The organism is Actinoplanes lutulentus, from assembly GCF_003259845.1.
In the GTDB taxonomy this organism is placed as follows: domain Bacteria; phylum Actinomycetota; class Actinomycetes; order Mycobacteriales; family Micromonosporaceae; genus Actinoplanes; species Actinoplanes lutulentus.
Genome location: NZ_QLMJ01000001.1, coordinates 115,343 through 346,028 on the forward strand (window position 1 = coordinate 115,343; position 230,686 = coordinate 346,028).

General features: G+C 68.9%; 192 protein-coding genes, 1 tRNA gene and 1 pseudogene (1 of these 194 only partly in view). 72 read left to right on the top strand and 122 right to left on the bottom strand.

Translation table 11 applies throughout. The features are described from left to right. Positions 1-301: 301 nt before the first annotated feature. Positions 302-2,083, bottom strand: coding sequence for a hybrid sensor histidine kinase/response regulator (locus B0I29_RS00435; RefSeq protein ID WP_245972083.1), 1,782 nt, complete (start codon positions 2,081-2,083; stop codon positions 302-304). A gap of 274 nt (positions 2,084-2,357) precedes the next feature. Between B0I29_RS00435 and B0I29_RS00440 the strand changes: the two genes are divergently transcribed. Continuing rightward, positions 2,358-4,085 carry a SulP family inorganic anion transporter gene (locus B0I29_RS00440; protein WP_181557629.1) on the top strand — a complete coding sequence of 576 codons (1,728 nt, stop codon included), beginning with the start codon at positions 2,358-2,360 and terminating at the stop codon, positions 4,083-4,085. 24 nt (positions 4,086-4,109) lie between these two features. Here the strand turns inward: B0I29_RS00440 and B0I29_RS00445 are convergent, their stop codons facing one another. The 11 genes from B0I29_RS00445 to B0I29_RS00495 form a co-directional block, all read right to left on the bottom strand. Next, complete coding sequence (locus tag B0I29_RS00445; RefSeq protein ID WP_146616673.1) at positions 4,110-4,334, bottom strand: hypothetical protein; 225 nt, start codon at positions 4,332-4,334, stop codon at positions 4,110-4,112. 127 nt (positions 4,335-4,461) lie between these two features. Beyond that, positions 4,462-5,010 (bottom strand): hypothetical protein, encoded by a 549-nt coding sequence (locus B0I29_RS00450; protein WP_111646786.1) that lies wholly within the window; start codon positions 5,008-5,010, stop codon positions 4,462-4,464. Positions 5,011-5,097: 87 nt separating this feature from the next. Beyond that, on the bottom strand, positions 5,098-6,033 hold the full coding sequence (locus B0I29_RS00455; protein WP_111647296.1) for a formylglycine-generating enzyme family protein: 936 nt from the start codon (positions 6,031-6,033) through the stop codon (positions 5,098-5,100). Between the two features lie 72 nt (positions 6,034-6,105). Beyond that, positions 6,106-7,620, bottom strand: coding sequence for an arylsulfatase (locus B0I29_RS00460; RefSeq protein ID WP_245972085.1), 1,515 nt, complete (start codon positions 7,618-7,620; stop codon positions 6,106-6,108). A 71-nt stretch (positions 7,621-7,691) separates the two neighbouring features. Next, entirely contained in the window at positions 7,692-8,621 is a 930-nt protein-coding gene (locus B0I29_RS00465; protein WP_111646787.1) for an HAD family hydrolase, read from the bottom strand. 99 nt (positions 8,622-8,720) lie between these two features. Further along, positions 8,721-10,406: a SulP family inorganic anion transporter gene (locus B0I29_RS00470; protein ID WP_220091244.1), complete on the bottom strand. Its 1,686-nt coding sequence runs from the start codon at positions 10,404-10,406 to the stop codon at positions 8,721-8,723. Positions 10,407-10,469: 63 nt separating this feature from the next. Further along, a complete protein-coding gene (locus B0I29_RS47355; protein WP_281270862.1) occupies positions 10,470-10,811 on the bottom strand; it encodes an AI-2E family transporter in 342 nt (113 codons plus the stop codon). Continuing rightward, positions 10,808-11,533, bottom strand: a complete 726-nt coding sequence (locus B0I29_RS00480; RefSeq protein WP_111646789.1) for an AI-2E family transporter — start codon at positions 11,531-11,533, stop codon at positions 10,808-10,810. The genes B0I29_RS47355 and B0I29_RS00480 overlap by 4 nt, the downstream gene beginning before the upstream one ends. Before the next feature lie 32 nt (positions 11,534-11,565). After that, a complete protein-coding gene (locus B0I29_RS00485) occupies positions 11,566-13,887 on the bottom strand; it encodes an arylsulfatase (protein WP_220091245.1) in 2,322 nt (773 codons plus the stop codon). Positions 13,888-14,000: 113 nt separating this feature from the next. Further along, the gene (locus tag B0I29_RS00490; protein ID WP_111647299.1) at positions 14,001-14,552 is read right to left on the bottom strand and encodes an LURP-one-related/scramblase family protein; all 552 of its coding nucleotides are present in this window, start codon (positions 14,550-14,552) and stop codon (positions 14,001-14,003) included. A gap of 288 nt (positions 14,553-14,840) precedes the next feature. Continuing rightward, positions 14,841-15,374, bottom strand: coding sequence for an MFS transporter (locus B0I29_RS00495; protein WP_181557630.1), 534 nt, complete (start codon positions 15,372-15,374; stop codon positions 14,841-14,843). Between the two features lie 186 nt (positions 15,375-15,560). Here B0I29_RS00495 and B0I29_RS45085 point away from each other — a divergent pair, with 186 nt between their 5' ends. Continuing rightward, the gene (locus B0I29_RS45085) at positions 15,561-17,690 is read left to right on the top strand and encodes a tetratricopeptide repeat protein (protein WP_146616674.1); all 2,130 of its coding nucleotides are present in this window, start codon (positions 15,561-15,563) and stop codon (positions 17,688-17,690) included. Positions 17,691-17,704: 14 nt separating this feature from the next. Here the strand turns inward: B0I29_RS45085 and B0I29_RS45090 are convergent, their stop codons facing one another. Continuing rightward, positions 17,705-18,133, bottom strand: coding sequence for a hypothetical protein (locus B0I29_RS45090; protein WP_146616675.1), 429 nt, complete (start codon positions 18,131-18,133; stop codon positions 17,705-17,707). 91 nt (positions 18,134-18,224) lie between these two features. After that, positions 18,225-18,884, bottom strand: coding sequence for a DUF5343 domain-containing protein (locus B0I29_RS45095; RefSeq protein WP_146616676.1), 660 nt, complete (start codon positions 18,882-18,884; stop codon positions 18,225-18,227). Positions 18,885-19,355: 471 nt separating this feature from the next. Here B0I29_RS45095 and B0I29_RS00510 point away from each other — a divergent pair, with 471 nt between their 5' ends. Further along, entirely contained in the window at positions 19,356-20,252 is an 897-nt protein-coding gene (locus B0I29_RS00510; RefSeq protein ID WP_111646794.1) for a hypothetical protein, read from the top strand. Positions 20,253-20,583: 331 nt separating this feature from the next. Here the strand turns inward: B0I29_RS00510 and B0I29_RS00515 are convergent, their stop codons facing one another. Then, entirely contained in the window at positions 20,584-21,222 is a 639-nt protein-coding gene (locus B0I29_RS00515; protein WP_111646795.1) for a response regulator, read from the bottom strand. Beyond that, positions 21,219-22,283: a sensor histidine kinase gene (locus B0I29_RS00520; RefSeq protein ID WP_111646796.1), complete on the bottom strand. Its 1,065-nt coding sequence runs from the start codon at positions 22,281-22,283 to the stop codon at positions 21,219-21,221. The genes B0I29_RS00515 and B0I29_RS00520 overlap by 4 nt, the downstream gene beginning before the upstream one ends. Before the next feature lie 106 nt (positions 22,284-22,389). On the opposite strand from B0I29_RS00520, the gene B0I29_RS00525 reads away from it, so the two are divergent. After that, on the top strand, positions 22,390-23,982 hold the full coding sequence (locus tag B0I29_RS00525) for a DJ-1/PfpI family protein (protein ID WP_181557631.1): 1,593 nt from the start codon (positions 22,390-22,392) through the stop codon (positions 23,980-23,982). Here B0I29_RS00525 and B0I29_RS00530 read toward each other — a convergent pair. Then, positions 23,928-24,161: a (2Fe-2S)-binding protein gene (locus tag B0I29_RS00530; RefSeq protein ID WP_146616677.1), complete on the bottom strand. Its 234-nt coding sequence runs from the start codon at positions 24,159-24,161 to the stop codon at positions 23,928-23,930. The two genes, B0I29_RS00525 and B0I29_RS00530, sit on opposite strands and share 55 nt — an antisense overlap. Positions 24,162-24,171: 10 nt before the next feature. Then, a complete protein-coding gene (locus B0I29_RS00535) occupies positions 24,172-25,014 on the bottom strand; it encodes an FAD binding domain-containing protein (RefSeq protein WP_111646799.1) in 843 nt (280 codons plus the stop codon). 138 nt (positions 25,015-25,152) lie between these two features. Between B0I29_RS00535 and B0I29_RS00540 the strand changes: the two genes are divergently transcribed. From B0I29_RS00540 to B0I29_RS00550, 3 genes are all read left to right on the top strand, one after another. Further along, the gene (locus tag B0I29_RS00540) at positions 25,153-26,763 is read left to right on the top strand and encodes a phospholipase D-like domain-containing protein (protein WP_111646800.1); all 1,611 of its coding nucleotides are present in this window, start codon (positions 25,153-25,155) and stop codon (positions 26,761-26,763) included. Between the two features lie 234 nt (positions 26,764-26,997). Further along, entirely contained in the window at positions 26,998-28,197 is a 1,200-nt protein-coding gene (locus tag B0I29_RS00545; protein ID WP_111646801.1) for a serine hydrolase domain-containing protein, read from the top strand. Between the two features lie 106 nt (positions 28,198-28,303). Then, positions 28,304-29,188 (top strand): alpha/beta fold hydrolase, encoded by an 885-nt coding sequence (locus tag B0I29_RS00550; protein WP_111646802.1) that lies wholly within the window; start codon positions 28,304-28,306, stop codon positions 29,186-29,188. 47 nt (positions 29,189-29,235) lie between these two features. On the opposite strand, the gene B0I29_RS00555 is transcribed toward B0I29_RS00550, so the two are convergent. The 10 genes from B0I29_RS00555 to kduI all read right to left on the bottom strand — a co-directional run bounded on the left by B0I29_RS00555 (position 29,236) and on the right by kduI (position 42,959). Further along, positions 29,236-33,489: a LamG-like jellyroll fold domain-containing protein gene (locus tag B0I29_RS00555; protein ID WP_111646803.1), complete on the bottom strand. Its 4,254-nt coding sequence runs from the start codon at positions 33,487-33,489 to the stop codon at positions 29,236-29,238. A gap of 147 nt (positions 33,490-33,636) precedes the next feature. Then, entirely contained in the window at positions 33,637-34,734 is a 1,098-nt protein-coding gene (locus B0I29_RS00560) for a sugar kinase (RefSeq protein ID WP_111646804.1), read from the bottom strand. Further along, positions 34,731-35,321, bottom strand: coding sequence for a bifunctional 4-hydroxy-2-oxoglutarate aldolase/2-dehydro-3-deoxy-phosphogluconate aldolase (gene eda, locus B0I29_RS00565; RefSeq protein ID WP_111646805.1), 591 nt, complete (start codon positions 35,319-35,321; stop codon positions 34,731-34,733). The genes B0I29_RS00560 and eda overlap by 4 nt, the downstream gene beginning before the upstream one ends. Further along, the gene (locus B0I29_RS00570; RefSeq protein ID WP_111646806.1) at positions 35,318-36,799 is read right to left on the bottom strand and encodes an aldehyde dehydrogenase family protein; all 1,482 of its coding nucleotides are present in this window, start codon (positions 36,797-36,799) and stop codon (positions 35,318-35,320) included. The genes eda and B0I29_RS00570 overlap by 4 nt, the downstream gene beginning before the upstream one ends. An 11-nt stretch (positions 36,800-36,810) precedes the next feature. After that, positions 36,811-37,770: an ABC transporter permease gene (locus B0I29_RS00575; RefSeq protein ID WP_111646807.1), complete on the bottom strand. Its 960-nt coding sequence runs from the start codon at positions 37,768-37,770 to the stop codon at positions 36,811-36,813. Beyond that, on the bottom strand, positions 37,767-39,284 hold the full coding sequence (locus tag B0I29_RS00580; protein WP_111646808.1) for a sugar ABC transporter ATP-binding protein: 1,518 nt from the start codon (positions 39,282-39,284) through the stop codon (positions 37,767-37,769). Before B0I29_RS00580 ends, B0I29_RS00575 begins: the two co-directional genes overlap by 4 nt. Then, positions 39,281-40,282: an ABC transporter permease gene (locus tag B0I29_RS00585; protein ID WP_220091246.1), complete on the bottom strand. Its 1,002-nt coding sequence runs from the start codon at positions 40,280-40,282 to the stop codon at positions 39,281-39,283. Before B0I29_RS00585 ends, B0I29_RS00580 begins: the two co-directional genes overlap by 4 nt. Then, positions 40,279-41,352, bottom strand: coding sequence for a sugar ABC transporter substrate-binding protein (locus tag B0I29_RS00590; protein ID WP_111646809.1), 1,074 nt, complete (start codon positions 41,350-41,352; stop codon positions 40,279-40,281). Before B0I29_RS00590 ends, B0I29_RS00585 begins: the two co-directional genes overlap by 4 nt. A 36-nt stretch (positions 41,353-41,388) precedes the next feature. Then, positions 41,389-42,147, bottom strand: a complete 759-nt coding sequence (kduD, locus tag B0I29_RS00595; RefSeq protein ID WP_111646810.1) for a 2-dehydro-3-deoxy-D-gluconate 5-dehydrogenase KduD — start codon at positions 42,145-42,147, stop codon at positions 41,389-41,391. After that, positions 42,144-42,959 carry a 5-dehydro-4-deoxy-D-glucuronate isomerase gene (kduI, locus tag B0I29_RS00600; RefSeq protein ID WP_111646811.1) on the bottom strand — a complete coding sequence of 272 codons (816 nt, stop codon included), beginning with the start codon at positions 42,957-42,959 and terminating at the stop codon, positions 42,144-42,146. Before kduI ends, kduD begins: the two co-directional genes overlap by 4 nt. A 163-nt stretch (positions 42,960-43,122) precedes the next feature. Between kduI and B0I29_RS00605 the strand changes: the two genes are divergently transcribed. Beyond that, positions 43,123-43,914 (top strand): IclR family transcriptional regulator, encoded by a 792-nt coding sequence (locus tag B0I29_RS00605; protein ID WP_111646812.1) that lies wholly within the window; start codon positions 43,123-43,125, stop codon positions 43,912-43,914. 35 nt (positions 43,915-43,949) lie between these two features. On the opposite strand, the gene B0I29_RS00610 is transcribed toward B0I29_RS00605, so the two are convergent. From B0I29_RS00610 to B0I29_RS00665, 12 genes are all read right to left on the bottom strand, one after another. After that, complete coding sequence (locus B0I29_RS00610; protein ID WP_111646813.1) at positions 43,950-44,174, bottom strand: tautomerase family protein; 225 nt, start codon at positions 44,172-44,174, stop codon at positions 43,950-43,952. Between the two features lie 140 nt (positions 44,175-44,314). Continuing rightward, entirely contained in the window at positions 44,315-45,400 is a 1,086-nt protein-coding gene (locus tag B0I29_RS00615; RefSeq protein ID WP_111646814.1) for an ABC transporter ATP-binding protein, read from the bottom strand. Beyond that, on the bottom strand, positions 45,397-46,380 hold the full coding sequence (locus B0I29_RS00620; protein ID WP_111646815.1) for an ABC transporter ATP-binding protein: 984 nt from the start codon (positions 46,378-46,380) through the stop codon (positions 45,397-45,399). Before B0I29_RS00620 ends, B0I29_RS00615 begins: the two co-directional genes overlap by 4 nt. Positions 46,381-46,386: 6 nt before the next feature. Beyond that, positions 46,387-47,328, bottom strand: a complete 942-nt coding sequence (locus tag B0I29_RS00625) for an ABC transporter permease (protein ID WP_111647301.1) — start codon at positions 47,326-47,328, stop codon at positions 46,387-46,389. Between the two features lie 14 nt (positions 47,329-47,342). Continuing rightward, a complete protein-coding gene (locus B0I29_RS00630; protein ID WP_111646816.1) occupies positions 47,343-48,350 on the bottom strand; it encodes an ABC transporter permease in 1,008 nt (335 codons plus the stop codon). 6 nt (positions 48,351-48,356) lie between these two features. After that, complete coding sequence (locus tag B0I29_RS00635) at positions 48,357-50,006, bottom strand: ABC transporter substrate-binding protein (RefSeq protein ID WP_111646817.1); 1,650 nt, start codon at positions 50,004-50,006, stop codon at positions 48,357-48,359. A 233-nt stretch (positions 50,007-50,239) separates the two neighbouring features. Beyond that, entirely contained in the window at positions 50,240-50,443 is a 204-nt protein-coding gene (locus B0I29_RS00640; RefSeq protein ID WP_111646818.1) for a cold-shock protein, read from the bottom strand. A 242-nt stretch (positions 50,444-50,685) separates the two neighbouring features. After that, positions 50,686-51,858, bottom strand: a complete 1,173-nt coding sequence (locus tag B0I29_RS00645; protein ID WP_111646819.1) for a PrsW family intramembrane metalloprotease — start codon at positions 51,856-51,858, stop codon at positions 50,686-50,688. Further along, positions 51,855-52,478: a hypothetical protein gene (locus B0I29_RS00650; RefSeq protein WP_146616678.1), complete on the bottom strand. Its 624-nt coding sequence runs from the start codon at positions 52,476-52,478 to the stop codon at positions 51,855-51,857. The genes B0I29_RS00645 and B0I29_RS00650 overlap by 4 nt, the downstream gene beginning before the upstream one ends. Before the next feature lie 20 nt (positions 52,479-52,498). Next, positions 52,499-53,212, bottom strand: a complete 714-nt coding sequence (locus B0I29_RS00655; RefSeq protein ID WP_111646821.1) for a polysaccharide deacetylase family protein — start codon at positions 53,210-53,212, stop codon at positions 52,499-52,501. 5 nt (positions 53,213-53,217) lie between these two features. Beyond that, entirely contained in the window at positions 53,218-54,387 is a 1,170-nt protein-coding gene (locus B0I29_RS00660) for a PrsW family intramembrane metalloprotease (protein ID WP_111646822.1), read from the bottom strand. Then, on the bottom strand, positions 54,384-54,992 hold the full coding sequence (locus B0I29_RS00665) for a hypothetical protein (protein ID WP_111646823.1): 609 nt from the start codon (positions 54,990-54,992) through the stop codon (positions 54,384-54,386). The genes B0I29_RS00660 and B0I29_RS00665 overlap by 4 nt, the downstream gene beginning before the upstream one ends. A 131-nt stretch (positions 54,993-55,123) precedes the next feature. Here B0I29_RS00665 and B0I29_RS00670 point away from each other — a divergent pair, with 131 nt between their 5' ends. After that, entirely contained in the window at positions 55,124-55,813 is a 690-nt protein-coding gene (locus tag B0I29_RS00670) for a GntR family transcriptional regulator (RefSeq protein WP_111647302.1), read from the top strand. Here B0I29_RS00670 and B0I29_RS00675 read toward each other — a convergent pair. After that, positions 55,797-56,675 (bottom strand): 5-oxoprolinase subunit C family protein, encoded by an 879-nt coding sequence (locus B0I29_RS00675; RefSeq protein ID WP_375790586.1) that lies wholly within the window; start codon positions 56,673-56,675, stop codon positions 55,797-55,799. The two genes, B0I29_RS00670 and B0I29_RS00675, sit on opposite strands and share 17 nt — an antisense overlap. Beyond that, positions 56,657-57,274, bottom strand: a complete 618-nt coding sequence (locus B0I29_RS00680; protein WP_111646825.1) for a 5-oxoprolinase subunit B family protein — start codon at positions 57,272-57,274, stop codon at positions 56,657-56,659. Before B0I29_RS00680 ends, B0I29_RS00675 begins: the two co-directional genes overlap by 19 nt. Positions 57,275-57,397: 123 nt before the next feature. On the opposite strand from B0I29_RS00680, the gene B0I29_RS00685 reads away from it, so the two are divergent. Together B0I29_RS00685 and B0I29_RS00690 are read left to right on the top strand one after the other, a co-directional pair. Beyond that, positions 57,398-58,720 (top strand): MFS transporter, encoded by a 1,323-nt coding sequence (locus B0I29_RS00685; protein WP_111646826.1) that lies wholly within the window; start codon positions 57,398-57,400, stop codon positions 58,718-58,720. Positions 58,721-58,904: 184 nt separating this feature from the next. Further along, positions 58,905-59,675 (top strand): SigB/SigF/SigG family RNA polymerase sigma factor, encoded by a 771-nt coding sequence (locus B0I29_RS00690; protein WP_111646827.1) that lies wholly within the window; start codon positions 58,905-58,907, stop codon positions 59,673-59,675. 3 nt (positions 59,676-59,678) lie between these two features. Here B0I29_RS00690 and B0I29_RS45545 read toward each other — a convergent pair whose 3' ends face one another. The 5 genes from B0I29_RS45545 to B0I29_RS00715 form a co-directional block, all read right to left on the bottom strand. Beyond that, complete coding sequence (locus B0I29_RS45545; protein ID WP_181557632.1) at positions 59,679-59,822, bottom strand: hypothetical protein; 144 nt, start codon at positions 59,820-59,822, stop codon at positions 59,679-59,681. A 44-nt stretch (positions 59,823-59,866) separates the two neighbouring features. Continuing rightward, the gene (locus B0I29_RS00700; RefSeq protein WP_111646828.1) at positions 59,867-60,904 is read right to left on the bottom strand and encodes a hypothetical protein; all 1,038 of its coding nucleotides are present in this window, start codon (positions 60,902-60,904) and stop codon (positions 59,867-59,869) included. Between the two features lie 88 nt (positions 60,905-60,992). Further along, complete coding sequence (gene msrA, locus B0I29_RS00705) at positions 60,993-61,496, bottom strand: peptide-methionine (S)-S-oxide reductase MsrA (RefSeq protein WP_111646829.1); 504 nt, start codon at positions 61,494-61,496, stop codon at positions 60,993-60,995. A 90-nt stretch (positions 61,497-61,586) separates the two neighbouring features. Next, on the bottom strand, positions 61,587-64,268 hold the full coding sequence (locus B0I29_RS00710) for a helix-turn-helix transcriptional regulator (protein ID WP_146616679.1): 2,682 nt from the start codon (positions 64,266-64,268) through the stop codon (positions 61,587-61,589). Positions 64,269-64,281: 13 nt separating this feature from the next. Continuing rightward, positions 64,282-66,996, bottom strand: a complete 2,715-nt coding sequence (locus B0I29_RS00715; RefSeq protein WP_111646831.1) for a helix-turn-helix transcriptional regulator — start codon at positions 66,994-66,996, stop codon at positions 64,282-64,284. 123 nt (positions 66,997-67,119) lie between these two features. Between B0I29_RS00715 and B0I29_RS00720 the strand changes: the two genes are divergently transcribed. After that, positions 67,120-68,145: an AfsR/SARP family transcriptional regulator gene (locus B0I29_RS00720; protein ID WP_111646832.1), complete on the top strand. Its 1,026-nt coding sequence runs from the start codon at positions 67,120-67,122 to the stop codon at positions 68,143-68,145. A gap of 88 nt (positions 68,146-68,233) precedes the next feature. After that, the gene (locus tag B0I29_RS00725) at positions 68,234-70,963 is read left to right on the top strand and encodes an ATP-binding protein (RefSeq protein WP_111646833.1); all 2,730 of its coding nucleotides are present in this window, start codon (positions 68,234-68,236) and stop codon (positions 70,961-70,963) included. Here the strand turns inward: B0I29_RS00725 and B0I29_RS00730 are convergent. Genes B0I29_RS00730 through B0I29_RS00740 form a run of 3 tightly spaced genes read right to left on the bottom strand, consistent with a single transcriptional unit; the run spans position 70,950 to position 73,542 of the window. Further along, positions 70,950-71,735 carry an SDR family NAD(P)-dependent oxidoreductase gene (locus B0I29_RS00730; protein ID WP_111646834.1) on the bottom strand — a complete coding sequence of 262 codons (786 nt, stop codon included), beginning with the start codon at positions 71,733-71,735 and terminating at the stop codon, positions 70,950-70,952. The genes B0I29_RS00725 and B0I29_RS00730 overlap by 14 nt on opposite strands. A 23-nt stretch (positions 71,736-71,758) precedes the next feature. Then, complete coding sequence (locus B0I29_RS00735) at positions 71,759-72,751, bottom strand: alpha/beta fold hydrolase (protein ID WP_111646835.1); 993 nt, start codon at positions 72,749-72,751, stop codon at positions 71,759-71,761. After that, complete coding sequence (locus tag B0I29_RS00740; RefSeq protein ID WP_111646836.1) at positions 72,751-73,542, bottom strand: alpha/beta hydrolase; 792 nt, start codon at positions 73,540-73,542, stop codon at positions 72,751-72,753. The genes B0I29_RS00735 and B0I29_RS00740 overlap by 1 nt, the downstream gene beginning before the upstream one ends. A gap of 122 nt (positions 73,543-73,664) precedes the next feature. Here B0I29_RS00740 and B0I29_RS00745 point away from each other — a divergent pair, with 122 nt between their 5' ends. Beyond that, the gene (locus B0I29_RS00745) at positions 73,665-75,044 is read left to right on the top strand and encodes a S28 family serine protease (protein ID WP_111647303.1); all 1,380 of its coding nucleotides are present in this window, start codon (positions 73,665-73,667) and stop codon (positions 75,042-75,044) included. Positions 75,045-75,123: 79 nt separating this feature from the next. Here the strand turns inward: B0I29_RS00745 and B0I29_RS00750 are convergent, their stop codons facing one another. The 5 genes from B0I29_RS00750 to B0I29_RS00770 form a co-directional block, all read right to left on the bottom strand. Next, on the bottom strand, positions 75,124-75,444 hold the full coding sequence (locus B0I29_RS00750) for a MerR family transcriptional regulator (protein WP_111646837.1): 321 nt from the start codon (positions 75,442-75,444) through the stop codon (positions 75,124-75,126). A 1,467-nt stretch (positions 75,445-76,911) separates the two neighbouring features. Beyond that, complete coding sequence (locus tag B0I29_RS00755) at positions 76,912-78,579, bottom strand: carbohydrate-binding domain-containing protein (protein WP_146616680.1); 1,668 nt, start codon at positions 78,577-78,579, stop codon at positions 76,912-76,914. Positions 78,580-78,647: 68 nt separating this feature from the next. Further along, positions 78,648-79,382 carry a polyphosphate polymerase domain-containing protein gene (locus B0I29_RS00760; protein ID WP_111646839.1) on the bottom strand — a complete coding sequence of 245 codons (735 nt, stop codon included), beginning with the start codon at positions 79,380-79,382 and terminating at the stop codon, positions 78,648-78,650. Then, positions 79,382-79,960, bottom strand: a complete 579-nt coding sequence (locus B0I29_RS00765) for a DUF4956 domain-containing protein (protein ID WP_111646840.1) — start codon at positions 79,958-79,960, stop codon at positions 79,382-79,384. The genes B0I29_RS00760 and B0I29_RS00765 overlap by 1 nt, the downstream gene beginning before the upstream one ends. A gap of 178 nt (positions 79,961-80,138) precedes the next feature. Next, positions 80,139-80,888: a L,D-transpeptidase family protein gene (locus tag B0I29_RS00770; protein ID WP_111646841.1), complete on the bottom strand. Its 750-nt coding sequence runs from the start codon at positions 80,886-80,888 to the stop codon at positions 80,139-80,141. Between the two features lie 135 nt (positions 80,889-81,023). On the opposite strand from B0I29_RS00770, the gene B0I29_RS00775 reads away from it, so the two are divergent. Further along, a complete protein-coding gene (locus tag B0I29_RS00775; RefSeq protein ID WP_111646842.1) occupies positions 81,024-83,045 on the top strand; it encodes a cellulose binding domain-containing protein in 2,022 nt (673 codons plus the stop codon). 59 nt (positions 83,046-83,104) lie between these two features. Further along, positions 83,105-83,632 (top strand): GNAT family N-acetyltransferase, encoded by a 528-nt coding sequence (locus tag B0I29_RS00780; protein WP_181557634.1) that lies wholly within the window; start codon positions 83,105-83,107, stop codon positions 83,630-83,632. Between the two features lie 2 nt (positions 83,633-83,634). Here the strand turns inward: B0I29_RS00780 and B0I29_RS00785 are convergent, their stop codons facing one another. Then, positions 83,635-84,255 (bottom strand): sensor domain-containing protein, encoded by a 621-nt coding sequence (locus tag B0I29_RS00785; protein ID WP_111646844.1) that lies wholly within the window; start codon positions 84,253-84,255, stop codon positions 83,635-83,637. A 27-nt stretch (positions 84,256-84,282) separates the two neighbouring features. Further along, a complete protein-coding gene (hglS, locus tag B0I29_RS00790) occupies positions 84,283-85,668 on the bottom strand; it encodes a 2-oxoadipate dioxygenase/decarboxylase (protein ID WP_111646845.1) in 1,386 nt (461 codons plus the stop codon). Positions 85,669-85,717: 49 nt separating this feature from the next. Here hglS and B0I29_RS00795 point away from each other — a divergent pair, with 49 nt between their 5' ends. Further along, a complete protein-coding gene (locus B0I29_RS00795; RefSeq protein WP_111646846.1) occupies positions 85,718-86,269 on the top strand; it encodes an RNA polymerase sigma factor in 552 nt (183 codons plus the stop codon). Then, positions 86,266-87,324, top strand: coding sequence for a hypothetical protein (locus B0I29_RS00800; protein ID WP_111646847.1), 1,059 nt, complete (start codon positions 86,266-86,268; stop codon positions 87,322-87,324). The genes B0I29_RS00795 and B0I29_RS00800 overlap by 4 nt, the downstream gene beginning before the upstream one ends. A 1-nt stretch (position 87,325) precedes the next feature. Here B0I29_RS00800 and B0I29_RS00805 read toward each other — a convergent pair whose 3' ends face one another. Both B0I29_RS00805 and B0I29_RS00810 read right to left on the bottom strand, forming a co-directional pair. Next, the gene (locus tag B0I29_RS00805; RefSeq protein WP_111646848.1) at positions 87,326-88,690 is read right to left on the bottom strand and encodes a PQQ-dependent sugar dehydrogenase; all 1,365 of its coding nucleotides are present in this window, start codon (positions 88,688-88,690) and stop codon (positions 87,326-87,328) included. 23 nt (positions 88,691-88,713) lie between these two features. Further along, on the bottom strand, positions 88,714-89,652 hold the full coding sequence (locus B0I29_RS00810) for an LLM class F420-dependent oxidoreductase (RefSeq protein WP_111646849.1): 939 nt from the start codon (positions 89,650-89,652) through the stop codon (positions 88,714-88,716). Between the two features lie 80 nt (positions 89,653-89,732). On the opposite strand from B0I29_RS00810, the gene B0I29_RS00815 reads away from it, so the two are divergent. Genes B0I29_RS00815 through speB form a run of 3 tightly spaced genes read left to right on the top strand, consistent with a single transcriptional unit; the run spans position 89,733 to position 92,518 of the window. Further along, positions 89,733-90,323 carry a TetR/AcrR family transcriptional regulator gene (locus B0I29_RS00815; RefSeq protein ID WP_111646850.1) on the top strand — a complete coding sequence of 197 codons (591 nt, stop codon included), beginning with the start codon at positions 89,733-89,735 and terminating at the stop codon, positions 90,321-90,323. A 56-nt stretch (positions 90,324-90,379) separates the two neighbouring features. Next, positions 90,380-91,480: a hypothetical protein gene (locus tag B0I29_RS00820; protein ID WP_111646851.1), complete on the top strand. Its 1,101-nt coding sequence runs from the start codon at positions 90,380-90,382 to the stop codon at positions 91,478-91,480. A 54-nt stretch (positions 91,481-91,534) separates the two neighbouring features. Then, positions 91,535-92,518, top strand: a complete 984-nt coding sequence (speB, locus tag B0I29_RS00825; RefSeq protein WP_245972092.1) for an agmatinase — start codon at positions 91,535-91,537, stop codon at positions 92,516-92,518. Here the strand turns inward: speB and B0I29_RS00830 are convergent. Genes B0I29_RS00830 through B0I29_RS00840 form a run of 3 tightly spaced genes read right to left on the bottom strand, consistent with a single transcriptional unit; the run spans position 92,502 to position 94,841 of the window. Next, complete coding sequence (locus B0I29_RS00830) at positions 92,502-93,083, bottom strand: hypothetical protein (protein ID WP_221401707.1); 582 nt, start codon at positions 93,081-93,083, stop codon at positions 92,502-92,504. The genes speB and B0I29_RS00830 overlap by 17 nt on opposite strands. 10 nt (positions 93,084-93,093) lie before the next feature. Then, positions 93,094-94,188, bottom strand: a complete 1,095-nt coding sequence (locus B0I29_RS00835) for a sensor histidine kinase (RefSeq protein WP_111646852.1) — start codon at positions 94,186-94,188, stop codon at positions 93,094-93,096. Continuing rightward, positions 94,185-94,841: a response regulator gene (locus tag B0I29_RS00840; protein WP_111646853.1), complete on the bottom strand. Its 657-nt coding sequence runs from the start codon at positions 94,839-94,841 to the stop codon at positions 94,185-94,187. The genes B0I29_RS00835 and B0I29_RS00840 overlap by 4 nt, the downstream gene beginning before the upstream one ends. Before the next feature lie 108 nt (positions 94,842-94,949). Between B0I29_RS00840 and B0I29_RS00845 the strand changes: the two genes are divergently transcribed. Further along, positions 94,950-95,681 (top strand): DUF7873 family protein, encoded by a 732-nt coding sequence (locus B0I29_RS00845; RefSeq protein WP_111646854.1) that lies wholly within the window; start codon positions 94,950-94,952, stop codon positions 95,679-95,681. A 1,397-nt stretch (positions 95,682-97,078) separates the two neighbouring features. Here B0I29_RS00845 and B0I29_RS00850 read toward each other — a convergent pair. Beyond that, a complete protein-coding gene (locus tag B0I29_RS00850) occupies positions 97,079-98,083 on the bottom strand; it encodes an aldose epimerase family protein (RefSeq protein ID WP_111646855.1) in 1,005 nt (334 codons plus the stop codon). Between the two features lie 68 nt (positions 98,084-98,151). On the opposite strand from B0I29_RS00850, the gene B0I29_RS00855 reads away from it, so the two are divergent. Then, positions 98,152-98,886, top strand: a complete 735-nt coding sequence (locus B0I29_RS00855; protein WP_111646856.1) for an SDR family oxidoreductase — start codon at positions 98,152-98,154, stop codon at positions 98,884-98,886. Here the strand turns inward: B0I29_RS00855 and B0I29_RS00860 are convergent. The 5 genes from B0I29_RS00860 to B0I29_RS00880 are packed head-to-tail and all read right to left on the bottom strand — an operon-like array spanning position 98,849 to position 105,572. Continuing rightward, positions 98,849-99,874, bottom strand: coding sequence for a LacI family DNA-binding transcriptional regulator (locus B0I29_RS00860; protein ID WP_220091248.1), 1,026 nt, complete (start codon positions 99,872-99,874; stop codon positions 98,849-98,851). The genes B0I29_RS00855 and B0I29_RS00860 overlap by 38 nt on opposite strands. A gap of 49 nt (positions 99,875-99,923) precedes the next feature. Beyond that, positions 99,924-102,479, bottom strand: coding sequence for a glycoside hydrolase family 78 protein (locus tag B0I29_RS00865; RefSeq protein ID WP_245972097.1), 2,556 nt, complete (start codon positions 102,477-102,479; stop codon positions 99,924-99,926). 36 nt (positions 102,480-102,515) lie between these two features. Then, positions 102,516-103,331 (bottom strand): carbohydrate ABC transporter permease, encoded by an 816-nt coding sequence (locus tag B0I29_RS00870; RefSeq protein WP_111646858.1) that lies wholly within the window; start codon positions 103,329-103,331, stop codon positions 102,516-102,518. Between the two features lie 3 nt (positions 103,332-103,334). Continuing rightward, complete coding sequence (locus B0I29_RS00875) at positions 103,335-104,219, bottom strand: carbohydrate ABC transporter permease (RefSeq protein ID WP_111646859.1); 885 nt, start codon at positions 104,217-104,219, stop codon at positions 103,335-103,337. Between the two features lie 60 nt (positions 104,220-104,279). Further along, entirely contained in the window at positions 104,280-105,572 is a 1,293-nt protein-coding gene (locus tag B0I29_RS00880) for an ABC transporter substrate-binding protein (protein ID WP_245972099.1), read from the bottom strand. A gap of 275 nt (positions 105,573-105,847) precedes the next feature. On the opposite strand from B0I29_RS00880, the gene B0I29_RS00885 reads away from it, so the two are divergent. Beyond that, a complete protein-coding gene (locus B0I29_RS00885) occupies positions 105,848-106,846 on the top strand; it encodes a LacI family DNA-binding transcriptional regulator (protein ID WP_111646860.1) in 999 nt (332 codons plus the stop codon). Positions 106,847-107,288: 442 nt separating this feature from the next. Continuing rightward, positions 107,289-109,559, top strand: a complete 2,271-nt coding sequence (locus B0I29_RS00890; RefSeq protein ID WP_245972101.1) for a beta-glucosidase — start codon at positions 107,289-107,291, stop codon at positions 109,557-109,559. On the opposite strand, the gene B0I29_RS00895 is transcribed toward B0I29_RS00890, so the two are convergent. After that, positions 109,552-110,424, bottom strand: coding sequence for a LysR family transcriptional regulator (locus tag B0I29_RS00895; RefSeq protein ID WP_111646862.1), 873 nt, complete (start codon positions 110,422-110,424; stop codon positions 109,552-109,554). The two genes, B0I29_RS00890 and B0I29_RS00895, sit on opposite strands and share 8 nt — an antisense overlap. Before the next feature lie 77 nt (positions 110,425-110,501). Here B0I29_RS00895 and gabT point away from each other — a divergent pair, with 77 nt between their 5' ends. The 3 genes from gabT to B0I29_RS00910 all read left to right on the top strand — a co-directional run bounded on the left by gabT (position 110,502) and on the right by B0I29_RS00910 (position 114,762). Continuing rightward, a complete protein-coding gene (gene gabT / locus B0I29_RS00900; protein ID WP_111646863.1) occupies positions 110,502-111,815 on the top strand; it encodes a 4-aminobutyrate--2-oxoglutarate transaminase in 1,314 nt (437 codons plus the stop codon). Beyond that, entirely contained in the window at positions 111,812-113,188 is a 1,377-nt protein-coding gene (locus B0I29_RS00905; RefSeq protein WP_111646864.1) for an NAD-dependent succinate-semialdehyde dehydrogenase, read from the top strand. The genes gabT and B0I29_RS00905 overlap by 4 nt, the downstream gene beginning before the upstream one ends. A gap of 119 nt (positions 113,189-113,307) precedes the next feature. Further along, positions 113,308-114,762: a cellulase family glycosylhydrolase gene (locus B0I29_RS00910; protein ID WP_111646865.1), complete on the top strand. Its 1,455-nt coding sequence runs from the start codon at positions 113,308-113,310 to the stop codon at positions 114,760-114,762. A 16-nt stretch (positions 114,763-114,778) separates the two neighbouring features. On the opposite strand, the gene B0I29_RS00915 is transcribed toward B0I29_RS00910, so the two are convergent. Continuing rightward, entirely contained in the window at positions 114,779-115,429 is a 651-nt protein-coding gene (locus B0I29_RS00915) for a GOLPH3/VPS74 family protein (RefSeq protein ID WP_111646866.1), read from the bottom strand. A gap of 144 nt (positions 115,430-115,573) precedes the next feature. Between B0I29_RS00915 and thyX the strand changes: the two genes are divergently transcribed. Further along, positions 115,574-116,290 carry an FAD-dependent thymidylate synthase gene (thyX, locus tag B0I29_RS00920; protein WP_111646867.1) on the top strand — a complete coding sequence of 239 codons (717 nt, stop codon included), beginning with the start codon at positions 115,574-115,576 and terminating at the stop codon, positions 116,288-116,290. A gap of 97 nt (positions 116,291-116,387) precedes the next feature. Here the strand turns inward: thyX and B0I29_RS00925 are convergent, their stop codons facing one another. Together B0I29_RS00925 and B0I29_RS47765 are read right to left on the bottom strand one after the other, a co-directional pair. After that, positions 116,388-117,635 (bottom strand): exo-beta-N-acetylmuramidase NamZ family protein, encoded by a 1,248-nt coding sequence (locus B0I29_RS00925; RefSeq protein ID WP_111646868.1) that lies wholly within the window; start codon positions 117,633-117,635, stop codon positions 116,388-116,390. 1,972 nt (positions 117,636-119,607) lie between these two features. Continuing rightward, positions 119,608-121,101 (bottom strand): annotated as a pseudogene (locus B0I29_RS47765) (S8 family serine peptidase); the annotation flags it as partial. A 69-nt stretch (positions 121,102-121,170) separates the two neighbouring features. On the opposite strand from B0I29_RS47765, the gene B0I29_RS00935 reads away from it, so the two are divergent. Next, positions 121,171-122,391 (top strand): glycosyltransferase family 39 protein, encoded by a 1,221-nt coding sequence (locus tag B0I29_RS00935; RefSeq protein WP_245972104.1) that lies wholly within the window; start codon positions 121,171-121,173, stop codon positions 122,389-122,391. A gap of 3 nt (positions 122,392-122,394) precedes the next feature. Here the strand turns inward: B0I29_RS00935 and B0I29_RS00940 are convergent, their stop codons facing one another. Next, positions 122,395-123,468 carry a hemolysin family protein gene (locus tag B0I29_RS00940; RefSeq protein WP_111646870.1) on the bottom strand — a complete coding sequence of 358 codons (1,074 nt, stop codon included), beginning with the start codon at positions 123,466-123,468 and terminating at the stop codon, positions 122,395-122,397. Beyond that, positions 123,465-124,829, bottom strand: a complete 1,365-nt coding sequence (locus B0I29_RS00945) for a hemolysin family protein (RefSeq protein WP_111646871.1) — start codon at positions 124,827-124,829, stop codon at positions 123,465-123,467. The genes B0I29_RS00940 and B0I29_RS00945 overlap by 4 nt, the downstream gene beginning before the upstream one ends. Positions 124,830-125,006: 177 nt before the next feature. On the opposite strand from B0I29_RS00945, the gene B0I29_RS00950 reads away from it, so the two are divergent. Together B0I29_RS00950 and B0I29_RS00955 are read left to right on the top strand one after the other, a co-directional pair. After that, entirely contained in the window at positions 125,007-126,641 is a 1,635-nt protein-coding gene (locus tag B0I29_RS00950) for a PP2C family protein-serine/threonine phosphatase (RefSeq protein WP_111646872.1), read from the top strand. Further along, positions 126,638-127,090: a response regulator gene (locus tag B0I29_RS00955; RefSeq protein WP_111646873.1), complete on the top strand. Its 453-nt coding sequence runs from the start codon at positions 126,638-126,640 to the stop codon at positions 127,088-127,090. The genes B0I29_RS00950 and B0I29_RS00955 overlap by 4 nt, the downstream gene beginning before the upstream one ends. On the opposite strand, the gene B0I29_RS00960 is transcribed toward B0I29_RS00955, so the two are convergent. Both B0I29_RS00960 and B0I29_RS00965 read right to left on the bottom strand, forming a co-directional pair. After that, positions 127,012-129,222 carry an ATP-binding protein gene (locus B0I29_RS00960; protein WP_111646874.1) on the bottom strand — a complete coding sequence of 737 codons (2,211 nt, stop codon included), beginning with the start codon at positions 129,220-129,222 and terminating at the stop codon, positions 127,012-127,014. The two genes, B0I29_RS00955 and B0I29_RS00960, sit on opposite strands and share 79 nt — an antisense overlap. A 77-nt stretch (positions 129,223-129,299) precedes the next feature. Next, the gene (locus tag B0I29_RS00965) at positions 129,300-134,747 is read right to left on the bottom strand and encodes an ATP-binding protein (protein ID WP_111646875.1); all 5,448 of its coding nucleotides are present in this window, start codon (positions 134,745-134,747) and stop codon (positions 129,300-129,302) included. A gap of 310 nt (positions 134,748-135,057) precedes the next feature. Between B0I29_RS00965 and B0I29_RS00970 the strand changes: the two genes are divergently transcribed. Further along, positions 135,058-136,581 (top strand): glycoside hydrolase family 127 protein, encoded by a 1,524-nt coding sequence (locus B0I29_RS00970; protein ID WP_111646876.1) that lies wholly within the window; start codon positions 135,058-135,060, stop codon positions 136,579-136,581. Between the two features lie 87 nt (positions 136,582-136,668). Here B0I29_RS00970 and B0I29_RS00975 read toward each other — a convergent pair whose 3' ends face one another. Genes B0I29_RS00975 through B0I29_RS00995 form a run of 5 tightly spaced genes read right to left on the bottom strand, consistent with a single transcriptional unit; the run spans position 136,669 to position 140,879 of the window. Continuing rightward, the gene (locus B0I29_RS00975) at positions 136,669-137,304 is read right to left on the bottom strand and encodes a nucleoside/nucleotide kinase family protein (RefSeq protein ID WP_220091269.1); all 636 of its coding nucleotides are present in this window, start codon (positions 137,302-137,304) and stop codon (positions 136,669-136,671) included. Beyond that, a complete protein-coding gene (locus B0I29_RS00980) occupies positions 137,301-138,167 on the bottom strand; it encodes a sugar phosphate isomerase/epimerase family protein (protein ID WP_111646878.1) in 867 nt (288 codons plus the stop codon). Before B0I29_RS00980 ends, B0I29_RS00975 begins: the two co-directional genes overlap by 4 nt. After that, entirely contained in the window at positions 138,160-138,894 is a 735-nt protein-coding gene (locus tag B0I29_RS00985; protein WP_111646879.1) for an ATP-binding cassette domain-containing protein, read from the bottom strand. Before B0I29_RS00985 ends, B0I29_RS00980 begins: the two co-directional genes overlap by 8 nt. After that, positions 138,891-139,856, bottom strand: a complete 966-nt coding sequence (locus B0I29_RS00990) for an ABC transporter permease (protein ID WP_111646880.1) — start codon at positions 139,854-139,856, stop codon at positions 138,891-138,893. The genes B0I29_RS00985 and B0I29_RS00990 overlap by 4 nt, the downstream gene beginning before the upstream one ends. Before the next feature lie 3 nt (positions 139,857-139,859). Further along, positions 139,860-140,879, bottom strand: coding sequence for a substrate-binding domain-containing protein (locus tag B0I29_RS00995; protein WP_111646881.1), 1,020 nt, complete (start codon positions 140,877-140,879; stop codon positions 139,860-139,862). Between the two features lie 125 nt (positions 140,880-141,004). Between B0I29_RS00995 and B0I29_RS01000 the strand changes: the two genes are divergently transcribed. Continuing rightward, positions 141,005-142,462: an ROK family transcriptional regulator gene (locus B0I29_RS01000; RefSeq protein WP_111646882.1), complete on the top strand. Its 1,458-nt coding sequence runs from the start codon at positions 141,005-141,007 to the stop codon at positions 142,460-142,462. A 1,409-nt stretch (positions 142,463-143,871) separates the two neighbouring features. On the opposite strand, the gene B0I29_RS01005 is transcribed toward B0I29_RS01000, so the two are convergent. Next, entirely contained in the window at positions 143,872-145,242 is a 1,371-nt protein-coding gene (locus B0I29_RS01005) for a pectate lyase family protein (protein WP_245972106.1), read from the bottom strand. 180 nt (positions 145,243-145,422) lie between these two features. On the opposite strand from B0I29_RS01005, the gene B0I29_RS01010 reads away from it, so the two are divergent. Further along, on the top strand, positions 145,423-146,982 hold the full coding sequence (locus B0I29_RS01010) for a pectate lyase family protein (RefSeq protein ID WP_111646884.1): 1,560 nt from the start codon (positions 145,423-145,425) through the stop codon (positions 146,980-146,982). A 53-nt stretch (positions 146,983-147,035) separates the two neighbouring features. Here B0I29_RS01010 and B0I29_RS01015 read toward each other — a convergent pair whose 3' ends face one another. The 9 genes from B0I29_RS01015 to B0I29_RS01055 all read right to left on the bottom strand — a co-directional run bounded on the left by B0I29_RS01015 (position 147,036) and on the right by B0I29_RS01055 (position 157,689). Continuing rightward, complete coding sequence (locus tag B0I29_RS01015) at positions 147,036-148,538, bottom strand: family 43 glycosylhydrolase (RefSeq protein ID WP_111646885.1); 1,503 nt, start codon at positions 148,536-148,538, stop codon at positions 147,036-147,038. A 153-nt stretch (positions 148,539-148,691) separates the two neighbouring features. Continuing rightward, entirely contained in the window at positions 148,692-149,255 is a 564-nt protein-coding gene (locus B0I29_RS01020; protein WP_111646886.1) for a hypothetical protein, read from the bottom strand. Next, complete coding sequence (locus tag B0I29_RS01025; RefSeq protein ID WP_220091249.1) at positions 149,242-149,826, bottom strand: RNA polymerase sigma factor; 585 nt, start codon at positions 149,824-149,826, stop codon at positions 149,242-149,244. Before B0I29_RS01025 ends, B0I29_RS01020 begins: the two co-directional genes overlap by 14 nt. Positions 149,827-149,888: 62 nt before the next feature. Beyond that, a complete protein-coding gene (locus B0I29_RS01030) occupies positions 149,889-150,419 on the bottom strand; it encodes a hypothetical protein (RefSeq protein ID WP_111646887.1) in 531 nt (176 codons plus the stop codon). A 53-nt stretch (positions 150,420-150,472) separates the two neighbouring features. Next, a complete protein-coding gene (locus B0I29_RS01035; protein ID WP_111646888.1) occupies positions 150,473-151,369 on the bottom strand; it encodes an AEC family transporter in 897 nt (298 codons plus the stop codon). Positions 151,370-151,394: 25 nt separating this feature from the next. Beyond that, positions 151,395-153,545 (bottom strand): MMPL family transporter, encoded by a 2,151-nt coding sequence (locus tag B0I29_RS01040; protein ID WP_111646889.1) that lies wholly within the window; start codon positions 153,543-153,545, stop codon positions 151,395-151,397. A gap of 51 nt (positions 153,546-153,596) precedes the next feature. Next, entirely contained in the window at positions 153,597-154,946 is a 1,350-nt protein-coding gene (locus B0I29_RS01045) for an MFS transporter (RefSeq protein WP_111646890.1), read from the bottom strand. Between the two features lie 106 nt (positions 154,947-155,052). Then, positions 155,053-156,933, bottom strand: a complete 1,881-nt coding sequence (locus tag B0I29_RS01050; protein WP_111646891.1) for a helix-turn-helix domain-containing protein — start codon at positions 156,931-156,933, stop codon at positions 155,053-155,055. Next, complete coding sequence (locus B0I29_RS01055; protein ID WP_111646892.1) at positions 156,934-157,689, bottom strand: 3-hydroxybutyrate dehydrogenase; 756 nt, start codon at positions 157,687-157,689, stop codon at positions 156,934-156,936. A gap of 769 nt (positions 157,690-158,458) precedes the next feature. On the opposite strand from B0I29_RS01055, the gene B0I29_RS01060 reads away from it, so the two are divergent. From B0I29_RS01060 to B0I29_RS01070, 3 genes are read left to right on the top strand one after another with little or no spacing between them, the layout of a single operon-like run. Beyond that, positions 158,459-159,364 (top strand): SDR family oxidoreductase, encoded by a 906-nt coding sequence (locus B0I29_RS01060; protein ID WP_111646893.1) that lies wholly within the window; start codon positions 158,459-158,461, stop codon positions 159,362-159,364. A 25-nt stretch (positions 159,365-159,389) separates the two neighbouring features. Continuing rightward, the gene (locus tag B0I29_RS01065; RefSeq protein ID WP_111646894.1) at positions 159,390-160,220 is read left to right on the top strand and encodes a helix-turn-helix transcriptional regulator; all 831 of its coding nucleotides are present in this window, start codon (positions 159,390-159,392) and stop codon (positions 160,218-160,220) included. A gap of 47 nt (positions 160,221-160,267) precedes the next feature. Further along, positions 160,268-161,011, top strand: a complete 744-nt coding sequence (locus tag B0I29_RS01070) for an SDR family oxidoreductase (protein WP_111646895.1) — start codon at positions 160,268-160,270, stop codon at positions 161,009-161,011. A 610-nt stretch (positions 161,012-161,621) separates the two neighbouring features. Here B0I29_RS01070 and B0I29_RS01075 read toward each other — a convergent pair. Continuing rightward, positions 161,622-162,044 carry a CAP domain-containing protein gene (locus B0I29_RS01075; RefSeq protein ID WP_111647310.1) on the bottom strand — a complete coding sequence of 141 codons (423 nt, stop codon included), beginning with the start codon at positions 162,042-162,044 and terminating at the stop codon, positions 161,622-161,624. A gap of 184 nt (positions 162,045-162,228) precedes the next feature. After that, positions 162,229-162,305: transfer RNA gene (locus B0I29_RS45550), tRNA-Cys, on the bottom strand. A gap of 148 nt (positions 162,306-162,453) precedes the next feature. Between B0I29_RS45550 and B0I29_RS01080 the strand changes: the two genes are divergently transcribed. Both B0I29_RS01080 and B0I29_RS01085 read left to right on the top strand, forming a co-directional pair. Next, the gene (locus B0I29_RS01080) at positions 162,454-162,966 is read left to right on the top strand and encodes a DUF1697 domain-containing protein (protein WP_111646896.1); all 513 of its coding nucleotides are present in this window, start codon (positions 162,454-162,456) and stop codon (positions 162,964-162,966) included. A 9-nt stretch (positions 162,967-162,975) separates the two neighbouring features. Beyond that, positions 162,976-163,368 (top strand): VOC family protein, encoded by a 393-nt coding sequence (locus B0I29_RS01085; protein ID WP_111646897.1) that lies wholly within the window; start codon positions 162,976-162,978, stop codon positions 163,366-163,368. Positions 163,369-163,388: 20 nt separating this feature from the next. Here the strand turns inward: B0I29_RS01085 and B0I29_RS01090 are convergent, their stop codons facing one another. The 3 genes from B0I29_RS01090 to B0I29_RS01100 are packed head-to-tail and all read right to left on the bottom strand — an operon-like array spanning position 163,389 to position 166,092. Then, positions 163,389-164,015 (bottom strand): TetR family transcriptional regulator, encoded by a 627-nt coding sequence (locus tag B0I29_RS01090; protein ID WP_111646898.1) that lies wholly within the window; start codon positions 164,013-164,015, stop codon positions 163,389-163,391. Continuing rightward, on the bottom strand, positions 164,012-165,250 hold the full coding sequence (locus B0I29_RS01095; RefSeq protein WP_111646899.1) for a methyltransferase family protein: 1,239 nt from the start codon (positions 165,248-165,250) through the stop codon (positions 164,012-164,014). Before B0I29_RS01095 ends, B0I29_RS01090 begins: the two co-directional genes overlap by 4 nt. After that, positions 165,247-166,092: a hypothetical protein gene (locus B0I29_RS01100; RefSeq protein WP_111647311.1), complete on the bottom strand. Its 846-nt coding sequence runs from the start codon at positions 166,090-166,092 to the stop codon at positions 165,247-165,249. The genes B0I29_RS01095 and B0I29_RS01100 overlap by 4 nt, the downstream gene beginning before the upstream one ends. Positions 166,093-166,231: 139 nt before the next feature. Here B0I29_RS01100 and B0I29_RS01105 point away from each other — a divergent pair, with 139 nt between their 5' ends. Both B0I29_RS01105 and B0I29_RS01110 read left to right on the top strand, forming a co-directional pair. After that, positions 166,232-167,077 carry an oxygenase MpaB family protein gene (locus B0I29_RS01105; RefSeq protein WP_111646900.1) on the top strand — a complete coding sequence of 282 codons (846 nt, stop codon included), beginning with the start codon at positions 166,232-166,234 and terminating at the stop codon, positions 167,075-167,077. Between the two features lie 39 nt (positions 167,078-167,116). Beyond that, positions 167,117-168,781, top strand: coding sequence for a PQQ-binding-like beta-propeller repeat protein (locus B0I29_RS01110; RefSeq protein ID WP_111646901.1), 1,665 nt, complete (start codon positions 167,117-167,119; stop codon positions 168,779-168,781). Between the two features lie 302 nt (positions 168,782-169,083). Here the strand turns inward: B0I29_RS01110 and B0I29_RS01115 are convergent, their stop codons facing one another. The 5 genes from B0I29_RS01115 to B0I29_RS01135 form a co-directional block, all read right to left on the bottom strand. Then, positions 169,084-169,491 (bottom strand): acyl-CoA thioesterase, encoded by a 408-nt coding sequence (locus B0I29_RS01115; RefSeq protein WP_311733489.1) that lies wholly within the window; start codon positions 169,489-169,491, stop codon positions 169,084-169,086. 44 nt (positions 169,492-169,535) lie between these two features. Continuing rightward, positions 169,536-170,171: a TetR/AcrR family transcriptional regulator gene (locus B0I29_RS01120; protein ID WP_111646903.1), complete on the bottom strand. Its 636-nt coding sequence runs from the start codon at positions 170,169-170,171 to the stop codon at positions 169,536-169,538. Between the two features lie 139 nt (positions 170,172-170,310). Continuing rightward, positions 170,311-171,657, bottom strand: a complete 1,347-nt coding sequence (locus B0I29_RS01125; protein WP_181557636.1) for an FAD-dependent oxidoreductase — start codon at positions 171,655-171,657, stop codon at positions 170,311-170,313. Positions 171,658-171,778: 121 nt separating this feature from the next. Beyond that, positions 171,779-172,354 (bottom strand): HD domain-containing protein, encoded by a 576-nt coding sequence (locus tag B0I29_RS01130; protein WP_245972108.1) that lies wholly within the window; start codon positions 172,352-172,354, stop codon positions 171,779-171,781. Continuing rightward, entirely contained in the window at positions 172,296-173,264 is a 969-nt protein-coding gene (locus B0I29_RS01135; RefSeq protein WP_111646905.1) for a LysR family transcriptional regulator, read from the bottom strand. The genes B0I29_RS01130 and B0I29_RS01135 overlap by 59 nt, the downstream gene beginning before the upstream one ends. 73 nt (positions 173,265-173,337) lie before the next feature. Between B0I29_RS01135 and B0I29_RS01140 the strand changes: the two genes are divergently transcribed. The 7 genes from B0I29_RS01140 (at position 173,338) to B0I29_RS01170 (ending at position 183,669) form a co-directional block, all read left to right on the top strand. Beyond that, entirely contained in the window at positions 173,338-174,273 is a 936-nt protein-coding gene (locus B0I29_RS01140) for a DMT family transporter (protein WP_111646906.1), read from the top strand. 110 nt (positions 174,274-174,383) lie between these two features. Beyond that, complete coding sequence (gene fxsA, locus B0I29_RS01145) at positions 174,384-174,557, top strand: FxSxx-COOH cyclophane-containing RiPP peptide (protein ID WP_181557637.1); 174 nt, start codon at positions 174,384-174,386, stop codon at positions 174,555-174,557. Next, a complete protein-coding gene (locus tag B0I29_RS01150) occupies positions 174,557-176,911 on the top strand; it encodes an FxsB family cyclophane-forming radical SAM/SPASM peptide maturase (protein WP_111646908.1) in 2,355 nt (784 codons plus the stop codon). The genes fxsA and B0I29_RS01150 overlap by 1 nt, the downstream gene beginning before the upstream one ends. Further along, positions 176,908-177,702 carry an AAC(3) family N-acetyltransferase gene (locus tag B0I29_RS01155; protein ID WP_181557638.1) on the top strand — a complete coding sequence of 265 codons (795 nt, stop codon included), beginning with the start codon at positions 176,908-176,910 and terminating at the stop codon, positions 177,700-177,702. The genes B0I29_RS01150 and B0I29_RS01155 overlap by 4 nt, the downstream gene beginning before the upstream one ends. 160 nt (positions 177,703-177,862) lie before the next feature. Next, the gene (locus tag B0I29_RS01160) at positions 177,863-178,906 is read left to right on the top strand and encodes a hypothetical protein (protein WP_111646909.1); all 1,044 of its coding nucleotides are present in this window, start codon (positions 177,863-177,865) and stop codon (positions 178,904-178,906) included. Beyond that, a complete protein-coding gene (gene fxsT, locus B0I29_RS01165; RefSeq protein ID WP_111646910.1) occupies positions 178,903-182,820 on the top strand; it encodes an FxSxx-COOH system tetratricopeptide repeat protein in 3,918 nt (1,305 codons plus the stop codon). The genes B0I29_RS01160 and fxsT overlap by 4 nt, the downstream gene beginning before the upstream one ends. A gap of 12 nt (positions 182,821-182,832) precedes the next feature. Continuing rightward, the gene (locus tag B0I29_RS01170) at positions 182,833-183,669 is read left to right on the top strand and encodes a hypothetical protein (RefSeq protein WP_111646911.1); all 837 of its coding nucleotides are present in this window, start codon (positions 182,833-182,835) and stop codon (positions 183,667-183,669) included. A gap of 33 nt (positions 183,670-183,702) precedes the next feature. Here B0I29_RS01170 and B0I29_RS01175 read toward each other — a convergent pair whose 3' ends face one another. Beyond that, a complete protein-coding gene (locus B0I29_RS01175; protein WP_111646912.1) occupies positions 183,703-184,581 on the bottom strand; it encodes an alpha/beta fold hydrolase in 879 nt (292 codons plus the stop codon). Between the two features lie 535 nt (positions 184,582-185,116). On the opposite strand from B0I29_RS01175, the gene B0I29_RS01180 reads away from it, so the two are divergent. Genes B0I29_RS01180 through B0I29_RS01190 form a run of 3 tightly spaced genes read left to right on the top strand, consistent with a single transcriptional unit; the run spans position 185,117 to position 187,568 of the window. Beyond that, the gene (locus tag B0I29_RS01180; RefSeq protein WP_111646913.1) at positions 185,117-185,542 is read left to right on the top strand and encodes an OsmC family protein; all 426 of its coding nucleotides are present in this window, start codon (positions 185,117-185,119) and stop codon (positions 185,540-185,542) included. 47 nt (positions 185,543-185,589) lie between these two features. Further along, positions 185,590-185,841 carry a DUF4242 domain-containing protein gene (locus tag B0I29_RS01185; protein ID WP_111646914.1) on the top strand — a complete coding sequence of 84 codons (252 nt, stop codon included), beginning with the start codon at positions 185,590-185,592 and terminating at the stop codon, positions 185,839-185,841. A gap of 8 nt (positions 185,842-185,849) precedes the next feature. Next, the gene (locus B0I29_RS01190; RefSeq protein WP_111646915.1) at positions 185,850-187,568 is read left to right on the top strand and encodes an AfsR/SARP family transcriptional regulator; all 1,719 of its coding nucleotides are present in this window, start codon (positions 185,850-185,852) and stop codon (positions 187,566-187,568) included. On the opposite strand, the gene B0I29_RS01195 is transcribed toward B0I29_RS01190, so the two are convergent. Next, positions 187,548-188,084 carry a hypothetical protein gene (locus tag B0I29_RS01195; RefSeq protein WP_111646916.1) on the bottom strand — a complete coding sequence of 179 codons (537 nt, stop codon included), beginning with the start codon at positions 188,082-188,084 and terminating at the stop codon, positions 187,548-187,550. The two genes, B0I29_RS01190 and B0I29_RS01195, sit on opposite strands and share 21 nt — an antisense overlap. 110 nt (positions 188,085-188,194) lie before the next feature. Then, the gene (locus tag B0I29_RS01200; protein WP_245972111.1) at positions 188,195-188,752 is read right to left on the bottom strand and encodes a hypothetical protein; all 558 of its coding nucleotides are present in this window, start codon (positions 188,750-188,752) and stop codon (positions 188,195-188,197) included. 103 nt (positions 188,753-188,855) lie between these two features. On the opposite strand from B0I29_RS01200, the gene B0I29_RS01205 reads away from it, so the two are divergent. From B0I29_RS01205 to B0I29_RS01225, 5 genes are all read left to right on the top strand, one after another. Beyond that, complete coding sequence (locus B0I29_RS01205; RefSeq protein WP_111646917.1) at positions 188,856-189,446, top strand: dihydrofolate reductase family protein; 591 nt, start codon at positions 188,856-188,858, stop codon at positions 189,444-189,446. A 7-nt stretch (positions 189,447-189,453) separates the two neighbouring features. Beyond that, positions 189,454-189,840, top strand: a complete 387-nt coding sequence (locus B0I29_RS01210; RefSeq protein ID WP_111646918.1) for a glycoside hydrolase family 18 protein — start codon at positions 189,454-189,456, stop codon at positions 189,838-189,840. Further along, a complete protein-coding gene (locus B0I29_RS01215) occupies positions 189,788-190,081 on the top strand; it encodes a glycoside hydrolase family 18 protein (protein ID WP_111646919.1) in 294 nt (97 codons plus the stop codon). Before B0I29_RS01210 ends, B0I29_RS01215 begins: the two co-directional genes overlap by 53 nt. Before the next feature lie 82 nt (positions 190,082-190,163). Then, positions 190,164-191,045 carry a serine hydrolase gene (locus B0I29_RS01220; protein ID WP_311733491.1) on the top strand — a complete coding sequence of 294 codons (882 nt, stop codon included), beginning with the start codon at positions 190,164-190,166 and terminating at the stop codon, positions 191,043-191,045. A 113-nt stretch (positions 191,046-191,158) separates the two neighbouring features. Continuing rightward, on the top strand, positions 191,159-191,338 hold the full coding sequence (locus tag B0I29_RS01225; protein WP_220091250.1) for a Flp family type IVb pilin: 180 nt from the start codon (positions 191,159-191,161) through the stop codon (positions 191,336-191,338). Positions 191,339-192,474: 1,136 nt separating this feature from the next. On the opposite strand, the gene B0I29_RS01230 is transcribed toward B0I29_RS01225, so the two are convergent. Together B0I29_RS01230 and B0I29_RS01235 are read right to left on the bottom strand one after the other, a co-directional pair. Continuing rightward, positions 192,475-192,831: an STAS domain-containing protein gene (locus B0I29_RS01230; RefSeq protein WP_181557639.1), complete on the bottom strand. Its 357-nt coding sequence runs from the start codon at positions 192,829-192,831 to the stop codon at positions 192,475-192,477. Between the two features lie 80 nt (positions 192,832-192,911). Further along, complete coding sequence (locus B0I29_RS01235) at positions 192,912-195,353, bottom strand: M14 family zinc carboxypeptidase (RefSeq protein ID WP_111647316.1); 2,442 nt, start codon at positions 195,351-195,353, stop codon at positions 192,912-192,914. A gap of 114 nt (positions 195,354-195,467) precedes the next feature. On the opposite strand from B0I29_RS01235, the gene B0I29_RS01240 reads away from it, so the two are divergent. Genes B0I29_RS01240 through B0I29_RS01265 form a run of 6 tightly spaced genes read left to right on the top strand, consistent with a single transcriptional unit; the run spans position 195,468 to position 202,440 of the window. Further along, positions 195,468-196,433: an ABC transporter permease gene (locus B0I29_RS01240; protein ID WP_181557640.1), complete on the top strand. Its 966-nt coding sequence runs from the start codon at positions 195,468-195,470 to the stop codon at positions 196,431-196,433. Then, positions 196,430-197,278 (top strand): ABC transporter permease, encoded by an 849-nt coding sequence (locus B0I29_RS01245; RefSeq protein WP_111646922.1) that lies wholly within the window; start codon positions 196,430-196,432, stop codon positions 197,276-197,278. The genes B0I29_RS01240 and B0I29_RS01245 overlap by 4 nt, the downstream gene beginning before the upstream one ends. Next, positions 197,275-198,888 (top strand): dipeptide ABC transporter ATP-binding protein, encoded by a 1,614-nt coding sequence (locus tag B0I29_RS01250; protein WP_111646923.1) that lies wholly within the window; start codon positions 197,275-197,277, stop codon positions 198,886-198,888. The genes B0I29_RS01245 and B0I29_RS01250 overlap by 4 nt, the downstream gene beginning before the upstream one ends. Next, positions 198,885-200,402: an ABC transporter substrate-binding protein gene (locus B0I29_RS01255; RefSeq protein WP_111646924.1), complete on the top strand. Its 1,518-nt coding sequence runs from the start codon at positions 198,885-198,887 to the stop codon at positions 200,400-200,402. The genes B0I29_RS01250 and B0I29_RS01255 overlap by 4 nt, the downstream gene beginning before the upstream one ends. Continuing rightward, the gene (locus tag B0I29_RS01260) at positions 200,399-201,697 is read left to right on the top strand and encodes an NtaA/DmoA family FMN-dependent monooxygenase (protein ID WP_111646925.1); all 1,299 of its coding nucleotides are present in this window, start codon (positions 200,399-200,401) and stop codon (positions 201,695-201,697) included. The genes B0I29_RS01255 and B0I29_RS01260 overlap by 4 nt, the downstream gene beginning before the upstream one ends. Next, positions 201,694-202,440, top strand: a complete 747-nt coding sequence (locus B0I29_RS01265; RefSeq protein WP_111646926.1) for an alpha/beta hydrolase family protein — start codon at positions 201,694-201,696, stop codon at positions 202,438-202,440. Before B0I29_RS01260 ends, B0I29_RS01265 begins: the two co-directional genes overlap by 4 nt. Positions 202,441-202,524: 84 nt before the next feature. On the opposite strand, the gene B0I29_RS01270 is transcribed toward B0I29_RS01265, so the two are convergent. From B0I29_RS01270 to B0I29_RS01290, 5 genes are read right to left on the bottom strand one after another with little or no spacing between them, the layout of a single operon-like run. Further along, on the bottom strand, positions 202,525-202,833 hold the full coding sequence (locus B0I29_RS01270) for an AzlD domain-containing protein (RefSeq protein ID WP_111646927.1): 309 nt from the start codon (positions 202,831-202,833) through the stop codon (positions 202,525-202,527). Then, complete coding sequence (locus B0I29_RS01275) at positions 202,830-203,666, bottom strand: AzlC family ABC transporter permease (protein ID WP_111647317.1); 837 nt, start codon at positions 203,664-203,666, stop codon at positions 202,830-202,832. Before B0I29_RS01275 ends, B0I29_RS01270 begins: the two co-directional genes overlap by 4 nt. A 44-nt stretch (positions 203,667-203,710) precedes the next feature. After that, positions 203,711-205,669 (bottom strand): WD40 repeat domain-containing protein, encoded by a 1,959-nt coding sequence (locus B0I29_RS01280; RefSeq protein ID WP_111646928.1) that lies wholly within the window; start codon positions 205,667-205,669, stop codon positions 203,711-203,713. After that, on the bottom strand, positions 205,666-207,966 hold the full coding sequence (locus B0I29_RS01285; RefSeq protein ID WP_181557641.1) for a WD40 repeat domain-containing protein: 2,301 nt from the start codon (positions 207,964-207,966) through the stop codon (positions 205,666-205,668). The genes B0I29_RS01280 and B0I29_RS01285 overlap by 4 nt, the downstream gene beginning before the upstream one ends. After that, positions 207,963-210,146 carry a WD40 repeat domain-containing protein gene (locus tag B0I29_RS01290; RefSeq protein WP_111646930.1) on the bottom strand — a complete coding sequence of 728 codons (2,184 nt, stop codon included), beginning with the start codon at positions 210,144-210,146 and terminating at the stop codon, positions 207,963-207,965. Before B0I29_RS01290 ends, B0I29_RS01285 begins: the two co-directional genes overlap by 4 nt. A gap of 123 nt (positions 210,147-210,269) precedes the next feature. Here B0I29_RS01290 and B0I29_RS01295 point away from each other — a divergent pair, with 123 nt between their 5' ends. The 3 genes from B0I29_RS01295 to B0I29_RS01305 all read left to right on the top strand — a co-directional run bounded on the left by B0I29_RS01295 (position 210,270) and on the right by B0I29_RS01305 (position 213,448). Further along, the gene (locus B0I29_RS01295; protein WP_111646931.1) at positions 210,270-210,755 is read left to right on the top strand and encodes a hypothetical protein; all 486 of its coding nucleotides are present in this window, start codon (positions 210,270-210,272) and stop codon (positions 210,753-210,755) included. Between the two features lie 131 nt (positions 210,756-210,886). Next, positions 210,887-212,707: a carbohydrate-binding module family 20 domain-containing protein gene (locus B0I29_RS01300; protein WP_220091251.1), complete on the top strand. Its 1,821-nt coding sequence runs from the start codon at positions 210,887-210,889 to the stop codon at positions 212,705-212,707. A 276-nt stretch (positions 212,708-212,983) separates the two neighbouring features. Continuing rightward, positions 212,984-213,448, top strand: a complete 465-nt coding sequence (locus tag B0I29_RS01305; RefSeq protein ID WP_111646932.1) for an Asp23/Gls24 family envelope stress response protein — start codon at positions 212,984-212,986, stop codon at positions 213,446-213,448. A gap of 21 nt (positions 213,449-213,469) precedes the next feature. Here the strand turns inward: B0I29_RS01305 and B0I29_RS01310 are convergent, their stop codons facing one another. Beyond that, positions 213,470-214,558, bottom strand: a complete 1,089-nt coding sequence (locus tag B0I29_RS01310) for a hypothetical protein (protein ID WP_111646933.1) — start codon at positions 214,556-214,558, stop codon at positions 213,470-213,472. A gap of 463 nt (positions 214,559-215,021) precedes the next feature. Here B0I29_RS01310 and B0I29_RS01315 point away from each other — a divergent pair, with 463 nt between their 5' ends. Continuing rightward, positions 215,022-216,158 (top strand): MFS transporter, encoded by a 1,137-nt coding sequence (locus tag B0I29_RS01315; protein WP_245972114.1) that lies wholly within the window; start codon positions 215,022-215,024, stop codon positions 216,156-216,158. 1 nt (position 216,159) lies between these two features. Here B0I29_RS01315 and B0I29_RS01320 read toward each other — a convergent pair whose 3' ends face one another. Together B0I29_RS01320 and B0I29_RS01325 are read right to left on the bottom strand one after the other, a co-directional pair. Then, on the bottom strand, positions 216,160-216,777 hold the full coding sequence (locus tag B0I29_RS01320; protein WP_111646934.1) for an NADPH-dependent F420 reductase: 618 nt from the start codon (positions 216,775-216,777) through the stop codon (positions 216,160-216,162). Beyond that, complete coding sequence (locus B0I29_RS01325) at positions 216,774-217,796, bottom strand: LLM class flavin-dependent oxidoreductase (RefSeq protein WP_111646935.1); 1,023 nt, start codon at positions 217,794-217,796, stop codon at positions 216,774-216,776. Before B0I29_RS01325 ends, B0I29_RS01320 begins: the two co-directional genes overlap by 4 nt. 70 nt (positions 217,797-217,866) lie before the next feature. Between B0I29_RS01325 and B0I29_RS01330 the strand changes: the two genes are divergently transcribed. Continuing rightward, complete coding sequence (locus B0I29_RS01330) at positions 217,867-218,337, top strand: MarR family winged helix-turn-helix transcriptional regulator (RefSeq protein ID WP_111646936.1); 471 nt, start codon at positions 217,867-217,869, stop codon at positions 218,335-218,337. A gap of 56 nt (positions 218,338-218,393) precedes the next feature. Here B0I29_RS01330 and B0I29_RS01335 read toward each other — a convergent pair whose 3' ends face one another. From B0I29_RS01335 to B0I29_RS01345, 3 genes are all read right to left on the bottom strand, one after another. Then, positions 218,394-218,948, bottom strand: a complete 555-nt coding sequence (locus tag B0I29_RS01335; RefSeq protein ID WP_111646937.1) for a hypothetical protein — start codon at positions 218,946-218,948, stop codon at positions 218,394-218,396. 149 nt (positions 218,949-219,097) lie between these two features. Further along, on the bottom strand, positions 219,098-219,736 hold the full coding sequence (locus B0I29_RS01340; RefSeq protein WP_221401711.1) for a GTP pyrophosphokinase: 639 nt from the start codon (positions 219,734-219,736) through the stop codon (positions 219,098-219,100). A 44-nt stretch (positions 219,737-219,780) separates the two neighbouring features. Then, the gene (locus B0I29_RS01345) at positions 219,781-220,713 is read right to left on the bottom strand and encodes a DMT family transporter (protein ID WP_111646939.1); all 933 of its coding nucleotides are present in this window, start codon (positions 220,711-220,713) and stop codon (positions 219,781-219,783) included. 73 nt (positions 220,714-220,786) lie between these two features. Here B0I29_RS01345 and B0I29_RS01350 point away from each other — a divergent pair, with 73 nt between their 5' ends. The 4 genes from B0I29_RS01350 to B0I29_RS46275 all read left to right on the top strand — a co-directional run bounded on the left by B0I29_RS01350 (position 220,787) and on the right by B0I29_RS46275 (position 223,710). After that, entirely contained in the window at positions 220,787-221,683 is an 897-nt protein-coding gene (locus tag B0I29_RS01350; protein WP_111646940.1) for a LysR family transcriptional regulator, read from the top strand. Positions 221,684-221,809: 126 nt separating this feature from the next. Then, entirely contained in the window at positions 221,810-222,091 is a 282-nt protein-coding gene (locus tag B0I29_RS01355) for a universal stress protein (RefSeq protein ID WP_111646941.1), read from the top strand. Between the two features lie 5 nt (positions 222,092-222,096). Continuing rightward, positions 222,097-222,267 carry a universal stress protein gene (locus tag B0I29_RS01360; RefSeq protein ID WP_245972171.1) on the top strand — a complete coding sequence of 57 codons (171 nt, stop codon included), beginning with the start codon at positions 222,097-222,099 and terminating at the stop codon, positions 222,265-222,267. Positions 222,268-223,104: 837 nt separating this feature from the next. Continuing rightward, complete coding sequence (locus B0I29_RS46275; protein WP_220091252.1) at positions 223,105-223,710, top strand: excalibur calcium-binding domain-containing protein; 606 nt, start codon at positions 223,105-223,107, stop codon at positions 223,708-223,710. A gap of 4 nt (positions 223,711-223,714) precedes the next feature. Here B0I29_RS46275 and B0I29_RS01370 read toward each other — a convergent pair whose 3' ends face one another. From B0I29_RS01370 to B0I29_RS01390, 5 genes are all read right to left on the bottom strand, one after another. Beyond that, positions 223,715-226,588 (bottom strand): ATP-binding protein, encoded by a 2,874-nt coding sequence (locus B0I29_RS01370; protein WP_111646943.1) that lies wholly within the window; start codon positions 226,586-226,588, stop codon positions 223,715-223,717. 11 nt (positions 226,589-226,599) lie between these two features. After that, the gene (locus B0I29_RS01375; protein WP_111646944.1) at positions 226,600-228,189 is read right to left on the bottom strand and encodes an ABC-F family ATP-binding cassette domain-containing protein; all 1,590 of its coding nucleotides are present in this window, start codon (positions 228,187-228,189) and stop codon (positions 226,600-226,602) included. A 124-nt stretch (positions 228,190-228,313) separates the two neighbouring features. Continuing rightward, positions 228,314-228,904, bottom strand: a complete 591-nt coding sequence (locus B0I29_RS01380; protein ID WP_111646945.1) for a TetR/AcrR family transcriptional regulator — start codon at positions 228,902-228,904, stop codon at positions 228,314-228,316. Continuing rightward, entirely contained in the window at positions 228,904-230,262 is a 1,359-nt protein-coding gene (locus B0I29_RS01385) for a dihydrolipoyl dehydrogenase family protein (protein WP_111646946.1), read from the bottom strand. Before B0I29_RS01385 ends, B0I29_RS01380 begins: the two co-directional genes overlap by 1 nt. A 29-nt stretch (positions 230,263-230,291) precedes the next feature. Further along, positions 230,292-230,686: the 3' portion of a VOC family protein gene (locus tag B0I29_RS01390; protein ID WP_111646947.1), read on the bottom strand. The gene runs 217 nt beyond the window's last position; the window shows 395 of its 612 coding nt (coding positions 218-612); the start codon falls outside the window, past its right edge — the gene reads right to left on this strand; its stop codon occupies positions 230,292-230,294.

Below are 230,686 nucleotides of genomic sequence, written 5' to 3' on the forward strand. Positions count from 1 at the left end.
GCCGTCGATATGTCGAACACCTCGCTGCACTCAGAATCCGGTCCTGGACTTTGCCATCGTCGACCGGATCGCCACCACGAACCGCAGCTATCTGGGCCAGTGCCGGCCCTTGTCCGGTCGTGGCGGTCTGATTCGATCTCGTCGACGTCGCGACTCGCGTTGGGTCGAGCATCCCGGGCGCTGCCTGGCCCACTACTGGCCTACGGGGTGACAGGGAGAGCGAAGGTTTCGGGCCGGCGCTGATCTGAACTACCTCACGACGATGGCACCGTGCCCGCCGATCAGCACCAGAAGCCGACCCTCACCGACGGACCTGGTGCGCCTCGGAGAGTGCCTCGCCGACGCCGGCAAGTATTTCGACCGCAGTGAATGGCTTCTGAACGATCCGGGTCTCCTCCCCGAGGCCATACCGGTGGCGCAGTTCGCTGTCGCTGTAGCCGGAGATGAACAGCACCCGCAGGTCGGGGTGCCGGGCTCGCATCTGGTCGGCGAGTGCCGGGCCGGATTTGCCGGGTAGCACGATGTCGGTGATGAGTAGCGTTACGCCATTCAGGTCGTCGTCGGCCAGTGAGCTCTGGTCCAAGGCGGTAGCGCGATACCCGTTCTCCCTGAGAATGCGCAGCACGAGGTCGCAAACGTATTCCTCATCCTCGATGACGGCCACGAGCTCACCGTGACCGGCGCGGCTCTCGGAGGGCGGCTCGGTGACCTGGTCGGCGTTCTCGGTGGCCGGCGGCAGCAGAATGCGGAAGGTCGTGCCGATGCCCAGTGCGGACTCCACGCTGATGTGCCCACCGGCGTCGCCCACGATGCCGTAGACAGTGGCCAGGCCGAGGCCGGTGCCGCGGTCGGCCGGCTTCGTGGTGAAGAAGGGCTCGAACAACCGGTCGCGGACCTCGGCCGTCATGCCGGTGCCGGTGTCGCTGACCGTCAGCCGTGCGTACTGTCCGGGCGGTAGCGGCGTGCTGTCTTCCGCGTGGACGTCGGCGAGGTCTGTCTCGACCACCACCACGCCGCCCTCGGGCATCGCGTCGCGGGCGTTGATGACGAGGTTGAGCAGGATCTGGTCGAGTCGTCCACGGTTGGCGTACACAGGGAGGGCCTCGCTGCGCGGGCGGCACAGCAGCTGGATGTCAGCACCGATGGTGCGGCTCAGCAGGTCACCGGCCTCGGTGATGACCTCGTTGAGGTCGACGATTCCCACCTCGGTCGGTTCTCGCTTGGCGAACAGCAGCAGCTGGCCGGTGAGCGCCTTGGCCCGGTCAGCGGCGTCCTTGATCCTGGCGAGGTCGCGCGTACCGTCGTCGCTGACCTCTTCGCCGAGGAAGTCGGCGTAGTTGAGGATGATGGCGAGCAGATTGTTGAAGTCGTGGGCGATGCCGCCGGCGAGCTGCCCGAGACTCTCCATCCGAGCGGCTCGCTCCGACCGTTGCCGGGCAAGCTTCTCGTCGGTGATGTCGCGTTCGGTGGCAGCGGCGGCGACGACCATGCCGTATTCGTCACGGATCGGCGAGACGATCACCGAGACCAGGAAGGGCGTGCCGTCGCTGCGGATCCGCTGCGCCTCATCTATGCGGATCTGCTGGCCGGCGGCCAGGTCGGCAAGCACCTGAGGCAGGCGGTCTGGCTGGTCGGGCCGGATCAGATTGGCGAGTGGCTGGCCGATGACTTGATTGGCGGTGTAGCCGTAGATCCGTTCCGCGCCCCTGTTCCAGGCGGTGAGGGTGCCGTCGAGGGCACTCGCGATAATCGCGTCGGAGGACTGGTCGACGATCGCGGCGAGCATTTCCCGTTCCCGCGCCGCGCTGGCGGTGGCCCGAAGCGCGGTCCGCAGGTGGCGGGCGAGACTCCAACTGACCAGCGTCGCGCAGACCACCGTGAGCAGCCGCAAAGTCTGATCGGTGGAGCCGAGAAGACCCTGCCAGGTGGAGATGGCAAAGGCAATCATGAGCGTGTAGCCGCCGACGGACAGCACCGTGAGCGGGCTGGCTGTGGCTACAGCCAGTGGCGGGCCGATCGCCACCACACCGAACATCAACAGTCGCGCCGGTGCGGCCGCGGAGATCGCTCCGAGCAAGGTCACCGTCGCTACCGACACCAGGCCATAGGGCGACCATGGTACGGAGACTGGTATCAGTAGCTTCATACAAGGATGACCCTTCTGTGAAGCTGGAGGCGTTTGCCCTGTTGAGATACGGGTAGGCTATGCCCCTTTAAGCCCGCGCGAAGTGGCGTTCAGCGAAGACATGAGCGCCTCGGCAACACGGCGCCACGCGTGGCTCTCATTCCTCCTGGGTGATGTGACCCCGGTGCTCCGCGGCCGACCATACGAGCTGACGCGACGGGTGGAGGCCAGCGTGAGTAGAGGCATCGGCGAGGCGAGCCGGAGGTTCATTCCGATCGTGTCGTGGCTTCCCCGGTACAAGAAGGCGTGGCTGGCCCGCGACGTGATCGCGGGCTTCACCATCTGGGGCCTGCTGATCCCGGAGATGATCGCCTATGCGAGCCTCGCGGGCCTCCCGCCGCAAGCCGGTCTTTACACCCTTCTGGCATCGCTGGCCCTGTACGCGGTCTTCGGCACCAGCCGGCACCTCGTGGTCGCGGGCACGTCGGCCTCGGCGGTGCTCGTGTTCTCCGCGGTGACCGCGCTGAACCCGGACGACACCGCCAGGTACGCGGCGCTGGCGGGCGGCGTCATCCTCCTCGCCGGGATTTTGTTCATCCTCGCCGGATTGCTGCGGCTCGGCTTTATCACCCAGTTCCTGTCCCGTCCGGTGATGGCCGGATTCGTGTTCGGGCTCGCGATCTTCGTGACCGTGAGCCAGCTCCCGAAGATCTTCGGGATCGAGAAAGGCCACGGCGACACCGTCGAACAGTTCGGCCACCTCGTGACCAGTCTCGGATCGACCAGCATGGTCACGCTCGCGGTCGGGGCCGGCGCGCTGGTGCTGCTGTTCGGCCTGGAGCGGTTCGCACCCCGGGTGCCGGGCGGCATCGTCGCCCTCGTGCTCGGCATCGTGATCAGCAGCGTTTTCGGCCTCGCCGGCCATGGGGTCGCCACGATCGGCGCGATCCCCACCGGACTACCGTCGATCGGATTCCCCGACCTGCACGCCGGTGACCTCTGGGTGCTGGTCCCCAGCGCGCTCGGCATGGTCCTCGTGATGTTCTCCGAGTCGCTCGGCGCGGCCCAGACGTTCGCGGAGAAGTACCGCTATCGCATCGACCCGAACCAGGAGATGATCGCCCTCGGCACCGCCAACCTGGGCTCCGGGTTCCTCGGCGGTCTGGCAGCGGGGGGAAGCCTGTCGCAGAGTGCGGTCAACGAGGGCGCCGGCGCACGATCGCAGATGTCACCGCTCGTCGCGTCCGTGCTCAGCCTGGTGACCGTCATCGCGTTGACCCCGGTGTTCAAGAATCTTCCCGAGGCCGTCCTCGGCGCGCTGATCATCCACGCGGTCTCGCATCTGATGAAGGTCGGTGAGATGCGTCGCTACTACCGGCTGGTCCCTCGCGAATTCTGGATCGGCATGCTCACCCTCGCCGGCGTCATCGTCCTCGACGTCCTGCCCGGCCTGATCCTCGGCGTCGGCACGTCACTGTTGCTGCTGGTGTATCGGGCCAGCAAGCCGAGACTGTCGGTCCTCGGCGCCGACCCGCACGACCCGGGCGCCTACGTCGACATCCAGCGAGATCCGGCCGGAGTCACCGTCCCCGGAGTCCTCGTGATGCGTCCGGACGCGGCGCTGTTCTACGCGAACGCCCAATCCGTGGCGGACGGAGTGGAAGCGGCCGCGCACAGCTCCGGTGCAGCGACGCGCGTAGTGATCCTCGACCTCGATGCCACCGACGAGATCGACATCACCAGTGCTGAGAGCCTCGACAAGGTGAGCGCGGCGCTCGATCGTGAGCACGTCCAGCTCGCCTTGGCCCACGTTCATCACCCCACCTTGGCTCTCGCCCGCGAGGCCGGTCTTTTGACGACGCTCAGCGACGAACGGGTCTTTCCGAACATCGCCGCCGCCCTCGCGTGGGCGAGCGATGCAGGCTCCAACGGTTCGAAGAACGGTGGGCGTCCAGAGTGAGGAGCGTTCCGGGCGCCGTAGGTCTCAGCCCACGACGCCCGGGTGCGGGTGCGGCAAGCCCCCGACCGAAAGCTGCGGGTCCTCCGGCGCGGGGAGCGAGCCGGTCGTGATCGCCGCGGCGCGCTCGGCATCCCCGTGGAGTTCATCGAGCGCGATCAGCGCGACGACCGGCAGCATCCGCTCCACGGGCAGCCTGAGCAGGCGCGCGTACAGGCCGGAGTCGTTCCTGACGGCGTCACCCCGCTTCATGAGCGGGGTGACGCCGTCTGTGGTTAGCGCCGACGCCGGCTGACGCGCCGGGCCGTGCGTCGTGAGGTACGCCGAGCGACTCTGCGAGCTGCGAACATGTCTCTCCTCCAACTGTCGGGTGCGGGTGTCAATTCGCTTTCGCGGCTGCGGCGGTCTCCAGGTTGTGCAAATGCTCAGCTTCTTCTGCCGAGACCAGGCCAAGTGCGACGAGGTCGAGTGGGCTGATGAAGCCGTCGCTGAGCCGGAAGCCGCCGGCTCGGATGACGGCGTCGCGTAGCGGCACGGCCCAGTGATGTTCCAGCAGGATCAGTGCGGCGGCGGTGTCGTTCGGGATGTCTTCGATGACGTCCCAGGCGTCCTGGTCGGAGAACGCGTGGATGCCGTCGGCGGCCGCCTCCGCGCCCAGGGCGGCGCCCTTGGCGAGGCCTTCCTCGCCCTCGATGCCGAGACCGATCAGGGCGCCGACCTTGCTGCCGAGTTCGATCGCCTCGTCCTGGGACAGGTTGCTGAGGTGTTCGACCTCCAGCTCGCCCTCCTTGTCCTTGTACACGACGAGGGAGTCGATCACGCGTACCGTGTTCGAGGTTCGCAGTCGCTCGAGTTCCGCGATGATCTCGCCGTGGAAGTCCGGGTGCTGGAACCCCAGCACGATGAGCTGCACAGGCCCGATCGCCATGTCTGTCGCCCTTCTGTCGGCCGGCCGGATTGGTGGCCCGGCCGTATCGATACCTGAGCAGCGTCGCCTGGGTGGGCCCAGGCCGCCTCACCCATGACGAATGACGTCGGGCGTGTCCGGACTCCGAACGATGCAGCGAAAACCGAGGTGGGAGGTGGCGGTGTCGACCGGTTGGGGCATGCGGGCGGCCGGGCGGTAGCGGCGGCAGTAGTTCGGCGAGCACAGGTGGGAGCCACCTTTCATCACCTTGCGGGCGATGGAGACTCCCGGCGTCGACGGATCGTGGCTTGCCGCACGGTCACCGCCGCGGGGGTTGTCCACCGCGCAACAGGCGTGGCTCGGCACGCGATGGGCCTGGTACCAGTCGTCTGTCCATTCCCACACGTTGCCGATCATGTCGAGCAGGCCGTAACCGTTGGGAGGGAAGGAGCCGACCGGCGCGGTGCCCCGATGACCGTCGTCCATGGTGTTCAGGTAAGGGAACTCGCCCTGCCAGGTGTTGGCCATCCACCGGCCGTCCGGGTTGAACGTGTCGCCCCAGGCGTAGGGAGCGCCGTCCAGCCCGCCACGCGCGGCGAACTCCCACTCGGCCTCGGACGGCAACTGCTTGCCTGCCCACCGGGCGTACGCCTGAACATCGGCCCAGGTGACGTGTACGACCGGGTGGTCCGGCCTCTTTTTGATCGAGCTTCCTGGCCCCTGGGGATGGCGCCAGTCGGCGCCGGGCACATATGTCCACCAGTTGTAGGGGTTACTCATGTCGACGCGGTGTGCCGGTGCGACGAAGACGGTCGACGCGGGCACGAGCAGCTCCGGCCGGGCACCGGGGTAGTCAGCGGGGTCAGGGCTGCGTTCGGCCTCGGTCACGTAACCGGTCTTGGCCACGAAGCGTCCGAACTGACGGTTGGTCACCGTGGTCCGGTCGATCCAGAAACCATCGACGCTGACTGTGTGAACCGGTGCCTCCTCCGGGTAGTGCCCGTCGGAGCCCATCTGGAACGTCCCACCAGGAATCCAGATCATGCCCGGAGCCGGCGGGTTCCCGGCCGGCTCCGCGACGCCGATGGTCTCGATGACAGTCACGTGGCCTCCCCGTCAGTCGTGGCGCTGAGCGGCAGCGTGCAGCGCCGCGTCGACGAGTCCCTGTGGGTTGAAATCGGCCGGCGCCTGACGGGGCGGGAAGTCGGTGAAGGTCGCGGCGTGCTGCTGAATGATGGCCGCGGCGGGCAGCACTGTCCACAGTTTTTCGCCCGCGTAGATCGGGTAGGACGGTGCGTCCATGTGCTGCTCGAACGGATCCACCCGCAGGTTCACCGGCCGGGGAATCGTGGGACGTAGCAGTGCACCGGCGAACCAGTCGTCCTTGACCTGGAAGTGCACCTTCCAGTTGTTGTACCGCAGCGCGAACAGGTCGTGTTCGCCGTAGTAGAAGAACTCGTGTCGCGGTGACTCGCCGGTCTCGCCGGTCAGGTACGGCAGCAGGTTGTAGCCGTCGAGGTGGACGCGGAACAGCTTCTCGCCGGCTTTGTGGCCGGCAAGCAGGCGTTCCTTGATGTCCGGGACGCCCGCCGCCGCCATCATCGTCGGGACGATGTCCTCCAGCGAGACGATGCCGTTGAGTACCTGGCCGGGCGCGATCCGGTCCGGCCAGCGAATCAGCACCGGTGCCCGGAAGCCGCCTTCCCAGCCGAGCCCCTTCTCGCCGCGGAAGGGTGACGTTCCGCCGTCGGGCCAGGTGAACTTCTCGGCACCGTTGTCGGTGGCGAACACGACGATGGTGTTGTCGGCGATGCCGAGGTCGTCAAGCTTCTGGAGCAGCTGGCCGACCACCCAGTCCAGTTCCTGCATGCCATCGGCGTACACACCGAGACCGGTCTTGTCCTTCCATCTCTCCGACAGGCGGGTCCAGACGTGCATGCGGGTGCTGTTGTGCCAGAGCAGGAACGGCTTGCCCTGCTCATGGGCGCGGTCGATGAAGCCGAGGGACCGCTCCAGCAGATCGTTCTCGATCGTCGTCATGCGTTCCCGGGTCAGCGGGCCGGTGTCGGTGATGGTCTGCTTGCCGACCCGTCCGAAACGGTCGTCCTCAGCTGGGTCGTCCACGTCGGAGGCTTTGCAATCCAGTACCCCGCGCGGGGAGAACAGCCGTTTGACCAACGGATTGTCGTTGGGATAGTCGGGCTGCTCGGGTTCCTCCTCGGCGTTCAGGTGGTACAGGTTTCCGTAGAACTCGTCGAATCCGTGGACGGTCGGCAGGAACTCATTGCGATCACCCAGATGGTTCTTGCCGATCTGCGCCGTCAGATAGCCTTCCGGCTTGATCAGATCGGCCAGCGTGGGGTCTTCCGCCTGCAGACCCTGCGGGGCACCCGGCATGCCCACCGTGGTCAACCCGGTCCGCATCGGGATCTGGCCGGTGATGAACGCGGCCCGCCCGGCCGTGCAGCTGGCCTGAGCGTAAGCGTCGGTGAACAGAACCCCCTCGGCCGCGATCCGGTCGATGTTCGGGGTCCGCCCGCCCATGATCCCGCGGTGATAGGCGCTGACGTCGAACCAGCCGATGTCATCGGCCATGATCAGCAGGACGTTCGGTTTGGCAGTTGGCATCATCGTTTCACCGTCGCCCACGTCGTGGACGCACGCCTCATCTCCGCCGGATGAGGAGAGGGTCGCCCAGCCGATCAGAAGACCGTCATCCAGTCGTTCTTGACGCTGACCACGGTCCACCCATCGGTCTCGGCCCGCTTGAGTGCCTGTTCCGCGCCGGTGATGTAGTCGAATTCTCGTTCGGCGTCGTCGTGCAGCACCAGCAGCCGAAGGGTCGGCTTGTCGCGGTGCTGGGTGAATTCGAGCATCGGCACGTCACCGTTGGAATTCCCGGCCGCCAGCAGCGGACGGCGGCCTGTCCGATTCCAGATACGGATCGGTTTCTCGGGACCGTCGTCGAGATAGTCCGCCTCGGGCTGATGGGTGATGCTGCCACGTTTTCCATCGCTCGTGTAGGCGAAGGTGCTGCTGCTTCCGATGACCCGCTCGCGGGGGATGCCGTACACATCCTGGCTGATCGGCCGCATGAAGTCGCGGCCGCCACCGGATGCGATGTAGCTCGTGAAACCATGGGCGGCCAGGTAGTCGAGCAGATCGATCATCGGCGCATACGCGCACTGCAGATAGCCGCGGCCGAGGGTGGGATGGCGCGCACTGCGCAGGAAATCATCGGAAAGCTGCTCGAAGTCTTCGACACTGATGCCGGCGTAGGCGGCCAGGACGCCCGCGCCCAACGTCCGGACATTGGTGTCGTCACCGGCGTAATGCTCCGCCATGACACGGCTGAACCAGGCGAAGTCCCGTTCGGCGACCGCCTTCCACGGCTGCCGCTCACTGAGCTGGGGCTGCGCGGCCAGCATCTCGGCCAGGCGGCGGAGAATGAAGTCGACCTGGATCGGCATCGGCTTCTCGCACCAGAGGGTGCCGTCGTTGTCGAAGACCGCGACTCGCTCCTCGACCGGAACCGCAGCCGAGCCGTCCGCACCACATGTACGCCGGACGAAGTCGATGATCGATTGCCTGGTGGGACCGTGCCGCCAGGTCGGCAGCACGTCCTCAGCCATGTCCGGTCGCCGTCATCGAAAGACCTCCAGCTCGTGGAGTTCAACCGTCGCGGAGTCGCCGGATCGCTGCCTCACCCACGGCGAATGATCGGGATGGCCTCAGTCGCGCGTCGCGAGCCATCGAGTGGCGGCGCGATAGGCCGCGAGGCTCGACTCGCCGACGACCTCGTCTGCTTCGTACACCCGCACGCCGGTAACCCGCTCGACCGTGCGGTTGCGCCGGATCTGTTCCACCACCGCGGGGTCGACACCACTGAGATACAACCGTCCGCCAGCCGCGTCCAGGCGCTCGGCGTAGTCGGCGAGGACCGCGAACGCGGTGGCGCCCAGCATGACCCGCCCGCGAAGACGTAACACCACCACCGGGCTGCGCGCCTGCGCCGTCTCGGGCAGCCGGGCCTGAAGAGTGCGAGCCCCGGCGTAGAACAGGCTTCCGTAGACGTCCAGCAGCACTACCTGCCGCGACTCGAGCCGGGCCCGTGCCGGCCGCTCGACGAAGCTGTCGTCGTCACGCGGGGTCAGCTCCACTACTCGCAGATCGAGCGCTTCCTGGTTCAGCTGCATCAGCAGGGACAGGACCAGACCGATGCCGACAGCCGCGGCCACCGGAAGGAACAGAGTCGCCACGAACGTCGCGATCACCGCGATCTGCGAGATGCGCCCGGTCCGCAGAATCGCCCGCACATCGCCGACCCGGAACGACCCGACCGCGGCGAAGATCAGCACAGCGGCCAGCGTGGCCATCACGACGGTGCCGACCAGCCCGGAGAAGAGCAGAAGCAACAGTGCCATCCACAGGCCGGAGAAGATCGACGCCCATCGGCCGGCCGCGCCGGCCGAAACGTTCAACGCCGTCTGCCCGACCGAGCCGCCAACCGGCTGTCCCCGGAACAAGCCGGCGAGCAGGTTCCCCACGCCCTGAGCCAGAAAATCCCGGTTCGGGTCCGAGCGGGTCTTGTCCGGGTTCGGCGCCGCCTCGCTCACCCCGGCACCCTGAACCAGGACGAGAGCGGTGACTGCGAACGCGCCGGCGAGCAGACTGAGACTGAAATCCGCGAGGTGCGGCAGCGCCGGCATCGGCAGACCACTCGGAATCTCACCGGCATCGCTGACCCGGGGGATGTCCTCGGCCCCCAGGACGGCGGCCGCCACCGTGGGAACCAGCATCGCGATCAGCGTCGAGTACACGGCTAGCCTGGTCCGCCCCAGAACCACGAGCAGAACCAGAGCGGACATACCGGCCAAGGCCGCACCGGGCTGGATCCGGCCGGGATGCAGGATCAAATCCCAGGCTTTGGCGAGGGCGAACGGGCCTTCGGCCTCAGCGCCCGTCAGATCGGGAAGCTGGCCGAAGACGATGTTGGCGGCCACCCCGGACAGGAATCCGATCATCACGGAATGCGGCACGAACCTCGTGTATCGGCCCAGCTTCGCGACGCCGGCGAGGACCATCAGCGCCCCCGCCATCATGGTCAGCAGGAACAGCGCGCGAGGCCGCTCGTCAGCCGGAACAGCAGCGACCGCGGACCCGGCGGCGAGGGCCGCCGCGCTCGTCGTCGTGATGACCATCAGGCGGGTGCTGGCGGTCAGGCCGCCACCGATCGGGCCGACGATGCTGGCGTACAGGCCGTGCACCGGATTCACCCCGGCAAGCACGCTCGCCGCCATGCCGTCGGGCACGCTGCTGATCGCCCCGGGCAGACCGGCGATGAGATCCTTGCGGAGGGTTTTACGGTCGGGCGCCAGCTGTCGCAGCCGTCGTCTCGTCTTACCAGCGATCACCACCGGATCAGTCTCGGAACGACGATGCCAGACGGCATCACCCCCCGAAGATGAGCGCCGCGCCCGTCATGAGGCCGAGGTGCGCTCCTTAGCGCCGTGGCGTGTCAACAGCCGGGTGCTGTGCACCGCGATGGCCGTCACCGGGGCGGAGAGCACCACACCGACGACGCCGGCCAGAGCTCCTCCTACCAGCGCGGCCAGCAGGAGCGCCAGAGGACTGACGCCGAGGGCCGCTCCGAACGCGAACGGGCTGATCAGGTTCTGCAGCAGGCCGTTGGCGAGGAAGACGATGAGAAGCATCCACAACGCCGTGGCCGTCCCACCCGAGCCGAGTGCGATCAGCACCGCGAACGTGCCGGTGAACAGAGCGCCGAAGTACGGCACGTAGCTTCCCAGCAGCGTGATCACCGCGATAGTCGCGACCAGCGGAACGTCCAGGACGAGAGCACCGACGGGACCACGGCGGCGTTGAAGACGCCGAGCAACGTCAGGCCCAAGAAGTAGCGCCGGATCGTGCCGGCCGCCTGATCGAGCAGCGCACTGCCCTGTTCACCCGACACGGGCAGCCGGGCTCCTACCCGCGCGGCGATGGCCCGGCCGTCCTTGAGCAGAAAGAAGCAGGTGAGAAGTGCGACGAGAACCCCGATCGCAGTATTCGCCACGGCACCGAACAGGCTGCCAAGCGCGGGAACCAGGCCGGCCAGCAGGGTGGGAATCGCGCCACCCACCGACTTCGCTGCGGTGTCGGCCGTGGTCGCGCCGAACCCGGCCGAGCTGAGCACGCTTTGCAGCCGCATGACGGCGTCGTCGACGTGCTGACTGATCTCCGGCTGCTGGCTGACCAATCCCCCGACGACGAGAAGGACCGTTGCTGCGCCCAGCGCGACGACAATAAGTGTCGCCGCCACTGCACCTAGCGGACGGGGCAGGCCGCGGCGCGTCATCGCGTCGACCAGCGGGACGAACACGACAGCCAGGAAGAGGGCGATCACGAGTGCCAGCACGAGCGGGCGGAGCAGTGCCAACACAAGAGCCACCGCCAGGGCCAACAACGTGATCCCGACCAGCGACCAAGCGGCACTTCCCGCCGACCGGAGCCGGTCCGCGCTGGTCAGCTCCGGTGTTCTCATGTTGTCTCCGTCCGGCCCGGCCGCGGCTCTCGTCAGGACGTGTACTTCACGTGCACATGATCGATGGTGCCGACGAAGGGGAACGGTGCCCGGTCGTAGTAGTCCGCTGAAACGGGGCTGCCCAGACAGGTGCCGATGTCGAGGCAGTCGTTGGCGCTGAAGAGCAAGGGCGCACTGACCGGAACGACGCCTTTGGCCGTGACCGCGCCGTTGACCTTCAGGGTGATGGCGAGCGGGCCTGCCGGCTTCGCCTCGGCGTACGTCGTCTCGATCTGAATAGTCGTTCGGCCGCTCGGCAACCGGGTGTCGGAGCGGATCCTGGTGCGCTGGACGATGAACAGGTTGTACTCGTAACAGAGGAAGCCGTCATCGACGAAGCAGGTCAGGCCGCCGCCGGCACCGCCGAGCGCGTACAGCACACCGCTGGCGTTCTCCGGAACGTCGGCGTCGATCGTGACGACGTTGTTCCGGTTCCCCAGCGCGGGCGCATTGAACTCGGGCATCCGGACGATGTCGCCGGTGAAGTTCCACTCCGTGTACGGCGGCGTGATCCGCAGCTCCGGGTGCAGGTTGATGACCCACAGGCCGCCGCCGATCGGCAGCGCCTTGTTGCGGGCGGCCTCGATGATGAAGATCTCCTTCATCTGGGCCACCTTCTCCGGCATCGCGGCAGCGAGGTCATTGGCCTGCGACCAGTCCTCGTCCAGGTGGTATAGCTCCCAGACGTCGTCGTCCGGCGTCCAGTCCCGGATACGCGGATCGGGCGGAGCCCAGGGCAGGCGCGGGCCGATCGCGCAGGCGAGCCAGCCGTCGTGGTAGATCGACCGGCTTCCCATGATCTCGAAGTACTGGGTGCGCAGGCGGCCCGCGGCTTCCCGGTCGTCGAAGCTGTAGGCGAAGCTGACCCCGTCGATCGGGTCCTGTGCGACGCCGTTGACCACACTGGGCGCGCTGATCCCGAGGATCTCGTAAAGGGTGGGTACCAGGTCGTTGCAGTGGTGGAACTGGCTGCGCGGAACCGGATCCGCAGCGATCTTCCCCGGCCAGCGCACGACCATCGGGTTACGGGTCCCGCCGAGATGCGACGCGAGCAGCTTCATACCTTTGTACGGTGTGCTGCCCGCCCATGCCCAGGCCGCGTGGTACTGGTTGTCAGTCCTGGGTGAGCCGAGCACGTCCAGGCCGCCGAGTTCCTCCAGCGCCTGCAGGTGCATCGGGATCGTGGACGGAATTCCGTTCTGGGACAGCAGTTCGCTGATGGTGCCGTTCTGTCCCTCACCGGACGAACCGTTGTCACCCCAGATGTAGAAGATCAGCGTGTTGTCGCCGTAGCCGAGCCGCTCGATCTCGTCGACCAACCGGCCCGCCTGAACATCGGCGTGTTCCGCGAAACCGGCCGCCACCTCCATCAGCCGTCGCTGGAACGGTTTCTGGTCGTCCGGAACGTCGTCCCACGCCGGTAGGGTCTCCGGGCGGGGGGTCAGCTGCGTCTCCGGCGGGATCCATCCCTGTTCCTTCGCCCGGTGGAACACCCGCTCGCGGTACGCGTCCCAGCCGTCGTCGAACTTTCCGGCGTACTTGTCCGCCCACTCCTTCATGATGTGGTGCGGGCCGTGCAGACAACCGGTCGCCCAGTACATGAAGAACGGCTTGTCCGGCTCGAATGCCTTGTGCCGGTGCAGCCAGCCGATCGCGTCGTCGGCCAGATCCTCACTCAGGTGATAACCCTGCTCCGGCGTCTTCGGAGGCGCGACCACGGTCGTGTTACGCACCAGGTTCGGCTCGTACTGCGAAGCCTCGCCGGCCAGGAAGCCGTAGAAGTATTCGAATCCGACACCGGTCGGCCAGTTCTCGAACGGCCCGGCCGCCGTGGTCTCCTCGGCCGGGGTGTTGTGCCACTTACCGAATGCGGCGGTGCTGTACCCGTAGTCTTTGAGGACCTCGGCCCCGGTGGCACTGCTTTTCGGGATGTGCCCGGAGTAGCCGTCCCAGTCGTTGGCGAGCTCTGCGATCTGCCCGTTGCCGACCCGGTGATGGTTCCGGCCGGTGAGCAGCGACGCCCGCGTCGGCGAACACATGGCCGTCGTGTGGAAGCGGTTGTAGGAGATTCCGTCCTGACGCAGCCGGCTCAGCGTGCCGGTCGTGACCTCCCCGCCGAAGGTGGTGGGCAGGCCCGGACCGGCATCGTCGATCAGGACCACGAGGATGTTCGGCACGTCCTCCGGAAGCCGGCGCTGGCGCGGCCGCGGGTCATAGACCGACTCCTGCATGGTTCGGCCGGCGACGCTGCCCGACGGTTCCGGCGGAAACGGCAGAACCGTCCCGGACCCGGTAGTGACTGGTTTCCCTGTCATCGCCCACCTGCACTCTCGTTCCACGGCCGCGTCCGCATGCCTTCACGCAGCATCGGCAGCGCGCCGGACGACCACCTCATCCAGTGCGAATGAAGCCTCCAAGAACTCCGTGCTCAGTCGTCGTGCGTCATCTCGTCGATGGCTACCGCGACGGCGAGCAGCATCGCCGGGTTTTGATCCGGGGCCATCTCGATGCCGTAGGTGTCGCGCAGCCGGAACCACCGCTTGGAGACCTGCGCGACTTTGCGATCGTCGGCCTCGATCTCGTACTCGTGGTCCACGATGTTGCCCTGCGCCTCCAGGTCCGGGCCGCCCTCGACGTCGATCTTCCATCGCTCGCGCAGCGGCGAGATCAGTGCCTTGTGCACCAGCGCCATCCGGTCGCCGTCCGGGCCTTCGATCGCCATGGTGTCGCGGATGTGCATGATCCGCTTCTGGATGGTGCACAGGTGGCGGCCCTGCATGTCCTCCAGGTGGAACGTCTTACGCAGCCGCAGCGCTTTCCCGTCCACCCGGAAGACCCGCTCACCGCTCTCGTCCTCGATCCAGAAATCATCGCCGATCGAGATCATCTTTTCCCGCAACTGGAAGCGGCGCGCGGTGCCGCCATGCCCGAACGTCTCGTGCTCCTCATGCCGCCTGGCCCGCCGGTCTCCGAATGCCATGTCGCCCTCTCCGTTCGCGTCAGGTGAAGCGAGGTTCATTCGTACGAGAGCCGCTGGGCCACCCATGCTCGTCCTCGTGCCGCGACGCGAGACCACCCCTGACGGATGAACGAACCAAACCTGGCCCCGCCTAGCTGAGCTGCTCGAACGCCGTCTCCAAGCGGTGGCCGCGGCGAGAAATCGCCGTCGCTGGCTGGCGATTCCAGACCTGGCAGCCGACCACAACTGATGCTCGGCACCAGCATCGTGGACCTGTCACACGCGCCCGCTGAGGCCCGATGCGGCTGGTCAGCGCAGGTCATCGAAGGCTGTCTCGGGTGCGGTGAGTGCGGCGATCGTGCCCGCCACCGCCGCCGCGACGAGGTAGATCGGTACGGCATTGGCGGCTCCCGCGTTCGCCATGAGAACGGCGATCAACGGCGCCATGCCACCGAAGACGGCCGTGGCGACGCCGTAGGTAACGGCGACTCCGGTGGCCCGAACCGCGGTGGGGAAGAGTTCGGCGACGAACACGGTCACCACCAGCAGGCCAAGCACCCCACCGAAGACGACGTTGAACACCAGCAAGCCGCCGGGCGAGCTAGCGGCGAGTGTGAACCCAGGGATGGCGAAGATGCCGACCGCCATCGTGCCGACGATCAGAAGACGGCGCCGTCCAGCGCGGTCGCTGAGCCGGCCCAGGAGAGGCGCGGTCACCGCGATGGTCAGGAGGCCGAGGACGGCCCCGCTCAGGGCACGGGCCAGTGGAATCGAGCCGGTCGTGGACAAGTGGCTGGGAAGATAGACGAAGCAGAGATTGAACGCGATCGACAGAAGAGCCACCAGCGCGACACCCCGGGCACCAGCGCCCCGCGCCCGCGCAGAACGTCGCCGCGCAGGCGGGGGCGAACCGGCTCTTTCATCGCCTCGAATCGCTGGCTCTCCGCCAGCCGGCGCCGGATGTGCCGAGCGACCAGCCCCAGCGGCGCGGCACTGAGGGAGCGATGGCGCTACGCAGATCTGCTAGAAATGATGGTTTCAATCCACTCGGAAATGCAGGGCAGGATCACCCGCGTCCTGATGCTAACCCGCTCAGAGATGCATTTTTGGGATCAATTGGAGGCCGATCTAGACGGTTTGGGAATGGACTACATGTCGCCGATCTCGCTAACAGGCTTCTCGAATGAATCACGAGAAGCGTCCTTCATTGAGGCCGCCTCGGCCTTTTCGGTTGCGCTCGGGTTTCCTGCAGATGAGCGGCCTTTGCCAGCGAATATCGCGGACCAGATGTACTCGTCGCCGCTGACACTTCACATGGCTGCCCTTGCAGCAGTCTTATCATCCAGCGAGAACGCGGAGCAGCCGATCGATATTTCTCGTTACCTTTTACTTCATGAGCAGCGTCGCTGGAATAGTTTATCTGACGTCGGAACAGTCAGGACGCTCGTTATGTTGGCAACACTCTTTGGCCCCATGCATACCCGTGAAACTGCTCGCGAATTGATCCTTGCCGCCGGCATCGCCGACGGAACGGCGGAAGCTGATCGGCTACTGCGAGATCATCATTATCTATATCCTAGCGAGCAGCACCTTTCACCGTTGCGTCCCGATCGGTTCGCTGAGGACTTCATCGGCTGGCATCTCAGTCGATCCCGCGTTGTGCTAGATGATCTGGCCAAGCTTTTGATTGCAGCGCCTCCTGCACCCAGCACGGACTCTTTGCGCCAGGCAATGATCGTTCTAGCAAACGCCGCCCGACACCCATCTGTACGCGATCTTTTGGAGAGAGTTGTCAGGGTCCGACCCGAACTAGCTGAGCAGTCTTCGGAGGTTCTTCTAGCCGTAACCAATCATTTGTCGTTTCCAACAGCGGCGATCATTGCCTTCCGGGGAAATATTTTAGTAGAGTCCACTCATGCTCGGCATCAGCTAATACAGCGCGTTGTTAGAGAATTTCCCAGCACTGCGGATGCATCGGTTAACCGCTCTAAGCTGCGACTACTCGGCGATAGCTTCACTGATTGCGGAGAGTATCACGAGGCGGCAGAAATTTATGGTGGACTAGTCCAACGACTGCGCGAGGACGCAGATGCGGGCAGCCTTGAGGAGCTAGTCGAACTCGCCGACTTACTTAACCGCTATGCTCAAGCGGTCGCAGCCAGAGGATCCGAGGCGGATGCACTAGAAATCATGAATGAGGCTGTGGATTTGCTTCAAGTCCAGAGCGAATCCGATATGGGCGACTTGATTCTGGACTATAAAGAGATATTGGCGCGGAGTCTATCTAATCGTTGCAATGCGCTCGCCGGAGCCGGAAACCTTCATGCGGCACTCGCCGACGCCGAGGAAGCGGCTATCCTTTTTCAGGAGTTGGCGGATGATGATCCGGAAGTATTTGTAAATGTTCTGCTTCGTAGTCGGGCCCGTATTGCTCAAACGCTGCATGAGTTGGGCCGTTTTGAGGAGGCCGACAAGATCGACCAAGGCGTAGTTGATGCGCTACGTCCACTTTATGTGGATGATCCTAAAAACCACCGCTCAGATTTAGCCTACATCCTCTACAACCACGGGGTCAGCGTGGCTCGACTGGGAGACAGCGAACGGGCGGTGGTCATCTTAGCGGAGTCAGCAGAGCTTTATCGGCATCTTGCCAAGCACATTCCTCTTCGATTCCTCGATGAACTAGGAAGGTGCCTATTCACTCTCTCCAACGCACTAGATGAAAGTAACCGTGCAAGAGATATGGTGAAAGTTCTGCGGGAGCAATTGACGGTGCAGAGAAAACTCAATCAACTGGCGGCACGTCCCGACAATAGGCTTCTCGCCATCACCCTATCGGAACTCGGTCAGCAGCTGGCGATGCTGGGCGAGAATGAGCAGGCGCGACCGGCGCTCATCGAGGCGGCTACGGTTGCCAAGGAATTGATTTCATCGAATGATAGTGCGGCCGCCCTGATAGCGTCTCAATCACTTATTTCACTTAGTATCGTCTTTCGCGATCTCGGGTGCGGGAATGAGGCAATTGGGGCCGCCAGGGAGGCTGTCGAAGTTTCTCGCGACTGCGGGGATGGCTCAGACTTCGATAGTGATCGACACGAATTTTGCCTGTCGCTCTTAGCGGAGATGTTGGAAATTTTTAAGCACGCTGCTCAGAGCTGAGTCTTGATTGCAGTCTATGCACCCAGTGCGGAAATACGTTTTATCATCTCATCGAGATATCCGAGGGTATCGTTGATGCCCGGCTCGTAGTCCGCAGGATGTGCGCACTCGTTGCGCTTAGCTAGGAGGCCATGTAAAGCCTTCATCGTAGCGTTCGTGATCAACCCTTGCCTTTTCAGTACCTCAAACAGTGTGTGGTCCTTTTGTTCACGTAGGTCTGCGGCTTGGTTCACGTTCCACGTCGGATAACTTTTCTGGATTAATCCAAGGCGGGTCGCATCGGTCACGATCCACTCGTGAATATAATCCATAAATGCGGCGAACGCCGTAACGTGCGCCGACCGGTAAAGTCCATGCTCCGCGCATTGTAGGGCTTCGCGAAGCAATTTATCTTGCTTAAGATTGAGCTGCGTCAGTTTCTTGTACGACTCCGTGACGGTCATGACCCGATGCGTCGACGTCTCGTGTCTTGCAAGAAGCTTACTCAGTTCGGCTTGCGTTTCAGCCGCCCAATCCGCGACTTCTCGCGGAGTCCTAGGAGCCGCCATTCATCAGGTCCTTAAGGTGCTTCGCCATTGCTGCAAAGAACGCGTCGTAGACTGCGGCGTCGCTTGTTGCATCTACGGAAAGAGCGATGTTTACGTTGATAACAACCGCCCCGCTGGAGTTACTATTTTCGGACTGGCGCCGCTGGTGTTTCTCTCCGCTGGCTGAGTCTTCCGGATCCCTGGAGCTACTTTCACTGTCATTGCTCACTGTAGGCTGGGCGCCGCTGAAGTCGCCGAATTTGCACAACGTTTTAAACGTTCGAACTACTAGTGCCGCCTTCTCTTCGTCCAGATCCGAATGACTCTTGACAAATGTCACTAAATCGGAGTCGGAGTGGCTGTTGGCGTCTGAGTAAGTGTCGAATATGGGCTTGTAGGACAGCATAAGCGCCTTGGCGACCAGTGCTCGGCCGGCAGGGCCAGCGCGAAGTCCCTTCTTATAGGCCTCGGTTGGTTGGCCGGATGAATCGAGCAGGCCCGCGTATTTCAGAACAGCAGGAAAGCTTCGCGCGTGTGACGACCCGAAGCCGATCGACTTCGGGTAGCCGGTAGTGATCTTGTCGGGGGTTCCGACCGACTGGAGCTTTGTAATGAACTCCTCAAGTTTACCCGGCGAGTGGTTATAGATGAATCGAATCGAGGCCATGGGCGCATGGTACGCGCGAAAGCCAGAAATCTACAATGGACAACCGAATGGACACGGTTGTTCCATGTTTGACGCCTCTTGGGAATATTGGCCGTTCAGGGGTGACTTCGGAAGCGCGCCTTGGCCTGCTGCGGAACAAGCTCTCGGAACCCTGTCCGCTGGCGAAAACGATCATCCTCAGGTCTGTGCTGTTTGCTCGGCGTTGACCAGAAGGTCGCTTTTGAGCGTTCGAATGGAACTGTGGCTAGGAGTTCCGTTGGCGTTTTCTCCAGGTGGAAGAACTGGGCGCTGGATTAGTTGGTTGCGATCAACTGCGTTACTCCAGCGTTTCGACGTACGCATCTTTGCCGAGGACAACCCTCGCCCGCGTGCCGCGGCCGGCCCGAAAAGTGCGATTACGGACATAGGGGTTTATTCGTGTGCCTAACTGCTGGATAGTGAAATCATTAGCCTGTTTGAGAACGGCTTCACGTGATCGCCTACCGTGTTCTCCTGATGAAACCGAAGTATCCCGTCCTCCTGATCATCGCCGTGATCGCTGGTGCTGCAGGCGTTATCCTGGGCATCATCGCCATCTCCCTTGCGTACCAGCCCTCCGGGCCGGCCGAGTCGCCTAGCGTCACTGACTGGATGCAGGGGATCGGCAATATCGCTGGTGTCGTGGTCGGCATCGGTGCCGCCCTCGCCGCTGGCGCGGTGTACTGGCAAGGCCAGCAAGCACTCGCAGCCGCCGAAGAGCAACGGCTCGCCGACAATCACGCAGCTGCCGAGGCAGCACGTGTTGCAAAGGAGCGCTGGGAAGCCGACCGCGAGGCTGCCGAGAAGTCGTTCGCGGCGACCCAACGACACATGCAAGCGCAAATAGAGAACGCACGGGATGCGGCAACCACCGCCGAGGCTCAGTTAAGCGAGGACCGGCGGCGCTGGCAGAGCGAGCAGCAGGAGACTCGTCTTGAGTACGCCCGATCGGTCATCGTTACGAGGGTCGGTCCCGGGATGACGGGAAGGGGCCAGCTCGGGGAGATGCTCGTCGTTCTCCACAACTTCGGCGCTCAACCTATTCGGCGGGTCGTCGTCACCGTTGGCCTGCTACAGGAAAACGTACAGCTCGAACTGAAGGTTCCGGCCGTAGGACCTGGTCAGCAGTATGACTTCCGGGAGAACTATCGAGATTCCCCAATCTCGGTCAGCATGGGAGAACTCCCGGCGTGGGACGTAGACGTTGATTCTGACATCTACTCAGTCAGTGTCACTTTCATCGACGCGGCTGGTCGCAGATGGGAACGACAAAACAACGAGGAGCCTGAATGGCTCAATCGCCCGCATACTGGATCCAAGTACGCGAGACCGTGGTCCGGGCAGCGTTGAATATTATGAAGGCTTCTCCGTTAACTTTGGCTTAGGGAGGGTGCAGAATGAGCGGACGTAGACGACAGCCGGGAAGAGGGCTGCTGAGGCTGCGTTGCCCGAGCTTTGATCTAACGGGCCTGCGTCTCTGCCCAAGCTCATACGGACCTATAGAAGTGACAGCTCTTTAACGGCGATCGTCGTGTGCCTGTCCTGAGTGTTGACCCTCGGACACCAACAATATGACTACGAATCGCCGGGGCTGAGCCTCGGCGATCTCTGTATCCGGGCTCAGTCGCTCCGCCTTGCGTCGTTGTCGCTCGGGACGCTCGGCAGCGGAGCGTGACCGCTGTCAGAGCAGGCCCAGCTCGCGAGCGCGCAACGCCGCCTGGGTTCGGTCGCGGGCGCCGAGTTTGGACAGGGCGCTTGTCACGTGGTTCTTCACGGTCCCCTCGGCCAGGAACAGCGCTGCGGCGATCTCCCGGTTGCTGCGCCCACCTGCCAGCAACCGTACGACGTCGAGTTCGCGCCCGGAGAGCGGTGCGATGAGTGGGTCGGGGGCCGGTGTCGGCAGTTGCGCCACCCGGAGTACCAGTTTGGCGGCCACTCCCGGTTCGAGGACTGATTCGCCGCGGACGGCGGCGCGGACGGCTTCCATCAGGCGTTCCGAGGAGGCGTCCTTGAGCAGGTAGCCGATCGCTCCGGCCCGGATCGCGGAGAACACGTCGGCGTCGTCGTCGAACGTGGTCAGGGCGATCACCTGGACCCGCGGGTGGTTCGTGCGAATGTGCCGGGTCGCTGTCGGGCCGTCCATCACCGGCATCCGCAGGTCCATCAGCACCACGTCCGGTGATGCCCGTCCGGCCAACTCGACGGCCTGCGCGCCGTCGGCCGCCTCGCCGACCACCTGGATGTCGTCCTGGACCGACAGCAGCATCGCGAGAGCCTCGCGGAACAGCCGCTGGTCGTCGGCGAGCAGCACCCGGATCATGCGGGGGCCGTCACGGTGAGCGTTGAGCCCTTGCCGGGCACCGAGTCGAGCAGCACCGTGCCGCCCAGCCCTGCCACCCGTTCGTGCAGGCCGGTCAGCCCGAACCCGCCGGACGGACCGGGGGCGTCGCCGCATCCGTCGTCGCCGACGACGACCCGGACCTCGGCGGGGTCGTACTCCAGCAGCACATGTGCCTGCGAAGCGTGGGCGTGCCGACGGACGTTCGTCAGTCCCTCCTGCGCAGCCCGGTACAGGGTCTCCTCCACTTCTGGCGGCAGCGCCCGGGACGTGCCCCGCGCCTCGCTGGTGGTGGGTAAGCCGGACTGGGACGTCTCCCGGGCCAGGCGCTCCACCCGGTCCTGCAGCGGCAGCCGCGGCGCCCGCAACGCTGACACCGACCGCCGTACCTCCGACAGGGCTTCTTTCGCCTGGTCCTCCGCCTGAGCGAGGACCGCGTCGGCGCGTTGCGGGTCGCGGCCGAGCAGTGCCCGGCCGGCCCGGATCTGCATCTGTACGGTCGTCAGATAGTGCCCGAGTCCGTCGTGGATGTCGCGGGCCACACGGTTGCGTTCCTGGGTCGTGGCCAGCTGCGCCAGTTGTTCGTTCGCCAGGACCAGTGCGAGACGGGTCTGCCGTTCGCGGCGCAGGAGCCGGGTCACCACCAGCGCCATGAGCGCGGCCACCAGCATGCCGGCACCTTCGCGCAGGCCCTCGCCGAGGTCCATGCCGACGTGCCCGAACGGGACCACGAGCGTCACGACGACGGCGACGCGCAGCGGCAGGAGCTGCGCGGCCTGGACGACCAGCACGATGAGCAGCAGGGTGCCGCCCCACGCGGCGTGGGCTGCGCCGAACATGACGAGTCCGAGCCCGATCTGCACCAGCACGTACCCGGCCCACCAGCCCCATGCCCGCCCCGGCAGCAGCCACGACCCGGCGATGAGCAATGCGGTGAACGCGGCGCCGCTCGCGATCGCCGGCCACGGGTTCGCACCGGCGACGGCTTCCAGGACCAGCACGGCGTACGCGCCGACCGACAGAATCCACAGGACGCGTTCCACGTCTGCAGCGTGCAGGTGCCCGTCCGCCGAAGTCAATCAGGACATGACCTCGGCCGTGACGTTAGGCACGGGCGCCGTGACCCGGCAGGCGGACACCATCGGCGGCATGCGCATCCGCCGTACTCTCGCTGTCCTGTTCGCCGGTCTGGCCACTGCCACCGCCGTGGGCGTGGTCCACGCGGCCGACGCGGTCGACGCCGTTTACCCGGCGCCTCACCCGTTTCCGCTGGCACCGCCGGGCGCCGCGGTCACCGATCCACGACCGACCGTCGCGGTGCTGCTCGGACCGGCCGGCGCCAACGCGGCCGACGTGCTCGCCCCGTTCGAGACCCTCGCGGTGTCCGGCCGCTACCGGGTCGTGACCGTCGCCGAGAGCCGTGACCCGGTCCCGTTGACCGGCGGCCTCGACCTGGTGCCCGACCATACGTTCGCCGATGTCGGCGACGTCGACTGGATCGTGGTGCCGGAGGTGCAGGAGGCCGGTTCCCCGCGGTTGCGGCCGGCAGTGGACTGGCTGCGGCAACGCCACGCCGGCGGCGCCCGGATCCTGGGTGTCTGCGCCGGCACCGCACTGCTGGCCCGTACCGGCCTGCTCGCCGACCGGCCCGCGACGAGCAGCTGGCTCGCCCTCTACGGTCTCGAACGGCAGTACCCGGACGTGCGGTGGACGCGCGGCGTCCGGTACGTGGACGACGGCCGCATCATCACGACCGCCGCCGTGCTGTCCGGAGTGGACGGTGCGCTGCGCATCATCGAGCGCGACCACGGCGTCGACGCCGCCCGGCAGGCCGCGGCGGCGGTGCGGTGGCCCGGCTACCACCCGGGAGGCCCCACATCGATCGACGCCGCTCATCCCGTACCGGCAGACGCGATCGCGCTGCTCAATGTGGGTTTCCGTGACCCGGTGCGGGCCGGGGTGCTGCTGACGCCGGGCGTCGGCGAGATCGAGCTGGCGTCGGTCTTCCGCACCTACACCCAGCTTTCGTACGTCGCACGCCTCACCTCCGTCACCGCCGACGGGCAGCCGATCCGGTCCCGGCACGGACTGACGTTCGTTCCGCGGACCGCGGTCACCGGTGGCTACGACCGGCTGCTGGTTCCCGGCCAGGACGCCGCGCGTACCCATGCGGTGGATGTGGCGTGGAAGCCGGTGTACGTCCACAGCCGCGCCGGGTTCCCGTTCGACGGCACGCTGCGCGATCTGGCCGCCACGACCGATGCGCCGACCGCCCGGTGGGTGGCCAAGACCCTCGAGTATCGGGCCGACGACGTGACCGGTCCTGCGGTTCCGTGGTCTCCCCTCCTGCTGATGGTGCTGGCGATGGCAGCCGGCGGCATCCTGTACGCCATGGCCCGGGCCGCTCTGGCCCGGTTGCCCCGGCTGCGGAACTGGCTGCGGCACCTCGCCGAGATGCTCGTCGCCATGGTCGCCGGGATGACGCTGCTGGGCCTGTTCGTGCTGCTGTCGCCGTGGATCGGCGGCGCTGCCCTGTCGGCGACCGGTCACGTGCTGATGCTGGTCGCGATGGTCGCGCTCATACTCGTGCGGTGGGAGCACTACGCGGCGGCGCCGGCCTGGGCCTTCCGGTCACGGCGTGGCGGCGCCGTGCCGCCGTCCGCGGAGCCGGACTTCGGTACGAACCGTTACGTCGAGGAGGTCTCCCGGCAGGGCACGTCGTCAGGAACCACACGCACGTGAGCACCGTGGCACTGCACGCCCAGGATCAGGCAGGAGCGGATCTCGTCGCCGTCGAGCAGCACCGTGCAGGCGCCGCAGGTTCCGTCCGGGCATGCGGCGCCGCCGCGTACCAGGTCGGCGAGGGTGAGCCGCGGATCGATGTCGAACTCCCGGTGGTCTCCGTCGATGGTCACTGTCACGCGCACTCGGTCACATCCCCTCTCGGGCCTGGCTGAGTGCCCGGCGGGTCAGCACCCTGACGGCGCGCCTGTCCGCGGCGGCCGGCGTGCCGAAGTTGGCGTCGACGTCCGCGGCCGCCTCCGCCGCCGCGATGATCGCCGCGTCCGAGTACGGGCCGCCGAGCAGCGTGTTCTCCGCGGCCCTGGCCCGGACCGGGCAGGGGCCGGCGTTCACCAGGCCGATCGCCGCCGCACTGATCAGCCCGTCGGTCACGGTGATAGCTGCCATCGCGGCCGCCTGAGGATAGATGGTGGTGCGGCGGTCCTCGGCATATCCCGTACCCGTGCTGTCGGGAAGAAGCGGGAGGCGCACCTCGGTGAGCAATTCGTCGAGCTGGCGGACCGTGCTGTACGGCCCGGTGAAGAACTCCTGAGCCGGCACCGTCCGGCATCCGTGCGGCCCGGTCAGGATCATCCGCGCACCGAGGGTGACCGCCACGACCGGCCATTCCGCGGCCGGGTGTGCGTAGGCGAGGCTGCCCAGCATCGTTCCCCGGGCCCGGATGGGTGGGTGTCCGATGTGCCGCACGACGACCCGCAGCAGGCTGCCGAGCGCGCCGCCGACCGCCTCGGACTCGAACGTCCGATGCCGGACGAGCGGACCCACCCGCAGGTACCCGTCCTTCTCGATCAGGGTGTCGAGACCGGCGACCCGGTTGATGTCGACGACACGGCGCGGGCAGGCTGCCTTATTCCTCAGATCGAGGACCAGGCTCTGCCCGCCGGCGAGGACCGAGGCGTCCCCGTGAGTGAGGGCTTCCAGCACCTCGCCGACGTCCCGGGCGGCAAGATATTCGAAGGCCGCATGCTGCATCAGAACTCCCCAGGTCTTAGGTCGGTGCGCCCGTCTACCCCGGCCCGGAACTTTCAACATGGATCCACCCGATCGGATTACTGTGCGGCTGTCGGCGATCGCTACCGGACGGCGGCGGAGTCGGGTGTAATCACGGGCATGTCGCACGTGCCTTCGTTGACCGATCTGATCGCTCGTTATCTGCCGCCGGCCACTGAGGCGTGCCCGACGTTCGCCGAGAACTCGCGGTTCGAGCCGATCATCGACGGGGTCACCTACTTCACCGAGCTCGCCGCGCACCTGGAGGCGCTCGGGCCCGGCGACGGCGTCTACATCGCCGGCTACCAGGTGGACCCGCACCTCGATCTGACCGGTCGCGTCGCCGGTGAGGCCGGTTATCGGCCGTTCACCGACGTGCTCGCCGAGAAGGCCGCGGACGGCACCGACGTACGGATCGTGCTCAGCGCGGCCGAGTACCCCGGCGGCGGTCCGTGGCTGCCGATCGGGCCGTTCCTGGCCAACACCCTCGCCGCGCGGGTGATCCGGGCGTGGAAGCCGTCCACCCGCGAAACCGGTCCCACGCTGGAGAACCGGGTGCTGCTGGACTGGTCCGGCCCGGCGCTGGGATCCAACCATCAGAAGCTGGTGGTGTTCAGTCACGGTGGCGTGCTCACCGCGTACGTCGGCGGTCTTGATCTTTCGCCGTCGCGGTTCGACCATTCGCCGCATCGGCGCCTGCGGCTCGGCGAACACCGGTGGGGCTGGCACGACGCGGCCGCGCGCCTGCACGGACCGGCCGCGGTCCGGGTACGGGAGACCTTCCAGTTCCGCTGGCAGAACACCGCCGCCCTGCCGCCGCGGTTCATCGCGAAGAACCTGCCGCCGGAGTACTTCCACCTGTCCTCCGGGGAGCGGACCGTGCTCAACCCGGAGGACACGGCGGGTGACCTGCCGCCAGTGCCCGCGCAGCCGGAGCACCCGGCGGAGGGGACCGCGGTGCAGGTGGTGCGCTCCTACCGGCCATGGAGTCTGTACCGGCACCGCGGCTGGCGGCGGATGCGCCGGGCGAACGTGGTCCGGGCCGGCATCCAGGAGATCTATCAGGCGATGTCCACCGCGATCGGCGCGGCCGAGCGGTACATCTACCTGGAGGATCAGTACTTTCACGAGGCGCCCGGCGGCGATCCCCGCTTCCAGTTGTACGGCGCCCTGCGGTCCGCGGCCCGTCGCGGTGTCAAGGTCATTCTGATCGGTTCCGGCCGCAAGGACCCGGCCGACGGCGGTGACAGCACGGTACGCCCGGTGATCACGCACGACCTGCGCCGCCGGGTGCTGGACCGGCTGCCGGTCGCCGACCGCCGCAACGTGGTGATGTACCGGATCGACAACCTGACCGTGCACACGAAGCTGATGCTGGTCGACGACGTGTTCGCCAGCATCGGATCGGCGAACTTCTTCAGCCGCTCGATGGTCGGCACCGACAGCGAGATCACGTCCACCCTGGTCACCACCGGCGACCTGGTCCGCGACCTGCGCGTCCGGCTGTGGGCCGAACACCTGCGCACGCCGCTGGACTCCCAGCTCCTCCCGGCGCTGACCGACCTGGACACCGCCCTGGGCATCTGGCGACGCGAGTGGCTGCCGGCCGGTCATCCGCCGCAGACCTGGCGCCAGGCCGGGCTGCCGGCCGGTTTCGTCCCGGCCGAGTGGGCGCTGACCCCGGCCCGCTACTCCCCCGCCGTGCTGCGCCGGGAACGGTGGCGTCGCTGAGATCCGGTTGAGGGCGCCGGGGTACGACGATCACCGGATGGGCTTGTCGAAGCGGTACCCCTCGGCGCGATTGTGCCAACTGATCAGCCGCAGAGAGGCAGCGACGCCTCCGACGGCCTGAGGTTGCACCCCTACAAGCCCCGTAAGGGTGCGACCAGGGACGCCATCGATTGACCGCCTTCACTGGCCGTGGCAGCGTCGTCGAGGTAATTGTCGTTCGGGGGGAGACGCATCATGCCTGACCGCAGAGCCGTACTTACCGGATCCGCCGCAGCCGTGTTCGCCGCGAGCGCCGGAATCACGTCACGGGCCGAAGCATCGGCAGGCGGCAAGGAGCCAGGCGGCCTGGACCGGGCCGCGTTGCAGGCCGCTCTGGATCAGATCGTGGGCACCGGGGCAACAGCGGCCCTGGCCCGCGTGGACAGCCCGTCCGGCAGCTGGCGTGGGGCCAGCGGGGTGGCACGGCTCGGACATCCGGCCCGGCCGGTGCCCGGCGGCAGGTTCCGCATCGGCAGCATCACCAAAACCTTCGTCGCCACCGTAATACTCCAGCTGGTGGGCGAGGACCGGCTGCGCCTCGACGACACTCTGGAACGCTGGCTGCCGGGCGCGGTGCCGGGCGGTGCCCGGATCACCATCCGGCACCTGCTGCAGCACACCAGCGGGCTGTTCAACTACACCGAGGCGCTGTTCGGATCCGTCGAGGACGTTCTGGACGCGCGGTATCGCACGTTCCGGCCGGAGGAGCTCGTCGCTCTTGCCGCCGAGCGGCCGCCGTTGTTCGAGCCGGGCACCTCCTGGTCGTACTCGAACACCAACTACATCCTGTTGGGCCTCATCGTGCGCAGGGTGACCGGTCGCCCGTACGCAAAAGAGGTGGAGCGGCGCATCCTGCGGCCGCTGCGGCTGACCGGCACCGAGGTGCCCGGCACCGATACCACGATCGACGGGCCGCACGCGCACGGGTACGAACCGATCGAGCAGAACGGCGAGATCGTTCCGCTGGACTTCACCGACCTCAACCCGTCGATGGCGTACGCCGCCGGTGAGATCGTCTCGACCACGGCGGACCTCAACCGGTTCTTCCGATCGCTGCTGGGTGGACGGCTGTTGCGCCGGCCGCAGCTCGCCGAGATGCTGGCGAACCCGGTCGGCGAGATCGGTTACGGCCTCGGCATCTTCCAGCAGCCGCTGCCCGGCGGCCCGACGTTGTGGGGGCACGACGGCGGCATCTTCGGCTATCTGACCTACTCGTTCTCCACACCGGACGCCGCCACACAGCTCACCGTGTCGATCAATCCGTGGCTCGGTGACTTCGGGGAGGCACTGCTCGACCTGGCGCTGACCGCGTTCGGGGTGACCGCTCCGGCGGCCAGAGCCACAGCGACGGCGGGGCTGTTCCCGGCGCTGGGAATACGTTTGCCGAAGGTCTGACACGAACGGATCGAGGTCACTCCGGACTCGCCGCTGCGGACCACCTCGGGGATCCGCGGCCAAGCCGCGCAGCGACATCGGCGCGTCGCGGTGCGACGATCACCGGATGGGCTTCCCGAAGCGGTACCACGATGACATGGTCACGGCGTACCGTCGCCTGGCGAATCCGATCGTGCCGGTGGCCGACTTCCCGTCCTCCCAGGGGGCGGTCCGTTTCGCCAGGTTCGGTGCCGGTCGGCCTGTTCTGGTGCTGCACGGCAGCGGCGGCGGCTGGGATCAGGGCGTCGACTGGGCGCAGCGCCGCCTGGGACCGGACCACGATGTGATCAGTCCGTCCCGGTTCGGTTATCCCGGTTCCGGCCTTCCCGGCCAGGCATCGGTCGCGGGCCAGGCCGCCGTCCTGGTCGAACTGCTGGATCACCTCGGTGTCGAGCGAGCCGATGTGGTCGGCCTCTCCGCCGGCTCGGTACCGGCACTTCAGCTGGCCGCGGACCATCCCGGGCGTGTCCGGCGCCTGGTCGTCGAGTCGCCCCTGCTGCCGCTGACCGGACGGGCGCCGCTGCCTCCGATTCCGGCGGTCCGCGCCCTGAGCCGGGCACAGTTCCTGCTCTGGCTGACCACGAAGGTTCCCGCGGTGGTGAAGCTGGCCGCCGGAGCGCCGCCGGCGAAGCTTCCGAAGGAGCATCGCGACGAGCTCGACGCGATCAACGCGACGATGTTTCCGCTGGCTCCTCGCCGTGCGGGCACCGTCCACGACCGGGTCGTGGTCGCGCCGCACGCCCTCGCCGACCGCATCGATGTCGCGGGGATCGGCTGCCCGGTGCTGATCATCAACGCCGCGCATGCCCTGCTGGCACCCCACGACGACCTCGTACGGTTCGCCGCCCGGCTGCGCGACGCCCGTACCCTCGAATTGGAGAGCGGTGGGCACGTGCTCATCGGCAATGTCGCGGCGCTGCGGCAGGCGATCGCCGGCTTCCTCGGCAGCTGACCAGGCACAGCGTGGGCCCCGGGAAGAATTCCCGGGGCCCACAACCACTACCGCCGACCGGTGTAGAGCTGGTTCACCTGCTCAACGCTGAGCTCGGCGTTGAACAGGCGGAAGTCGTCGATCAGGCCGTCGAACCTGGCGTCGCCCCAGCTGGTGCCGCCGAGGAAGTTGGCCGTGGTGGCACCGCCCACGCCCACGTCGCCGATGTTGATCGGGAAGTCGGTGCGGATGGCCTGCTGGACGCCGTTGAAGTAGATCCTTCCGGTGGAGCCGTTCATCGTGAACACCACGTGCGTCCAATCATTGAGCGGCAGATCCCGGCCGGCGCCGAGCAGGAGCCGCTCCTGTGCGGCCACCCCCGGCGCCTTGAAGGTCGCCCCGAAGCCGGTGGTCCCGCCGTTCGTGGCCGACTGGAGCAGGAAGAACGTGTCCGTGCTGCTGCCGATCTGCAGCAGCGGCACCCAGCTCGGCAACGCGTCCGGACGTGCCCAGAAGGACACGGTGAACTGCTCGTCCAAGCCGGCGTCGACGTTGTCGGGCAGCCGGACCTGGTTGCCCGTGCTCGCGGCGCCGCCCGGCAGCGACGCCGCGCCGCCGATCCGGCCACCGGTGGCCCAGCCCGTCGTGCCCTGCAGGGTGGCCGCGCCGATCGACGTCTTCGTCCCGATGTTCGCGGCGGAGACGCCCTGGCCCTCGTCGAAGGTGTACCGGACTCCGGCGCCCTCGTTGTACATCGCGGCCACGGCGGCGGCGCTCAGTGCCGAGGTGGAGAGGCGTACGTCGTCGATCAGGCCGTCGAACGCCGGGTCGGGGTATCCGTTGCGGCCCAGCCAGTTGTTGGTGGTCGGGCCGATCGCGGTCATGCCGATGGTGAGGTCGCTGCGGCTCGCGATCGCCTCGCCGTTGAGGTAGAGCGTGCCGATCGAGCCCTGTCGGGTGAAGGCCACGTGGTTCCACTGGCCGGCGGTCACGTCGCGGACCGGGCTGGCGTAGACCCGTTCCTCGGCGGCGCTGGTCTTCGCCTTGAAGGTGGCGGCGAGCCCGGTGCTGCCGCCCGCCTGGGTCTGCATCTGGATCTGGAAGTAGCTCCCGGCGGAGCCCAGCCCGTCACCGATGTGGAACAGGCCGGTCCAGTTGTTCAACGCGTCCGGGCGTACCCAGAACCCGGTGGAGAAGTTCGTCGCGTTCTGCAGCAGGTTGTCCGGCAGGTCCACCGCGTTGGTGTTGCTGCCGCCCGGCAGGTTGACCGCCTTGCCGATGACACCGCTGGTGGACCAGCCGGTGGTTCCGGTCAGGACGGCCGGCCCGGGGCCGCCGGGTGCGCCGGTGTTCGGGGCCGTGGTGCCCTGGCCCTCCTCGAACTCGTATCGGACCGGGACACCGGCAACCGGCGGCGGCGGGTCGTCACCCACGATCACCAGGTCGTCGACCATCACGCCGACGCCGGTCCCCGTCAAGGTCAGGGTCTGCGTCGCCGTCGCGGCCGTGAAGGTGCCGACGTACGTACCAAAGGCTCCTGTGGAAGGCAGGCTGGTCGCGGCCGTGAGAGTGGCGCTGAGGTTGCCGATCGACAGCGCAGCTGTCGCCGAGCCGGACCCGGCGGCCGACCGGCTGTCGCGTGCGTAACGCAGCGAGATCCGATAGGTGCCGCCTGGGGTGAGGTCGGTGAGGGTGCGTCTGATGCTGCCCGCGGCGCCCAGGCCGAGCTGGTAACCGGTGAGGCCGAGGCCGCCCTGACCGGTGGAGGCGCCGCGCACCAGCTGGACCTGGCTCTGGACCGTCCACGGTGACATCCGGTTGCCGGCTGCGGGGACGTCGACGGTCGCCGGCGGGTTCGCGGTACGCCACTCGGCGGGCACGATCGGGTATTCGAACTGGTCGACGACCCGCGGGTTCAGCTGGGTGAGCTTCACCGCCGGGTCGATCTGGACGATCTTCGCGACCGACGGGGTGCCGGCGGCGTTCCAGGCGAACAGCATGTACGACCCGGGCGGCGCGTAGGTGCCGTTGACCGGCGCGGTGATGTTCACCGTGCCACCGGACTGGGTGAACTGCAGGTCCTGGAAGTTCTGGTCGTTGTTGAAGCCGTGGGTGACCGACCCGTTGCGGACCAGCGTGACCCGGGAGACGGTGCCGGACGCGGTGATCGCGAAGTTGCCGTTGTAACCGATCTTCTGGGGCGCGGTGCTGATCACCGGGCGGGTGGCGGGCTGGTCGCCGTCGAACAGGTATGACGGGGAGTAGTACTCAACGTCGGTGTAGTTGCGCGGGCCGGGAGCACCGCCACCGCCCATCATCACGCGGCCGTCGGGCAGCAGCAGGGCCGCCGAGTGGTAGAGCCGGGCGTGCTCGTACGGCACCGCGACCTCGGTCCAGTCACCGGAGTCCGGGTCCCAGATCTCGGCGTTGGTGACGTATCCGCCGGCGCCGTTGTTCTCCCGGCCGCCGCCGGTGACCAGCACGTCGCCGTCGGGCAGGACCGTCGAGGTGGCCCAGTGGCGCTGGTACTTCATCGGGTCGGTCGCCGCGATGACCGGGCTGGCCGTGCCACCGGTGATGTCGACGGTGAAGCCGGCGCGCGCGCCGTCCGGGCCGCCGCCGTTGCCCCACCAGCCGCCGCCGACCTGGAGGATCTTGCCGGGGCGGTACATGGTGGCGGTGGAGGTGGCGCCGACCGGGTTGCCGTTGGCGCCCTGGTTGGCGATACCGCTGGGCAGGGTGCCCCGCAGGGTGAGCTGTCCGGTGCCGTTGTTGCCGGCCGGGTTGAGCTCGAACATCTGGGTGCCGCTGATGTTGAACAGGTTCCCGCTGCCCGGTGCCACGAAGGCCCGGGGGTACCACCAGCGGTTCTCATCGGTGCTGCCGTCGCCGTAGGCCACCGCGCTGGTGGCGCCGTCGAGCGTCTTCCAGCCCGAGCCCTGGGTCGGTGCGTAGATCTCCGGCGTGAGCACGCCGGGCCCGCCCGGTCCGCCGCGGAGGCTGCCGCCCTGCACGACGATGTCACCGTTGGGCATCGTGGTGCCGGTCGGGTACCACCGCGGGTAATTCATCGGCGCTTCGTTCTGCAGCCCGTTGTTGGTGGTGTAACTGGTGACGCCGACGGCCGCGTCGTTGGGTGAGTTGCCGCCCAGGCCGTCGTCACCACCCACGGTCATCGTGGAGTGGTCGTGCGGGCTCTGCACCTGCATCGAGCAGAACAGGTCGGTGTAACTGACGTTCGGCAGGATCCCGGCGCGCAGGTTGGACAGGGTGCGTGCCTGGGCGGGGTCCCAGACGTCGACCTCCATCTGGCCGCCCTGGGTGATCGCGTCGTTGCCGGTCCAGTCGTACGGAGTGGTGTCGGTGGCCCACCCGCCGACGCTGCCGAACGACTGCACCTTGCCGTCCGAGGTCAGCGCCATGTTGATCGGCATGAGCGGCCACGGTGTGACACCGCTCCAGGCGCCGGCACCGTCCTTCGCCGGCGGTGAGCAGTCGGCCGGCAGCAGCCCGGCGGCGTACGCGATGCCGTTCTTCAGCTGGGCCCGGATGAACGGCTCGGAGTACGCGGTGCCCTCGTGGCCCATGCCGGTGTACCAGGACCGGCCGGAGTCGATCTTCTGGCACCAGGTGATCGGATGCGAGGTGCCCTGACGTCCCCCGCCGTACGACGCCTCGTCGGCTTCGAGCAGGGTACGCACGCTGGGCGCCGGGTTGACGACCCAGTCGTACCATTCGTCGCTGCGGGTGATCTCGGCCTGCACACCCTGGGTGAGCGGGTGGCCGGTGGCCTTCACGACCACCCGGCCCGGCCGGACGCCGGGGTTCTCCGGGTGGCCCTCGGAGACCGCGCCGACCAGGCGGGCGTAGAACGGGTTGACGTCGTGCTCGCTCTCGCCGACCGACCATCCGGTGTAGTGCAGGCCGGTGAAACCGCCACCACCACGGATGTATCCCTCAAGGGCGGTGCGCTGCGCCGCGTTGAACAGCACGCCACCGGTCTGCGCGAAGACCACGGTGTCCCGGACGGCGAGGCCCGCGGTGGTGAATACCGCGGGGTCGTCGGTCTCGGTCAGGTCCACCGGCTGGCCGTACTGCGTGCCGAGCTGGGTGACGAGTTCCCGGACGGCCTGGCGCGCCTGGACGTTCGAGGCGTGGAAGTTGGGCTTGTAGAACAGCAGGACGTTGAGCCGGCCGTCGTCGACGGCAGCGACCCGGGCGACGGCGCTGGCCGGGGCGGGGGACACCGATCCGGCGACCAGCGACAACGTGAGGAACGCCGCGCCGAGTCGGGCGAGCAAGGGGAAGCGGGGCACTTTCATAAGAGCTCCCAGGAGTTCGGCTGACGTGGCGGCGAGGACGGTCGCCGCCACGAGCCTGAACGTATGACGCTCATGGATGCATAGTCAAGAACTGCATCTTTATATATGAACCAAAATAGAACAGGTCTTCATATGTGAACTGAAAACCTATCTACGCACCCTAGCGCTGCCTCCACCGGCGAGCGCCAGGACTTCCTCACGGGTCGCCATCGAGGTGTCCCCCGGCGTCGTCATCGCGAGCGCGCCGTGCGCGGCACCCAGCTCCAGACACGATTGGAGCTCCTCCCCCTGGAGCAGGCCGTAGATCAGCCCGGAGGCGAACCCGTCGCCACCACCGACCCGGTCGAAGATGCCGAGGTGGTCACGCGCGGCCGAGGACAGCACACCCGTCCCCGGTGACCAGGCGATCGCCTGCCAGTCGTTGGCACTGGCGTTGTGGACAGTCCGCAGAGTGGTCGCCACGACCGAGAGCCAGGGCATCTTGCCCGCCACCGTGCCGACCATCTCGGTGAAGCTGTCCATCGGCAGCGCCGACAGCAGCTCGTCGACGTGCGCGACGTCGAACCCGAGTGCGGCGGTGAAGTCCTCCTCGTTGCCGATCATCACGTCGACGTGCCGGGCCAGCCTGGTGTTGACCTCCCGCGCCACCTCGGTGCCGCCGATGCCGGCCCACAGGCTGGGCCGGTAGTTGAGGTCGAACGAGACGACAGTGCCGTGGCGCTGCGCGGCGGCCATCGCCTCCTCGGCCACGGCTGCCGCGTTCTCCGACAGGGCCGCGAAGATCCCGCCGGTGTGCAGCCAGCGGACCCCGCGCCGGCCGAACAGGTCGTCCCAGTCGATCGTGCCCGGTCGCACATTGGCGATCGCGGTGTGGGCGCGGTCAGACACCCCGACGGCTCCGCGTACGCCGAAACCGCGCTCGGTGAAGTTGAGCCCGTTGCGCACCGTGCGGCCGATGCCGTCGTACTTCTCCCAGCGGATCAGTGACGTGTCGACGCCGCCCTGCATGATCAGGTTCTCGACCAGGCGGCCGATCTCGTTGTCCGCGAACGCGGTCACCACCGCGGCCCGGAGCCCGAACACCTTGCGCATCCCGCGGGCGACGTTGTACTCCCCGCCGCCCTCCCACACGTCGAAGGTGCGGGCCGTGCGTACCCGGCCGGCGCCGGGATCGAGCCGCAGCATCACCTCGCCGAGCGCCACGATGTCGAACTCGCAGTCCTCGGCAGGCCTGATGGTGATCATAAAATCGCACACCTCTCCGCGACCTCGTCCCATTTCTTGCCGGCCAGCAGATCCGGCGCCACCATCCAGCTCCCACCGACGGCCGCGACGGCCGGATGGTCGAGATAGGAACGCGCGCTCTGCGCGGTTATCCCCCCGGTCGGGACGAACCTGACCTGGGGGAAGGCCGCGGCCAGGGCCTTGACCGTCGGCAGACCGCCACTGGCCTCGGCCGGGAAGAACTTGACGGTGTCCAGGCCGAGGTCCAGCGCCGCGATGATCTCGGTGGCGGTGCTGACCCCGGGGATCACCGGCAGGTGGAGAGCCTGGCACCGGCGCACCACCTCGGCACTCAGACCGGGCGACACGACGAACCTGGCGCCCGCCTCGTAGGCCTGGTCGACCTGCGCGGCCTTGATGACCGTGCCGGCACCGACCGTCAGGTCGCCGCGCTGGGCGAGACGACGCAGGACGGTCGCCGCCCCCTCGGTGCGGAAGGTGACCTCGGCGATCGGCAGCCCACCGGCGACCAGCGCTGCCCCGAGATCGTCAGCGGAGGCCGGATCGTGCAGAACAACGACCGGAATGACGCGAAAATCCCCGATCATCGCAGCTCGGCGATCACGGTCTTGAGTTCGGTGTAGTCGTCCAGGCCGAACGACCCCAGCTCACGGCCCCAGCCGGACTGCTTGAAGCCACCGCGCGGCAGGGTGACGTCGTCGGCGTGCCAGGTGTTGAGCCACACCGTGCCGGCCCGCAGACGGGCGCCGACGCGGTGCGCCGTGCCGATGTTGTTCGACCAGACGCCGGCGGCGAGCCCGTACACCGTGTTGTTCGCGGCCGCGACGACCTCGTCCTCGGTGTCGAACGGGATCGCGGTCACGACCGGACCGAAGATCTCGTCGGTCTGCACCGCCATCTGCTCGGTGACACCGGTGATCAGCGTCGGCGCCACGAAGAAGCCACGGTCACCGATCGCGTCGGCGCTGCCCGCGTTCAGTACGGCGCCGTCGCGGACCGCGCCACGGATGTAGCCCAGTACCTTCTCGTGCTGCTCCTGCGAGACGAGCGGGCCCATCTGCGAGTTCGCGTCGAAGCCGTCGCCCACCGTGATCGCGCGGGCCGCGGCGGCCACGCCCTCCACGACCCGGTCGAAGACACCGCGCTGGACGTAGAGGCGCGAGCCGTTGACGCAGCACTGCCCCTCGTTGAAGTAGCCGCCCAGCACCGCGCCGGCGATGGCGGCGTCGATGTCCGCGTCGTTGAAGATGATGTTGGGGGCCTTGCCGCCGAGCTCCAGGGAGACCTTCTTGAGGTTGACCGAGGCCGCGGCGGCGATCTTCTTGCCGACCTCGGTGCTGCCGGTGAAGGCGACCTTGTCGACGCCGTGGTGGTCGACCAGTGCGGCCCCGGTGTCGCCGAATCCGGGCAGGATGTTCACCACACCGGCCGGCACGCCGGCCTCCAGCAGCAGCTCACCGAGGCGCAGGGCGGTCAGCGGGGTCTGCTCGGCCGGCTTGAGGATGACGGTGTTGCCCGCGGTGATCGCCGGGACGATCTTGAAGCAGGCCATCAGCAGCGGGAAGTTCCACGGCACGATGCCCGCGACGACGCCGACCGCCTCGCGGCGGGTGTAGGCGTGGAACTCGCGACCCGGCACCGACATCGGGATGGTCGTGCCCTCCATCTTGGTCGCCCAGCCCGCGAAGTACCGGAAGAGCTCGGCCGAGACCGCGACGTCACCGTCCCGGGCCGCCTCGACGCGCTTGCCGTTGTCGAGGGCCTCCAGCTGGGCGAACTCGTCGGCGTGCGCCTCGATCAGGTCGCCGATGCGCCAGAGCAGGTGCGAGCGGTCTCGTGGGGTCATCCGCGACCACGGGCCGGACTCGAACGCCGACCGGGCCGCCACGACCGCGCGGTCGACGTCGACCGCCGACGCCTGCGCGACCTGGACCAGCGTCTCCTCGGTCGACGGGTTGACGGTGGCGAAGGTCCGGCCGTCCTTGGCGTCGACCCAGTCACCGTCGATGAGCAGCTGCTTGGGAGAAGACAGGAACGAGCGGACGGCGGGGAGAAGATCCGACATGACGACCTTTCTTATTTGATGATCGAGACTTTGGAACCGTCGAGAGTCAGCGCCACCGCGACGACGATGATCACGCCGTACAGGATCTGCTCGTACGCGGACGGCACACCGACGATCGGCAGGCCGACCCGCAGCAGTGTCACGACGAGCGCGCCGGCGAGGCTTCGCCACACGCTGCCGTGCCCACCGGTGATCGCGGTGCCGCCGACGACGATCGCGGCGACCGCCGGCAGCAGCAGGTTGTCGGCCATCGTGGGCCCGCCGCTGAACTGGCGGGACACGAGCATGACCGCGGCGAATCCGGCACAGGCGCCGGAGACGCAGAACGCACCGACCTTGACCAGGTCGACGGGGGTACCGGCGAGGCGCGCCGCCGACTCGGAGTAACCGGTGGCCGAGATCCAGCTCTTCAGCGGGGTCACCGTGAGAACCACGGCGATCACGGCGACCACGACGAACGCCATCACCGCCGACATCGGCAGGTATCCGCCGAGGTAGAGGTCGAGCCATTTGACCGTCGAGTCGTCGACGACGCGTACGGTGCCGGCGCCGGAGACGACCAGGGCGACCGCGGAGAGGATGCTCAGCCCGCCGAGGGTGACGATGAACGACGGGATCCGCAGCAGCACGTGGGCCAGGCCCTGCACCGCGCCGATCGTCGCGGCGACCGCGATGACCGCCGGTGTGGCCAGCGCGCCGAGGTCCGGCAGCCACAGGGCCAGCAGGACGGTCGACAGCGAGGCCAGCGCCGCGATGGACAGGTCGATGCCGCCACAGAGGACGACGAGCGTCGCCCCCGCGGCGAGCACGATGAGCGGCGCGGCGGTCCGCAGCGCCGCGGTCAGGCTGCGCTGGGTCAGGAAATCCGCGTCGGCGACAGTGAGTGCGGCCACCAGCGTGACCAGGGCGATGAGCGGCATGAACCCGGTGATACGCACCGGCAGTCTGAAGGCAGCGACGTGAGTGGTCATACCATCTCTTTCACGAGATCCAGCGGGCTCGGCTTGCCGCCGTTCGGGCAGGCGACCTCGGCCACGACCCGTCCGTCGCTCATCACCAGGATGCGATCGGCCATGCCGATGGCCTCCTCGAGGCTGTCGGCCAGCAGCACGGTGGCGACGCCGCTGCCGGCGAGTTCACGCATCAGGCGGTACACCTCCGAGCGGGCACCGATGTCCAGGCCACGCGTCGGGTGGTCGAGCAGCAGCAGCTTGATGTCACCGCCGACGAGCCAGCGCGCGAGGACCACCTTCTGCTGATTGCCACCGGACAGCCGGCCGATCGCGGTGTCGCGTCCGGGCGTACGGATGGAAAGCCTTTCGATCCATCGATCCACCAGCGTGGCCTGCTTCTTCGGCGCCACGAACGGTCCCGTGCAGCGGGCCTTCTGCTTGGTCAGGGTCATGTTGTCGGCCACCGACATCGCGCCGACCATGCCCTCGATCTTGCGTTCGGCCGGCACATATCCGATGCCGGCTGCGCAGGCGGCCCGGGTGTGCGGGAGGTCGATCTTCTTGCCGTCCATCCGGATCTCCCCGGCCGTCGTCGGCTCGGCACCGAACAGCGCCCGGCAGACGTCCTCACGACCGGATCCGTGCACACCGACGATCCCCACGATCTCGCCCGCCGCGACATCAAGGTCAACTTCTTGAAAAGACCTTCCAGACAGCTTTCGTACGCTCAACCGAGGCTGTTCCGCGGCCACCAGCGATGCCGCGCCGGAGTGATAGTGGTCGTCGGACCCGGTCGATCCGATCATCAACTTGTGCAGCTCCCCCGGCACCGCGCCGGCCGTGGCGACCTCGCCGACCGACTGCCCGCCGCGCAGCACCGTCACCCGGTCGCACACGTCGAGCACCTCGTCGAGCCGGTGCGAGACGAAGACGACCGAGGCGAACTCGCGCAGCCGGCGGATCTGGGCGAAGAGGGTCTCGATCTCCTTCGACTCCAGCACCGAGGTCGGCTCGTCCAGGATGATCACCGGCGGGTGCTGGCTGCGCTCCTCGATGCGCAGCACCTTCGCGATCTCGACCATCTGCCGTTCGGCGAAGGAGAGCGAGTCGGTACGCGCCAGCGGGTCGATGTCCGAGCCGATCTTGTCGAGCTGCTCCTGTGCCAGCCGGCGCATCGTGTCCCAGCGGTAGACGCCCCGGCGGACCGCGGACCCTTCGCTGCCGAGGACGATGTTCTCCGCGGCGGTCAGGTTGGGCACCAGCGACTGCTCCTGGAAGACCATCCCGATGCCGTGGTTCGCCGCCTCGACGACGCTGCGCAGTCTGACCGGCTCGCCGCGTACGAAAATCTCGCCGGCATCCGGGGCGACCAGGCCGACCAACGCTTTGAGCAGCGTGGACTTACCGGCGCCGTTCTCGCCCGCCAGGCCGAGAACCTCGTTGGGCCGGACCACCAGGTCGACGCCGTCGAGCGCCTTCACCCCCGGGTAGTGCTTGACGAGGCCACGGACCTCCAATGCCGGCACGCTCACTTGACCACCTGGTTTCTCCGACGCTGCGGGATGACGGCGGCGGCGACCGCGGCCACGACGATCAGGCCCTCGACACCGCCCTGCCAGTAGGGACTGACTCCGACCTGCACGAGACCGTTCGTGAGCACCATGACGAGCAGGACTCCGACGGCGGAGTGCAGGATTCCGCCGCGGCCGCCGGTGAGCAGGGTGCCGCCGACCACGGCGGCGGTGATGGCCGAGAAGTCGTATCCGTCGCCGGCCTGGACCAGGCCGGCGCCGAGCTGGCTGGTCACCATGACCCCACCCAACCCGTAGAAGGCGCCGGCCAGGGTGAAGACCGCGACCTTGTACGGCTTCACCCGCACCCCGGAGAGCGTGAGCACCTCCTCGGCGCCGCCGATCGCGAAGGCGTACCGGCCGAGCCGGGTGTACCGCTGGATCAGCCAGCCCACCAGGATGCACGCGGCGGCGATCCAGGCCAGGTAGGAGAAGCCGAGGAAGCGCTCGATCGCCCAGCTCTCCAGCATGGTGTCGGTGATGTTGGGCTGGACGCCGGCGAACATCAGCGTCGCGACGCCGAGCCCGATGGCCGACACCCCCAGCGTGGCCATGAACGACGGCACCTTCAGCAGCACCAGGGCCAGCCCGCTCAGGCAGCCGAACGCGCAGCCCAGCAGCACGGCGGCGCCGATGCCGAGCAGCCCGTAATCGTTGTCGTTACGGTTGTTGGCCACCAGCAGCGACACGGTCAGGGCGGAGGCGCCCATCACGCCGGCCGCGGAGAGGTCGATCGACCCCATCATCAGCACGAACGTGATGCCGGAGGTGACGACGGCGAGCACCGCGGCCGCGTCCACGATGTTCTGGACGTTGTCCACGCTGCGGAACTGCGGGCTCAGGGCCGCGAAGATTCCGAAGATGACGACCAGCGCGACCGGTGGGCCGGCGTCTCGGAACGACGCGCCTCGCCGGGACTGGCGGCGAGGCGCGGTGGCGACCGCGGAAGTCAGCGTCACGTCAGTGGCCCGGCCACACGGTTGAAGACGTTGGCGCACTCGAAGTCCGCGGGGTTCGTCTTCGGCGTCGCGAAGCCGGCGGCGTTGTCCTTCGTGACGAGGAACTGCTTGGCGAAGAACGCCCGGTTGTCGGCGGCGATGTCGGCGGCCTTCAACTTGCCGGTGGCGACGCAGTACCCGATCGCCAGGCCGATGCCGCCCTGCCAGGTGCCGTCGCTGGAGACGGTGGCGGTCATGTCGCCCTTCTGCACGGCACCGACCGCGTCCGGGACGGCGTCGATACCGACGACAGCGACCTTGCCGGCCTTGCCTGCCTGCTGGAGCGCTTCCAGGGCGCCGAGCGCCATGTCGTCGTTGGCGGCCCAGATGCCCTTGACGTTGTCACCGTGCTTGGTGAGCAGCGTCTTGGTGACGGTGAGTGCCTCGGCGCGGGAGAAGTTGGCGGCCTGCTGGTCGAGCAGCTTGACGCCGGTGTTCTTGGCGAGCGACGCCTCGAGGCCGGCGAACCGGTCCTTGGCGGCAGCGGTGTCGAGCACACCCTGCAGCGCGATGATGCCGCCGGAGCCGCCGATCGCGGTGGCGAGCGCGTCACCGATCTGCTGACCCGACTCGACGCCGTTGTAGGTGATGTGGCTGAGCCAGGTCTTGTGGTCGGCCGGTTTCAGGTCGGCCGGCTTGTTCCACTGGGTGACGAGGTACGCGCCGGCGCTGTCGGCGCCCTTGACGATCGGCGCGGTGTCCGAGTCGCCGTTCGGCAGCACGTTCATGACCAGGCACTTGGTGTCGCCGGCGAGGATCTGGCTGATCTGTTCCTGCTGCTTGGTGGAGTCACCGTCGTAGGTGAGGCGCTCCTGCTTGAGACCGACCGACTGGGCGAAGGCGTCACCGCCGGCCAGCCAGGAGGCTTCGTACGGGTTGGACTCGTTACGAACCTGGCCCACCAGCCGGACGTCGGCTGACTCGCAGCTGCCCGACTCGGCAGCGGCGTTGTCGCCACCGGCCTCCTCGGTGCAGCCGGCCAGGACGGCGGCCATCAGGGACAGGCTGATTATCGTCGCGGAACTCTTCATGTCGATCCTCGATCTCTTATGGGAACGGAAGGACTTTCAGCGGGCCATCCAGCCGCCGTCGACGACCAGGACGTGGCCGTTGACGTAATCGGCGGCGGCGGAGCTCAGGAAGACGGCTGCTCCGGCGATGTCGGCGGCGTTGCCCCAGCGACCGGCCGGGATGCGTTCGAGGATGGAACGCGACCGGTCGGGGTCCTGGCGCAGCGCGGTGGTGTTGTCGGTGGCGATGTAACCGGGTGCGATGGCGTTGACCTGGACACCGAGCGGGCCCCACTCGTTGGCCAGGGCCTTGGTGACACCGGCGACGCCGTGCTTGCTGGCGGCGTACGCCGCGACGCGCAGGCCGCCCTGGAAGGAGAGCAGGCTGGCGACGTTGATGATCTTGCCGGAGCCACGCTCGGTCATCGCGCGCCCGAACTGCTGGCTCAGGAAGAACAGGCCGTTCAGGTTGATGTCGACCACGCGGTTCCAGGACTGCCGGCTCACGTCCACCGAGTCCTCGCGCTCGATCACGCCGGCGTTGTTGACCAGGATGTCCACCGGGCGGTCGCTGCTCACCTCGGCGGCGATCCGCTCGACCGCGTCGGGATCGCTGACGTCGAGGTCGACGACCTCCACCTTCCGGCCGAGGCCGGCAACCAGGTCCCGGGTGGCGGACTGGTTTCCCGGCCGGCCCAGCAGGACCAGGTCGGCTCCGGCCCGGGCGAGCCCGGCAGCGATGGCCTGTCCCAGCCCGCGACCGGCGCCGGTCACCACCGCGCGGCGACCGTGCAGGTCGAACGGCGAGAGGGTCACAGGTCCTCCAGCGCGACCGGGGTCAGGTCGGTGTAGTCGTTGTTCTCGCCGCCCATCGCCCAGATGAAGGCGTACGAGCCGGTGCCGACGCCGGAGTGGATCGACCACGGCGGCGAGATGACGGCCTCGCGGTTGCGCAGCACCAGGTGCCGGGCGGCGCCGGGACGGCCCATGAAGTGGAAGAGCCGGTCCTTCTCGTCGAGGTCGACGTACATGTAGACCTCGGTGCGGCGGTCGTGCAGGTGCGGCGGGCAGGTGTTCCACACCGAGCCGTCGGCGATCACGGTCACCCCGAACTGGAGAACCGCCGTCTGCAGTTCCTGGCCCCAGGCGTACCGATAGAGGTGGCGCTCGTTGGCGCCCGCAGGCGAACCGAGCTTGACCGGCTCGATCGCCGTGTGGCTCAGCAGCGTGGTCGGGTACGCCGCGTGCGCCGGAGCGGAGACGAAGTAGAACGCGGCGTCCGGACCCTCGAAGACGACCTCGCTCCCCCGGCCGACGAACAGGCCGTCGAGGTGGCGCAGCTCGAACTTCTCGTTGTTCACGAGCACGTGGCCGGACTGGCCGATGTTGACGATGCCCAGCTCACGGCGGGCCAGGTGGGTCGCCGCGCCGAGCACGTCCCAGGCCGGCAGCTCGAGCCGGCCGTCACCGGGAACAGCTCCGCCGACGACGAGCCGGTCGTCGTGGGTGTAGACCCCGTTCACCTCGCCGGCGCGGAACAGGTCCTCCACGAGGAAGTTCTTTCGCAGGTCCGCATTGGTCGCCGTCTCAACGTCGGAGGGCGATGCGGAGTACCTAACCTCAATCAACGATCTCTCCTCGTTTGTGAACCGCGTTCAGCTACGTGAACTGGTGGCGACGATACCTATGGCCCCGATCACAGGTCAAGGGGCAGAACCCTGTCTTTATATGTGAACTGGTGTAGGGTGATGCCACCGTGAAGGAAAGCGCTTCGACAGCTCAGGAGGTCCGGTGGACACGGAGAAGACGGCCGGCGGCAGCTCGGCCACCTCGCAGGTCAAATCTGCGGCACGTGTCCTCGACGTCCTGGACGACATCGCGGCGAACGGTCCCGGCACCCAGCTTCAGCTGGCCACCCGCCTCGGCATCCCGAAAAGCAGCCTGCACGCGCTGCTGCGCACGATGTGCGCCCGCGGGTGGCTGGACACCGACCAGACCGGCAGCGTCTACCGGCTCGGCGTGCACACCCTGACGGTCAGTTCCGCCTATCTCGACGGCGACCCGGTGCTGTCCCGCGCCGGCGCGGTGATGGACGAGATCGCGGCGGCCACCGAGGAGACGGTGCACCTGGGCCGGCTGGAGGGTGCGGAGATCATCTACACCGCGAAGCGCGAGTCCAAGCACCCGTTGCGGATGTATTCAGCTGTCGGCCGGCGCCTTCCGGCGTACTCCACGGCGCTCGGCCGGGCGATGCTCGCCGAACTGCCCGAGGAGGCCCGCGGCGCGCTCGTCCCGCACCACATCAACGCCGTCACCCCCCAGACGACCACCGACCGGGACGCCGTACTGGCGATCATCGAGAAGGCCGTCCAGGTCGGGTACGCGGAGGAGAGCGAAGAGTCCTGCCTGGGCGTTCGCTGCTTCGGCGTCGCACTGCCGTTCTCCCGCCGATCGGTGGACGCGATCAGCGTCGCGGTCCCGATCAGCCGGCTCAGCCAGGGCCGGGAGGACATCATCATCGAGACCCTGCTGAGCGTGAAAGCCCGCCTGTCGGCGATGAGCGACAACCGGCTGCTGCGCTGACCCACCGCTGTCGAGCCGGTGGGCCGGCAGCCGCCTCAGTTCTGGTCGAGCGCCGCGAGCACGCCGGCACGTGAAGCGTCCTCGCTGGCCAGCACACCACCGTTGGCCACGTCGTCCCCGGTGATCTCGGTGAACACCATGCGGACGTCCTGCCGGCGCGCGCCGAGGATCTCGACGGCGTGGTCGGCCACGGCCCGGGCGAACGCCTTGCGCTGCTCCAGGGACCGGCCCGCGAGCAACTCGACGGTGATGTTGGGCATGGCGCCCTCCCCCTCTATCAGTCGTCCATGATGCGGACTTCAGTTCACTAACGTGAACCCAACCTACCGACCTCTCTACGACACCGCAATGCATGACTGAATTGAGTTCACATACTTGATGTGAGTTCCGCTTGTTGGCGCTAGGTCGGGATCAGCCCCGCGCCGATCTCGGGTGGCGTGTCCTGCCCCGGGCGGACGATCTCGGCCCGCACCTCGTGCATCCGCAGCGACCCGTCGAGGATCTCCTCGGCGAAGTGGCAGGCCACCCGCTGCCCGGAATCATCGAAAACCCGCAGCTCCGGGCGCTCCTCGACACACCGGCTCTGCGACCACGGGCACCGCGTGCGGAACCGGCATCCGCTCGGCGGAGCCGCCGGCGACGGCAGGTCACCGACCAGCAGAATGCGCTCACGCCGGTCTTCCACCTGCGGGTCCGGGATGGGCACGGCCGAGAGCAAGGCCCTTGTGTACGGGTGAAGCGGACGTTCGTACAACTGATCGCCGTCCGCCTCCTCGACCAGTGAACCCAGGTACATCACGCCGATCGTGTCCGAGATGTGCCGGACGACGGCGAGGTCGTGGGCGATCACCAGGTAGGTCAGCCCGAGTGAGTCCTGCAGGTCGCCGAGCAGGTTGACCACCTGGGCCTGGATCGACACGTCCAGCGCGGACACCGGCTCGTCGGCCACGATCAGCTCGGGTCCGAGCACCAGGGCCCGGGCGATGCCGATGCGCTGCCGCTGCCCGCCGGAGAACTCGTGCGGGTACCTGTTCAGCGCCGACGCCGGCAGGCCGACCGAATCCAGGGTGGACCGCAGACGCGTACGCATCGCGGCCTTGTCCTTGTGCAGGCCGTGCGCCTTGAGGCCCTCGACCAGCAACGACTCCACCGACTGCCGGGGATCCAGGCTGGCGAGAGGATCCTGGAAGACCATCTGGATGCGCCGGCGGAACAGCCGCATCTCCTCACCCTTGAGCGAGCGCACGTCGGTGCCGTCGAAGGTGATGGTTCCGCTGGTGGGCTCGACCAGTCGCAGCAGGCCGCGGCCCAGCGTCGACTTGCCGCAGCCGGACTCGCCGACCAGGCCGTACGTCTCGCCGCGCCGGACCTTCAGCGAGACGCCGTCGACGGCGTAGACATGACCGACCGTACGGTCGAAGAGCAGTCCGCTCTTGATCGGGAAGTGGACTTTGAGGTCGTCGATCTCGACAAGGGCGTCGCTCATGCCGGGACCTCCTGCGGTACGGGATTGGTGCACCGCAGCGCTCCGCCACGGGCAGCGGGTTCCAGCGGCACCGTCTCGCCGATGCAGTCGTCGACCACCCGGTCGCAGCGCGGCGCGAAGGCGCAGCCCTCCGACCAGGGGATGTTGTCGCTGACCGAGCCGCGGATCTGGTGCAGCCGCCCGCCGCGGTCGGCGTCCAGCCGGGGCACCGACTGCAGCAGCCCATGGGTGTACGGATGCCGCGGGTCCGCGAACAGGTCATGCCGCCCGGCCCGCTCGACCACCTTCCCGGCGTAGAGCACGTTGACCGTGTCGCAGAGCCCGGCCACCACCCCGAGGTCGTGGGTGATCATCACGAGGGCGGTGCCGGACTGGTCGACCAGGTCCTTGAGCAGCGTCAGGATCTGCGCCTGGATGGTCACGTCCAGGGCCGTCGTCGGTTCGTCGGCGATCAGCAGACGCGGCTTGCAGGCCAGCGCGATCGCGATCAGCGCCCGCTGCCGCATGCCGCCGGAGAGCTGATGCGGGAACTCCTTGAGCCGCCGCGCCGGGTCCGGGATGCCGACCGCGTCGAGCAGCACCCCGGCTTCCCGCAGTGCTGTCTGCCGGGACCTGCCCTGGTGGCGTTCCAGCACCTCGGCGACCTGCAGGCCGAGCGGGATCACCGGGTTCAGCGACGACAGCGGATCCTGAAAGATCATGCCGATGTCCTGGCCGCGCCGGTCCCGCAGCTCCTGCGGGCGCAGCGTGAGCAGGTCGGTGTCGTCGAACCGGACCTCGCCGGTGACCGTGTTGCCCCGCCGCGGCAGCAGCCCCATGATCGCCAGGCTGGTCACCGACTTGCCGCAGCCGGACTCGCCGACCAGCCCGACCGTCTGGCCGGGTTCCACGGTGAAGCTGACGCCGTCGACAGCGGTGAAGGGCGTGGCGCCCTTGCGCTGGAAGACGACCGACAGATCACGAACGTCGAGAAGAGCCATGCCAGATCACCGCCGGTTCTTCGGGTCGAGCGCCTCGCGCATGCTCTCGCCGAGCAGCGTGAAGCCGAGGGCCACCAGAATGATCGCGAGGGCCGGGAAGTACGCCAGCTCCGGCCGGACCTCGAAATATCGAACACCGTCCACGCCGAGCATCAGGCCCCACTCGGCCCGGTTGATGTCCGGGTCACCGAGGCCGAGGAACGACAGCGCGGCCGCGTCCAGGATCGCCACCGCGAAGGTCAGGGTGGCCTGCACGATGACCGCGGTGAGCGAGTTCGGCAGCATGTGCCGGGTCACGATGTGCCGCCGCCTCACACCCAGCGCCCGGGCGGCGAGCACGTGATCACTCTCCCGTTGCGCCAGCATCGATCCGCGCAGCAGCCGGGCGAAGATGGGCACGTTCACCACCGCGACCGCGATGATCACCGTCCACTGGGTGGATTCGCTGGCCAGGGCGACCAGCGTGATCGCGAGCAGCAGGCTGGGCAGGGCCAGCATCACGTCGGTGATCCGCATGATCAGCACGTCCACCCAGCCGCCGACAGCACCGGCGATCGCGCCGAGCAGCACCCCGAACAGCAGGCCGATGAGCGTGGCCAGGACGCCGACGAACAGCGTCTGCCGGGCGCCGTAGATCATCCGGGAGGCGAAGTCACGGCCCAGCGGGTCGCTGCCGAGCGGGTGCCCGGCACTGGCGCCCGGTACCGAGTCGACGGTCAGATCCTTGGTCAGCTCCGGGAACCGCTGCACCGGGTCGTGCGGTGCCACCAGCGGCGCGAAGATCGCGATGATCAGGAAGAGCAGGATGATCACCGCGCCGACGATCGCGGCGGGGTCGCGCAGCAGCCGGCGGCCGGCGTCGCGGATCAGGCTGACCCCGCCGCCCTCGGACGTCCGCGCGGTCAGCTCGTCGATCCGGCGGCGCTTGTGGTCGGCGAGCGTGGTGATGCCACCGGGCCGGGTCACTGGACACGCACCCTGGGGTCGATGAACGCGTACGAAAGGTCGACCAGCAGGTTGACCACGATGAAGACAGCGGCGGCGAGCAGGATCAGCGCCTGCAGCACCGGGTAATCACGGCCACCGCTGATCGAGTCGGTGATCAGCGTGCCGAGACCACCCCAGTTGTAGACCTTCTCGGTCAGCACCGCCCCGGCCAGCAGCGCACCGGTCTGCAAGCCGACAGTGGTGACCACCGGCAGCAGCGCGTTGCGCAGCACATGCCGCTTGCGGATGGTGGTGTTGCGCAGGCCTTTGGCGTCCGCCGTACGGATGTAGTCCTCGTCGAGAACGTCCAGCACGCTGGCCCGGGTGATCCGGACGATGATCGCCAACGGGATGGTGGCGAGCGTGATCGCCGGCAGAACCAGATGCCAGAGCGCGTCGGCGGAGGCGTCCAGCTCCCGGGTCAGAAGCCCATCGAGTACGAAGAACCCGGTCACGTCGGTGTTGTCCGTGCCCGTACTGATCCGCCCCGACGGCGGGAAGAAGTGGATGTCCTGGGTCAGCCAGTCCTTGAGCAGGTAACCCAGGAAGAAGATGGGGATCGAGATCCCGATCAGGGTGACGATGATGGTCACGTTGTCGAGCAGCCGGCCGCGATGCCGGGCCGCGAGGTATCCGAGCGGGATTCCCAGCCCGACCGCGATGATCATCGCGGCGACGGCCAGCTCGATGGTCGCCGGGAACGATCGGCTGATCACGTCCGCGACCGGCTCGCCGGTACGGATCGAGTTGCCGAAGTTCCCGGTCACCACGTTCTTGAGGAAGCGGCTGTACTGCACCCAGATCGGCTGGTCGTATCCGAGGGCCCGGGTCAGCGTCTCCCGGGTCTGCGGGGTCGCGCGCTCGCCGAGGAGAGCGTCGACCGGCCCACCGGGCAGACTCCGAAGCCAGAAGAAGACCAGGGTCATCAAGGCGATCAGAGTGATTACCAGTTGGACCAGCCGACGCGAGACGACTCTCAGCACGTACGCCTACTTGGTGATCGAGACGGTGTTGAACTCCTCGGCGGTGAGCGGACTCGGCACCAGGCCCTCGACGTTCTTCGTGGTGACGATGGCCGGCGGGGCGTGCCAGATCGGCACGGCCGGCAGCCACTTGGCCGCGAGGTCACGGTTGACCTGCTCGAACGCGGTTTTCTTTGCCGCCTGGTCGACGGTCGCGTCGGCCTTGGTGATGGCGGTGAACATCTCGGTCAGCGCGTCGTCGCCGAACTCGACCTTGGGCCGGCCGAAGAACGTGCCGACGAAGTTACCCGGGTCGTTGTAGTCGCCGGTCCAGCCGAGAATGTGCAGGTCCTGCTTGCCGAACTGCTGCACGTCGTCCTTGAAACCGCCGTTCCACGGCCGCGGGACACCGTTGACCTTGATGCCGGCGGCCTGCAGGTCGTTCGCCAGCACGGTGAAGATCTCCTGCGGGTTCGGCATGTACGGCCGGGACACCTCGGTCGGGTAGTAGAAGTTGAGCGTCAGCCCGGTCGCGCCGGCCTCGGACAGCAACTGCTTGGCCTTGTCCACGCTGTACTCGTACTTCTGCACGTCCGGCGCGTAACCCAGCACCGAGCTCGGCAGGAACTGGTCGGCCACCACCGAGCCGCCCGGGCCCTTGGTCTGCACCAGCTGCTCACGGTTGAGCGCGTACGCGATCGCCTGGCGTACCCGGAGGTCTTTGAGTTTGGGGTTGTTCTTCTGGTTGATGCCCAGGTACAGGATGTTGAAGGCGGGGCGTTCGAGGACCTCGTAACCCTCGTCGGCCAGGGCCTTGCGGTCGGCCGGGGCCGGGAAGTCGATGGCCTGGACCGTGCCGGCGCGCAACTCCTGTTTCCGGGTGTTCTCATCCTTGATGATCTTGATGATCATCTTGTCGACCTTGGCCTTGTCGCCCCAGTAATCGGGGTTCTTGTTCAGCGTGATCTCGCCGGTCGCCTTGTCCCAGCCACCATAGGTGAATGCGCCGGTGCCGGTCGGATGCTCGTTCGCGAACGTGCTGTACGAGAACGAGTCGCCGTTCTGCGTCACGGTGTCGGCGTCGTATTGCTTCATCGCGGCCGGGCTCGCGATCGAGAAAGCGGTGAGCGCGAAAGCACCAGGGAAAGCGCCCTTGTACTTCTTCAGCGTCAGCACCGCGGTGGAGGCGTCCTGCGCTTTGCAGTTGTCGTAAAGAGCGTCCGGACTGCCGGCGAACCCACCGAAGATGTCGGTGTAATAGATCATCTGGGACTGGGCGGCCTCGCCCTTCATGTTGTACCAGCGATCGAAGTTCGCGCAGACCGCCGCGGCGTCCAGCGCGGTGCCGTCGTGGAACTTCACACCCTGACGCAGGGTGAACGTCCAGATCTTGCCGGTCGGGTCGTTGGTCCAGCTCTCGGCCAGGCCACCCTCAAGGTCGGCGGTGCCGGGCTTGTGGGTGACGAGGGTGTCGTAGATCTGCCGGATCGGCCGGAATGACTCCCCGTCATCGTTGAAGATCGGGTCGAAGTTCTTCGGGTCGCCGGCGCCCGCGAAGATGAAGGTGCCGCTTGTGGCGGCCTCGTCGTCCTCGCCGCGGTCGCTCTCCGCACAGCCGGCCGCGCCGATCGCCAATGCCGCAATGATTCCGGCGGCGATGATCCCTGGTGCACGCATGGTGTTCACCCCGTCCTATGGGTACGGACACGCGCGATGACCGCTGGTCACCACTGACGTGACAATATCCATTCACGGAGATCACTTTGTAGGTTTGGTACCGGATCGTGTCCTACGGATGATCACCCTCATAGCGCCCTGTCCATCTGCCCTGCGATATGACGGTGGGGTGGAAACGCCGAACGGCGGCCCTGCTGGAAACCAGCAGAACCGCCGTTCGAAAGTTCAGAAAATCAGAGCGGGCGAATGTTCTCCGCCTGCGGGCCCTTCTGGCCCTGGGTGATCTCGAACTCCACCTTCTGGTTCTCGTCGAGGCTGCGGTAGCCGCTCGACGCGATCGCGGAGAAGTGGGCGAAGACGTCAGCGCCGCCGCCGTCCGGGGTGATGAAGCCGAAACCCTTGTCAGCGTTGAACCACTTCACGATTCCAGTAGCCATTGTCTGCTCCTTCGCAGGCTGTTCGAGTCCGCACTGTGCGGACCCGCACGCCGCCGCGTTGATCACCCGCGTCGAACCGACACGAAAAAACGAAAAGCGCCTGGACAGGTTTCAGATAACCCGATCAGGCGCCAAAAACGTCTACGGAAATCAAAACTGCAACGGGGAAAACATAGCACAGGACCGGCCGCCTCCCGGGTAGGGGAGGCGACCGGATCGCTCGATGGGATTACTCGAGCGCCCTACCCGTTGCGCAGGCGTTCGATCTCGGCGCGGGCGTGCTCGACGGCTTCGGTGTCGCGGCCGACGGAGCGGGCGAGTTCCTGGGCCAGATCGTTGGCGGCTTCCAGGACATGTTTCGCGGTCTTACGTTCGCGGTGCCCGTGGATCGCCTTGCGGTACGCGCGGCGCTTGCGGTATCCGGCGGCTGCGGCGTCGACCTCGGCCTCGGTGAGCAGGCCGCGTTCGGCCTCGGGGGCGAGGATGGCGCGAAGCCACGCCTGCTCCTGGGGTGCGGCCAGCCGGAATGTGATGGTCAGCAGGACCAGCCCGGCGACGAACAGGATGACCATCACAAGGAAGAATCCGGCGGTGCCGGCCAGACGTTCCCCATAGGCGGCGGTGTTGTCCCAGCCGTTGTGCAGGGCCATCGCGCCGAGGATCAGCAGCAGTCCGCGCACCCGATGCTTGCCCTCGCCGCGGCCGATCAGCCACATCAGGCCCGCGCAGAAGATCGCACTGAACAGCACGTGCTGGACCAGCCCGGCCCCGGCCCGGCTGGCGACGATCTGCAGGGCCGCGCCGACCTGGCCGGCGCCGAAGCCGTTGCTCGCGGCGTTGAACACGTACAGCAGGTCTTCGGAGACCTGCAGGCCGAGGCCGGCGAACGCGCCGATCATCAAGCCGTCGTACGGGCTGCGGACCAGCTTCGGGGCCAGGCCGATCAGCAGAATCAGCGCGGTGGCCTTGGCGAGTTCTTCGGTGATCGGTGCGGTGAAGCCGGGCGCCCAGTCCCGGGTCCAGGCGTGGCCGAACAGTTTGCCGTAGATCGACAGCACCGCGGTGTTGACCTGCAGGGCGATCCAGTAGGTCGCCGGGATCGCACCCCAGAGGAACGCGACGAGCAGCAGCTTGGGCGGCAGCGACGTGTACCGGTTGTGGTAGCTGAGCAGCAACAGCCACGCGATCGTGTACGGCAGGAACGCGAGGGCGCCGACGCCGAGCCCGACGGCGTACGAGCTCAGGCCCGGCTCGTAGAAGGCGAGCAGGTGCACGACACCGAGGAGCATGCCGACGACGAACACCCAGAAACCGGCGTTGCGCAGCTGGATCAGCCGGAACGGCTGCCCCCAGCCGGATGCTTCGATGGCCGCCGACCGGGCCTGTTCGGCGCCGGTGCGTTCGATGGTGGTCACGGCTGCTCCTGTCGGCTGACGCTGTGCAGTACCGCGTCGATCTGCTTCTGGTGGGCGGCGAGCTGCCCGGCGGGTGCCGTGACGGTGATCGTCATGCCCGTGCCGGTCTGCGGGAACGTGTAGGCGGCCACGAGACCCGCGGTCCCGACGCCCGTGTAGTTCTCGGCGAGCCCGGCGATGCCGCCCTGGGCCGCAACCGTGGCGCGCCGGCCGCTGACCGTGTTGTCGACCGTCTCGACCTGGTCGAGCAGAGCCGTGGTGTCACCGGTGAACGAGGCCACGTGGATGCTGATCGACACACCGTCACCGGAGAATGACGCGTCGGCCGTACCCGGCGTGACCGGCACCGTCGTCGTCTCGCCGACCCGGATGCCGCTCTCCAGCTCCCAGCCGGTCGGCGGCGTGACCGCGATCCCGCCACCCAGATCGAGGCGCTGCCCGGCCTGGATCGCGTCGTCCTGCGGCAGCGCGTCGTCGATCAGCGGCACCACGAATGTCAGCAGGATCGCGATTACCGCCACCACGATGGCCGGTGTCAGGGTGCGTTTGTCCAGCCCCAGCCATCGTTGTTCGACAGGCACCCAGCCTTCGGCGTGCCGTCCGCCATATGTATGGACCATGAGTAGAACCCTTTCAGCTCTCAGGCGAGGACGAAGGTGTAGCCGGCGGCTTTGAGCTTCCGGATGGTGTTCTCCAGGGAGGCGACGGTCTGGCGCCGGTCGCCACCGCCGTCGTGCATGAGCACGACGCCGCCAGGCCGGGCGCCGCGGACCGCGCGGCGGGTGATGACGGCGGCGCCGGGGCGCTGCCAGTCCCGGGTGTCGACGGTCCAGCCGAGGATCCGCAGCCCTTCGTCACGGACCACCGCGCGGGTGGTCCGGTTGCTGGCGCCGTACGGGAAACGGAACGTGCGCGGGGCGCGGCCGGTCACCTCGCGAATCTTGCGCTGGGTGAACCGGACCTGCGACCGCGCCTGTGACCTGGTGAGCGTGGTGAAGTCGGGGTGGTTGCGGCTGTGGTTGCAGAGCCGGTGGCCTTCGCGGACGACCCGTTTGGCGGTCTTGCGGTACTGGCCGACGTTGTTGCCGAGCATGCAGAAGGTCGCCTTGACCTTCTGCCGCTTCAGGATGTCGAGAATCTGCGGCGTGTACTTCGACGGCCCGTCGTCGAAGGTGAGCGCGATCGTGCGCTTCTTCGCCGATGCCACGGTTTCGTAACCGGCGACCGCCGGCTGGAAGGAGACGGCTGCGGCCACCGGCACCGGGGGAACCGGGACCTCGTCGTTGTTGCGGGCCGCGACCACGATCACCGTGCCGAGGACCAGGACTGCGGCAAATGTCGCGCGGTTGCGCATGTGGTTCACCTGTCTACGATTTCCGAGACGCCGGACTGGGCCGCGAAGTCGGCGCGGGCGAGCTGGACCTCGACGGCGGCCTGGCCGGCGCGTCCACCGGCGCCGTGCTCGCCGTACTGCAGCACCAGGTGCAACTGCCGGCGCTGCAGCGTCCGGTACAGGCGGGCGGCCTTTTTCCCGTACCCCTGCTTGGCTTCCTTGTGCAGATGCCGGCGGTAGCGCAGCGACCGCAACGCCCGTCGCTCGTCGACGGTGATCAGTTCCTCGTTGACGTAGGTGTCGGCGAGGCCGGTGAGGTAGTCGGCCTCCTCACGGCCGGCCAGCCGCCAGATCAGGAACCCGGCCAGCAGGATCGGGACGCCGTGGGTGAGCGCGTCGATGAAGATGTTGCCGGTGCGCAGCAGCGGGCTGTTCCAGAAGAAGTGGCCGAGCCAGGCCAGTGCGTAGGCGCCGGCGGCGACCAGCAGGCGCTGGGCGAGCGGCTTGTGTTTGCGAGTGAGGAACCAGCCGAGGCCGAACGCCGAGATCGACGTGAACAGGGCGTGGCTCCACAGCCCGGAGACGATGCCGCGGAACAGCAGCATCAGGCCGACCGGCAGGACCTCGTTGGGGCTGCCCATGCTGATCGCGGTGTTGACCGTGTAGTCGAGATCCTCGACCACCTGGAAACCGAGCCCGACCACGGCCCCGATCGCGACCACCGACAGGATGGTGCGGAACTGGGTGCGGGCGATCAGAACGAGCAGGATCACGCCGAGGTATTTGAGCAGTTCCTCGGTGGTCGGACCGGCGATCGCGGCGGTCCACTCGTTGTCCGGTCCGGAGGTCTTGCTGATGATCGACATGATCGCGGTGTTGGCCGGGATCGCCAGGTAGACGGCGCCGAGGCCGCCCCAGGCGAAGGCCAGCACGAACCCGAGCGGCGGATGCTGCTGGAACAGGTCCAGCCAGTGGAAGAACAGCAACGGTACGGCCGTATAGGCGGCCCACACGATCACGCCGAGGAACGTGGCGATCGGGACGACCTGAGCACCCTGGTAGAACAGCGAGATCACGGAGAACGCGCCGTTCGCGAGCAGGAAGATCAGCATCCAGAACGCGAACCGGCGCGGCTGCCAGAAGCCGTCGACACCGATCGGGCCCCGGATGACCGGGGCGACTCCAACAGCGGTCATCGCTGGGCCTCCACTCGTACGCTGTCGACCATGGCCTGCGCGTGCGGCAGCGCCTGGCGGAAGACCTCGCTGGGCGAGGCCGCGCTGATCACGATGGATCGCTTGGCGGTCTCGTCCACCGAGATCCACGCCCGGGCCTGTTTGCCGTTGTCGAGCAGCAGCGAGAAGCTGGTCCCGCTGAGTCCCGGTGCGGTGAAGGTGGCGTCGTCGCCGAGCGGCCGGGCGTCGGCGTAAGCGGTGAACTCGTCCTTTTCCCGCTCGACGAGCTGGGCGAGGGTGCCGTTCCAGCTGTTCACCGAGATGAGGAAGTTACCGGTGGGCCCGACCAGCTGGGTGCTGGGCTTGTCCGGGTCGGGGCTGGAGTCGCTGACGTCCAGGGCGTACCCGTCCTCCGGGACGACGGTCAGCACGGCTCCGACCGCGAGCGGTTTGCCCGCCGCGACGGGTTCGAGATCGGTCGGCGTGTGGTCGTCGATGACGATCACGATGCCGAGATAGACCAGGATCACCGCCAGAACGGCGAGCGCGCCGGGCCAGGTGCGGTACGGCTCACGGCGTGGAAGTTCGGGTGGTGCGATGGCATGTTCATGACGTCCGGAAGACACCCGCTGATCCCCCTAAATCTCGCGGAGTGAGTATCTTCATGACCGAACGTTTCAAGCGTCAATACTTCAGGTGACTTCGTGATCACCCACACGCAACCAACCGGGCCGAGCGATTGTTCTACGATTTACCGGTGACCGACGAGTGGGGTACGCGACTGGCAGGTGATCGGGCACTGCTCGATCGGGGCAGCACCGCGGAACGGGTGGCGGACGTGCTCCGGCAGCGGATCACCGAGGGCGTCTTCCTGCCCGGCACCCGCCTGAGCGAGGAAAACCTCCGCGAAGCGCTGGGCATCTCCCGCAACACGCTGCGCGAGGCGTTCCGGCTGCTCTCCCACGAGGGCCTGCTGGAGCACCAGCTCAACCGTGGTGTCTTCGTGCGCCTGCTGACCAGCGAGGACATCCGGGATCTGTACGCGATCCGGCGCATCCTGGAGTGTGGCGCGCTGCGCAACCTGCCCGCCGTCTCGGTGGAAACGATCAAAACGGCGATCGAGGCGGCCGACGAGGCGGCGGTGCGCGGCGACTGGAGTGCGGTCGGCACCGCGAACATGCGGTTCCACCAGGCGATCGCCGACCTGGCCGGCAGCCGCCGGGTGAGCGAGGCGGTCCGGGCGCTGCTGGCCGAGCTGCGGCTGGTGTTCCTGGTCCTGGCTGATCCGCGGTTGCTGCACGAGCCGTACGTCGCGGTGAACCGCAAGCTGTACGAACTCCTCGCCGCCGGCGACGCGGCCGCCGCCGAGGAGGCGCTGCAACGCTACTTCGACGACGCGGAGGCGCAGTTGCTGAGCGCCTACGCCACCGTCAACGGCGCGCATTGATGAAGGAAACCGGCGTCCCCGGCCGCGCCTGACCGAGCAGATCCACATCCCCCGGATCCACCACACCGACCACCGGGTACCCACCGGTCGTCGGATGATCGGCCAGGAAGATCAGCGGCTGACCATCAGCGGGCACCTGGATCGCGCCGAGCACCAGCCCCTCACTGGGCAGCTCACCCTCGACCGCGCGGGTCAGCGCCGGCCCGGTCAGCCGCGCACCGACCCGATCCGTCTCCGCCGACACCCGGTACTCCGCCGCGAACAGCGTCGCCAGCGCTGACGACGTGAACCAGTCATCCCGCGGGCCGAGCCACACCCGCAACCGCAACGATCCGGCAGGCGGCGGATAGGGCGCGATGTCCACCCCCGGCGGCAATGCGGTCACCGGCCCGATCGGAAGAACGTCGCCGTCCCGCACCGGATCGGGCCCGAGTCCGGAAAGCGTGTCCGTCGACCGGCTGCCCAGCACCTGCGGCACGGTGATCCCGCCACCCACGGCCAGATAAACGCGCAGCCCCGCGACCGCCGGCCCGATGGTCACGAGCGCACCGGCCGGCACGGCAAGCGGAAGACCGGGGTCGCAAAATCGGTCACCGACCATGATCTGGCACGGCGCGCCGGTCACCGCGAGCGTGACCGCGCGGGTGGCCCGCAGCCGCACACCGCCGAGCAGAATCTCCAGACCGGCGGCATCGATCGAGTTCCCGGCCAGCCGATTCGCCAGCCGCAGCGCACCCGCGTCAGCCGCTCCGGAGCGCGGCACGCCGAGATGCGCGAACCCCGGCCGCCCCAGATCCTGCACCGTCGTGCGCACTCCCGCGCGCACCACTTCGAGCGCCACGCTCACCCCACCTCGACGAATCGGACGCTCGCGCCAGGCGCGAGCAGTGCGGGAGGATCAACTTCAAGATCAAAGAGCACTGCTTGGGTACGCCCAATGCACTGCCAGCCGCCCGGCGAAGCAGTCGGGTAGACCCCGCTGTACAGGCCGGCCAGCGCAACAGTGCCGACCGGCACCCGGGTCCGCGGCGACGGCCGGCGCGGCACGTGAAACCGCTGATCCAAACCGGTCAGGTACGCGAACCCGGGCGCGAAACCGCAGAACGCCACCCGGAACTCGGTGCCGGTGTGCACAGCGATCACGCCGGCCCGATCGGTGTTCCACAGTGCTGCCACGTCGTCGAGGTCTTCTCCGTCGTACCAGGTCGGGATCTTGATTGTCGGCGATGAGCCGGCGGCGGGCGACGGTGTGGAAGGACCGCGGGTTTTCAGCAGTGTGGTGATCCGATCCGGCGAGGTGACGCCGTCGATCAGCACGGTGCGTGCCGCCGGGACGATCTCCGACGCGGTCAGCGTGCCGTCCGCCCGCGCCGCGCTGAGCAGGTCATAAGCGGCGAAGACGGCATCGTCGTCGTCCAGTTCGAGGAGGACGGCCGACGGCCCGGCCCGGCGAACACGCATGACACTCCGCTCCAACGTGGTTACACAGTCTTCATATTGAGGTATTGCCGGATTGTTCAACGATTTCTAGAGTGTGGCATACGGCACCACGCAGCCCACCAGCACCCCGTAGGAGCCAGGCCCATGCCATCTCTCACCGCCAGCCGCCGCGTCATCGTCGCGAGCCTCGTCGGCACATCCCTCGAGTGGTACGACTTCTTCCTCTACGCCTCCGCTGCCGCGCTCGTGTTCGGCAAGCTCTTCTTTCCCAGCTTCGACCCGCTGACCGGCACCCTGCTGGCCTTCACCACCTACGCTGTCGGTTTCGTCGCACGGCCGCTCGGCGGCATCGTCTTCGGTCACTTCGGCGACCGGGTCGGGCGCAAGGGCGTCCTCGTCGTCACGCTGCTGCTGATGGGCGGCGCCACGTTCCTCATCGGTGTGCTGCCGACCCACGCCACCATCGGCGCCGCCGCACCCGTCCTGCTGGTCACCCTGCGGTTCCTCCAAGGTCTCGGCCTCGGCGGCGAGTGGGGCGGCGCGGTGGTGATGTCGCTCGAACACGGCAACCCGGAGCGGCGTGGCCTGTCCGCCTCCTGGCCGCAGGTCGGCGTCCCGGCCGGAAACCTTCTCGCCTCCGGCGTGCTCTGGGTGCTGTCCGCGACCCTGTCGGAGAGCTCCTTTCTCGCCTGGGGATGGCGCATCCCGTTCCTTCTGTCTGGCCTGCTTGTGGTGGTGGGCCTCTGGATCCGCGTCGCGGTCACGGAGTCGCCGGCGTTTGCACAGGTCGCTGCGAAAGGCGGCAAGGCCAAGCTCCCGCTGATCGAGGTGCTGCGGCTCCACCCGCGCGGGCTGCTGATCGCGATGGCCGCCCGGATCGGCACCGACGTCGCTTTCTACACCTTCTCTCTGTACGTCCTGACGTATGTGACCGGGACCGTCGGACTGCCACGGACCGTGGCGCTGACCGGCGTGCTGGTCGCCTCCGGGTTGCAACTGGCGCTGATCCCGTTCTTCGGCGGACTCTCCGACCGGGTCGGCCGGCGGCCGGTCTACGCGGCCGGGGCGATAGCGGCCGGGATCTGGGCGTTCGCCTTCTTCCCGCTGCTGGACACCGGCAACACGCTGGTCATCGTGCTCACCGTGGTGGTCGCACTGGCCACCCACGCCGCCATGTACGGCCCGCAGGCCGCCTTCGTCGCGGAGCTGTTCTCCACCCGGCTGCGCTACTCGGGCGCCTCGATGGGTTATCAGATCGCCGGCATCTTCGGCGGGGCTCTCGCCCCGATCATCGCGATCAAGCTGGTGGCCGCCACCGGTGGCACGCTCGCCGTGTCCATCTACGTGGCGGCGGCGCTGCTGCTCACGCTGGTGGCGCTCGCCTTCGCCCCGGAGACCTCCCGATTCCCCGCGGTCGACACCGACACCGAACCGGCTCCGGCTGCCAAGGCGCCACTCGCGGCGTGAGCCGAACGTCCCGTATCGCCGAGCAGACCGGGAGAATCACTCTCCCGGTCTGCTGATTAATGCCTGAACGGTGATCCGGGACGGAGCCGGAACCCTGCGGAGGGCCTAGAATCAACGGCACGGCTCCGGTGGTGAGCCCCTGCCCCGGACCCCGGCAACCAGCTAGCTGAATGCCGGGAAAATCATGCTTGCGCACAGGGACCGCACTCGCGACGAACCGAGTGCATTGCTGGCGGCGCTGGTCGCCATGCCGGCCGGGGATCCGTCACGCCGGCTGCTGCGGGACAGGACGATCGAGGCATGGCTGCCCATGGCCCGGCGGCTCGCCTCCCGGTACTCCGGCCGCGGAGTGCCTGTCGAAGACCTCATCCAGACCGCGACGATCGGCCTCATCAAGGCCGTCGACAGGTTCGATCCCACGTACGGATCGAGCTTTGTCGGCTATGCCGTACCGACCGTCCTCGGTGAGCTGAAACGGTACTTCCGCGACCGCGCGTGGATGGTCCGGGTGCCGCGCAAGCTGCAGGAGTTGCGGCTCGCCATCGCCGCGGCGAACGCCGACCTGACCTTTCTGCTGCAACGTTCGCCGACCGTGGCCGACATCGCCGGTTACCTGGACATCACCGACGAGTCCGTCCTCGAAGGGCTTGAGGGCACCCGCGCGTACACCGCGGTGTCGATGTCGACACCGCTGCACCACGACGGCAGCGGTGAACTGGCCGACATCCTGGGCGACGACGATCACGCGTACGCGGCCGCGGAGGACCGGATCGCTCTGGCGCCGGCGCTTGCCGTTCTGGACGATCGGGAACGCAAGATCCTGATCTTGCGGTTTTACGGCAACCTCACCCAGGCCGACATCGCCGAGCGCGTCGGCATCTCCCAGATGCACGTCTCCCGGCTGATCTCGCGGGCTCTGCTCAAACTCCGCCACCGCCTCCAAGACAACGCGTGATGGTCAGCGCGTCGCGCGGCGCGCCTCCAGCAGATCAGGCAGGTTTTCGGCACACCACTCGTGCGCGGCGGCGACGAGCAGCTCGGCCTGTCGTACGCGGACCTGGCGGTCGCCGTGGTCGACGAGATCGAAGATCCGCGCCACCATCGGACGCGGATCTCCGTCTTCGATTGAAAAGCCGCCGGATCCGATTACCTGACCCGGATCCGGACCGAGTCCAGGGCCGGGGTCTGGTTGGCGCGTTCCATCATCGGGATGCGGTGCGAGCCGTCACCGGCCCAGGACGAGCACTGCGCGGTGCCGGCGTCCGGCAGTCCGGGCACCTGGATGGTGATCGTGTCAGGGGTGCTGCCACCCTGGCCGTCCTCGGTCGCGACGAAGAACGCCGGAGCCGGAGCCGGGTCGGGCGCCGACCGCGTGCTGCCGAGCATCCGGCAGGCGGTGTGGAAGTGACCGCGGACCAGGCCGTTCGCCAGGACGCTGGACTCCACGTAGTAACCGCCCTGTCCGGCCGCGAGGAACCGGTCCCGGATCAGGTTGCGGGTGCTGACCTTCAGCGTGAAGGCCTGGTTGCGCCGCACCTGGTTCGGCGCCGAGGTGATCAGCAGCGTCGGGTTGTTGGCGGCCGCGCCGACCTCACCGAACTCGGTGGAGACGCAGCGGTTGCCCTTCTGGAAACCGTCGTGCGCCTCCAGGTTGGAGGTGTCGCAGCTGTTGGTCAGAATCCCGAGGTTCGCGCCGGGAACAGCAGGAGCGGCAGTGGCACCGCCGCCGTTGTTGTTGCCGCCGCCGGCGTTGGTGTCCTCTCCCCCGCCTTCATTGAGGGAGCAGGGCGACAAGCCCTCGGCGTTCAGGTTCGGCTTGTCCGCGTTCCGGCCGATCGCGGTCTCGATCCTGTTGATCGTCGCGAACCGCTTGTCCTTCAGCGGACCGAGAATCGCGTTCTGGATGAAGTTGTCGCCGCCCTGGCCGACGGTCGAGGCGATCCGCTTGTTCGCCTCGTCGATCTGCGTCGCCAGCAGGGCGAGGTTGCGGTCGACCTCGGCCTTCGCCTGGGCCGGGACGGCCACGCCGACAACGACCTGCGGGCAGTTGACGGTGGGCACGGCTTCCGCGGCTGACGCCACACCCAGCCCCACACCGGTGATGGTGACCGCGACCCCCACGACCGCGACGACCTGCCAGCGACGCGTGTTACCGCGCGACTTCTTGAATCGGGACCTATCCATTGGCTCTGCGCCTTCCCCATGGCCAAGACATGTTGCTTCAGCCATCGGTACGGGAACGCTCCCACAATGGATCAACGATCGCCGAACATCATTGAGCGCGGCGCGGCAGCTTCCAGTCCGGACGCGGGAAGTGGCAGGTGTAACCGTTCGGGATGCGCTCCAGATAATCCTGGTGCTCCGGCTCGGCCTCCCAGAAGTCGCCGGCCGCGGTCACCTCGGTGACCACCTTGCCCGGCCACAGCCCGGACGCGTCGACGTCGGCGATCGTGTCCTCGGCGACCCGCTTCTGCTCGTCGCTCTCGAAGAAGATCGCCGACCGGTAACTGGTGCCGAGGTCGTTGCCCTGCCGGTTCACCGTCGACGGGTCGTGGATCTGGAAGAAGAACTCCAGCAGGTCCCGATATGACGTGGCAGCCGGGTCGTACGTGATCTCGATGGCCTCGGCGTGGCCCTCGTGATTGCGGTAGGTCGCGTTCGCCACCTGGCCGCCGGTGTAACCCACCCGCGTCGTGACCACACCGGGCCGCCGGCGGATCAGGTCCTGCATCCCCCAGAAGCATCCACCCGCGAGAATCGCCTTCTCCGTGGTCATGTCCCCCACCTATCTTTCGTCAGTCCCGGCGTCCAGCATTACCCGCGAGTCGCGACCCGGCCACTGTCACGCCGGCAAGTGTCACGTCGGTCACGGGAGGTCGGTGATCGCGTCACGCAGGGTGCCCCGGCCGCTGATGCCGAGCTTGGCATAGATGCGATACAGATGAGTGCCAACCGTGCGGTGCGACAGGAACAGCTGATCGGCGATCTCCTTGTTCGACATCCCGGTCGCCGCGAGCCGCGCGATCTGCAGTTCCTGGGTCGTCAGCACCTTGCGGGTGTCCCCGGCGGAGGAAACCGACGCGACAGCGACGCCGGAGGCGCCCAATTCCGCCGACGCCCGCTCGGCCCACGGCTGTGCCCCGGCCTCCTGGAACGCGGCGGCCGCCGCCGTCAGCTGGGTGCGGGCCTCGCCGATCCGGCGCTGCCGGCGCAGCCACTCGCCGTACGCCAGCCGGGTCCGAGCCGTCTGCAGCGGATAACCCTCGAACGCCAGCGCCGCGGTGAACAACGGCTCGCTGTCCTCGGCCGTCAGGGCTTGGGCGCGCAGCAGCAGCATCCGGATCAGCGGGCTCTCCCACGAGCGGGCGTACTCCTGGGCCTCGGCGAGCCGCTCGCCGAACTGCTCCGCGTTCCCGCCCCGCGAGGCCGCCTCGGCGAGATCAGCGATCGCGAACAGGCCCAGCCCTTCGACGTCGCAAACACCGACCAGCTGCACGTACGCGTTCCAGTGGCGCCCGGCCGCGAGGTCCGCCAGCCCCGCGTTCCAGCGCTGCCACACCACGATGTCCATCCGGCCGGAAAGGCCGGAGAGGCCTGCCGGAGACGCCGGCGACGAGGAGCCGCGCCAGGCGTGCACCTGCCCGATCACGACGTCGGCCAGCGCCACGAGCAGCGGCTCGTCGAGGTCCTCGGCCAGCCGCCGGCCCTCCTCGGCCGCCGTCAGCGCCTCGCCGAGCCGGCCCTGAATCGCCAGGGCCCGGCCGAGGGTGACCGCGGCCGTGGCGAGATCACCCACCGAGCCCTCCTCGCGGGCTCTCGCCGTGGCCGAGCGGTGAAAGCCGGCCGCCAGGATCCACTCGTGTGCCGGCTCGGCGCCGAGCCCCAGGCTCAGCGCGTCGAGCGGGCTCGCCGGCGCCGGCGCGGTACGCAGAGCCTCCACCGCCGCCTGCCCGTGCCGAGCCGGATCCAGCAGTGCTCGCACCACTGCCGCGTGCACGGTGCCGGCCGCCGCCGGAACCGATCGCAGATCCTCTTCGAGACGACTGCGGACATCCGGGCCGGCCGCGTGCGCGGCGCAGAGAATCGCGGTGTTCATCAGCAGGCCGAGCGACGCGGCGACATTCTCCGGTGTCCGGCCGGCCCGCCGGGCGATCGACCCGAGTTCCAGCGGATCGCGGGTGATGACACCGGTGGTGAGCGCGAGGACGTTCTCGGTGAGTCCGGCCCGAGCGGCGATCAGTGGATCGGTGGATGCTCTAGTCGCCGCGGCGGCCAGCCGCAGCGCGGCGGTGTTGAGCCCGGCCCGGCGGGCCGCTTCGGCGGCGAGGGCCAGCCGCAGCGCACGACGGTCGGCGGCCGGCGACAGGTCGGCGGCCCGTTCCCAGGAGCGCATCGCGGAGGCCGTGCTGCCACGTGCCATCAGGGTCACCGCGGCCTGGTCCAGGTCGGCGGCGACCCGCTCGTCGGTTCCGGTGACGGCGGCCGCCCGCTGCGCCGCGGCCCGGGGCTGGTCGGCCTCGTCGGTGAGGATGGCGGCCAGGGCCTCGTGCGCGCTGACCCGCTGCGGCGGGGTGGCCGTCGCGTACACCGCCGATCGGATCAGCGGGTGCCGGAACCGCAGCTCGTCGCCGACCGCCTGGACCAGGCCGGCCTGTTCGGCGGCGGCCAGCGCGTCGAGGCTCGAACCCCGCTCACCGGCCGCCGCGGCGAGCTCGTGCAGCCACGGTTCGCTGTTCGCCGCGGCGATCAGCAACAGGTCCTGGGTGGGCTGCGGAAGCCGGGTGACCCGGGCGGCGAAGGCCCGCTCGATCCGCTCACCCAGGGGCAGCCGGGACGGGAGGGCCGCCGATCCGGTCAGGCCCCGATCGGCGAGGCCACGGGCGAGTTCGACGAGCGCGAGCGGGTTTCCCTCGGCCTCGTCGAGGACGCGCAGGCGGGCTTCCGGGCCGAGCGCGGGGTTGATCTCGGTCAGCAGCAGCGTCGCTTCGGCCTCGGACATCCTGCCGAGCGTCACCTCGGGCAGCCGGAGCGCGTCGAGAGGGTTGGGCTCGTCGCTGCGGCAGCTCGCCACCATCAGGATCGGGGTGTCGCCGAGCCGGCGGGCGACGAAACTCATCATCCCCACAGTGAGATCGTCCATCCAGTGGACGTCCTCCAGGACCAGCAGCAGCGGCCGATCGGTCGCGATGTCCTCCAGCAGGCTCAGCACCGCCACCGAGAGCAGCAACCGGTCCGGCGCGACATCCGGTCCGATCCCGAACGCGCTGCGCAGCGCGTCACGCTGCTGCGGTGGCAGCCCGTCGACCCGGCTGATCGCGGCGTGCAGCAGCTGGTGCAGGCCGGCCATCCCGATCGACGCCTCGCTCTGCACCCCGACGCAGACCAGCGTCTGGAAGCCGATCCGCTCGGCCTCCCGCTCCAGCGCTTCGATCAGCGTCGACTTGCCCGCGCCGGCGCCACCGCGCAGCACGACGGCGGACGCGGTGCCGCCGCGCACGCCGGCCAGCATCCCGGCGAGCCGCGCGAGTTCTCTTTCCCGACCGATCACGCTGTGGACCGTACTAAATGATCTTGAATTTGAGGGCGTCGCGCAGCGCGGCCCGGGTGGTGATCCCGAGTTTCGGGAAGATTCGGTAGAGATGGGCGCCGACCGTGCGGTGGGAGAGGAAGAGCTGGTCGGCGATCTCCTTGTTGGACTTGCCGTCGGCCGCGAGCGTCGCGATCTGCATCTCCTGCGCGGTGAGCAGGGCGTCGCGCTGCCTCGCCGGCCCGGAGACGGCGACACCCGCGGCGCGCAACTCCTCCCTCGCCAGCGCCGCCCAGCCGGCGGCGCCGGCTTGGTCGAACGCGGTGGCCGAGGCCGCGAGTTCCTCACGAGCAGCTTGGGTACGCCTTCGAGCGCGCAACCATTCACCGAAGAGAAGCCGGGTCCGCGCGATCTGAAGCGGATAGCCGGTGACCGCGTGCGGCGCGTCGAGGGCGGCCCGGAAATGCCGCTCGGCCTCGTCGTCATCGGTGGCGAGCAGGCCGAGGCTGCGCTGAATCAGGATCGTGACCAGCACCGATGCGAACGGGCGGGTCCGTTCCTCGACCTCGGCCACCATCGGCGCGGCCAGTTCGACGTTGCCGAGGCGATAGGCGGCCTCGGTCAGATCCGCGACCACCAGCGGGCAGAGGTCGGGGTGCTCGGTCACCGTCGACAGAACGTCGAAGGCGTCGGCGTAACGACCCGCGGAGAGCGCCTGCACGCCACGGGTCCAGCCTTTCATCGTCCGCAGTTCGGCGCTCGGTGAGGCGGCCACCAGATCGTCGGCGTCCGCCAGCGCCGCCGAGGCCGCGTCGTCGTCACCGCGCAGCGCCGCCACGTGTGCCGTGAGCGTCGCGCCGTAGGACGCGAGCATCGGCAGACCCAGGTCGAGACCGTGCCGCAGGACCTCGTCGGCGGCGAGCGCGGCGCCGGAGAGATTCCCGCGTACCAGCAGGTTGCGTGCCAGCCGGACCTGGGAACTGACCAGATCACCGATGGCGCCGGCCCGGCGGTACCCCTCGGTCGAGACGGCCCAGCCGTGCCCGGCGAGAACCCAGTCGTGCAGCGACTCGGAGACCGCCGCCAGCAGGTTGCCGAACTGCGGCGGCAGCGCGACCAGGTCCCGCGTCCAGGCCCGCACGGCCGGCGCCAGCTCCTCGACGTGCCGCGCGGGTTCCAGACAGGCTTTGACCAGCAAGGTCCTCGGGTCCTCGTCGGGCAGCGGCAGGTCACGCACCGCCTCCAGGACCCGGTGGCCGACCTCCGCCGCCGCCGCTTCCACCTGGCAGCGGACCGCCGCGAGAACCAGCAGGTCGGTGGCGACCTCCCGGTTCGCCGGCGCGACGCGGCGGGCGGTGCCGATCAGATGGTCGATGTCCGGCCCCACCGTGTTCGCGTGCATCGACAGGGTCGACTCGGTGAACGCGAGACCAGCCAGCACGATGGGGTCGTCAGCCACTTTCCGGGCCGCCTCGGCGAGCCGTGCGGTGGCCGCGGCGAGCCCGCCCTGACGAGCCGTCCCGGCCGCCCGGACAAGACGGCGCGCCATCTCCTGCGGATCGGGTGACAGCTCGGCGGCGCGTTCCAGATAGCGCATGGCGCCGCCGAGGGCACCCCGGGTGTGTGCGTCGTCGGCGGCCGTTTCCAGGTCGCGGGCGACGAACTCGTCGCGGCCGACAGTGCCGGCCGACCGGTGCCAGGCCGCGCGTTCCGGTTCGCCGGCGAACACCTCGGCCAGCGCCCGGTGCACGGCGATCCGGCGGGGGAACGACGCCGCGCCGTAGACGGCGGACTGGATGAGCGGGTGCCGGAACGTCAGCTCACCGCCGGCCAGGTGCAGCAGCTCGGCGTCCTCGGCCTGGCGGATGCGTTGCTCAGGCGCGTCGACGCCGAGCAGCCGGGCCGCCTTGTCGAGTTCGGACAGGCTGGCGTCGTTGCTGCTCGCGGCGAGCAGCAGCATGTCCTGCACCGGCTGCGGCAGCAACGCCACCTGGCCGGCGAAGACGTTCTCCAGCCGGGCGCTCAGCGGCAACCGGGCGGGCAGGCTCGACACGTCCTGCAGTCCGCGGTCGAGCAGCCCCCGGGAGAGCTCGACGAGGGCGAGCGGGTTTCCCTCGGCCTCCTCCAGGATCCGGTCCCGGGTCTCGCGCCGGATCGCGGGGTTGAGCTCGGCGAGCAGGTCGGCGGCCTCGGTGTCCGGCAGGCGCCCGAGCGACAACTCGGGCAGAGCCAGTTCGGTACGCGTCTCCGACCCCTCGGACCGGCAGGTCACCAGCATCACGATCGCCGTGTCCCGCAGCCGCCGGCCGACGAAACCGATCAGGTTGAGCGTCGGCTCGTCCATCCACTGGACGTCCTCGACGATCAGCACCAGCGGCTGCTCCTGCGCGAGATCCTCCAGCAGGCCGAGGACCGCCACGGCGAGCACCAGCGGATCGGGTGACGTGCTCGGACCCAGCCCGAAGACGCTGCGCAGGGCGGCACGCTGCCGTTCCGGCAGACCCTCGGCCCGGTCCACCACCACGTGCAGCAGCTGTTGCAGGCCGGCCATCCCGGAACTGGTCTGACGCTGGACACCGGCGCAGGTCAGCACCCGGAATCCGCGTCCCAGCGCGGTGGAACGGGCGTCGTCGACGAGCGTCGACTTCCCGATGCCGGCCGGCCCGCGGATGAGCAGAGCGCCGCCGCGCGACCCGGCATCCGCGAGCAACGCCTGCACCGCCGCCCGCTCACGTGCCCGCCCATGCATGCCGTGACCCTACGCCTTACGTCACGCCGGATCGGTTACGGCAACGGCGTAGTCGCATGACGGATGACCCTCCGCCGCCAGCGCCGAATACTTCTGTCGGAGGGTTCGGCATAGGGGGAACACATGCTTCGGCACAACGTCCGGTTCACCGTTCTCGGGCCGGTGCGCGCCTGGCGCGACGACCGGGAGATCGACCTGGGTACGCCACAGTCAAGAACGCTGCTCGCACTGCTGCTGGCACACGGCGGCCAGGTGGTGAGCCTGGCCCGGATCGTGGACGCGTTGTGGGGCGCCGAACCGCCCCGGACGGCGATCAACGCGATCCACCGCAACGTCGGCCTGCTCCGGCGCCAGATCGAGCCCGGCCTGGCCCTGCGGGAGACCGGCAGCTGGCTGATCCGCTCGGCCGGCGGGTACCGGATCGACGCCGGCCCGGACAGCCTGGATCTCCTGGAGTTCCGCCACCTCGTCCAGCAGGCCCGGGACGCCGCGTACGGAAGCGCCGAACTGTTCCGCGAGGCGCTGCGGCTCTGGGAGGGCGCCTGTGCCGAGGGCATCGACCCGCAGGCGCGCGGCGACGCCGTCTTCACCCGGCTGGACCAGGAGCTGTTCGCCGTGACGAGGGAGGCCGCCGACGTCGCGCTCGCCCACGGTGACGCCGGGATCCTGGTCAGCGCGGTCGAGCGGGCCACCGAACGCGCGCCGTTCGACGAACCGCTGCACGCGCGGCTCATCCGGCTGCTCACCGCCACCGGGCAGACCGCACAGGCGCTGGCGGTTCACCAGCGACTGCGGACCCGGCTCGCCGACGACCTCGGCCTGTCACCGGGCCGGGAGGTGGCCGCCGCCCACAACGCGGTGTTCCACCCTGCCACGTCCGCGCGGGCCACCGGGCTGTTCACTGATCTGCCGCTGTTCGCCGCCCGCTCGCACCACGTCCGGCCCCGGGTCGACGGGCTGCTCGATCTGATTCGGGATGCGGTGACCACCCGGGTGCTCGCGGGCACACCGGCCGGTTCCGCCGAGGAGAACACGACGCTGAGGGCGGCGATGCAGGACGTCCTCGATGTGCTCGCCGAGGCGGTGGTGGCCCCTTATCCGCATCCCGCGGACTCACCCCGCAGGATCCGGAAGCCGATCTCCCGCTGACAGCCCACAGGCCGGCCTCGGAATCCTGACGGACCGATGCCCCTAGAATCCTCGGATAACTGTCCAGTGACCCGAGGTGAGCAGCCCGATGACGCAGGCGGCTCGGCTGTTCGGGCGCGCGGAGGAGATCCGCCGCGTCGGCGTGCTCATCGCGGATCTTCCCGAGCAGGGCGCCGCGCTGATCCTGCGCGGCGACGCCGGCATCGGGAAATCGGCCATCCTTGCGCAGGCCGTCGCCGACGCCCGGCAGGCCGGTGTACGCGTACTGAGCACCACCGGCGTCGAGGCCGAGAGCCACCTGAACTTCGCGGGCCTGCACCAGTTGCTCGCACCGGTCCTCCGGCACGCCGGTGAGCTGCCCGACCCGCAGCGCACCGCGATCCTGACCGCTTTCGGCCTGGCCGACGCTCCCCCACCGGATCTCTTCCTGATCGCCCTGGCCTCGCTCAACCTGCTGGCCGACAGCGGGCCCTTACTGGTGGCGGTCGACGACGCCCACTGGCTGGACCCGGCGAGCGCCGCGGTGCTCACCTTCATCGCCCGCCGGATCGCCGCCGAACCGATCGCGCTGATCCTGTCGGCACGCGACGGCTTCGGTACGTCCTTCGACGACCAGGGCATTCCCAGCCTGTGCCTGGAGGCCCTGGACCCGGGCGCCGCCGAGACGATGCTCGACGCCCGGGCGCCGGACCTGTCGCCGGCGGCCCGCGCCACGATCCTGGCGGCCGCGCAGGGCAACCCGCTCGCCCTGACCGAGCTGCCGAGCGTCGCCGATCGGCTCGACCCGGCCCGCTCGTGGCTACCACTGACAACCCGGCTGGAACGGGCTTTCGCCGGCCGGCTCGACGATCTCCCGCAGGCGACCGTGACCGTTCTCGGCGTCGCCGCCCTCAACGACGGTGACGCGCTGGCCGAGGCACTCGCCGCGGCGAGCCTGGTCGAGCACCGGCCGGTCACCGCCGGTGAGCTGCAACCCGCGGTCCTGGCCGGGCTGGTGTCGGTGGACGAGGGCCGGGTCCGGTTCCGGCATCCGCTGGTCCGGTCCGCGATCCATCTCCGGATCAGCGGCCTCGACCGCCTGGCCGTGCACGGCGCGCTGGCCGAGGTTCTCGACGGCCGGGCGGAACGCCGGCTCTGGCACCGGGCCGCCGCCAGCCACGGCCCGGACGAGGCGATCGCCCGGGACCTCGACGCGGCCGCGCAGCGTGCCCGCGGCCGCGGTGCCGTCGCCGGCGCCGTGCGCACTCTTGAACTGGCCGCCCGCCTCAGCACCGACCAGGTCCACCGCGTGGAACGGCTCCTGCAGGCGGCGAGTCTGTCCACCGAGATCGGCCGGCGCGAGGAGGTGGATCGCCTGCTCGACCTGATCGGTCCCGCTGAGATGAATCCCGCCCAACGAGCCAAAACCGCTTGGGTACGAGGCCGCTTCGACCATCACCTCGCCGACAGCACGACAGGTGTCCGTGCCCTCATCGCGTACGCGCGGGACGCCATCACCCGAGGCGAGACCGACCTGGCCCTGGACCTGCTCTACGCCGTCGGCCTGGCCTGCGCGTTCTCCGAGCCCGGCGCCGAGCTGCGCGGATCCGCCGTGTCCACGGCACGCCAGGTCGCCGTCGAGGACGACGATCCCCGGCTGCTGCTGGTGCTCGCGTTCGCCGACCCGGTGGAGTGCGGCGCCGAGGTGTCCGCGCGGCTGCACACCTGGACGGACACGGCGGCCGACGACGGTTCGCTGTACCGGGTTCTCGCCACCGCGGCGAACGCGATCGGCGAATACCAGCTGTGCCTGGCCTTCGTCGCGCCCGCCCTGGTCCGGCTGCGGGCACAGGGCCGGCTGGGATTGCTGACCCGGGCCCTCGCCGTGCAGGTCCGGGCCGCCGCGAACATGGCGAACCTGGGCATCGCCGTTCCGGCCGTCGAGGAGATGATCCGCCTCGCCTGCGAGACGTCGGTGCCCCCGGTCGAAGCCCTCGGCTGGGCACAGAACGCGCACATCGCCGCCCTGCGCGGCCGGTACGACGAGTTCGAGGAGAACGCCGCCCAGGCCGAGCGACTGGGCGCACCGGTACGCGCGTCCGCCGCCCTGGCGACCGCTCAGCACGCCCGGGGCCTCGCCGGACTGGCCACCGGCCGATACCGCGAGGCCACCGACCACCTGCTGCGCATCTTCGCGCCGCAGGACCCGGCGTACCACCTGCTGAGCTGCTGGGACGCGATCGGCGATCTCGCCGAGGCCGGTCACCGCGGCGACGACCAGGACCGGGTACGCGACGTCGTGGCCGGCATGGAACGCATCGCCGAACGGATGCCGACCACGGCCCTGCGGGTCAACCTCGGGTACGCCCGCGCGATGCTGTCCCCCGGTCAGCACCTCGTGCCGTTCCTCGCCACCGACCTGACCGCCTGGCCATTCCTGCGGGCCAGAGCACAGCTGGTGTACGGCGAACGGCTGCGCCGGCATCGCCGCCGCGCCGAGTCCCGCACGGCGCTGCGGGCCGCCCGCGACACGTTCGACGCCATCGGCACGATCCCCTGGGGCGACCGGGCCAGGCAGGAGCTGCGTGCCGCAGGCGAGACCAGTGGTCACCGCGCCCCGGACGCGATGGACCGGCTCACGCCGCAGGAACTCCAGATCGCCCACCTGGCCGCGGAAGGGCTGACCAATCGTGAGATCGGCCAGCGCCTCTACGTTTCGCACCGCACCGTGAGCACCCACCTGCACCGGATCTTCCCGAAGCTCGGCGTCACGTCCCGGGCCGCCGTGAAGGACGCCATGGGCCGCTTCGACGCGCCGGACCGTTTCACAGAGTCGTGATCAGCCCACCGTCGATGACGATGTCCGAGCCGGTGATGTTCGCGGCCCGGCCACCGGCCAGCAGCAGCACCAGGTCGGCGACCTCGTCCGGCCGGGTGAACCGGCCGGTCGCGGTACCGCTGACCGCGCCCTTGGCGACCTCTTCCGGCGCCAGGTTCTTCGATCCGCCGACGGTTTCGGCCACCCCGCCGGAACCGAGCCACAGGTCGGTCTCCACCGGCCCCGGGCTGATCGTGTTGACGCGTACGCCCCGGGGGCCGAACTCCTTCGACAACGACTTGGAGAAGTTGACGAGGGCCGCCTTGCTGGCGCTGTAGTCGATCACCAGCGGGTCCGGCAGCCACGAGTTCACCGAGTTGATCGTGACGATGTTGCCGCCGTGCTCCAGCAGGTGGGGCAGGGCGGCGCGGGTGACCCGGACCGCGGACAGGAAGTTGATGTCGAGGGCCTGCTGCCAGTCCTCCTCGGTCACCGACAGGAACCCGCCGACCCGCGGACGGACCCCACCCACGTTGTTGACCAGCACGTCCAGGCCGCCGAGGACGGCGATGCCCTGCTCGACGAACTCCGCCGCGCCCTCAGCCGTGCTGAGGTCCGCGTTCACCGGATGGACGTTCCCGGTCTCGGCCAGTGCGGCGAGCTCCGGTGTCGTGCTCCGCGACCCGGCCACCACGGTGGCGCCCTCACCGACCAGAGCCCGTACGATCGCCAGCCCGATCCCCCGGCTCGCGCCGGTGACCAGCGCTTTCTTACCTGCCAGTTCGAGATTCATGTCGTGATCCCTTCGAGCGTTCGCTACTGCTTGTCCTGGGCGAGGAAGGACAGGAGACGCTCGGTCATCTCTTCCGGGTGCTCCTCGTAGATCCAGTGGCCGGAGTTCGCGATCACCGCACCGGTGACGTTCGTGGCGTACTCCTTGGCCTGGGTTTCGATGAAGGACTTGAGGCTGTGGTCGGCACCGATCGCGAGGACCGGCATCGGCAGCTTGGTCTCCTTGTTTACCGCGTTGTCCTTGATGTCGGCCGGGAACGCGCGGAACCACTCGAAGCTGGCGCGCAGGTGGGCGTCGTCCTTGAGGTACTTGGCGAAGACCTTCACGTCCTCGGGGCCGACACCGTCCTTGACCACCTCGAGGTGATCGGTGAAGCCCTGCACCCACTGCTCCTCACGGCCGTCCACCGACTGCTCGGGCAGACCGTTGGTGAGCAGGAAGAACCCGAACTGCCACGGGCCGGGACCGTCGGCCGACAACGCCGGGAACGAGTACAGGTTCTCGTCCGGGATCGGCGCCTCACTGAGCACGAGCTTCTTGACCTCGGCCGGGTGCGCGGCGGCGTACGCGTACGCCACCATCGTGCCGATGTCGTGCCCGACCAGCCGGATGTCGCGGTTCAGGCCGAGCTTCGTGAGCAGGCCGTGCACGTCGGCGGCCATCGTCTTCTTGTCGTACCCACCGGCCGGGGCGTCGCTCTTGCCGGCGCCGCGCAGGTCGGGTGCGATGACCGTGTACTTCGCGGCGAGCGCCGGCATGATCTCGTGCCACTCGAACCAGGTCTCCGGGTACCCGTGCAGGAGAACCAGCACCGGGCCGCGGCCGCCGCGCACATAGTTGATGCCGACGTCACCGACCCGGACCTTCTGCTCGGTGAAGCCCTTCGGCAACCGGCTGTCGGCGGTGTCCCGGCCGTGTGCGCCCGCGTTCGAAGGAACGACGAACGCCACGGCGGCGACGAGTACGGCGGCCAGGCCGGCAAGCGCCCAGGACCGTACCCTCGTGGTCTTTGTCATTAAAGGTTCTGCTCTTTCAGCCAGGTCAGCGACGTCTCGGCGACCTCGCGCCAGCCGGAGTCGATGGTCAGCGAGTGCGCTTTGTCCGGGAAGTCGATGATGTCGGTGACCGCGTGCGAGTGCCGGTACTGCTTGAGGGTGGAACGCACCACCACCTCGGGCACGGTGTGGTCCTTGCCGCCGGCGATCAGCAGCAGCGGGCCGCGCGACTCGTTGGCGGTGTCGACCTTCGCCGGCGAGTGCGGGTTGAAGTTGGCGGCCGCGGCCTCGAACAGCGGCTTGCCCGGCGCCGGGATCGACCACTTGTCGAACAGCTCCTGCGACTCCTCTTCGGACACCGCGTTGCCGAAGGCGTACCGGAACTGCTGCGGCGTCAGCGACACCGCCTTGCTGCTGTTCGCCGGGTTGCTCAGCACCGGGAATCCGGACCGCAGCGTCGACAGCGGTAGCGGCAGCACGCCCTTGATCTGCGCGGCGTCGATGGCGACCGCGGCGGCGCCCAGGTCGAGGCCGAGCAGCTTCTGCGCGATCATGCCGCCGAAGGAGTGACCCACCAGGATCGGCTTGGTGTCCAGGCCCTTGATGATCCTCGCGAAGTGCTCGACGACGTCGTCGATGCCGTGGCCGGCGATGGCGTCCGGGTTGGCCCGGCTCTCCTCGACCGTCTCGGCGTCACCCGGCCAGCCGGGCGCCAGGGTCTGATAGCCGTGCTCGGTGAACAGGTCGGCCCACGGCTGCCACGACGACGCGTGCAGCCAGAGGCCGTGGATGAAGATGACGGGTGTGGACATGGTGCCCTCCGAAGCCTCGCAAGCCGCTGACGCCATCAACGTAGGCCGCAGCTTGTGGACGAAAAGTGGGCATCGATTCCCGGGACTGCCGACGATAGCTGTCCGTCGATATGGTGGCGGGCGTGAGAAAACGCATCGTAGCTACCCTCGCTTCCCTGCTATTGATTCTCTCGCCGGCCACCGCCGCGCGCGCCGCGGACGACCCGCTGCTGGATCAGCTGAAGGCCATCCCCGGTCTTTCCATCGTCTCCGAGACCCCGGGCACCGGTTACCGCTTCTTCGTGCTGACCTATCGCCAGCCCGCCGACCACCGCCACCCCGGGCAAGGAACCTTCGAGCAGCGACTCACTCTGCTGCATCGGTCCAGCTCATCGCCGGTCGTTCTCTTCACCAACGGGTACGGCCTGGCGGCCGCACCGCGTCCGACCCAGACCGAGCCGACAGCGCTGCTCACGGCGAACCAGGTCTCGGTGGAGCACCGTTTCTTCACCCCGTCACGCCCCGCCGACGCGGACTGGTCGGACCTGAACATCTGGCAGGAGGCGACCGACGAGCACCGGATCGTCACCGCGTTCAAGGGCGTCTACGACGGCAACTGGATCCAGACCGGCGGCAGCAAGGGCGGCATGACGTCCGTCTACCACCGTCGCTTCTACCCGAACGACGTCGACGGCGTGGTCGCGTACGTGGCCCCGAACGACGTGATCAACCCGGCCGACACGGCGTACGACAAGTTCTTCGACACCGTCGGTACGGCCGAGTGCCGTACCGCTCTCGACGACGTGCAGGCCGAGGCACTGCGCCGGCGTGAGCGGCTGCTGCCTCGGCTGGAGGCGGCCGCGGCCGAGAACGGCTGGACGTTCGCCCGGACCATCGGCACCGCCGACCGGTCGTACGAGATGACCGTGCTCGACTCGGTGTGGGCGTTCTGGCAGTACAGCCTCGCCGCGGACTGCGCGAGCGTGCCGGTGGCGGCCACCGCGACCGACGACGAGATCTACAACTGGGTCGACTCCGTGGCCGGGTGGAGCTTCTACACCGACCAGGCGCTGGAGTACTACTGGCCGTACTACTACCAGGCCGCTTCGCAGCTGGGCTGGCCGAGCCTGAAGTTCGAGCACCTTCGCGGACTGCGCGACTACCCGGGCCTCTACACCGCCAACTCGTCGCTTCCCAAGGAACTGCGGCGTGCGCACAATCCCGTACCCATGATTGATGTTGATCTTTGGGTTAAGACGTCGTCGCAGCGGATGTTGTTCATCTACGGCGAGAACGACCCGTGGGGTGCCGAGCGCTTCAAGCCGAGCAAGCGGGATTCGGCGCTGTTCGTGGCGCCGGGTGCGAACCACGGCGCGAACATCGCCCGGCTGAACCCGGCCGACAATGCCGCGGCGAAGGCGATGCTGCAGCGCTGGGCCGGAACGACGGCGACGCTGACCACTCTGAAGGCCGCGGACATCCCGCTGGACGACGGGCTCGGCGACCGCCGGCGCATCAACTGACCGTTTTCTAGATGCCCGCCGGCTGCGGCCGGCGGGCATTCGGCTTTCTCAGCGCTTGTTTTCCTCAGCGCTTGTTTCCTCAGTGCTCGTCGGGCTCGTGCTGGCGTTTGAACACCTCGTTCTGGCGCAGCGCTTCTTCGAGCTGGTCCTCGAGAATGATTATCCGGCAGGCCGCCTCGAGGGCGGTTCCCTGGTCGACCATCTCCCGGGCCCGCACGGCGAGGCGCAGCTGGTACCGGGAGTAACGGCGGTGCCCTCCGTCGGACCGGAGCGGGGTGATCAGTTTTTCCTCACCGAGCCGTCGCAGGAAGTCTTGCGAGGCTCCGGTGATCTCCGCAGCCCGCCCCATGGTGTAGGCGGGGTAATCATCATCGCCGAACATGTCATCTTTTAAGGCCATTTACACCATCCGTGACGAGGGCCCCGGCGCAGATGCGCCGGGGCCCAGGGTTTGTTGGGTTGAAAACACCATCTACCGACAGGTTCGCCGGGTTGTCTTTTCCGCACCCGCCACTATCAGCGGCGTGGGGTGCGAGGATCGCGTAAGCGTGACCGAGGACCACCTTTCGTTCGATGGAAACTGCGGTGTCCGCCCACCAGAGTCAACTGGCAGCGGGCGATCCAACGGTGTCCTGCCCTCCCTTTCCTCTGCTTCTTGACTGCTTTTCGTGCTGCTCGCCGGTGCGGGAGCCCCACGCGACTTCATGGCCCCAACACGTGCGGTGAGCTGTCGTGCTCTTTCTGTCGTGCCTTTCCCTCGTGCCAGGTGGCGCCCTGAACCTGCATCGGCCCCACCTGCTGCGCCCTGACCTGGAATTACGTCAAGGTCTTGTGGTGTCTTTCCCTTGTTACGTGGTGCCTTGCCCTTGTTACTGAGCCGAGCGAGCCACGACATCGTTCCGGGCCCTGCTTAACACTCGGCTGGCTTACTTCGTCAGCGTCTTCAACTGATCTCCGTCGTCAACAAGAGAAACACTAACCGGCCTCCCCAAGAAAATCTAGTCAACACGCCACAGATTTTTTCTCCCGGCGGCCGAGCTTTCCGCACCCCCCACCCAAGCCCACCCAGCCACCCACGGCGCCCCCCACCCACGACAGGTTCAGCATCACGTCAACCACCCAGCGCCCCCACCCACGGAACGCCACACGGGCGGGCAAGCAAGCGGCGGCGATGGGTGGGCGAGCGGTGGGTGGGTGGGCAAGCGTGTCGATTTCCGGTTCGACCCGCGCCCGAAGTCGACACCGACCGGTGCTTCCCGGCGTGCGTGTCGAGTTCGGGTGAACGCTGACCGACTCACCAATTCCCGCTGCCGAAGGCGCGTACGTCCCGGTACCTGTGGCACGTAAGTCCTGGCGGACGCAGTGATCAACGCGAGCCCAGAGGCCGTCAGCCGTAGCCCATACACGGAAAGACCGGGCGATAACGCGCCCCCGCTACGGCTCGCCGCCGCGAGCCGTAGACCAGACACGGAAAGCCGAGGGAGATAGCGTGCCCCAGCTACGGCTGACTCCGCTCGGCCATAGCCCAGACCCGGCATCCGAAAGCGCAACACGTCCACGCCGCGGCTCGACGCCTGACGCCTGACCAGATCTTGTGAGCTTGTGGTGGCGCGACGAGCACAAACTCACAAGATCTGTGACAACGCCTCGCAGCAAACACTGCCGCTCCGCCCGAACCCGCCGTCAGGCACCCCGAGCCGTCGCTCACATAGGTCATCCGCCCCGATGACCTACACCAGCTACGGCCGGCGGGTCACCGAGCCGCTTCACCGCGCCAAATTCGGGTGCCCCCAAACGAAACGGTCAGCGGTCCCCGCCTCAACCACTCCGGACCGGAGCGATCACACCCCCCCGCAGCGGACAATCCTCAGCGCGCCCCCGCGACGACCGTGCTCACCTGATTCCCGGAGAGCGTTCCGCCGGTGTACAACCCACCACCCACCGCCGTCCCCGAGACCGTGCCGCCGGTGCGAACCGCATACGTGGTCCCCCGCGTGATCTGGCTCGACGAGAACACCACCCCACGGAATGCCTTCGCCGGCTGGTAGGACGCGATCTGCGTACCCGAGCTGGTAGCCAGGTGAACGACCGTCCCGGCGGGCTGGTTCGCACTGAACGTGATCGACACCCACCCCTGCCCCGAGCTCGGCAACGTGCTGGTGGTGGCGCTGATACCCGACGAAACAAGCGTCCCGCCGGTGATCGTGAGCGCGCCGTTCGAGTCCAGCCCGCCCTCGCCGCCGCCCCGCGTTGCCGAGCCGGTGACCACCACGGTGCCGCCGCCGATGGTGAGCGCGCCGTTCGAGTCGAGCCCGTCGGTACCGCCGCTGGCCACCACGGAACCGCCGGTGATCGAGATCAGCGCGTTCGGCGAGTTCTGCATCTCACCGTAAGCCGGATCGGAGGCGTTGAACGCATCATCCGAGGCGGTCGCCGAGACACTGCCGCCAGAGATCAAAACCTTCAGACCCTCAACACCTTCGTACGCCTTCGTGACGCTGACCGATCCACCGGAGACCGCGACGTTCGTCTCGGCGTGCACCCCGTCGTCACCGGTGGCGACGGTCGTGGTGCCACCGTCCACCGTGATGTTCGCGTCCGAGTGCAGCCCGTCGTCGGAGGCGTCCACGCCGACCCGCCCGTCACTGATCACCAGCAGCACGCCGGCTTTCAGACCCTTGGCGGAGGTCTCACCCGGCGTGACGGTGCTGCCGCCACCCGACTTCGCGGTGATCGTTCCGCCCGACACGATCACGTCGGTCGAACCGGTGAGCGCGTCCCCGGTGGCGGTCACGGTCGCCGTGCCGCCGGTCACCGCCACATATCCACGGGCGGCGTCCTCGTCGTTGTCGGACTTCAGGCCGTCGCCGCCGGCGGTCGCGGTGATGGTTCCGCCGCTGACGATCACGTAGTCCTGGCCGCGCAGCGCGTCGTCCGGCGCGGTCGCGGTGATCGTGCCACCCGCGACGACCAGGCCGTCCTTCACGTTGATCGCGTCGTTGGCGTTGCCGGTGACGACCAGCGAGCCGGTGCCGGCGATGGTCAGGTCGGCGGCCGAGGCGATCGCACCGTCCGCCGAGGCGGTACCGTCGGTGAGCCGGTTGGTGGTGCCGGCCGCGAGGAACAGCAGCACCTCGTCGGCGGCGATCACGTTGACGGCACCGGTGCCGCCGGTGACCGTGACACCGTTCAGGATGATCCGGACCAGGCCGGTGCCGGTGCTGTTCACGACGATCTGTCCACTGGTGAGCGTGCCGCTGAAGCGGTACGTCCCGGCCGCGTTCACGGTCACCGTACTGCCGGAGACGGTGACGTTCGGGCTGCTGGTGGTGGCACTGGTCCCGGTCAGCGTGACGGCGGCCTCGTCGGAGGTGTTCCAGACGAGGTCGGCGGCGTCCAGGTGGCTGGCCTGGTTGGCGGCGAGCGCGGCAGCGGCGGCCGGCCCGGCAGCAAATGCGGGAGCGGGGGCCACCCAGGCTGCCAGGGCCGTGGCGGTGAGCACGGCGGGGACGGCGAGCCGAGGAATTCTGGGCATGACGGATCCTTTGATGAGGAAAAACGGGGATATTTTGCACGCGGCGGACGAAGCCGCGGTTAAAGCCTTCAGGCCGTGAAATACCGGCGCAGCTGCCGCCGCCACGGCGCCGCGGGCAGCTCCGGACGCAGAGCGGCCAGCCCGGTGGCGTACTTGGAGATGCTCACCGGTCGATGCCCGCGAGCCCACAGCAGCCGGTCGACCGGGGACGCGGCCGCGCCGGTCTTCGTCTCGATGACCGCCACATCCGGCAGGCTCAGTACCCGGCCGTCCGCATCGGTCCAGGTCAGATCGACGTCGACGGTCGCCCGCGAGTTGCCGGCGGGCTGATAGAGCGTGGTCCGCCGATAGTGGGTGACCAGCGTGGGAGCGAAACTCAGAGCCGCACTGTGTCCGAGAATCTCGTCGACGAACCACCGGCCGGGATCCACCGTGTCGTGATCACCGGCGGCATACGGCAGCCGATCCTTCACGGTGCCGCCGCGATACCCCTCGGTCTTGACCTCCAGCCAGCACAGCGACGAGTCCAGATAGGTCCGGGTCCGGATCTTGAAACGCCGCCGGCGCCGCTGCGCGGTCAACCGGAAACTGACCAGATCCGGGGTGTCGAAGTACACCGACCGATACCGGAACGTCCGCAACCCGTCGATCTCCAGCACCCGGGTGCACGGATCGAGCCCATCCAGAATCGCCACCGCAGCAGTCGCAGGCAGCAGATACTTACGATCCACCCGCGTCTGCAACGCGGCCTTCTCGGTCAGCTCGGCAAGATCAATCGCGGCCAGCTGCGTGGTCACGCTCATCAGCGCGCCTCCGCCAGCACGCGATCACTCTGACTGCTGGGGTACGAGTACCGCACCTCGACAACCGTGGTCTCGTTGACCAGATCGACCCGCTCGACAGTCGCGGCGTGCACCCGCGCACCGAGGATCCGTTCGAGTTGAGCCACCAGGGCCACCCGATCGGTCAGCGCCGAGTCGAGCACCATCACCTGCCGGTGGTACGTGCGGAACAGCCGCGGATGATCGCCGAGGTACATCACGACCAGGATCAGCGCCATCAGCGTCGGCGTGAACCAGGCCGGCCCACCACTGAGCGGCCCGAGGATGCCGAGCGCCAGCGCCGAGAAGTAGTACGCCACCTCGTGCTGATCAAGCTCGGTCGACCGCAGCCGGATGATCGACAGCACGCCGAACAGGCCCAGCCCGAGCCCGGCGCCGACCGTGCTGGAGCTGAGCGAACCGGCCACGGCGAGAACACCGACGTTGACCCCGAGGTAGGCGACAACCAGGTCCCGGCGCCGATGGCGGGGGAAGTAGAGGCCGAAAACCAGCAGGGACACCGCGACGAGATCTATCGCGAACAGGGCAAGCCGGGGCATAGTGGGGGACCTCCCGAGCGTCCGGGCGGAAGCGTCAACCTGAACGCATCGCGACCCAGAGGTTACGTATCGATGAACTTCGATGCCACGGTAGACCGCGAAACGGGCATTAGCCATCGACCGAACCTCAAAGAAAGCTCGGAAAGTGCTGTGGCGAACCTGTGCGGAAGGTGAAGGATCAAGCCCGATTGATGGCTGACTTCGGCGCCATCACGATCCGTGGATGCTTCGCCGGATTCAGCCATTTGAGCAAACGGACCATGTTCGCCCGGCTCACCGATACGCAGCCGGCCGTCGCGCCCTTGCCGCTGGCGTGCAGGAAGATCGCCGAGCCGCGCTTCGTGTTCGCCGGCTTGCTCGCCACGTACTGCTTGCGCTTGGCGTCCCAGTGCCGGCCGCCCGGCTTGTTGAAATTGATCACCGCGGCGTACGCGTACTGCGTCGGATAGGCCGCCAGCCGCTCCGCCTGCGATTTCCGCCAGGTGCGTTTCGCCGACGCCGACGGCTGGAAGAGGTTGTAGGTCTTCGCGTCCCGCGCGTCGCCCACCCAGTAATCGTTCTTGTCCACCTTGCGATAGGGCAGCCGCGTCCCCGGATCAGCGCGAACCCCGAACGCCTGGGTGATGGTGAACGTGCCGGCCGGTGTGGTCCCGGTGTCCTGCACGCGGTTCGACGCCCAGACCCATCCGCCGTACCCGATCCGCGCGGTCATCGCCCCGAAGACCTGACGCCATTTACCGTCGCTGCCGCGCTGGTACGCGCGCACGGTCGCCTTCGTCGACTTCCAGCCGCCGTTGCCGGTCACCACAATCAGCTGCTTGGCGTTGCCGACATGGGCGAGATCGTCCGGGAGCGCGGCCGCCGCCGGAGCCGCCGGCACCAGAACCGCCGCCATCACGAGCGCGAGCACCGCAGCAAGCTTCCGCATAGCCCCTGAGCATGCCCGACGTGGCGAAGGTGCACCCGCCCGGGAGACAACATTGACAAGCATCGTTCGACGCGCCGACTATTGGGAGCGCTCCCAGCGCGAAAAGAATCCCGCCGTCCCCCGCGGAGTCCCTCTGTGAACACCTGGAAAAGGCTCGCGAGCACCGTCCTGCTCGCCGCCACGACTCTCCTCATCCCCTCCACCGCCTCCGGCGCCCCAGCCGCCGCCGACGTCCGGGCCGACGTCGACATCCGGGCCGGCCTGGCAACCGTCGGTGACACCGCCGTCGGCGTCAACCACGCCATCTGGGACTCCCAGCTCGGCACCCCAGCCGTGTCCGGCCTGCTCAAGGACGCCGGGGTGCGGATGCTTCGCTACCCCGGCGGCTCCTACGCCGACATCTACCACTGGAAGGACCACACCGCCCCCGGTGGTTACGTGGCACCGGACACCGACTTCGACACCTTCATGGCCGGCGCCCGGGCCACCGGCGCCGAGCCGATGATCATCGCGAACTACGGCACCGGCACGGCCCAGGAGGCCGCCGACTGGGTCCGGTACGCGAACGTCACCAAGGACTACGACGCCACGTACTGGACCATCGGCAACGAGAACTACGGCAACGGCCACTACGGCTCCGCGTGGGAGGCCGACGACCACGCCGACAAGAGCCCGAAGGAGTACGCGAGCACCGTCGTCGCGTACGCGAACGCCATGAAAGCCGTCGACCCCACCATCAAGGTCGGCGCCGTGCTGACCATGCCCGGCAACTGGCCGGACGGCATCGTCGGCGCGGGCGACGCCGGCACCTGGAACCAGGAGGTCCTGACCCGCGCCGGCTCGGTAATCGATTTCGTCGACGTGCACTGGTACCCGGGTGGCGGCACCGCCGCCGAGACCCTCACCAAACCCGCCCAGATCCAGGACGCCGTCCACCTGCTGCAACAGCAGATCCAGCGGTACGCCGGACGCGAGATCGCGATCAGCATGACCGAGACAAATGTCGAGGTCGGCCGCAACACCCAGCCCGGCGCGCTGTTCCTGGCCGACGTCTACAGCGGCCTGCTCGCCCAGGGCGTCTTCACGGTCCAGTGGTGGAACGTCCACAACGGCCTCGGCACCGTCTCCGAAGTGGCCGGCCAGACCGATTACGGCGATTACGGCCTGCTCTCCAGCGGCAACTGCAACGCCGACAACACGGTCTGCCAGCCGCCGCTGAACACGCCGTTCGCGCCGTACCACGCGCTGTCCCTGATCGGTGACTTCGCCCGCGGCGGCGACCAGTTCATCGGCGCCGGAACCAACAATTCCCTGGTCAGCGCGCACGCGGTACGCCGGCCGAACGGTGACGTCGCGGTGCTGCTGATCAACAAGGATCCGGACGCGGCACACACTGTCGCGCTGAACTACCACGGCTTCACTCCGTCGGCTGCCACGCCGGCCGTCGCCACGTTCGCCAACGGCGCTGCCGGAGTGACCACGGCACCGGCCGGGACAGCCGGGGCGCAGACGCTGTCCCCGTACTCGATCTCGCTGATCACGCTGCGCCCGGAGCGTACCGACGGGGTTGCGCCGAAGGCGCCTGGGCAACCGGCCGCGACCGTTACTGATCGCACCGCGACGATCTCCTGGCCGGCGACGGCGGGCGGCGGCAAATACGAGGTGTATCAGCACAACGGTGGCGCTGCGCAACTGCTCGGCGAGACCACCGGCACCTCGCTGACGGTGCGCAATCTGGAGCCGGGTCGCCGGTACACGATCAGCGCGGTGGCCCGCGACGGCGCCGGCCGCCTCTCTCCCGCTTCGCCACCGCTGACGTTCACGACCGGCACGCCGGCGAACGCCGCCTGCACGGTGACGTTCCGTGACACCAACGACTGGGGCAACGGGTACGTGGGCCAGATCGACATCACCAACAACACGCCGAACGCGATCGGCAACTGGACGCTCACCTTCAGCTGGCCGACCGCCTGGCAGAGCCTGAACAGCGGGTGGAACGCCACATGGACCCAGAGTGACCGCACCGTCCGGGTAACCGGCGACAGTCCGCTGGCCGCGGGAGCCTCCACCTCGGCTGGTTTCGTCGGGTCCTACAGCGGACCCAATGTGTTACCGACCGTGTTCACCCTGAACGGCACGGTTTGCACCAGCGCATAGATGAAGTTTCCGGTCCGGAGGCCTCGGTGTCCGGACCGGAACGATCTACGCTGGCGGGTGTGCCGCAGATATCGTTGACCTCCGTTGTCCGCCAAGCCACCGACGCCGATGCGAGCGAGATCGCCCGCATCTGCACCGCGGCTTACCGCGACGCCTACCGCAACGTCCTTCCGCCGGGCTACATCGAACGCAGCGTGACGGCGTTCTACAACGAGCCCCGCGTCGCCGACGACATCGCGCCGTCGCTGCCTGACTGGTTCGGATACCAGGTGGTGGAGGAAGGCGGCCGCATCCTGGGCGCCGCAGGCGGTGGCATGACGGGCCCTACGACCGGCGAGCTCTCGCTGATCTACCTGGCCTCGGAGACCCGCGGCCGCGGCCTCGGCACCCTGCTGCTCAAGCACGTCACCGATCAGATCCGCGCGGCCGGCGGCACCGAGATGTGGGTCTCGGTCTTCCTCGGCGACAGCGCCGGCATCGGCTTCTACCGCGCCCGCGGCTTCCAGCCGAAGCAGACGGTCCGCGCCGCCATGTCCCGCGTCGACGACCACATCCGCAGCCTGCGCATGCTCCGCGAGCTCCGCTGAGCTCAGTTGCCGCGCGCACCCGGCGACAGGAGCCGCTGGGCGAAACCGGCCTCGAACCTCGCCGCCCATCCGGCCACCGCCGGCAGGGTCAGGGCGAACACCGCGGCGACCACCAGGTAGAACCCGACGATCCTCCAATAGTCGTCGCCGAAGCCGAGCAGCTCCGGGACCTCCTTGCCGTCCTGCGGCAGCGACCAGCCCCACAACGCCCAGGTCATGCCGCCGGCAACGGCCGCCCACCAGGAGACCACCACGGAGAACGCGATCGCGCTGGGGACGCAGCGCAGCATCGCGTGTGCCAGATCCCGCCAGCTCTGCGGGTCGGTCACCACCGCGATCAGACGGCTGATCACGGTGTCCGATGCGGCCGCGCGGTAGACGAACGGAGCGACGGCGATCCGGGTCCGTTCGGTGACCGCGAACCCGCGGGCGAGCATCATCGTGGCGATCAGGATCGGCACCCCGATCCACAGGACGGCCAGGCCGAGACCGAGCGAGAGCCCGGTCGCACAGACGATCGTTGCGGCCAGTCCGGTCGGGAAACCGCTCAGGACGTACCGGGTGTCGGCGGTGAGCCGGGAGTAGGTCGGCGCGGAGACCAGAGCCGCATCGATTGTCGTCATGCCTTGACGCTATTCACCTCGCGGCCGTCAGCCGACCTGGCGAGCACCCCCATCGATGGTAGTGCTAACCCCACTGCGCAACAGCGATTCTTCCTGCTGCGCCGCGTAGATCTCCTCGGGCACCCGGATGGGCCGCCCGATCACGTCGGCCAGCCATTCCCGATCCCGCGGCGCGCCACCCTGCGACGCGTCCATCGCCCCGGCATCGGTCAGATTGGAAGCGAAGATTCCCGCTGCGGAACGGGGCAGGAAATCCTCGTACACAATGGGTTGGGCAGTTAAGAAGCCCCCGTCGAGCAGGGCGGAAAGGCTGAGCGAGCGGTCGAAATCGCCATGGGCCGAGAACGTGAAGAACGCCAATCCGCGTTTCGCCAGCTCGATCTCGCTGTCCGGCAGGCCCGCCGCCCACACCTCGGGCGCGATCTCCTGCCGCGCGGCCCCGGCCGCCACCTGCTGATCGATATCGGCCACCAGGTCGTCATACAAACCCCGCCCGGCGGGCGTCAGCGCGATCCCTCGCGCTTCAACCTCACCAAAGCGTACGCGTAACCGCCCCTCACTGATCGTGCCGTCAGCCTCCCGGAAGGCTCTCGGCTCGGCCAGTGCCCGGAACGACGTCTGACGCAGCAGCACGTCCGGCCCGTGCCAGCGAGGCGGCCCCTGGATCTCGTCGATCATCGCGATCCCGCGCGCCTGCATCCCGGTGTAGAGCTCGTCGATGTCGAGCACCCGCGGCGTCAGATGGTTGATGTGGGTGCTGGTCACGCCGCCGATGTCGGCCGCGACGCCGGAGATCTTCTCCAGCTCGGTGTACCAGGCGCGGTCGACCGGTTCCGGCGAGAGCGCGAAAGCAGCGGCGGCCAGGTCGAGGAACCGTGCCGCGTCCTTGTCGCTGAGCCCGCCGAACGCCTCGGCCCGGTCGGCGAGCCCGAGCAGCTCGTCCGGGAAGAGCCGGCGGCGGTCCAGGAAGTTCAGCAGCCGCTTCTCCAGGTCCGGGCTGAAGAACCGCCGGTCCTGCGGCACCAGCATCGAGGTGAACACCCGGAACGGATTGAGCGCGAGCTCGTCCGTCTCGACCGGGCGGAACGCCGTCGAGATCACCGGGATCGGCTGCGGGTACGCGTCCCGCAGGTCGTAGAACCCGGCAGGAACCATGCCGAGCGCCCCAAAGATCCGCGCGACCTGCGACAGTTCGGCCGGCGTGCCGACCCGGATCGCGCCGTGCCGCTCGGCGGTGACCCGGCTGATCGACCCGAACCGTTCGGCGGCCGCGCCGTCCCGGTCGAGAACGCGCTGGTTCACCAGGTGGCACTCGTCGACAAGAGTGGTGTACGCCGGAACCTCGGTCCCGTACAGCTCGGAGAGCCGGCGGGCGAAACGGGCACGGAGTTCGGTGGTACCGACGGAACTCATGGCGAAATCGTAGTGTCACGATGGGCGGCTGACCGGACATGGATGAGACGTGAGCTCTGAGGATCGTTTCCGTCGCGTCTACGCCGGAAATTTCGATGCGCTACTCGCGTACGCGCTTCGCCGTGTCGAGCAGCCGGAGGACGCCGCGGATGTGGTCGCGGAGACCTTCCTGGTCGCGTGGCGCCGCAGCCGCGACCTGCCGCCCGACGACGAGATAAAACTCTGGCTGTACGGGGTGGCCCGCCGCGTCCTGGCGAACCACCACCGCGGCGGCACCCGGCGGGAACGCCTCGGCGAACGGCTGCGCCAGCGCCTGTCCGCCGTGGTCACCGACCCGGGCCGGGACGTGCCGCAGCGGCTGGACGTGCGCGCCGCGCTGAAACGCCTGCCCGAGACCGACCGTGAGGTCCTCATGCTGACCGCGTGGGAGGGCCTGCAACCACGGGAGATCGCCGAGGTCCTGGACGTGAGCCCGGCCGCGGTGCGTACCCGTCTGACCCGGGCGCGGACCCGGCTGCGGGAACTCGTCGGTGACGAGCGGGACGCACCCGGACATGTACTCGACGTCCTGACCGTTCCCGTCCCGAAGGAGGCACGATGACCGACGAGCACCTCGACCGCCAGGTTCGAGACGCCGATCCCTACCGACCTGATCTCGTCGCGCGCCTCGAGGGGGCGGAGCAGCATCTCCTGGAGGAGATCATGTCCACCCCGAAGCTCGCGTCGGTGCCGCTGCGCCGCACGCTCGTCCGCCGGCTGAGCGCCGCGGTCGCCGCTGCCGCGGTCATCGCCGTCGCCGTCACCGCCTCCACCCTGGTCCGCCGCGAGCCCCCCGAGCCGTACGCCGGGCCGGTCGGCCTGCCCGGTGGCAGCGCCGGCGCGATCAGCGGCTGGGAGCTGGACCTCAAGGCCGCCGAGAACCTGCCCCGGCTGCTGATCGATCAGCCCGGCTGGAAAGCGACGTACGTCAACGGGTTCGACACCGAGAACGGCAGCATCCGGTTCGAGAAAGACGGCCGCGGCCTGGAGATGACCTGGTACCCGGATCAGTACTACCAGAGCTACTACGATGACCGCCTCGATGTCAGCGCCCCGGAGGCGACCACCGTTGCCGGCCGCCCGGCCGACATCTTCACCTACTCGGCGAGCGACTTCGCGGTGATGCTGAAGGCGGAGGGACCCACCTTCGTCGAGATGCGCACCGACGCGAAATGGACCCGGGCCGCGTTCGACGAGATCCTCACGCACATCGTGAAGGTCGACGCCGAGGCCTTCCTCAAGGCCCTGCCGCCGGAGATCATCACGCCCGGCGACGTCCGCGGCGAGGCCACCAAGATCCTGGCCGACGTGCCGCTGCCGCCGAACTTCGACTACGCCTCGCTGGACAACGGCGGGGCCAACGACCCGTACCAGTTCGCCGCCGCGGTGACCGGCCGGGTCACCTGCGACTGGATCGCCGAGTGGAAACGCGCCGACAAGGCGGGCGACAAGGCCGCGGTCAAGGAGGCCGCCGCTGCCCTGCGCACCAGCCACAACTGGAAAGTGCTCAAGGGCATGGAGGAGGCGGGTGACTACCCCGAGGTCCTCTGGGAGGTCGCCGACAAGGTGGCCGACGGCGACGTCCCCGACTGGTACAAGGATGGCCTGGGCTGCTGATTCAGGCCTTGGCCACCCGGTAGATCGCTCCGGCGTAATCGTCGCTGACGTACAGGGCCCCGTCCGGGCCCTGTACGGCCATCACCGGCCGGCCCCAGCGTGACCCGTCCGCACCCTGGAACCCGGTGAGCAGGGTCTGCTGTTCACCGAGCGTCCCGTCGCGCCAGGCGAAGAACGACACCTCCGGCGGGCGGGGCGGTTCCCGGTTCCACGAACCGTGCACCCCGGCGAACGCCCCCGGGCCGTACCCGCCGGCCTCGCCGAAGCTGAGGCCCAGCGGCGCGGAGTGCGCGCCGAAACCCTGCTCGGTCGGCGCCAGTTTCGCGCAGTCGAGTTGGGATCCGTCCGCGTTCATCTGCAGGTCCCGGACGAACGGCCGGTTCGAGTACGCCAGCTTGCCGGCCTTGAGATCGGGGTCCGGGTTGCAGTACGGCCAGCCGAGCTCACGCCCCGGCGTCAGCTTGGCCAGCTGTTCCATCGGGTGGTCGTTGACGTACTCCTGCATGACCTTGCCCTGGTCGGACGTGCCGTCACCGTCGTAGTCGTCGTCGTGCGGGTACGCGACGTTGTCCCGATGGTTGACCGCGGTCCACACCGCACCGTCCGGGTCGATCGCCAGCCCGGTGCCGTTGCGGACTCCGCGCGCGTACGTCTCCGGTGCGCCCCCGCCCGGCGGGACACGCAGGATCGACGCCCGCTCCGGTGTGCCGTCCCGGTCCTCCTCGGACACGTTTCCGGTCGAGCCGATCGAGACGTAGACCGCGCCGTCCTTGCCGACCGCAACACTCTTGAGCGCGTGCGCGTAGGCGCCGCCCAGCTCCGGGCTCTTCTCGTCGGGCAGGCCGTCGGCGACGACCCGCTCGCCGGAGAGCGCGCCGTTCGCATAGGTGAAGCCGTCCACCTGATCACTCTCGGCCAGGTAGAGGGTGTCGCCGGCGAACGCCAGGCCGTGCGGCTGGGTGAGCCCGCTGACCAGCGTCTTCTGCGCCGGGGCGGCCGTGCTGGTGCCGGGCGTCAGCATCACCACGTCGCCGGATTTCGGCCGGGAGACGAGCAGCCGGTCGTCCGGTGTCCAGGCGAGCAGCCGGGCGCCCTCCACCCGGGCCCAGACCGTCACGGTCCATCCCGGCGGGGCGTCCAGCTCGCGTTTCGTGTCGAACGGGGCGGCGGCGGTGCCGGGCATCGTGCGTACCGTCGTGCTCGAAAGCTTGAGAGCCGCCGCCGTCGCCTCCTCGGTCGCGGCAGACGCCGAAGGCGCGGAGGTGGCGGCGGGGGCCGCCGCCAGAGCGTCCGGTTCGTCCGAGGAACATCCGGTCACACCCAGCACCACGCCACCAGCGAGCGCCGCCGCCACGATCCGCTTCATCGGCCCAGTCTAGATCGGGGTTTTCATGCCGAGACGAGTGGTTTCAGCGCCTCGGCGACCTTCGTGACCATGCCCGGGCGGTGACCGTTGCGGATCAGGTTGATGGTGATCCCGCCGATGCCCGCGCCGATCACCTTCTCGTGCAGCTGCTCCGCGACCTGCTCGGCGGTGCCGACGAAGGCGCGGTTGCGGCGGTCCTCGGGGATGAGCTCGCCGAGCTCCTTGGCCTCCGCCTCGTCCTCGCCGACCATGCCCATGACCAGGTAACTCGTGGCGAGCGTTGCCGGGTCGCGGCCGATCTCCTCGCAGCGCTCGCGCAGCACGCCGAGCTTGCGGGCCAGGTCGTCGACGTCGCAGATCACGTTCATGTGGTCGGCGAAGCGTGCCGCCAGCCGGAACGTCTTCTGCTCGCCGGAGCCGCCGAGCATGACCGGGATGGATTCCCGGACGCGTGGATTGTTCATGGCGCCGCGGGCGGTGTACCACTTGCCGTCGAGGCTGGCCGGCTCACCCTTCAGCATCGGCGTGATGATGGTGAGCGCCTCCTCGAGGCGCTGGAACCGCTCGCCGAAGGTGCCGAACTCGAAGCCGTAATCGTGGTGCTCGCGCTCGAACCAGCCGGCGCCGATGCCCAGGATCGCGCGACCGTGCGAGACCACGTCGAGGGTGGTCACCGTCTTCGCGAGAAGAGCGGGATTACGGTACGTGTTACCGGTGACCAGCGTGGAAAGCTGGATCGTCGAGGTCACCTGGGAGAGCGCGCCGAGGGTCGTGTACGCCTCGAGCATCGCGTTCTCCGCCGGGCCGATGCCGGGCAGCTGGTACAGGTGGTCCATCACCAGCACGGTGTCGAAACCGGCGGCCTCGGCCTCCCGGGCCTGCGCGGCCACCGTGTCGAACGTCTGCTCGACCGGACCGGGGTAGGTGAAGTTCGGGATCTGGTATCCGAGTCGGATGCTCACACTGTCTCCACTCGATGTAAGAGAGCTCTCACTTGCTAATGTAAGAGGCTACTTACACGAGCGCAAGCGAGGAGGCCGACATGTCGCCGGGCCGGAGCTACCACCATGGTGACCTGCGCGCGGCGCTGATCGAGGCCAGTTTCGAGGTACTGGCCGAGAATGGTCTGCGGCGTTTCTCGGTGGCCGCCGTGGCCCGCCGGCTGCAGGTCAGCTCGGCCGCGCCGTACCGGCATTTCCCGGACCGCGACCACCTGCTCAGCGCGGTCTCCGCGGCCGCCGCCCGCGACCTGCGCGACGCCATCGGCAGTGCGGCCGACGCGGCCGGCCCCGACCCGGCGGACCGGCTCGCCGCGGCGGCCGGCGCGTACGTCCGATACGTCACCCGTACCGGCGCCGGGTTCCACGTCATCTTCGCCACCGAGCTGTACGAGGTGGCCGACGATGCCCGCCGCGAACAGACCCGGGCACTCATGTCCACGCTGCTCGATCTCGCGGCGGCCACCCACACCGGATCGCACGAGGACGTCATGCTGCTCGTGGAGGCGACGATCGCGGTGGCGCACGGGTACACGTCGCTGTTCGCGGACGGCTTCTTCGCCCGCAACGCCCGGACCGCGGACGACATCGCGAACCGCGCGGTCGAAGCGGCACATGCTCTCACTACGGATTGAACCTTGTACGCTCCGTCGCCGTACCTTCCACGGAGGATCACGGCGAAGGGGCGCACGTGGAACGGATGAACCACCCTGAGGATGAGCCCTCTCTGCGGATCGCCGGATATGTTCCGGGGCACGCCGAGGGGTCGATGGATCCGCAGACAGCGGGCATCAACTGGCCGGACATCGGTGACTACTGGCCCGATGCGCCGCAGCGACGCATGTCTGCCGCCGAGGCGCGCAAATCCGCCGAACGCCAGGCCGCCTCCCGCATCCTGCCGCCCGCCCTCCCGTTGCCGCCCAGCCCGGTGTCGTCGCCTCCCGCGAACCCCGATCGCCGGCGGCCGGCGCTGCTCATCGGCGTGCTCGCGCTGCTGATCGTCGGTGGCACGGCCCTGGCGGTGCGACCGCTGGCCCGGCAGGACGAGCAACAGCACGCGCGGATCCCGGCGGCGGCTCCGCCGCTGATCGTCCCTTCCACCGTCGCGCCGACCGCCGCCGTTCCCGTCGAGCCCGCCCCCTCGGTTGTGCCGTCCGCCCCGGTGTCTTCTCGCCCCGCTCGCACCACGACCGCGCCGGCCCCTCCCGCGCCGCCCTCGATCGACGCCGCTCGCTTCGAGTTGACCACCGGGGTCACCGAGCTGACCGTGCGCCTCACCTCCCTCGACGACGCGAACTTCCGGGTCAGCACCCCCGACGACTCCGGCCTCGACGTCGAGACCAGCTTCGAAGATGACGTTCTGAGCGTCTCCACGACATCGACCGGATCCGGTTCCGGCAAGCTGAAAGTGCTGCTCAGCGACCGGATCGTCTGGCATCTGCGAATGTCCGCCGGGGTCCATCAGGCCACATTCGACACTTCTGCCGGTACGGTGAGCAGGGTCGACCTGGACGGCGGCGCTCAGCAGATCGACGTCGCGCTTGGCCGGCTCGCGGATACCGTGCCGATCCGGATGACCGGCGGCGTGCACACCTGGCGGATCACCACGGCCGCGAAGGTGCCGGCGCGCATCCGGGTGGGCAGCGGGGCGGGCGACGTCGCGGTGTACGGCCGGCACGAGGGAGGTGTCGGCGCCGGCGTGACGGTCCGCTCCGGCGACCTCGACGACCGCGCCGGCCTGGACATCGACGCTCAGGCGGGGATGCACTCACTGGAGATCAGCAAGGACTGAGCCCTTCACAGTGCCCTCGTTTGCCATGGCCGGGGCAGACGAAAGGATCATGCTGTGCCTGCTGCTGAGTCCCGGCCCCTGCGCGTCCTCTCCGGCAGCCGGGTCGGGCCCGTCGACGCCGGCGCCGTACCGCGCTTCGCCGGACCCGCCACGTTCGCCCGGCTCCCCCGCATCGACGAGGTCTCCGACGTCGACGTCGCCGTGATGGGCGTGCCCTTCGACTCCGGGGTCAGTTACCGCCCCGGCGCCCGGTTCGGCCCGGCGCACGTACGGGAGTCGTCGCGGCTGTTACGCCCGTACAACCCGGCGCTGGATGTCGAGCCGTTCGGGCGGCTCCAGGTGGTCGACGCCGGTGACCTCGCGGTGAACCCGTTCTTCCTGGACGACGCGATCACCGCGATCGAACGCGGGGCGCACGGGATGTTGGAACGCGCCGACCGGCTGCTCACGGTCGGTGGCGACCACACCATCGCACTGCCGGTGCTGCGAGCCATGGCGCACCGGCACGGGCCGATCGCGGTGGTGCACTTCGACGCGCATCTGGACACCTGGGATTCGTACTTCGGCGCCGCGTACACCCACGGCACCCCGTTCCGGCGGGCCGCCGAGGAAGGGCTTCTCGACGGGTCCGGTTGTCTGCACGTCGGCACCCGGGGACCGCTGTACTCCAGCAAGGATCTGACCGACGACGTCGAACTCGGCTTCCAGATCGTGCACAGCCACGAGATGGACGACATCGGCGTACGCGGGGTGATCGAGCGAATCGTGGAGCGGGTCCGGGATCGGCCGGTCTACGTGTCGGTCGACATCGACGTGCTGGACCCGGCGTTCGCACCGGGCACCGGCACACCCGAGGCCGGCGGGCTGACCAGCCGGGAACTGCTGGCGATCCTGCGGTCGTTCGCCGGGCTGAACCTGGTCGGCGGGGACATCGTCGAGGTCGCGCCCGCGTACGACCACGCGGAGATCACCGGGATAGCGGCGGCGCACGCCGGTTACGAGCTGCTCTCCGCGATGGCCGTCATCGGGAGGCCATGAACGCCGCCAATGCGTCGGCGGCGCCCGGCTCGACCCATTCGAACGTGCCGCGCAGCAGGTCGGCGCGCTGATCGACGACGGTGACCGCGGCGGTCATCTCGCCCCACGGCATGCTCAGGTGCAGCAGCAGGCGCTCGATGCCGTACGGCAGGGACGGCACGTCGGCCCGCATCAGCAGCCCGTCCGACGAGATGTCCTCGACCCGGCCGGCCAGCGAGACCAGCCGGCGGCTCTCCGCCGTCACCACCTGGGCGGTGCCGTCCGCCGGGAACGGGCCGGACTGCCGGACCGAGGTACGCCGCTGCACCACCCCGGCCGGTGCGTCGCCGATGACCCGGAGCAGGTCGTCGCGCATCTCGCCCTCGACCCACGTGACGCCGGCGCTGGTGACGAGTTCGAGGACGCCGATACGGCGTACCCCAGGGCCGTCCAGGCTCAGCACCGGGATCGGTGGCAGCTCCTCGACGAAGGCCGCCTTCACCTCGGCGAGGGTGACCAGGACGATGGCTTCCGAACCGGGGCAGCGGAGGGTGAGGCTGCTCCCCGCCGGCACGGTGATTGTCACTAAACGGACATTACCCGACCTGGTCGGCGAGGATGGGTAACTTCATCCGCACCTGGAAGCCACCGCCCTCGACGGGACCGGACTCGAAGCTGCCGTGCAGGATCTCGGCACGCTCCTGGAGGCCGACCAGTCCCTGACGGGCGCCGGGCAGCGGCAGCGAGGGCCGTGACGGCGCGGTGTTGGTCACCGTCACGCCGACGTCGTTGCCGTCCTGCCACAACTCCACGGTCGCCGACGCACCCGGAGCGTGTTTGCGGACGTTGGTGAGGGCCTCTTGGACCGTACGGTAGATGGCGCGCTGTGAAGGCGTACCCACGCTGAGGGCGAGGTCGCCGCTCAGGGTGACCGAGATGCCGCTGTTCGCGACCAGCGTGCGCAGGTCGGCGAGGGTGGGTTGCGGCGCGAGTTCGGTGGTGTCGTCGCCGGACGCGCGCAGCAGCGTCACCATGGTCCGCAGCTCGTCGAGGGTGCCGACGCTCAGCGAGCGGATCACCCGCGCCGCCTCCCGGGTGCGATCGTCACCGGCCGCGACCTGCAACGCGCCCGCCTGCACGGCGATCAGGCTGACCTGGTGCGACACCACGTCGTGCATCTCCCGGGCCAGCTGGGCGCGCTCGCTGGCCAGGATCGCCTGAGCGTGCAGAACGCGCTCGTGCTCCTTGGCGTCCTCGATCTCCACGAGCCGCTGCCGTAGCTCCTGCCGGGTCTGCACGAGCTGGCCGAGCACCACCGGGAACGCCGAGGTCGCCAGGGTGTAACCGAAATAGATCAGGGTGCCGGCCAGGTCGCCGGGGTCCTCGTCGAGCGGCGACGGAATCGCGCCGATCACCGCGGACACCGCGACGCAGGCGATCAGCAGGCGGCGGTCGCGGGAGCGGACGGCCAGGGCGTACAGCGCGGCGAACGGCGCGACCAGCGCACCCTGAACCAGCGCGGCCGGCAGGGTGAGCACGACGACGAGCAGCGGGAACCGGCGGCGCAGCGCGAGAGCCGCACAGCCGAGAACGGCGACGGCGATGCCGAGAGGTTTGCCGGTGAGCGGGTTGAACCAGATATCGAGCCCGGCGAGGGCGATCAGACCGATATCGATCAGAATTTTCTTCACGGCTTTTCGACTTTTTCAGCTTTTTGTGCTTTTTGGGCGAGCAGTGCGGCTTGCACCCGGCCGGACACCCGCAGCTTCTCCAGGACCACGCTCACATGGTCACGCACGGTGCCGGTGCCGAGATGCAGGCGCACCCCGATCTCCGCGTTCGACAAACCCTGCGCCAGCAGCCGCAACACGTCACGCTCCGGCTCGGAGAGCCGTCCCATCCGGTCACCACCGTCGGTGGTCGCGCTCGCGGGCAAGTTGCGCAACAGCGTCCGCGACGCCTTCGGCGCCAGGACCACACCACCCCCAGCGAGGGTACGCACGAACTGCGCGAGCTGCTCGGGATCAGTGTCCTTGAGAAGGAACCCGGCAGCCCCGCGGTCGAGGGCCGCCACCACGTATTCGTCCGCGTCGAACGTCGTCAGCATCGCCACGGCCGGCGGATCGTCGAAGGCACGGATGTGACCCAGGATCGTGAGGCCGTCGACGTCCGGCATCCGGATGTCGAGGAGCACCACGTCCGGCCGGTGCTCACGGATCACGTCGAGCGCTTCGCCACCGGTCGCGGTCGCGACGACGGCGAGGTCGGGGGCCGCGCTCAGGATCAGGTCGAAACCGGAGCGGACCAGCGCCTCGTCGTCGACCACGACCACCCGGATCACCATTCGATCTTAATTGGGCGTGGTCGGCACGGGATAAACCGGTCGAGTGATGTGGCACGAGGGTGTTACTTTTCCGCCCTGTCGTGCTTTTCGGCTCCGTTAGGGGGCATCGTGCCGAAGCTCAACCAGATCATCGCCGTGGAGAAGGGCGTCAAGAGCAAGTCGTTCGCCGACTTGAGCGACGCCCACCACGCCGTGCAGAAGACCGGGCCGCTCGCCGGCATCTCCCGGACGTACCAGCCGAAGGACGAAGAGGGCGAGCAGCTGCCCGCCGAGTCGACGCGGGTGCAGATCAAGGGTGAGGAGATCCTGCGGGACGTGGCGACCACGCTCACCCGGCTCTTCGACGTGACCGCGACGAAGGACTGGACGAACTGCGTGGCCCGCGCCGACGTGGTGGTCGACGGCCGCACCATCGCCGCCCAGGTTCCGGTGACCTACCTGCTGTTCCTCGAAAAGCAGCTCGTCGACATGCACACTTTTGTGAAGAAGCTGCCGGTCCTCGACGCCGCCGAGTCGTGGCAGCGTGACGACTCCACGGACAGCTGGCGTACCGAACCGGTGCGGACCAACCGCACCAAGAAGGTGCCCCGTAACCACGTGAAGGCCGAAGCGACTGAGAAGCACCCGGCGCAGGTCGAGGTGTACTACGAGGACGTCACGGTCGGGTACTGGACGACGGTGAAGTTCTCCGGTGCACTGCCGGCCCGGCGGGTCAACGAGCTGCTGGAACGGGTGCTCGCGCTGCAGACGGCGGTGAAGTTCGCCCGCGAGGAGGCGAACAACACCGAGGCTGTGGACCAGCGGGTGGGCGCGGCTGTCTTCGGTTATCTCTTCGGGTAACCGGTCTTCGGTTACCGTCATGGATTCCCCCGTGGGAGCGCGGGGGTGCGCGGCGTTTCGGCGTTTACGTCGGGGTGGCCGCGTGAAGCTGACAGCTCAGGCTGAAACTGATCGCTCCGGTCCCAGTGCGGGTTCGAGTCCCGCTCCCCGCACCATCCACGCGGGGGTAGCCCAACTGGCAGAGGCAGCCGGACTAAATTTCAGATTCTCGCTCCAATGTCAGCATTCACCACTGATCACCAGATCGACCGGCCAGGGACGGAGACAGCGGATGCCGGTTCAAGTCCGGTCCGCCGCGCTTCGAGCGGCGGTAGTTTAAAGGCAAAACCCGATGTCGTTATGAATGATCCCGGCTCTTAAACGTGCTGGTGTGTGCAATTCAGTGGTAACCAGAGGCCCGGGGATTGGCCATATCCCCGGGCCTCGCCACATCCAACGCCGGCGGTAGCCCGTTCCCCTCTAAATCTTGAGCGATCCTCCACACCAGAAGGCAGAAAGCCACCCAAGATCGCAAAGCAGCCGCGCCACGTCGGCCGCGCGCTCCCCGTTCTGTGTCGAGTTGGGGTGCGATCCGCACCCCAAGCCGACACACACCACGCGGATCACCCTGCCTGTGTCGATTCCGGGTTCGATACGCACCTCAAATCGACACACACCGGGCGGGGCCGCTCGCGGCGTGATGCCCTCGTCCCCACCACCCGGACCCGGCCCGGCCGCCAGTGCGAGCCGTAGCTCAGATAGGTCATCGGGGCTGATGACCTATCTGAGCTACGGCTGGTCGATGGCTGGTCGATCTTGAGGAGTTTGCCGCGAACGGTCCGCACAACTCGACAAGATCGCGCTGAGCGACGCGCTGGTGAGTTCCATCGCCGATCAGGCACGTTTCCGGCGAACGTTCGTGGTCAACGCACTAGCTGCGGCTCGGGCGGACTGCCGGCGGTACTCGTCTCGCCGGACTGTCACGGAGGGTGGGCTCCCGGCAAGGGGTGCCGGCCTGATCTTGGAGACCCGCGGGTGCTCTGACCCCCACAGGTCTCCACAAAGCCAGCACTCTCCGCTCTCGCGGTAGCAGCGCGTCACCAAAGAGCCCACCGACCGCCCGAAATCGACACGCCACGCCACGCCACGCCACGCCACGCCACGCCACGCCACGCCACGCCACGGCGCGGCGCGGCGCGGCGGGCGGCGGCCACCCGGCTACTCCGGAGTTCGCGGGCGATCGGATGGCCGAACCGTACGAGGTCTGAACAACGCCTCCCACCGCGAGCTGCCGCGTCGGGCAGGTCCGGCATCCGCCCTAAATCTTGAGCGATCTTCCACACCTGAGGGTCGAAAGTCGCTCAAGATCCAGCCGGGGAACCGGCAGGGGGCAGCCAGGGCGGGGGCGGCGGCGAGAGCTAGGCGGTTGTGCCGAAGTCGTAGATGGTGGTGGAGGTGTAGGTCGCGCCGGGGAGCAGCGTTGTCGACGGGAATGCGGGGTGGTTCGGCGAGTCCGGGAAGTGCTGGGTTTCCAGGGCGAAGCCGTCGCCCTGGCGGTACGCCGCTCCGCCCGCTCCCGCGAACGTGCCGGTCAGGAAGTTGCCGGAGTAGAACTGGACGCCCGGCTCGGTGGTCAGCACTGTCAGGGTCCGCCCGTGGACCGGCTCGACTACCCGGGCTACCTCACGGAGGCCCGAGCCTCGGAGCACCCAGTTGTGGTCATAGCCACCGCCCAGCAGCAACTGTTCCTCGTTGCTGCGGATTCGGGCACCGATCGCGATCGGCTCGCGGAAGTCCATCGCGGTGCCGTCGACCGGCGCGATCTCGCCGGACGGGATCAGGCCCGCGTCCACGGGCAGGAAGCCGTCGGCGTGGATCTGCATGAGGTGCCCGTAGACATCCCCGGAACCGGCACCGGCCAGGTTGAAGTAGCTGTGGTTCGTCAGGTTCACCACGGTCGGCGCGTCGGTGACCGCCGCATAGTCGATCCGCAAAGCGTTGTCGCTGGTCAGCGTGTAGGTGACGGTCACCGACAGCTCGCCGGGGTAGCCCTGGTCACCGTCCGGGCTGACGTGGCTAAGGGTCAAAGAACCCTCAACCTGCTGACATTTCCAGCTTTGCCGGTCAAATCCGGAAAGTCCACCGTGCAGACTGTTCGGACCGTTGTTCAGCGGCACCGAGTACTCAGAACCGTCCAGCGTGAACCGTCCTTTAGCGATCCGGTTGCCGAACCGACCGATGATCGCCCCGAAATACGGCCCCGGGTGGTCCCTATATCCCTGCACGTCGGCGAACCCCAGCGCGACGTTCGCGAAAACGCCGTCCCGATCCGGAACCTCGACGGACTGGATGATCCCGCCATATCCGAGGACCCGAACGCGCATCCCATTCGGGTTTGTCAATTCATACTGGTCGGCCGACATGCCGACGGATCTTACAGACGCCCGACGAGGCGTGTCACAAACCGGCGGGCCGCCCTGTCATAGCCTGCATGAAGATCTCAGTCATCGGTGGCACCGGCCTCATCGGCTCCCAGGTCGTCACGATCCTCCAGGCGCAGGGCCACGAGGCCGTCCCCCACTCCACCTCCACCGGCCTGAACCTGCTCACCGGCGCGGGCCTGCCGGAAGCACTCGCCGGCGCCGACGTGGTGGTCAACCTGACCAACTCGCCGACCTTCGACGACGCCTCCCCCGCGTTCTTCCGGACGACAATGGACAACCTGCTCAGCGAGGCGGCCAAGGCCAAGGTCGGCCACGCTGTCATCCTGTCGATCGTCGGCGTCGACCAGGTGCCGGACCTGGACTACTACCGGGCGAAGGCCCTCCAGGAGGAGATCCTCGAAACGGGCCCGGTGCCGTACTCGATCGTCCGCGCCACCCAGTTCTTCGAGTTCGTCGCATCGGTGCTGTCCTGGACTTCCGACGACACTTCGGTACGCCTACCGGCCACCCCGATCCAGCCCATCGCCGCAGCGGATGTAGCAGGAGCCGTGGCCGACGTGGCAGTGAACCCGCCGCTCAACGCGATCCGCGACATCGCCGGCCCGGACGTGTTCACCCTCGACGAGCTCGGCCGGATCACGCTGGCCGCCCGCGACGACAACCGTACGGTGATCACCGATCCGGCCGCCGGCATGTTCGCGGCCATGAAGGGCGACGTCCTGATCGCGAAGGAAGGTGCCGTGATCACGCAGACGTCGTACCGCGACTGGCTGACACGATAGGACCCGTCGACTCCCGGACCACCAGCTCCGGGGCGAACACCACGTCCTGAGCGACCCGCCCCGGGTTGTTCATCTCGTCCAGGACCAGGCGGACAGCGGCCCGGCCGATCTCCGCCGCCGGCTGGTGCACGCTGGTCAGCCCGACGGCGCAGGCCGCGCTGGCCAGCTCGGTGTCGTCGAAACCGACCACCGCGAGATCCGACGGGATCCGCAGGCCCCGGTGGGTCACCGACTGCACGAGACCGGTGGCGATCAGGTCATTCGCGCAGAAGACCGCGCTGGGCCGGTCCTCGGCCGGCAGCGCGGTGAGGCGCTCACCGGCCGCGAGCCCGTCGGCGAACCCGTCACTGGCGGTGCCGATCCAGGTGAGCCGGGCACCGGCCGCGCCGGTCGCGTGGACGGCGCCGATGTACCGCTCGTCGTGCCGCCATCCGGCGTACGCGAGATGCCGGTGACCGTTTTCGAGCAGGTGCCGTGCCGCCAGCTCGCCGCCGAGCACGTCGTCGCTGCGTACCGCGCTGCGGCGACGGCTCGGCACTTCGCGGGCGAGGACGACCACCGGCGTGCCCCGCTCCTCGATGACCGCCAGCAGCGGATCGTCGACGTCGTTGGGCGTGATGATCAGCCCATCGAGCCGGCGTTCGGCGAGGCGGTGCAGCAGCCGGCTCTCCCGGGCGTGCCGGCCGATGCCGGTGTTGAACAGCGCCACATCAGCGCCGGCATCGGTGGCGGCCTGCTCAGCGCCGGCCGCCACCTCGGCGAAGAACGGGTTGCCGAAGTCGAGGACGACCAGCCCGATGGTGCGGCTGCGACCGACCCGCAGGGCGCGGGCCGCCGCGTTCGGCACGTACCCCACGGCTGCCATGGCCTGCTGGACCCGTTCCCGGGTTTCGGCGTTGACCAGGTGCGGCCGGTTCAGCGTATTGCTGACCGTGCCGTCGGAAACGCCGGCCACGCGGGCCACGTCCCGGATCGTCGCGCGGGCCACCGCCGTCCTCTCTAAAATTCAAAACCGGATTAAAGCGTACGGGAGAGATTCAGAACCGTTGGCGCGGCGGCAACGGCGACAACGGGTCCGCGTCGGGTCCGAGATGGTCGACCTCGAAGTGATGCCGTCCGGAGAGAACCGCGACGGGAGAAGAGCCCGGAAGATCCACCGTGGCATCGCAGCCGGGTGGAACCACCACGTCGACCAGCAGTTTCCCGCCGGATCGCCGCCACGAAACCTCGGCCGGACCATACGGCGTCAGGTGCCGCGCCGACGCGGACGACAGCCCGCCGCCGGGCCGCGGACGCACCAGCATCGACCGGTAACCGGGCGCGGCCGGCGCCAGCCCGCCCACCACCCGGTGCATCCAGTCGGCGACCGCCCCGAGGGCGTAGTGATTGAACGACGTCATGTTGCCCGGGTTGATCGTGCCGTCCGGGAGCATGCTGTCCCAGCGTTCCCAGATCGTGGTGGCGCCCATCGTGACCGGGTACAGCCAGGACGGGCAGTCGCGCGACAGCAGCAGCCGGTACGCCTCCTCCAGATGGCCGGTGTCGGTCAGCGCGTCCAGCACCAGCGGCGTGCCGGCGAACCCGGTGCCGATCCGGAACTCCGCCTCCCGCACCAGCTGGGCCAGCCGATCACCGGCGTGCACCCGCTGCTCGGCGGGAAGCAGACCGAAACAGATCGCCAGGGCGTATGCCGTCTGGGTGTCCGAGACACAGCGGCCGGACGCGGTCGCGAACTCCCGGCGGAAACCGAGCGTCACCGCTTCCGCCAACTCCGCGTACCGGACCTCGTCGTCGTCCTTGCCGACGAGCCGCGCCTGCCGGGCCAGCAGCCGCGCCGAGTAGGCCAGGTAGGCGGTGGCGACCAGGTAGGGATCGGTGCGCGCCTGCGCCGGCGCGTCGGACGGCGCGGCCGGGTCGAGCCAGTCACCGAGCTGCATCCCCGAGTCGATCACGTCGCGCTCGTTCAGCAACCGCCGGCAGCCCTCCACCCAGCGCTGGGCCGTCTCGTACCCGGCCACCACCGGGTTCGTGTCGCCGGATAGATCGAGCAGCACGAGCGGCACCACGGTGGTGACATCGCCCCAGACCGCGCAGTGGAACTGTGGGAACGACGTCGGAATGTGCGGCACGTACAGCGGGACCAGGCCGTCGTCGCCGGTCTCCGCGGCGACGTCGGCCAGCCAGTCGCCGATCTTGCCGGTCACGTCGTAGAGGAAGGCCGCCGTGGGCGCGAAGACCTGCAGGTCACCGGTCCAGCCGAGGCGTTCGTCGCGCTGCGGGCAGTCGGTCGGCACCGAGACGAAGTTGTCCCGCATGCTCCACCGCACGTTCTCGTGCAGCCGTTCCAGCAGCGGATCGGAGCAGGCGAACTGTCCGGTCTCGATCATGTCGTCGTGACAGACCACGGCCACCACAGAGCCGGCGTCGAGCGAACCCGGCCAGCCGGTGATCTCGGCGTACCGGAAACCGTGATAGGTGAACCGCGGCTCCCACGTCTCCACCCCGTCGCCGGCCAGCACATATACATCGTGCGCATCAGCCGTGCGGATCGGGCGCAGACAGAGCCGCCCGTCCTCCAGAACCTCGGCATGCCGCATCCCGATCTCGGTCCCGGCCGGCCCGGCCACCGTGATCCGCAGCCGCCCGGCAAGGTTCTGACCGAAATCGAGCAGGTGCGTGTCGTCATCGACCCGCCGCACCGACACCGGCGCCAGCTCCTCGACACGCCGCACCGGTGGTCCAGCCGGGGAGATCAACTCACCCTCAGGACCTTCCTTCTTCTGTACGCGTGACCAACCGCCCGCCTCGACCCGAGCGTCGTATCGTTCGCCGTCATAGATGCTGGAGCTCAGGATCGGCCCGTAAGCCCAGGTCCAGCTGTCGTCGGTGACGACCCGCTCGACGGTTCCGTCGGCGTACACGAGTTCCAGCTGGGCCATCAGGGCGGTGTCGGAGCCGTAGCGTTCGCCGACCCGGTTCCACCCGAATTCGCCGCGCCACCAGCCGTCGGCCAGCCACCCGGTGATCGTGTTGGCCCCGGGGCGGAGCAGCCCGGTGACGTCGTAGGTCTGGTAGTTCAGCCGGTGGTGGTAACTCGTCCAGCCGGGTGCGAGCACGTCGTCACCAGCACGTTCGCCGTTGAGTTCCAACTCGTAGACGCCGCTCGCGGTCGCGTACACACGGGCTTGGATGAGGTCGGGGCGTACCGAGAAATCGCGTCGCAGCAAGATGGGGCGACGATCGCCCTGGCTGATGTCGGCGGAGCCGACGAAGAGTGCCTGCCACTCCCCTGGATCGAGCAGGCCGGCCTCGACAGCGGTCGGCGGGCTCCAGGCGGTCGGCTCCGAGGAGCCTTCGGCCCAGACGCGGACCCGGATCTCGACTCTTTCGCGGGAGACGAGCGCGGGGCCGGGCCAGGGCACCAGGACGCTGTCGGCGGCGTCGATCCGGCCACTGGTCCAGCCGTCGCCCTGGATCTCGTATGCCTGCTGGCGCCAGCCCGGCTGATCCGTCTCCACCTGCCAGGACAGGCGTGGAACGCATTCACCGATGCCGATGGGCCGGGTGTGGTGCTCGATGCGGGGCGCACGCACGCGCGTACCCCAGGAATTCGGTACGGACAACGCTCTTTAACCCTTCACCGCGCCGGCCGCCAGGCCGCGCATGACCCGCTGGTTGAGGAAGATGTAGATGGCCAGAATCAGCAACACGTTGATGCAGATGGCCGCGAAGGTCGGGCCGTACTCGACGACGCCGAACTGGCCGGTGAAATTGAGCAGGCCGACCTGCACGGTGCGTTTGCTGTCGTCGGTGGTGAATGTCAGAGCGATCAGCAGGTCGTTCCAGAGGAAGAAGAACTGCACCAGCGCGATCGTCAGCACCGAGTTGCGCATCATCGGGAAACCGACCGAGACGAACGAGCGGATGACGCTCGCTCCGTCGATGGCCGCGGCCTCGAACACCTCCCGGGGAATGGCCCGGAAATAGGTGGCCATCATGAACACCGTGAGCGGCAGGCCGATCGCGGTGTAGGTGATGATGAGCGGCCAGAGCGTGCCGGTCAGATGCAGGTTGAAATAGATGGTGAACAGCGGCAGCAGAATCATCTGGCCGGGAATCATGATGCCGGCCAGGAACAGCATCAGCGTGGTCTGCCGGCCTTTCCAGACCAGCACCTCGAGGGCGAAACCGGCCGCCGTGCCGAACACCACGATCAGCGCGAGGCTGGGCAGAACGGTGAGCAGCGAGTTCTGCAGATACGTCGCCACCGCCGACCAGGCCTGCGTGTAGTTGGCGAAATTCGTGAAGCTCTCCGGCAACGCGGTGGTCGGATTGTTCAGGAACTCGTCCTGGGTCTTGAAAGAACCCAGAAAGAGCCAGACCAATGGGTACGTGACAACGAGCAGCAGCAGTGCCACGCAGAGATATCCGGGGATCCGTTTCATCGTTTACCCCTGCGCCAGATCGCGGCGGGTGCCGCGGAAGATGAAGATGGTGACCAGCAGGCAGAGCATCGTCAGCGTGAGCGCGATCGTCGAGCCATAGCCGTAATCGCCGTAGGCGAACGAGGTCTGGTACATGTACAGCGTCAGCGGCGTGGTGGCGCTGCCCGGCCCGCCACCGGTGAGCGCGTAGATCGAGTCGAACGCCTTCAGCGTGCCGTTGATGCTGAACACCAGCGAGGACACCAGCACCGGCAGGGACAGTGGCAGGACGATGCTGCGGATCTGCCGCCAGGTGCCGGCGCCGTCCATCGACGCGGCCTCCATCATCTCGTCCGGGATGTCCAGCAGACCGGCGTAGAGCAGGACCGCGTAGAAACCCATCGACCGCCAGATGTCCATCAGCGCCACCACCAGGAACGCGTGACCGGGTGTGCTGAACCAGTCGACGCCGGTGCCGCCGAACGCCTCGATCACCGCGTTGACCGGGCCGGTCTGTGGGGCGTACTCAAAGAATTTCTGGAAGAGCAAGGCAACCGCGACCGTGGGCAGAACGACCGGGAAGAAGACGAGGGTACGAATGACCGAGCCGGCCCGGCGCAAGAAGTACACGTAGAGAAGGGCCAGCAGGTAACCGACGAGAACCTGGCCGACCGTGATGACGACCGCGTATTTCACGGTGAACCAGAGTGCGTCGGGCAGTGCGGGGTCGTCGAAGAGCTTGCTGAAGTTGGCGGTGCCGGCCCAGGTGAACCCGGAGATGACGCTGCCGGTGAAGAACGTGTAGCCGAGCGACCACAGCATCGGCACCAGCATGATCAGGGAATAGACCAGCAGGGCCGGTCCGAGGAGGATGGCGACCGATTTCCGATCGCCGAGCACGCTGTGCATGCGGGTCCTTTCTTGTCGGAAGCCGGCGCTGCTTTTCCAGCAACGCCGGCTCCCGCGTGCTCAGCCCAGGTTGGCGGTGACGGTCTGCATGAACTTCTCGCCGGTGAGCTGACCGCTGCCGAGCAGGCCGCCGTTGCTCTGGCTGACCGTGGTCGCCTTCGCGGAGAAGTAGCCCTCGAACCAGAGGACGCTGCTCTGCACGTTGCCGATCTCGGTCTGGATCTCCTTGGTCAGTGCCGGAACCTCGACCGCGCTGTCGGTCGTGAAGCCGGTGATCTGGCTGGAGTCGCGCAGCGCCACCGTGCCGTAGTTGTCGACGATGCACTTGACCCAGGCCTGGGTGTTCGCGTCACCCTCGTAGGCCTTCTTCGAGATGGCGACCGCGGTACCGACGTTCGCGGGCATCTGGTCAGCGGTGCCGACGCCGCCCGCGACGGTCGGGAACTTCAGGAAGCCGACGTTGTCCACGCCGATCTTGTTCTTGGTCTCGTCGTTGAAGTCCGACAATGCCCAGGAACCCATGTAGATGAAGGCGGCCTTGCCGGTGAGGAACGTGTTCAGCGCGGTCGCGTAGTCGATCGAGGTGGGCGACTTGCCGAAGTAACCGGCCTTGCCGAGGGCGGCGATGGCGTCGGCGGCCGCGACGTACTGCGGGTCGGTGAGCTTGGCCGATCCGTCGGCGACCTTCTTCAGCGCGTCCGGGCCCTGCTGGCGAAGGATGTAGTTGCCGACCCAGCGGGTCACGCCCCACCCGTCGCCACCCTTGCCGGCCTGCGAGATCGGCTGGACGCCGGCGCCCTGCAGCTTCGCGAACGCCGCGACCAGATCTTCCCAGGTGGACGGCACGGTGGTGATGCCGTTGTCGGTGAGGAGCTTCTTGTTGTACCAGATGCCCTCGATGTTCAGCTCGGTCGGCAGCACCAGCTGCTTGCCGTCGTACAGGCTCTTGATCGTGGAGGAGGCGGCGGGCAGCACACTCTCCGAGACCGCGGCGGCGTCCAGCACCGTGCCGTTGTCGGCGAGCTGGCTGGTCAGCGACGGCGCGTTGGCCGCGGTGAACAGCTGCGGCAGGGCGCCCTGGCCGGCGAGCAGCTGGAGCTGCTGGTCGAGGCTGGCCTGCGCCTGGTTCTTGATCTCCAGGGGCTGCGCGGTGTTCTGGGTGGCGCATTCCTTCTGGCTCAGCGTGGTGAGCGTCTTGGCGATCGTGGTGTTCTCGTTGATCGCCAGAAAAGAGAAGTTCTTGGCGGTGGTGGAGCCGCTGTCGCTGCTGCCACCGCAGGCCGCGGTGGACAGGACGAGAGCGACGGCACCGGCCGCCGCCATCAGGTGCTTGGGCTTGAAGTGGGATGCCACAGGTCCTCCTAGACGACCGCGGTGAAGTCTCGTTTTTGAAGCGTCTAAAGAGTCGGTGCGTGGGTCCGGAACGTCAAGAAGGTCACACCAATATTTCTCTGTGATCAGCTGGAAACATGCACTTTACCTGCGGCGATGAGTGATGTAACGATTCAATAACCAGGGTGTCCGGGGGCACACGGTGAGCGGCCGCCCCGGGGTGACGAGGGCACACGGTGGGCTGGCGCTTCAGGTGGACGGAGGCACACCGTGGGCGCTCGCGTACCCTCTCCGGCATGGCCAGGATCGAGGATGTCGCGGCGCTCGCCGGGGTTTCGGTCGGCACCGTCAGCAACGTGCTCAACCGCCCGCAGGCCGTGACGCCCAAGACCCGGGCCCGCGTCGAAACCGCCATCGCCGAGCTCGGATACCTGCCCAACGAGTCGGCCCGGGCCCTGGTCTCCGGCCGTAGCCGTACCGTCGGCCTGGTCGTCCCGGACGTGACCAACCCGTTCTTCGCCGACCTGGCCCGAGGCGCCGAAGAGGTAGCCGACAAACACGACGTGGTCGTGATGCTCTACAACAGCGCCGAGTCCCCCGAGCGCGAGCTGCGATACCTCGGCCACCTGGAGACCCAGCGCGTCCAGGGAATCCTCGCCACCCCGGTCAACCCTGGCGGCCAGGCGGTGGAAGCCCTGATCAAACGCGGCACCCCGGTCGTCCTGCTGGACCGCGGCCAGGCATCGCGCACCGTCTGCTCGGTCGCTGTCGACCACCGCGCCGGCGGCCGCCTGGCCGCCACCCATCTGACCGAAATCGGCCATCGCCGCATCGCGTTCGTGGGCGGCCCGCTCTCCGTGCCGGGCGTCGCCGAACGCCTGGATGGCGCCCGCTCCGCGGTCGACCATTCCGACATCCTGCTGGAGACCATCGAGACCCCGTCACTCACCGTCGCGGCCGGCCGAGAGGCAGCGACCACTTTGGTACGCCGACCCGCCCGGGAACGCCCGACCGCCGTGTTCTGCGCAAACGACCTGCTCGCACTGGGCGTGTTGCAGACGGTGGCCCGCGAAGGCCTGCGAGTCCCGGAGGACCTGGCCATCGTCGGCTACGACGACATCGAGTTCGCCGCGGCGGCCGCCGTGCCGCTGACGTCGGTGCGTCAACCCCGGGAACAGCTGGGCCGAGTGGCGGCCGAACTCCTCTTCGAAGAGATCAACGACCCGTCCCGCCACGGCCACCGCCAGGTCGTCTTCCAGCCCGACCTGGTAGTCCGCACGTCAAGCGCCGGCTAGCACGTCGACGACGAACGTTCGCCGGGTCAACGAAAACGTGCCCCACCCACGACGGAGGCCCCCGGTGGACCTTGAGCGGTTGTGGACCTCAGGAGGTTGAAAGTCGCTCAAGATCCGCGGCGATGGCCGTTCATCAGATCTTGGACCGATGACCACATCAGAATGTGGACCCGGGACCAAGATCTCTGGTGGACGAACGCCGCTCGCCGTCGGCGAGGCTCTGAGCTGCGGCGATGGTGGACTCCGGATGGTTCCCCGATGTTGGGTCGCGGGCGGGATTGACGGGGGTTGTCGGTAGCGGGGCGAGAACTGAGCCTTCCGGCGGCGCGGTTCGGCGTGTAACTATGTCGCCACCGGTACCCCGTTCATCTGCTCGAAACGTGCGCACGTCAATTTTGACGCTTCAATTGAAACGTTTAATCCTGCTATTTGGAGGGCAAACGTGCACATATCTACTCGCTCGGCCGCGTCTGTCGCGGCCGCCCTGCTGACCGCGCTCCCCCTCGCCGTCGCAATCCCAGCAGCCGCAACCGCCAGCCAATCAGCCACCACCGCAGCCGCTCAGCCGGCCACCACCGCAGCCGCTCAGTCGACCAGCGCCGCCAACGCCACGACAGGCAAGGGCGCCGCATACCCCGCCGCATATCCCGCCGCCTGCCCTTGGATGGACACCCGGAGAACGGCTGATCAGCGGGCTCGGCTTCTGCTCAACGCCAGCACCCTGGACCAAAAACTCCGCTGGCTTGTCGAGCACGCCGCCAACAACCCCATGCAGACCGAGTTCAGTGGGGTCACCTACCCCGCGCAGCTACCCTGCACCCCGACGGTCACCTACACCGACGGCCCCGACGGCGTACGCGGAACCGCCGGTGTGACAGCGTTCCCGGCGCCGATCAGCCAAGCCGCCACCTGGAGCGTGAACCTGTCCGAGCAGAAGGGGCGGGCGCTCGCCGAAGAGGCGTACGGAAAGAAGCGCAATGTCGTCCTCGGCCCCGGGATCGCGAGTGGGCGGACCCCGCTGTCCGGCCGCACGCCGGAGTACCTCGGTGAGGATTCCCTGCTCAGCGGCGAGCTGGCCGCCGCCGGGATCCGGGGCATCCAGGCGAACGGCAAGAGCGGCGCGGTGCTCAAGCATTACGTCGGCAACGAGCAGGAGACCGACCGGTCGACGAGCTCGTCGAACTGGGACGAGCGCACGTTCCGGCAGGTCTACAACCTGCCGTTCGAGATCGCGCTGGCGAAGAGCGACCCGGCCGGCGTGATGTGCTCCTACAACCAGATCAACAGCGTGTACGCCTGCGAGAACCCGATCCTGAACGACGTTCTCAAGGACGACCTCGGGTACGACGGTTACGTCATGTCCGATTTTTACGCCGTGCACTCCACCGGGCCGTCGATCAAGGCTGGACTGGACCAGGAGCTGAACCGGCCGATCTACTACACGCCGGACAAGATCAAGTCGGACACCACGATCACCAGCGGGCAGATCGACGCGGCCGCGTTCCGGGTGGTCCGGGCGTACATCAAGGCGGGTCTTTTCGACACCGCGCTGCCGGCAACGGCGGCGGACGACGTGTCGACGGCCGCGCACCAGGCGACCGCGCGGGCGATCGCCGAGCAGGGGTCGGTTCTGCTGAAGAACCAGAAGGACATCCTGCCGCTCAAGACCGGGAAGAAAACCACGATCGCGGTCATCGGCGCAACCGCGTCGAACACGCCGGACTCGTCCGGGATCAGCGCCGAGGATGCCTGCAGCATGCGGTTCCGGGACAGTCCGGCGATGACGTGCACCCCGGTGGCGCCGCTGGAGTCGATCACGGCGCGCGCCGCGCGTACCGGAAGCTCTGTGGTCTTCAACAATGGCGACGATGTCGCCGCCGCGGCAGCGACCGCGGCCACCGCGGACGTCGCGCTGGTCTTCGGCTGGTACGGCATGGGCGAGTTCGCGGACCCGGCGAGCCTGTCACTTTCGGACAACGGTGATGCGCTGATCAGTGCTGTCGCGAAGGCCAACAAGAACACCGTGGTGGTGCTGGAGACCGGGAGCGCGGTCACCATGCCGTGGCTGGACCAGGTACGCGGCGTGGTCGAGGCCTGGTACCCGGGTGAGCAGCAGGGTCCGGCCATCGCGCGACTGCTGTGGGGTGACGTCAACTTCACCGGCAAGCTGCCGATGAGCTTCCCGAAGTCGCTCGCGGACACCCCGACGCACACGCCGGAGCAGTACCCGGGCATCAAAGCCGCAGGTCAGACGATCCGGCAGGTCGAATTCAGCGAGGGCCTGGAAGTCGGTTACAAGTGGTACGACGAGCAGGGCATCGAGCCGTTGTTCCCGTTCGGGTACGGGCTCTCCTACACCGATTACCGCTATGACCGGCTGAACGTCACCCGGTCCGGGAAGGACGTAACGGTCACCTTCCGGGTACGCAACACCGGCGACCGCAGTGGCACCGAGACGAGCCAGGTCTATCTGACCCTGCCGTCGTCCACCGGCGAGCCGGGTAAGCGCCTGGTCGGTTTCAGTCAGACGAAGCTGGCCCCGGGCGCCTCGAAGACGATCACCGTGACGATCAGGGAGAAGTCGGCGGACCACCCGCTGTCCTACTGGGACTCGCGGCGCGACGAGTGGCGCACGGCCGCCGGTAGGTACACGGTGTCGGTGGGCTCGTCGTCCCGGTCGCTGCCGGAGACCGAGACGATAAGGATCAACTAGCCGGGGCGTCGTAGCGGCGGCGCACGAAGAGGCCGAGGCGGCCGGCGAACTGCTCGATGGTGCCGGCCGCCGCGTGCCGGGAGTCCCAGACCGCCACGAGGCGGATGCTGAGCCGGCGGTCGCCGAGATCGACGGCGAGCGGAACGAGACCGAACCGGGGGTCGTCCGAGGCGATGGCGATCCCCCGGCCGGCCGCCGCGAGGGCCTGCGCCACCGTCCCGTTGGCCGCCTCAATAAAGTTGGAAAAATCCGACATGACAAGCTGCAGCACCTGTCGAGCGGTGGTGCTCGGTGGCAGCACGATAAGCGGCTCCACCAGGAGATCGGCCAGCGCCACCGAACCCCGGCCGGCCCAGCGGTGTGACGGCGGGACATAGGCCCACACCGGCAACACCGCCAATGCCAAAGACCGGAACGGATCAGTCGCATGCGCCATCCCGATGGCCAGGTCCGCGCCGAGCCGCAGCGTCTCGGCCGGTGAGAGACCGTCCGCGCCGAGCACGTCGATGTTCGGATCGTCGGCCGCCAGCCCGGCGATGAACGGCGCCACCACGTCGGTCAGCGTCACCGCCGGCGCGCCGATGGTGAGCCGCGCGAGCCGGCCCTGCGCGTGAAAGGCCGCTGCCACCCGCAGCGCATCGGTACGCCCGAGCACGTCCCGGGCCAGCGGCAGCAGCGTGCGCCCGGCCGCCGACAGCGACAACCGCCGTCCGACCAGGTCGAACAGGTCGACGCCGAGTTCGCGCTCAAGCTGGCGCAGCTGCCGGGAGAGCGATGGCTGGGTGACATGCAGCCGGCCGGCCGCGCCGCTGACCGTGCCGGCCTCAGCGATGGCCACGAAGTAGCGCAGGTGCCGCAGCTCCAAACCTATGCCTCCTAGGCATCTCGATGCAGCTCAACGGGTGTTGGACGAGCATAGGTCACACCACCGAGACTTCACTGGTGAACAAACGCCTTCTCGTCACCGAACTGCCGGGACCGCGCTCCCGCGCCCTGATGGAACGCAAGACCTCGGCGGTCGCCGACGGCGTCGGCACCACGATGCCGGTCTTCGCGGCGCGGGCCGGCGACGGCATCCTCGTCGACGTCGACGGCAACCAGCTGATCGACCTGGGCTCCGGCATCGCCGTGACCAGCGTCGGCGCCAGCGCGCCGCGGGTCGTCGCGGCGGTCACCGAGCAGGTCGCGGCGTTCACGCACACCTGTTTCATGGTCACGCCGTACGACGGATATGTCGCCGTCGCGGAGAAGCTGAACGCGCTCACCCCCGGTGACCACGAGAAGCGGACCGCGCTGTTCAACTCGGGTGCCGAGGCCGTCGAGAACGCCGTGAAGATCGCTCGGGCGTACACCCGGCGGGACGCGGTGGTCGTTTTTGATCACGCGTATCACGGGCGGACCAACCTGACGCTGGCGATGACGGCGAAGAACAAGCCGTACAAGCACACGTTCGGGCCGTTCGCGCCGGAGGTCTACCGGGCGCCGGGCTCGTACCCGTACCGGGACGGGAACCTCGACGGTGCGGCCGCCGCGGCGCGGGCCATCGACCAGATCGAGAAGCAGATCGGCGCGGACAACCTGGCCGCCCTGGTCATCGAGCCGATTCAGGGTGAGGGCGGCTTCATCGAGCCGGCTCCGGGCTTCCTGCCGGCGCTCGCGGCGTGGTGCCGGGCCAGCGGTGTCGTCTTCGTCGCCGACGAGGTGCAGACCGGGTTCGCGCGTACCGGTGACCTTTTCGCCAGTGAGCGCGAGAACGTCGTACCCGATCTGATCGTGACCGCGAAGGGCATCGCCGGTGGCCTTCCGCTCTCCGCGGTGACCGGCCGCGCCGAGATCATGAACGCCGCGCACGAGGGTGGCCTGGGCGGCACCTACGGCGGCAACCCGCTCGCCTGCGCCGCGGCTCTCGCCGCGATCGAGACGATCGAGGAAGAAGGCCTGGTCGCCCGCGCGGCGAAGATCGAAACCCTGATCAAGGAGCGCCTGTCACGCTTGGCGGCCCAAGACGTCCGATTGGGAGATGTACGCGGACGCGGCGCCATGATCGCTGTCGAGCTGGTACGCCCCGGCGGCAACGAGCCGGATCCTCGCCTGGCTCGTGACGTCGCCCGTTTCGCACACCAGCACGGCGTGATCGTGCTGACCTGTGGCACCTACGGCAACGTGCTGCGGTTCCTGCCCCCGCTCACGATCAGCGACGAGCTGCTGAACGACGCGTTCGACGTTCTGGCCGAGGCCCTGGAGGCGCACCGATGAGCACGTTCCCGGTCATCGACCCGGCCACCCTGGAGACCATCGCCGACGTACCCGACCAGGGGCTCGACGAGGCGCGGCAGGCCGTCGACGCCGCCGCCGGCGCGTTCCGGAACTGGTCGCGGACCGCGCCCCGGCGCCGTTCCGAGATCCTGCACCGCACGTTCGAGCTGATGCTGCGCGACCGCGACGAGCTCGCCCAGCTGATCAGCCGGGAGAACGGCAAGTCCCTGGTGGACGCGACCGGCGAGGTCAACTACGCGGCCGAGTTCTTCCGCTGGTTCGCCGAGGAAGCGGTACGCCCCGGTGGCGACTACGGCGAAGCGCCCGCCGGTGGCTCGCGCACCCTGGTGAGCCACGGCCCGGTCGGTGTGGCCGCGCTGGTCACCCCGTGGAACTTCCCGGCCGCGATGATCACCCGCAAGATCGGCCCGGCGCTCGCCGCCGGCTGCACCGCCGTGGTGAAGCCGGCCGCCGAGACGCCGCTGACCGCGCTCGCCATCAGCCGGCTGCTCACCGAGGCCGGCCTGCCGGACGGCGTGGTCACCGTGGTCACCACGACCGACGCGCCCGGCGTGGTCGGCGCGTGGCTCGCCGACCAGCGGGTTCGCAAGATCTCCTTCACCGGCAGCACCGGGATCGGCCGGGTACTGCTGCGCCAGGCCGCCGACCGGGTGGTCAACTCCTCGATGGAGCTCGGCGGGAACGCGCCGTTCATCGTCACCGAGGACGCCGACCTGGACGCCGCCGTGGCCGGCGCGATGATCGCCAAGTTCCGCAACGGCGGGCAGGCCTGCACCGCGGCGAACCGGTTCTTCGTGCACGCCGCCGTCGCCGACGAGTTCCTCGCCCGGTTCGGTGCGGCAGTGGAGAAGCTGACGGTCGGCGCGGCCGCCGACGGCTCCGCCATCGGCCCTCTGATCAGCGAGAACGCGGTGCGCCGGGTTACGCGTACCGTCGAGAAGCTGATCGAAGCCGGCGCCCGGATCACGCACCGCGCCCCCGTCCCGGAGGCTGCCGGGCACTTCTATCCGCCGACCGTCCTGGTGGACGCGCCGAACCTGCCGGAGGAGATCTTCGGGCCGGTCGCGCCGATCACCACCTGGACCGACGAGGACGCGCTGATCGAGCAGGTCAACGCGACCGAGTACGGCCTGGCCGCCTACGTCTTCGCCGGTGATCTGGCCCGCGCGATCCGTCTCGGCGAGTCGATCGAGGCGGGCATGATCGGCATCAACCGCGGTCTGGTCTCCGATCCGTCGGCGCCGTTCGGCGGGATGAAGCAGAGCGGGCTGGGCCGCGAGGGCGCCCGCGACGGCCTGCGCGAGTTCCAGGAGACGCGGTACCTGAGCGTGGACTGGCCCACGCTGTCCTGAACCGGGACAACCTGACTGCAACCGCAAAGACATCAACTGAAGTCTGCTAGCCGCGCGCGGGTCGCCGATTAAGAGTCCGACCGAATGATTTGGACTCGACGGAAGGCCTCGATCCCCCGATGACCCGCGCACGGCTCAGCGCCACCATCCTGGCTTCGACGCTTATGCTCGGCAGCGTGTTCACCGCGTCGCCCGCGCAGGCCGCCGCGCCCACCATCGCCGGACGGATGGCCTCGGTGCAGGCCGCGAAGAGCATCAACTACTACCCGTCGGACGCGGGCTGGTCGGCGATGTGGACGAACTTCGACGCGACCCGGATCGACAAGGACCTGGCCAAGGCCGCCGCGCTCGGCGCCGACAACGTCCGCGTCATCGTCTTCCCGGAGACGTTCGGGTACCCGAAGCCGTCGTCCACCTACACCGAGCGGCTGCGCAAGTTCCTCAGCATCGCCGCGTCGCACGACCTCACCGTGAAGCTGACCCTGTTCGACTGGTGGGCCGGTTACGGCGACGTCACGAACAGCATCAGCTGGGCCAAGACGATCCTCGCGCCGTACGCGAACGACCCCCAGGTCATCGCCGTCGAGCTGAAGAACGAGTTCCAGCCCTCGGACGCGGCCGCCGTCACCTGGGTCCGCAAGGTCATCCCGGCGATCCGGGCCGCCGCGCCCGGCATGCCGCTGACCCTCTCGGTCGACGGCAGCACCGGCGCCGCCGGCATGGCGAAGATCAAGTCGTCGCTGACCTCGACGCCGCTCGACTACTACGACTTCCACTTCTACGGGAACTCGGAGCGGTCCCTCGCCGAGATCCGCAAGGCGCAGGCCGCCGTCTCCCCCGCACCCGTGGTGATCGGCGAGACCGGTGTCAGCAGCGTCGGCGGCGCCGAGGGTGAGCAGGCCGCGTACTTCGCCCGGGTTTTCCGCGCCGCCAAGGAGGCCGGGGTCGGCTCGGTCGCCCCGTGGACGCTCAACGACTTCTCGGACACCGCGATCCCCAGCCACTCCAACGTGTCGACGATCCCGGCCCAGTACAAGTTCGGCCTCTACCGGGCCGACGGCACCGCGAAGCTCGCCGCCGAGGTGGTGCGTACCGCGTGGACGACCGGGACGACCCCGAACAGCTTCCTGAACCTGAGCTTCGAGTCGACGGTCGCCAGCTCGCCGTGGCGCGACAACCTGCCGCAGGCCGGCGCCGCCGAGATCACCACCGACATGCCGCGCAACGGGAAGTACTCGGCGCGGTTCTCCGACACCACGCGTACGGCGGCCGGCCTGCCGTCGCTGGTCACCTCGCCGATCACGCCGGTGCAGCCCGGTTACAAGTGGCGGGCCGAGGCGTACGCCCGGGGTGTGAACGCGACCGGAACCACCGAGATCGCGCTGAGCTGGTTCAACGCCGAGGGCAAATGGCTGAGCCAGACCACCTCGAACCGGCTGCCGAACGGCAACACCAGCTGGACGAAGCTGGTGGTCGACACGGTGGCGCCGGCGAACGCGGCGGCGGTCCAGCTGCACCTGAAGTCCGGCGACAACACCGGAACGGTCTGGTTCGACGACGTGGCGGTCAGCTGACGTTCTGGCGGGGCTTTCAGCTGATACCGACCGCGGCGCTTTCCGCCGTGACCGTGCGGGTCCAGGACACCAGGTGGTGCAGGGGCTGCGGCAGGTTACGGCGGAACTGGTCGGACAGCCGGGCCCGGTCGCGCGGGTTCAGCGTGTCGAAGACGAGCTGGTCCAGGCCGATCGCGAGGAACAGCCCGGCCAGCATCAGGTCGGGTATCTCCAGCGACTCGTTGTAGGAGAGTCGGGTACGGATCCGGATGGCCGGTTGCCCGGGGCTGAGCGGATCCGCGAAGACCAGCGACGTGTTCGTGCTGAGCAGCCGCCGTTTGGTCTCCCGGCGCAGCACTTCCGCGGCCGTCAGCCGGTGCTCGACCAGACCGGTGGCGAGGCCGGTGGACAGATGCATGATCCACTGCCGCAGGCCGTGCGGCCCGGGTGACTCCACGAGCCGCCGCAGGACAGCCGCTGTCGCCGCGTCGGTGGTGGGCTGCGCGTCGATCACCTGCAGAGTGCTCTCGCTGGTGAGCTGGATGCGGCGCCAGAACATCAGCTCGCCGAGCAGCGCGGCGCCGAGACCGATCCCGAGCACGTGCCCGGAGACCAGCATGCGGCCACCGATGCCGTCGTGCGCCGCCAGGTAGAGGTCGTCGGCGGGCGGAAGCTGTGGCACGTCCATGGTCGATCAGCCCCTCGATAGACGGCTCGACGTTATCCATGCAGGGTTGCGCGAAGGTTTCATCGGAGTGGAACCCTGTCTTCACTCCAGCGGGACGGCGGGTCCGGGAGCAGCCCGCCCGCGGCCGTGCGAGCATCGTTGACCATGACGGCAGTTTTCCGGTCCGACGTGACGGTCACTCTGGTACGAAGCGCGGCCGGCGACGCCGACGTGCTGTTCGCCGCCCGGGTGTCGACATCCGGCGAGGCCTCGCTCGACGAGCTGGACAAGGACCCGGAGAAGTCGACCGGCCTGATCAACTACCTGATGCGCGACCGGCACGGCACGCCGTTCGAGCACAACTCGATGACCTTCCTGGTCCAGGCCCCGATCTTCGTCTTCCGAGAGTTCCACCGGCACCGGGCCGGCTGGTCCTACAACGAGGAGAGCGGCCGGTACCGCGAGCTGGAACCGGTCTTCTACACCCCGGCCCCCGACCGCAAGCTGGTCCAGCACGGCCGCCCCGGCAAGTACGAGTTCAGCTCCGGCACTCCCGAGCAGCACGCCGGCACGGTGAAGGCGATGGAGTCCGCTTACCGGCATTCCTACGACGCCTACCAGGAGATGCTGGCCGCCGGCATCGCCCGCGAGGTGGCCCGCGCGGTCCTGCCGGTCGGCCTCTTCTCCTCGATGTACGCGACCTGCAACGCCCGCTCGCTCATGCACTTCCTGTCGCTGCGGACGAAGAAGGAGAACGCGAAGGTCCCGTCCTTCCCCCAGCGCGAGATCGAAATGGTCGCCGAACGCATGGAGGCCGAGTGGGCGGCGCTGATGCCGCTCACCCACGCCGCCTTCGAGAAACACGGCCGCGTCGCCCCCTGACGACCTCGTGCTCCGCGGCCTGCGGGCATTGTCGGTTTGCGCTCCACACCCACTGTGGGTGTACCCACATCCGCAGTGGGTGTGGGACGAAAACAGCTCAGTGTCCTCGCGGATAAAGCAGGTAGGGCTTTCTGCGCTGGTTGAAAGCGGTCAAGTCGTCCTGCCAGGAGGCCACGATGTCCGGCACCGAGGCGCCTGCGTCGATCATCTTGCGGGGGCCGTCCGAGCCGAAGAGCAGGTCGGCGAAGGGTGGCCGGCCCGGGTTGTCGTCGCGCCAGGCGAAACCGGGCAGCTTGCGGGCCTCCACCAGCATCGCCACGGCGGTTCGGATGGGATCGAAAGCGGACGGCTTTGTCACCTTCAGCTCGATGCCGCCGCAGAGCTGCTCGGTGAACTTGCTCGTCACCGGCACGAAGTAGGCCTCGCGTAACGCCACGCCAGGCAGGTTGTGCGACGCCACCGTGTCCCGCCAGCGGTAATCCAGCGACGGGCTGCCGGAGATCTCGAACGGCCGGGTCGTGCCACGGCCCTCGGAGATCGACGACACCCCTTCGAACAGGCACGTTCCGGGATAGACGGCGGCCGTGTCCGGGGTCGGCATGTTCGGGCTCGGCATCACCCAGGGTACGTCCGTGTCGGCGGCGAACAGGCCGCCGTGCCAGCCTTCGCACGCCACCACTTCGAGGCGGGCCGGCTTGGTCAGGAACTCGCCGTTGTAGAACCGGGCCAGCTCGCCGACCGTCATGCCGTGCTGCTGGACGATCTCTTTCAGTCCCACGCCGGACGTGAAAGCGGGTTTCAGCATCGGCCCGAACGCGCGGCCGCCGATCGGATTCGGACGGTCCAGCACGACGTAGCGCAGGCCCAGCCGGGCCGCCGCGACCATCGAGTCGTACAGCGTCCAGATGTAGGTGTAGAACCGGGCGCCGACATCCTGGATGTCGAAGACCACGGTCCGGACGCCGGCCTCGGTGAACAGCGCGGCCCACTGGTCGTGCGTGACGCGGTAGGCGTCGTACACCTTCAGCCCGGTCCGGGCATCGGTCCCGGAGTCGCCGCCGACCCGGGTGGAGCCGCGAAACCCGTGCTCAGGACCGAAAATGCCGCCGATCTTCACTCCGGCGGCGTGCATCCGGTCGACCAGGTGCCGGTACTCGCGATCGACAGCGGTCAGGTTGGACACCACCCCGACGGTCCCGCCCCGCAAGCGCGCCCAGTCCTCCGCCGCGAGGCGATCCAAACCGGTCCGTACCGCGGAGCGCTGAGCCACCGCGGGCCGCGCGAAAGAAACGGCGGAGAAAGCGCCGGCTACGCCGGCTGCGGAGATGAGGGTCCGGCGTCGCATGGTGCCTCCGGCTTTTTCGAGGGTACGGGTCAACGCCCTCGATACCGGATCGCCAAGGCACCCGAGCCCCGTTCGGCACGTGCTTACACCGAACGGGGCTCAGGTGCTCAGTGCGTCAGCTCAGGCCGTAGGCGCGGATCACGGTCTGGGTGACCGTGTTGCCGGCCGTGTCCGATGCGGAGACCCGCAGCGAGACGAAGCCCTTGCCCTTGGGGTGCTGGACGGTCGCGAGGCGCTTGTCGCCGGACCCGCGCAACCCGGCCTTCTGCCAGGTCTTGCCGTCGTTGTAGGAGACCTCGAGCTTCACCGACTTGACCTTGCCGACCTTGACGCCCGGCTGGTGCTCGACGATGACCGGGAACGCGAACTTCTTGCCGGCCGGGGCCGCGTTCTTCGCGTTGACGGCGGGCGCGAAGCGGACCGTGTGCAGCGGGAGCCGCTCGAAGTCCACGTACTCCTCGCCGGCCACGTGCCCGGACTTGAAGGTCCACACGCCGCTCACCTCGGTGGAGAGGGTGTGCGGCGCGCCGCGCTTGGCCGACTGCTCCAGGCGGTACGTGGCCCGGCCCGGCGGCACCTCGAACTCGGTGCCCTCGCCGATCAGGGTCGTACCCCGGTAGAGCTTCGACGTGAACTCCGACGTGTACGCGAAACCGGGGTGCCCGGCACCGTCACCGTGCAGCGGCACGTTGGCGATGATCACGTCACTGGTACGCGTCACCCAGTACGGCTCGTACGGCGGCTGGGTGACGTTCGGGCCGACCACGGCCCGGTTCCACTGCTGGTGGTACGTGCGACCGGCCTTGAACTTCTGGTTGCCGCTGATCGCCTCGTCGAGCCAGTCGGCCCAGCCCTCCTCGTTCACCGGCAGCTGCTGGTGGAACTCGCCCGACCAGCTGACGTCCGGGTTCACGTACTCGGTGCGCTGGAACGGCAGGCTGAACGGGATGAAACTGGTCCACGTGCTGCCGTTCTCGGTGAAGTGCGCCGCGTTGCCCTTCACGCCGTCGACACCGGTGGCCTCGACGCCGTACGACGCCTTGATGGTCGCCAGGTCGCGGAGCTTGGGCGCCTTGGTCAGCCCGTCGAACATCCGTCCTTCGTTGAAGTACGCGAGGTCGGTGGTGTACGGGCTGTTGCGGAAGGTCTGCTCGGCGTCGAGCGCCGCGAACGACGCGTTGACCGAGGCGACGAAGAACGGCTTGGACACCTTCGACAGCGGAGCGGCGAAGAGCGAGCTGAACTTGTCGCCCAGCAGGCTGGCACCGTAACCGCCGCCGTCATCGGTGGCCCATTCGGCGTTCAGAGCCGCCAGAACCGTGCCGGCGTTCTTCTGCGGCGGGGTCACCTTGAGAGCCTTCGCCTTGCGGGCGTCGACAGTGAGGGTCTTGGCCTTGTCGACGATCAGCTCGGTCTCGGTCAGCATCGAGGTCGACTCCTCGCCCTGGGGGACCCAGGAGAAGGTGCCGTAACGGCCCTTCGGGACACGGACCTTGCCCGAGCCGAAGACGTCGATCGAGGCGAACTTGTCCAGGCCGACCAGCACCGTGAGGGAGTCCTCGTTCGGCTGGCCGTCACGACCGGTGACGTTCACCGTGAGGTCGTAACTCTCCACCTCGTTGACGACACCGAGGGCCGTGCTCACGCGTACCCCTGAAGTGGAAGTAGCAGTGAGGTAACCGCCCAGCTCGCCCTCCGGAAGGGTTGCGCTGGTGGTGGCGGTGACCGTGGTCGACGCGGTGCCACCGGCCGGAACCGTCAGGCTACTCGCGGCCACCGTGAACGGCGCACCCGAGACGGTCAGCGCGAGGGTGACCGGCGCGGTGCCGACGTTACGGTAGGTAGCGGTACGCGTGATCGGCTGGTCGTCGTCGTGCGGCCACGCCTGGATGCCGAAGCTGAGGCTGGCCTCGTCGACGGTGACCGTCTGGGTGATCTGGCGGGCCACGTCGACGCGCCCGGCACCCTGGTCGAACGCGTTGGTGTCAGCGGTCGGTTTCGCCGAGGCGATGAGCGTGTTCTTGCGCAGCGACGACGACCAGTCCGGGTGCTGCTGGACCAGCAGCGCGGCGGCGCCGGCGACGTGCGGTGTCGCCATCGACGTGCCGGAGAGGGCGACGTAACCGTCCTCGGCCGGGTCGCCGATCTCGCCGTTGACGGCCTTCGCCGCGACGATGTCCACGCCCGGCGCGGTGATGTCCGGCTTGAGCGCGCCGTCACCGACACGCGGGCCCTTGCTGGAGAAGTCGGCGACCTGGTCCTCACGGTCGACGGCGCCGACCGACAGGGCGGCGTCCGCGGACGACGGCGAACCGATGGTCCCCCGGTCGTACGCGTTACCGGCAGCGATCACGAAGAGCGTGTTCTTCGACGCGGTCAGGTCCTGAACGGCCTGCTCCAGAGGATCGACCTCCGGGGTGTCGCCGCCGCCGAGGCTGAGGTTGACCACGGGCGCCCGGTCGGCCGCCCAGATCATGCCGGCCAGGATCGCCGACTCCTCACACCCGAACGTCTCGCAGACCTTGCCGATGGCCAGCTTCGCGCCCGGCGCGACACCCTTGTACTTGCCACCGGACGCGGCGCCGGTGCCGGCGATCGTCGAGGCGACGTGGGTGCCGTGGCCGACGATGTCGTCGGTGCTCGGCTCGGTGGTGAAGTTCTCCGACGCGGCGATCTGGCCGGACAGGTCCGGGTGGGTCGCGTCGATGCCGGTGTCCAGCACCGCCACGGTCACGCCGGTGCCGTCGAACCCGGCCTGGTACGCGGCCGGCGCGCCGATCTGCGCCACGCTGCGGTCCAGGCTGACCTGACGACGGCCGTCCAGCCAGACCTTCGACACGCCGGCACGCAGGGTGCGGGCGGTCTCCGGACCGGCGGTGATCGACGACCAGATGCTGGCGCGTCCTTCGAGGTCCGCCCGGACCGCGAGGGTGTCCAGGGCCGACAGGTCGCGAGTGACCCGCGCGTCCCCCGCGGTCAGCGCGGAGCGGGCTCGCGACGCGCCGGCGTCGGGGTACGTGACGAGCAGGGGCAGTTCGTCGCCGGTTGCAAGCTTCGCCAGCCCGGTGACGTCGAAGAGCCGTTTGTCCAGGCGGCCGGCCTTCAGCAGGCCCTGCGCGTCGGACGGGATGACGTAACGGTGCCCGGCGTCGGTGTAGCTCGCGAAGGTGATCTTCTCGCGGCCCGGGCCGGGGTGGATCGAGGCGTTCTTGCCGGTCACGGTGACGCGGTCACCGGTGATCAGGGCGACGGCCTTCTGCCCTGATTTTTCCAGATGTAACGGTTTTTCGGCTGCTGCCGCTGGGGCCGATAACAGCCCCAAAGCCAGGAGAGAACTGGTCATCAATGCGGGCAGTCTTCGATGCATGCGATGCCTCCCGTGCCGGGACGGTCCCGGTTCGCGATCGACAATCGCAGATGGGTGCAATACATGGTCGTCGACGTCTTCCGCGCCGGGCCCTCCCATACGGGCGAAATCGTCTAGTCTCCCGGCGGGAGCAGGAACGGCTTTGAAGGGCTCATGACCATTACCAACGTGACCGAGGCAGAGGCCGAAGCGCCCTCGCGCACCCGGACCGCGGTCCGGGACGCGATCCCGGCCATCGGCGTCTACATCTTCCTGCGCCTGCTCAGCCTGGAGTTCATGGCGATCCTGGCCCGGTACGCGTACGCCCAGGACCCGACCAAGCAGGTGTACCCGGACGGCTCGACCAACCAGTGGCGCGGTTACACCTCGTCGATGGACGCGCTGTTCTCCTGGGACGCCCGGTGGTACATGCTGATCGCCGGCCAGGGCGTCGAAGGCCCGGTCGGCGCGGTGGACGAGAACGGCGTGCCGTACCTGAACCGCCTGATGTTCTTCCCGCTGTACCCCTGGCTGGCCCGGCCGTTCGCCGCTCTGCCGTTCGTCTCACCGATGGTGGCCTGCCTGATCGTCTCGGCGATCTCGGCCGTCGCCGCCGCGTGGGGGCTCTATCTGATCGGCCGGCACGTCCACGACCACCGGGTCGGGATCATGCTGGTCGCCGCGTGGGCGGTCGCGCCCGCCGCGCTGACTCAGAACGGCGGGTTCAGCGAGTCACTGTTCACCGCGCTCTCCGCCTGGGCGCTGTACGCCGTGCTCAAACATCGCTGGCTGCTCGCCGGCCTGCTCGCCGGGCTGAGCGGCCTGAGCCGGCCGACGGCGGCCGCATTGATCGGCGTGGTCGGTCTGGCCGCCCTGATCGCCGCGATCCAGCGCAAGGACGGCTGGCGGCCGTACGCGGCGATGCTGCTCGCCCCGGCCGGCCTGCTCGCGTACGTGGGGTACGCCGGGAGCAAGGTCGGCGGCATCAGCAAGTACTTCGAGGTGCACAGCAACACGTTCGGCGCCTGGTGGGATTACGGCGAGTCGACCACCAAGCTGGTCTGGGACGTGATGCTCGGCAACAGCGAGGACGCCACCAAGCCGATCCGGGTGCTGAACGTGCTGGTGCTGTTCGGGTTCATCCTGCTGATGGTCATGCTGATCGCGAACAAGGCGCCCTGGGTGCTCTCGGTCTTCGCGGTCGCCACGTTCGTGCTCTCGGTCGGCTCGCACGCGCACATCTCGATGATGAGCCGGCACCTGCTGCCCGCTTTCACGGTGCTGCTGGTGCCGGCTCTGGCGATGTCCAGGATGTCGAACCGCAATGCCGCGATCCTGCTGGTGACGCTCGGGATCCTCTCCGGCTGGTACGCCGGATGGCTCCCGTTCATCAGCGGCCAAGCGATCTGAGAGCTATTTGACCGCGATCCTCCCGGCCCGGCTCGCTGCGGCGATGACCGGGTCGGTCTCGTCGTCGAACTGGCCGATCACCTGCTCCAGCAGGTCTTCCAGAGTGACCAGGCCGACCACCCCGGTGCTGTCCGAGACCAGCGCGAGCTGACTGCGGCCCTGACGCATCGCCGCGATCGCGTTGACCACGCTGGTGTCCGCCGGCAGCGGCAACGGAGGCGACATCAGCGTCGACGCCGTCGCCGGGTCACCGGAGCTGGTCGCCCGCGCCGCGTCCCGGACGTGCACCACGCCGACGATCGACCCGGATTTCTCGGTCACCGCGAGGCGGGACCGGCCGGTCTCGATGCTGCGCAGCTCGACCGCGCGGGCGTCGGCGTCGCCGTCGACCGACACGATCCGGCTGGTCGGGACCATCACCTGGCTCAGCTCGGTCGACTGCACCGCGAGCATCGCGGTGAGCAGCTCGTGCTCGGCGTCGGCGATGGTGCCGTGGTCCTTCGACGTCTGGAGCAGCATCCGCAGCTGTTCCGGGTTGTGCACCTGGGCCAGCTCGTCCTGCGGGGTCACCTTGACCAGGCGCAGGCAGGCGTTGGCCAGGCCGTTGAGCGCGGAGAGGACCGGGCGCAGGACCGTGGTGAACCCGACGAACGGGATCGCCAGCAGCTGCGCCGAGCTCTCCGGGTGGCTGATCGCCCACGATTTCGGGGCCATCTCGCCGATGACCACGTGCAGGAAGCCGACCAGGGCCACGGCCAGGATGAACGCGATCGCGTACGCCGCGCCCTCCGGCAGGCCCACCGCGGTGAACACCGGTTCGAGCAGGTGGGCGACGGTCGGCTTGGCGAGCGCACCGAGGCCCAGCGTGCACAGGGTGATGCCGAGCTGCGCGCCGGCCAGCATCATCGACAGCTTGCGGGTGCCGGCCAGCGCGACCCGCGCGCCGCGGGACCCCTCGCCGGCGGCCTGTTCGAGCCGGTGCCGTTTCGCCGCGACCAGCGCGAACTCGGCGGCCACGAAGAAGCCGTTGAAGGCGAGCAGCAGGAATGAGATCGCCAGGGCCCAGGTGGTGCTCATGCGTTCACCTCGCGGTCCTGGTGCGCACGGATCACGCTGAGCGCGATCCGGTCGGGCACGTGCCGGCGGACCGCGAGCACGGTCAGCGTGGCGACGCCCTGCGGCTGCGGCACACCGTCCTCGTCGACCAGCGGCGGCAGCTCGACGTCGAGCTGCTCCAGCGCCGACGGCAGGTGGCCGAGGCGGGAGAGGATCAGGCCGGAGACCGTGTCGTACTGGTCGTGGTCGGGCAGGCGCACGCCGGTGGCCTGGGCGATCTCGTCGACCCGGGCCCGGCCCGGGATCGTCCAGGAGCCGTCGGGGTCCTGCTCGATGACCGGTTCCGGCAGGTCGTCCTCGTCGTGGATCTCGCCGACCAGTTCCTCGGCGACGTCTTCCAGGGTGATGATCCCGGCGAAGCCGCCGTACTCGTCGACCACGATCGCCAGCTGCCGGTGCGCGGCCTTGAGACGATCCAGGACCTCCGGGAGGCGGGCCGACTCGGGCAGGGCCACGGCTTCGGTGGCGAGGTCGCGTACCGGCGTGGTGGCGCGAGCGGAAGGCTCGAGGGTGACCACGTCCGCGATGGAGACGACACCGATCACGTCGTCGACGTCGTCACCGATCACCGGGAACCGGGAATGGCCGGTGTCCAGCAGCTCGACGACGCGGGATGCGGGCTCGTCGGCGTGGATGGTGGTGACGTCCACCCGGGGGCGCATCGCCTCGGCCGCGGTCAGGGTCCGGAAGTCCAGGCCGTGGTCGAGCAGCTGGGCGGCCCGCGCGTCGAGACCGCCGTGCTGCTCCGCCGCGGCGATGATGCGGTCCAGGTCCTCCGAGGTGGCGCCCTGCGGTAGCTCCTCGATGGGCTCGATGCCGATCGCTCGAAGCAGCCGGTTCGCGGTGGCGTCGAAGACGCGGATCAGCGGGCCGACAGCGGTCAGATAGATCAGGGTGGACCGGGACAGCGACCGGGCCAGGGCCTCCGGTTTGGCGATCGCCAGGTTTTTCGGCGCCAGCTCACCGAGCACCATCTGTACGACGGTCGCGAAGGTCAGCGCGAACACCATCGAGATCGAGGTGCTGACCGATTCCGGTATGCCGGTGGCGCCGAGCAGGTCGGCGGTGCCCTGTCCGAGAAAGGGCTCGGCCACGTAACCGGCGAGCAGCGCGGTGACGGTGATGCCGACCTGGGCACCGGAGAGAACGAAGGAGAGGCGAGAAGTGACCTTCAGGGCCCGCTCGGCGGCGGCGTCCCCCTCGTCGGCCATCGCCTTGAGCCGCTCCCGGTCCACGGCCACGTAGGCGAACTCCTGCGCCACGAAGTAGCCGGTTGCCGCGGTGAGCAGCACGATCGTAAGAACACCAATAAAGATCAGCACCGGGTCATCCCCGGCCTAGTACTCCAGCCGTCGGCTGATTCATGACTCACAAATCGGAACTTATCAGGTACGGCTGAACGGTTCCTGAGGGCTTCCTGGGCGGGTCTACCCCACCGGAGACCGGGTGGGGTGGTGGATACTCGACGCGGCGAAGACGCTGAATCAGGAGGATTGCGGGTGGTGGTGTCCGACAACGGCGACGGCGAGGACTGGGCGTGCACGCTGCACGCCATGTGGACCTCCGTCGCCATGATCGGCGTCCGGGATGAACTGGCTGAACTCGTGCTCCCGCCGCTGCTCGCCCAGCCCGGGGTGGCCGGTGTCTGGGGGCTTCGGCACGCTGACGGTGGGGTCGTCATCGCGTACCGATGGGCCGGTCTTGATCTTGAGGGTGAGCGGCGCGGCGTGGCCGAGCGCATCGCCGCCGATAAAAGCACGGAAATCGCGGCGGACGCCGATCTGCGCGCGCTGGGCGTGACCCGGGTGCTGAAGGCGCACCTGGAGGTCGGTGGCGAGCCGTCCGGGACGTTCATGCTGCTCATCGACGACACGGCGGACGCCGGCGTGCTCGCCGGACGGCTCGCGCAGGTTGTCGACGTGACCCGCGAAGCGCTGCGCAGGCTGGCCGCCGGGCGGCTGGAACAGCAGCAGCACATCCGGGACGCGCTGCTCGCCGAGGCGTCGCTGCAGATGGACGCGGTCCTCGACACCACGCAGACGATGAACCGGATCCCCCGGATGGCGGTCCCGGCGATCGCCGAGGGCTGCCTCGTGTACGTCTACGACGGCGGCAAACCGGTGCTGCGCAGCTCGGTGCACGTCGACAGGCGGCGGCTGTCCGCGATGCTCGCCGACCCGGCGACGGTGGACCGGCTCGCCACGATCGCGCTGGAGGCCGCGTCGGGTGTACCGGATTTCGACGGGACCGTCATGAACCCGCAGGTGCTGCGGGCCCGTGGCCGGGTGATCGGCGTGCTGATCTTCCTGTTCGACCGGGAGCCGGAACGGATCCCGCCGGTCGCGTTCCTGCGCGACATCGCGTCCCGGGCCGCTCTCGCGATCGACAACAGCACACTGTACGAGCAGCGGCGCGACGAGATCATGACCCTGCAGCGTCACCTGTTGCCGTCCCGCCTGCCGTCCGTCGAGGGCCTGTCGATCGCGGCCTCCTATGCGGTCGGCGACCAGCACCTGGAGGTCGGCGGCGACTTCTACGACGTGGTGGTCCGCGACGACGGCACGGTGGCCGCGCTGATCGGCGACGTCTGCGGCCGTGGCGTCGACGCGGCGGCGCTGACCGGGATGGCCCGGCACACCCTGGCCGCCCTGGTCGACGAACGGCTGCCGGCGTCGCGGGCGATGAGCCGCCTCAACGCGCGGCTGCGGCTCGACGGCTCCTGGCGGTTCGTCACGGCCGGCGTCGCCATGCTGCGCCCGGCCGGCGAGAACTTCGACGTGCAGTGGCTGTCCGCCGGGCATCCCGCCCCGATCCTGCTGCGCCGCGACGCCCCGCCACGACGGGGCCGCGGCGGCGGTGTGCCGCTCGGCATCCTGCCGGAACCGCGTTTCGGCCGGTCCCGGGTGCGGCTGGCGCCCGGCGACACCCTGGTGATCTTCACGGACGGGCTGACCGAGAGCCGGGACCCGCAGGGCCGGATGTTCGAGGACGGCGCGCTCACCGAAACCCTCGACCAGCTCCGCGACGCACCCGTGGAGACTCTCGTCAACGAGCTGAGCAGGGCGGCGGCCGCTTACGGCGACGCGCGCGCCGACGACATCGCCGTGCTGGCCATCCGGGTGGAGCTGCCGTGACCGATCTTTTCGTGGTGGAGGACTCACCGGAGGACACCGAGGCGATCGCCCGAGCGATCGGCCGGTCACATCCGGACGTGCGGATGGAGTTCTTCCGCTCCGGCAGCGAGGTGCTGCCCCGGCTCACCGAGCCCGGTGCTGACCTGCCGAGCATGGTCCTGCTCGACCTCAACATGCCCGGGGAGAGCGGGCTCGACGTGGTCCGGCACGTGCGGGCGCAGCCACACCTGGCCGGGCTCACCCTGGTGGTGTTCACCTCGTCGGAGGAGCAGGCCGAGGCGGACGCCTGTTACGCGGCCGGCGCCGACAGCTACATCTACAAGCCGCTCAACTTCGCGCTGTTCCAGAGCGTGCTGAGCCGGACGCTGGATTACTGGGGGTCGCGCCCCTCCGGGAACGTCGCTCTCACCGTCGTGCCGCCGCCCGGGGACTCCTCGGCCCAGACCTGACCGCCGTGCCGCTCCACGATCCGGCGCACGATCGCCAGACCGGCGCCCGAGCCGTCTTTCGGCCCGGTCGGCGGGTGCAGCCGGCGGAACAGCTGGAACGCCTGTTCCCGCAGGTGGGCGGGCATGCCGATGCCGTTGTCCCGGACGAAGAACCCGTCGTCGACGCCGATCTCGACCCGGCGCGGCTGTTCCGGCTGGGCGTATTTCGCGGCGTTGACCAGCAGGTTGATCAGCACCTGGTCGAACATCATCGGATCGGCGTGCACTGTGGCGCCCTGGTCCGGCAGGATCACCTCGACGTCGGCCTCGCGCAGCCGCGGCCCGGCCACCTCCAAGGCGCGCAGCGCGGCGTCACGCAGCCCGACTGTTTCGCTCTGCACCTCGGTGCGGCCCAGCCGTGAGTAATAGAGCAACGCGTTGAGCAGCTCGTCCATCCGCTCGGCCAGCCGCTGGATGGACGCCAGGCGGCGGGTCGTCACGTCGTCCATGCCCTCGGCGTCCTCGACAATGAAGGTGGCCGTGTTGGCGATGCCGCGCAACGGCTCCTTCAGGTCGTGGGCCGCCGCGTGCGCGAACGAGTCCAGGTCGACGTTGCTGCGGGTCAGCTCGGCGTTCAGAGCCGACAGCCGGCGCGCGTTCGCCAGGGCCGAGGCCATCATCGCCCGGCCCAGCTCGGCCGCCATCACGAGATCCGTCGTCGACCAGGGCATGCTGTGGCCGCGTACCGACGCCAGGAACACCGCGGTCGAGCCGCGCGGGGTCAGACGGCGGCCGTGCGGGCCCATCGTGATCGGCCGGCTCGGGTCGGTCGCCCAGCGGCGGGCGACGGTGCGCTCCGCGCGTACCCAGACCACGACGTCGCCCTCGGCTCCGGAGCGCAGCGCCAGCACACCGGCCGGCCCTTTTTCCGGCATGTCCGCCAGGTCGTCGGCCAGGCACTCGCTGCTCCAGATCTCCCCGGCGACCGTGTCCGGCAGCGCCGCCAGCAGGGCCGCCGCCGCCTCCGGACCCAGCCCGTCGCCGTGCACCGTCAGGTCCCCGTTGGTGCGGACCAGCACGGCGTCGCAGTCCATCAGGTCCTTCAGCCCGGCCGGCTGCAACGGCTCGTCGGCGAGCAGCCCGGCGATCACCTGACGGGACCGTTCCCGGGCCGACGTCACGTCGTGCTCGCGCAACGACGCGAGCTGCAGCGACAACGCCACCCCGAAGAACTCACAGGCCGACCGGACCGGCGGGCTCAGCTCCTTGCGAGCGCGCCCGTGACAGGCGATCAGGCCCCACAGCCGGCCGCCGGAGAGCAGCGACACCGACATCGACGAGGTCACCTCGATGTTGCGCAGGTACTCCAGATGAAAATCCGAGACGGTACGCAGAACCGACATCGACAGGTCGAGCGGCTCGCCGGTGTCCGGCAGCACCTCCGGCACCAGCCGCGCGGTCTCGTCCTCGACGTCGGCGATCACCCGGATCCAGTTGTGTTCGTACAGCCGGCGCGCCTGCGGCGGGATGTCGGTCGCCGGGAACCACAGCCCCAGCCACGGCTCCCAGCCGGCCGCCACCTCCTCGGCGATCACCTCACCCGGGCCGTCGGCCGACTCGAACCGGTACGCCACCACCCGGTCGTACCCGGTGATCGCCCGGATCTCCCGGACCGCCTCCTGGCAGGCCTCGGCAACCGTGCCGGCCCGCTGCAACCGCACCAGGGCCTGCCGGACCGGCGCGTACGCCGAAGCGAACTCCCCCGCCGGGCTGGCCGGCTCGAACTCCAGCACCAGCAACCCGTCGGCGCGGTGCACTGTCACGTCGAAACGGCGGCCGCTGCCCACACCGCCGAGCTCGACCGGCATCATCGCGGTCTGCCCGGTGTCGGCGTCCGCGAGCGCGGCCAGCGTCGCCATCTGCCAGTCGGTGAGCAGCCGGGTCACCGCGCCGCGCGGCTCGGGCACACCCAGCACGGTCCCGGCGTTCTCGCTGGCCACCACGATCTTGCCGTCCCGCACGCCGATCAGGGCACCGTACGACTGGACGCCGCCCAGCTTGTGGATCGGCTCACGCACACAGGCGGAGACGTCGAAGGTGTCGTCGACCTCACGTTCGGCCGCGACGACCCGGTCGGGCAGCCATTGGTTCACCTGTCTGACCTTATCTTCGCCCGCGGGTCTTTTATGCGGAGACGCCGGCCGCGCACGGCCGGCGTCTCCACGAAGAGTCAGCGCAGGCCGGACTCGATCGCCTCGATGATCCGTGGCCGCAGCTCGGCCGCCTCGATCACCGCGTCCACCGAACCGACCTCGACCGCGCGCTGGATGCTGTGCACCCGGTCGAACTCGGCGGCCACCTCGTTCAGCTTCTCGGCACGCACCGACGACCGCAGACCGTCCAGCTCGGCGAGCAGCGCGCTGCGCTCGGTGCCGGTCGCCTGCGCGGCCCGTGTCTCCAGGTCACGCACCCGGGCGTCGGCCGCGGTACGCGCGTTCACATCCCCGGCGAACACCACGGCCGCGGCCGGGGCGCCACCGAGCACCGAGGCGAACGAGCCGTTCACCGCGAGCACTGTCATGTTCTCGTTCAGTGCCTTCGAGAAGACCACGAACGCGCCGCCGTGGTACCGGGAGATCACGCAGAAGACGATCGGACCGCGGAAGTTGACGATGCCGCGGCCGATCTCCGCGCCGTACTCCAGCTGGAGCTTGCGCATCGACTCCGGCGAGCCGTCGAAGCCGGAGAGGTTCGCCAGCACGACGAGCGGCCGGTTGCCGGACGCCGCGTTGATCGCCCGCGCCGCCTTCTTCGACGAGCGGGGGAACAGCGTGCCGGCCGTGTAGGTGTCCGGGCCGTCGGTGGGCGGGAAGCCCCGCCGGGTCACCGACTGCGACTCGATGCCGAGCAGGCAGACCGGGATGCCGCCGAGGTGCACGTCCTGCACCACGGCCGTCTCCGCGTCGGCCATGCCGGCCCACCGCTCCAGGACCGGGTGGTCCTGGTCGGAGACGGCACGCATGACCGTACGGATGTCGAAGGGCTTCTTGCGGTCCGGGTTCGACGCGACCGAGAAGATCTCGCCGACCGTGGTGAAGTCGCTGCCGGCCACCGTGTGCGGGAAGTCCCGGACGTCCCGGTCGACCGGGTCGGTGCTGGACACCCGCCGGGGCCCGCTCTCGCCCGCGGCGACGTAGGTGTGGTCGTAGTGCGACATCAGCACCGCGGTGGCCGCGACCAGGTCCGGCGCCCAGTACTGCGCCTGACCGTTCGGGCCCATCACCCGGTCGTACCCGCCGATGCCGAAGTTGTCCTCGGCGGAGACACCACCGGAGAAGTCCAGCGACTGCTTTCCGGTCAGCACCATCGCCGAGTCCGGGGTCATGATCAGGACACCCTTGGTGTGCATGAGCATCGTGGCCTCGGCGTTCCAGTACGGCTGGGCGCCGACGTTGATGCCGGCCACCACGATGTTGATCTCACCGCCGTCCTGGGTGAACTCGACGATCCGCTTGAGCGCGGCGGCCACCCAGTCCATGTTCTCGGTGCCGGATTCCATCGAGATCCGGGCGCCGGCGGAGAGGGCGTACCACTCCAGCGGGACGTTCTTGGCGGCAGCCAGGTCGAGAGCCGCGATGATCCGGCGGCACTCCGGCTCGGAGAGCGCGCCGAGCGCCTTGGTCGGGTCGCCGAGCAGCAGGACCCGGGTGACACCCTCCGGGTGCCGGATGGTCCGGGTCTTCACCACACCGGCGACGATCGCCGCGGAGTTGCGGCCCTTCGGGCGGTTAACCGGGACCAGCACGTTGTCCGCGTCCAGGTCGTGCTCGACGAACTCGCCGAGCATCCCGGTCAGTTCGTACGGGTAGACGGTGTTGCGCGCCGCGGCCCGCTGCACCTTCTGCTGGTAGTCGTCGAGCGGCTCGACCGGCTCGACCGGAGGCGCGCCCACCGAGAACTCGGGGCGTCCGGTCGGCCCGAACGCGATCCGCAGGGCGATCTTGCTGAGCGAGCCGGCGTCACGCTGCCGCCCGATGAACAGGATCTCCTGCAGGCCCGCGCCGGCCGCCCTCGGTGCCAGCCGCTGGGCGATCATGTTCAGCTCGGCCACCGTCAGCTCGATCGCCGGCCAGACGTGGATGACGATCCGGTTGCCCTTGAACGCCGACTTCGCCGGACGCTGCGACTGCACGCGCCGGATCGAGTCGAGGCAGCTGGCCACCACGTCCTCGGCGGTCGGCAGGGCCACCAGACGACCCTCGTGGTCGCGGAACTCGGTGAGGTCGCGTACCTGGGCGAGCGCGACGAGGCGCTGGTCGGACTGGTTCTCCCGGGCCACCGCCTGGAAGAGGTGTACCTCCTCGTCGACCGACGGCAGGCGGGTCAGCTCGAACTGCGAGAGCCGCTCCAGCTGCAGACGGGTCGCGATGTACGGGTGCAGGCCCCGGATCAGCCGCTCCTCGGCCATCCCGTCCCCGGCGGGCCGGAACGTGAAGTGGTGATGCGCCACCGCGCCGTGCCGTCCGGCCACCGCGATGGTGATCCGGCGTACCTGCTCCGGCAGTGTCGCCGCGCTGACCACTCCGTGCAGAGCGGTCGCCATCTCGTCGGCGGAGGACGGCTGGCTCTCCCAGCCGAGGTAGACGTCGGCGACGACGTCACCGGCACGGGCCAGGTCGGCCAGCCCGCTCAGGGCGTTGGCCAGTTCCTCGTATCGCACCGCCGTGGAGACGACCCGCAGGTCGGTACGCTCGGCCACCACGAACGCGCAGCCGGCCACCTCCCGGGTCTGCACGCCGATGAGGCCCTTGTTGCCGTAGTAACGGCGGGTCAGCACCTCGAGCATCACCGAGTTGTCGACCGGGCGGCCGAGCCGCTGGCCGAGCAGCCGGATCAGCGGCTCGGTGCTGCGGACCATCTCGGCGATCCGCTCGGCGCGGTCCGGCGCGGCCGGGTTCGCGTCGAGGTGACGCAGGTGCTTGCGGATCCCGGCGTAGACCAGGGCGCGGTTGCGGCGCAGCAGCGGCTGGCCGAACCAGGCGAACACCACGCCACGGGCCAGGTCGGCGAGGACCGGGAATCGGACCTGGGTCGCCGAGATGACCCGCTCCAGGGCGAGACCGGCCGGCTCGTGCAGCGCACCGTCCGGCGGCGGCTCCCGCAGCCAGGAGCGCAGCAGTGTCGCGACGACGTTCGCGTCGGTGGCGGCCCGCTGCTGGGCCAGGAAGATCCGGAACACCGCGGCTTCGAGCTCCGGCGTGCGGTCCAGCTCGCTGACGCCGTAGTGCCCGAACGCCTTGCTCAGCTTCGCCTTGAACGTCTCGGGCAGACCGGCCCGCTCCACGTCGAGGCTCTGCAGGTAGGTGTGGAAGTACTCCCGGGGGCTGTGCACCCGGCTGTCGCCGCCGCTCTCGTCGCCGGCCGCGCGGTTGCGGCTCAGCTCGGCGAGGTCGGCGAAGACCTCCAGCAGGTCGAGCTCCTCAGCGAGCGGCCGGGCGCCGCTCGACACCGCCGCGGTACGCGCGGCGACGTAGTCACCGAGCACCCGGCGGTTGTCGTGCGGGTCGACGTCGAAGCCGAGCAGCAGGCTGCGCAGGTCACGGTGTCCCCGGACGGCCCGCTCGCGGGCCGAGCCCTCACCCGGCTCGGCCGGCAGGTCCAGCTCGACGGCCTCGACGACCTCGGCCTCCTCCGCCTCGTCGGCCGCGATCGGCTCCAGGCGCAGCAGCGGCGCGCCCGCGTCGACCTTGCTGCCGACCGAGACGACGAGCTCCTTGAGCCGGCCCTTGAAGGGGGCGCGGAGAACCGCCTCCATCTTCATGGCCTCGAGGACGAGCACCGGCGCGCCGGCCTCGACCTCGGCGCCGACCTCCAGCGGGGTGGCGACCACCAGCGCCGGCATCGGGGAGCGCAGCACGCCGCCCTCGTCCCGGCTGATCCGGTGGGTGACCCCGTCGACCTCGACCACGTGTGTCGACTTGTGGGTGCCGGTGAGCAGCCGGTACCGCACGTTGTTGACCCGGATCTGGCCGGTGTGCCGGTCGAACCGGTCGAGCTCGACGTCGGCGACCCGCTCCTCGGCGCCCGAGTCGATGCCGACCCGGAAACGCTGCGGTCCGACCCGGGCCACCCGCACCTTGTACGTGACACCGCGCAGCTTCAGGTCGAGCGGGCGCCCGCTCTCGTGCTGCACCTGCGGACGGCCACCGAACGCGGTGGAGAGCAGCCGTTTCTGCTCGGCCTGCTCCTCCTCCTGGTAGACCTCGATGGCCGCGGCGGTCAGCGCGACGGCGGAGTGCCGGTTGGAGACGAGGCGGCCCTCGCCGCGTACCCGGTCGATCCAGCCGGTGTCGGCGCTCGCGTCGATCACCTCGGGCTGGTGCAGCAGGTCGAGGACGAAGCTCTTGTTGGTGGCGCCACCCTCGATGACGACCATGGTCTCGGTCATCGCCCGGCGCAGCCGCCCGAGAGCCTCGTCCCGGTCCCGCCCGTACGCAATGATCTTGGCAATCATCGAGTCGAAGTCGGCGGCGATGGTGTCGCCCTCGCTCACGCCGGTGTCGACCCGGATGCCGGGACCGGCGGGCAGGTCGAGGCGGGCGATCCGGCCCGGCGCCGGCGCGAAGTCACGGTCCGGGTCCTCGGCGTTGAGCCGGGCCTCGATGGCGTGACCGCGCTCGACCGGCGGCTCACCCTCCAGGCGGTTGCCGGACGCGACCCAGAGCTGCGCCTTGACCAGGTCGAACCCGGTGGTCGCCTCGGTGATCGGGTGCTCCACCTGGAGGCGGGTGTTGACCTCCAGGAAGGCGAGCAGGTCGTCGCCGGGGTGGTAGAGGAACTCGACGGTCGCGGCGCCGCGGTAACCGACCGCGACGGCGAGCCGCTCGGCGGAGGCCTTCAGCTCGGCGGACCGCTCAGCGCTGAGGACCGGCGACGCCGACTCCTCGATGACCTTCTGGTTGCGCCGCTGCACCGAGCAGTCGCGGACGCCGAGCGCCCACGCGGTGCCCTGGCCGTCCGCGATGACCTGGACCTCGACGTGCCGGGCGCCGGTGACCAGGCGCTCCAGGAACACGATGCCGCTGCCGAAGGCGCGAGCCGCCTCCTGGCTGGTCCGCTCGTAGACATCGGTCAGCTCGTCGGCGCTGCGGACCACGCGGATGCCCCGGCCGCCGCCACCGGCGGTCGCCTTCAGCATCAGCGGGTAACCGATCTGGTCGGCGGCCTCCTTGGCGGCCTCCAGCGTGGCGACCTCGCCACGGCTCCACGGCGCCACCGGGACGCCGACCTCCTCGGCGATCAGCTTCGAGCCGATCTTGTCGCCGAGCTTGCGCATCGCGTCCGGGCTCGGGCCGACGAACGTCACGCCGACCCGCTCACAGAGCTCGGCGAACGCCGGGTCCTCGGCGACGAAGCCCCAGCCGACCCACGCGGCGTCGGCCTTCGTCTCCACCAGGGCGCGCTCCAGGACCTTCAGGTCCAGGTACGGCCGGGCGGCCGCCGGACCCAGGTCATAGGCGACGTCGGCCTCGCGGACGAACGTGGCGTGCCGGTCGACGTCGGTGAACAGCGCGACGGTTTCGATCGGAGTCCCGGTCTCCGCGGACAGGTCTCTGGCCGCGTGGATGAGGCGCATGGCCGCCTCACCACGGTTGACGATCACGATACGACGGAACACCGAATCGAACCCTTTCTCTTTCCTGGCATCGGCCGGCGGCCTGCTCTGATGCGAGCTGGTGACGACCGGTCCGGACTGTAGTAAACCGTGCCCGCCGGAAGGCCTTCAGATTTCTTGCCTACTCGTTAGTAGGACATTCCTTGAAAGCGTCCCCGGCCTCTGATTCAACGACTGTCGCCACCCTCCGACTCTATGCGTCCTCCGGCGTTTCATCGACAGCCATGCAATCAGCCCATTGACAAGGCGAGAAGCGGATCCTAACGTCGGCGAAAACGTTTTCGGTGTTTTCGTGTTTGCTCAGGAGCGCCCGATGAATCAGGGTCCCGTCCTCCCCACCAGCCAGGCGCTGTCCACCCTCCGGCCCCTGCCCGCCGACGCGGTCCAGCTCACCCCGGGCGGTCTCCTCGGCGACTGGCAGGCCACTTTCGAGGCCCCTTCCGAGGTCTCTCCTGAGGTCTCCCCTGAGGCCTTTTTTGAAGCCGCTCCGGGCCAGCCGTCCCAGCATCCCGGCACCGAATCAGCGCTGGTCGAGCTCTACCGGCAGACCGGCCATCGCCCCCACCTCGACCTGGCCGCCCGCCTGCTGGACAACCGAGGCCACAGCCGCCTGGACCCCGGCGAATTCGGGTCGGCGCACCACCAAGACCATGTGCCGCTGCGCCAGGCCACCGCGGTCACCGGCCACGTGCTCAGCCAGCTCCAACTGCTCGCCGGCGCCGTGGACGTGGCCGTCGAGACCCGAGACCTCGCACTGCTCGCCGCGGCCGAACGCCTCTGGGAGTCCGCACAGACCTCCCGCACCTACCTCACCGGCGGCCAGGGCTCCCGGCACCGCGACGAGTCCTTCGGCGATCCCTACGAGCTGCCGCCCGACCGCGCCTACGCCGAGACCTGCGCCGCGATCGCCAGTTTCGGACTGTCCTGGCGCCTGCTGCTGGCCACCGGCGACGTCCGTTACGCCGACGAGATGGAACGCGTCCTGCACAACGGCATCGCCGCCGCCGTCTCCGTGGACGGAAAGTCGTTCTTCCACACCAACCCGCTGCAGACCCGCACCGGCCGAACCCGCACCCCCGCGACCCCCGGCGCCTGCTGCCCACTCACCCTCGCGCGTCTCATGACCTCACTGCATGGGTACGCCGCCACCGGCGGCCCGTCCGGACTACACATCCATCTGTACGGGTCATCCGCGATCAGTTCCGGAAACAGAACCGTGGAGGTCGACACCCGGTACCCCTGGGACGAACAGATCACCGTGACCATCACGGCCACCGACGCCGAACCGTGGGCCCTCGCCCTGCGCGTACCCACCTGGTGCACCGATCTGCGCCTGACGATCAACGGCGCCCCCGCCCCGGCCCGCCGCCTGGTCGAGAAGGGATATCTGCGCCTGCACCGGGCCTGGCACCCCGGCGACCAGATCACCCTGACCCTGGCCATGCCGGCCCGCCGCATCACCGCCCACCCTCGGGTGGACGCCACCCGAGGCACAGCGGCCCTGGTCCGGGGCCCACTGGTCTACTGCCTGGAGGAGGCGGACCTCCCGACGACGGGCAAGCTGGCCGGTGCGGCCCTGGAGGATCTGGAGCTGGACCAGTCCGCACCGCTGGCCGTCGCCTATCACACGTCCGGCATCTCCCCGGTGACGCTGCAGGCCCCGGTCCGCCTCCGCCCACCGGCAGCCGAGGCCCCGCTGTACCGCCCGCTGCCCGCCGCCGCGAACGTGAGCCCGACAGCAGCGGTGGCGACGGCGATCCCCTACTTCCTCTGGGCCAACCGCACCCCAGGCCCGATGCGGGTCTGGCTCCCCCTGTCCCCCAGCCACCGCCCCTGACCCCCGCCCGCTGTGTGTCGAGTTGAGGGGCGTACCGAACCCGAAGTCGACACACACGCCCTGGCCTGCGCGATCTCGGGGGCAGGGTCAGCAGTCGCTCAGGATGGGGTGGTTCAGCTCGGCGGTTACCACCAGGTCGGCTCGGTTGCGGGTGGCCTCGACCAGCGTGGCGTTGTGTTCGTCGGTGCCCTCGGCCCAGGCGATCGCGTCGGCGGCGTCCTTACCGAACATCATGTGGCGGCGGACCAGCCGGCGCATGCGCTCGCCGGAGTCCAGGTCGACGTACCAGATCTCGTCGAACATCTCGCGGACCCCGGACCAGCGCGGATCGTCGAGCAGCAGATAGTTCCCCTCGCTGACGATCAGCCTGGTCGACGGGGGCACCGGGATCGCCCCGGCGATCGGTTGCTCGAGGGTGCGCTCGAAGCTTGGGGCGTACAGAATCTCGTCCTGATCCTGGCGGAAGCGGCGCAGTGAGGCCGCGTACCCGAAAGCGTCGAAGGTCTCGGGAGCGCCCTTGCGCGACCGGAGGCCGAGGCGGTCGAGCTCGATGTCGGCCAGGTGGAAGCCATCCATCGGCACGTGCGCGACCCCTTCGCCGAGTGCTCTGATCAGCGCTTCGGCGAGGGTGGTCTTGCCGGCGCCGGGCGGGCCGGTGATGCCGAGGACCGCGCGGCGGCCGTTGCCGGTCAGCGCGCGGGCCCGGTCCAGCAGGTGGTTCATCGTGGGCACGCCGTAAGCATGGTGGCGATGTACGCGCGGGCGTGCCGGGCCAGGTCCTCGCCGTCGCTCCAGAGGTTCCGCCAGATCGCCAGGTCGTTGGAGAGGCCCTCCATGACGACGGCGGACGAGAACGACTCGAACGTGATCGGGCCGGTGTATCCGACGTCGCCGAGCGCGTGGAAGAACGACGTGAAGTCGAGGTGCCCGGAGCCGAGGTAGCCACGGTGGTTCTCGCCGATGTGCACGTATCCGAGGCGGTCGCCGACCTCCAGCACCGGGCGTACGAAGTCGTCCTCCTCGATGTTCATGTGGTACGTGTCGAGGTGGATCAGGACGTTGTCCTCGCCGATGTCGTCGGCCAGGCGCAGCGCGTCGTGGGCGGTGTTGATGACGTTGGTCTCGTACCGGTTGCAGATCTCCAGGCCGAGGGTCATGTTTTTCGACCGGGCCTCTTTGGCGAGCTGTCGCAGGACGGTGACGACGTTGCGGCGTCCGCTGTCGGTGAGCGGCGCTGAATACTTGCCGAGGGCACTGTAGAGAGCACCGGTGAAGATTTTTCCGCCGAGGCCGTAGGTGAGCGCCAGCGAGTCATGCAACAGTTTTTCACCTTTTTTCACGACATCCAGGTCTTCACTGGATACATCGGCATCGAACGCCAGTCCCCGTGAGCAGGCGATCTTCAGGCCGGCGTCGTCGAGTGCGGCCCGCGCATCGGCGACATCCAGATTCAACGAGTCATGCAGCGACAACTCCAGCAAGTCGAACCCGGCGAGCTTGCTCTGCGCCACCGCGTACCGGACCGACGCCGGCGACGTGTCGCCCGTCCAGACCAGAGCGTGCACACCGATCGGATTCTCAGCCATTCTTAGCTCCCGTGATCAGGGCGACGATCTCTTCGCCGCTGGTTGCCTCGGTGCGGCGCCCGCCGACACAACGGCCGGCGCGCATCACCCACACCTGGTTGGACAGGCGCATGACCTGCGCGAAGTTATGACTGATCAGCAGGACGGCATGCCCCTCGTCGCGCAGCCGCAGGATCAGCTCCTCGACCCGCGCGGTCTCCTGGACACCGAGCGCCGCGGTCGGCTCGTCCATGATCACGAGCCGGGAGCTGAAGCTCGCCGCCCGGCAGATCGCAACGGCCTGCCGCTGCCCGCCGGAGAGCCGGCGGACCCGGTTACGCACCGCGGGGACGTTGACCGCGAGGGTGGAGACCATCTCCTTGGCCTGCCGCTGCATGCCGCGCTTGTCGAGCACGGCGAACGGCCCGATCCGGTGCACGAGCTCCCGGTTGAGGAACAGGTTCTGCCAGACGGTCAGGTCCTCGACCAGGGCCAGGTTCTGGTGCACGGTCTCGATGCCGGCTTCGCGGGCTTCCTCGGGGTTCTTGAAGTGCAGCGGCTCGCCGTCGAGCGAGATGGTGCCGGACTGCGGGCGGTGGATGCCGCTGATGCAGCGGACCAGGGTGGACTTGCCGGCGCCGTTGTCGCCGACGAGTGCGGTGATCTCGCCCTTGTTGATGGTGAGCGAGACATCGACGAGAGCGCGCACGCTGCCGAAAGAAAGGGAGACACTGTCAACATTGATCATTTCTGGAACCTCGTCAGGAGAGCGGCCAGAACCACGACCAGGCCGACGGCCAGCGGCTGGTAGAACTGCGAGACACCGAGCAGCGTGAGCCCGTTGGTGAGCGCGGTGAGCAGCAGCGCGCCGATCACCGGACCGAGGATCGTGGCCCGCCCACCGAGCAGGCTGACCCCGCCGAGCACCACGGCGGCCACCGAGTTGAGCAGGAACGACGTGTTCGAGGCGGGTTCAGCGGCGCCGACCCGGGCGATCAGCAGGATCGCGCCGACACCGGCGAGCAGCCCGGCGATCGTGTAGACCGCGATCTTCACGCGGCCGGTGCTGATGCCGGTCGCGGTGGCCGCCTCAGCGGATCCACCGGTCGCCAGCACATGCGTGCCGAACCGGGTCCAGAACAGCAGCCCGTGCGCCGCGACCGCGATCACGATCGCGATGATCACCGGCCAGCCGAAGATGCCGATGCCGCCGGTGGCGAGCTTCAGCAGGAACGTGTCGACGATGGTCACCGGCTTGCCATCCGCCAGGATCAGCGCGGCACCGGACGCGGCCGACAGCATGCCGAGCGTCACGATGAAGTCGGTGATCCGCCCCTTCGCGATGATCAAGCCGTTGGCCAGCCCCGCGAGACTTCCCGCGACCACAGCGCCAAGACAAGATCCGATCAAGCCCCACCCCATCGTGTACGCCTGACCGAACACGACCGCCCCGAGCGTCATCACCGAGGCGACCGAGAGATCGATGCCTCCGGTGGCGACCACGAACGTCTGACCGACCGCGAGAATGACCAGGATGGCCGCGGCAACAAGCATCGACGCGATGTTGCCGCTGCTCAGGAACGTCGGGTTGAGGATCTGGAAGACGACGACCAGCAGGACCAGGCCGACGGCGGCGGCCCACTCGGCCCAGAAACCGAGATCGGTGAGCCGGTGTTCTTTCTTGGCGGGGAGCACGGCTGCGGCGGTCATCGCTCAGCCGATCAATGACGTGAACGGGTCGGCGTACTCGCCGAACGGCTTCGGGGTGGCGGCGAGCGCCTTGTCGGCGTTCTCCTTGGTGACCACCTCGACCGGTGCTTCCACGCTGGCCGGCAGGGTGGCGCCCTTCGCGGCGGCCTGGCAGGCCTCCATGCCCATCTGCCCGATCGCGTACGGGTACTGCGCCACGACCGCGTCGACCTGCCCGGCCTTCACGGCTTCCAGGGCGTCCTTGATGCCGTCGACGCTGATCACCTTGACCTGGCCGGTCTTGCCGGCGGTGGCGACGGCGCGGGCCACGCCGAGACCCATGTCGTCGTTGGCGACGAAGAACCCGGCGAGATCCGGCTGGGCACGCAGGATGTTGGTGGCCTGGGTGAGCGCTTCCTGGCGTTCCCAGTTCGCCGCGACCGTCTGAACGAGCTCAAGCTTGCCGGTGACAGCGGTGGTGAATCCCTCGACGCGGGCGCCGGAGGTGACGTCACCGGCGGTGCCGCCGATGGCGGCGACCTTGCCGCCGCCGGGCAGCAGGGTCAGCATCTGCTCACCGGCTTTCTGCCCCGCCGAGACGTTGTTGGTGCCGATGTACGTGGCCGGTGTCGCGTTTGCCGCCTTCGCCGCCTCGGCGTCCACCGGACTGTCGATGTTGACGATCGTCTTCTTCTGCGCGGCGAGCTGCGCGATGCCCTGGATCAGGTTGGTGCCGGAGATCGGGTTGACGATGTAGCAGCCGAAGTCCTGCCCGGCCAGGCCGGTGAGCTTGTCGGCCTGCCCGGTGGTGTCGCTGATCGAGTTGGCGGCCTGCACGGTGACGGTGGTGCCGGACGTCTTGGCCTGGTCGTTGATGCCCGCTTCCATGCTCTGGAAGAACGGGTTGTCGAGACCCTTGATGACCGCGGCGACCTTCGCGTCGCCACCGGCGGTCGTGCCTTCATCGCCTGAGCCGCAGGCGGAGACGAGTACGAGGGCGGCGACAGTGGATCCGGCCGCTATGCACCGACGGGTTCTACCCATGGGAGGGGTCCTGTCTATGTGTCGTTGGGGTTACGTCGATTGAAAGGCCGACTTATGACGGCTGTCAAGCAAAAGTTGGCGACCTTTCGTTTGATGGATGAACGTAATAGGATCGCGGCGTGTCCATGACCGCGTCGCCCCTAGCCGTCGCAGCCGGTCTCGGCGACGTCCTGCAGCTCTTCCGGACCCAGCCGACCCTCACTCGCGCCGATGTCATGGCGCAGACCGGGCTGTCCCGATCGACCGTCAACCAGCGGCTCGACGCGCTGCTCGGCGCCGCCCTGGTGGTGCCGAGTGGTGAGGGCGCGCCCACCGGCGGCCGCCCGGCCAGCCGGTTCGCGTTCAACAGCGACCGCGGCGTGCTGCTGGTCGCGGACATCGGGGCGAGCGGCATGCGGATCGCCCTGTGCAACCTGCGCGGCGAGGTACGCCACGAGCGCGAACAGGACATCGACGTCGCCGACGGCCCGTCACCGGTGCTCACCGCCGTGGACAGCGCGTTCCGGGCGCTGCTGGCGTCGGCGGGCTGCGACCCGGCCGACGTGCACGGCATCGGCATCGACGTGCCCGGCCCGGTCGACTTCGACAGCGGCCAGGTGGTGAGCCCGCCGATAATGAGTGGCTGGGACCGATACGACATCCCGGCGTGGTTCACCGGCCGCTACGACTGCCCGGTCCTGGTCGACAAGGACGTCAACGCGATGGCCGTGGGCGAGCACCGCAGCGTCCACCCGCACGTGCGCCAGCTCCTGATGATCAAAGCAGGCACCGGCATCGGCGCCGGCATGATCATCGACGGCGGCGTCTACCGGGGCGCCGACGGCGCGGCCGGCGACATCGGCCACATCCAGCTCTCCGTGGTCCCAGATCGCCTTGCCGGGCCCGGGCCACTCGCAGGCTCCGGGCTTGCGGGCTCTGGGCTCGCAGGCCCCGGGCTCGCAGGCCCCGGGCTCGCAGGCCCCGGGCTCGCAGGCCCCGGGCTCGCAGGCCCCGGGCTCGCAGGCCCCGGGCTCGCAGGCCCCGGGCTCGCAGGCCCCGGGCTCGCAGGCCCCGGGCTCGCAGGCCCCGGGCTCGCAGGCTCCGGGCTTGCGGGCTCTGGGTTTGCGGGCTCCGGCACCCGGTCGGCCTTCGGCGGCGAGGGCGAGCCGGTCTGCCGCTGCGGCAACACGGGCTGCGTAGAGGCGTACGCCGGCGGCTGGGCCCTGGTCCGCGACCTGACCGAGGCGGGCCGCAACGTGCGTACCGTCTCCGACGCCGTCGCCCTGATCCGCACCGGCGACGTGACAGCGGTCCGCCTGGCCCGCCGAGCGGGCCGCATCCTCGGCCACGCCATCGCCGACTCGGTGAGCCTGCTCAACCCGAGCGTCGTCGTGGTCGGCGGCCAGCTAGCCGAGATCGAGGAGCAGTTGTTCGCGGGCATCCGCGAGATGGTCTACCGCCGCTCCCTACCGCTGGCAACCCGAAAACTGACCATCGTCGCGACAACGCTGGGCCCCCGTTCAGGCCTGGTGGGCATGGCCCTGCTGCTGGCCGACAGCATCTTCGCACCCCCAAGGGTGGAGACCCTGATAGCCCGCCAATAACCCCCGGCACCCCCGCGCGCCGCCGCCCACGCACCCAACCCGCCGCCCGCACACTCACGCCGCCGCCCACCCCGCGCGCCCACGCCGCCGCACACCCCGCGCGCCCACGCCGCCGCACACACGTGCCCAGGCCAACGCCCGCGCGTGCCCACACCGCCGCCCGGGGGTGCCCACACCGCCGCTCGCATGCCTAGGGTGCCGCCCGCGCGTGCCCACACCGCCGCCCGCGCGTGCCCAGGCCACCGCCCGCGTGCCCAGGCGACCGCCCACGTGCGTGTCGATTTCCGGTTCAATACGCACCCGAACTCGACACGCACCCCGTGGAGACGCCCGCTCGTGTCGGCTTCAGGCGCGGGCCGAACCGAAAATCGACACGCACACAGGCCGCACCCTCCCAAGGCAGCGCCAGCCGTAGCGGAGACCCGTTATCCGTCGGTATTTCCGTGGCTGGCCTACGGCTCGCGGCGCCGAACCGTAGCGGGGGCACGCTATGGCCTGGGCTTTCGGTGTCTGAGCTACGGCTCGCGCGCCGGCCCGCCTTTCGGGACAAATCTTGTGAGGTTTCGCCGCCCCGGCAACCACAACCTCACAAGATCGCGCGGAAAGCCGCCTGCCCGCCTGCCCGCCTGCCCGCCTGCCCGCCTGCCCGCCTGCCCGCCTGCGGATCTTGTGAGGTTTCGCCGTCCCGGCAACCACAAGCTCACAAGATCCCGCGGAAGGCCGGCGGCACCACCTGCCCGCCTGCCTGCCCGACTGCCCGACTGCCCGGCGGCGGTTCTTGTGCGGTTTCGCCGCCCCGGCAACCACAAGCTCACAAGATCGCGCGGAAGGCCGACGGCACCACCTGCCCACCTGCCCACGTGCGAATCTTGTGCGGTTTCGCCGCAACGGCAACCACAAGCTCACAAGATCGCGCGGAAGGCCGACGGCACCACCTGCCCACCTGCCCACGTGCGAATCTTGTGCGGTTTCGCCGCAACGGCAACCGCAACCTCACTAGATCGCGCGGAAGGCCGGCGGCACCGCCTGGCTGGCTGGCTGGCTGGGGATCTTGTGCGGTTTCGCCGGGGCGGCAGCCACAAGCTCACAAGATCTGTGTGGAGAGGGCGGGCGGTGCGGTGCCCTGGGGGAGGCGGTGCGGTGTTTGTAGGGCGGGCGGGGCGGTGCGGTGCGGGAGGCGGTGCGGTGTTTGTAAGGCGGGCGGTGCTGGGTCTGCGGGAGGCTTGCGGTGTTTGTGCCGGTTCGTGTGGTGGGGGGTTGGTGCGGCGGGGAGTGATAGGAGGAGGGCGTGACCATTTGCTCAGGTCGCTCGGTGCGGGGAGCGTAGCGAGCCCGCGCCGGGCCCTCGGCGGGAGCGGCGGTCTGTACCCACCGCCCCGCTGCGACCTGAAGTTGATCTTGAGGGGTTTTTAGAGGCCTAGTTTTCCGGTTCCGGCGCCTGCGGTGACGATCGATTTCACCGCGCTGGCCGTGTCGAGGGTGTAGGAGTACGGGATCGCGTTGACCGTGCCGTTCGTGGCCGGCGTGCCGGAGTTGACGAAGTGGTTGTTGCGCTGGACCAGGTTGCCGTTGGGGGATGTGCCCTGGGCGAGGGTCGTGGGGCGGGATACGTTTTCGAAGTAGTTGCCCTCGACCAGGACGCCGGCCTCGGTCGTGGAGGCCACGCCATAGCTGGTCACGCCGTCGTAGTAGTTGTTGTAGACGTGGACCGGGTTGCCGAAACGGACGCGCGGGTGGCGCTGGTTGGTGCCGTCGAACCAGTTGTGGTGGTAGGAGACGCGCAGCTTGCCGCGGTCGCCGGTGTTGTCGTCGGCCGAGCCGAGCAGCATGGTCTTGTCGTGGCTGCGGGTGATGTTCCAGGAGACGGTGACGTAATCCGAGGCGAGCCGGATGTCGACCAGGCCGTCATACGCCGATGAGAACGTGTTGTGGTCCACCCAGACGTGGTGCGAGCCGTCCTGGATGTTGACGGCGTCGTCGCTGGAGCCGGTGAAGTTCAGGTTCTGGATGATGACGTTGCTGACGCCGGAGAGGGTGAGTCCACCGCCGCTGAGACCCGAGCTGGAGCCGACGCCCTGGATGGTCTTGTTCGAGGCCACCCGGTGCATGCCGGTCAGCGCGATCGTGCCGGAGATCTTGATGATGCGGGCATCGGTGGCCTGCAACGCGCTGTCCAGAGCGGAAGCGGTGGTCACGGTGGTGGTCGAGCCGCCCGCGCCGCCGGTGGTGCCGGCGCCCCAGCCGACCGCGCCGGACGCGGCCGCGCCGACCTGCGTGAACGCCCACTGCTTGTTCGAGTTCGCCGTGCAGGTCTCCTGGATGATCGCCGCGCCGGAAGCCGTTGACGCGTCCTTGTCGCTGACGCAGAGGCCGCTGTTCACGTTGATGATCTGGAAGGTGTTCGTGCCGCTGGCGGCCAGCCGGAACTGCTGATTGGTCTGTGAGGCCACGCAGCCCCACTGCTGCAACTGGACGCCGGAGCTGGTCGAACCGGCCGGGACGTCGATGCATTTGCCGCTGGAGATGTTCTGCAGCAGGTAGTTGGATCCGGCCGCGACGAGCTTGAACTGCTGCCATTTCGCGCCGTCGGTGCAACCCCACTGCTGGAGCAGGGCGCCGTTGGCCGCCGAGGCGCCGGGTACGTCGATGCACTTGCCGCTCTTGGTGACCTTGAGCGTGTAGGTGGCGCCGGTGGCGGGGAGGACCGCGGCGTCCGAGGGCAGGATCGACCAGCCGATGAGGGCGAGCGGGACGATCAGGAGGAGCGCGAGCTTTCTCACGGGGGACTCCTTAATGAAGGGGATACCCGGTAGATGTGGGATCGCTCCCATCGACAACAACAAACCTGCAACTAATTTGGCCCGGATGTTTCTTGCTGGTTAATCGATGCGGCTCTATCGTTCGTCAGGAAAGCGCTTTCCTGCACCTCGACGACATCCCCAAGCTTGAGTGAGGCATGCATGAAACGAGCACTTGCGATCAGCATCGGCACGGGCCTGGTTGCCGCCGCCGCCCTGGCCCTCCCCCTGGCCCAGGCGAACGCGGCGGCCGTCGGGAGCGCCACCGGATTCGCTGCGGCGAACGGCGGCACCACCGGTGGCAATGGCGGAACGACCGTCCGGGCGACGACCGGCACCGCGATCCACACCGCCCTCTGCACCCGGGCCAGCGCCAGCACCCCGATCACCATCGAGGTCGAAGGCACCATCAACCACGGCAACACGGCGAAGGTGTCCGGCGACAGCTGCAACACGGCGGCCGGCGTGATCGAGCTCAAGGAGATCAGCAACGTCACGATCATCGGGGTGGGCGGCGGGGCGATCTTCGACCAGCTCGGCATCCACATCCGGGACTCCAGCAACATCATCATCCAGAACGTGACGGTGCGGAACGTCAAGAAGTCCGGCTCCCCCACGTCCAACGGCGGCGACGCCATCGGCATGGAGAGCACGGTCCGTAACGTCTGGGTGGACCACGTCACCCTGGAGGCGTCGGGTGGCGAGTCGGAGGGTTACGACGGACTGTTCGACGTGAAGAACGACGTCGAGTACGTGACGCTGTCCTACGCCATCCTGCGCAACTCCGGCCGTGGCGGTCTGATCGGTTCGAGTGAGACCGACACCGGCAGCGGGAACATCACGTTCCACCACAACAAGTACGAGAACATCGACTCGCGTACGCCGTTGCTGCGGGGCGGGATCGCGCACATCTACAACAACCACTACGTCAGCCTGAACGAGTCCGGGATCAACTCGCGGGCCGGCGCGAAGGCCAAGGTGGACAACAACTACTTCGAGGACTCGAAGGACGTGCTCGGCACGTTCTACACCGACGCTGCGGGATATTGGCAGGTCAGCGGCAACATCTTCGACAACGTGACATGGTCGTCGCCTGGCACGGACAACAACCCGGCCGGCCCGAACCCGGTGTCGAACACGACCGTGAGCGTGCCGTACTCGTACACGCTGGACAACGCCAGCTGTGTGCCGTCGATCGTGGCGCTGACGGCCGGCGCGAACAAGGGGATCAAGACGTCGACGGGGACGTGTTCGACGACGTCGCAGCCGTCGAGCAGCCCGACGACAAGCCCGTCGACGAGCCCGTCGACGAGCGCTAGCCCCAGCCCTTCGACGAGCACGAGTCCGACGAGCCCGTCCGGCACCAACCTCAGCATCGGCGCCGGTTCGGACGGCTCCAGCAAGGCGAGCGGCACGAGTTACGGCAACGTCCGCGACGCCAACCTCGCCACGTACTGGTCGCCCAACGGCACCACCGGCGACATCTCGATCAAGTGGGACGCTGCCAAGACGATCTCGCGCATCAACATCCGCGAGACCAGCGGCGGCGGCGCGATCGGCGCGTACCAGGTACTCAACGGCGCCACCGGCGCGGTCCTGACCAGCGGCTCCGGCTCCGGAGTCATCTCCTTCACCGCGACATCAACCACCAAGATCACGTTCAAAATCAACAGCGCCTCGGGTACGCCCAGAGTAGGCGAGTTCGAAACCTACGCCTCCTGACAGGTGTTGCCTCGTCGGCCCGCCCGGTCTCCACCGGACGGGCCGGCGCCGCGTTACGCCACGATGTTCCACTGCTGGCAGGCGTTGCCGAGGGACGCCCACTGGCGGACTGCCACGCCGTCGCCGGTGCCGCAGTTCGTCACGTCGAGGACCAGGCCATTGCCCCGGTTGGCGATCAGATAGCCCCCACTGATCGGCGTGAGGCTCCACTCCTGGCAGGCGTTGCCCAGCGACGCCCACAGGTCCACGGCCGTCCCGTTCGCCGCGCCGCAGTTCACCGAGTCGAGGACCGTGCCGCTGTTGGCGTTGGTGATCCGGTAGTAGTTACTTGTCGTCTTCGTGAACGTCCACTGCTGGCAGGCGTTGCCGAGCGACGTCCACTGCTGGATCGCGGTCCCGTTGGCGGTGCCGCAGTTCTGCGCGTCGAGCACCTTGCCGCTGGCCTGGTTGACCAGGCGATAGCGGGTGCCGGAAACCGGGAACGACACGCTGCCACCCGGATCACCGGCCGGAGCCGTCAGCGACGTGGAGAGTTTGTCCGGGGTGCCGAGGTTCGGCGTGCCGTCGGAGTTCCAGCTCACCTTCTTGATCCGGGTCGTGCGGGTGGCGCCGCAGCCCTGCGCGGTGGTCTCGTTCGCGTGGTACGCCATCCACGTCTCACTGCCGTCCGGCGAGGTGAAGAACGAGTGGTGGCCGGGGCCGTACACGCTGTTGGCGTCGCTGCGCTGGAACAGCGGGGTGCTCTTCTTCGTCCACGACGACGCGGCCAGCGGGTTGCTGCCGGTCAGGGTCAGCATGCCGATCTTGTAGTCGGGGGTGTTGCAGGAGCTGGCCGAGAACGTCAGGAACGTCTGCCCGTTGCGCTGCAGAATGTACGGGCCCTCGTCGGTGTTGCCGCCGACCTTCTCCCAGTCGTACGTCGGGTAGGAGATCCGGGTTCCGTACGCGGAAACCGTCCACGGGTTGCTCATCGGCGCGATGAACAGGCTCTGCAGGTCGCCGACCCAGGACGAGTAGAGGAAGTAGTTCGTCCCGTTGATCGTCGCGACGCTGCCGTCGATCGCCCAGCCGTTGCCGGCCTGGACGTTGAGCTGACCCTTGAACGTGTACGGCCCCAGCGGGCTGGTGCCGGTGCTCTCCAGCACGAACGACCGCTGACCGTCACAGCAGGCGGTGGTTCCTGCCGAGTAGTAGAGGTACCAGCGGGTCCCGTTCGGGCCGGTCAGCTTGTGCATCGACGGCGCCCACACGTTGCAGCAGCTGGCGGCTGCCGTGCCGGTGTAGACGACGGTCTCGGTGGCGCCGGGCAGCGCCGCCACCGAGGTGGCCCGCTTGATCACAACCTGCGAGTTCCAGGTCGTGGCGGCCACGTAGTAGTAGCCGTTGTCGTACCCCATCCACGGGTCAGCGCCGTACGGCGCCTGCGCGACCGGGTTGGTGAACGCGACGGCCGCCTCGCTCTTGCGCGGCTGGAGGACGACCGCGGTGAGGGCCGCGGCAATCATGAGGATGACGACGAGGCCCGCCCGGAGACGGCGGGGTATCGCAAGGGACATGGGGATGTTCCTTCCATGAGGACGGTTGCAACCCAAGTGGCTGGGAGGGCCGCGAAGGTTGCTCGTAACATCCCAGAAAAAATTGATAAATGTTAGCGCTCTCCTGAGTCAGATCCCGCAATTCGTGGCGATCCGTGTCAACGCGAACATTCGTCAGCGTCGACCCGGAACGAGCTCTCCCGGCACTGGGTCGCAGGCCGCCACCGGCCCGTTGGCCAGCCTGATCGCCGCGCGCTGGTCACCCTTCTTCATCTGTACGGTGTAGACGAAGGTCTGCCCCGGCCCGATGTACTCCGGGTGGACCTTGAAGTAGTGGTCCTCGCTCGCCAGCGGCGCCCAGTCGACCATGGCGAGCGGCATCTCCGCGGCCGGCACGAAGTCGGCGCGCGACTCCCGGCAGGTCATCCCGGCCGGTAGGTAATCGACCGCGGCCGGAATGCCGAACGCCTCGATCCGTTTCTCCAGCCCCGCCGGGTCCCGGTAGTCGTAGACCGAGATGCGGATCGACCCGTCGGGCTCGCGGAACACCGCGAATGCCGGGGACGTGTTCACGCCGATCAGGATCGAGACGGTCGCGGCGACGACAGCTGCGACGGCCGCGGCGACCACCAGCCGGAGACGCGACCTTTTTAGAGCAGCCGGAGCCGGAGCCGGACGGGACTCGACCACCTCCCGCAGTTCGGTGAGCAGACGGTCCTCGAAGTTACGCGTACCCATGGGCTTCTCCTGTGGAAGTCGGGAGCGCGACCTGGTCGCGCAGGTGTTTGCGAACGCGGTGCAGCCGGACCCGGGCGGCGATCGGCGACATGCCGAGCGCGGCGGCCGCCTCGGTCACGGCGAGACCGTCGACGGCGACCAGCTCCAGCAAGCGGCGGGTCGGGTCGGGCACGTCGGCCAGCGCCCGGTAGATCTCGCGGGCGGCGTTCTCGGCATCGATGCGTTCCTCGATGCGGGCGATGTCGGCGGGTTCGAGCAGCCGACGCCCGGCTATCCGCCGGGTCGCGGCCGTCTCCCGGCGCGCGCGCCGTCGTTCGGCGGCCAGGACGTTGTACGCGACACCGAACATCCAGCCGACGACACTGCCCCGCTCCGGCCGGTAGGTGTGCGCCGAGTCGATGACCAGCAGGAACACATCCGCGGTCAGATCGGCGGCGAGATAGGGATCGTCGACGCGCCGCGCGATGAAGCGGCCGACCAGCTCGACGTTGCTGCGGTAGAACAGTTCGAACGCATCCGGATCATGCGCGATGTCAGCGAGCTGATGCTCTGTCCGGGCGGGTTCCGCCACAGGGCCTCCTGAGTGGTTGTCGACATCCTTCACTCAGTTATTGGCCGGCGGGCCCATCGGTGTTACATCGGCCCGACGAAGGTGATCGGTTTCGGCAGGCGCAGTTCGCGGGTGGCGGGGATACCCAGCCAGCTCACCGTGAAGCGGAAGGTGTCGATCTCCCTGATGTCGCCCTCGGCCATCGACGGGGCGGTCGTCATGTCGATCGCCCAGAGGACTGTCGCCTCCTCGCCCGGCGCCAGCGTGATCTCGGGGTCGGCATTGGCCATCGACGAATCACTGAGATCGATCCCCGGCTTGAAGGCGACCCGCTGCTGGGCGAACCAGAAATCCTCACCGGAATCGTCGAGATCGTGCACCGTGAACGGCAGCCGGCCGTCGTTGCGGATGCTGAAGGTGGCGGTCGGGTCGCCGTGCGACCTGTCACGGACCACCATGCGGGTCTGGTCGACGCCGTCGTCCGCCCAGGTCATGTTCTCCCCCGAGCCGTAGACACTGCCCTCGCCCATCTGAGGCCGTCCCCACCAGGCGACGATTCCGGCGATCAGGACGGCGGCAAGGACGGCCAGCACCAGCAGACGTTTTCGCGACATGACCACAACCGTGATCATTCCGTGCGGACCGCGAGCAGCGTCGATACTGTCCGTTACCTGACGAGGAGGGTGATCAGCAGCATCACCGGGAGGCAGAGCACTGTGGACAGGAAGATGGCGTCCCGGACCAGGATCAGCGGAGTCTCGGCGCGCTGGGCGTACAGGAACAGGTTCTGCGCCGTCGGCAGCGCCGCCAGCACGGTCACCGTGTAGATCGCCTCGTCCGACAAGTGGAAAGCCAAAGCCAGCAGAAACGCCACGGTCGGCATGACCAGCAGCTTCAGGGTCACGGCCAGCACCGTCGGCAGCCGGTCGGGGCCGGGCGCCAGCACCCGCCGGCCGGACAGCGACATGCCGAACGCGATCAGGACCACCGGCACCGCCGCCTGACCCACGGTGACGATCGGGTCGAGGAGCACGCTCGGTACGCGTACCCCGGTGATGTTGACCAACGCACCCAGGGTGACCGCCGCGACCAGCGGGTTTGCCGCGGGTCCGGACAGCGCGGAGCGCAGGGAGCCGCGTGCCTCCAGCAGCATCAGTGCGAGCGGGGTGATGATCAGCAGCTGCAGCAAGACGATCGGGATGACCAGCGAGGCGTCGCCGAGCACGTATGTCGCGACAGGAATGCCGATGTAGTTGGCGTTGGTGTACCCGCCGGCGAGCGCGCCGAGGATGCGCGTGGCGCGGTCGCGTCGGAAAAAGATCAGCGCGAAGATCGCGAAGCAGATGACCGCGGCGAGCGTCGACACCAGCAGCGGTCCGCTGATCAGCAGATGCAGGTCGGCGCTGACGGTGCCTTCGAAGAGCAGGCAGGGCGCGAGGGCGGTGTACGCGAGCCGGCCCAGCACCGCCTCCGCGTTCTCCGGCAACCGTCCCCAACGGCGCAAAGACCAGCCGATCAGGACGATGACCGCGAGAAGGAAGAACCCGGACAGCGCGTTGGTCACCGTCGCACGGTTTCACAGACCCGGGTCAGGCCGCTGCGGCCGGAATCTCACTCCCGGAGTCCGGCCGGGACTCCTCGTGCAGACGGCGGGTGAGCTCCTCACCTTCGACGTCGACGTTCGGCAGGATCCGGTCGAGCCAGCCGGGCAGCCACCACGCGGCCCGGCCGAACAGCGACAGCAACGCCGGCACGATGGTCATCCGGACCAGGAACGCGTCGACGGCCACGCCGAACGCAAGCGCGAAACCGAGCGATTTGATGATCGTGTCGGCGGCCAGGATGAAGCCGGCGAACACGCTCATCATGATCAACGCGGCGGCGGTGACCACCCGTGCGCCGTGCCTCATGCCGCTGATCACCGCGTCGTCGGGGGCGGCGCCGTGCACGTACTCCTCCCGGGTACGCGTCACCAGGAAGACCTCGTAGTCCATCGCGAGCCCGAAAAGGATCCCGATCAGGAAGATCGGCATGATGCTCACGAGCGGCCCGGTCGTCTCCAGCCCGATCAGGCCGGCCAGATGGCCCTTCTGGAAGACCGCGACGAGCGCTCCGAACGCGGCCGCCACCGACAGCAGGAACCCGATCGTCGCCTTGAGCGGCACCAGGATGCTGCGGAACACCAGCATGAGCAGCACAAAGGCAAGACCCACGACAATCGCCAGGTACGGAACCAGCGCGTTTGTCAGCTTCTCCGACACATCGATGTTGACAGCCGTGGCGCCGGTGACCGCCATCGTCGCACCGACCAGCGAGTGCGCGCGGATGTCGTGCACCAGATCCTTCGTCGCCTCGCTGGTCGCGCTGCTGTCCGGGATGACCGTGAGCATCGCGGTGTCGCCGGCCCCGTTCGCGACCGGATCGCTGACCGTCACCACGTCGTCGAGGTCGCCGATCAGCTGCTGCGCCTGGATCGCCGCGGCCTGGGCGGCGCCGGCGCCCGCTTCGATCACGATGACCAGCGGGCCGTTGAAGCCGGCGCCGAACCCGGCGGCCAGCTGGTCGTACGCCTTGCGCTGGGTGGAGTCCTCGGCCGCGGTGCTGTCGTCGGGAAGCGCGAGCCGCAGGTCCAGCGCCGGCAGGGCCACCGCCCCGATCACCACGAGCGAGGCGACCAGCGCGATCCAGCGGTGCCGGAGCACGTTGCGCGCCCACATCTCGCCGAACGGCACCTTCGCGTGGTGTTCCACGGCGGCCGGATCGGCGCGGTGCTTGCGGGGCAGGATCCGCATGCCGGCGAAGCCGAGAACGGCCGGCACCAGGCTCAGCGTGATCAGCACGGCGACACCGACCGTGAAGGCCGCGGCCACACCCATCGCGGTGAGGAACGGCACGCCGGTCACCGAGAGTGCCACCAGCGCGATGATCACGGTGAGGCCGGCGAAGACGACAGCGGAACCGGCCGTGCCGACGGCCCGACCGGCCGCCTCCTCGCCACCTCGGCCGGCGGCGATCTCGTGCCGGTACCGGGAGACGACGAACAGTGCGTAGTCGATGCCGACCGCGAGGCCGAGCATGGTGGCGAGCGCCGAGGTGGAGCTGGACAAATCGAAGAAGCCGGTCGCGATCTCGATGCCGAGCATCCCGACGCCGACCCCGACGATCGCGGTGACCAGCGGCAGGCCGGCCGCGACCAGCGAGCCGAACGTGATCAGCAGGACGAACGCGGCCACGATGATGCCGAGGGCCTCGGACGCGTGGCTCTCCTCGACGGTCTTGGTGACCTCACCGGAGAACTCGGCGTTGACGCCCCCGGTCCGCCCGGCGGCGATCAGCTTCTCCCGGTCCGCGATGCTGACGTCGGTGACGGGCACGTCGTAGGTGACTGTCACGTACGCGGTCTGCTTGTTCGAGGAGTAGACCGGGTCGGCCACCGCCGCCAGGTCGTTCAGCTTCTTCAGCGCGGTGACGGCCGGTTCCAGCTCAGCGGCGGTCAGCTCGGCCGACGAGGTGAACACCACCTTCGCCGAGGCGTTGTCCGAGCTCGCGCCGAACTTCTCGGCAATCACGTCCATGGCCCGCGAGGACTCGGTGCCGGGGATGGAGAAGGCGCTGGTGGTGGGCGCGGACAGGGTGACCGCTCCGACCCCGAATGCGATGAGCAGCAGCACCCAGGCCCCGAGGGTCAGCCCGCGCCGGCGAAACGAGAACCGGCCCAGCCGATACAGAAGTGTCGCCACAAACAACCGTTCGGCAACCGATCCGCACTACTGAGCCGGTCCTCCGCCTGCTCAGTGGGTTTCTTCGAGGGTACGGTCGTGCCGAAGCGACGTCCGCGCCGTCTCCTTGGCGAGCAGCACCGCCACGATGGTCAGCACCGACGCGACCGTCATGTAGATCGCCACGGCCGTCGTGTTCGGGTCGTCGACGTCGCCCAGCAGGCGCAGCGCGATGATCGGGGCCAGCGCACCGGCCAGGATCGAGGCGAGCTGATAGCCGACCGACGCGCCCGTGTACCGCACCGACGTGCCGAACAGTTCGGAGAAGAACGCGGCCTGGGGTGCGTACATCAGAGCGTGCAGGAGCAGGCCGACCAGGATCGCCAGGATGATCAGCGGCTCGGAGCGGCTGCCGATCAGGTCGAAGAAGAAGTACATCCAGATCGCGATGCCGGCCGCGCCGGTCAGGTACAGCGGGCGGCGGCCGACCCGGTCGGAGAGCCCGCCGAGCAGCGGGATGACGAAGAACTGGACCGCGGAGCCGATCAGCAGCGCGCTGAGGATCATCCCCTTGTCCGAGGCGTCGCCGGCGAACGTGGTCAGGTAGGTGATCGAGATGACGGTGACCAGGTAGTACGAGATGTTCTCGGCCAGCCGCATGCCCATCGCGAGCAGGATCTCCCGGGGATAGCGGCGGATCACTTCGAGCAGCGGCTGATGACGCTCTTTCTTGGCGGCCAGCTGCTCCTGCGCCTGCTTGAAGATCGGCGACTCCTCGACGGTCAGCCGCACCCAGAGGCCGACCAGCACCAGGACCGCGCTGAGCAGGAACGGGATCCGCCAGCCCCACGACTCGAACGCCTCGTCGGACTGCACCAGCGCGAGAATCCACAGCACACCGGTGGCGAGCAGGTTGCCGAGCGCCACGCCGGCCTGCGGCCAGGACGACCAGAATCCGCGCCGGGCGTCGTCGCCGTGTTCGGCCGCCATCAGCACGGCGCCGCCCCACTCGCCGCCGACCGCGAAGCCCTGCAGCAGCCGGCAGGTCAGGAGCAGGATCGGCGCGGCGATGCCGATCGTCGCGTACGTCGGCAGCAGTCCGATCGCGACGGTCGCGACACCCATCAGCATGAGCGAGACGACAAGCATCTTCTTGCGGCCGAGCCGGTCGCCGAAGTGTCCGAAGATGACACCGCCGAGCGGGCGGGCCACGAAGCCCAGGGCGTACGTGCCGAACGCCAGCAGCGTGCCGGTGACCGGATCGGACTTGGGGAAGAACAGGGTGCCGAAGATGAGGGCGGCCGCTGATCCGTAGAGGAAGAAGTCGTACCACTCGACAGCGGTGCCGACCAGGGACGCGAAGACGACTTTGACGATGGGTGCACGCCGAGCGTCCGTCTCGGGTGTGGCGGTGGTGGACATGCTGCTCCTCTCGGGCGATCAGCCAGGTGTTAACGGGACGTTACGTTCGTCACGCCCGAGAACCCATGGATCGCGCCCACACATTGAGGCCCGCCGGTATGTGGCTTCAGCGCAGCCGATGCAGCCGAAGCGCCAATTGCAGGTCGAGGACCCGGCTCGGCTGGTCCCAGTCATCACCGAGCAGCTGCGCCACCCGGTCCAGTCGCTGCGTCACCGTGTTGACGTGCACATGCAGCGATTCGGCGGCCTTCGCCAGCCCGCCGCCCGCCGCGAAATACGCTTCGAGCGTGCGGATCAGCGCGGTCCCCCGCCGCTCGTCGTACTCGATCACCGGACCGGCCGCACGCCGCACGAACCCGGCGACATCACGTCCATCCCCGAGCAACAACCCGACGAACCCCAGGTCACCGACGTGACCGCCGCTTCCGGCGCGGCCGAGAGCGATGAGCGCGTCAAGGCACTGCCCGGCCTCACGGTAGGCGTCGGCGACGCCTTCGGCGCCGCGTGCCGGTCCCGCTCCGCCTGCCGTGACAGCCTGCCCGAGGGTACGCGTCAACTCGGCCGCCACCAGTTTCGCGGTACCGGCCGGATCCTCCCCGGGCAGCAGCAGCGCCACCCGTCCTTGAAGCATCACGGCGAGCCCTCGGCGGTTCGCGGCGAACGTCCGCGCCCACGACGCCGCCCGCTGGCGCAGCCCTTCACCGCTGTCGTCACCGGCCGCGACCACGACGTACGGCGCGTCGACGTCGAGTCCGAGCCGGGCGGCCCGGGATCGGACCGCGTCGGGTTCGCGGACCGGCCGGCTGATCAGGTCGTCGAGCAGGTCGCCACGGACCTGCGCCTCGGCGTCGGCGACGGTACGCCGGAACAGCAGCAGCAACGCCGTGATCTGTGCGGCCCGCTCGAGAATCCGCTGGTCGGCCCCGGTCAGCGGCCGGCCGGGACGGAACAGCAACGCGCCGAGGTTGTCGGCACCGGCGACTACTGCGGCGATGACCAGGCCGTCCCGGCGTACGCTGCGCCCCTCGGATCGTGAAGCCGCCACCGCCTCACCCACCTCGACCCCCGCGGGGTCGGGAAGACCGGCCGCCGAGCCCGGCGTGTGCGCGGTGGCGACAGTGCGGCCCTGCGCGTCGATCACCACGAGGGCGCCGTCGAGGACACCGACCAGGTCAGCGGCCACATCGTCCACTCCCCCGCCGCGCAGCACGACGGCGGTCATCCGGTCGTGGGCGTCGGCCGCTCGCTCCACCGACTCGCTGTGCGCCTGGATCACCGCGTTGGCGGTGGAGAGTTCGGCGAGCGCGGTCTGCGTCTCGCTGAGCAGGCGGGCCGTGTCCAGCGCGACGGCGGCATGCGCCGCCAAGGACGAGAGCAACGCGACCTCTTCGCGGGCGAACGGCCGTTCGGCGCGATTCGCCGCGAACAACACACCGATCACTGCCGATCCAAGCCTCAAGGGTACGCCGAGAATCGCCACCAGCCCCTCGTCAGCAACCCCTTCGTCGATCTCCGTGGTGTGCTGAAACCGGGGATCGGTCGGATAGTTCGCGGTCGCGTACGGTGTGCCGGTGAGCGCGACGAGCCCACCCAGCCCGGCGCCCGGAGGCAGTCTGAGCTGCTGAAAGCTGGCCGCCACCGACCCGTCGGTGATCCGCATGTAGGTGTCGCCGCGCTCCGCGTCGTTGAGCGTCAGATAGGAGACGTCGACGCCGAGCAGCGTGCGAACCCGGTGCACGATGGCCCGCAGCACCGCATCCACGTCCCGCAGCCCGGCCAGGTCACCGGCCGTGTCGTACAGCGCGGACAGCTCCTCCTCACGCCGCCGCCGGCGTTCCAGCAGCGCGCGAACCCGCAGCGCGAGCACTTTCGCCCGCTCCAGATCGTCGAGATCGGGCGCGCCGGCGGTCCGCGCGGCCACCACCGGCCGTTCGAACTCGACCAGCGCGGCCTCACGGGCCAGCAACTCCAGAAACTCGTCGGTCATTTAGTGCGCGGTCCATCCACCGTCGATCGGTATCGACGCGCCGGTGATCAGATCGGCGGCCGGCGTGCACAGGTAGGCCACCAGTTCGGCAACCTCCTCCGGGGCGATCAGCCGCTTGATCGCGGCGCGCTCCAGCATGATCTGCTCGACGACCTGCTCCTCACCGATGCCGTGCAATCTGGCCTGGTCGGCGATCTGCTTGTCGACAAGCGGCGTGCGGACGAAGGCCGGCTCCACACAGTTCGACGTGACCCCGTGCTCGGCGCCTTCCAGCGCGACCGTTTTCGACAGCCCTTCAAGCCCGTGCTTGGCGGTGACGTAGGCGGCCTTGTACGGCGAGGCGATCAGCCCGTGCACCGAGGAGATGTTGACGACGCGGCCCCACCGCTGGGCGTACATATGCGGCAGCACCCGCCGCACCAGCCGGAACGGCGCCTCCACCATGACCCGCTGCAGATAGGCGAACCGCTCCGGCGGAAACTCGGTCAACGCGGCGACATGCTGCAGCCCGGCGTTGTTGACCAGCACGTCCACGGCGGCATCGATGTCGTCAGCGGTCTCCGGCCGAGACAGATCAGCAACGACCGCCCGCCCGCCGATCTGGCCGGCGACCTCCTTGGCCGAGCCTTCGTCCACATCAGCGACGAGCACTGTCGCACCGGCCCGCGCCAGCCGAACCGCACAGGCCTTTCCGATGCCACTACCCGCACCGGTCACGAGCGCGACCCGCCCACCGAGATCGAGGTTGACCACCATCCTCCCACCCTACGAGCGACCCACCCCGCATACCTATGTGCGCCCACCCCACGCCGAACCCCCCACCCATGTACCGCCAGAACACACCAGGTTTCCCGGGCCCCGGATCACGGCGTGGTCGAGCGAGGTCATCGGGCCGGATGACCTCTCTGGGCGACGGCTCCCCCCGCGGTCCGGCCCAGCCCGCCGCAAACCAAAGCCCAGCCGCCACCCACCGGGCAGAGCCCTCGCCGCGTGTCGATTTAGGGCGCGAACCGAACCCAAAGTCGACACAAGCGGGGAACGCGGCCGCGCTTCCCGGCAGAGTCTTTGATCAAGAGATGCGAAGTGGCGTCGAGCCACGGCCGGCTTGTGCCCGCGGTCGTGCGGAGGCCGAAATCGCGACCACAAGCGCAAGCCGGCAGGCTCTGGCTTGTGCTCGTGGTCGCGTTTGCCGTCTTGGAACGACCGTAAGCGCAAGCCGGCACGCTCTGGCTTGCGCTTGTGGTCGCGTGAAGACGACTAACACGACCGTAAGCGCAAGCCGGCAGGCTCTGGCTCGTGCTTGTGGTCGCTCCAAGACGACAAACGCGACCGTAAGCGCGAGCCGGCCCTGACCAGCTGCCGGCCCGGAACAGCGGCCGGCCCTGAGCAGCTGCCGGCTCGCCGCTGAGCGACCACGTCAACTGCGGCGGCGCCAGCTGCGACCACGCCCTGCTGTGACGGCGCTGCGGCAGGCATGTATTGGCAGGACATGGTTGGGTCGGGGCGGGCGCGGCACCGTTCAAGCATGAACACAGTGACTATCGACCCGATGCCTGATCTCGGCGGCCGGCTTGCTCTCGTCACCGGCGCGAGCAGTGGGCTTGGGCTGGGCCTTGCGACGCGGCTTGCGGCCGCGGGTGCGGAGGTTCTTCTTGGGGTACGCGACGAAGCCCGCGGACAGTCGGCGCTGGATCGCATTCGACGCGAGGTGCCCGGCGCCCGGATCTCGCTGCGGACGATGGATCTCGCGTCGCTGCGCTCGGTCGCCGAGATGGCGGACGGGCTGCTCGACGAGGGGCGGCCGCTCGACATCCTGGTCAACAACGCCGGCGTGATGGCGCCGCCGGTCCGGCAGGTGACCGCCGACGGATTCGAGCTGCAGTTCGGTACGAACTATCTCGGTCACGTGGCACTGACCACCCGGCTGTTGCCGCTGCTGAAGGGCGGGCGGGTCACGACGATGACCAGCAGTGCGGCCCGGCAGGCCACACTCAACTGGGCCGATCTGCAGGGCGAGCGGAAGTACGCGGCGGTTCGCGCGTACGGGCAGTCGAAGCTGGCGAACCTGCTCTTCGCGCTCGAATTGGATCGGCGGAAGCTGGGAGTGGTGAGTAATGCGGCACACCCCGGGACCACGCTGACCGGGCTTTATGCGGCCGGGCCGAACCTGGGCCGATCGAAGCCCGCCCCGCACGAGGCGATCATGACGAGACTGGCCGGGTGGGGTGTTCTGGTTCACGGGGTGGAGCAGGGTGTGCTGCCGGCTCTCTATGCGGCCGCCAGTCCGGCAGCGATGGGGGGACGCTTGTACGGGCCGGACGGGATCGGGCAGTTCACCGGCGGACCCGCTGAACTGGCGATCTATCGATCGGCACGGGACCGGGATTCAGCCGCTCGTCTCTGGGACTGGTCGATGGACGTCGTTCTTTAGCGCGTACCCAAGAAGGGGTTTTGAAGTGGATCGTGCTCGGCTTGCGGACTATCTGCGGAGCCGCCGGGAAGCGTTGCAGCCCGAGGACGTCGGGCTTCCGCGCGGGCAGCGGCGGCGGACCAAGGGGTTGCGCCGTGAGGAGGTCGCGGTGCTCAGCGACATGTCGATCGACTACTACAGCCGGCTCGAACAGCCGCGCGGCCCGCACCCGTCCGAGCAGATGCTCGGCGCCCTCGCCCGCGGACTGCGTCTCTCGATGGAGGAGCGCGACCACCTCTTCCAGCTCGGTGGGTACGCGACACCGCCCCGCACGGCCGATTCTGATCACGTCAACCCGGGCCTGATGCGGATCTTCGACGGGTTGCGGGACTCGGCCGCTCAGGTGGTCAGCCACCTGGGCGAGACGCTGATGCAGACGCCGCTGTCGGTGGCGCTGCTCGGTGATCTCAGTACGCACACCGGGCTGGCGCGCAGCATGCATTATCGCTGGTTCACCGATCCGGCGACCCGGCTGATGCATCCGGACGAGGAGCGGCTTATCGTCGCCGACCTGCACGCCTCGTTCCTGCGGGACGGTCCTGGCTCGCGGGCCGGTGCGATCGTGACGGCGCTGCTGGCGGCAAGCAACGATTTTTCGGATTTATGGCGACAGCACCCGGTGGCCGGGCGGTATTGCGGCGTCAAGCAGCTGGTACACCCGACGCTCGGCCCGCTGGAACTCGACTGTCAGCGGCTGATCGACCCTGACCAGTCACAACAGCTCGTCGTCTACACGGCGACGCCCGGATCCGCGAGCGCCGAGAAACTTCTTCTCCTCCAGCTGTCACAAAGCCTCACGCCATCCGGTCTTGGCTGACGAACGGGATGGCACAGGGTCGCCCGGCTCTCACGGAGGTTCCAGTCATGAAGGTTGTGGTCATCGGCGGTACCGGTCTGATCGGCTCCAAGGTCGTGGCGCTGCTCGGTGCGCACGGGCACACGGCGGTCGCGGCCTCGCCGAACACCGGTGTCAACACGATCACCGGGGAGGGCCTCGCCGACGTTCTCACCGGTGCCGACGTGGTCATCGACGTCTCGAACTCGCCGTCGTTCGCCGACGACGACGTGCTTTCGTTCTTCCGTACGTCCACCGGCAACCTCCTGGAGGCCTCGGCTGCCGCCGGGGTGGAGCACTACGTGGCGCTCTCGGTCGTCGGCACCTCGCGGCTGCAGGAAAGCGGGTATTTCCGGGCGAAGCTGGCCCAGGAAGAGCTGATCCAGAAGTCCGGTGTCCCGTACTCGATCGTGCACGCCACCCAGTTCTTCGAGTTCGCGAAGGCGATGGTGGCCGCTGCCACCGACGGCGACGTGGTGCGGTTCGCGCCGGTGCTGTTCCAGCCGATCGCGAGTGACGACGTCGCGGCGGCGGTCGGCCGGACCGCGGTGGGCGCCCCGCTGAACACGACGATCGAGGTAGCGGGCCCGGAGCAGTTCCGGATGGACGAGTTCTTCCGGGCCGGCCTGTCTCGCCTGGGCGACCCGCGCGAGGTGCTGGCCGACCCGGAGGCCCGCTACTTCGGCGCTCCGCTGGAGGAGACGACGCTGGTCCCGGGCGCGGGCGCGGTGCTGGGCGAGCTCAGCTACGAGACGTGGAAGGCCGCCCAGTAGCGGGCTGACCGCTGCGGTCGGTGCGTCCAGGCGCAGCGTGACCGAGGCACCCGGTCTACTTCGCGCCGCCCACGTCGAACCGCGGCCAGGCGCGTTCTCGTCACCGCAGGTCTCGTCACCGCAAGTCTCGTCACCGCAAGTCTCGTCGCCGCGGGGGCGAGCCGTAGCTCCGATAGGTCATCGGGGCTGATGACCTATCTGAGCTACGGCTCAGGTCCAGCAGCCGGCTCGCCCCGCGGCCGGGTCCGGTCCGCTTGGCGGTCCGCCGGCATCACGCCACGAGCAACCCGCCCGGTGCGTGTCGAGTTGAGGCGCGTAGTGAACCCGAAATCGACACAGCGCAGGCGAACCACGGGTGTGTGTCGATTTTGGGGCGTAGCGAACCCGAAGTCGACACGCCCGCCTGGGCCTGCGCGATCTTGGGCCGCCGTTCCCATCGGGGTGTGGTTCGGGGACCACGATCGCCACGGGCGGCCCGGGGCGGAAGTCGAGACCGTGTGTCCGCTGGTCAACCGGGATTCAACGCGTACGGGGAACAGCTGACACAGCGATGCCCCAGCCGCAGGGGGATCGGCTGGGGCATCGCGGGTCTTTCAGGGGGTCAGAGACCTCAGTAGCCGAAGTCCTGGGTGTAGTACGGGGTGCCGTTGGCGGAGAACACCGCGCCGACGCCGACCGTCTTCGACTTGCAGTTCAGGATGTTCGTGCGGTGGCCCGGTGACTTCATCCAGCCGTTGACGACCTGGGCGGCGGTCCGGTAACCGTAGGCGACGTTCTCCGCCGACGGCTTGGCGTAACCCGCGGCCTTCGCCCGAGCCACGAAGTTCGAGTTGCCACGCCCCGTGTGCGAGAACTTCCCGGTCTGCGCCATGAACGCGCTGTGCCCACGAGCGGCAACGGTCAGCTTGGCGTCCACCTTCAGCGCCGCGCAGCCGTTCGACGTGCGCTGGACGTTGATGAGGCGGTTGATCTCGGTCTGCAGGACGGTCTCGCTGGTCTTCGCCGGTGCTGCCTGGGCGGGGCTGGCAGACATCGTGGCGAGGCCGAGGGCGGCCGGGGCGATGAGGGCAGCGGCCAGGGCGAAGCGGCGAAGAACGTTGCGCAAGAGGTCCCTTTCGGCAGGTCAATGTTGCTTGCGCTGTTCTCTTCGGCCCTGCCGGGGCGGACTGGATTAGCGAGCTGGTGCGCGTCGGTCACCGTATGGTTGCCGACGATCGAGGCCAAGGCCGGAATCGAACCGGTCGCCCTCCCGGGAACCCGTTTTGCAGACGGGTGGCTCCACCAGGAACCCGCCGAGGCCATGAAAGTGCCAGCGGACAGCTAGCAGCAACACTCCTGGAGACCACGACAGATCGACATCGCTGGCCTCCTCCGGCTCGTCGGGAACGTAGAAGTCACGCTAGACACGACCGATAGTGGCCACAAGCGGATTAAATAGCGGGATGGCTAGCTATGCGGTCCTGCTACGCGGGATCAATCTCGGCAAGAACCGGCGCATCGCGATGGCCGACCTCAAGACGACACTGACCGAGGCCGGCTATACGAACGTCACCACCCTCCTGCAGAGCGGCAACGTGGTGCTCGGATCCGATCTCCCCGCCGCCAAGCTGGCCCCCGCTCTGGAGCAGCTGATCGAGGAACGGTTCGGCTTCTTTTCCGACGTGATTCTGCGCAGCCGCGACGAGCTGGCCCGCGTCGTGGCGCACAACCCGCTCGGTGATGTGGCGAACGACGGTTCCCGCTACTTCGTGTCGTTCGCCAAGGATGACTCGGCCCCGTTCGACGGGGTGACCGACGGCGAGGAGCGTTATGTGGTGGACGGCGCCGAGACGTACATCTGGTGTCCGTACGGCATGCGCGACAGTCCACTGATCAAGGCGCTCGGCAAGATCAAGACGCCACCGGCGACCATGCGCAACTGGAACACGGTGGAGAAGATCCTCGCCCTGATGTAAAACGGACCAATGCCACCGGTCGAAGAAGTCAAAGAAGTCAAAAAGTTCCAGGTCACCTTCGACTGCGCGGACCCGGAGCGGGTGGCCCGCTTCTGGTGCGAGGCCCTGGGTTACGTGCTGGCGAAGAACACGACGGTCGCGTGCGTCGACCCCAACGGTGTCGGCCCGCGGCTCTATTTCCAGCGCGTCCCCGAGGGCAAGGTCGTCAAGAACCGCGTGCACCTCGACGTGCGGGTCGGCACCGGTCTCGTCGGCGCGGAGCGCCTGGCCGCGCTGGAGGCCGAGTGCGCCCGCCTGCTCCCCCTCGGCGCGACCCGGGGCCTGCTGCTGCTGGCCGACGACGAGAACGAGTCCTGCCTGAACATGCAGGACATCGAAGGCAACGAGTTCTGCCTGGACTAAAACGCCCGCCTGACGCGGGACTAAAGCGCCCGCCTGATGCGGGACTTCAGCGCCCGCCGGGCCAGCGGCCCCAGTTCGTCCACCACCTCGACCAGCACCGCCAGCTGGTCGAGGGCTTCGAGGGCCCGCTGCGCACCCTCCGGATCGATGCCCTCATAGAGCTCGATCCCCACGAAAGCCGCGGCCACCGCCCGGGACAGCCCCTGGATGTCAGCCACCTCGGCCACCGGCGAATCCGCCAGCAACCGGTTCAGAACTGCCTCGATCTCGTCGGTCCACAGTTGAAAAGCGGTAGCCGTCGGTGCCGCGAGCCGATCACCGGTCTGCGCCGCCGCGAGCAGCTGGGCCAGCACCGACACGTTCCCCTGCGCCAGTTCGGCGGCATGTAGATCCCGGCCCACCTGCAACAACTCCCGCAGCGAACCGACCGCCGCGAACCGGTCCGCGAACGCACCGACCCGCTGCCGCGTCGCCTCCTGGCAGGCCGCGCCGAGCAACTCGTCGACCGAGCCGTAGTGGTAGAAGACGAGCGCCTGATTCACCCCCGCCGCGGCCGCGATCGTGCGCGCCGACGCTCCCGCCACGCCGTGCTCGCGCATCGCTGCCAGCGCGCCGTCGACCAGTCGCTGTTTCGTGTCCCCGCTCATCGCACGCCATTCTTTCCCACCGCCGGGTGCGGCGGCGCGATCAGGGCGTCGGTCACCAGCTGGGCGAGGCGGTCCAGGCCCGGGAGCAGCAAAAACCAGCTTGGGTACGCGTAAAGCAGCCCCCGATGCTCCATACCCCGAGCCACGGCGGCGACCCCCGAAGCGGTGTGCCCGTCATCCGCCTCGTAGCGGGCGCGCCACAACGCCGGGCCGGGAAACGCGGACGCCGGTTCAAGACGCAGCGACCTGCCGGAGAGCCGATCCCGCACCGCCGCGCACGGACCGCAGTCGTCGTCGAGCCAGAGCCGCCCGGGCACGATCATCGAGGCGGGGCGCGTGCGGGGCCACCAATCGCGCACTTCACGGCGATAGGCGAGCCACGCTGAGGCGTACCGTCGCTGTAGATCTTGATCTTCGGAGGCCTTGGCCAGTCCGGTGGCGAAAGCCGCCCCGCTGAGCGCGGCGAACGCCAGGCTCGCGCTGCGGGTCGCGACCGCGAGCAGAAGGAGCAGGAGTATCGCGCTGACCTGCATCGGGTTGGCGATGTAGGCATAGGGGCCGCTGGTGACGAGCCGGACCGGCGGATCCCACGGGAACGGCGTCCCACCGCCACGCAGGGCGAACTCGCGCACCGCCGCGAGTGCGGGCACCGCGATGAGGAAGCCGGCTTGCCCGTACAAAAACCATTGTCCGGACAGATGCTCCCAGCCACCGTCGCCAAGGGTGAAAGCCACGCTCGGGATCAGCCAGAGCAGCAGTACCGCGAAGAGCCCGACCTGCAGCAGCACTCGCGGGATCAGCCGCCGGCCATCAGCGGTCCAACGGCCGAGCAGCTGAGCCGGCAACGCCACCGCGACCAGGCCGATCGCTTCGCCGAGCAGCCAGTGCGGGCCGAGCGAGACCAGTGGGGAGAGGGCCGGCATGGCGACCGCGTCGATCCAGAGCAGCAGTCCGAGCGCAATCGGCAGCGGCAGAACCCGGCGCAGCAGCACCGGAATCGGCCCCCACAGCACCGCCCAGCCCAGCCAGAGATCCACCGGGAATCCGCGGTACGCGCCGTCGACCGCCGCGAACGTCCACCAGCCGGCCGCCGTGGCGATCTCGTGCAGCACGGCGAGACCGACGGCCGCCGCGATGAGGGAGAGCGCCGGCCCGGCCCGTCCTCGATCACAGCGGGCCGCCACCAGCACGCCGATCGCTGGAACCAGCAGACACAGGTACCGGGCGACGATCACGACAGGCTCAACATATCCAAGAAGTGCTCAGCACCGGCATGCATGAGCCGGTCCTGGAGCGGGCCGAAGTACCACGACGGATCCAGCCCACGCCGGTAATCGATACGCAGCGTCACCTCGGTCCCGCCACCCTCCCCCGCGCGCCAACTGAGTGTGGCGTCCCGCAGGCCGACCCAGCGGCCGGTGATCGAGCTGTCCTCCAGCACCGCGAACGTGATCTCCTGCGGCCCGGCGGCGATCACCTCGGTGACGATCTGCCCGCCGGGGCCGTGTGAGCTGCCGTGATATCCGAACATCCACCGGTCGCCGACGGCCAGGCCGCTGCCGTGCACGTGCTCCGGCACCGGTACGCCGAGCAGGCTCAACACCAGCGGCCGGGCGTCCTGCGGCTGCGGACCGGCCGTCAACAGAGCCGGCAGCGCGGCCGGGCCGGCCACGATGTCCCGGGTCACGCGTACCGATTGATCGGGGTTGACCCGCCACTCGGGTTGCACGCCTTCCACGCCGGTGAGCAGCAGCGGAATCGGCAGCAGCACCCGCAGCGCCGGGTTCCCCCCGAACCGGCGGACCAGGCCGGTGATGCCGTGGGCGACGGCGTACACCAGCGGCGCGGCGAGCACGACGCAGATCGCTCCCTCGTGCAGCGCCACGGCCGCCAGCAGCAGGCTGATCGTGGTGAGCCGGAAGACCCGGCCGTGCGTGCTCTTTCCCGGCGACAGCGCCAGGCCGAACGCGACAGCGATCGGCAGCACGACGAACAGCAGCGCGCTGTTGGTCCGCCCGGATCGCACCGTGGCCCAGAAGAACACCACCCCGAAAAACAGGATGATCGCGGCCAGCATGACGTTCGCCGGCCGGAATCGGACACGTTCCACGATCAACCTCCCCCGTTGGCGAGCTCTTTTAAGCACTCGCTCAAGACGGAACCGTAGACGCTTTTGAGCGACTGCTCAAGTCACTTCAAGACATTAAAATCGACCGATGGACCGCTTCGCCCGGGTACGCCGCATCGAGGCGCTCGACCCGGAGACCGACCACCGCGAGATCACGACACTCTTCTACGAGGACTTCGCGACGATCATGTTGTTGCAGGCGGTGACCGGGAACCTGATGACGTTCGCCGTCCCGCGGATGTCCCGGATCCTCAGCGCTACCGGCCAGTTCGAGCACCACACCGCGAAACGGTTCATCGACACCACGCTGCTCACCGGCGCGGTCCTGGAACACGGCCTCGAACCCGGCCCCGGCCGCGAAGCCGCCCGCCGGGTCAACGCGATGCACCGCTCCTACGACATCCACCCGGACGACTTCGTCGCGGTCGGCTGCGATATCCCGCTCATGTCCCTGGAGATCGCCGGCCGCTTCGGCTGGCGCCCGGTGACCGAAAACGAGCGCGAAGCCCTGCGTTTGCACTACAGCCACGAGGCACGCGCGTTCGGCTCCCACCGCCCGCTCCCGCCGTCACTCTCCGCGATGCGCGAGTTCTGGGAGCACTACCTCGACACGCAGACCGCTTACGAACCGCAGAACCGCCGGCTCACCGACGCCTTCATGAATTACCTGGTCACGCTGCTGCCGCGCCCGCTGCGCCCGATGATCCGCCCGATCCTGCTGGCCCAGGTCGACCCCCGAGTCCTGCGAGCCTGCGGACTTCGGTCACCCTCAGCGACTCGCCGCCGGCTTTCCGGAGCGGTCATGGGTACGGTCGGACGAGCCGGCCCCCAGGAGAACACATCGCAGGTGATCGAGCGCCTGACCAGCGCCGTCTATCCACACGGCTGGACCGTCGCGACGCTGGGCACCCATCCGAAACCACCGTCTATGTAGCATGACGGACCAGCAAAATGTGAACGTGAAAGGCGCGGCATGTCTGATCCGGTGGCGGGGGACAAAAAGGATCAGGAGGAGCCTCTGATTCCGGACGAATCAGCAGCTCCGGAGGAGCCGTCGGGTTCGGCTTCGGCTTTTAAGGAGCCGTCGGCTTCGGCTTCGGAGGATTCAGAGGTCGAGGCTCCGGCCGCTGCCGCGTTTGTCCCCGGTGTCGCGCCGGCTGCTGATCCCGAGCCGGCGACTGAGGTCGTGGTGGCGCGTTCTGATCAGCCTTACGGTGACCCGGTCGACCCCTGGGCGGGGCACGCGGCGGGCTTCAACACTCCGGTTGACGGGCATTACGCGTACCCGAAGGAAGAAATCGCGGAGCGCAAGCCGCGTCGCCGGACCTGGCTTGTCGTCGTGCTCGCGTCGCTGCTGACCATGGTGCTGGCGGTCGCGACGGCGGCGGTCGTCTATTTCTGGCCGCGTTATCCGGCGCTCGATTTCGAACGGCTCGCCGAGGGCCAGCACTTCTCGCCTGTCGTGCCGGTGAGTTCGGCCTGGTCGGACGCTACCGTGTCGGGCGACCGGATCTATTTCGCGAGTTCCGACGTGAAGGGTGCCGTCGGGCTGACCGCGGTCGACGGTTACTCGACGCAGCCGTCCTGGAGCAGCACGGCGGCCGGCACCGCGAAGCGCTGGACCGGCATGATGGCGCTCTCCTACGGCGTGATGATCACCGGCACCACCGGGGTGAAGACCACCCCGAAACGAACCGTGGTGCTCGGCTCGGAACAGGGCCAGCTGCTCTGGGACATCCTGCTCGGCAAGGACGACCAGATGATCTTCGGCAAGGACGTGGCGGTGCGCGTCGACGCGTCCGGCCACCGGCTGATCGGCCTGGACGCGACGACCGGAAATGAACGCTGGCGCCTTCCCGACCTTTCGGACACCGGCACCCGCACGCTCCCGATCAGCGCGCCCGAGGACCTCACCGGTCCGACCAGCGGCCGCGGCCGCCCGTTCAGCCCCGCCTTCACCGACCAGCGGCTCGTGCAGATCAACGCCGACCATTCGGTACGCCTGGTCGACATGAACTCCGGCACCGTCGGCAAAAGCTGGCAGACCGGAGCCGTCGCCGACGACCAGGTGTACGCCCACAACGGCCAGCTGATCATCCGTGAGTCCGGAAACGTTCAGCGCATCGTTGCCTACGACCTGGAGACGGGCAGCCCGAACCTGCTCTACACCGCCGAGCCCGACACCGAGTTGACCGGCTTGGCCCCGTGCGGCGACGACCTGGTCTGCTTCGTGAAAACGGTCGACGGCGCGAAGACGCAGACCGTGGTCAGGCTGTCCCTGTCCGGCGCGCCGGCCTGGGAAAGTGGCGCCCTGACCGAGATCATCAGGGTCTTCCCGATCGGCAACACGGTCATCGTGCAGAGCGAGACGAACACGACCCTGCTCGACGACAAGGGCGCGACGTCCTGGACGCACCCGGGCTCGGTAGCCCGCATCGACTCGGGCAACATGCTCCGCTTCGGCCACATCTTCACCGCCGAACCGATCGACGAGTCCCTGTCCGGCCAGCACGTGGGCGACCCGCCGGTGGAGCTGGGCGCGGCCTACGACGTCCGCACCGAAACCTGCGCGTGGACAACGAGAGTGCTCGGCTGCGTGACCGAAAAGGACTACGTGACGCAGAGGTTCGCCAAGTAGCCCTCAAGCGCGTCCCGCCAGGCCGCCCGCACTCAGCCGGTCCCCCGCCGGGCCGCCCGTCGCCCTGGCGCCCCGTCGCCCTGGCGTCCGCCTACTCGTGAGTTTGCGGTCGATCGGCCGGCCGAACCGCACAAGATCTGAACAACGCCTCCCACCGAGAGCCGCCGCGCCGCTCGAACCCGCCACCGATCCACAGAACGGCAAACTCGAAACAGCCGATACTTGCCAGTTCGAGAAGGGACGAGCGGCGAGGAGGCAGCGGGCGAACGCACTGAATCGCGCGGGTGGTTCGCCGCTGAAGGTTAGCTGGGCTGGAGGATTGTGGTGGCCAGGGTGCGGGCGTGGTCGGTCCACGGGGAGGGGCGCATCGTGGCCGGGTCCAGGCGGACGTTCACGCGGCGGCCCTCGGCGTACACCGTCTCGCCGTCCGTGGAGGTCACGCGGAAGCGGTAGGTCGCGCTCGACGTGCCGAGTTTCTCCAGCCAGAAGTGGACGGTCACGTTGCCGGTGCCGAGGACCGGGCGGTTGAACGTGATCCCGTACTCCCGGACCACGTTGAACGCGTCCGGGGTGGTCGGGCGGCCGCCGGCGAACGAGACGCCGCGTTCGGCCCACCAGAGGGAGATGGCGCGCTCGACCAGCACCGCGTACCGGGAGTTGTGCAGCATCCCCATCGCGTCCAGGTCGTCGAAGTGGACGGGAACGTGCACGACATCCCCAAAGGAAACCGAGGAAACGGACGAAAGCGCGGCGGTCATGTCAGCTCCGGGAGGGTCGTGGGGTCGGTGACGATCGAGTGCAGATGTTCGAGCAGGGCCTGGCGGGCGCGGTGGAACGTCGGTTCCGTCCCGAAGACCGGCGCCTGCATGACGGCGCAAATCCCCAAAGACTCCGTTTGGTACGCGAGACCGTCCGGGCTCACGTCAGCACGAACCTCCCCGAGGCTTACCGCGTCGGCGGCTGTCCTGGTCAGGAAGGCCATCCAGTCGCGCAGTTCGGCGGCGAGGCGTTCGCGGATCACGCCGGGCCGGGCGTTGAACTCGAAGTGCGCGTTCGCGAAGAAGCAGCCACCGGGCAGAACCCGGGACTCGTAGAAGGCGAGCCGGCAGTCGTGCACGGCCCACAGCCGCTGTACGCCCGCCGGCGCCGACCGGGCGGGCCCGATCACCAGCGAGGTCCACTGGGCCCGGGCGTGGTCGATCACGGCGAGCTGGAGGGCCTCTTTCGACCGCCAGTGCGCGAAGAGGCCGGACTTGCTGACGCCGAGCGCGTCGGCGACCTGGCTGAGCGACAGCCCGTCGAGCCCGTTGACGGTGGCGAGCAGCAGCGCCTGATCGAGCACGGCGGTGCGGGTCCGCTCGCCCCGGATCAGCCTGCCGTCCTGAGTCATGCCCCGACCCTACAAAACGACCGACCGTTCGTAAATATAATCCGGCCCACAAACACGGCAGGGCCCGGCGCGCGATGCACGCCGGGCCCGAAAAGCCGTAAAGCCGTAAAGCTGTAAAGCTGTAAAGCCGTAAAACAGATCAGCCGTTGCAGATGTTGGTCATCTCGTCGCGGGCGACGACCTTGACCCGCTTGCGGCCGTGCGGCTCGCCGAGGGTGACCTCGTGGGCGTCCAGCTTCTGCCAGCCCTCCCAGTCGGTGAAGTCGACGTCGCGCGAGCGCAGGTAGTCCAGCACCGCCGAGGCGGACGGCTCGACCGGAGCCGGCAGCTTCTCGGTGTCGGCCAGCAGGCTCTGGACGGTCTCGTTGGCGTCACCCTTGGTGTGGCCGATCAGGCCGACCGGGCCGCGCTTGATCCAGCCGGTGACGTACATGCCGGGGATGTGCTCGCCGTCGAGGTCGAGGATCCGGCCCGCCTCGTGCGGGATGGTGCCGGTCTTGGTGTCGAACGGCAGGTCGGGCAGCGCGGTGCTGAGGTACCCGACGGCGCGGTATACGGCCTGGACCGGCCAGTCGGTGAACTCGCCGGTGCCGCGGACCCAGCCGTCGCCGGTCAGTTCCTGGGTCTCGGTACGCAGACCGACCACCTTGCCGTCCTCACCGAGCACCTCGACCGGGGCCTGGAGGAAGTACAGGTGCAGGCGGCGCGGACGGTCCCGCGGGTCGCGGACGGCCCAGTTCTGCAGGATGTCGACGCACATCTTGACGTGCCGGGTGTCGCGCATCGCCTGGAGGCTGCCCTCGTCGAACTCGATGCCCTCGGGGTGGACGATCACCTCGACGTTCGGCGAGTGGTCGAGCTCGCGCAGCTCCAGCGGGGTGAACTTGACCTGCGCCGGGCCACGACGGGAGAACAGGTGCACGTCGGTGACCGGGCTGGTCTTCAGACCCTGGTACACGTTGTCCGGGATCTCGGTGACCAGCAGCTCGTCGGCGGTCTTCGCGAGGATCCGGGCCACGTCGACGGCCACGTTGCCGGCGCCGATGACGGCGACCTCGGTGGCTTCGAGCGGCCACTCACGGGCCACGTCGGGGTGGCCGTTGTACCAGGAGGCGAAGTCAGCGGCGCCGTAGCTGCCGTTGAGCTCGACGCCGGGGATGTCGAGCGCCCGGTCCTTCTCGGCGCCGGACGCGATGATCGTGGCGTCGTAGAAGCGGCTGAGCTCCTCGGGCTTGACGTCGGTGCCGTACTCGACGTTGCCGATGAAGCGGATCCGCTCGTTGTTCAGGATCCGGGTGAGCGCGTTGACGATCTCCTTGATCCGCGGGTGGTCGGGTGCCACTCCGTACCGAATCAGGCCGTAGGGGGTGGGAAGTTTGTCGAAAATGTCGACGGTGACCGTTTCCGAAGCCTTGATCAGGTGATCGGCGGCGTAGATGCCGGCCGGTCCCGCACCGATGACAGCAACCCGCAGGGGGCGATCCATAGGTAAATCCCTCACTCGCGCTTGAGTCCGGCCACGCCGATGATCGACAGGAAACCGCCAAGACTCTAAAACTTGAACCTAGGTTGAGATCAAGTCGATCTCATGGGCCCGAACCGGTTCATCAGCGGACAGAATGGCCGAACTCGCCTACTAGCACGGTAAGGTTAGGCTGCCCAAACTCCCTGGTTAGCGCGCTGAAACGGCCCGGCTTGTCCGCTCCGAACCGACTGATCGACGCCATAAATGTGTTAGTGGTCACGAACGACGGCGGCGTCGATTTGCTGTGGAATTTGTCCGCATACATCACGAGACGTTCCTCGGCGGTCTCGGCGAGGTAATCGGCCGGCGCCAGCGGCAGCCCCTGCCGGACCACGTCCTCGGCGGAGATACCGACCCCGGTGTGGTGCGAGCAGAACCGGGAGAGCACGTCCGGGAGCCCCAGCTCGCGCAGCAGCTCCTCCCCCAGCACGCCGTGCCGGACGTAGTTGTCGTCCGGAGCGAGCCGGTAGACCCCGATGTCATGCAGCAGGCAGCCGGCCTTCACCAGATCGACATCAAGTTGATCTTCCTTTGCATGAAGAAGCTGCGCCGCGACACCCCAGACGATCTGACAATGCGTCCACACCGAGTCGAACGCCTCACGGCTCGGCGCGGCCTGCCGGTGCATCTCGCGGATCTGGGTCTCGGTCGGAATCACGTAGAGAAGATGCCACGTCGCCCAGAGCCGCGAGAAAGGCGGTCAGGGCCGGCGCCTCCGGGCCCTCCCTGGTGACCACGTAGAGCCGTCGTCCCAGGCTCTGCTCGGCGACGTCGCGAAAGGCCACCGCCGGGTCGGAGGCGGGCAGGGTCAGCAGCGGCAGCAGAGCCACCGCGCCGGCCTGCCGGACCAGCTCCAGTTGCACCTCCGCGTCGTAACAGCGGTGCCGCAGATCCGGATCGAACCCGCCCAGGGAACGGCAGGTGCCGACGACCATGGCGTGGTGGCCGGTCCCCGGATCGGAGGTGGTCCAGACCTCGTCACGCAGCGCCGCGATCGGCACCGGCGAGCCCGCGGCGGCGAGCGGATGACTGACCGGCAGCACCAGTTTCAGCGGCTCGGTGTGCAGCAGCGCGAACCGCAGGCCGGCCGGGCGCGGGCGGGGGTGGCCGTCGTACTCGTCGCTGATCAGCAGATCGACCGAGCCGAGTCGCAGCTCCGGCAGCGCCTGCTCGACCTCCAGCTCGCGCACCTCGGCACGGATGCCGGGTGAGGACAGCGCCAGCCTCGCGACCGCCGGGACCAGCAGGCGGCGGGCGGCGGACTGGAGGCCGGACAGACGTACGGTTCCGCGTACAAAATCGGTCTGGGCCGCGAGATCCGCCATGGCCGCGTCGGCGGCAGTGAGAAGGAGCCCCGCGTGGCTCGCCAGAAGGCGACCCGCGTCCGTGAGGCGCACGCCGCGCCCGGACTTCTCGAAGAGCGTGGCGCCCGTCTCCTTCTCCAGCAGCGTCAGCTGCTGCGAGATCGCCGACGGGCTGTAACCGAGGGCCGTCGCGACCGCGCCCAGCGTGCCACGCACTTCGAACTCACGGAGGAAGCGCAACCGGCGAAGATCGAGCGTGACCATGCACAAATCCTAACCAGTCAGCTCCATCAATCATCACTGGACGTGACGAGTCAGCGGGGCAAAGCTCGACGTCATGGGTCCCGTTCTCTGCCTCGTCTCCGCGGTCTGCTTCGGCGCGCTGGGCATCTTCGGCAAGCTCGCCTTCGAAGCCGGCGTCTCCCCCGCCGCGCTGCTGCTGATCCGTTTCGGTCTGGCAGCGGTGGTCATGGCCGCCTTCCTCGCCATCCGGCGAGAGAAGCGGAAGATCAAGACCCCCGGCCGGCTTCTGGCCGCGGCCCTCACTCTCGGAGCCCTGGGGTACGCGGCCCAGGCGAGCCTGTATTTCGCAGCGCTGCACCGGATGGACGCGTCGCTGCTGTCGCTGGTCTTCTACCTGTATCCGCTGCTCGTGACGGTGACGGCGGTGGTGCTCGGCCGGGACAGGCTGACGCCCGGGAGGGTCGCCGCGCTGCTCGCCGCGTCCGCCGGGGTGCTGCTGGTCCTGCTCGGCGCGGGCGGTGTGCCGATCGATCCGATCGGGGTGATCCTGGCGTTCGCGTCGGCGGTCACCTACACCGTGTACATCCTCTGCTCGGACCGGGTCGTGCGGCGGATGCCGCCGCTGCTGCTGACCACACTGGTGCTGACCGGCGCGGCCGCGGCGCTGGGAATCCGTTCGCTGATCGGCGGCGGTGTCGACCTGAGATTCGGCGCCGAGGGCTGGCTCTGGCTGGGCTGCATCGTCGTGGTCTCCACAGTGCTGCCGATCATGGCGTTCTTCGCGGGTCTGCGCCGGACCGGACCGTCGACGGCGGCGATCCTCTCCACGTTCGAGCCGGTGGTCACGACGGCACTGGCGGCGATGTTGCTGCACGAGTCGCTGACGGCCATCCAATCGGCCGGTGGCCTGCTGGTCCTCTCGTCAGTTGTCATCCTCCAATTGAGATCTGGTCGTGACGGAAAGACGTCAATATCATCAGCGCTTGATTCTCAAAGTAAGTACCGGGTTGGAAACGCTGTGGGACGATAGTGGGTGGTTCGCGCCCTGAACCAGCGAACCCGGACCAGCGATAACCAATCCGGCGCAATCTCCGTTGAGCCGGTCGCGAGACCTCGAATCTGATATGACCTGGAGATATCGTGAACACCGAAGTCGCGACCGCGGACAACCTGGTCGGGCCGCTGGCCGTCATCAATGAGACGCCGCTGCGGGACATCCGCGCCGAGCAGGCCGACCGCGTGGTCCGGCGGATCGTCGACAAGGAAGCCCTTCTGAAGCGGTTGGATGTGGCCGCGTTCCAGTCAGCACACTGATGCCCGGCCCGGCGGGCGGTGACGCCGGCGGAGCCCATCCGCTGAGCCAGTTCGTTCTGAAGGTGCACGGCCGGTGCGACCTGAAGTGCGACCACTGCTACGTCTACGAGCACGCTGACCAGAGCTGGAAAACCAAGCCCCGGGCCATGTCGCGCGACGTCGCCCGGGCCGCCGCGCGCCGGATCGCCGAGCACGCCGCCCGCTGGGAACTGCCCCGGGTTCGCGTGGTCGTGCACGGCGGCGAGCCCCTGCTCCTCGGCGCCGCCGGGCTGGACGAACTGATCACCACGATCCGGGAACCGATCGAAGAGGTCACCCGTCTCTCGCTGACCATGCAGACGAACGGCGTGCGGTTCGGCCCGGAGACCGCTGACGTGCTCAAGCGCCACGGCGTGCGGGTCGGTGTCTCGCTCGACGGCGACCGGGAAGCCAACGACCGGCACCGCCGGTTCGCGAACGGCGCCGGCAGCTTCGACCAGGTGCGGACCGCCCTGGCGCTGCTGCGAACCCCCGCCTACCGCGAGCTGTACGCCGGACTGCTCTGCACGATCGACGTCCGCAACTCCCCGGACCGGGTCTACGAGGCTCTGCTCGCCGAGCGCCCGCCCGCCGTCGACTTCCTGCTCCCGCACGCCACCTGGGACGATCCGCCGCTGCGTCCGGACGGTGATCCCACGCCCTATGCGAGTTGGCTGTCCGTGATCCACCGCCGCTGGCTGGCCGACGGGCGACCCATGCGGATCCGGCTCTTCGACGGCCTGCACTCCACCGCGAGTGGCGGCCCGAGCGGTTCCGAGCAACTCGGCGCGGACACCGTCGACATGGTCGTCATCGAGACCAGCGGGGCGTACGAGCAGGCCGACTCGGTGAAGACCGCGTACGACGGCGCGCCCGCGACCGGCCTGAGCGTGCTCACCCACCCGGTCGACGACGTCTCCCGGCTGCGGCCGATCGCGGTCCGGCAGACCGGGATCACCGGCCTCGGCGCCGTCTGCCGTACCTGCCCGGTCGTCCAGCAGTGCGCCGGTGGCCTCTACGCCCACCGGTACCGCACCGGCCACGGATTCGACAACCCGTCGGTCTACTGCGCCGACCTGCGCGTCCTGATCGACCGGACCAACGAGGAGAGCCGGATGCACGCGGATGCCGCGGCGGAACACACCGGTCCTGCCGACGTGATCGCCCAGATCGCCTCGGGCTTCGGCGACGAGGCGACGATCACCTGGCTGGCCGAGCAGCAGCAGTCGGTCACCCGCGCGCTGGTCGCCGCGACGATCGACCAGTTCGGCGAGACCGCCGGCTGGCGAGCGCTCACCGACCTGGAGATCGGGCACGCCGAGGCGGTACGCCAGGTGCTCGCCCATCCGTACGTCCGGGCCTGGGCGGTCGGCATGCTCCGGACCGGCGATCCGGCGGGACTGCCCTACCTGGGCGGGCTCGCCGCCGCGGCGGCCGTGCACGCGAACGTGCCGATGGAGACCGACGTGCGGATCGACCGCGGCGTGGTCGCCCTGCCGACGGTCGGCACGCTGTACTGGCCGGACGCGGTCACCGCCGGCGCCCGGATCGCCGTCGACCACGGCAAGCTGCGGCTCACCGGGCCGGACCACGAGGTACTCACCGTCGATCTGTCCCAGCAGGAGTCGTCGGCGCACTGGCAGCCGGCCCGGCACGTCGCGCGGGACGGCTGGAGTGTGCGCATCGAGGACGCCGACCCGGCCCGTGACTGTCACGGCTGGACACCCGCGGGACGGCTGGACGAACCGGCCGCCGCACGGTGGCGCGACTCGCTGACGGAGGCCTGGCGACTGATCGACACGGAGCTGCCGGCGTACGCCCCGGCGCTCCGTACCGGACTGAAAGTGATCATGCCGCTGGAGCAGGACCCGGCCGGGAAGCAGCGCGCGTCCACGGCGATGGACGCGTTCGGCTCGTTCTCCGCCGCGCCGGCCGGCCCGGCCGATCTCGCGGTGCTGCTGGTCCACGAGTTCCAGCACGCCAAGCTGGGCGCGCTGTGCGACCTCTACGACCTGCACGACCCCGACTCGCAGGCGTCGATCACCGTCGGCTGGAAAACCGAGTCCCGGCCGGTCGAGGCGGCCTTGCAGGGCGTTTACGCGCACGCCGCGGTGGCCGACGTCTGGCGCCTGCGGGCCGGCCGCGATCCGCGTGCGCCCGAGCTCTACGCGATGTACCACCGCTGGACCGTCGACGCGATCGCCGCACTGCGCGCGACCGGCGCCCTGACTCCCCTGGGTACGTCATTCGTCGACGGGATGGCCGCGACGCTCGATTCCTGGGAGAGCGGGGCTTTCAAGGAGACCGCGGCTTTTAAGGAGACCGCGGGGCCGTGACCGGGCTGCTCCTCACCAAGACCTCCCTCGTCGCCGATCTGACCGCGCTCGGCGTCGGCGAGGGCGGCGCCCTGCTGGTGCACTGCTCGATGCGCCGGATCGGCTGGGTCGACGGCGGGCCGGCCACCCTGCTGGCCGCGCTGCGCGAGGTGACCGGGCCCACCGGGACGATCGTGGTGCCCGCCCAGACGCCGAACAACTCGCTGACCAGCCCGGTCCACCGGACCGCCACGGCCGGGATGAGCAACGCCGCCCGAGCCCGGTACGTGGCCGGGATGCCGGGCTTCCAGCCGGACAGCACACCGTCGTACGGCGTCGGGAGCTTCGCCGAGCACATCCGTTCGCATCCGGGCGCGCTGCGCAGCCGGCACCCGCAGACCTCCTTCGCGGCGCTGGGCCCGGACGCCGCCGCGATCGTCCGCGACCACGATCTCCGCTCGCACCTCGGTGAGCGCTCGCCGCTGGGCGCGCTCTACCAGGGCGGGGCCTCGATTCTGCTGCTCGGCGTCGGCATGGAGAAGTGCACGGCGCTGCACCTCGCCGAATACCGGCTTCCGCAGCCTGCGAAGGTCATGGAGTACTCCTGCTTCGTGACCGAAAATGGTCAGCGCCGGATGGAGCGGTTCGAAGCGCTGAAGCTCGACGACAGCGACTTCGGCGAAGCGGGACGAGATCTTCTCCGGCAGCCCTGGGCGACCACCGGCCGGGTGGGCGGCGCGGCGGCTCACCTGATCCCACTGGCACCGGCGGTGGATCAGGCCGAGGAATGGTTCACCACCAATCGCGGTTGATCCGCGCTTCGCCTCACCCTGGCATTGATCTCCGTCGGTGACACAGTGGAACGGGACCGTTACGCTGAACTCCGGGTCGTAACTGGATCGGGGATCGGAGCGAACGTGCGCGTTGCGGGAAACATGCCCGGCCTCCGGGCACCGTGATCGGATCTCGACCGTGCCGGCGCCCGACCTGTACTTCGCGCTGATCCATGCGCGCACGTCGGTCCCGAACCAATGGGTCGAGGGGTTCTATCACCGGCTCGACCTGGAGGTGCAGCGCCGCGCCGACCCGCCGTACGGTCTGCGCCGCGGCTCGCTCTACTTCGCCACCGCCGGCGACGCCCGCAAGGCGCTGGCGAACGGTGTCCCGCGGGTGCGGGTGCTCGTACCCCTCTACAGCCGGGAGTTTCTGCACGAGCCGCCGGCCGACTTCGGCAACCGGCTGCATCGCCTCAACGACTCCGACGAGCCGCCCTTCGTGCACCCGGTCCTCTGGGAGCCGCACCTTCCGGCACGCCGGGTCAACGGCCTCGCCCAGGCCACCTCGCTGGGTGCCGCCGTCCAGGAGTACGCGGAGTACGGGATGGTCTCGATCTGCCGGCTCAGCGCGTACACCGCGGAGCTGCGGCAGATCATCGAGGAGCTCGCGGACCGTGTGGTGTCCGCCGCCGAGGACCCCGACCAGGTGCCGCTCTGGATCCGCAGCCGCCCGGCGCTGCCGATGCCCGCCCGGTCACCGGCGGCCCGATTCCTGATCACCGTGGTGCGGCCGCACGGGCGCGGTGTCGACTGGTCGCCGTTCGGCACCGACACGGGCTGGGTGACCGATCACGCCCGGCACGCCGCGCAGCGGCTGTCGCTGCTGCCCGAGATCGTGCTCGCCCCGGCGGCGCCGGGCACCGCCAACGGCTTCCACGAGTCGGCCGGCGTGCTGCTGCTCGACTCCGCGGTGCTCGACGACCCGAACGCCCGCTCGATCGCCGAACGGATACTCCGGGACATGCCGCCGTGGATGACCGTGGTGATGGTGATCCGCCCGGAAGGCGCCGGCCGGGCACACGATCTGGCCGCCCGGGCGAGAGCCATGACGCGCAACGGCGTGCAGATCGCCCGGGATGCCCCGGAACTTCAGCGAGCCATCGACGAGGCGGTCACCAAGGCCCGCCGGAACTTTCTTCGCAGCAGGCGTTCGCGAGGACCGTGGGAGGACTTGCCATGAGCAGAGGGCGCAACGGACAGGTCGTCACGTTCTACTCCTACAAGGGCGGCACCGGCCGCACGATGGCCCTCGCCAACATCGCCTGGATCCTGGCGGCGAACGGCCACCGGGTCCTCGCCGTCGACTGGGACCTCGAGTCGCCCGGCCTGCACCGGTACTTCGCGCCGTTCATGGACCTGCGATTCCTGGCCAGCACCGGCGGCGTCGTCGACATGATCAACCGGTACGAGTGGGACTCGTCCGAAGAGACCTGGGACCCCGCCCAGCTCAACAGTTATGCCAGCGTCCAGCAGCACTCCTTCTCGCTGGAGTGGGAACACTTCCCGGACGGCGGCACCCTCGACTTCCTCTCCGCCGGCCGGCAGAACCCGGCGTACGACGGCGGGCTCAGCCAGATCAAGTGGGACGAGTTCTACGAGGATCGGGGCGGCGGCCGGTTCTTCGACGCGATGCGCGCCGACATGAAGGACCGCTACGACTTCACCCTGATCGACAGCCGGACCGGGCACAGCGACATCGCCGGGATCTGCACCGGCCATCTGCCGGACGTGCTGGTGGACTGCTTCACGTTCAGCGACCAGGGCATCGAGGGTGCGGCCCGGATGGCACGGCAGCTGCACAGCCCCCGGGACATCCGGGTGCTGCCCGTGCCGATGCGGGTGGACCCGGCCGAGAAGCGTAAGGCCGACATCGGGCGGACGGTAGCGATGCGGGAGTTCGCCGAGCTGCCGAGCGGTCTCGACGAGGGCCGGCGCCGGGCGTACTGGCACGGTGTCGAGGTGCCTTACCAGGCGTATTACGCGTACGAGGAGACGCTGGCGACCTTCGGTGACGCGCCGGGTGCCCGCGGGACGCTCCTCAGCGCGTACGAGGCTCTGGCCTCGCACATCACCGAGGGGCAGGTCACCACGCTGCCGCCGATGAACACGAGCCTCCGCCAGCAGATCATCACGCGGTTCGAGCGCAAGCCGTTCTCCGAGGCCGACACCGTGCTGCTCTCCGGCTCCGGCCTCGACCAGGTGTGGCTGGAGTGGGTGGAACACGTCCTGCTCGCCGGAGGGCTCCGGGTCGTGCACGCTCCGGACGGCGGCGGCGACAAGGACTCACCGCTGAACGCCCAGCACCTGAAGATCATCTCCAGGGCTGAGGGCGCCGATTACTTCACCGGCACGGCGGACGCGCTCACCCCGGACCCGGGACTGCGGGCGATCTACACGGCTGACATCACCCCGTGGCGGAGCATCCCGGCGGTGAACTCGGCGTTCATCGCCGGGCTCGGTGGCAGTGCCGCGGCCGAGGAGATCCTCAAGCTGATCGGCCGGCCCGCCGGCGATCTGGACGTCGTGCTGGCCGGCGCGCCGCGTTACCCCGGCGAGGAACCCCACCTGGTGGTGAACCTGCCGGCCCGCAACGCCCGCTTCACCGGGCGCGAAGCCGGACTGCGTGACCTGCGCGGGCGGCTGCGCTCCGGCGCGGCGGTGGTGCTCTTCGGTACCCAGGCGGTCAGCCTCCAGGGCATGGGCGGCGTCGGCAAGACCCAGATGGCACTGGAGTACGCCCACCGTTACCGCGCCGCGTACGACGTGGTGGCCTGGTTGAAGGCCGACACCGAGGAGAACCTGCAGAACGCCCTGCGCGAGCTCGGCGGGCGGCTGCACCTGCAGTCCGAGCAGTCCGGCCGGGAGTTCGCCCGGGCCGTCGTCCAGGAGCTCAGCCGGGACAAACGACGCTACCTGCTGATCCTGGACAACGCCGAGGAGCCCGACGCGATCCTCGACTACCTGCCCCACGGGACCGCGCACGTCCTCATCACCTCGCGAAACATCGCCTGGGGCGATCAGACCCAGCCGGTGCAGGTCGACGTCTTCACCCGGGCCGAGAGCATCGATCACCTGATGCAGCGGGTCAGGGGCATCGAGGAGCACGACGCCGGCCTCGTTGCGGAACAGCTCGACGACCTGCCGATCGCGATCGCCGCGGCCGCCGCACTGCTCGACGAGTCGAACACCCCGGTCGACCAGTACCTCGAACTGATCCAGGCGGAGGGCCCGAGCGTCGCGCTCGTCGACACCGCCGGCCGGCCCATCGCCCGGACCTGGGACCTGTCCCTGAACCGGCTGCGGGAACGGGACCGGGCGGCGTACCGGCTCTTCCAGCTGTGCAGTGTGCTGGCGCCGGAGATCTCGCTCGACCTGGTCTACAGCGACCAGATGGCGGAGTTCCTCAAACCGCACAACCCGGCGGTCTCCGAGCGGATGCTGCGCGGCGCACTGGTCCAGCAGATCAACCGGCTGGCGCTGCTCCGGCTGGACCAGCGGCCCAGCTCCCCCGGCAGCAGCGACCGCAGCGGTCAGATCCTGATCCACCAGGTGGTGCAGGACGCGGTCCGGGACCGGATGACCGAAGAGGAGCGCGCCGAAGCCCAGCGGCAGGTGCACCAGGTGCTCGCCAAGGCGCGGCCCGAGGGCGAGGTCGAGGACGCGGAGCACTGGCCCCGGTTCCGGATGATCTGGCCGCACCTCGACGCGTCCCGGTCGGTCTACAGCACCGACGAGGCGGTACGCCAGCTGCTGATCGACCGGATCCGGTACTACTACGTCCAGGCCGACCTCGCCACCGGCCGGGCCCGGGCCGATTGGGTCGCCGGGATCTGGGAGAAGCAGCTCGAGGAGACCACCGACCCGGAGCAGGCCGGCATCCTGCGCCAGCAACTGCTCCAGCTCCGGTTCAACCTGGCCAACCTGCTGCGCGACCTGGGCGAGTTCAAGGCCTCCCTGGAACTGGACGAGCGGGTGCTGGCCGAGCAGGAACGGCTGCTGGGCCCCGACCATCCGCACACCCTGATGACCCGCGGCAGTTACGCGGCCGACCTGCGCGGCCTGGGTCGTTACCCGGAGGCGCTCGACATCGACGTCGACACCTACCGCGCCTGGCAGGACCAGTACGGCGACAACTTCCCGCGCACCCTGGCGGCGCAGAACAACCTCGCGGTCTCCTACCGTCTGATGGGCCAGTTCACGCTGGCCGGTCAGCACGACGAGGAGGCGTGGCTGCGGCGTCGTGAGGTCAACGGCGAGACCAGCCTCTGGACGCTCGGCACGGCCGCCTGCCTGGCCCGGGACTGGCGCGACGCGGGCGACTTCGACCGGTCCGCCGCCCTGCTCAAGCAGACCCTCGACGACCTGCTGGAGACCCGCGGGCCGGACTCCCGGTCGACGCTCACCACGAAGTCGAACTACGCGGTCTCGTTGCGCAGCATCGGCCGGATCGACGAGGCGCTCCAGCTGCACCACGAGTCGTACGACCGGCTCCTGCTGCTGTTCGGCGACAAGAACCCGGAGACGGTGAGCTGCCGGTTCAGCCGCGCGCTCACCCTGCACAGCGCCGGGGAGGGCGAGCAGGCGGTGGCCGAGCTGCTCGAGATCCACGCGTTCTGGAAGCGCACGCTCGGCGACCGGCACCCGTACACGCTCGTGTGCCGCAACGACCTGGCCATCGCCGAACGCCGGCTCGGCGACCTGCCGAAATCCCGGGCGTGGATCCGGCCCACGGTCCCGGAGATGATCGAGGTGCTGCGGCCGGATCATCCGTACACGCTGTCCGCGCAGATGAACCTGGCGATCTGCGAGGCGGAACCGTCCGAGGGCGGCACCGGGCCGGAGGCGGCCCGGGAGACCCTGCTGTCGATCGCCGGCGACATCCGGCGGGTGTTCGGGCCGGAGCACCCGAACACCTTCCGGTACGAGGCCAACCTCGCCCTCGTCGAGGAGGCGCTGGGTGGCGAGCCCGCCGACGACCGGCTCGCCGCGCTCCGCGAGCGGGTGGTCCTCCGGCTCGGCGGGGCGCATCCGATCGTGAGCGGGCTCGACCGGCGCCGGTACCTGTACCGGATCATCGACCCTCACCAGTTCTAGGGACGGCGGCCCATGGCGGACAGGGAGAACACCGATAGCACCATCCCGTCGCTGATCTCCTCGGCGTGGCGGACCGCGCCGCCGGTGCTGCGCCGGTTCACGTACTGGGTGTGGAGTCTCGGCACCGTCGCGGTGATCCTGGCGATCACGGCGGACGTGCAGAACCGGTGGGGCAGCCTGCAGTTCGTCACGAACATCCTGGCCGAGCTGATCTGCGGGCTGTTCGCGCTGCCGCTGGCTCTCGTGATCATCGCGCGGCTGGCCGAGTACCAGGTGAAGGAGCTCGAACGGGTCCGGCTGAAGGCCCGGTACGGCGCGGCGCTCGAACAGCTGACCGCCTCGGTACGCACCACCAGCGACTACGTCCAGGACCTGGTCCAGGAGGTGAGCGCCTCCACGAACGCCTTCGTGGAAGCGGCCCGGGTGGTCAACGGCAGGCTCGCCGATCCGGAACGCGCGCTGGAGTCGGCCCATCTGCTCCAGGCTCACATGGACAGCCAGCAGTGGCTCTTCTACGAGCGGGTGGTGACGCCGCTGCGGATCGACGGGAACCACCTGCGCGCGCTGCTCAGCGAACGCGTCCGCAACGGGGAGCCGACCGTCGAGTCGGCCCGTTTCGAACGGATCTGGAACGAACTGGAGTCCGCGCTCCGGCACCAGCGGCAGATCATGTCCACCGGGCACCAGGAGCTGGCCCGGGGCGTACCCAATGCGAACAGGGCGACCCGCCTGCGCAACGCCGCGATCGTCCATCTGCACAGCGTCGACCACCTGCTGCAGCTCTGTGGCGAACTGGAGGCGTTCGCCACCGAGGCACGGGAACTCCTGGCCGGCCCGGAATCACCGTGACAGAGCCGGCCGGGTCTCAGAGCAAGCTATGTCTCAGGCGGCGAGCCAGCTGAGGATCCTCGGCAGCACCTCCATGGCCCCGAAGTGCGCGGCGTCGTGCTGCACGTGCACCTCCGACCGCGGTATCCGCTGCGCCAGCCATCGGCTGTGGCTGGCCGGCGAGAACGTGTCGTGCGCGCCGTGCCAGAGCCGGACCGGCGGCACAATCGTGTCGAGGGCGAAACCCCACTGGCGGCGGAACGCCACGATGTCGTCGAGCCAGCCGTACGGCCCGTCGCGCAGCGCGTCCGCGTAGCTCTTCACCAGCAGACGCCGGTACAGCACGCTCTGCATGAACCGCAGGTCGGGCGCGGACATCTGGGAACGCAGCTCTTCCAGGAGACTCTTCGGGTCGGCGGCGGTCTGCTCGGCCAGGGCCCGCAGCTCGTGCATCATCTCCGCGGTGCCGCGGTCGGCCGCGACGTGCTTGCTGGCGTTCTCGTCGGCCATCCCCTCGTACCAGTTGAGGTCGGCCGCCTCCCAGGGCGCGAGTCCGACCAGGACGGCGGCGCGCGCGACCCGGTGCGGCAGCACGGCGGCGCAGGCGAGCGCGTGCGGGCCGCCGCCGGAGCGGCCCACCACGGCGAACCGCTTGATCTCCAGCCGGTCGGCGATGGCCCGGACGTCACTGGCGGCGTCGACGACCCGGCGGTTCGGCAGCCGGGTGGAGCCGCCGTAACCCGGGCGGTCGTAACTGATCAACTGGATGCCCTGGCGATAGAGCACGCTGCTGCGGGGGCGAGGACCGGAGCCCGAGCCGGGGGTGCCGTGCAGCAGGAACACCGGAATCCCGTCGGCCGCGCCGGACACCTGAACCGCGAGAACCCTGGAGCCGACGCCGACCTCGAACCGTGTCACCAAGGCAACCCTCATCCCCGACGCGCGAATTCGCGGTGGAACTGTCCCGCGCTCCATCGATGGTAATCGCCACGCAACAGTCCGTGAGGTTATCCGGCACCCAGCAGGGCAGCGTGTGTGACCGCGGACCGTCCAGAGTGGCGATCAGGAGACGGGCTGCCGCGCCGGAGATCGCCGTGGCGTGCGGGTCGCCGGCACCGCCCTGTGGCGCCGGATGGCCGGCCCGGACAGCGTTTGCCGGCGAACCCGGAGACGGCTTGTGCTTACGGTCGTGCGCGGGCCGAAAACACGACCGTGAGCACAAGCCGGCCGCAGGCGGCCAGCGCTTGCGGTCGCTGATGAGGCTCGACCACGACCACGAGCGCGAGCCGATCGGCCAGGGCGCGACTTGCGGACTGTGTGTCGAGTTCGGGCGCGTATCGAATCCGAAATCGACACGGGAGAACGGACCGACACGGGAGAACGGATCGCGCGATCTTCGGGCGCAGTGCCCGTGACTGACAGCAGCGCGGTAGGCGGCCGGTGCCGGGAGTGTGTCTAATCTGAGCCGATGGACCAGTTTGGAGTCGTTGTCAGCGCGGGTTCGCTTCAGGACGACGCCGGCGCCGGGGTTGTTCGGTTTCCGCATCGGTGGACCGACGCGGGCGTGACCGTCCGGGCTGACTTCACCGGGGCCCATCTGCTGCATCTCGCCGCCGCCGGCTGCGTGCTCAACGATCTCTACCGCGAGGCCGCCGGCCTCGGCATCCCGCTTGATGGGGTACGCGTAACCGCCGCCGGCGCCTTCGACACGACAACCTGGACGTCGACCGGCATCACGTACACCGTGGAACTCGACTCCCCCGGCAACGACGGCGTTCTGGCCGGGCTGCTGGCCCGGGTGGACGAGATCGCGGAGATCCCGCGTGCCATCCGGGCTGGCGCGCAGGTGACCAGGAATTCGTCAAACGGTGCGTCAAACGCCGCCCCGCTCTGATGGGACCAGCCCGGGAAACGCCCGGGCCACCAAGGAGTGAGAACCACATGCCGCTGTTCATGGACATCCACCACGTCGACGGTGGAGTGAAAGGCTCCGACGTCGCCGCCGCCCACGAGAAAGACCTTGCCACCCAGGGCGAGTACGGCGTCAACTACCTGAAGTACTGGGTCGACGAGGACGCCGGGAAGATCTTCTGCCTGGTCGACGCGCCCGACGCCGAAGCGGCGAACACCGTGCACGCCAAGGCGCACGGCCTGGTCGCTGACGAGATCTACCCGATCAGCGCGAAAGGCTGACAGGACCCGTGGCGCTCACTGTGCACCTGCTCGGTAGGCCGCATGTGGAAAAGCATGGGGCGAAAGCCGGTTATCAGGTGCGCAGCCGCAAGAGCTGGGCGCTGCTGGCCATGTTGCTGCTCGGCGACCGGCCGCCGCTGACCCGCGGCCGGCTCGCCGGGATGCTCTACCCCGAGGCGCAGGATCCGCTGCGGGCGCTGCGCTGGGGGCTCACCGAGGTCCGCCGCTGCCTGGGTGTGCCGGTGGACGGCGATCCGGTGACGCTGCGCCTGCCGGACGACGCGGTCGTCGACGTTCACGTGCTCAGCCACGGCGCGTGGACGGCGGCGGCGCGGCTGCCCGGGCTCGGCGCGGAACTGCTCGACGGGATCGAGGTCCGGGGTGCGCCCGCGTTCGAGTCGTGGCTGCTCTCCGAGCGGCGCCGGGTCGCTGCCGCGTCCGAGGCGATGCTGCACGAGGCCGCGCTGGGCCGGCTCGCCGAGGGTGAACCGGACGCGGCCCGCGACCTGGCGCTGCGGGCCGCCGCGATGAACCCGCTCGACGAGAACCATCAGGCGCTGGTGATCCGGCTGTACCGGCTGGCCGGCGACGACGTGGCCGCGAAACGGCAGTTCGCGGCGGTCACCGAGCTGTTCCGCGACGAACTCGGCGTGACGCCGGGCATTGCGGTCGAGCAGGCGATGCGCGAGGTCCGCCGGAAACCCGACGAGCCCGCCGACGAGGCGTCAGTCGAGGCCATCGTCGAGTCCGGCGCGGCGGCGGTGGCGGCCGGCGCGGTCGACGCCGGCGTCCGGTCCCTGCGCGCGGCGGTCCGCCTCGCCGATCGGCTGGACGGGTCGGCGAACCTGCGCGTGACCGCCCGCCTCCGCCTCGCCGAGTCGCTGGTCCACTCGCTGCGGGGCATGGATGAGGAGGGTCTGGCGACCCTCCACGAAGCCGATCGGCTCGCTCTCACCGCGCACGATCAGGCCGCGTCGGCGCAGGCCAGAGCGGAGATTGGGTACGTGGATTTCCTGCGTGGCCGTTACGACCGAGCACACCACTGGCTCGACTGCGCCCTCACGGCCGCTGAGGGTTCGCCGGCGACCACGGCGCGGATCACCACCTATCTGGGCGCCGTGCACAGCGACCGCGGCGAATATCCGCAAGCCCGGGCCCTGCTCGAAAAGGCGATCAACCTGGCCCGCGACGCCGGCGACCCGCGAACCGGGGCATACGCGTTGTCCATGCTGGGACGCGTACACCTGCTCCTGAATGATCTTGATCTTGCGGCCGCGCACCTCGCGAGGTCGGAGGAGATCGCTCAGGGTGACCATTGGCTGGCTTTTCTGCCGTGGCCGCAGGCGCTGCGCGGTGAGGTTCACCTCGCGGCCGGCGACGTGGAGGCCGCTGAGCGGGTGTTGCGGCAGGCGTTCGCGCGGGCGTGCCGGCTCGGTGATCCCTGCTGGGAGGGGATGGCGGCGCGTTCGCTCGCGCTGGTCGCGGAGGCGCGCGGGGACACCGAGCAGGCGTTCGCGCTGCTCAGCGAGGCGCGGACGCGGTCGAACCGGCTGGCTGATCCTTACGTCTGGCTCGACGCGCACATTCTCGACGCGCAGTGCGAGCTCGGTCTGCGGCACGGCCGTCCGGAGGCGCCGGCGTGGATCGACGCCCTGCGGCTGCTGACGGCGCGCACCGGCATCGGCAGTCCTGCTCTCGACGCACTGCTAGGCGTTCAGCAGGCTTAGCTGCTCCTGGACCGCGGGGATGCCGACCGGCACCTGTCCGCAGGCGACCTGGCCCTGCCGGACGTGGCTGTCCATCGAACGCAGCACGGCGATCGCGTTCTTCACCAGGTCGACCTGGTCCTGGGCCTTTTCGGTCGTGGTCTGACCGGTCTTCTGGACGGTGGTGAACCGGGCCATGTCGTTGACCACCTGCTCCACCTGGACCATGTCGGCCGAGAAACCTTGCACTGCGGTGCGCAGGTCGGAGTTGAAGAGCAGCCGGCTCTCGGTACGGTCCAGCTCCTCACGCAGATCGGCCAGCTGCGTCGCGTCGGGCTGCGCCTCGGCCTCGGTCTGCGGCTTCACCTCGCCGGTCGCCAGCTCGACCATGTCCGTGCACACCCGGTCGGTGGTGTACCGGTCGACGGCGAACGCGCCCAGCCCGCCGAACGCCACCGCGGTTCCGGTGACGATGGCGGCCACGATGAGGATCTGCTTACGTGTCTCGCTGGCGCGAGTGCGGGTCTTGCTGGGCATGGCGGCTCCCAACGTCGGGGTTCGTGCCCCGGGAGTCGGCCTCCTGCGCCCCTGGTTGAGAGGTGCCCGCCGTTAGCAATCGCACCGCAACTATTGCAGCGGTGAAAGGTTCAGCCGCCGAAGCTCTGCTTCAGGAAGTCCCGCAACTCGTCGGCCTCCGGGCCGCTGAGCCCGGCCGCCTCGATCCGGTCACGGATGTACTGCTCGACCTCTTCCTCGTCGGGAGCGTCGAAGTAGTCGAACGGCGCCACCAGCACGCCCTCGCAGATCCGGCGCGGGTCGTCCTCATCAGCGGCCGGGTCCAGGTCGCGGGGGCTGCGCGAGCCCACCGAGAAGAGCGCGAACCCGGGCTCGAAGCGGTACCCGATGTCGATCTGCTCGCCCCGGTGCCCGCGGGCCGCGAGGTCGGCGACCACGTCGTCGAGGAACCGGTAGGTCAGCTGCACACCGTCGAACCACGCCTCCTCACCGCCGTCCCCGGAGTAAGCGATCTCCACGATCTCGACGGTGTCGATGTCGGTGTACGACAGCACCAGCATCGGCGAGGTCTGGTAGACGGCCCGGTCGAGCCGCCCGGGGTGAACGGGCGTGCCGAGCTTGCACTCGACGACCTCACGACTCTCCCCGATCTGAACCAGGGGGGTTCCGAGCCCCGGCAAAATTTCCATGCCGCGCATGATGCCACGCCGCGGCGGGCAAGGCGCTCGCTGTAGCGGGCACGGCGCCCGCCGTAGCTTTGACCGCGAAGATCGCAGTGGTCGGGAGGATCAGATGCGCAAGCTCGTGTACTTCGTCGCCGCCACCGTCGACGGGTTCATCGCCGCACCGGACGGGTCGTGGGACTTCTTCGTGCTGCATGACGACGTCACGGCGTACATGGTCGAGCGATATCCGGAGACGGTGCCCACGCACATCCGCAGCGCGGTCGGCATCACCGCGCCCAACCAGGCGTTCGACACCGTGCTGATGGGCCGGGGCACCTACGAGCCGGCCCTCGCCGAGGGCGTGACCAGCCCGTACGCGCACCTGCGCCAGGTCGTATTCTCGCGCACCATGACCGAATCGCCGGACCCGGCGGTGCAGGTCGTCGCCGACGATCCGGTCGCGTTCGCGGAAAAGCTGAAGCGTGAACCCGGACTCGACATCTGGCTCGCCGGGGGCGGCAGCCTCGCGGGTGCGCTGCTGCCGGCCATCGACGAGCTGGTGATCAAGCTGAACCCGGTGATCGCCGGCTCCGGTATCCCCCTGGCAGCGGCCGGCTTCCACCCGCACCGCCTCACCCTGACCGACGCGACCCCGCTGCCGAGCGGCGTCGTGGTGCTGCGCTATTCCGCTGATCGGGACGGTGGCTCGGTGGGATAGTGCCAGGGTGCGCCGTGCCGCGATCCTTCTGCTGCTGCTCACCGGGGCGTGTGCGGCGGGCGACGAGGACGTCGAGGTCAGCGCGTCGGCGGCGGTGGCCGGGAGCAGCCGGGTGATGCCGTACGTCGACGTCGTCAGCGGTGCCGCGGACATCTCCGCGATCACGGCCGCCACCGGGCAGAAGGACTTCACCGCGGCGTTCGTGCTCGCCGGCGCGGGTGAGAGCTGCACGCCTGCCTGGTCCGGGACCACAGCGATCGACGACAGCGCGGTCCGGGCGAGTCTCGCCGAGATCGGCGGGGAGGTCGTCGCCGCCACGGGTGGGGCGGACGGGACGTACCTTGAGGCGGTCTGCTCGGCAGGCCGCCGACGACATCACCGCGATCTGGGGTGACGCCGTCGACATCAGCGTCACCCCGATGATCGGCGTGAACGACAGCGGCGCGGTCACCACCCTCGCCGACGCCGAGTCGCTGCTCACGCACGCGAAGACCGAGGGGTACGAGTCCGTCCGCTTCTGGTCAGCCGACCGGGACACCGGTGACTGCCCGGACGGCACGCTGAGCAGTACGTGCAGCGGCATCGCGCAGGATGACCACGCGTTCGCGAAGCTGTTCACAACGTTCAACGATTAGGGCCCGGCGCCCGTACCCGACGGTGGTTCCTCGTCCGGGACCCCGGCAACGGGCGGTTCGCAGAGTTAGGCAGGATGCACGGGTGCGTCGTTTCCTGATTCCGGTGGTGGCGGCCGGCGTGATGATCGGTGGCGGAGGTCTGATCTATTCCGGTCTGGGTTCCGGCACTTCGCCGTCGGTGACCGCGTTCGCCTCGCCGTCGCCGACCGGCCCCAGCCCCGAAGAGCTCGCCGCGGCCGAACGGGCCGCGCGGGTGAAGAAGCTCGACGCGGCGCTGAAGAAGGTGGCGGCCTCGTCGCCTGACTTCGCGGTCGCCGTACTCGACGCGACGACCGGGGAGACGTACCAATATCGGGGTTCGGAGAAGTTCGACACCGCCAGCATCGTGAAGGCGGACATCCTCGCCTGCATGCTGCTCAAGGCGCAGGACGCCGACCGCGAGCCCTCGACCCGGGAGCTGTCGCTGGCGAAACCGATGATCCAGCTCAGCGACAACAACGCCACGACGTCGCTGTTCCAACGGATCGGCGGGAAGGCCGCGGTGACCAAGTGCAACAAGCGCTTCGGGCTGACCAAGACCGCCATCGACGTGCACTGGGGGCTGACCCGGACCACGGCCGGTGATCAGGTGAAGCTGCTCACCCAGTTCGACTCCGCGCAGGGCACGTTGCTGGACGGGGATTCCCGGGAGACCGCTCTGGGTCTGATGACCACTGTCGACTCGGAGCAGGACTGGGGTGTGCCGGTGGTCGCCCGGGCCGGTGAGACGACGAGTGTGAAGAACGGGTGGGACACCCGGACGGCCGACGGCGGCAAGTGGGTGGTCAACTCGATCGGGCGGGTCACGTCGGACGAGGTGGACGTGTCGGTGGCCGTTCTGTCCCATGACAACACGTCGATGGAGAGCGGCATCACGCTGGTGGAGAAGGTCGCCAAGATGACCCGGCAGTATTTGAAGTACTAGATGGCCCCTGCGGGCCGTCGCGTCCTGGTCCTGGCCGGATTCTTAAGCCCGGCGGCGGGCGACCGATTCAAGGCGGCGCAACCGAACACGCCGTCGTCGAAAAGGAGCCTCTCGTGGAGCAGTTCAAGGTCCTCATCGCGTACCTGCGCACCGCGACCTCCTCCGACGAGGGTGCCACCGCCGTTGAGTACTCCCTGCTCGCGGCCCTGATCGCCGGCGGCCTGATCGTCGCGGTGACCGCGCTGCGCGACGACATCAAAACCATGATCGACAACCTGATCACCGCGATCTGACGGCTTGACGCCCTACCGAGCCGTAGGTCATCCCGGTTGATGACCTACGGCTCGCGCTGTCCCGCCTACTCAGCCGCATCCCGCCCGGCCGCGATCTTGAATTCGCCCGCCCAGCGATCTTTCGGCTTTCGCCATGGTGCGGAGCCCAATGCCCGGAGAGGCCCGGATCGAGGTGGCGGCCACATAACGTCGCCGCGATCACGTCGCGGGGCGAGCCGGACGAGAGCGTGGCCGGACGCGGGAGCTGGCCGGGTCGCGGCATGGATCAGGTCGCACATAACGTCACCGTGCGCCCGGGTCTACGCCCTGACCGCGATGAAGTCACACAAACCGCATCCGTGCGACTTCATCCACGCCAGCCCGAGCATCCGTGCGCTCCCAGCCACGTCCACCCGAGCCCACCGTGTGCCCCCGACCTGCTTCCACGACGCTGACATTGATCAGCTGGCTCTGCGTGGCGAAATGGCGAAGGTCGAGCTCTCGACTTTCGCCATTTCGGTAGCGGGTGCCCCAGGCCAGGGCGCTTTCGGCAGGAATTCTGGGTCCTGCCAGACGGTACGAGGTCCACGATTCCCGCCCGCTGTGGCCGGATTGTCGATCGGCGGCACTCGTCCCGACGAACGGTCACGGTGGGTGAGCGTTAGGCCGGGATGGCGCCTTCGCCGGCCCAATCTTGGAGGTCTGGGGGGTGCAGGGTGCAGGACACCCACAGGCCTCCAAGATCCGGCGCTTTCCGCCTTCGGTGGTGGCAGCGCGTGACCGGGGTGCTCGCAGACCACCCGAAGTCGAGATGTCACGGGCGGCGAGCACCGAAACTCGTGCGTTTGCGGTCGTTGGGACAGCCGAACCGCACAAGGTCCGGACGGCACCTCGCGACGAGAGCCGCCGCGCCGCTCAGCCCGTTACCGATCCACAGAGAGTCGAGCGACCTGAACTCGACACCATCGCAGTAGGCCGGTTGCCGCCGCTGCCTCGTCGCGCGATCCAGGCAAGATGCACCCACATGTCAGCCCGAACTTGCCAAGGTCCGGATGCAACACGTCGGCCGCCCGCCGAACGCGGACGCAACACGCCGGCCTCCGGGCGCGGGCTGTTGAGCGTGAGTTCTCCGGCGCGATAACTGGCCCGCTTGCTGGTCAGGGTTCGAAGAGGTGGTGGAGGCCGATCACGTCGAAGACCCGGCGGACGATGCCCAGCGCTCCGGCCAGGCGGAAGTCCAGGCCGGCGTCCTCGGCGGCCACGTAGCCGTCGAGGATGGCGGCGATCGCCTCCGAGTCGATGAAGCGGACACCCCGCAGGTCGATGATGATCCGTGGGACCTCACCCGCGCCCCCGCTGGCCGCCGGTTCGAGGACACGCGCCTCGGTCACCGCCGCCTTCAGGGCGTCGTGGATGTCGGTTCGGGCGCCCATGTCGAGGTCGCCGCTGAAGAGCAGCCGGACCGTTCCGGGGGTGGCCGGCGCCCGGGTGATCGTGAAGTAGTCGTCCGGCACGATAATTGTCTACCAGCAAATATCGGAATCGGCATCCCGAGGAAGAGGGACGCCCTTCCCGGCGTCCCTCTACCCATCGGTCAGCTCTGCGACGCCCAGATCAGGGCCCGGCCCAGCTGGGACTGCAGGCCCTTCGCGTGCAGCCTCCAGATCGGGTCGGTGCCGATCAGCACCACCGGATTGCCCGCCGCGGTCGTGCTTCGCACGATCGAGGCCTGCCCGGCCGCCTCATTCTGGCCGCCGGTTCCGCCCGCCGCCGGCGCCCACCAGCCCGCCAGCAGCGGGTCGGCGGCGTACGACTGCTCGACCGTCACGTCCGCGCCGAGGCCGGTGTACCAGACCGGCTGCGCGATGAACGAGTGCGGGATCGCACCCGACGTGACCGGTCCGCCGTTGTTGACCACGTTGACCACGCCGCTGGCCAGGCTCGCCCCGGAGTGCGCGACGGTGCTGAGCAGGCCGGCCGCGTTGCTGAACGCCGGACCCGCGGTGTCCACGCCGACCACACCGCCGCCCCGGGCCAGGTACGCGTCGAGCGCCGCCTTGTTCTCCGCGGTCAGCGTCGCCGGGTTCAGCGTGTTCGCCACCAGCAGCACGTCCACGTCGCCGGTCAGCGTGGTGGCGAGGGTCGCCGGGGTGACAGCGCGTGACGAGAAGCCGGTGTCCGCGAGGGTGTCCCGGACCTCGACACCGCCGACGTAACCGACCACGACCTCGTCGAGCAGCGTGCCCGTCCAGCGCTTCGGCGCGGCGGTAAAGGAAACCCCATAGCGGCGGACAGCCGACTTGATCAGACCCTGCGAGGACGACGACCACGGGACGACCACCGACCCGTCGGCCAGCCGGTAGACCCGCGCACCCCCGGCGAGCAGGTCGTTGACGGCACGCAGGTCGGTCGCGTCCTGGATGTCGAGCGCGGAGGCGACGCGGCCGGACGGGTACGAGCCACGGGCCACCCCGTCGTAGATCCGGGTCAGCCGGGTCCGGGGCAGCGAGTCCCACAGGGTGTCGACCGTCGCGCCCCAGGTCAGGCCCTGACTCCAGCCGGCCGGTCCGGCGTACAGGTCGGAGACCCGGTCGGTGATGTCGGCGCCCGGTTCGAGCAGCGAGTTCACGATGCCGCGTTTCGGCTGGTGAAGATCAATGACATAAGAGCCACTTGGGTACGACGTACCGTTCGCCCGGAACGACGAGGACGCCTGCCAGACCCGGCCGCCACTGCCGATCAGCAGGTCGACGAGGCGGGCGGCAGCGGCGGGCGAGTGCTGACGGTCGCCGGCCGGGATCACGTACGAGCGGGGGAAGACGGTGCGGTAGTCGTCCTCGGGGCCCCAGCCGGGCACGTACTCGTCCGGGATGTCGCGCTGCGGCTCGCCGGCCCAGCCCCGCCGGTACACCTCGGCCTGGTCGTAGATGACCTGGCTGCGGTTGGCCTGGATGTACTCCAGGGACTTCTTGATCGCCACCTCGTGCACGTCGGTGTTGATGCCCGAGCGGCGCGACTTCTCGGCGGGCGTGAGGTTGCCGCGCGGGTTCAGCGGCGCCTCGATCGTGTACGGGATGCTCGACTGCAACAGCGAGAACGACGGTACGTAGATCGGCGGGAAGTCGTCCCAGACACCCGGTTCGTCGTCGCGGAACGGGATGCGGGCGCTCTGCGTTTCCGCGTACCCAAGGTCTTTGAGGCCCTGCTCGATGCCGAGAGCGTTCGGCAGAGCGTGCTTGATGAAGAGGTCGTATTCGTTGTTGACGTTGTGCGGCGGGGTGCTCGGGTGCAGCAGGGTGGGGCTGACGTACCCGTGCAGGTCGAGCGTGATGATCGGCTTGACGTCGACGGCGAGTTCGCGGATCAGGTTCGTCTCCGGTTGCGAGACGATCGTGAGGTCGCGGTTGAGGTCGTAACCGTTCGCGTTGGCCCGCGTTCCGGCGACCCGGCCGTCCGGGTTGGACGTGATGTTGAAGACCAGCCGGTTGCGCTGCAAGAGCGACGAGACAGCGGGATCGGTGCTGGTCGCGTACTCCGAGATGACCCGCAGCGCCGCGTCGGTGCCCTCCCACTCGTTGCCGTGGATGTTGGCGTTGACGAACAGCGGGGTCTTGTAGTCGCGCAGCAGCTGCTTGTCGGTGCGCGCCCGGACCGGGTCGTCCTCGATGAGGCGCTTCCAGCGTTCCTGGCGCTGCGCCGAGGCAGCGGACTCGGGCGCGGTCACGGTGACCACGTAGAGGTCATACCCGCCGGCCGACTTTCCGGCGACCCGGGCGGAGACCCGGTCGCTGGCCGCCTGGAGGGTGTTGAGCGTCGGCGCGATGTCGTCGTACGCGATGACGCCGATCGGGATCGAGGCGTCGGCGGGGTTGTCCGGCCAGACCGGGAGCACGTTCTGGCGGGGGTAACCGGTGATGTCGCCGATCGGGGTGGCCTTCGGCGGTACGGCGGGCAGGGCGTCGGCATGAGCGGGAGCGTTCCAGCCGGTGACGACGAGGACGGCTACCGCGGTGGAGACGGCAAGTCTTCGCAACATGATCGCCATGGTCGATGTGGACAGCCATGACAGTCAATGTCCAAGCACACATTGCCTATATGTAAGATAGGATATAGGCTCCGCCATCACAGAGCCCTCCTCGGGAGTCTTCTCATGGCGTCGGTACTCAGTCCACCCCTGCCCCGAACCTTCAGATTGCCGGTCAGCGGCCGCTATCTCGGCGGCCGTCTGCTCACCGGTCTCGTCGCCGTCTGGGGCGCGATCACCCTGGTGTTCTTCGCCCTCTACTCGACGGGCAACCCGGCGCTGCTGCTGGTGCCGCCGGACGCGCCGCCCGACGAGGTCGAACGGCTCACCCGGGTGCTCGGCTTCGACCGGCCGATCCCCGAGCAGTACGTCACGTTCCTCGGCACCGTCCTGACCGGACGCTTCCCGGACTCCATTCGGTACGGCGAGAACCCGCTGCCGATCGCGCTGGAGAAGGTCCCGGCCAGCCTCGCCCTCGGCGCGACCGGCCTGCTGATCGGCACCCTGCTCGGCGGTCTGATCGGCTATTGGTCGGCGACCGCCCGCTCGTCCTGGCTGCGCCGCGGCCCGCTCGGTGTCGCTGTCGCGTTCGAGTCGGTGCCGACGTTCTTCATCGGCATCCTGCTGGTGCTGGTCTTCGCGGTGAACCTGGGCTGGTTCCCCGCGACTAACGGCCGTGGACTGCCCGGCCTGGTGCTGCCGGCGGTCACCCTGGCCCTCGCGTTCATCCCGGCGATCGCCCGGGTCTTCCGGACCGCGCTGCTCGACGTGCTCCAGGCCGAACACATCCGCACGGCCCGCGCCAAGGGACTCCCCCACCACCTCCTGGTACGCCGTCACGTCGTCGCCAACGCCCTCGGAACCACGCTCAATGTGGTCGGCATCCAGGCCGGCGTGATGCTCGGCGGCGCCGTGGTCACCGAGTCGGTCTTCGGCTGGCCCGGCATCGGCCAGCTCTCGATCAACGCGGTGCAGAACCGCGACTACCCCCTCGTCATCGTCTGCGTGCTGGTCATCGCGGCCGGCTTCGTCCTGATCAACCTGCTGGTCGACGTCCTGGCCGCGCTGGTGGAACCGAGGTTGCGCTCATGACCACAGCGACGCTGCACAAGGGGCGAACCATCGGGATCGGCGGCTGGATCGGCGCCGGCATCCTCACCGTCGTCGTCGCCGCCACCGTCCTCGCACCCTGGATCACCGGCGACCCGCTGGAACAGCACCTGGAGATCCTGCTGCAGGCCCCGTCGGCCGCGCACCCGTTCGGCACCGACGATCTGGGCCGCGACCTGCTCACCCGGACCATCCATGGTGGACGTACGGCGCTGACCATCTCGGTGATGTCGGCGGTCCTCGCGTCCGTGCTCGGCCTGTCGCTCGCCCTTGCCGGGGCGCTGTTCGGCGGCTGGGTCGACGCGATCAGCGGCCGCCTCGCCGACGTGCAGCTGGCCGTCCCGTCGATCGTGCTCGCCATCGTGGTGCTGTCCTTCGTCGGCAACTCGTTCGGGCCGATCGTGCTGGTCCTGGTCCTGGGCTCGTGGGTGCTGACGTTCCGGGTGGTCCGCGGCCACGCCCGCGCCGTGATCGAGCAGCAGTACGTCGAGGCGGCCCGGGTGGCCGGCGCCGGCCGGGCCGCGATCGCCTGGCGACATCTGATCCCGAGCGTGCTGCCGCTGCTCGCGGTCGCGTTCACCCTGAACGCCTCCTACGCGCTGCTGCTCGAATCCAGCCTCGGCTACCTCGGCCTCGGTGTGCAGCCGCCGCAGCCGGACTGGGGGCAGATGGTCGCCGCCGGTCAGGCACAGATCTTCACGGCGCCGTGGATCGCGTTCTTCCCCGGCCTCGCGGTCGTCGTGACCTCGCTCGGCCTGCAGCTGCTCGGCGACGGCCTGGCGGAGCGATTCACCGGCGGACCGGTGACCAGGAGAGGAACGAAATGACCGTCGTCGCCACAAGAACCGAGACCGTTCTCGACGTCCGCGACCTGCGCATCGGCCTCGCGGACACCCCGATCGTGCACGGCGTCGACATCAGGGTCCCGGCGGGAAAGTCCGTCGGCCTGGTGGGCGAGTCCGGCTCCGGCAAGACCCTCACGGCGCTCGCCATCGCGGGCCTGCTCCCTCCGGCCATCACGATCACCGGCGGCACTGTCACCCTGGCCGGCAAACAACTCTCGGCCGTCGCCGACAGGCACACGACCGAGCACCGGGTCGCCACCATCGGCGTCGTCTTCCAGAACCCGACGCCGTCGCTCAACCCGCGGATGCGGATCAGCAAACAGCTGCATGAGGCTCTGCCGCAGGGCACCGGCCGCCGCGAGGCCGCCGCCCGGATCGCCGAACTGCTCGGCCTGGTCGGCATCACCGACATCCCGAAGACCCTGCACGCGTTCCCGCACGAGCTCTCCGGCGGCCTCAACCAGCGCGTCGTCATCGCGATGGCCCTGGCCCGCGACCCGAAACTGCTGATCGCCGACGAGCCGACGACCGCCCTCGACGTGTCGGTCCAGGCCCAGGTCCTCGACCTGGTCGACTCGCTGCGCGAACGCCTCGGCCTGGGCGTGCTGCTGGTCAGCCACGACATCGGCATCATCGCCGATCGCACCGACGAAGTGCACGTGATGAGTGAGGGCCGGATCGTGGAGTCCGGCCCGACCGCTGACGTGCTGCGGGCGCCGCGTCACGCGTACACCAGGCAGTTGCTCTCAGCGACGCCGTCGCGCCTGGCTCGCGTCGCCCCACCCGCGAAGGCGGCGGAAGCCGCCCAGACCCCGCAACTCACCCTGCGCGATCTGCGACGGTCCTTTTCGGTACGCGGGCGCGAGGGCCGCACCAAGCACGTGGCGCTCGACGGGGTCGACCTGACGCTGCACCGGGGCCAGGCGATCGGGCTGGTCGGCGAGTCCGGATCCGGCAAGACCACCCTCGCGCGGATCGTCGTCGGGCTGGAGCGCGCCGACTCCGGCGAGGTGCGTCACGACGGGCTCGAACTCAGCAAGCAGACCCGTGAGCAGCGGCGACAGTGGCGCCGGGACGTGCAGTACATCTTCCAGGACCCGTACAGCTCGCTGGATCCGCGGCTGAGCGTGGCGCAAACCTTGCGCGAGCCGCTCGAGCTCAACCACCGCGGCCTCTCCCGCGCCGAGGTGTCGCGGCGCATCGACGCGCTGCTCGACGAGGTGGAGCTGCCGCGCGACTTCCGGCACCGGCATCCCTCCGAGCTCTCCGGCGGGCAGCGCCAGCGGGTCGGCATCGCCCGGGCCCTGGCCAGCGAGCCGACCCTGGTGATCGCCGACGAGCCGGTGTCCGCGCTGGACCTGTCGGTGCAGGCCCGCATCCTGCGGCTGCTCGCCCGGCTGCGCGCCGAACGTGACCTGACCTACCTGTTCATCTCGCACGACCTCGCGGTCGTCCGGTACCTGTGCGACGACGTCGTCGTGCTGCGGGACGGCCGGATCGTCGAGCAGGGCCGCACCGACGACGTGCTGCGGAACCCTCGCGACCCCTACACCCAGACCCTGGTTGACGCGATACCCGGAGGCTCCCTGTGAAGAGATTCGCCTTGATCATCCCGATACTTCTGCTCGGCGCGTGCGCGAACGGCGCGTCCGGCGCCGGCGCGGAGGTCGGTGACACGCTGCGGCTCGGCCTGTCCCGGCAGATCACCGGCGTGAACCCGCACAAGGGCGGCTCGCCGGACTCGTCCGGTTCGATCGTCGGCTCTATCTACGAGTCGCTGACCCGGATCACGCCCAGTCTTGAGGTGGAACCCAGCCTGGCCACGTCGTGGACCTCACCGGACCCGCTGAACTGGGACTTCACGATCCGCACGAACGCCAAGTTCTCCGACGGCAGCGCGCTGACCGCTGACGATGTGGCGTGGAACTTCGCGCAGCTGCTCAACCCCGATTACAAGGGCACGTCCGGGGCGCCGCTGCGCAAGTACATCAAGAAGGTGACCGCCTCTTCTCCGGATGTGATCCACTTCGAGCTGTCGGCGCCGGCGCTGGACCTGCCCGGGCGGCTGTGGAGCATCTACATCGTCCAGCCGGCGTTCGCGCAGAGCCACAACCTGGACAACGAGGCGCTCGGCAGCGGGCCGTACAAGCTCGACAAGCTGGACCAGGAGAACGGCGCTGCGCTGTCGCTGAATCCCTCGTACGGCGGCGACAAGCCGGCGTTCGAGAAGGTCGAGTACACCGTGCTCGCCTCCGAGGCGCAGCGGGTCGCCGCTCTGCGCGCCGGTGAGCAGGACCTGATCCTCAACCTGGACCCGCTCGACCTCAAGCAGTTCGAGGGCTCGCCGGATTACGACACCATCCTCGGCGTCGGCACCCAGCCGCTCACCCTGGCGATCAACGAGCGCAAGAAGAACACGCCCCTCGCGAACGCGAAGGTCCGGCAGGCGCTGAACTACGCCACCGACAAGGAAACGATCATCAAGACGGTGCTGCGGGACGCGGTCAAGCCGCTGCCGGGGCAGGTGCTCTACTCGCCTTATCAGACGCCGAATCCCGCTGTTTCCGCATATCCGTTTGATTCGGATCGCGCTAAGGCGCTTTTGGCCGAGGCGGGCTACCCCAACGGCTTCGAGGTGCGGGTCAACCTCTCCTCCGGCACCTATGTCTCGCAGGACGTCGCCACCCAGCAGATCGCCGCGCAGTGGGCCAAGATCGGCGTCACCCTGAAGATCGAGCAGCAGCCGTTCCCGGCCTGGCTGCAGAACCAGTACGGCCCGGACGACCAGGCGGCCGACTTCTTCTACATCATGTGGGGCGGCTCGTACCGCGGTGACCTCAACGGCAACTTCGGGCCGTTCCGCAGCGACCACATCCAGAGCCACCTGAACGCGCCCGAGTTCGACAAGCTCGTCGACCAGGCCCTCGGCGCGACCGACCAGGCGACCAAGGACAAGTTCCAGAATGAGGCGGCCGCGTCCGCGTTCGAGAACGCCCACGCGATCTTCCTGTACCCGTCGCCGTTCACCGGCGTGGTGTCCAAGCAGCTCTCCTGGACCCCGAAGCCGAACCGCTACCTCTACGCACAGCAGGTGGGACGCAAATGAGTGATCAGCTCTTCCTCGGCGGATACGTCCTCTTCCCCAGTGGTCACTACGCCGGCGCGTGGCGTCACCCGTACTCGTCCCGGGACTGGCTGGGCCGCGGCTTCATCCACGAGGTGGCCCGCACCCTGGAAGCCGCCAAGTTCGACCTGGCGTTCATCCCGGAGACCGTCAGCTATCGAGCCGGTTTCGTCCAGCACGGCCTCTCCAACGCGATCAAACACGACCCGGCGCAGGTGGCCGCGCAGATCGCCGCGGTCACCACCCACCTCGGCATCGGCGTGACGCTGTCCACCAGCTTCAACGAGCCGTACAACCTGGCCCGGACCCTCGCCAGCCTGGACCATCTCTCCGGCGGGCGGGTCGCCTGGAACGTCATCCAGTCGCAGGGCCCGGCCAACTACGCGAACTTCCCGCGTGCCGAACAGCTCTCCGGCCCTGAGTTGTACGACCGCGGTGACGAGTTCGTCGAGGCGGTCGTGGCGCTGTGGAAGTCGTGGGACGCGGACGCGCTCGTCCAGGACCAGGAGACCGGTGTCTTCGCCGATCCCTCGTTGATCAGCGCGCCCAACTACGACGGTAAGTACGTCTCGGTGGCCGGGCCGCTGAACCTGCCGCCCACCCCGCAGGGCCATCCGGTGATCATCCAGGCCGGTGACTCGCCGCGGGGCCGGGAGTTCGGCGCCCGCTGGGGTGACGTGATCTTCGCGATCGAGCGGACCCCTGCTGATCTGCGGGCCAAGAAGGACGATCTCAAGGCGAAGGCGCGCGCTCAGGGCCGGGACGCTGACAAGATCCGGCTGTTCGCGGCCGTGCAGCCGATCATCGGGGAGACGACCTCGATCGCTCGGGCTCGGCGGGATTTCCTGCACACCCGGATCACGCCGGCCGCGGGTGTCGAGTTCTTCAGTCAGTTCGCCCGGATCGACTTCACCGGGCTTGCTCATGATGTGTCATATCGTTCGGCTATCGAAGGTCATCCGTGGAACCGGGCGATCACTCAGCTCAACGAGCTACTGGGGTCCCGAATCGGAAATATCAGCATTTCTGAGGCGGCGATCGAGTTCTCCACCAGCGAACTCACCCCGCAGATCGTCGGCACCGGCGTCGAGGTCGCCGAGCAACTCGCCGAGATCTTCGGATCCGGCGCGGCTGACGGCTTCCTGATCACGCCGACGCATTTCCCCGGGTCGTTCGAGGACTTCGGCCGCGCGGTGGTCCCGCACCTGCAACGGCTCGGCGTCTACCGCAAAGATTACGAGGGTACGACTCTTCGCTCTCACCTGGGGATCGCATGACTTTTCACGATCGGCGGCTCGCCTACGACTTCGTTCCGGGCAGCGGGGACACGGCCGTCCTGCTGCTGCACGGCTTCCTCTCCGACCGCCGCGCCGGTGGCCGCTTCGACCGGCTGGCCTCGGAATATGCCCGGCTCGGCCACGCGGTGCTGCGGATCGACTTCAGCGGTTTCGGCGAGTCTGCCGGTGACGTGGTCGACGGCGACAGTCTGCTCCAGGACGCCTCGGCGGCCCTGGACCACCTGGACTCACTCGGGTACACCCGGCAGATCCTGCACGGGCAGAGCCTCGGGTCAGCCGTCGCGCTGCGGATCGCGCCGGAACGCCCGCGGGTCGTCACGCTGGTGCTGACCGGGGCGCTCACCGGGGCCGGCCAGGGCGATCGGCCGTACCCGTTCTTCTCCCCCGAACAGACCGAGGCCTGGTACCGCGACGAGGACGTCCACCTGCCCATCGAGGGCTCCGCGGCGCGCACCCACGTCGTGGTGAACCGGCAGCGCCCGAAGCTGGGCGCCACCGGGACCCAGGAAGAGCTGCTCGGCGCGGTGAAGGTGCCGATCCTGGTGATCCACGGCGACACCGGCGAGCAGGAGCAGGCCCTCGCGGCGATCACCGCGGCGGGCCGGCACCTGCTGCCCCCTGGCTCGGAGGTGGTGGTCATCCCCGGCGCGACGCACGCTTTCTACGAAAGCCTGGACGCCCTCGCCGAGACCACCACAGCGTGGGTACGCAAGCAGGTCTGACCGGTCCGGCTCGTGCTCGTAGTCGCGCTGTCGTCCGGCTCGTGCTCGTGGTCGTTCGGAAGGGGTTTCGGGCGACCACGAGCACTAGCCGGTGAGTGCGCGCAGGGCTGCCGCGGTCAGGACGCCGATCAGCACCGCCAGGAGCATCGGGACCTTGAGCAGCCGGGCGACGACGACCGCGGCCAGTGCGACAGGGACCGTCCAGTCGAGGTCGGCCCAGCGGCGGCCCAGTACCTCGACCACGATCAGCGCCGCCAGCAGGGCCGGCGCCAGAAGCGCGATGACACCGACACTCCAGGGCGGAAGTTCCCGGTCGCCGAGCAGGGCCGGACCGGCTGCTTTCAGCGCGAAGCTACCGGCGGCCACGGCGATGATCGCCAGCCAGAGCGTCATCCCCGAGCCTCCTCACCCGGAGCCTGAACGCCCGGAGCCGGAGCGCCCGGCGGCTGAGCGATCGTCGGCTGAGCGATCGTCGGCTGAGCGATCGTCGGCTGAGCGATCGTCGGCTGCTGAGCCGGCGGCTGCTCGGCCGGCGGGTTCGGGGCTGGTGTGCGGGTGCGTAGGCCGGCCAGTGCGCCCACCGTCGCGCCGAGCAGTGCGATGCCGGCCGGCACCCACCAGAGCAGGGCGGCCGCTACCACCGCACCGATGAGCGCCGCGAGGGCGATCCTCGCCGGCCGCGCTTCCCGGGGCTTCATCTCGTCGAGGAGCAGGACCAGGAAGAACGCCGGGAACACCACGTCCAGCCCGAGCCGCTCCACCAGATCCGCCGAGGGCGCGCCGACCACCCCGATCGCGGTACCGGCCACCCACGCCGGCCACTGCACGATCGTCGCGCCGAACATCCGCCACCGGTCGAACCGGCCACCACCCAGATGAGCGGCCACCCACGAACCGTCCACAACGGCCTGCCCCTGCAGCGCCCGCCGGAACCGCCCACCGGACAGACTCGGCCCGACAGCCAGGCCCATCGGCAGGAACCGCCCGTTGATCAGCAGCGCCGCCCCGACAGCCGGCCCGGCCCCGCCGCTGCCGGCCAGCGCCGCGAGCAGCGTGAACTGCGCCGACCCGGAGAAGATGAGCACCGAGGCGCCGATCGCGGCAAGCGCACTCCACCCCTGGTCCTTGGCGGTGGCCCCAAAGGTGATCGCCAGCACGAACGCGGCGACGGCCAGCCCCGCCCCGACCCGCATGCCCCCGGTGAATCGCTGCCGCGCGGTCTCCACCCCTTCGACCGTACCGACCCCGGCCGATTCCGCACCCCGGGCGGTCACCCGTGGGGCGTGGTCAGATCCATGATCAGCACGTCGCCGTCGAGGACGGCTCGCCAGGTCCCGTCCGGGGCGACGGAGTCGGGTTCCGGCTCGTCAAGGAGCTCATCCGCGCCGATCCACCGCACTCCGCCGGTCTCCGGGTCGAGCAGGTAGTGGCCGTGCGGGCCGCTCGCGACCAGCCCGGTGCGGTCCGGGGCCGCGGCCAGCAGGGTCGTCCCCGGGACCGGGAAGGAACGCCTGCGGCGGCCGCTGCGCACGTCGGAGAGGCGGACCGTACCGTCCTCGGCGGCGGTGGCGAGCCAGCGGCCGTCCGGCGTGGATATCAGGGCCGTGATCGGGGCGTGGTGGGCCGTGACGGCCCAGCGTCGTGAGCCGGTGGCGGTGTCGTACAGCCGGAGTTCGCCGGGGAGCTCCGCCACCGCCAGCCAGGCGCCGTCCGGGGTGGTCGCGAAGAAATCGCCGGGGGCCTCGACACGCGGCAACCCGGTCCGAAGGTCGAGAAGCACGGCGGTCGTAGACCTCCCGTAGTGCGGGTGAGCCAGCCACGAACTGTCCGGGGCGATCGCCAGGTCATTGATGCTGTCGAGCTCCACGGCGTGCAGGCGGCGGCCCTCCCGCACGTCCCAGAGGGTGACGTCACCGTGGGATGACAGGGGTTCGCTGACGCTCGCGACCCACAGGCCCTGCGGCCGGGCGATCAGGGCGCCGATGCCGCCCGGCGCTGACACTCGGAGCCGGCGCATCACGGCTCCCGGATTCCGTACCCGAGGCCCGGCCCGCAGCGTGCGGGCCTGGGCGACCACCGCCGGGTCTTCCCCACCGGCTGCCCAGGCGATCGCCAGGTCGGAGGCGAGTGCGGGACGGCCGCCCTCAGCGAGCCGTCGTGAGACCCAGCTCGCGTCCATGACCAGGCGATTCAGCTCCTCGGCACGGCCCGCCGCCGCCAGATGCCAGGGCAGGTCGGAAGCTTCGCCGGGGTCCAGGACTGCCAGGAGCCGTTGGTGTGGCGCGCCGAGGTGTGGCTGGATCGCGGCGTGCAGCCGGAACGTCGCGGTCTGCGGGTGGTACCCGATCAGGTCTGCCGCCGCCAGGCCGGCACAGGTGTAGTGGGCCGCGCCGCGGGAGACATTCCACAGCCGCCGCACGATGTCGAGCGGGATGTCCTGGTCCGCCGGGAAGACGCCGAGCATGTGCAATCGGTCGCGGGCCACCGGTGGCAGCAGTGCCGACAACGCGGCGACGGCGTCACCGATCGGATCGGGTCCGCCGGACGGAACCTGAACGGCGGCTGACGTCCGGTTGTGGTGGGAACGGTAGGCACGTTCGAAGATGCGGGCGGCCAGACGGCAGGCCAGCGGACGGTCTCCGGCGCGGGCGGCCAGGTGGGCGGCGGTCGGGGCGTCCAGTCCGTACGCGCCGAGTTCGAGCATCAGGGCGACGGACTCGGTACGGCCGAAAGGCTCCAGGGTGACGACAGCCGCGTCGCCGGGCAGCAGCGACGCGTCGGCGGTGATCATCACATAGCGCCTGTGCTGCCCGCCTGCCGCCCAGCCGTGGCCGCGGAGCAGGCGGACCTCCTCGCGGGACCGGATCTCGTCCACGACGATCAAGCCGCGTCGGTGGCGACCGTTCAGAAGGCCGGCGGCTTGTTCCGGGTCTGCCGTGTCGACCGCGGCCAAGTCCTCCCCCGCCGCGGTCAGGAGCCGGGTCATCTCGCGGTTCAGTTGAGCGGCGGCGGGTGAATCGAGCCAGGGCAGGGATTCCGGCGCGGCCACCGGGACAGGAAGCGTCATCCACTCGACGCGGGAGGTGGTGGAGGTGGTGGCCCGAGTCTGTGTGCGGATCCGGCGGGCGAGGTCGGTCCGGCCCGAGCCGGGTGGGCCGACCAGGCCGATGATCGGGGCGTCGCCGGCCAGGGCCTCAGCGAGACAAGCCACCGCGCTGGCGATGCTCATGGCGTCACCCAGGTGAAGCCGTGCAGGCCGCCCTCGCCCCAGAGGAAGAGGCCGGTGCCGTCGGGGCTCCAGCGGCAGCCCCGCGGGCCGCTGATCGCCGGCATCGTGGCGGCTCGGGTCGCGGTTTCGCGGTGGTAGATCCGTAGCTGCGGTTCCGTGCCTCGGGCCGGGTAGGCGACAACGTTTTTACTGACTACTGCCAGCCACTTCTCGTCCGGGGAAACGGCGGCGCCGGTGATCGCGCGGTCGCCGTGATCTCTGCGGATGGGGTCGTCGAGGCCGGCGGCCGGGACGGGACCGAAGTCGGGGGCGGTGGCCTGGGCGGGGAGGGCACGACCATCGGCCGCGTCCCAGAAGTGCACCTTGCCACCGGTACGGGTCGCCAGCCACGAACCGTCTGGCCCGATCGCCAGATCCTGGACCGGGTCGGCGAGGGCGGGCTCGCCGGTCAGGCCCGTGAGGTCGAGGATCACTACATCCTCGTCGACGACAGCGGCCAGCCACGAGCCATCCGGAGCAACGGCCTGTGAGGACCAGACGCCGGCCGGGAAGCCGCCGAGCCGTTCGCCGGTCCGTGGATCCCAGATCCGCATCGGATTGCCGGCCGCGAGCCAGGAGCCGTCCGGGGCGGACGCGAGCCGGCCGCTGCGGCCGGTCATCGCGAACGTGTGCCGCAGGCTGCCGTCGGCGGTGTCGAAGACCAGCGCTCGCCACTGCGTGTCGGGCGCCCGCATCGACCACGGCTCGGCCGGTGCCCAGGTGACGGCCAGCCAAGAGTTGTCGCCCGACGCGGTCAGGTGGCCCCAGAAGCCGTCCGCGGTGTGGATCTGCCGGTGGCGGCCACGAACCGGGTCGATCAGATGCAGGCCGGTGCGGGTCGACGCGGCCAGCCAGGTACCGTCCGGTGCTGCCACCATGGCGGTGACCTGGGAGATCGCAAAGACGTGACGGCGGCGGCCCGTGTGCACGCCGGTTATCCGTACTGTTCCGTCCTCGCTCGCGCTGGCCAGCCAGGAGCCGTCCGGAGCGGCGAGCAGTACGGTGACCCGCGCCAGGTGCGCGGCGGCGCATTGACGGCGGGCCATGGTCGCGGTGTCGTGGACGCTCACCTCGCCCCGTTCATCCCCGACGGCGACCCAACTGCCGTCCGAGGCTGCCGCCGTGAGCCCATGAAAGAGTTCGCCGCGCGGTTTGCCGGTCGCGGCGTCGTACACCGCGGCCTCCGGCCGATTACCGTCGCGGACGGTGACTGCCAGCCAGGAATCGTCGGGCGCGACGGTCAGGCCGACGCTCTGGACGTGGTCCATCGTCCGGCTGCGCCGGATCCGGCCGGCCTTCGAGTCCCAGAAGGAGATGCGAGCGCCTCCCCGATGATCGGCGCTGGCCACCCACATGCCGCCGGCCGTCACGATCACCTCTTGGAAATGGTGCTCGACGTAGAGCAGCCGTATCCGGCGGATCAGCGTGGCGCCGAGGCGGCCGGGAGGCGGCCACCGGTTCGCCAGGTACGGCGCGGCCGGTTCGAGCGCGGCCACCAGTGAGCGCAGTGCCGGGATTCCGTCCAGCCTGCTCGCCAGTAACGCGGACAGGGCGGCGGGGTCGCGTACCGACTCGAAGTGGACGTGCTCGGCCCGCAACGTGCGAGTCAGCGCGACCACCGCCGGGTTGTCGCCGCCGGCGGCGCGTGCCGCCGCCAGGTCGGCGGCGAGACCGGGCGCGCCGTCCTCCGACATCCGCCGGATCATCCAGGCCGGATCGGTGATCGGGTGGCTCGGCGTGTCAGTGGCAGGCTGCTGCCGTCCGGGAACGATCGCGGCCGGCGGCGACGGTGTCATCTCGACCATGACGGCGTGCCGGGGAAGCAGCGACGCGTCCGCGGTGACCAGCAGCAGGTGGACGCCCTGCTTGTCGAATCGGGTGAACACCGCCCAGTGCTCCCGGACGCGTACCTCGTCGATGATCAGCAGCCGGTCGGCGGCGTAAGTGATCAGTTCGGCGGCGGCTTCGTAGGGTGCGACAGGCTCGTGCGTGGTCGGCTGCCACTCCCAGTGCCGCAGGGTACGCACGATCTGCAGGACCATGCCGGCCGCGTCGGGGGTGTCCTGCCAGGGCAGGTCTGTGTCCAGTGCCGGGCCGGTGGTGATCCAGGCGACGTCACGGAAACGGCGCGGCTGCGGACGTTCGTAGATCTGTCGGATGAGCGCCGTGCGTTCCGGACCGGGCGGGCCGACCAGTCCGACAGTGGGGGTTCTTCCTGCCAGCGCCTCGGCCAGGCGGGTGGCGGTTGTGGTCGTCATGGCGTCACCCAGGTGAAGCCGTGCAGGCCGCCTTCGCCCCAGAGGAAAAGGCCGGTGCCGTCCGGGCTCCAGCGGCAGTCCGCCGGGCCGTCGATCGCCGGCATCGTGGCTGCCAGGGTGGCGGAGGTCTGGTCGTAGATCCGGAGTTGGGCCGCCAGGTCGCGGACCGGGTGGTGGCTGAGGACCGCGAGCCATCGTCCGTCCGGGGAGACGGCCGTGCCGGCGATCTCCCGGTCGCCGTGGTCCTCGCGGATGCGGTCGTCGAGCAGGGCGGGTGGCGTGGACGCGAGATCGACGTCGGCAAGCGTGAGATCGACGCCAGCAAGCGTGAGATCGGCGGGGAGACTGCGGCCGTCGGCCGGGTCCCAGAAGCGGACCTCGCCGCCGGGTGCGTGGGTGGCCAGCCAGGACGGGCCCGCGGTCAGGTGCGTGACCGGGTCGGCGTGGGTGGGGTCGGCGCCGGGTTCGGCGGCTGTGGTCAGGTCGAGGATCACCACGTCGCTGCCTACGTGGGCGGCCAGCCAGGTGCCGTCCGGGGCGACCGCCTGGGAACTCCAGGTGCCTGCCGGGAATCCGGGACGGCGAACGCCGGTGGCGGTGTCCCAGATCCGCATCGGGTACCCCGCTGCGATCCACGATCCGTCCGGGGCGGACGCCAGCCGGGTGTGGTGGTTCACCTCAACCGGCAGGGTGTGCCGGAGATCCGCGCCGTCGAAGAGCAGTACGCCCCGCCCTTCGTAGGCTGCCGCCAGCCACGTGCCACCGGCGGCGAGATCGTGGAGGGTGCCGCCGCCGGGGTGGATGCGGCGGTTGGTACCGCGGGCCGGGTCGATCAGGTGTACGCCGTACGGGCCGGCCGCCGCGAGCCACTTTCCGCGCGGGTCGACGGCCAGCCGGGTGACCTTCGGGACGGCGAGGGCGCGGCGGGGGCGTCCGGTGCGTACGTCGGTGATCCGGACCGTGCCGTCCTCGCCGGCGCTGGCCAGCCAGGAACCGTCCGGTGCCACGGCCAGCGCGGTGATCCGGGCCCAGTGGGCCGCGATGAGCTGGAGCTGTTCGAACGTGGCGGTGTCGTGGACGCGGACCTCGCCCTGCTGGTCGCCGACAGCGAGCCAGCTTCCGTCGGGTGCGGCGGCCACGACGTCGCCGGGGATCAGGCCGCGCACCTCGCGGGTGGCCGGGTCGACCAGGCTCACCCCGGCAGCCTCATCCGAGCGCAGGCTGATCGCGATCCAGGAGTCGTCCGGCGCAGGTAGCAGGCCGGTGATCCGGACACCCTCCAGGGTGAGGCGGCGCCGTCTGCGGCCCGCCAGGGGATCCCACTGGGAGATCTCGGCGCCGCCGTCGGCGGTCCACATGCTGCCCGTGGTGACGGCTACGGCGACGAGGCTCTGGTCGATCACGATCCGGCGGATCAGCGCTGATCCGAATCGGCCAGGCGGTGGCCACTTGTTCAGCAGACAGGGCGGGGAGACAAGCCCGGACAACCCCAGACGACCGGCGACCAGCGCTGCCAGGGTGCGCTTAGTGCGTACCCCTGCGAAGTTGATCTCCTCGGCCCGGAGTGTGCGTGCCAGGGTGACCAGCGCGGGGTGGGGGTTGGTCGCCCAGGCGATCGCCAGATCGACGGCGAGCGCGGGGGCGCCCTCCTCGGCGAGACGGCGGCAGATCCCGTCCGGATCCATGTCGAAAGGCTCAGCAGAGGTCGGGGAAACAGGGAATGCCGAGGATGGCGGACCCCAGACCACGACGGCGCCTCTCGGCAGCAGCGAGGCCTTCTCGGTGATCAGCAGGAGGCGGCCGCGGGCGCTGAACGCGTCGAACATCGCCACCTGCTCGGCGGTGCGCACGCCGTCGACGACCAGGAGGCGGCCGTCGCTGGAGGCGGCGAGTTCGGCGGCGGCGCGTTCGGCGGCGACCGGCTCGCGGAACGGCCCGCCGTCCCATAACCGCAGCGTACGCACGATCTGGAGGGTCAGGTCCGCTGCTTCCGGGGTGTCCGGCCAGTGCATCCAGTCGGGCGCGGGCGGCGGCGGGGCGAGGGTGATCCAGCCGGCGCCGGGGAACCGCTGGACGGCGTCGCGGGCCAGAGCTGTGCGGGCGGGGCCGGGCGGGCCGACGAGGCCGATGACCCGGGGTGTGCCGGTGAGAGCGCGGTCGAGCCGCTCAGAGTCGATCAATCCAGAACTTTCATCATCGCGAAACTTTAACCAGGTCCGGCAATCGATTTTCGGGGCGACGCCCGGATATCTCACCCTCCCGGGATGAGGCGCACTGGACAAAACGCCTCCTAGCGTCGCTGGATGGACGCGCTGCTGGGATCACTGACCGAAAACGAACTCGCCCTCGTCCGGGAGACCGAACCGGACCGCATCGCCGGGCTGGACGAGGACGCCCTGATCGACCTGCACAACCGGGTGCGGCGGGCCCGGACCAAGTACGTGAAGGCGTACCGGCGACGGGCCGCGACCCGCGTCGAGGAGGCCGGCGGCCGGGGGAAGGCGCACGCGCAGAACGCCCGCCGGCGGTACAAGGCCGAGATCTTCGAGGGTCTGCTCGCCGCCGTGAGCCGGCAACTGTCCCTCGTGGCGCAGGCGAGCGCCGAGGCCTACGAGGTCGAGCGGCTCAAGGCGGATCCGCCGCCCGCTGCACCGAAGCGGCAAAAGGCGCAGAAACCGGCACCGCAGCTGATCGACCGGCGTCCGAACTCGCCGGACCTGCGCAAACGTGCCGCCTCGACCCGGGCTTCGGGCAAGCGGCGGCAGGCGCGAAAGGACAGTCGCTCCTGAAACAGCAGGCAGCGGGGCCGGTCACTCCCTTGACGGGAAAGTGACCGGCCCCTATTTTTTGTCGAAAGTATTTTCAGAAAGTTTCACTCCTGTTGCAGCAAGACATCCCCCATCTCTCACAGGAGATCCCCGTGACTCGTCCCCGCAGCCGTCTCGCCACCGCCCTCGCCGCCACCACGCTCGCTCTCGGACTCGGCGGCTTCGGCGTCGCCTCCCTCGTCAGCGGCCCCGACGCCTTCGCCGCCCCGCCGGGCAGCAAGGACGTCACCGCCGTGATGTTCGAGTGGAAGTTCGCCTCGATCGCCACCGAATGCACCAATCGGCTCGGCCCGCTCGGGTACGGGTACGTCCAGGTCTCGCCCCCGCAGGAGCACATCCAGGGGAGCCAGTGGTGGACGTCGTACCAGCCGGTCTCGTACAAGATCGCAAGCCGTCTGGGTGACCGGGCCGCCTTCAGCTCGATGATCAGTGCCTGTCACGCCGCAGGCGTGAAGGTCATCGCCGACACCGTGATCAACCACATGAGCGCAGGGTCCGGGACCGGCACCGGCGGCACGACCTACAGCAAGTACAACTACCCCGGGTACTACTCGAACGCCGACTTCCACTCCTGCCGGACGGCGATCACCGACTACACCAACCGGTCCAACGTGCAGGACTGTGAGCTGGTCAACCTCTCCGACCTGAACACCGGCAGCGACTACGTGCGTTCCACGATCGCCGCGTACCTGAACGACCTGTCGTCACTCGGTGTGGACGGGTTCCGGGTCGACGCGGCCAAGCACATGTCCGCCGCCGACCTGGCCGGCATCAAGTCGAAGCTCTCCAACACCGGCGCGTACTGGAAGCAGGAGGTCATCTTCGGCTCCGGCGAGGCCGTCCAGCCGACCGAGTACACCGGCACCGGCGACGTGCAGGAGTTCCGGTTCGCCCGCGACCTCAAGCGGGTGTTCCTCAGCGAGAACCTCGCCTACCTGTCGAACTTCGGCGCCTCGTGGGGTTACCTGCCGAGCAACCAGGCGGCCGTCTTCGTCGACAACCACGACACCGAGCGTGGTGGCGACACGCTGAGTTACAAGAACGGGTCCGCGTACACCCTCGCGCAGGTCTTCACACTGGCCTGGCCCTACGGCGCACCGGACGTGAACTCCGGCTACGAGTTCACCGACCACGACGCCGGACCGCCCAACGGCGGCACCGTCAACGCCTGCTACACCGACGGCTGGAAATGTCAGCACGCCTGGCGGCAGGTCGGCAACATGGTCGGCTTCCGCAACAACGTCGCCGGAACGGCCGTCACCAACTGGTGGAGCAACGGCGCCGATCAGATCGCTTTCGGACGCGGCAGCAAGGGTTACGTCGCGATCAACCACGAGAGCAGCTCGCTGACGCGTACCTTCCAGACCTCACTGCCGGCCGGAACCTACTGCGACGTCCAGCACGGCGACCCGGTCGCCGGCGGCGGCTGCAGCGGCGTTTCCTACGCGGTCAACGCATCCGGGCAGTTCACGGCGACGATCCCGGCAGGCGAGGCGGTGGCTCTGTATGTCGGCGCGACCGGCGGAGTGACGCCGACCACGACCGCTCCGTCCTCACCGACACCGTCGGCGTCGGCTTCCGCTTCCGCTTCGCCGTCGGCCTCGGCGTCGGCGTCGGCTTCCGCCGGGGCGAGCTTCGGGGTTAACGCGACGACCACTCTCGGTCAGAACATCTTCGTGACCGGCAACCAGTCCGCCCTCGGCAACTGGACGCCGGCGAGCGCGGTAGCCCTCTCCTCCGCCACCTACCCGGTCTGGACCGGCACGGTCTCCCTGCCCGCCGGAACCAGCTTCGAATACAAATACCTCCGCAAGAACAGCGACGGCACCGTCACCTGGGAATCCGGCGCCAACCGAACCGCGACCGTCCCGGCCAGCGGCTCCCTCACCCTGAGTGACACCTTCCGCAGCTGACCATCGGGTACGCGTAACCGGCCGCCCGCTTCGTGCGGGCGGCCTCCGCCCCAAGCCCCCAAGGGCATCGCACCCAAGCTCACACGGGGCAGCTCGCTCGCCGTCGGCCCGCCTTCCTGCGGATCTTGAGTGATTTTCGACCGCCCGTGGTGCGACATCGCTCAAGATTCTCTGTGGCCGCCCGTTCAACCAAGCGGCGGAACGTGGTGGAGTTCGACCACGAAAGATCTCTAGTAGGCTCACGTCGCTCCGGACGGCACCACATGAGGGACGCAGATGAACGACGACGGTGAGTTCCGCGCGGACCGTACACAGGAGATCTTCCTGCCAGCCACGGTCTCGCCCGTGCCCCCCGCACACGGTGGCGCCGAAGTCGTGGAGGTGGCCGCCTACCGCGGGCAGACCCACTTCGAACGCGAGGTGGTCGAGAAGCTCGCCGCCGCTGCCGCCCGGTCGGTACCCGGCGTCGACGAGCTCGGCGGCGACGTGGCCCGCTTCTTCAACTCGGTCCTCGACAAGATCGGCCTGGACAAGGTCGGCGACGCGACCCGCGGCGTGACGGCCAGCGTGGACGGACTCGACGTCGAGATCACGGTGGTCCTGGTGATCGCCGCCGGCAAGGTCGTCTCCGAGGTGACCGCGGCCGTGCGGACCGCGGTGATCGCAGCCGTGGAGAACTACGGCCTCCACGTCAGCAACGTCGACGTCAAGGTCGACGACATCCGCCTCCACCACGAGTAACGGTATTTCAACGGCGCCTGCTCAGGAACGGCGACGGCGCGCGATCAGCAGGCCCAGCGCGGCGCCCGCAATGATCATGAAGGCTGCGGCGGCGATCGCGCCGAACGGGAGTTCCCGAGAGACCGCCCGCGTCTCCGCCGATGAGGTTTCGCCCTGCGTTACGTCACTCTGCGTGGCCTCAGTCGGCGGTCTGGTCTCCGCCGGTGTGGTGGCCTCCGCCGGTGATGTCGACTCGCCCTGGGGTGCATCGCCCGGCTGGCCGGTCAGCGGATAGCTCCGAATCGGCGCGTCTTTCCCCTCGGAGACCGTGAGCAGCGCGGATCCATCGGCACTGTAGGCGATCGACTCGCCCTGCGGCTCGTCCGGCAGCGCGACCGTCCGGGAACTGCAGCCGGTCAAGGCCGCAACCACGTCACCCTTAGTGACATCACATTCAAAGGCATCCGAGTACGTACGGAGTACAGCACGCGTCCGGTCGGCGTTGACGGCGGCGCCCGTGATCACCAGGCGTCCCGGGAACCCGAACGGGTTGCTGGTACTCGTCACCGGAATCCCGAAGTCCCCGGCCCGCCGCAGCGGCGTGGTCTTCCCCGAGCGCAGCTCACCGTCCGGAACATAGATCCCCGCCGTGACCGGATCCTTGGTGATCACCACGGGCGTGCCGTCCCCCGAGATCAGCAGAGCTTCAGCGTCATGCGCCCCATCCGGGTAGGAGAGCCGGAACAACTTGGGCGACTTGGCCCCGGGCGAGAGCCGCCACAACCCGATAGTCTCCCGGCTGCCACTGTTGTCCCCGATGTCACCGACCCAGACGGTCTGGTCCGGCCCCCGAGCCAGATCCTCGGTGTCCCGAGGCCGCGACGGATACTTCACGGTCCGGACAACCTTGCACTTCCGATTCAAAAAGAAGATCCGCCGCCCGTCCGGATCATCAGCCCCGTCATTGACCACCACATAACCGTCGCCGTCGGTGAGCAGCCCAGAGATCTCATTGAGCCGGTCGTCCGTGATCTCACACAGCTCCCCCGGAGCCCGCACCGCAGCGACCGGGGGAACGGCCAGGGGCGCGGCCCCGATCAAAGCAGCAAGCACAACGGCCGGAAACACCATGCGTTGCACAGTATCCGGCCCCCAACAGCCCGATCCCCGACCGCCCGCAGACGCTGTGGTCCCCCACCGCCGAACGGTCCCGCTCACCCCGCCTAAGGCATCCTAGGAGGCTAGGCCGAGACCTCCGAACGAAACCGACGGGCCAGACCGAGCGGGCAGGCATGGACGGGGCGAGGGCCAGACGCCCTGCGCGGGCTTTGGCATGTGCCGATCTCCCTTCAGGCCCGGCGGTTGAGATGCTGGCGGGAATTTCACGGCCGGCGGCGTGGATGAGGTCGCACGCAATGCCACTGTGCGACTTCATCCACGCCAGGGCCGAGACGGGACCTCACACACGCGTTCGGTGTGACCTCATCGCGCCTGCCGGCCTTCTGCGTGTGCCCTTGGCTCGGCCGGCTATCTACCCGCCTGCGAGATCTGCTCCGGCTCACTCCGGTGATCATTTTGGGTGTAGAAAGTGATCGTGTTGACTGCGACCGTCTTTCTTGTCGCGCTCTGTCTGCGGCCGGCGATTACCGCGGTCGGGCCGCTTCTGCCGCAGATCAGCGCTGACCAACAGCTCGGCGAGGCCGCACAGGGGCTGCTCGGCGCGCTGCCGCTGCTCGCGTTCGCGCTGGTCTCCCCGCAGGTGCATCGGCTCGCGCGCCGACTCGGGACGGAGCGGGCGGTGCTTGCCGCACTGCTGGTGCTGGCCGCCGGCGGGGTCGTTCGGGCGTACACAGGGAGTTTTGGTCTTTGGGCCGGAACCGTTGTGATCGGCTGTGCCATCGCGGTGGGTAATGTCCTGGTTCCGGCGATTGTGAAGCGTGATTACGCGGCGAATGTGTCGCGCGCGACCGGGATCTACACGGCGTTCATCACGCTGGCTGCCGCGACCGCTTCCGCGCTGGCCGTGCCGATCGCCGGGCTGGCCGACTGGCGGCTCGCGCTGAGCGTGTGGTCGGTGCTCGCGCTGGTGGTGGCGGTGATCTGGCTGCCGCGGACCCGGGCGAGCGCCGCGCCGGCCGAGACTCCGGCCATCTCAGCAGAGACGGTCAACGTCTGGCGGCAGCCGAGCGCCTGGCTGATCACGGCGTTCATGGGGTTGCAGTCGACCACGTTTTACGTGCTGGTGACGTGGCTGCCGACGATCGAGATCGCCGGCGGGCTGTCCGCACGGACCGCCGGACTGCACCTCTTCCTCTATCAGGGTATGGGCATTATCGGTGGTCTCGCGATCCCGTTTCTGCTGCGTGAGCCGGGTAAGCGCTCGGCCGGCGCGGTCGTCGCGAGTCTGCCGGTGCTGGTGGCGATCCTCGGTCTGCTGGTCGTCCCGGATCTTGCCGTCGCCTGGGCCGCGATGGCCGGTCTCGGTCAGGGCGCTGCGCTGGTCGCCGCGCTCACCCTGATCAGCCTCGGCGGGCGCGATCATGCCGAGACGACGCGGCTGTCCGGAATGGCCCAGTCGCTGGGTTATCTGCTGGCGGCCAGTGGCCCGTTCCTCGCCGGTCTGCTGGCCGAGCAGACCGGCGGCTGGACCGCTTCTCTGATTCTGGTGGCGGGATTCGCGGCGCTGCAGACGGCCGCGGGAGCCGCTGCCGGCCGGGAAAGCCGGCGATGAATCACGCCGCCGCGAGCATTTCCCGCACTGTTGCCGCGTCTTCGTTGGCTCCGAACAATGGCGTTCCGGGCTCCATGCGTACGCCATCGGAAAGTGACCCGGCAATCACCGCGTCGAATCCGAAGGACTCGACCAATGCCGCGGTAGCGGCGAGGGCGTCCGCATCGTCACCGGCGATCGCGATGGCTTTACGGCCGGCGGTTCCGGCGGGCCGGCCCGACTCGTCCAGGTCGTGATAGCCCATGTGGTTGAACGCTTTCACCACCCGGGAATCCGGCAGGAACGCCTGTACCAGGGCGCTTGACGACCCGAGGTCGTCGCGGACGCCGTCGACCTCCCACCAGTAGTTCATCGCGTCGATGACCAGTTTTCCGCGCAGTTCTTCGACCGGCACCGTCTGATATTTGCCGAGCGGCAGGGCGAGAACCACGATGTCCGACCGGGCGGCCGCCTCCGCGGCGGAAACCGCGGCCGCGCCCGGAATCAGCACCTGGACGATCAGGCGGATCTTCGCCGGATCGCCGGATCCCGCCACCAGCACTTCGTGACCGGCACCGACGGCGAGCCGTGCCAGAACGGTGCCGAGTTTCCCGGCGCCGAGAATGCCAATCGTCGTCATTCCGCCATCATCTCCCTGACCATCGGAGCGACCTTAGCCCCGAACAACTCGACGGCCCGCATCCGGGCGCTGACCGGCTGCGCCCCCGCGGTGTAGATCAGGTCGAACCGGCCTACGCCGAGCGACCCGGCGCCGCTAGCGATCTTGCGGGCGACCGTTTCCGGCGACCCGATGTACAGCGAGCCGTGCTCGACCTCCGCGTCGAATTCGGTCTTGCGCAGCGGCGGCCATCCGCGCAGCGCACCGATCCGGTCGCGCTGGATCTTGTAGTGCGGGTAGTAGATCTCCTTGGCGAGGTCGTCGGTGTCCGCGATGAAGCCCGGCGAGTGCATGCCGACCGGGTGCGCGACCGTGCCGAGCTGCTCAGCGGCCCGCCGATACAGGTCGACATAGGGCGCGAAGCGCGACGGCTGACCGCCAATGATCGCGAGCATGAGCGGCAGTCCGTGCTGGGCGGTGCGGACCACCGACTGCGGCGAGCCACCCACGCCGACCCAGGTGGTGAGACGGCCGCTCTCGGTCTTCGGGAACACGTCGGCGTCCACGAGCGCCGGCCGGGTCTGACCGGTCCAGCTCACCGGCTTCTCGTCGAGCAGCTTCACGAACAGGTCGAGCTTCTCCTCGAAGAGCAGGTCGTACTGACTCATGTCGTACCCGAAGAGCGGGAACGACTCGGTGAACGACCCGCGTCCGAGGATCACCTCGGCGCGGCCCCGGGAGATCGCGTCGACGGTGGCGAACCGCTGGTGCACCCGCACCGGGTCGTCCGAGCTGAGCACGGTGACGCCGGATCCCAGCTTGATCCGCTTGGTGAGCGCCGCGATGCCGGCCAGCACCGTTTCCGGCGTGGAGATCGAGTACTCCGGACGGTGATGCTCGCCGAGTGCGATCGCGTCCACGCCGAGCTCGTCAGCGAGCACGGCCTCATCGATCACCTGCCGAATCGCGGCGGCGTGCGAGACGAGTGTGCCGGAGTCGTTCTCCGGCACGTCACCGAACGTGTCGAGGCCCAGGATCATGGCTTCCTCCCGTGTAATTGACGTGTCAGCAAAGTATGATGGACACGTCAACTACCGGAGGTGGGTGTTTATGCCCGGCGGACGAAAGCTCCCCGATCGCGACGAACTGAGCACGTGGCGGGACTTCATCGAGACGACCGACCTGCTGCGCGGCCGGATCAGCGCGCGCCTGCAGGCGGACTCCGGATTGTCGCCGGGCGACTATGCGGTACTGCTGGCGCTGACCGAGGCGCCGGATGGCCGATTGCGATCATCCGATCTGGCTGCCCACATCGGCTGGGAACGCAGTCGCCTGTCCCACCACCTGGGTCGGATGGAGCGCCGCGGGCTGATCCGCCGCGAGGAGTGCCTGACCGACAGCCGCGGCGCCGAGGCGGTCCTCCAGCCGGCGGGCAAGACCGCTTTTGACGCCGCCACGATCCCGCACCTGCGCGCGATCCGCGAGCTCTTCGTCGACGCGCTGACCCCGGAGCAACTCGCCGCCGCCGGCGAGATCGCCGCAGCGCTCGGCCGACACCTGAAAAGCCGTGAAATGCCCTGAAAGCCCCTGAGCCGCAGCCGGTCGTGGCGGCTGCGGCTCAAGGGATCACGACCTGCTCAGACTCGGCACTGCCAGCTGGACGCGTCGTAGAAGTTGGCGAAGCGGTCGAGGCGCGCGTACCCGGAGGTCAGCGTCGAGCAGGCGGTCGCCACGTCGATGTCGTAGTAGGTCGGGCCGGCCCGGCTGTACTGCACGCAGTGCCAGTCGTAGACCGTGGTCCCCAGCAGCGCGGATCCGCTGTACCCCAGCCCGGTGCAGTACGCCTCGAAGTTCGGCGTGACCACGTCCGGCTGCACCGACCAGCACGACACCGAGGTCGGGTCGTAGAAGTCGTCGATCCGGTCGACGATGTACTCGTTCCCGTACGCCCAGCGGCAGGCCGCGTCGAACGCCAGGTCACCTTCACGGCCGTCGGCGACACACTTCCAGTCGTACGCGGTCGAGCCGGTCAGTGTCGCGTCGGCGTACCCGATCGAACGGCAGTAGGCACCGATATCGAGCCCGCCGACCTGGGTGGGCGGCGGAGGTGAGGCGCTGGCCGGGGTGATGGTGGCCAGCACGCCGGCGAGGCCGACGAGCAGCGCGAGGAACATCTTGCTGATCGAACGCATAGCACTCCTGGATTCCATAAGGATCCAGCCTTATCCGTAAATTTCGCGTTACCGAGGGCAGACGGCTAGGCATGGATCCTCCCCAGTGGAGGGAGGCAGGCATAGCCTAGGGTGAATCGATCAGATTGCAAGCTCTTGCAAGATGTGAATCATCTTGCAGTCGAGTGATCCGCAGATGGACGGACCGGTGCCGGACCGCCATGAATCTCCCGGTGCAGCAGCTCCATCCGCTCGTCCAGCCGTGCCGCATCGTTGGCGGCCGCCGTCAGCTCGTCGCGCAGCCGCGCCGGTACCTGCGGGCTGTGCTTGTAGTAGATCTTGTGCTCCAGGCTGGCCCAGAAATCCATCGCCACGGTCCGTAGCTGCACCTCGACCGGCACCGACACCATCCGGTCCGACATGAAGACCGGGATCTCCACGAGCAGGTGCAGGCTGCGGTACCCGTTCGGCTTCGGCTTCTCGATGTAGTCCTTGGTCAGCACGAGTTGCACGTCGGGCTGCCGGGTCAGCATCTCCGCGACGGTGTACACGTCCGAGACGAACCCGCACACCACCCGCATCCCGGCGATGTCACGGATCCGCTGCCGCAAGTCGGTGTACGTGAGCGGGCAGCCGATGCGGCGCGCTTTCGCCAAAATGCTGGCCGGCGTCTTCAGCCGCGGCCGGATGTGCTCGATCGGATTGCCGGTCCCGTGGTGCGCGAGCTCCTCGGCCAGGATGTCCAGCTTCGTATTGATCTCCGCGAGCCCGAACCGGTACACCATCAGGAAATGATTCAGATCGGACATGTGCTCATGGAGCACCTCAGGCACCTGCCCGGTGCCATGCGGCACTAACTGCCCGTCATCTTCTCCGGGACGCGAGGTTGCCACTCCACCGAACCTATCGGTTTCTGCTGCTCCCGGCGTACGTTTGCCTCCACCCGCTGCCCGGCGGCGGTTCCGCCGAGCACCAGTGCGATCCCGGCGAGGGTGACCATGGTCAGGTGCTCCCCGCCCAGCCCCACGCCGATCAGAACCGCCCACACCGGCTCGGTGCCGAGCAGCAGCGACGCCCGCGCCGCCGAGGTCCGGCGGATCGCCCACAGCTGCACGAGGAAGGCGAAAACACTGCAACCCAGCGCCAGATAGGTCACCGCGAGCCACTGATCTTTTCCGTACGCGGAAACGGCCGTACCCAGTGTCGGACCCGCGGCCGCGGTGAACAGCACCGCCCCGACGACCGTCTGCACGGTGGTCAGCGTGACCGTGTCAAAGTCCCGGCCACGAGAGAGATGGCCGGAAAGCGTCACGTGGACGGCTCGGATCACCGCCGCCACCAGGATCAACGCGTCCCCGGCCGACGGTGCCCGCAGGCCCGGCCCGGCGACCAGCAGCACCACTCCCCCGACCGCCACGACGGCGGCAAGGAAGAAGCTCGGCGGCAGGAAACGCCGCCCGATGACGCCTTCGAGCATCGGCGTGAGCAGAATCGTCAGGCTGATCAGGACGCCGGCATTGGTCGCGGAGGTGTGCGCCACCCCGTACGTCTCGAAAGCGAGCACCGAAGCTTGCGTGAGTCCCAGCAGCGTGCCCACCGCGATCTCGCGACGGCTGGGCCGGCGCGGCCGGCGGATCGCGAGCACCGGCAGCATCGCGGCCGCGGAGATCAGATAGCGGAGCGCGAGCAGGGCCAGCACGCCGCCGGCGACCGTCAGGTCCTTGGCGGTGAGGTAGCTGCTGCCCCAGACGATGGCGACGGCCAGCAGCGGGAGGTCCTTGAGCACGAGTACGAGCCTGCGGGCTGCCGCCGATGAAGTCCAGGGACGAGGTTCTGAACCGATGGTGTAGTCATACCTAATGGATCTGCATCATCTGCGCCTGCTGCGCGAACTGGGCGACCGGGGCAGCGTCGCGGCCGTCGCGGAAGCGCTGCACATCACGCCGTCAGCGGTTTCCCAGCAGCTCAAGGTCTTGCAGCGGTCCGCGCGGGTTCCGCTGACCGAGCGCCAGGGCCGTCGTCTCGTGCTGACCGGCGCGGGCCGGGCCCTGGCCGAGGCGGCAGCGGAGATCTGGACGGCGATGGACCGTGCCGACCGGGTGGTGGACGCGTACCTGGAGGACCCGGCCGCTCCGGTGACCGTGGCAGCGTTCCACAGCGCGGCGCTGGCGTATTTCCCAGCCTTGATCAGCGCGGGATCACCCGTGGTCCGGTGTTCGGATCGGGACGTGGCGCACGCCGACTTTCCCGCGCTCGTCGCTGATTACGACCTGGTGGTCGCGCACCGGCTCGCCCACAATCCGCCCTGGCCGGTTGACCGGGTGACGGTGGTGCCGCTGGTGTACGAGCCGTTGTACGTGGCGATGCCCGCCGATCATCGACTGGCCGGGCGGGCGGAGCTGACGGCGGCTGATGTCAGTACGGAACAGTGGATCAGCGTGCATGACGGGTTTCCCTTGCAGGGTGTGCTGACAGCGATCGCGGCGACGGCAGGACGGCCGCTGGACGTGGTGCATCGCATCAACGAGTTCACCGTCGCGGCAGCCGTGGTGGCAGCTGGTGGTGGATTGGCGTTGTTGCCCGGTTTTACGAGCGTCGCCGATCCACGGCTGGTGTTGCGTCCGCTCGCCGACCTGCCGGCCGGGCGCCATATTGACGTGTTGACCAGGCCGGAGACGTTGCATCGGGCTGCGGCCCGGACCGTGTTGAATGCGTTGCGCGAGATCGCGTCAACATCAGGAGTTGAGTTGAGTTGAGTTGAGTTGAGTTGACATGAGTTGAGTTGCGTTGACTCGGCGTGGGTCCAGTCGACGGGACTTTGTCCTCTGCCCCGTCGTGGCGTCAACCTCGACGATGAACGTGAGGACCCCGAGGAGGAAGCCATGCGTACTCCTACTCCTACTGTCGTCGTCGGCACTGATGGTGCCGTCACCGGCAACGATGCAGTCCGCTGGGCCGCCCGTGAGGCAGCCCGCCGTCACGTTCCCCTGCGGGTCGTACACGTTCTCGACTGGGACGGCGGCACATCAGCACTGTCCGATTTCGCCGGCAATGATTTCGCCCTGGCTCAAGAACTCGCCGGCATCGTCGCGGCCGCCGGAGTCTCCACGGCTCGCGACGCCGCCCCGGATGTCGACGCTGAGCCGTTTACGCTGAGCCGTTGACGCTGGTGGGCCGCCCAGCTTCCCGCCTGCTCGCCGCGGCCGAAGGCGCCGAACTCCTCGTCGTCAGAAGCCGCCACCGCGGCAGGATCACCGGCCTGCTGTTCGGCTCGGTGAGCCGGCGTGTCTCCCGAAACGCCCCTTGCCCGGTAGCCGTGATCGCCGACCCGAGCGATTGACCCTTCGTCGGCGCGCAACCTGCGGGGCGATAGCGTCCAGCGACCGGAGCTTGCCTTGATTTGCGATCGAGCAGGGCTCGCATGGCACCCGCAACAGCAGAGCACCCGACCCGGCATCCCTCGGCGTCGCCCGGCCCCGCCCAGCCCCGCTCGGCGTCGCCCGGCCCCGCTCGGCGTCCCTCTGTGTCGCCCGGCCTTGATCGGCGTTGCTCGGGATTCCCGCCCGCCTACGCTGGTTTTCGGGTCGGCGCCACCGAGGAGCGAGCGCACGCGTAACCGAGACGCGCGCCCACGGAACGGCCGCCCAACGATGATGAGGACTCACGTAGTCGCTGCGTGGGCTCGCGTCTCGGCTATAGCGTGGATGAACCCGCACCGAACGATTACGTGCGACCCCATCCACGTCGCGCGGGCCGGTACTTCGCAGTACCCGGAGCTCTCCGCAACACCGCGGAGTTCCGCAGAACCCAGGCCGCCTCCTACCTTCACCACGCTCTGGGTTCCGCAAGCGCCCGGCGCTCCGATCAGCCGGCCAGGTGACGACCAGCGCACACGAACAGTGATGAACCAGCGGGATACACGGCGAATCTTGGAAACCCACTGGTGCCCTGACCCCCGCGAGTCTCCATACATACGGCCCAGCCGGACACCCACCCCGCCAACTCGTCACCCTTCGTGACAAGAGCGGCAGGCAAAGCCCCCCAGAACAATCGCGAGAGCTGAGTGGGCGAAACTCGCCTTTGGCTTCTTGAGTGACCCCCAATCGCCCATTCGGGCAGGTTGGGGAGCCCCGGTCGGTGGCTACCGCAAATGGTGATGTCACGCCAATATCACGCTGTGAATTTGCCTCCACCGCAGGACCCTTGGGGCGGACAGCAGACACCGCCTACCGATAAGCCACCGTCCAAATGGAAGCCTTGGCACAAGACCACGCTCGGCATCATCGGCCTGCTCCTCTTCTGCGTCTGCGGCGTCGCCATTTTCGCGCCCTCTCCGCAATCCGGCAGGACGAACGATCCGGCAGAGGCACCGGCCGCGCAGCAATTGGCCCAGGCCCCAGCAAAAACCGAGACCGCACCAGCCAAAACCGACGCCACCCCAGCCAAAACCGCGGCTGCCCAACCTGAAACCGAGTCCACCCAGGCCGAGACCGGCGAGCCCACCACCAAAGCGCCGCCACCCAGCAAAACCACAACGAAAGCAACGGCGACCAAAGCGCCGTCACCCAAACCGACAACAAAAAAGCCGTCACCCAAGCCCACCACGAAGGCACCGGCCGAAGAAGAAGAGGAAGACGAGGAGCAGGACAGCGGCACCGACCCCCGCTTCCGCACCTGCGGCGCCGCCAACGACGCCGGATACGGCCCCTATTACGAGGGCACCGACCCCGAATACGACTGGTACCAGGATCGTGACAACGACGGCATCGTCTGCGAGCAATAAGAATTCAGGACATCTCCACCGTCTGATGCAGCTCGCGCCGAGACGTGATGCCCAGTTTGGTGAAGATTTTTCGCAGGTGCCATTCGACGGTTCGGGGGCTCAGGAACAGCACCGCCCCGATCTCCGGGTTCGTTCTCCCGGCGGCCGCCAGCCGGACGATCTGGGTCTCTTGAGAGGTCAGCTCCTCGCGTACCCCTGAATGGCGCTTGCGCACCGTCTCACCTGTCGCCAGAAGTTCCCGGCCGGCGCGGTCGGCGAAGCCGGTCGCGCCCATGGTGGTGAATGCGTCGTGCGCCGCGCGCAATTGTTCGCGCGCATCGGCGCGCCGATTCTCCCGGCGCAACCATTCCCCATAAACGAGCTGCGCCCGGGCGAGCTGCACGGTCAGCCGGGTCTCCGCGAACTGCTCCACCGCTGACCGATAGTGATCTTCAAGATGAGGAACAGAGCCCGCGAGCGCGCGGGCCAGCGCCTCGGTGCCGCGCGCCCAGGCCGTTCCCGCTGCTTGGGTACGCTCGACGAGCCGGTCCCGGGCCACCGCGGCAAGACCGTGCTCCCCGGTACGCGCAGCCGCCTCCACCAGCTCGAAAAGCCCCCACTGCAAAACGGCGAGGTCGTCGAAATCGGTCGCCTCCCGCGCCGCCGCCAACGCGGCCGGATAGTTGCCGAGCCCGTTGTGCAGGACGGCCCGGCTGTACGAGGCGACGCCGATCAGCCAGCCGGCACCTCCGGCGAGCGCATCCACTTCCAGGGCGCGGATCAGTTCGAGCGCCGGCTCGGCCCGGCCCTGATGCGCGGCGAGGATGACCGCGGTGGCCGGGTGCGGCGACGGCCCGGCGGTGGTCTGCGCGAGGGCGGCGGCCTCGTCGAGCAGCTCGGTCGCGTCACCGAACCGGCCCGCGTAGATCAGCGCGGTGGCCCGGAACGTGAGCGCGGTGGGCAGCGACGAGAGCGTGCCGGAGGACCGGGCAACGGTGACGGCCCGGGCGGTGCGATCCAGGAACTCGGTGTCGTCCCAGATCTCGTGGACGACCATGCCGGTGAGCCAGAGCAGGTCGAGGTCGCGGCTCTCCGGGATCTCGCCGACCGCGTGTCGCAGCAGCGGCACGGCGGCCGCGATGCCGTCACGCTGCCAGCTGATCATCCCAGCGAGCAGCCGGCCAGCGGGTTCATCCCCATCCGGCAGAGCAGCCGCAGCCTCAACGACCCGCCGCAGATCACCACCACGGCCACCGTCAACGCCGCCAGCACCGTGACCGCGGAAACCGCTGCCCTCGCCGAGCCGACCCGCGTTGACAGCCGCGCCGATCGCCGACAAATACGTCTCACGAGCCGCGGCCGGGTCGAGCTTCTCGAGCCGAGCGGCGGCATCCAGCAGAGGCGGGATCGCGGCCCGCCCGGTGTTACGCGTGAACGCGACCCGAGCCCGCAACCGCTCCGCCGCGGCCTGCTGCACCGCGTCGAGCGGGCCGAGCTCAGCGGCGGCGAGCAGCTCGGGAACCCGCGCGACAGCACCGGAGGCGAACCGCGCGTGCGCGGCAGCGAGGGTACGCCCGGCGCGCACCGCCGAATCCCCGGTGAGTTCCGCCGCCCGTTCCAGGAACGACGCGGCCGCCGCCCGTCCGCCCCGGGCCAGGGCGCGGTCCGCGGAGCGTTCGAGTTCGGCGGCGACCTCCTCGTCGAGCCCGGCCGTGCCGTGACCCCGATGCCACGCCCGCCGATCCGGGTCCTGATCAGGATCGGTCACCTCGGCGAGCGCCCGGTGTACGGCCCGCAGTTGCGCCGGATCGGCGGCACGCCACACTGCCGAACGGACCAGCGGATGCCGGAACCGCACCCGCGTACCGATTTCGATCAGCCCGGACGTCTCGGCGGGCGCCGCCGCGTCAGCGCCGATACCGAGCAGTCCGAGGGCGCGCCAGAGCAGCGGGACATTACCGACCGGTTCGACAGCGGCGGTGAGCAGCAGCAGCCGGGTGTCCGGCGGAAGTGCGGCGATCCGGCGCTGAAAGCCCTCCTCGATACGCCCGGCAAGAGCAGAGCCCCCATCGACGGCCGGGCTCCCGAAACCGAAAGCCAGCTCCGCCGCGTTCAGACCCCGAGGCAATTCCAGCAGAGCCAGCGGATTACCCCGGGTCTCCGCGACGATCCGATCCCGCACCGAGGCGTCCACCAACCCGGGCAACACCGCGTCAAGCAGCGCCCGGGCGTCCTCAGCCGCTAGCCCGTCAACCAGAAGCTCCGGCAGGCCCTCAAAAGGCGAAGGCAAGCCCTCGAAAGGCGAACGCAACCCCTCAAAAGGCGAACGCAACCCCTCAAAAGGCGAGGTCGAGCCCTCGAAAGACGAGGGCCTGCCCTCAAAGGACGAAACCGGACGCGCGGCAAGGATCAACCCGACCGACTCCTCGCCGAGCCGCCGCGCCACGAACGTCAGGATCACCTCGGACATCCGGTCCAGCCACTGCGCGTCGTCGATCACCACGATCAGCGGCCGTTGAGCGGCCGCCTCGGCCAGCAACCCCAGCACCGCCAACCCGACGATCAAAGCATCCGGCGTACGCCCGGCGCTCAACCCGAACGCCGTCGCCAACGCCTCCCGCTGTGGCGCAGGCAATCCGTCGAGGTGCTCCAGAAGCGGCGCGCAGAGCTGCTGCAACGCCGAGTACGCCAGGTCCGTCTCCGGTTCGACACCGGCGACCCGGACCACCCGGCCGGCCGGTGCCTGCCCGGCCAGGTAATCCAGCAGCGCACTCTTGCCGGCGCCGGCCTCGCCACGGAGCACCAGCACCCGGCTGTGCCCGGCGCGGACGTCGCGCAGCAACCGGTCGAGTGTCTCCTGTTCGCGGCGGCGCCCCCGCAGCTCGTTATCCGCGTGCACGTGGTCGGAGATTACACGGGCCGCACCTCGCTCAGAGATCCGTCCTCCAGCCGGAGCCACCGGTCCACCCCGATCTCCCGCAGGAACCGCTCATCGTGGCTGACCACCACGAACGCCCCTTGGTACGCGATCAGCGCCGCCTCCAACTGCCCGGCACTTGCCAGGTCGAGGTTGTTTGTCGGCTCGTCGAGCAGGAGCAACTGCGGGGCTGGTTCGGCGTACAAAACGCAGGCGAGAGTGGCCCGCAAGCGCTCGCCGCCGGAGAGAGCGCGCACCGGCAGGTGCGCGCGGCCGCCCCGGAAGAGGAACCGGGCGAGCAGGTTCATCCGCTCCGCGTCGGGCAGGTTCGGCGCGAACGCCGCCAGGTTCTCCGCGACGCTGCGATCCTCGTCGAGCAGGTCGAGACGCTGGGAGAGGTAGGCGGTCCGCTCGGATCCGCTGATCAATCGCAGGAGCGTCGATTTCCCGGCACCGTTCGGCCCGGTCAGCGCGATCCGCTCCGGCCCGCGGATATGAAGATCAAGACCGCCGGTGGCGAAAAGCGACGAATCAAAGGATGCGCGCAGCCCCGCACCGGAGAACACCGTCCGGCCCGCCGGCACATGCGTCCCCGGCAGCTCCACGACGATCCGGTCGTCCTGCCGAGCGGCCCACCCCGCCGCGTCGAGCCGCGCCTGCGCGTCAGCCACCCGCGACGTGTGCACGTCGTTCGCCTTCGCCGCCGACACCTGAGCATCACGCTTGAGCCCACCGGCAACGATCCGGGCCAGCCCGGCGTCAGCGAGATTCCGCGACGCGGTCGACGCCCGCCGGGCACTCCGCTCCCGCGCCTGCTGCAGCTCCCGCTTCTGCCGTTTCAGATCCTGCGAAGCGTTGCGAACCTCCCGCTCGGCGACCTCCCGCTCACCGCGCAGGGCCTCCTCGTATTCGCTGTAGGTGCCGCCGTACCAGCGGATCTCCCCGGCGTCGAGCGCCGCGATCCGGTCCACCTCGTCGAGCAGCTCCCGGTCGTGGCTGACCAGCAGCAGGCAGCCGCCCCAGGACCGCAGCACCGCGACGAGCCGGTCGCGCGCCGGGCGGTCGAGATTGTTTGTCGGCTCGTCGAGAAGCAGCACGTCGGGGCGTTTCAGCAGCTGGGCGGCGAGCCCGAGGGAGACGACCTGGCCGCCGCTGAGCGTGCCGAGCGTCCGGTCGAGGCCGACGTCGCCGAGACCGAGGCGGTCGAGTTCGGCCCGGCTGCGCTCCTCGACGTCCCAGTCGTTGCCGACCGTGGCGAAATGCTCCTCGGCGGCGTCGCCGCCCTCGATGGCGTGCAGCGCCGCGAGGATCCGGTCGACGCCGAGGACCTGCGCAACACTCTGATCGGAGACGAACGGCAGGTGCTGCGGCAGATATCCGAGCACGCCGCGCACCGAGACGCTGCCGGACGCCGGACGCAGGTCACCGGTGATGAGTTTGAGCAGCGTGGACTTGCCGGCGCCGTTGGCGGCCACCAGGCCGGTGCGCCCGCCGGGCACCGAGAAGGACAGATCCTGGAAGACCGGAGTGTCGTCCGGCCAGGAGAAGGACAGGGTGGAACACACGACGAATGCGTCGGACATGGAAGAACCCCAAAGGTCAAAACCGGTGATGGGTACGACAAACAGGGCCGCGCACCCTCAACAGGGGCGGCCGCGTCGGGTCATTAACCCGGAGATGTCGAGGTCACCTTCCACGTCAACCACCCTAACGCCGCAGCGCACCGATCGTCATGTCCAATACCGCCTCCAGATGATCGGTGCGACCCGTCCCGAGCAGCAGCAACACACCTCCCTGGATCCCTGCGAGCAGCCCCGCGGCGGCCCGGTCCGCCTCCATCGCCGCCGCGATCTCACCCTTGGCCTGCATCCTGCGGATGCCCGCGGCGATGGCGGCCTGCCAGCGTTCCATCAGGCCGTCCACCACGGCCTGCGAGGCGGGGGTACGCCTGCCCGAGCCCAGCAGCACACTCAGCGGACAGTGCGTGCCCTGCAGCCGGTACCGCTCGATCAACCGCACCCGCCACCGCTCCCAGGACTCCCACGAGTCGAGTTCGCCGAGCATCGGCTGCTGGTCGTCGATCACGTTGTCCGCCTCGAACCGCGCCACCGCGATCAGCAGCTCCTCCTTGCCGTCCGGGAAGTAGTGGAACAGCTGGCTCTTGCTGGTGGCGGTCCGTGTCATCACGTCTTCGAGGCGTACCTCGTCCACGCCCCGCTCGCGGATCTCGGCGGCCGCGCCGGCCACGATCCGCGAGCGGGTCTGCTCCCCCTTTGCCGTCAGCGCGCGAGCCGGCATCAGACTCCCAGCGCGTCGTGGAACTTCAGCCAGAGCTCACTGCGGGTCGGGAACGCCGGCACCGCGTGCCGCAGCCGCCGCACCGGCACCTCGCCGACGATCGCGATGGTGGCGGCCTGCAGGAAGTCGGCGACCTCCGCACCGGTGATCGTGACGCCGACCAGCACGTCCCGGTCCTGGTCGATCAGGAACCGCGCGGTCCCGCCGATGCCCCCGGTGAACGCCCCGCCAGCGTTACCGTCGGTGTCCACGTCGACCACCCGGACGTTCAGCCCAGCCTTGGCAGCGCCCGCCACCGTGTAACCGACCGCCGCCACCTGCGGCTCCGTGAAGATCACCCGCGGCGATCCGGGCCCGTCGGCGAGGTGCTCGGTCACGATGCTCCGGCCGAGGATCTCCGCGGCCGCGATGCCGGCCTGATACTTCGCCATGTGCGTGAACAGCGCTTTCCCGTTCAGGTCGCCGATCGCGTACAGCCACTCGCTGCCCGGCACCCGCATCCGCTCGTCGACCGCCACATATCCACTCCCGGCGATCCCGACGCTCTCCAGCCCCAACCCGGCGCTCTGCGGGCTGCGCCCGGCCGCGACCAGGACCTCCCTCGCGCTCACTGCCGCGCCGTCGCTGAGCGTCACGGTCACTTCCTTGTCGGTACGCGTAACCGACACGGCCCGCACGCCCGTCCGAATGTCCGCGCCCTGGTCCCGCAGCACCGCGCTGACCTGCTCGCCAGCAAAGCCCTCCTCCCGGGGAAGCACGTTGCCGATCAGCGTGACGTGCGCGCCCAGCGACGTGTAGGCCTGGGCCATCTCGGTACCGACCACGCCCGCGCCGATGATGACCAGCGACTCCGGGATCTCCTGAGCGGTCGTCGCCTCCCGGTTCGTCCACGGGTTCGCCTCGGCAAGCCCGGCGATCGGCGGCAGCGTGGCCCGGGTGCCGCCGGCGAGGATCACCGCTTTCCGCACCTCGATGACCTCTTCGTCGCCGTCCTTCTCCACGACGAGCCGGCGCTCGCCCACCAGCCTGCCCCAGCCCCGGATCACCTCGATGCCGCGATCGACCAGCCACGGCACCTGGCCGGCGTCGTCCAGGTTGCCGATCAGCTTGTCCCGGTAGGCGAGCACGGCCGGGACGTCGAGCGTCGCGCCGGTCACCCCGGCGGTACGACCGGCCTGCGCGACGAGCTCACCCGGGCGGAGCAGCGCCTTGGACGGAATGCAGGCGTAGAAGGAGCACTCGCCGCCGACCTTGTCACCCTCGACCACCGCGACGCTGAGCCCGGCCTGAGCGAGGTATCCGGCCGCGACCTCGCCACCGGGGCCGGCACCGACAACCACCACATCAAAAGTTCGCATGGTCCTATCGTCTCGCTCGTCGAGCCGGATCAAGCAGCCAGGCCCGCGGCCTCGGCCATGTACGCCGCGTACCAGGCCGGCCAGTCCTCGTCGTGCTTGCCGCCCAGCACCTCGGCCTCGTGCTTGCCGTGCGCGATCGCCGCGTCCCGCAGCGCCTGCTCGACCTCGCCCACCGAGCCGTAAACGACCTGGCTGACCCGCCCGGGCAGCCGCTTCGTCACCTCCTGCAGGAAGAACTGGTTGCCGTCCGGGTCGGTGAACGACAGGAACGAGCCGTACGTCTGCCGGTCCGGGTGCGGCCCGGCGACACGGGCATCCGTGCCGGCGTGGTGGAACACCCCACCGGCGTCGTGGAAGACCTCGCTCACGTCGACACCCTTGGCGACCAGATCGTCGTGGGCGGCCACGATGTCGTCGACGACCA

Excerpts from the sequence above, each read along its gene's own strand:
- B0I29_RS00445 (WP_146616673.1), bottom strand. The coding sequence starts at position 4,334 with ATGAAGCGGGGTGACGCCGTCAGGAACGACTCCGGCCTGTACGCGCGC.
- B0I29_RS00450 (WP_111646786.1), bottom strand. The coding sequence starts at position 5,010 with ATGGCGATCGGGCCTGTGCAGCTCATCGTGCTGGGGTTCCAGCACCCG.
- B0I29_RS00455 (WP_111647296.1), bottom strand. The coding sequence starts at position 6,033 with ATGATCTGGATTCCTGGTGGGACGTTCCAGATGGGCTCCGACGGGCAC.
- B0I29_RS00460 (WP_245972085.1), bottom strand. The coding sequence starts at position 7,620 with ATGATGCCAACTGCCAAACCGAACGTCCTGCTGATCATGGCCGATGAC.
- B0I29_RS00465 (WP_111646787.1), bottom strand. The coding sequence starts at position 8,621 with ATGGCTGAGGACGTGCTGCCGACCTGGCGGCACGGTCCCACCAGGCAA.
- B0I29_RS00480 (WP_111646789.1), bottom strand. The coding sequence starts at position 11,533 with ATGAGAACACCGGAGCTGACCAGCGCGGACCGGCTCCGGTCGGCGGGA.
- B0I29_RS00485 (WP_220091245.1), bottom strand. The coding sequence starts at position 13,887 with ATGACAGGGAAACCAGTCACTACCGGGTCCGGGACGGTTCTGCCGTTT.
- B0I29_RS00490 (WP_111647299.1), bottom strand. The coding sequence starts at position 14,552 with ATGGCATTCGGAGACCGGCGGGCCAGGCGGCATGAGGAGCACGAGACG.
- B0I29_RS45085 (WP_146616674.1), top strand. The coding sequence starts at position 15,561 with ATGATGGTTTCAATCCACTCGGAAATGCAGGGCAGGATCACCCGCGTC.
- B0I29_RS45090 (WP_146616675.1), bottom strand. The coding sequence starts at position 18,133 with ATGACCGTCACGGAGTCGTACAAGAAACTGACGCAGCTCAATCTTAAG.
- B0I29_RS45095 (WP_146616676.1), bottom strand. The coding sequence starts at position 18,884 with ATGGCCTCGATTCGATTCATCTATAACCACTCGCCGGGTAAACTTGAG.
- B0I29_RS00515 (WP_111646795.1), bottom strand. The coding sequence starts at position 21,222 with ATGATCCGGGTGCTGCTCGCCGACGACCAGCGGCTGTTCCGCGAGGCT.
- B0I29_RS00525 (WP_181557631.1), top strand. The coding sequence starts at position 22,390 with ATGCGCATCCGCCGTACTCTCGCTGTCCTGTTCGCCGGTCTGGCCACT.
- B0I29_RS00535 (WP_111646799.1), bottom strand. The coding sequence starts at position 25,014 with ATGCAGCATGCGGCCTTCGAATATCTTGCCGCCCGGGACGTCGGCGAG.
- B0I29_RS00540 (WP_111646800.1), top strand. The coding sequence starts at position 25,153 with ATGTCGCACGTGCCTTCGTTGACCGATCTGATCGCTCGTTATCTGCCG.
- B0I29_RS00545 (WP_111646801.1), top strand. The coding sequence starts at position 26,998 with ATGCCTGACCGCAGAGCCGTACTTACCGGATCCGCCGCAGCCGTGTTC.
- B0I29_RS00550 (WP_111646802.1), top strand. The coding sequence starts at position 28,304 with ATGGGCTTCCCGAAGCGGTACCACGATGACATGGTCACGGCGTACCGT.
- B0I29_RS00555 (WP_111646803.1), bottom strand. The coding sequence starts at position 33,489 with ATGAAAGTGCCCCGCTTCCCCTTGCTCGCCCGACTCGGCGCGGCGTTC.
- B0I29_RS00560 (WP_111646804.1), bottom strand. The coding sequence starts at position 34,734 with ATGATCACCATCAGGCCTGCCGAGGACTGCGAGTTCGACATCGTGGCG.
- eda (WP_111646805.1), bottom strand. The coding sequence starts at position 35,321 with ATGATCGGGGATTTTCGCGTCATTCCGGTCGTTGTTCTGCACGATCCG.
- B0I29_RS00570 (WP_111646806.1), bottom strand. The coding sequence starts at position 36,799 with ATGTCGGATCTTCTCCCCGCCGTCCGCTCGTTCCTGTCTTCTCCCAAG.
- B0I29_RS00575 (WP_111646807.1), bottom strand. The coding sequence starts at position 37,770 with ATGACCACTCACGTCGCTGCCTTCAGACTGCCGGTGCGTATCACCGGG.
- B0I29_RS00590 (WP_111646809.1), bottom strand. The coding sequence starts at position 41,352 with ATGAAGAGTTCCGCGACGATAATCAGCCTGTCCCTGATGGCCGCCGTC.
- B0I29_RS00610 (WP_111646813.1), bottom strand. The coding sequence starts at position 44,174 with ATGCCCAACATCACCGTCGAGTTGCTCGCGGGCCGGTCCCTGGAGCAG.
- B0I29_RS00615 (WP_111646814.1), bottom strand. The coding sequence starts at position 45,400 with ATGAGCGACGCCCTTGTCGAGATCGACGACCTCAAAGTCCACTTCCCG.
- B0I29_RS00620 (WP_111646815.1), bottom strand. The coding sequence starts at position 46,380 with ATGGCTCTTCTCGACGTTCGTGATCTGTCGGTCGTCTTCCAGCGCAAG.
- B0I29_RS00635 (WP_111646817.1), bottom strand. The coding sequence starts at position 50,006 with ATGCGTGCACCAGGGATCATCGCCGCCGGAATCATTGCGGCATTGGCG.
- B0I29_RS00640 (WP_111646818.1), bottom strand. The coding sequence starts at position 50,443 with ATGGCTACTGGAATCGTGAAGTGGTTCAACGCTGACAAGGGTTTCGGC.
- B0I29_RS00650 (WP_146616678.1), bottom strand. The coding sequence starts at position 52,478 with ATGGTCCATACATATGGCGGACGGCACGCCGAAGGCTGGGTGCCTGTC.
- B0I29_RS00655 (WP_111646821.1), bottom strand. The coding sequence starts at position 53,212 with ATGCGCAACCGCGCGACATTTGCCGCAGTCCTGGTCCTCGGCACGGTG.
- B0I29_RS00660 (WP_111646822.1), bottom strand. The coding sequence starts at position 54,387 with ATGACCGCTGTTGGAGTCGCCCCGGTCATCCGGGGCCCGATCGGTGTC.
- B0I29_RS00680 (WP_111646825.1), bottom strand. The coding sequence starts at position 57,274 with ATGCGTGTTCGCCGGGCCGGGCCGTCGGCCGTCCTCCTCGAACTGGAC.
- B0I29_RS00685 (WP_111646826.1), top strand. The coding sequence starts at position 57,398 with ATGCCATCTCTCACCGCCAGCCGCCGCGTCATCGTCGCGAGCCTCGTC.
- B0I29_RS00690 (WP_111646827.1), top strand. The coding sequence starts at position 58,905 with ATGCTTGCGCACAGGGACCGCACTCGCGACGAACCGAGTGCATTGCTG.
- B0I29_RS45545 (WP_181557632.1), bottom strand. The coding sequence starts at position 59,822 with ATGGTGGCGCGGATCTTCGATCTCGTCGACCACGGCGACCGCCAGGTC.
- B0I29_RS00700 (WP_111646828.1), bottom strand. The coding sequence starts at position 60,904 with ATGGATAGGTCCCGATTCAAGAAGTCGCGCGGTAACACGCGTCGCTGG.
- msrA (WP_111646829.1), bottom strand. The coding sequence starts at position 61,496 with ATGACCACGGAGAAGGCGATTCTCGCGGGTGGATGCTTCTGGGGGATG.
- B0I29_RS00715 (WP_111646831.1), bottom strand. The coding sequence starts at position 66,996 with ATGCATGGGCGGGCACGTGAGCGGGCGGCGGTGCAGGCGTTGCTCGCG.
- B0I29_RS00720 (WP_111646832.1), top strand. The coding sequence starts at position 67,120 with ATGCTTCGGCACAACGTCCGGTTCACCGTTCTCGGGCCGGTGCGCGCC.
- B0I29_RS00725 (WP_111646833.1), top strand. The coding sequence starts at position 68,234 with ATGACGCAGGCGGCTCGGCTGTTCGGGCGCGCGGAGGAGATCCGCCGC.
- B0I29_RS00730 (WP_111646834.1), bottom strand. The coding sequence starts at position 71,735 with ATGAATCTCGAACTGGCAGGTAAGAAAGCGCTGGTCACCGGCGCGAGC.
- B0I29_RS00735 (WP_111646835.1), bottom strand. The coding sequence starts at position 72,751 with ATGACAAAGACCACGAGGGTACGGTCCTGGGCGCTTGCCGGCCTGGCC.
- B0I29_RS00740 (WP_111646836.1), bottom strand. The coding sequence starts at position 73,542 with ATGTCCACACCCGTCATCTTCATCCACGGCCTCTGGCTGCACGCGTCG.
- B0I29_RS00750 (WP_111646837.1), bottom strand. The coding sequence starts at position 75,444 with ATGGCCTTAAAAGATGACATGTTCGGCGATGATGATTACCCCGCCTAC.
- B0I29_RS00755 (WP_146616680.1), bottom strand. The coding sequence starts at position 78,579 with ATGCCCAGAATTCCTCGGCTCGCCGTCCCCGCCGTGCTCACCGCCACG.
- B0I29_RS00760 (WP_111646839.1), bottom strand. The coding sequence starts at position 79,382 with ATGAGCGTGACCACGCAGCTGGCCGCGATTGATCTTGCCGAGCTGACC.
- B0I29_RS00765 (WP_111646840.1), bottom strand. The coding sequence starts at position 79,960 with ATGCCCCGGCTTGCCCTGTTCGCGATAGATCTCGTCGCGGTGTCCCTG.
- B0I29_RS00770 (WP_111646841.1), bottom strand. The coding sequence starts at position 80,888 with ATGCGGAAGCTTGCTGCGGTGCTCGCGCTCGTGATGGCGGCGGTTCTG.
- B0I29_RS00785 (WP_111646844.1), bottom strand. The coding sequence starts at position 84,255 with ATGACGACAATCGATGCGGCTCTGGTCTCCGCGCCGACCTACTCCCGG.
- hglS (WP_111646845.1), bottom strand. The coding sequence starts at position 85,668 with ATGAGTTCCGTCGGTACCACCGAACTCCGTGCCCGTTTCGCCCGCCGG.
- B0I29_RS00800 (WP_111646847.1), top strand. The coding sequence starts at position 86,266 with ATGACCGACGAGCACCTCGACCGCCAGGTTCGAGACGCCGATCCCTAC.
- B0I29_RS00805 (WP_111646848.1), bottom strand. The coding sequence starts at position 88,690 with ATGAAGCGGATCGTGGCGGCGGCGCTCGCTGGTGGCGTGGTGCTGGGT.
- B0I29_RS00815 (WP_111646850.1), top strand. The coding sequence starts at position 89,733 with ATGTCGCCGGGCCGGAGCTACCACCATGGTGACCTGCGCGCGGCGCTG.
- B0I29_RS00840 (WP_111646853.1), bottom strand. The coding sequence starts at position 94,841 with ATGGTGATCCGGGTGGTCGTGGTCGACGACGAGGCGCTGGTCCGCTCC.
- B0I29_RS00850 (WP_111646855.1), bottom strand. The coding sequence starts at position 98,083 with ATGTCGGCCGACCAGTATGAATTGACAAACCCGAATGGGATGCGCGTT.
- B0I29_RS00855 (WP_111646856.1), top strand. The coding sequence starts at position 98,152 with ATGAAGATCTCAGTCATCGGTGGCACCGGCCTCATCGGCTCCCAGGTC.
- B0I29_RS00870 (WP_111646858.1), bottom strand. The coding sequence starts at position 103,331 with ATGAAACGGATCCCCGGATATCTCTGCGTGGCACTGCTGCTGCTCGTT.
- B0I29_RS00875 (WP_111646859.1), bottom strand. The coding sequence starts at position 104,219 with ATGCACAGCGTGCTCGGCGATCGGAAATCGGTCGCCATCCTCCTCGGA.
- B0I29_RS00885 (WP_111646860.1), top strand. The coding sequence starts at position 105,848 with ATGGCCAGGATCGAGGATGTCGCGGCGCTCGCCGGGGTTTCGGTCGGC.
- B0I29_RS00905 (WP_111646864.1), top strand. The coding sequence starts at position 111,812 with ATGAGCACGTTCCCGGTCATCGACCCGGCCACCCTGGAGACCATCGCC.
- B0I29_RS00910 (WP_111646865.1), top strand. The coding sequence starts at position 113,308 with ATGACCCGCGCACGGCTCAGCGCCACCATCCTGGCTTCGACGCTTATG.
- B0I29_RS00915 (WP_111646866.1), bottom strand. The coding sequence starts at position 115,429 with ATGGACGTGCCACAGCTTCCGCCCGCCGACGACCTCTACCTGGCGGCG.
- thyX (WP_111646867.1), top strand. The coding sequence starts at position 115,574 with ATGACGGCAGTTTTCCGGTCCGACGTGACGGTCACTCTGGTACGAAGC.
- B0I29_RS00925 (WP_111646868.1), bottom strand. The coding sequence starts at position 117,635 with ATGCGACGCCGGACCCTCATCTCCGCAGCCGGCGTAGCCGGCGCTTTC.
- B0I29_RS00940 (WP_111646870.1), bottom strand. The coding sequence starts at position 123,468 with ATGAGCACCACCTGGGCCCTGGCGATCTCATTCCTGCTGCTCGCCTTC.
- B0I29_RS00970 (WP_111646876.1), top strand. The coding sequence starts at position 135,058 with ATGAATCAGGGTCCCGTCCTCCCCACCAGCCAGGCGCTGTCCACCCTC.
- B0I29_RS00975 (WP_220091269.1), bottom strand. The coding sequence starts at position 137,304 with ATGAACCACCTGCTGGACCGGGCCCGCGCGCTGACCGGCAACGGCCGC.
- B0I29_RS00980 (WP_111646878.1), bottom strand. The coding sequence starts at position 138,167 with ATGGCTGAGAATCCGATCGGTGTGCACGCTCTGGTCTGGACGGGCGAC.
- B0I29_RS00985 (WP_111646879.1), bottom strand. The coding sequence starts at position 138,894 with ATGATCAATGTTGACAGTGTCTCCCTTTCTTTCGGCAGCGTGCGCGCT.
- B0I29_RS00990 (WP_111646880.1), bottom strand. The coding sequence starts at position 139,856 with ATGACCGCCGCAGCCGTGCTCCCCGCCAAGAAAGAACACCGGCTCACC.
- B0I29_RS00995 (WP_111646881.1), bottom strand. The coding sequence starts at position 140,879 with ATGGGTAGAACCCGTCGGTGCATAGCGGCCGGATCCACTGTCGCCGCC.
- B0I29_RS01000 (WP_111646882.1), top strand. The coding sequence starts at position 141,005 with ATGACCGCGTCGCCCCTAGCCGTCGCAGCCGGTCTCGGCGACGTCCTG.
- B0I29_RS01010 (WP_111646884.1), top strand. The coding sequence starts at position 145,423 with ATGAAACGAGCACTTGCGATCAGCATCGGCACGGGCCTGGTTGCCGCC.
- B0I29_RS01015 (WP_111646885.1), bottom strand. The coding sequence starts at position 148,538 with ATGTCCCTTGCGATACCCCGCCGTCTCCGGGCGGGCCTCGTCGTCATC.
- B0I29_RS01020 (WP_111646886.1), bottom strand. The coding sequence starts at position 149,255 with ATGGGTACGCGTAACTTCGAGGACCGTCTGCTCACCGAACTGCGGGAG.
- B0I29_RS01030 (WP_111646887.1), bottom strand. The coding sequence starts at position 150,419 with ATGTCGCGAAAACGTCTGCTGGTGCTGGCCGTCCTTGCCGCCGTCCTG.
- B0I29_RS01045 (WP_111646890.1), bottom strand. The coding sequence starts at position 154,946 with ATGTCCACCACCGCCACACCCGAGACGGACGCTCGGCGTGCACCCATC.
- B0I29_RS01050 (WP_111646891.1), bottom strand. The coding sequence starts at position 156,933 with ATGACCGACGAGTTTCTGGAGTTGCTGGCCCGTGAGGCCGCGCTGGTC.
- B0I29_RS01055 (WP_111646892.1), bottom strand. The coding sequence starts at position 157,689 with ATGGTGGTCAACCTCGATCTCGGTGGGCGGGTCGCGCTCGTGACCGGT.
- B0I29_RS01060 (WP_111646893.1), top strand. The coding sequence starts at position 158,459 with ATGAACACAGTGACTATCGACCCGATGCCTGATCTCGGCGGCCGGCTT.
- B0I29_RS01070 (WP_111646895.1), top strand. The coding sequence starts at position 160,268 with ATGAAGGTTGTGGTCATCGGCGGTACCGGTCTGATCGGCTCCAAGGTC.
- B0I29_RS01075 (WP_111647310.1), bottom strand. The coding sequence starts at position 162,044 with ATGTCTGCCAGCCCCGCCCAGGCAGCACCGGCGAAGACCAGCGAGACC.
- B0I29_RS01080 (WP_111646896.1), top strand. The coding sequence starts at position 162,454 with ATGGCTAGCTATGCGGTCCTGCTACGCGGGATCAATCTCGGCAAGAAC.
- B0I29_RS01085 (WP_111646897.1), top strand. The coding sequence starts at position 162,976 with ATGCCACCGGTCGAAGAAGTCAAAGAAGTCAAAAAGTTCCAGGTCACC.
- B0I29_RS01090 (WP_111646898.1), bottom strand. The coding sequence starts at position 164,015 with ATGAGCGGGGACACGAAACAGCGACTGGTCGACGGCGCGCTGGCAGCG.
- B0I29_RS01100 (WP_111647311.1), bottom strand. The coding sequence starts at position 166,092 with ATGCTGGCCGCGATCATCCTGTTTTTCGGGGTGGTGTTCTTCTGGGCC.
- B0I29_RS01105 (WP_111646900.1), top strand. The coding sequence starts at position 166,232 with ATGGACCGCTTCGCCCGGGTACGCCGCATCGAGGCGCTCGACCCGGAG.
- B0I29_RS01110 (WP_111646901.1), top strand. The coding sequence starts at position 167,117 with ATGTCTGATCCGGTGGCGGGGGACAAAAAGGATCAGGAGGAGCCTCTG.
- B0I29_RS01120 (WP_111646903.1), bottom strand. The coding sequence starts at position 170,171 with ATGACTCAGGACGGCAGGCTGATCCGGGGCGAGCGGACCCGCACCGCC.
- B0I29_RS01125 (WP_181557636.1), bottom strand. The coding sequence starts at position 171,657 with ATGGATCGCCCCCTGCGGGTTGCTGTCATCGGTGCGGGACCGGCCGGC.
- B0I29_RS01135 (WP_111646905.1), bottom strand. The coding sequence starts at position 173,264 with ATGGTCACGCTCGATCTTCGCCGGTTGCGCTTCCTCCGTGAGTTCGAA.
- B0I29_RS01140 (WP_111646906.1), top strand. The coding sequence starts at position 173,338 with ATGGGTCCCGTTCTCTGCCTCGTCTCCGCGGTCTGCTTCGGCGCGCTG.
- B0I29_RS01150 (WP_111646908.1), top strand. The coding sequence starts at position 174,557 with ATGCCCGGCCCGGCGGGCGGTGACGCCGGCGGAGCCCATCCGCTGAGC.
- fxsT (WP_111646910.1), top strand. The coding sequence starts at position 178,903 with ATGAGCAGAGGGCGCAACGGACAGGTCGTCACGTTCTACTCCTACAAG.
- B0I29_RS01170 (WP_111646911.1), top strand. The coding sequence starts at position 182,833 with ATGGCGGACAGGGAGAACACCGATAGCACCATCCCGTCGCTGATCTCC.
- B0I29_RS01175 (WP_111646912.1), bottom strand. The coding sequence starts at position 184,581 with ATGAGGGTTGCCTTGGTGACACGGTTCGAGGTCGGCGTCGGCTCCAGG.
- B0I29_RS01180 (WP_111646913.1), top strand. The coding sequence starts at position 185,117 with ATGGACCAGTTTGGAGTCGTTGTCAGCGCGGGTTCGCTTCAGGACGAC.
- B0I29_RS01185 (WP_111646914.1), top strand. The coding sequence starts at position 185,590 with ATGCCGCTGTTCATGGACATCCACCACGTCGACGGTGGAGTGAAAGGC.
- B0I29_RS01195 (WP_111646916.1), bottom strand. The coding sequence starts at position 188,084 with ATGCCCAGCAAGACCCGCACTCGCGCCAGCGAGACACGTAAGCAGATC.
- B0I29_RS01200 (WP_245972111.1), bottom strand. The coding sequence starts at position 188,752 with ATGGAAATTTTGCCGGGGCTCGGAACCCCCCTGGTTCAGATCGGGGAG.
- B0I29_RS01205 (WP_111646917.1), top strand. The coding sequence starts at position 188,856 with ATGCGCAAGCTCGTGTACTTCGTCGCCGCCACCGTCGACGGGTTCATC.
- B0I29_RS01235 (WP_111647316.1), bottom strand. The coding sequence starts at position 195,353 with ATGTTGCGAAGACTTGCCGTCTCCACCGCGGTAGCCGTCCTCGTCGTC.
- B0I29_RS01240 (WP_181557640.1), top strand. The coding sequence starts at position 195,468 with ATGGCGTCGGTACTCAGTCCACCCCTGCCCCGAACCTTCAGATTGCCG.
- B0I29_RS01245 (WP_111646922.1), top strand. The coding sequence starts at position 196,430 with ATGACCACAGCGACGCTGCACAAGGGGCGAACCATCGGGATCGGCGGC.
- B0I29_RS01250 (WP_111646923.1), top strand. The coding sequence starts at position 197,275 with ATGACCGTCGTCGCCACAAGAACCGAGACCGTTCTCGACGTCCGCGAC.
- B0I29_RS01260 (WP_111646925.1), top strand. The coding sequence starts at position 200,399 with ATGAGTGATCAGCTCTTCCTCGGCGGATACGTCCTCTTCCCCAGTGGT.
- B0I29_RS01265 (WP_111646926.1), top strand. The coding sequence starts at position 201,694 with ATGACTTTTCACGATCGGCGGCTCGCCTACGACTTCGTTCCGGGCAGC.
- B0I29_RS01270 (WP_111646927.1), bottom strand. The coding sequence starts at position 202,833 with ATGACGCTCTGGCTGGCGATCATCGCCGTGGCCGCCGGTAGCTTCGCG.
- B0I29_RS01280 (WP_111646928.1), bottom strand. The coding sequence starts at position 205,669 with ATGAGCATCGCCAGCGCGGTGGCTTGTCTCGCTGAGGCCCTGGCCGGC.
- B0I29_RS01285 (WP_181557641.1), bottom strand. The coding sequence starts at position 207,966 with ATGACGACCACAACCGCCACCCGCCTGGCCGAGGCGCTGGCAGGAAGA.
- B0I29_RS01295 (WP_111646931.1), top strand. The coding sequence starts at position 210,270 with ATGGACGCGCTGCTGGGATCACTGACCGAAAACGAACTCGCCCTCGTC.
- B0I29_RS01305 (WP_111646932.1), top strand. The coding sequence starts at position 212,984 with ATGAACGACGACGGTGAGTTCCGCGCGGACCGTACACAGGAGATCTTC.
- B0I29_RS01310 (WP_111646933.1), bottom strand. The coding sequence starts at position 214,558 with ATGGTGTTTCCGGCCGTTGTGCTTGCTGCTTTGATCGGGGCCGCGCCC.
- B0I29_RS01320 (WP_111646934.1), bottom strand. The coding sequence starts at position 216,777 with ATGACGACGATTGGCATTCTCGGCGCCGGGAAACTCGGCACCGTTCTG.
- B0I29_RS01325 (WP_111646935.1), bottom strand. The coding sequence starts at position 217,796 with ATGATCCTGGGCCTCGACACGTTCGGTGACGTGCCGGAGAACGACTCC.
- B0I29_RS01330 (WP_111646936.1), top strand. The coding sequence starts at position 217,867 with ATGCCCGGCGGACGAAAGCTCCCCGATCGCGACGAACTGAGCACGTGG.
- B0I29_RS01335 (WP_111646937.1), bottom strand. The coding sequence starts at position 218,948 with ATGCGTTCGATCAGCAAGATGTTCCTCGCGCTGCTCGTCGGCCTCGCC.
- B0I29_RS01340 (WP_221401711.1), bottom strand. The coding sequence starts at position 219,736 with ATGTCCGATCTGAATCATTTCCTGATGGTGTACCGGTTCGGGCTCGCG.
- B0I29_RS01350 (WP_111646940.1), top strand. The coding sequence starts at position 220,787 with ATGGATCTGCATCATCTGCGCCTGCTGCGCGAACTGGGCGACCGGGGC.
- B0I29_RS01355 (WP_111646941.1), top strand. The coding sequence starts at position 221,810 with ATGCGTACTCCTACTCCTACTGTCGTCGTCGGCACTGATGGTGCCGTC.
- B0I29_RS01375 (WP_111646944.1), bottom strand. The coding sequence starts at position 228,189 with ATGTCCGACGCATTCGTCGTGTGTTCCACCCTGTCCTTCTCCTGGCCG.
- B0I29_RS01380 (WP_111646945.1), bottom strand. The coding sequence starts at position 228,904 with ATGCCGGCTCGCGCGCTGACGGCAAAGGGGGAGCAGACCCGCTCGCGG.
- B0I29_RS01385 (WP_111646946.1), bottom strand. The coding sequence starts at position 230,262 with ATGCGAACTTTTGATGTGGTGGTTGTCGGTGCCGGCCCCGGTGGCGAG.